Here is a 230,686-nt window from a genome sequence, read left to right on the forward strand (position 1 = left end):
GTCTCTTCAGTAGGCTTCAGCCTCCTGAACCCCTCTATACTGGATTGAGAAGTCTCGACCGAAATTACACAACCGGGAATCATCTTATTTAAGCTTTGTTCATACGGGACAACATACGCATATCCAGAAGTCAGTTCATGCCAAAAATATGTCCAGTAGCCGTATACTTTTTCCTTGCCAATATTACGAATGGTGATATGCTGATCTTTATTTATTTCCTTGATCTGTACGCGCATCTATAGAATCCTCAGTAGATATTTTTCTTATAATAATAGTGTTTAAAGCCTCTCGGAGCATCGTCAATGACACCAACGACTTCATACCCCTGCTTTTCATAGAATTCGGGCGCTTGGAAAGTAAAGGTATTAAGTTGTATAAAATCGCACCCTTTTTCTTTAGCAATTTGTTCAATTTCACCGAGTAGTTGTGAACCGTAGCCCTTTCCTCTGTAGCTCTGATCTACCCACAAAATATCAACCTCCACCCAGTTCCAACATAGTACACTTAGGAGACCGCCTATCACCTGACCGTCTTCATTTTTAAGCGTAAGATTAATCTCTTCGTATTGGGTTCGAATATCTGCTGGAACGTGTTTCGCATTAAACTCAATCAACTTGTTTCTGACTAAACGCGCTTCATCTCTACTACTTCGATTCATCTGAGGTTCCAGCGTCATGGCATAAATCCTCCAATTTGAAATGATTACTAGCACTTACTGATTTAAATATAGAAAATAATAGGGTTAAAATACTTTCATCTTCCTACTGTTATATATTGTATATACTTTTCTATGTTTAGTCACATGATTCAATTTAGATGGACAGAATTATTCTAATCTAAATATCGCTGATTAAAGTCGTTCCCTGGATTCATGCAAAATATTTAGTAACGAAAAAAGCAGGCCCCTCTGAAACGGAGAACCTGCTATCCTTTATATCCATCGTCTGCCATACAGGAGAAGAGAGGGGATGATTAAATTGAAATATCCAGTGATTTCCCAACTCCCGTAATATCGCTGCTGTTAGCGCTGTTGATACGAGTTGTTTCTGTGTTACTTGGAGCGGGCTTTTCCATTTTTGGAGTTGACGTACTGCTGGATTGCGAACTTTGCTGTGCAATTTGAGCTTCAATCTGTTTAATTTGTTGCTGAAGCTGCTTCATTTTTGTTTCTTTTGTATCTTTATTATCCTTACTTTGCTGTACCTTGTTGTACTCCGCTTCAAGTTGAGCTTTTTGCTTTTCCAGACTAGCTGTATCGTTGGTACTGGATGAAGATGAAGTGCTTGAAATAGATATAGAACTGCTGGATGTGGATGAAATGTTCATACGAGATTTCCCCTTTATAAAAGTATGAGTTTACACGTGTGGGCTAACCGGTTCTAAGCTATGGTGTTGCACTCTAATGACTATGACTACGATGATACAGATTGTTCAAAAGTCTTAGCGATTTTATCGAATAAAGCCGATATTTCTTCATCTGTGGCATTCGTAGGAAGCGGAGCCTGCATTCCTCCCGTGTATTTCATGAATTCCTTGCTCAGTTCGAGTGAATCGTTAGATTTCTTGTGTGTGGTATGCCCCGTGGTATTTAGTCCATTCTCATGTGACTTCACCGTATTCGAATGATCATAGGAAGTCGTGATAAGATGTCTGTTAATGGATAGTGACAAAATAGATTCCCTCTCAGTGTACATAATGTTTTTGGCTGCCCACCTACCTTTCATCGGTAGCAAATCTGAATGCAACCTGAGGGTATGCTGAATGATAACTGAATCAATACAGACTCATTAATACCGTAACCCTTTTATTATTTCCTAGACCATAGTCAAGGAAAATCCCCTCCGCAAGACGGGGGGATCAACCCTACTTGAGACAGGAGTAAGTAAAGGGATAATTTGTTACTCTTAGCAAAGAATAAATGAACGTATTTTAAAAATTGAAAGTAGGGAAATGATGTATGATCCGTATTAGCCATTTGGTTCACGAGAGACTTATGTTCCTAGTCAAATTTTTGTACTCGCCTGCATATGTGGGTAGTGTAACACCAAGTTCCAGATTTTTAGCTAAAAATATGATAGAATCCATTCCATGGAGTGAAGTTCATGCTGTTGCCGAGCTTGGTGCTGGAACAGGGGCAATTACCCAATACATCCCGTCTGCTGCTGAATTTCAACCTAAGGTTTTACTCTTTGAGAAAGACCAAACCATGCAGCAGAGTTTAAAAAGAAGATTCCCGAATTATCTATGCTATTCCGACTCGCGTGAGCTTCAGCTTGCTATGAAAAATGCTCAAATAGAACAGCTTGACTGCATAATCAGCGGGCTGCCTTTTTTCAATTTTCCACAAGCGATGCGGAATCAAATTGTAGAACAAATTCATCTATCGCTCAGGGATGGAGGAATGTTTGTGGCCTTTCAATACTCTAAACAGATGAAGCAGCAGTTAGGTGAATGGTTTGATATTGAAGAAATCAAGTTTGTGCCAATGAATGTTCCACCCGCATTCGTGTATGTATGCCGAAAGAAAGCTTAAGAAAGGAGTACGGGTATGGACGTGGAATATTTAATTTCCATCATCGAACAATACGGCTATGCAGCATTATTCTTTTCTCTATGGCTGGGGATTGTGGGTCTGCCCATCCCGGATGAAGTCATCGTAATGACTGGCGGGGCTGTAACAGGCATGGGCATACTTCACCCGTTACCCGCTTTTTTAATTGTATATCTTGGGGTTATATCAGGCTTGTCCTTAGGTTATGTATTGGGGAGAACCGTGGGCACACCGATTCTAGAACGTTTACGCCGGAAGAAAAAAATGGACAGGTACATTACGTTTTCGGAAAAATTGATACATAAGTATGGAAACTTCACTATTTGCATCAGTTATTTGCTGCCGATCGTCCGTCACATTATTCCTTATATTGTCGGAATCAATAAAATGAGCTTCAAGCGCTACGCCCTCTTCTCTTATTCAACGGGTTTGATCTGGACGCTGATCTTCTTTCTACTCGGACGTATCTTTGGCGATCATGTACAGGCAGTAGGAGAACTAATCCATCGTTATGGCTTGCAGATGGCATTGCTTGTCATCATGCTGACCATTATATTTTTTATAATGAAATTGGTGTGGGGGAAGAAAACAACGGAGGAGTAAAGGTAGAACACGGTCGGCTAGTCTCCTGCAAAGGAGGTGATGCCTGTGGAGGTTAAAGATACATTGATGTTGATGATTCAATTTGCGACATTGGTGATCTTGATTCTTTCCTTCAACAAAAAGAAATAGACCGCCCTCTGGAAAAGGAATGCGGTCTATTTTACTAATCCAACCCTACAACTACCGCCCTTATAAGCGGCTGTTGCAAAAGAGTGAGGATGTTGGCAGCATCCTTGCTCTTTTTCAGTATATACTTATTAGCTTTAATTTATCACAGGAAAAACCATATTGCCAATATGGAAAGCCTTTAAAGTGGCGGCTTACACCCCGAGCTATTTCTTTAATTGAAGCAACTTAACCAGCTTATCATGAATGGCAGTATTCGGGTAATTCCCGCTAAACTGAGAAGAGCCTGGGCCCATCGCGGTTAACGCCACATCAACAGATGTATGTCCTCCCGTGGTCCAGTCAATATAAAACTTTTCATTAGAGCCTTTTACAGTAAAAGGACCATCCTCTTTGGAAACACCTTCACCGGATTCATCCTCCGCATCTTCGCCTTCAATCGCCAAACCGCCCGTTTCATGATCTGCCGTCACCAACACTAATGTATCTGGATGTGCTTTGGCATACTCTTTAGCTACTTTAACGGCCTTATCGAGCTGTTGCCCAGCCTTAATCGTTAGCTCACCTTCATTGTCATGCGCCATCTCATCCGTTCCTTCTTCTTCTACCATCAGGAAAAAACCTTTTTGGTTTTTGGAAAGAACATCAATTGCTTTGGTCGTCATATCCGGTAAAGAAACCGTTGGATTGTAAGAGTTACCCTGCTTGTTGTGAGCTTGGAACATCTCTTCATTGGCGAACAGCCCCAGCAACTTAGAACCTTTGGCTGCTTTCATTCCTGTCTGATCCGTCACATAGCTATAACCCAGCTTCTTCGCTTGTTCTACCAAATTCCCTTGAGTTCCCTTACTCGCTTCCTCAGGATCTTCTGCCGGAGCATCTGGATGTTTGCCTACTGTTCCGGCAGGGTACCAGAAATCCTCACCACCGCCCAGAATAACATCCAGCTTGCTTTTCTCCAAATACTGTTTGGCAATCTCGCTTTGAGCGGAGCGTTTTTCGACATGCGCACCAAAGGCAGCCCCCGTTGCGTCTGTCACTTGGCTTGTCGTCACGACACCTGTAGACATGCCTGCTTTTTTAGCCAGCTCCATAATCGTTGTCACTGGTTTTTTATTCAAATCCATTCCAATCGCGCCGTTATACGTTTTCACACCTGTTGCAATAGCAGTCGCAGCGGCGGCAGAATCCGTAACCAGGTTATCCCCTGAACTTGTGCTAACCAGGCCGGTTACAGGCATGTTGTCCATTTCAAGTAATCCCGATTTCCCTACCGTCGCCAAGCGAATCGCGTTGCGACTTGCTTCTCCCATACCATCGCCGATAAAGAGAATGACATTCTTAGGGGCATCGACTTTCGCTGACGAGGTTTTCTGTCCTTTGGATACCTGTGTCGTAGTAGACTTGGTATTAGATGAGGCTGCAAAAGCGTTAGGGATATTAGCAGATAACAATGGCGCACTCAAAACGGTAATGGCACCTAAAGCAAGGATACTCTTTTTCATCGAACGCTTTTTCACAAGGTCACACTCCAATAAATTTAATATTCATATATGATAAAGTAATCATATATCTGCTTTGTAAAGCATCGTAAAGCAATAGATTACACGAATGTAAAATTTGGAGTGCTCACCTGTTTTTTATAAGACAAAAGAAGGCACCGACTCTTGGTATATCAAAGTCGATGCCTCTTATATTAAATCGCAGCGATATTTTTGCCGATCGGCATGGTGTAGTAGAGCGGCTTTTGCTGTCCATTTTGCTGATAGACTACAAGCAGAAGCGTGCGGCCTTCGGCAGTCAATGGGCTACCCCCACTCAGGATATGATCCAGACTGAACGGCAGTACATCCAGCACAGCGTGCTTTTGCAGTTCTTTTTCACTCAGCTTCAAGGAAGCAAAGGCTGGGATAATCTCGCGGTATGGCTGCGGCTGTTGACTGCCTACATCCGTTCCGCCTGTACTCTCCTTGCTCGCATCTGCCACAAAATCTGCAACCACAGGTGACAACAGCGCATCCGGGTGCTGGAGAACCATTTTCATATAGCTGGACCAATCATTCTTCTCCAAGCTATGCTCCCACCAAATTTTACGCGGCTTATATTTATGGTTAAGGAAATAATCAAGCTTCATCAGTCCAAGCACCATATCCATTCGCTTTGTTCCACGCGATTCCAGAAAGGACTGGAGACGTGTGAACAAGTCTTCGAGCTGATGTCCGATTTTTTGCCAGCCCTGTCCTTCCCAGTAGTCTCCGAATTCCTGAAAGAAATCAAAGGCGGACGAGAATTCACGCTCAATCAGATAGTTGACTGTATGATCCATACGATGAGAGTTCCAGTATTTTTCCAATACATCTTCCAAGCGCTTGAGTCGGACGATATCGGCAAAGGAAAGGACGTCATTGCTCAGCATTTCATACGGCGCAACATCCATATACGTATAGTTATACTTGTCTGCGTCGATACGCAGTCCGGTGCCACGCAGCATTTTGAGGAAGCCAAGTTGAAGCTCTTCCGGGCCGAGCGCAAAAACGTCATTAAACGTTTTACGGAATGTGTTGTAGTCCTCCAAGGGCAATCCGGCGATCAAATCCAAATGCTGGTCGATTTTACCGCTTTGTTTGACCTTTGTAACAGTACGAGAAAGTTTGGTAAAGTTCTGGCGACGCTTAACCAGCTCATTGGTAGGATCATTCGTTGATTGGACGCCGATTTCAAAACGAAATACGCCCGGCGGCGCGTTTTCCGCCAAATAATCCAATACCTCGGGACGCATAATATCTGCCGTAATCTCAAACTGGAAGACACATCCACGGTGATTTTCAATCAAAAATTTGAACATTTCCAGTGCATAATCGCGTTTAATATTAAACGTCCGATCCACGAACTTGATTAGGTTGGCTCCATTGTCGATCAGATATAAAATATCTGACTTTGTGCGCTCAATATCGTAATAACGCACCCCAACTTCGATGCTTGACAGACAAAACTGGCAGCTGAACGGACAGCCCCGGCTCGTTTCGAAATAAACAACCCGTTTCCCGAGTTCCGGTATATCTTCAGCAAAACGATAGGGCGACGGCAACTCGTTCAAGTCCGCTTTCGGACGACCGGGCATCTGAATAACCTCTTCTCCCTTACGGTAAGCCAGTCCATACACAAAATGGAACTTGCGATCCCCTTCCAGCTCCTGCAGCAGTTGATGGAAGGTTTCCTCTCCTTCACCAACCACGATAAAGTCCACATTCGCCAAACGCTTCATCCAGTGATCCGTATCGTAGGATACCTCTGGACCACCCAGAACAATTTTGACTTCGGGCATAATCTTTTTCAATACATCGATGACTTTAATCGTCTCTTCAATGTTCCAAATATAACAGGAAAAGCCGATGACATCTGCCCCCCGTTGAAACAAATCGGATACGATGTTCATCACCGGGTCTTTAATCGTGTACTCCGCTAGCTCGATATCAAAGTCCTTTTCACTGTAGGCTTTGAGACATCGGATGGCCAGCGAGGTATGAATATATTTTGCATTTAACGTTGATAAAATGACTTTCATAGGTCACAACCTTCTATAGTTTGCATGGACTGTTATATCCTTACCTTAGTATGGCTATTCAAAATCCTCGTACACATCGTCTGCATAAATCTCGTCCTCACTTACCGTTCCCCCGATATTCCCCTGATTATGAAAAAAATCAAGAAACGGCTTGCCGTACTTGCGGAACTTCACTTCTCCGACACCCTTGATCCGCAACATCTCTGCCTCGGATTGTGGGCTCGCTACGCTCATCTCACGCAGCGTCGCATCATTGAAAATGATATAAGACGGTACATGCTCCTGAGCGGCCAGATCGCGGCGGATCAGGCGCAATTGCTCGAACACGGTTTCGTTGACTGCGGCCGGGTATGCATCGCGTCCCTGTCGTCCGCGTGAACCTGCTCCACCTGCAAAAGCCGTGGCATGTCGCACCACACGCTGCATGACTTCTCGCTGGCCTTTCAGCACTTCAGCCGCAAGCTGCTGCAAGCGTACGACCGGATATTGTCCCTCGGACAACATCAGATAGCCTTCCGAAACAAGAACATTGATGATTTCGGCGATCTCTTTTTCCGTCCGGTTGCCCATCACGCCATAGGTTGGTAGGCTGTCAAAACCATACTGCAGCACTTTTTTGTTACGCGAGCCTTTCAACACCGAGGCGACCATCGAGACCCCATAACGTTCCCGCATGCGGTGAATGCACGAAAAAATCTTTTGCGCATCTATGGTCATATCAACCAGTTCCCGTTCATCTGTACATGAACTGCATATGCCGCAAGCTTTATGCTCCTCCGCTTCTCCGAAATACTCAAGCTGTGCTGTACGTAGGCAACGAGTCGTGTAGCAATAATCAACCATCTGCTGGAGCTTGCGATAGTCATTACGCTTGCGGTCTTCATCCTGTGGATTTTGCTCAATCAGGAACTTCTGCGTCACGATATCTTGTGGTCCGAACAGCAGAATACACTGACTCGGGTCGCCATCACGTCCTGCGCGTCCCGCCTCTTGTACGTAAGCCTCCATATTTTTAGGCATGTTGTAGTGAATGACATAGCGTACGTTCGATTTATCTATCCCCATGCCGAAGGCATTAGTTGCTACAATGACACGGATATCGTCGTACAGAAACCCTTCCTGGCTATCTGCACGTTCCTGATCTGTCATCCCGGCATGATAGCGTCCAGCCGCCATGCCTGCATCACGCAGCCGTTGGTACAAATCGTCCACGTCCTTACGTGTCGCCGCATAAATAATGCCCGATTCACCCTCATGCTCACGGGCGTAATTCAGTAAAAAGCTGCGTTTGTCTTCCCCGCGCAGCACACTGAACGCCAAATTGGGCCGTCCAAGGCCTGTAACGAACGTCTCCGGTGAGCGCAGACGAAGCAAGCGCACGATGTCATCCATGACCTGCGGTGTCGCCGTTGCCGTAAACGCAGCCACGATTGGACGTTCATACAGCCCGTCCACGAATGGAGCCACAGCCAGATAGCTGGTACGGAAATCATGGCCCCACTGCGATACGCAGTGAGCCTCATCTACCGCTACGCAGGAAATCGGCAACTGAGCCATTTCATCGCGAAACCAGTCCAGTTCCAGTCGTTCCGGTGCGACATACAGTAACTTCAAGTCACCATTCCGTGCGGCTCGTATGCGATCATTCACTTCTCGACCACTCAACGTACTATTGATGTAGGCAGCAGCAATCCCCATCGTGGTCAGCGCATCCACCTGGTCCTTCATCAGCGAAATGAGCGGTGACACGACAATGGTCAGCCCCTCATGCAACAACGCGGGGATCTGGTAGCATATCGATTTTCCGCCCCCTGTCGGCATGATGCCCAACGTATCGTTGCCCTCCAGCATACTGGCCACAATTTTCTTTTGTCCCTCCCGGAAATCGGGATAGCCATAAAATTTTTGCAGCAAGTCCTGCGCCCGTTCCAAGGTTGGTGCTTGTACACTCATAGTTTCAAAACTCCTCATATTTCTAGCGTCCTTGACGCATATCGGCTTTTCTTTCGTTATCTTTAGTTTACCGGGGTTCAGGGTAATGTTCAACCGCTAGAAGACTGCCAATCTGGTTTAGTCCCTTATGGCGTTCGCTGTTTTCTCATGATATAGTGAACACGGTGCCGAAAATTTGTCCATAATTATGAAGAGACACGGTTCCAAGAAGGAGAAAGAACCCATGAACAATCGGAAACCCCAACGGAAAAATCATACAAAATCTACGTCAAACGCAAGCCATTCCAAACGCAGTCATAAACCTGCCGGAAGATCTGGCTCCCATAGACCGGAAGCTCCACGGAGAACGAATGCTTTTGATAAAGCCCCTGCCAAAACATACATCGTCCAGGAGCCTGCCGAGCTGTTAAGCTTTTTAGTAGAGCATGTGACTGGCATGGGTCGCAACTCCATTAAATCAGCACTGGCTCGTGGGCAGGTATCCGTCAACGGCATTCCGCGTACCGTGCATAATTTTCCACTGGAGCAAGGTCAGACTGTCGCTCTTTCCAAGGAAAAGGTAATTCCCGTCGTACCACTGACTGGGCTACGTATTTTGCATGAGGATGAAGCCATTATCGTTATCCATAAGGATGCCGGGTTGCTGTCCGTGGCTTCAGCGCAGGAGCAGGAAGTAACAGCCTATCGCCAGCTTACGGCCCATGTGAGACGCGAGCATCCGTACAATCGTATTTTTGTACTGCATCGTTTGGATCGTGATACATCAGGAGTGATGATGTTTGCGAAAAGCGAAGCCATACAGCAGGAAATGCAAAAAGCGTGGAAGGAAGTTGTGTATGAACGAACATACATTGCTCTTGTAGAAGGACAGGTTAAAAAAGCTGAGGGTACAATCACCTCATGGCTGAAAGAAAGCAAGACGCTAAAAATGTATTCCAGTCCTTATCCGAATGACGGACAACACGCAGTCACTCATTACAAGCTACTTCAAGCCAATCGGCATTTTTCTTTGCTGGAAGTACGTTTGGAGACCGGACGCAAAAATCAAATCCGCGTACATATGGAGGATATCGGTCATCCCATTGTTGGAGATAAAAAATACGGTTCCAAATCCAAGTCGATTGGGCGCCTTGGCCTACATGCGAGGGTATTGTCTTTTATTCATCCCGTCACCGGGGTATTGCTGCGTTTTGAATCCGACATCCCTAAAACCTTTTTGAATCCGTTCCGGGAGTAGAATTGAGCAAAGCATACGGAGATTAGATAGAAAAATAGAAGAGGAAATGAGGGGGCTGTAGAAGGACAGCACCCTTTTTTGAGTGATTAAGCGGTATACCTCCGAACACCATCAGCCATTTTCATCAACTCATCCCATATATATATGGGCGTATTACACACTGGACAATCTACCCAACCATTTAAATAGGGTAATTGGGCAATCAGCTTGTTCTCTTCAATTTTTTGGGCATATTCGTGCAACCACTGCATATTAGCACCTCTATGGTCCAATGAACGGGGGCGAATCGGTTGGGGAACCAGATTATCTGAATTTACAGGATCCTTATCATAGACAACCAAGGTGTCATTCTGTTCATCAGGCCAAATATAGAGCGGGGTACCGCAATGCGGACAATCCAGCGTATATTCGTCACCAGTATCGAAGCTTTGTAGCATATAAGCTACGCAGCGATAACCCTGAAAAGCGGCACCCGCAGCCAGAACATAGCGTTTACCGACATCTCCTTCGTGTTCTTTCGCATACAGCACCATTTCTTCAGTCAATTCTGCAAGTCGGACAATGGCACACCGATATTGCGCGTAAATATATTCAGCCAGACTAGAATCCACTTTCACCTGATCCCTTGTAAATTCCAAAGGAACTTTGGTATGTAAGGGATTGTTATTCTTCGCTTCGAATATTCCGCAAATGTTATATATATCTGCACGAATCCCTATATCAGAACTTTTTAACGCAATGTCTACAAGGTAAGGTACAGCCGCAAATGTACAAGTATACAACGTATTTTGGTGATACAGCTCCTCCCAATACAAGGTGTCAGCCATTTCGCCATCATATCCGGCTTGGAGCTGCTTCAACATTTCCGGGACGTATTGAGAAGAACCATAAGGGCCTTGGAGCAGAGTCCAGGCCGGATCGGACAAAGCCAGCATCTTGATACTCCTTCCACCGTTTTTCTTACAGTAAAGGATTTTGCAAAAATCCAATAAGCGACTTCCAATGAACAAAGGTATAGAACGAAGTAGTTTAGTTCGTCTATATCTTGCACTTCGGAGCGACTGGAATCGAATTGTGCAAAATCCTGACAGTAACATGGGATCGGTTTGTAAATTAAACTCGCTAACAAATTCATTTTAACTTCATAATTCTCAGCTTCTTACGTTTATTTTATTATACGCATATTATTAGCTGAAGTTGCTTTCTCGATTTATGCAATATACAAAATCACTATTTTTCCGGGTCTATAATCATATTCGGTTAAGCTTTCGGCATTGTGAAGGTGATACACATTAAATTACTGAATTACTAACCTGGTTCTTAAGTTCTACTACGAGTTCTCTGTCAGTTCAGTTCCTTCTTCGTATACATAGTTCATATTATAAGTCCTGTTACTTAAAAATTGCTGAGTAAGAAATAAAGTATATATACATTAAAATTTCCATACATGTAAAAACAAAGCCACTCCCCTGCCTGTTTTTAATTATGCCAAACGGGTAAGACATACTTGTTCAAGCCTTTAATCTAACAGCTACAGAACTGATTTTATGAATCGGTATATGAAAAGGCGTGTTGGGAATATTATGTATGAATACTGCGACTATAAGGGGAAATAGCCTATGACCATAACACCGGAACAGCGGATTACCCTGCACGGATTTAACAACCTGACCAAATCATTGAGCTTCAATATGTACGATATTTGTTACACCAAAACCAAAGAAGAACGCGAGGCGTATATTGAATATATTGATGAACAATATAACTCAGATCGGCTGACAGCTATTTTAAAAAATGTATCTGACATTATCGGCGCCCATGTGCTCAACGTAGCCCAGCAGGATTATGTTCCTCAAGGAGCCAGCGTGACAGTACTTATATCAGAGGGACCCATTGTGGAGGTTCCGACTGAATCTTATGCCGAGTCACCAGGCCCCCTACCTGAATCTGTCGTGATACAGCTGGATAAAAGCCACATTACGGTTCACACCTACCCGGAATATCATCCAGACGAGGGGATCAGTACGTTTCGAGCAGATATTGATGTCTCTACCTGTGGGGAAATCTCCCCGCTCAAGGCACTCCACTATTTGACTCATTCTTTCGACACCGACATTATGACGATTGATTACCGGGTACGCGGCTTCACACGTGATATGAATGGACATAAGCTTTTCATCGACCATGATATCGGCTCCATTCAAAACTATATTCCAGACGAAGTGCGCAGTCAGTATGACATGATCGACGTGAATGTGTATCAGGAAAATATTTTCCATACCAAATGTAAGCTAAAACAATTCGATTTAGACAATTACCTGTTCGGCTACACCAAGGAAAGTCTGACTGAAAAAGAGCAACAAAATATATCAACACGTCTCAAAATTGAAATGGACGAAATTTACTACGGTAAAAATATGACGTAACAGATCGAATGTGTGAAAATAAAGTGAATCATTTCATTGAAAAAAAGGATGATCGCTTGGACTGAAATACAGCCAGGCTTTCGTCCTTTTTTTGATACAAAATAAAAGATATTACTCAACTTAATCTGTACAAGCGAGTGATTGTTCACTATGATAGGGGAAGAAACCACTAATTTGAAATATCAGCATAGATTTTACATCCGCTTCATATTGTAAGCGCAATCAATCGATCCTACGTATGATTTTGTCATGGAAGACAAAGGAGGAATTTGCATGCAAGGCGGTATTGGCGGTAAAAATATCATTTTACGACTGGAAATTTCCACAGAGCACATCCAATTTGGTCAATTGATTACGTTGGTAAACGAACATGGCGGGGATGTAATTGCCATTGACGTCATCCGCACCTCTGAGAAGGTCACTGTGAGAGATATTACAGTCACCATTGCTGATCCAGCAGAAATCGATCAAATGATTGCCCGGATTAAAAAAGCACAAGGTGTTAAGGTATTATCCATCTCTGATCGTACCTTCCTATTACACCTCGGAGGTAAAATTGAAATGCAGCCCAAGGTCCCCATTCAAAACCGCGATGACTTATCCCGGGTATATACCCCCGATGTGGCACGCGTATGTATGGCGATTCACGAGGAACCGGACAAAGCTTTCCGTTTGACAATCAAGCGCAATACGGTCGCCGTCGTCTCTGACGGAAGCGCTGTCCTCGGGCTAGGCAACATCGGTCCCTATGCAGCCATGCCAGTTATGGAAGGCAAAGCTATGCTGTTCAAGCAGCTCGGGTCCGTCGATGCCTTTCCCATCTGTCTGGATACGCAGGACACCGAAGAAATCATTAAGGCCATTAAGCAATTGGCCCCAGCCTTTGGCGGTATTAATCTGGAGGATATTTCATCGCCACGATGCTTTGAGATTGAGCAGCGGTTACGTAACGAGCTGGACATACCTGTTTTTCATGACGATCAGCACGGTACAGCTGTCGTTTTGTACGCAGGGCTGATCAATGCGCTCAAGGTTGTCGGCAAGGCCCTGTCTGACGTCAAAATTGTCGTCTGTGGTATCGGGGCTGCGGGTGTGGCCTGTACGAAAATTTTGCTATCTGCAGGAGCAGTCAATATCATTGGCGTAGATCGTCACGGAGCGCTTACAGCGGATGAAACATACGAGCATCAGATGTGGAACTGGTATGCGCAGCATACCAACCCCGAACGGCTGTCTGGCACGCTGTCCGAGGTTCTGAAGGACGCTGACGTGTTTATCGGACTCTCGGCAGGCGGACTACTGCAACGAGAAGACGTGAAACGTATGAAAGAAGCCCCGGTACTGTTCACTATGGCTAACCCAGTTCCCGAAATTGCGCCAGAGGACGTCGAGGACATTGCGGGTGTCATCGCCACCGGACGTTCGGACTATCCTAACCAAATTAACAATGTGCTTTGTTTCCCAGGCATCTTTCGAGCAGCGCTCGACTGCCGTGCCCGTGAAATCAACGAAGAGATGAAGCTGGCGGCCGCCGAGGCCATCGCAGGCACGATCCGTCCTGAAGAACTAAACAAGCTGTATATAATCCCTGGTGTATTTAACGAGAGTGCGGTTCAACGGGTGCGTGAAAAGGTAATTCAAGCCGCAATTGCGAGTGGTACAGCGAGAAGAGTGCCTCGGGATTTCAGATAAAAGAAAAGGATTGCTCCCCTAAATGCGGGTGCAATCCTTTTTGCTATGGAAAGATCAGACTGCATATCCGTTATCTTCACAGCGGTTATGACCTCCATTTAGAGAACAATTGACTGGCACGCTGGGCAAATTCCTCCAGATTAAAGTTGGAGTTGTCCAGCTTGTAGTACCATTTTTTAATCGTATCCAAAATCCATGAGGGAACTTTAACCTCCGAGATACCAGAATAAAACGTATGATACGCCCACACCAAATGCTCCCAGCGCTTGTCATCGCCTTCCTTCACGTATTCAGATACGTCCAATACCTTGGCACGCCCGTCTTGCATGAGTACATTCTTGAGGTGGATGTCACGGGGGTTCAGCCCCTTGGATCGGACAAATTCTCTCGCCTTTTCCACATCCAGAATGACCTGCTCTGGCACAGGAATTCCTTGCAGCAAACAATCCAGCAGCGTAATACCGGATTCATAACTTATGACAATATACTTGTCGCCTTTTCCGTAATAATGAGGAAAAAAGTCAGACCCTCGCAAACGCTCATATACGTCGGCCTCCGCATCTTTCTTGTCGATCGCCATGTCTGAGTACACCTTGAATGCGTAGCCTGGCAACGTATCCAGCGTAAATACGGCCGCATCTGTCCCGATGCCAATACAGCGGACGTCTTGAGTGGCTGTTTTAATGGTAACCGGATCATTATCCTCTGTACTGTATACGGTCACTTGACTTATGATGTCTTCTGCCTGCCTCCATTGTTCTACCATGCGCGATCCCCTCCTTTTCTGTTCTAAACCATTACCAATGAAATTAGATCTATAACAGATAAATAGTATTACGGGTTAGCTTTGGGAATGGCTTCAAAATAGGTTGATTCTTTTAGAAAAAACGGTATGTGCCGTGTCTAACGAGCGTCCGGCAAAAGCAACCTTCTTAACTCTGCATAGCTTGCTGCTGTTTTATAGATCCCTAGCACGTCAGTTTCCGGGGGAGCGTTCCTGTGATTGAACCAGATCACCTGCCAATTCGCAGCTATAGCTCCCGCCACGTCATTGCGCCAGGAATCCCCAATGTAACAGCAGTGCTCTGCTAACGTTCCTGTCCGTTCGTTCACTACTTCAAAAATGCGCGGATCAGGCTTGGCATAGCCAACGGTTCCAGATACAAAGATATGCTCTGCTGCAACATGATTTTCCAACGCCATAGCCTTGATCTTGCTCATCTGGTGTTCTTCAAGACCGTTGGTAATTAATCCAACTAAAAAGCCAGCCGAGCTCAAATCATTTATTAACGAGGTAGCCCCCTCAAAAGGCTCAATTCGGTACTGACGATCCAAATATTCTTGTTGAACATGTACTGCCTGCTCACGGGTAATTTCTATCCCGAATTCTTGTAAAGCCAGAATGAAACGGCCTTCTCTCATCTCATCCAGTTCATGCGTCCCTGCCTTCCCCTCCAGTAGTCCTCCTTTAGCCGATAGTACATCGCTGTAATAGCGAATACGATGGTAGGCTTTCTCAAAAGGAAAACGCTCACTCAATCCTAATACTGTTCGCAATGCATCGCGTGTAGGGTGCAAATGATCGTACATCGTATCATCTACATCAAAAAAAACAGCCTTCTTTTGCAAGTTCATATACCCACTTCTTTCTGTTAAATCTTCGGATGTCGCTCCTTTTCACCTTGTCCTGATATTATACCCGTTGGCCTGTTACGTTGCACCCTGCCCTTCACATTGCGCATCCTGCAATCACACTTCACGGTTGCTAACATACACTGAAAAGACCGCATTTTCGCAAACTCACTTTACTTCTCTACCGAGCTAATATAGGTATCTTGTCCTGCTTTGCCCGAAAGCGTTTTATTTGACAACACACGGGTAAAAGGTCACATTTTTGAAAAGATTCGTCATACAGGTTTACATTTCGTGTAAAATCACGTACCTTTTAGGGATGAACGCTTTATGGATGTATTGGATAAGGGAGGCAGACACGATGGATTCCGGTTCTAACCTAGCCTATGGATCAGCTACACCTTTGATTGAGGCACTTATAGAATTTGAAAAGGAGCTCGAAGCGAACCGGCATTCTTTGAGTTTTGATTTGGGATTGATTATGGAGCAGGGCCGCGCGCCACGATATATGGCTACACCACCAGATGTTATTCCTTTTGCCCATGCAGGGGTGGACGGAATACATTATGGCTTTTTAACGGATTTTGGTCTTGAAAAGGACCTTTCACAGGCCCCTATCGTATGCGTATCTCCCGTCGATTGGACGGGTGTATGGGTGGTTGCCCGTCATTTGCAGGATTTTTTAAGTGTTGTTTATACAGAGAACAGTTCATTACAACGATACTACGCCAGTGGAGATGACTATTCTGGACATGCAGGTCAGCGACTGCCTCAGGTTGTAGATGAACGTACCGCGTTTGTACGCGAATGCTTCCGGGAACGCTTTGGTATCGAACCGATTCAGGATATGGCTGCCTATATCGATAGTTTGCGTACAGAACGGAAGCACAATGAAGCAGCTCCTACGCTGAACGGCTTGGGCATTCAGGTATCTTCTTCTGCGAAGCATAGCTCTTCTAAGGAGAGTGCCCTCTTGACCGTAACGGAGCCTTTCCTTTGGGAACAACAAGGCGAAGCTGTGCGTGAGTTATTCCACAACGGTTCGCGTGAAGCCAGACTGGCCTTTATTCGAGATGCCCAGACACGGCATCTGTTCACCCATTCTGCCCTTCGTGCTTTTGTAGCTGGACAGCTTAAGTTGATGGGCCTATCTGAGGCCGCAACATATCTGGAAGAGTCCTACTATACCGTTATTCCTGATATGATAGAATCATGACGAATTCCTTGGATTTCCCCTAACCTAACCGCCTCCGAAAAGGCGGCTTTTTGTGCTACAATAAATGAAAATAATAGGGTCGAACGGCCCGGTACGAATGAAAGAGAGCGAGCATGAATAATCATTCCTATCCTACTCCTGAAATCATTGAGGTTTGTCTGTTGGCGGGCAAACTGATGATGCAAAATGGAGCCGAAACCTATCGTGTTGAAGACACGATGTCCCGCATTGCTTCGGCCTATGGCATATCCCAGTCCCATAGCTATGTCACACCAACTGGGATTTTTTTTGCCATTAATGACTCGGAGCCTGCCACGCTCATTCGCATCGTAGAGCGGACCACCGATTTGCACAAGGTGACAGAGGTCAATTCCATTTCACGTAAAATCAGCACAGGTGATTTGTCTCCCCGCGCTGCCGTCAAGGAGCTTTCGGAGATTGAATGTGGTCCCCTCCGTTATTCTAACCGTATACAGCTGATGGCTGCTGCGTTGGCCAGCGGTTGCTTTATGATCATGTTTGGTGGAGTTTGGCGAGATTTCCCCGCAGCTGTGTTATGCGGAGGTATCGGATTTGCAGCCGTACAGTATTTTCACAGACTCGTTAAGGTTAAGTTTTTCTCAGAGTTTTCTGCATCTTTTCTAATCGGTTTGCTGGCGGCTCTATTAACGATAGTAGGCTGGGGACAGATGATGGATAAAATTATTATTGGCTCTGTCATGCCACTGGTTCCAGGCTTGTTAATTACAAATGCCATCCGTGATTTAATGTCCGGGCACCTTGTTTCGGGTCTTTCCAAGGGAGCCGATGCTTGCCTGACGTCTTTCGGCATTGGAGCTGGCGTTGCGGTGATCATTTCTTATATGTGATTCGGAGGAGATTCAAGTCTATGCTTGCACAATTATTCACAAGCTTTATTGCCACCGCTGCATTCGGCATACTTTTCCATGCCCCCCGGCGCTCGCTGCTGCAATGCGGTTTCGTCGGTATGCTAGGCTGGCTGGTCTATTATTCAACTACGGACAGCATGGGACCTGTGAGCGCCAGCCTTTTGGCAACGATCCTCATCGGCATCGTCAGTCAAGGCTTTGCGCGGCTGTACAAAATGCCTGTGATTATTTTCAGTGTCGCAGGCATGATTCCGCTCGTTCCAGGGGGAATGGCCTATAATGCCATGCGCCAGTTCGTACAACAACATTATCCGCAGGCACTGGAGCTGGCGATGAGCACGCTGATGATCGCAGGAGCGATTGCTGTCGGTTTGGTGCTGTCAGAGGTACTTAATCAGATTTTTCACAGTATACGTTTTAAACCACAGCGCTAAAAGCGATGAAAATAGAAAAGTTAAAGAGGCTGCTCCCACAATCACGTACATCTGCAGTGTATGAGACGATTTTGGAAACAGCCTTTTTCTGTACACGTTACAAAGAATATTTATATGTCATAAGCTTATTCATCCACTCGCTTACCCAATATCGCCAAATCTCGCTCTATGCTGTCCAGCACAGCTACACGCGGATAGTACCCCCATTGCTCAAAACCAAACTTCCGTAGCAGCCCAATACTTGGCTCATTATGACCAAAAACAAATCCCAACAACGTGGTAATCCCCAGTCTCGGACATTCATTTAGCAAGTGCTGCACCAGTCGACTTCCTGTTCCGGTTCCACGAGAATCCTCATGGACGTATATGCTAATTTCTGCTGTACCGTTATAAGCTGGACGCCCATAAAAGGACTGAAGACTGGCCCATCCGGCAATTGTACCCTTTTGTTTTAAAACCCACAAAGGCCGGTGGTTTTCCTGATGAGCCTCAAACCATGGAATTCGACTTTCCACTGTCACCGGTTCCAGATCTGCCGTGACCATTCGTCCTGCGATCGTAGAATTATAAATGTCCACAATATCGGGAAGATCCTCTTTGCATGCAAATTCAATGGAAAAAGATTGGTCGTTATTCATTATTCGTATCCGCCTCCTATTGTGTGATTTATTTATTGTACAAGACAAGCGCCCGATCAGCCATATCGAGTTGTTTTGCGGATTAGTCCCAAAGGGTTTTATAATAGAGCTTGAAGAAAAACAAAAACGGAGTAAGCGATTTAACATGACGAGACGGGAGGTATGTTTCGGAGTCAAGGATTCTGAAGCAGCTTAATATGAATATTGGAACTCAACTCTTGATTTTGGAAATACCTATGGAATCTTTTTTTGGAAAAACAACCATTTATCCTGTACTACTCAAGGACGAGGATGGACTTACACTGATTGACACGGGAATGCTCGGCCAATTGGAGCCATTACGCAAGGCTATTTCAGATGTGGGTGAGGATATCAGCCGCCTGAAAAGAATTATTTTAACACATCAAGATATTGACCATATCGGAAATGTTCATGCACTGCTGGACTTGCTGCCGAATACTGCCCTGTTAGCCCATAAGGATGACGTCCCTTATATGACAGGAGAGCGACCATTTGTGAAGCTAACGCCGGAACGGATTAATCAGTTGGATACTACGCTCAAGCAACAAGCAGAGGATCTGATTCGCCGCCTGCCAGATTTGCGCTTTGCTCATATTCTTGAGGATGGTGAGCATCTACCCTATGGTGGAGGAATACAGATTATACATACACCCGGCCACACGCCCGGGCATATCAGCTTGTATGTGCCCGCACAAAAGCTGCTGTTGGCAGCAGATGAACTGCTGGTAGTCGAAGGTGAACTGGTCGGTCCCGCTGAGTCGGCTACGCCGGATATGCCACTGGCCCTAAAGAGCCTCGATAAACTGACTGTATTGGATGTTGATAAGGTACTCTGCTACCATGGTGGTTACTATGATCAGAATGTACAGGCACGTCTGCAAACATTAAGTCAGGAAAGAGAATAAGTCATTCCATGCTATAAATAATGATGTATGAAGAGCTATAATGAATAAATAGGCAGAAAGGAATGAGACTTTATGAATGAGAAAATAACCCGACTGTATGATGAACTGAAGTCACAGTCTTGGGACGGCCTGCTTGTGACCGATCCTAAACATATTTACTACCTGACGGGCTTTGCCAGTGATCCGCATGAGCGTTTTCTTGGTCTGGTGTTGCTTCGGGACCAAGAACCAGAACTGATCGTACCCGCCCTGGATGCAGAAGCCGCCCAAGCTGCTTCTTCTGTGACTCGTATATCCACCCACACCGATACGGACAATCCATATGATCTGCTTCGTCAACGCACAGGCACCGGTGTGAAAGCATTCGCACTGGAAAAGGAGCACGTCTCCGTCCTCCGTTACGAACAGCTACATACTGCCATTGGCGCGGCTCAATATGTGGACCTGGGTCCAGTGCTTCAAGAAATGCGTGTGAGAAAAACTCCTGAGGAAGTACAACGTCTGAAACATGCAGCTCGTTTGGTGGAAGATGCCCTTCGTCACGGTCTCACCCATGTGCGTGAAGGGGTGACGGAAGTCGAGCTGGTGGCCGAAATCGAATACCAGATGAAAAAAATCGGTGCAGATGGCCCGTCTTTTGACACAACAGTGCTGTCTGGACCCAAAACAGCCTTGCCTCATGGTGTTCCGGGTACCCGCAAGCTGCAACACGGCGATCTGCTCATGTTTGATATGGGCGTATATTCCGATGGCTATGCTTCGGATATTACGCGTACTTTTGCTTTTGGAAAGCTATCGACTGAGCTCGAAACAATTTATAATACGGTTCTTCGCTCGAACGAAGCAGGAATTGCCGCCATTCGCCCGGGAGTTTCCTGCGCATCCGTAGATCAGGCAGCACGGGCTGTTGTTGAATCCGCTGGATATGGCCCTGCCTTTAACCATCGAGTTGGACACGGCCTTGGCATGAGTGTTCACGAATATCCATCTGTACACGGAGGCAATAGCGATCTGCTTCATGAAGGCTTCGTGTTCACAATCGAACCCGGCATCTATGTGCCAGGCCTCGGCGGTGTGCGGATTGAAGATGACGTTCTGGTCACCTCTGATGGTGTTGAAGTGCTTACCTCTTTTCCAAAAGAACTGACAGTGCTCGGATAAATCCATTTGCTATTCATTATATAAAAAGTATGAAAAAAGGAGGGGTAACCCCAAGCCATCATGGCTTTAGGGTTTGCCCCTCCTCTTCTATAAAGCTGAAATTGCGTGCAATGTACAAAATGGGTGTACCCGCCGCAGTCAATACAAATTTTAAGATGTAGGTGGTGAATAATATCTCGATCCATATCCCCCACGCATAACCGTAAAAGGCAATAGTACAGAAAATGAGCGTATCTATAAACGAGCTGATCATCGTGCTGCCATTGCCGCGAATCCAGAGCTGATGACGTTCCGGGAAAAACTTGCGAATCCAGGCGTACAGACGCACGTCCAGCAATTGACTGACTGCATAGGCTGTCAAGCTGGCAAGCGCAAGCCTTGGCAACAATCCAAACAGCTGTTGCATCGGGGTCTGGGCAAAATCCGTTGCAGTTGGCTCGAATTGCAGCACCATTTGCATCGTGACCGTCGTCATAATCAGAGTGAAAAAGCCGAACCACACAGCTTTACGCGCCTCTTTAGGCCCATATTTTTCATTCAGCAAGTCGCTGGCCATATACATAGAAACATACATCGTATTTCCCAATGTCGTGGTAATGCCGACCAGATCAATCGTTTTGGTTACCTGAATGTTAGCTAGTACAGTAGCAACACCAATCCAGGCGTACAGCCCTTTTTTACCGAACAACCGAAAACATAACAAAAAGAACATAAAATTGACGAGGACAAAAGCTGCCCCCCATAAAAGATTAAACATAAAATCCTCCTAGTTTTGATAGCGCGGGATGGTTGCGAACCGCGGTTCATCCGAAGCAAGCCGGAAAAACATTATTTTAATGTATCATAGATTAGGATTCGTGAACAGCTATAATTCACACTGTCCTAAGCCTAATATAAAGAGCCGACCTTAAGGTCGACTCTAAGTATTGAGGTGCACAGTGCATGTGTTACATATGCGATAGATGCGATATGAGACTGTAGTTTACACCATCTTGTCTATCTTTTACTTAAGAGTGCGCCGTTGCATCCAAATCCATACCTTGATTGTTGAACACGTCTTGATCGTTCTCTTTGAGCACCTTGCCTGAAATGAGACCTGCGGTAATAGAATCATTGACATTTAACGCTGTGCGACCCATATCAATCAACGGTTCGACTGAGATGAGCAATCCTGCCAATGCCACTGGAAGATTCATGGTGGAAAGCACGATCAGGGAAGCGAAAGTGGCACCACCGCCTACACCCGCCACGCCGAACGAGCTGACCGTAACGACTAGAATAAGCGTGAGGATAAAATCCCAGCTCGTTGGATCAATACCCACGGTTGGAGCAATCATAACCGCCAGCATCGCCGGATAAATACCAGCACAGCCGTTTTGTCCAATAGTCGCTCCCAAGGTCGCAGACAGATTCGCGATGCCATCGGACACACCAAGTTTTTTCGTTTGCGTTTCAACATTTAACGGAATGGTCGCCGCACTGGAACGAGAAGTAAAAGCAAAAACCAGTGTAGGCAATACCTTTTTCACATACGTCACCGGATTATAGCCGAACAAGGCCAGCAAAATAAGATGAATGATAAACATGACCAACAAAGCCACATAAGAAGCGAGCACAAACTTGATTAGCTTCAAAATTTCATCTGGATTGGTCGTAGCTACTACTTTAGTGATCAGTGCTAAAATACCGTAAGGTGTCAATCTCAGCACCTGCGTTACAATCCGCATCACTACAGCGTACACTGCATCGATCACTTTACGGAAGGTTTGCGCCTGTTCCGGTTTTTTACGATCCAATCCGAGCACAGCCACCCCGATAAAAGCCGAGAAAATAACCACCGCCAGCGTCGACGTACGACGTGCTCCCGTCATATCCTCAAAAGGATTTGAAGGAATAAATTCCAGCACCTGCTGTGGAATGGTCATGTCCTGAACTGTTCCAAGGCGCTCTTCCATCTTCAAGCCCTGTGCTTGTTCCTTTTCTCCACCTTGAATCTCAATGGCCTTTAAATCAAATGACAGACTGGTTACAATACTCACTGAAGCAGCAATTGCCGTTGTAATCAGTAGTACTGCAATAATGGACACGCTGATTTTGCCAAGGTTCTGTCTTCCCTTCAAATTCATAATAGCCGAAATAATCGACACCATGATAAGCGGAATAACGACCATTTGCAGCAAACGGACATAACCATTACCTGCGAGGTTGAACCAATCAACTGATTTTGTAATGACCTCTGAGCCTGCCCCATAGGCATATTGTAGAATAGCCCCGTAGATCAGTCCGAAGCCAAGTGCGGCAAATACCCTTTTTGTAAAGGAGATGTGCTTTTTCTGCATCCAGACCAACACGCCGAGCAGTGCAAGCAGCACGATGACATTCAAAATAATAAAGAAGGTATCCATATATCATTTCCTCCAAACTTAAACGTAAGATGTTTTCTAAAGTGACCCTTCAATCCGAAGATTACTATATCACAAAGCCAACTATTTTTGTAGGTTTTATTGAAATAAAAATAATAAATCTGCTCCAGCCTTAGATTTATCAAAATGACAAACAGCAAGCCTTCGTAAGATGAAGGCTTGCTGTTTTTTTGTCCTGAACAGAACGACATGTATTCAACTTAGCTGCCGGGGCTCTTTTCCACAACCGAGTTCGGAGAAGCATTCATGCCAGATGTAGATGCTACTTGCGAATGTTCATCTTTCTCATCCACAAAGCCCATAAAATACGTAATTACGCCAGCCGTAACAAACGAAATCAGTATACCCACAATACCGTACACAAGCGTGGGTTCAGAAAATAAAGGTAAGCTGAGCAGCCCAGCAGAGGTACCAATAGCAGTAAGCTCTGTTTCAAACAAACACATACAAGCCCCACCAACGGCTCCACCAATCATAACTGCTATTAACGGTTTTTTGAAACGGATATTGACACCATACATGGCCGGTTCAATGATTCCCAGCATGGCTAACAAACCTGTGGACGCAGCCAGCGTTTTGACTTTGGGATTTTTGGATTTAACACATACGCCAAATGTTGCGCCAGCCTGAGCGAAAGCCGCTGCAATGACCACGGGAAAAATATGGTCGTAACCCAATGTTGTAAGCGAGCTGATCATAATCGGTAGCATTATATATTGCATGCCTGCAATAATAAGCCAAGACATCGCGCCTCCGAGCAACAACCCTGTAAACACTTCTGCATTGTCAAACAACCAGCCTAGTCCATCCGATACATGTTGGCCGAGATAACTCCACAGTGGCCCGAAAGCGAACACCATCAAAGGTATAGTGATTATCAGTGTCAAAGTCGGGACAACCAATAATTTAAGTGAATAAGGGGTATACCTGTCTAACCATCTTTCGACACACGATGCTATCCAAACGACAACAAGTATGAGTACTATAGATGAAGCAGCTTGTGGGTCTATAACTGACAGACCAGCAAAACGTACCTCCTCACTTGACTGGAATAAACTTGTTAGTTGGGGATGGAATACGGATACTGCGATGGCTGCCGCAACAAATACATTGCTGCGCAGCCTTCTTGCCGCACTTGCCGCAACAAAAATAGGTAGAAAGTAATACACCCCATCGCTGATAGCCATTAAAATAGTATATACCTGCGGATCAGACAACAATAAACCGAAGGACATTAAAACTAATATAATTACCTTGATGATTCCTGCCCCAATCATTGCCGGCAAGATCGGAGTGAATACGCCTGATACATAATCTAATAGACGACTTATCGGATTTCCCCCTGTAGCAGCTCTGTTACTGCCGGAAGTCGGCTCTAGTTCATCTTCTCCTCTGACCTGCGAAATCATTTCTTTGGAAAGTAAATCCCCATTCATAACTACCTTTTCCCCTTTTATATGTATATTGAAGAACACTTTCGAACTTACCAAACCAAGCTTAGAAGAATATTGTTATAAAAGCGGTATTCCTTATGCTACTTATATTACTTCTTTTTTACAATAGTTTTAAAGAAGGAGTAATCTATTCGTTTTTATGCACCTGATAATTTACATCAAACTTACATCTAAACGCCTAAGACCATAGTTATATATTTTTTGTTTGTTTTTGGGCAAATATGACTATTCAACCGCCTGTTAATTATGTAAAATAGGTCTAACCTACTTTTTAGTAAATCATGGATTACTTCCCTTTCACATTCTTGTTCCTTGAATACAGCTGAAATATACATAGAATCCGAACATTTTCAGTCTTTTCTTCAAGCAAGGAGAGGAAAACAAGTAGATCATGGCGTGTCTAGCATCTTATTGGACAAGCGGCCTACATCAAGCAGGGGAATTCGTCTGACTTTATTACCATCATGTGAGAGGAGAATTTTCATGAAGAGTTTTAATCGTTCCATTGGCGCGAAATTACGAATTATGTTTTTGCTGATTCAGCTCTTTGCATCCCTTTTGTTCAGCATCAGTTTCTATGCAATATCCATGAGTATCATTAATAACAGTGTCATGCCTCAGGTAGACCAATTGCTAGAAATTGGAGCTAAAAATGTATATCAGGATCTCAATATTTCCTTAGCTGTTCAGGCCGGGCAAGGAAGCGGTTCTGATTCCGGCTCCGCTATACAGATGGAATCCTATCTGCAGGACAAAGTCGATACTCTCAGATTAGAATCGGCATATATCGCGGTAGTGAAGGATGGTAAAGCCGAAGTCGTCGCACGGAATGTAAAATCAGTATACAAGGTCAAGGATGCACTCATTCCTGTAGAGGATGTAAAAAAAGCAAAACAAGGCGAGATGAATATCAGTGAAATTTATAGCGATTCGTACGGAGTACACAAAACCGCCTTCTTTGCTATATCGGGTAGTAATTTAGTTCTGGGCGTGAACGAAGATGTTGGATTCGTACAAGAAAAATCCCAACAAATTCTATGGATTTGCATAGGTATTACAGTGGCAACACTCCTGCTGGGCGGAATTATTTCTACCCTCGTGATACGTAAAGTTGTAAAACCCATTGCTGAATTGGTTCGTCATAGCGAAAAAATTGCTCAAGGTGATCTTTCACAAGAAGCGAAGGTTCATGGCGTCAATGAAATTGCGCAACTTGCCCGCAGCTTCCAATCGATGTCTCATAACTTAAAAGAAATGATCGGCCATGTGCTTTCTACATCCGGTGCGGTTGTTGAAGGATCGGACGAGCTGCTTCGTCGGACTGAGGCTATGAGCGTAAAAGTCCAGGATTCTACAGTTGCCGCAGAGGAAATAGCAAAGGGCAGTACCAGCATAGCTACAGCTGCTGCTGAAAATGCGCAGGCTATGGAGGAAATCGCTCAAGGTGTCCAGCACATCGCCTCCTCTGCCAATGATGTATCCGATCAAATCAGTGAAGCGACAAAAGAAACGGTTAACGGTACTACGCTCGCTCAAAAAGCTGTAGCTCAAATGTCACAGGTAGGACATGCTGCCGATGAATCGCTTCGATACATCCATAGTATGAATGAGCGCTCAGAAGCCATTGGCAGTATCGTTTCGGCTATTTTCGATATCACGAAGCAAATTCAAATGTTGTCCCTGAATGCCTCCATTGAAGCTGCCCGTGCGGGCGAACATGGACGGGGCTTCGCCGTAGTAGCCGGAGAAGTGCGCAAGCTTGCGGAGCAATCTAAAGAAGCCACACAAGAAATTTCCGACTATTTGGTTACCATTCAAGAAGTATCGCAACAATCTGTGGACTCTGTGACCCAGGTGAGCCGTGAAATTCATTCGGGAACGGAAATGGTTCAACAAGCGAGCTCAGCCTTTAACCAGCTAAGTGAGCTTATGCAAAAGATCAATGCTACGATTCAAACGGTATCTGCAGCAACGGAACAAGTATCCGCCAGCTCGGAAGAAGTATCTGCTTCCGTGGAAGAGACAGCTCTCATCGCTGCCAATGCACAGCATATGATTCAGGAAATCGGTTTAAATGCCGATGAGCAACTGAATGAAATGGAAAGCCACAGCGAGGTTGTTCGCCAATTAAGCAAACAAGCAACCGAGCTGCAAAAGGCTGTCCAAAAGTTTAAAATTACGTAAGCCGATACCATAGAGGATTTTGCAAAATCCTGAATAAAGAGAGGTATCTCTCAGTCATGAAAATGGCTGTAGAGATACCTCTTTATTTTTAAGAGCGATTTAAATAATCATTTTATGAAGTTTATGAATTCATTCCCATCATACGATAAATTTGCTCCATATCTAAATGAGCCCGAACCACCTCTGCGACACGGTCAAACTCTCGTTCCTTGGCTTCACGTACAGTAAAAGTGCTTTCTAAAGGTGCCAAGCCCTTGGCTTGTCGCAATCCATCCAGCCAGCATCGGCGAAAACGGTCATTATCAAACACACCGTGCAAATAGGTTCCCCATACTTTACCGTCTGTCGTACCCCAGCCTTCCTCAAAAGCTGTTCCTTCGCCACGCCGGATATGGAATAACCTTTTCATTTCGCTTAGGTTTAAAGTTCTACCTGTAGGTGCGTATGGTTCCGTAACATACTCCGTAACGCCCATATGTATTTCATAACCTTCAATACTTGGCTTGGAGGCATAACCCGAATCAGGCGCAGTGCCAAGCAAAAGCGGACAATGATTAGACAGGGTTCCTTGTACGCGTACGGTTTGCTTTTCCTTCAAAAAGGTCGTGGACAGAGCCAGCCAACCTAACCCCTCTGCCTGCTGCGGCAACCCAGATTCGACGGCTTCGGAATCAACTAGCGCTGTACCCAGCATCTGGTAACCTCCACAAATGCCAACTAGCTGTGTGCATCCGGTATTCATAGCCTGCCGAATGTCTTTCTCCAGACCTCTCTCACGCAATTCCAACAGGTCTCCAATGGTGTCTTTGGTCCCCGGTAAGATAATGGCGTCCGGTACACCCAACTGTCCGGCTTCTGTGACATAACGAACACTCACATCCGGCTCTGCGGCCAGAGCATCCGTGTCCGTAAAATTGGAAATCCGTGGATATCGTATCACTGCAATATCCAGTTCTTTATCCTTTGCAGATTGCTTGGGCTTCTTATCCAGTACTACCGAATCCTCTGCTTCAATGCGAATGTCTGGTAGATAGGGCAATACACCGAGTACAGGAATGCCTGTCCGTTCCTCCAGCCAGTCTAATCCCGGTTGCAGCAGAGACAGATCACCTCTGAATTTGTTAATGATAAATCCGCGGATACGTTGTACTTCATGGGGTTCCAGCAACTCGATAGTTCCTACGAGAGAGGCAAAAACACCGCCCCGGTCGATATCTGAAATAAGCAATACTGGAGCATCCGCCCAACCTGCCAGATTCATATTTACGATATCGCGGTCCTTCAAATTAATCTCTGCCGGGCTGCCTGCCCCTTCCATAAGGACAATATCATAGGTATCGCGCAACCGATTCAGAGCATCCATAACGGTCTGTTTGGCTTTTGGCAAAAAATCCTTCCGGTAATCGGAGGCGCTCATATAGGCATAAGGTACACCGTGTACAACAATTTGTGAGTGCATATCTTTGACCGGCTTAATCAGAATCGGATTCATGTCGGTCGTGGCCTCAATACCGCAGGCCTCAGCCTGCACCCCCTGAGCGCGTCCAATTTCCTTGCCGTCTTCGGTAACATAAGAGTTTAACGCCATATTTTGCGACTTAAACGGTGCTGGACGATATCCGTCCTGCGTAAAAATACGGCAAAGCGCAGTCGTCACCACGCTTTTGCCCACATCCGACGCTGTTCCTTGAAGCATCAATACGGCTGCCGGGCTCGTGCAGGACGGTTCGAAAGTTGACAATTGCCTCTTCCCCTTTAACGAATTCATTTCAAATCTGGTCACAACCCGTACAAAATGACAATAAACAACAATAAAACAGTCTCCAGCAATTCGTTTAAAGTTCCGTATATATCTCCCGTAAGTCCACCCAAGCGGCGGTTAATACGGTTTGCCGTGAAGGTTCCAACACCGTAAGCCAAGACCGGAATCAACACAAAACCTATCGAGATTGGAAGGCTTTCAGAATATGAAAGCAAGGTTTGTAAGTATGATCCTGCCAACGACAGATTCCCAGTCCCCCTTGTTGCTGTAGCCAAATCTGCCAGAAGATATTGTCCTACGGCAGCACTTAGGGTCACTAATACTGCCCAAAATACGGCCAACCCTACGCGGCCACCACTCATATCAGCAAAACGCGCAGCCAGCCCATCATCATTACGGGCTTTAGGCCAGCGCTTCATCGCATGTACCATAAACCAGCGGCTCCAAACCATCGGAAGCAGCAGCAAGCTAGACACATTCCGTTCAACCAGCACCGTATATAGCAAAGAAGCCTTGAGCATGAGCAGCAACACACAAGCAATAACGCCCATTGCCCCTACACGGCTATCCTTCATAATCTCCAGCATCCGTTCACGGGATCGGTAGCTGAACAAGGCATCAGCCGCATCCATCCACCCGTCCAAATGCAATCCACCCGTCAACCAAACCCAGACAACAAGAGTAAGAATCGTACACGGCAACGGCGGCAGCACCATAGAAGCAAGCGCCGCAAAGCCCCAGACGATGATGCCAATGACCACTCCCACCAGCGGATAATAACTTGCACTGCGTTTAAGCAAATCCGGGGAAAAATCCAATTCCGCCTTCACCGGAAGACGCGTTAAAAATTGAAAAGCAGCAGCAACAGCCTGACGTTCGCGGCTCATAGCTTATATTCCAGCCGTTTGAGTTCTACGGGAATACCCGCCGTCACCAAAAATACTTCATCACAAAGACGGGCAATCCGCTGATTCATAACCCCACTCAAATCTCGATACAGCCGACCAAGCGGATATTCGGGCACTATACCGTCACCAACCTCGTTGGTGACGATGACAAGCTGCCCCGGATACTGCTCCACAGCTGCCGTCAGTTCATTAATGGCAACTTTGGACGCAGCTTCGCCGTCCTCGCCTGCGGCCAGCAGCACGTTCGACAGCCACAGGGTCAGGCAGTCGACTAACACCATAGGCGCGGGTGATGGCTGCGACGCTTGATCGCCGCCAAGCCGTCGCAGCAGCTCCGGCAGCGCCTGCGCTTCCTCCAGCGTCTGCCAGTCGTACCCGGCAGACTCGCGCTGGACCCGATGAAGGGCGATGCGCTCCTTCATCTCCATGTCGTAAGCTTGCGCCGTTGCAATGTAGCAGGCGCCAGGCGCGCGCGACATGCATAATCGCTCGGCAAAGCCGCTTTTCCCGCTGCGTGCCCCGCCGGTCACGAGCGCTTTCATCGCTGCGCGGCTCCCTGACCGTCCGATACGCCTGCATCGGCAAAGGTCGCCATTTCGCGCATAATGCGGCACGCCGCATCAATCAGGTGCAAGCTAAGCGCACCACCTGTGCCCTCCCCGAGCCGCATGTCCAAATGAAGCATGGGCTCCAGCTTGAGCTCGCGGAGCACCGCCGTGTGCCCGCGCTCGTCCGAGGCGTGCGAAGCGAGCATGTACGCAGCGCTTGCAGGCGCAAGTGCACGCGCTGCGAGGGCAGCTGCGCCGGAAATAAAGCCGTCCAACACGACTGGACAGCGATGTGCGGCTGCGCCGAGGATAACTCCTGCCAAGGCGGCAATCTCCAGACCGCCGACCTTAGTGAGCACGTCGAGCGCATCATTTGCATCTGGCTGGTTCACGTCCAATGCGCGGCAGACAACCGCTATTTTACGGGTAAGCCCAGCCATATCTACACCCGTCCCCCGGCCTACGATAACTTCCGGCTCCAGCCCGGTGAGAGCACATACGACCGCAGCGCTGGCTGTGGTATTCCCGATGCCCAGCTCTCCAGTAACGAATAGCCGTGTGCCACCTTTGACCGCTTCTGCTACAGCTTCAGCTCCGGCCAAAATCGCCTGTTCCGCTTCAGTACGCACCATCGCTGGCCCTTTAGCTATATTCGAAGTACCCATGCGTACCTTTCGGTCCACCAGATTCGCGTGAGCGACATCCGCATTCACGCCAACATCTACCACCTTGACATCTGCGCCCGCATGGCGTGCCAGCACATTAATTGCTGCGCCACCTGACAGCATGTTATACAGCATTTGCTGTGTAACCTCAGCCGGAAAGGCACTGACTCCCTCTTCACACACCCCGTGATCCGCAGCCATGACCATAACCGTTTTACGATCGAATTCAGGCTTATCCACTCCTGTAATTCCTGCTAGCTGAATGACCACACTTTCCAACTTTCCAAGACTTCCCGGTGGCTTTGTTAATTGGTCCAAATGGGCTGAAGCTGCCGAGGCCGCCACCCCATCCGGCTGGGCAATGCTATCGATCAGCTGACGCAGCTTGTCGTTCATACCTTCCACTCCCTGCTCTTTTTAAGTGTGTTTCATCGTTTATTTAATCTGCTGTATCCGAAGCGCTCCTGCGCAGCAAGAGCTGCGGCACACCGCTATCAGGATGCGGAAGCATCACAGGCTCAACACCGTATACTCGTCGAATCCGATCCTCAGTTAATAACTTCGATGAAGCTCCCAATCCTTCAACCATTCCATCCTTGAGTACAAGCAAATCTTCGCAAAATTGGGCTGTCAAGTTAAGATCATGCAAGACCGCAATGATCGTCACACCCGTTTCTTGGCGCCAATCTGCCAGCAGTTCCATAAATTCAAGCTGATAGCGCAAGTCCAGATAGGTCGTAGGCTCGTCCAGCAGCAATATTCGTGGCTCTTGCACCATTACTTTTGCCAAAGCTACACGCTGTCGCTGTCCCCCACTCAAACGGTCTAATGCTCTGTCCGCCAGCGTGGTAAGACCCAATCGCTCCAGCACGCGAGCCGCGATCGCCTCCACATCAACACCCTTTTCCCTGCCTAGCCAGTCCTGATGGGGAAAACGTCCCATTTCTACGACTTCCCTGACGGTGTATCCCACGGGAGGAAGCCCTTCCTGTTGGAGTACGGCTATGAGTCGGGAAAGCTCTTTTCTACTGTAGCTACCGACCTTTTTGCCATAGATATGAACGTTTCCCGAAGTTGGCTGATCTACACCGGAAAGCAAATGCAACAAGGTCGATTTTCCACTGCCGTTCGGACCAATAATCCCCCACCAAGTTCCTTCGTCGACGCTCCAGCTTATATTTTTTAAAGCATGGAACTCTCCATAGGCACGTGTCAGACCCACTACCTCTAATGCCCGATCACGCACCTTCTGTGATTCACTTTGTTCTGTCACAGCAGTCCCCCCCTGCGCAGCTTCTTGTTTCGGTACAGAAGATATGCGAAGAACGGTGCCCCAACAAAGGCCGTCATCACGCCCAGAGGAATTTCTGTGGGGGCTAACAATGTGCGAGCCGCCGTATCTGCCCAAGCCATAAAAACAGCTCCGCCGAGCGCAGATAATGGAACAATCATACGGTAATCAGGACCTGTCACCAGACGAATGATATGCGGTACAACGAGTCCAACAAAGCCAATCACGCCACACACCGAGACAGCGGCTGCTGTCAGCAGCGTGGAAATAATCAGAACAGATAGCTTCGTCGCATCTACATGAACTCCCATGTGCGCCGCCTGACGTTCACCCAAAGCCAAAATATTCAGCACACGTGCCCGGTTCCATAGAAATACCAGCCCTATGACCACATAAGGTAAAAGGATTCCTGTATATGACCAACCGCGCAGACTAAGACTTCCCATCGTCCAGTACAATATTTCATTGACCGTCTCCTTCGACATGGCTGTCAGAAAGGAAACAACCGCTCCCAGAAAGGATTGCATCACCACACCCGACAAAATGAGACTTTGTGTCGGAATTTTCCCACCTTCCCGTGCCAACGTCAGCACCATCCACAGCGTAAGCATTCCGGTCGTAAATGCCACTAGCGGCAGCGTCCATATGCCAACAAATGAAAATTGAAGGCCCCAATAAATCAGTACTGCCGCTCCTACCGAAGCCCCCGAGGATACCCCCAGTGTATACGGATCAGCCAAAGGATTACGCAGCACACCCTGAAATCCGGCTCCCGCCAGCGCCAGCGCTGCTCCTACCAACATTCCCAGTAACACTCGTGGCAATCTGACCTTCAAAATAATCTGCTCTGAGGATGTATTCCAATCCGGTGTAAACGTATCGCCTAACCACGGTAGGTGGTTAACCAGAATGCCCGTGATTTGGCTGACCGGAAGCTTGGCCGAGCCGATGCCAAGACAGAGCAGCAGCGTCAGCAACAGCAGGATAAGACCTGTCCCTCCAAAGCCGATCAGTTTACGGTTCATTTGAAAATTTCAGGATACACGCCCTTGGCCACTTCCTTGAGACCTTCCGTTACGCGTGGACCCGGACGACTGATCAAATTATCATCCACGGCAAACACCCGGTTGTGGCGAACAGCCGATATTTGATCCCATCCACTGCGAGCTTTAATGATATCACCGAGCGTCTGGCCCGTTTTGTCGTCCTTGACACTTTTGCTGTACAAAATCACGTCAGGGTTCGCAGCAATAATATTTTCTTCACTAATTTGGTACCACCCCTTCTGCGTGGCACCTACATTTTCACCGCCCGCTAACGTAATCAACTCGTCCATAAACTCGCCTTTACCAACTGTCCAGCCTGGTGAAAACTCGACGTATACCCGCAGCTTCTGCCCTTTACCGATATTTTTAATTCCTTCTTTTACTTCTGCTACATCTGCTCTCATCTTATCAGTCACCGCTCTTGCTTCTCTCTGATGATCGGTGATTTTCCCATACAATTCGATGTTAGCCATGACATCTCCCACTGTCTTCGGTTCCGTTTTAAAAATCATAATTCCCATGTCGCGCAGCTTGGTCGTAGCCTGTTCACTAAGTGATATCCCTGCAAAAACGACTTCCGGGTTCGCAGCAATGATCGCCTCTTCGTTTGGTTTCATAATACCGCCCACTTTAGGCTTTTTCGTAGCTGCTTCCGGGTAATCAGAGTAGTCGGAGACGCCGACAATTTCCTTATCCAGCCCGATGGCGAACAACGCCTCGGTTTCTGCCGGGGAGACGGAAACGATTTTATCCGGCGCTTTTTTGAATGTAAATTCCTGTCCTGTTGCATCTTTAACTGTGAGCGGGTAAACCGTTTTGCCCGGAGGCTCTTGTTCGTTTACTGCCTGTCCCGACTGCTGTGAAGAAGCCTGACCCTCTTTATTTTCAGCATTTTTTCCATTCGCTCCACATGCACTCAGCACAACTGCCAAAATCAGAGCCAATAAACCTGTTGTCCAAACCTTTATTTTTTTTCCTGCCATGATTTGCACCCCTTCATAAAAAAAATCGTTAAGAGCGTTACTTGAGCATCATCAGATATCTTCTAAATCCAGCCTTCTTTTCCTATCAAAAAAACCCCGCATCCTCATATCAGGACACAGGGGTCACGTTAGCGCAGATCGTGCGCAGGCGGCAGCTTCTTTCCGCACGGACAGTCACTGCGAACACGTCATCCTTTCCTCGAAGGATTATGGTGACAGGCGGACGGGCAGGTATCCTGACTTATGGTAAAATACATGTCCTGAAATTCTTTCATATGCTTAGTAACATATAAAGAGGACTAACGGGCATGTTTCCATTTACAGTGGCGGGACCGCGCCGGATTCACACCGACTTCCCTTTTAACAGCGCAGGGAGGGAAACCATAGTTTCATCACGCTGCGCCGACCTCGTCTGCTGGATATTTGATGTAGTGGTAGTCAAGCCGTTCTTTTACTTGATGATTATAGGTTAAAATGAGGCGGCTTACAACCCAAACAGCCTCTTTATCCACTGGTGTCTAACCTAATGAGGAAGCATTTCCGCTATGTAATTGTGCGGTCCTGCCAGCCTCAATTGAATCCTTAATGCTTCTCCCGGCTTCGGATTCAGACTCCAAAAATCATGGCCCGGTATCAGCATGCAAGCTAGCTGACGAATTACGCCACCATGCGTAACGACCAAAACAGAGGGCGACGTAGCAGTCAAATCCATGGGTTGAACTTCCATAGCAACACGCCATTCATACAGAGAGTCAAGAAATTTGCGCAGACGATTTACAAAATCTGTCCAAGACTCTCCACCAGGTGGGGTGATCCGTTGCGGCTCATCAATCCAAGCCCGATACAACGACACATCCTTGAGCATGTCATACGTTTTTCCATCCCACTCGCCAAAATGAAGCTCTCGCAGACATGGTTCCATCATAGGAGGCATAGTAGATAGGGAACGCCCAGACGTCAACTCTGATTCCGGCACAATGATCTGCAAGGTCTGGCGACATCGCATTAAGTCGCTGCAATAGATTCGAGCAAAGGACTGACCTTGCAATTTTTCCTGCAAAGGCTTTAATTCCTGCTCTGCCCCCGGTAGCAAACCTAAGTCGGAGTGTCCCAGATATCGACGTTCCTTGTTCCATAAGGTTGTGCCGTGACGAACTAACACGAGCTCCATATCCCAATGCAGATCTTCTTTAGCATCATACGGCACCTTATCCTCCTGTGAGTTCGGTCTTTGTGCGTATTCTACTGTCCTTTTTGCTGCTATATCTTGTTTCAAGAAATGTCACTTCCTGCTCGATCATTATTCAGTGTGTCACTCCTCACCCTCACCGCACCCATCCCAAGGCAAAACAACCTGCGGCTCCTAACAAACACAATCCTACAAACATACTGGACACGGCGAACATCAGCTGGATCGTATGCCGTATATCTTTCGACTCTAGCGGTCGTATCCAATCCCCCATGTATGCACGAAAGGAGCGCACGCCATGATACACATTATATCCTCCAAGACGAATCCCCAATGCACCAGCAACAGCCGATTCCGGGAAGCCACTGTTCGGACTTGGGTGCAGACGAGCGTCTCGCTTGACTGTGCGCCAGCTTCTTGCAGCATCTCGTTTGTACATCCACGCCGCTATCACAAGCATTGCCGCTGTCAGGCGTGCTGGAATGTAGTTAGCCACATCATCTAGACGTGCTGAAGCCCAGCCTAAATGCAGATACTTTTCATTTTTGTAGCCAACCATGGAATCGAGCGTATTCACAGCACGATAAGCCAGCGCCAAGGGTGCTCCCCCGATCAAGGCATAAAAAAGCGGGGAAATAATCGCGTCCACGATATTTTCAGCGACCGTTTCAACCGTACCGCGTACAATCTCAGGCTCATCAAGTTGCTGCGTATCCCGCCCGACTATCATGCCCAGCTCCCGCCGTGCCGCAGCCAGGTCATCCGCCTGCAACGCTCGGTAGACTGCCATTCCTGCATCCTTTAGTCCTTTGGAAGCAATCGTGGTCGCAATCAGCACTATTTCTGCGCCGACAGATAACCACGGATGAATCCAGGCAAGCAAGTGCAACAGCGCCCAGGCGAGCGCAAAGGAGCCTCCCGCCACAATGAGTGGAAGCAGTATACCCGCACGTTTCAGCCCCCGGTCACTTCGGACCTGGCGGCGAATCAATTTTTCCAATGCCGAAATGGCATGTCCCATACCGATGACTGGATGCGGCAACCACCTCGGATCACCGATCATCCTGTCCAAAAGGTAGGCTGCCAGGATAATCAAGCTAACTGTCACGCCGCTGTTCCTCCTCCAGCACTTCACCCAATACAGATAGCAGCCTGTCGTTGGCTTCTGCATCCTTGACCGCAATCCGAAAATGGCTCGTCGTCAGTCCCGGATACATAGCACAGCTACGTATAAGAACTCCGCGTTGTCCAAGCGCCTGCTGAATAGCCGATGCACTCCACGTACCCGGCGCCCTTGCCAGCACGTAATTGGCTTCACCGGGAACGACACCGCAGCCCCATTCCGCCAAGCCGGTTAACAGACGGTTGCGCTCCGCAGCAATCAGCTCCTGTGTTTGGTGCTCATATGCTTGCCCACTTCTCAAACACGCCTCGCCAGCCAGCAACGCCAATCCATTCACACTCCAGGTCACCTGTTTGGCCGTCATTCGCCGGATATAGTCCGGATGAGCAATCGCATAACCCAATCGTAGGCCAGGAATGGCATAAAATTTGGTCATTGACCGGATCAAAATCACATGAGGATAGCGATCCAGCACAGGCAGCAGTGAGATTCGCCGTTCCAGCGGAATAAAATCAATGAATGCTTCATCCACCACCAGCACAGTACCCGTTGTGCCAGCCGCCTCTGCCAGCTCGCACAGCTCCTGCTCACTATATTGGACGCCATTTGGATTATTCGGCTGCCCGAGGAACAAAACATCTACCTGCTCCATGAGCTGAAGGATGTCCTCCACGTCCGCCTTCCATTGAAGCGAGGCCTTCCCATACACCCGGTTGACCTCAGCTCCGAATTTGCCAGCCAGCTCGGCATATTCCGAAAAACACGGCTCCACTGTACCCACACGCTTAGGAGCTAGTCCCAATAACAAGAGCGCCATGCTCTCAGCCGCTCCGTTTCCGATACTTAACGACTCCGGTGGAACATGCAGTCGCCGTGCGAGCATATTTTTAAAATTCCGATGCCCAGGGTCTGGATAGCGAATCACAGTGTCAAATGAGTGTTGCAGCGCCTCAAGCACCTCAGGCGGTGGACCAAGCGGATTAATATTTGCACTAAAATCTACAAAATCAGCAGCAGTCCCGCCAAATGTCGCCGCAGCTGTTTCCCTGTCCCCGCCATGACCGTAAACCTCTATCATTGCCTCTCATCCTTTCCGCCCGTTTCCAATCATTTAGCTCCATTATGAGGCTGCTTTTTGCGTCCCGTCAATGCAAATGAGCTTTTGTACATGGCTCACTTGGGTTACAATAGAAGGAGGCACACATAAAATTACACAGTTTATATACGGAGGAATGGACATGCTGTTCATCGACAACCAAGGGATACACGATCCAGCCATTAATCTTGCTATTGAGGAATACGCGCTCAAGCATCTACCGCTGGACGACAGCTATTTGCTGTTTTACATTAATCAGCCTTCTATTATTATAGGCAAGCATCAAAATACCATTGAAGAAATCAACGCCGAGTTTGTCAGAGATAACAATATTCAAGTCGTTCGTCGCCTGTCCGGCGGCGGTGCTGTATATCATGACCTCGGTAATTTAAATTTCAGTTTTATTACCAAGGATAACGGGGAGTCCTTTCATAATTTCCTCAAATTTACGCAACCTGTGATTGATGCTCTGCGCCAAATGGGAGTAGAAGCTGAAATGACAGGCCGCAACGATCTGCAGGTCGGAGAACGTAAAATTTCAGGAAACGCCCAATTTGCCACACGCGGACGTATGTTCAGCCACGGTACATTGATGTTTAACCTGAATCTGGACAATGTGGCTGCATCACTGCATGCCAATCCCGAAAAATTCAAATCCAAAAGCACTAAATCTGTCCGCAGTCGCGTAGCTAACATCAGCGAACTGATGGACCGTGAGATGACCATAGAGCAATTTCGCGAGGAACTGTTGCGTTTCATATTCGGATCAGAATTGGATCAAGTACCTCAATATAAGCTCACCGATACCGATTGGGCCAAAATCCATGAAATATCCAAAGAACGTTACCAATCGTGGGATTGGAACTACGGTCTATCCCCCGAGAGCAATATAAAGCACACACGTAAATTTCCAGTCGGTATTATTGATATCCGCATGGATCTTAAGGAAGGCTACATTCGTGATATTAAAATCTATGGGGATTTCTTCGGTGTGGGTGACGTTGCTGATATTGAAAATATCCTGCGCGGCAAGCGTTATGATGAAGGTGAGGTACGTCAAGCCTTATCCTCTCTCGATTTGAAGCACTATTTTGGTAATATTGAGTTGGACGATTTTGTTGGACTTGTATTTTTGGAAGACTAACCGTTACTTTTTCCCATCGTTTCAAACCAATACTTCAGTGGTTATAAGGGGACAGGCTCTTATAGGAGCCGTCCCCTTTTCCTTGCGATATTGTCATTTTGAATATTATAAGATACAATTTTAGCATTGCCCCATGATAGAGATAAAGGAGAGAATACCGATATGTATAAATTAATTGCCATTGATATTGATGATACACTCATTAACGACCAAAAAGAAGTTACACCAGCGACACAACAGGCATTAGAAGCTGCTGTAGCGAAAGGTGTGGTGGTTACCCTCGCTACTGGACGAGCTTATGCCTCTGCACACAAAATTGCTCGCCAGACTGGTTTGAACGTGCCGATCATTACGTATCAAGGAGCTTTGGTTAAAAACCTGCTGGACGAAAACGTGCTGTATGAGCGTTATGTTCCACTCGTGGCTGCACGTCGTCTGTATGAATTCTGCGTGGAACGCAATCTGCATCTACAAACGTATATTGATGACAAATTGTACACACGTGAAGATAATCAGAAAATCAAAGATTACACGGAGCTGAACAACACGGAATATTTTGTAGAGCCTGTATTCAGTAAAGTTATAGAGCAGCCGGCTCCTAAATTGCTGATTATCGACGAGCCGGAAGTGTTGGATGAATTAATTCCTGAACTTCGCGTACTGCTTGGCAATGAAGTTCACATTACAAAATCCAAGCCTCACTTTCTGGAAATTATGCACCATGAAGGCACCAAGGGTCACGCGCTTACCTTCCTTGCAAACCATTTTGGCTGTGAACTGTCGGAAACGATTGCCATCGGCGACTCTTGGAACGACCATGAAATGCTTGAATGCGCTGGTCTCGGCATAGCGATGGAGAATGCCATTCCTGATTTGAAGAAGCTGGCTGATTACATCACTCGCAGCAATAACGAAGATGGTGTTAAGCACGCCATCGACAAATTCGTACTCAATGTTGAATAAGCAAAAAGTGCCTGCTCCCATAATTCTTAAATAAAGTAATACAACAACAAAGCCTCCAAACTGTCGCATGATCAGTAACATACGACAGTTTGGAGGCCTTTTCTGTCAGATCATATAATAACCTGACCGCTATAAAATATCAGGCAGCAGAACGTAACTTACGCCTGTTCACCAAACGGATAATTCCATTGTTCATAAGGATTAGTCCGGTCACAATGAGCAGCACCCCAACCAGCATCCACCAGCTTACATGCTCTCCATACAACAACGCTCCCAAGCCCACCGCAATCGGCGGTGATATATACAGCCACGTCGTCGGAAACAGGGGATTTGTACGCTCCATGAGCCAGTAGAACAGTGTATGTGCAATCATCGAACCAAACAGGATCAGATAGAGTAAAGACCCCATGGCAGGAAGGTACTGCCACCCCTCAGAACTCCACGGTTCCGTGATCGCAGACAGTAACAGCAGCATCCATCCCCCATGGATCATTTGCGCCGCATTTAGGGCAATCGGGTTCGTTTCACGAAATACATCCATCACTCGCTTGGAATAAAGAGCTCCCCCTGAATAACACAGCTCCCCCAGCAAAATAACAAGGCATCCCGCCAGCCACAGACCACTGATCTGAACCGCCAATCCGGGCAGCACAACCAGCACCACACCAAGAAAGCTGATCATGCAGCCAACGACCGTAATCCGTGACGTTTTTTGCCGTAGCAGTACAGATTGCAAAATGACGATCATCATCGGCCCGGTAGCTGACAGAATAGCTCCGATCCCGGAGCTGACATATTGCTCTGCCCAATACAAGGCCGAAAAGGTACCGAAGGTCGTTCCTGCTCCAATCAGCAACATTTCCTTACGCCATAATAACGACCATTTCACCTTTCCGGTCAGCTTCATAGCAATAAATAATATCGCACCTGCGGCGAAAAAACGTACCCCTGCCGATAAAAACGGCGGAAGCCCGGCTTCCACTCCCACTTTTATGGCCAAAAACGTTGTGCCAAAAATAAGACACATTACTGTAAACGCGATCCCAATCATGATACGTCCCTCTCCCTTCAGTTGCTTTTAAGCATACAGGGAGACGAACAGAACAGTTGTATAACTACAGAACAGTTGTATACGTTTTTGAAGTGCTATATAGTACAATACACACAAAGGAGCGTGGATAGCATGGGTAAGAACAACAGCGAACTACTTTTTCCAGCCGATCATGCCTTAAAGCTGTATGAGCAGGTTATCCATTATGTAGCTGTGCGGATCGATCGCGGGGATTGGCAAACAGACATGAAGCTGCCGTCCGTACGAAGCTTGGCTCAGGAGCTGGGTGTACATCGGCTAACTGTTTTCCGGGCATATCAGGAGTTGAAGCAACGAGGACTGGTCTATGTAAGGGACAAATCAGGATATTACGTTCATGCTTCCCAAGCGACTGGACATGCAAAATATGCTGGCTACTCGAGACATACGTCCATAGACCTCACGATTCACTCCAAATCTGCCCATGCGGCAGATGATCCGTCAGTTTCAGCCTGGAGAGGAATGGATGGACTTACCCGCGTTCAATCAGTGAATGCGAATTTCCAGTTTTCCAAAGCGCTGATTGACCCCTCTCTCCTGCCCAACCGATTTTGGGGAGAGCTGATGATGCAGGTTTTTGAAAAGCATCCGAAAGTAGCAGCCACCTATTCCGCTGTACAGGGTGATACCGAGCTTCGGGAGGCCATGGCGCAGCATTTTAGCGTGGATAAGCATTTTGCTTTATCACCGGATGAAGTGATGATTACCTCGGGAGCACAGCAAGCCATTGATTTAATTGCCCGATCTCTGCTCCATACAGGAGACCGTGTATTGATCGAACGCCCTGCTTATGGTCCTGCCATGGAAATATTCCGCAGACAAGGCGCACGTCTGACCATGACCGATATTCGACCAGAAGGATATGATATGGACCAGATTGAGTGGTGCATGAAAACGGAAAAACCACGTCTCTTTTATATGAATCCGACATTCCACAACCCGACGGGCTTTACGGTCCCCGATGAGCAACGCAAACGACTGCCTGAACTAGCCGAGCGCTACGGCTGCCTCATTGTTGAGGATGACAGCACCTATGACATCAGCTTTGGGCAAAAGCCTCCTTCTCCGATTTTCGCCTATGATGTTTCGGGAAGCGTCGTCTACATTCGAAGTTACAGTAAATATGTCGCACCCGGTCTACGAATCGCAGCCGTGACCTGCCGACCACAGCTCATGAACAGCCTGCTCAACGTCAAAGCGTTGGTGGACAATGGATCGCCACTGCTGAATCAAAAGCTATTTTTAGAATACTTTCAATCTCCACGTATGCAGCAGCATATTAAAAAACTATGTATCGCGCTCCAGATTCGTAAGGAAACGATGGAAGACAGTCTCCGCGATTCCGGTTGGACATGGACCAGCCCAGCGGGAGGACTCAACCTGTGGCTCCAGCTGCCTTCTACGTTGAAACCTAATGAATTACTTGCCAAAAGTGTACAAGAATCTGTATCCTTTGTCCCCGGCAATGTATTTGATCCCATCGGCGCAGAGGGTAAAACGCATGTACGACTGTCCTATTCATACGCCGACGAGCTACAAATCAAAGAAGGAATCTCCGCCCTTCTACGTATCAGTCGAACGATGTAAAGGTAAAATGCACCTTTATTCTAACGGCAAACTCATGCCGGTGTGTGCCAAACTAATCCCTTCCAGAAGCCCATAATTGCGTGTGACATCCACATCATGGGACATATGTGTAAACACTGTGCTTTGGGGCTTAAGCCTTCCTATAAGCTCCTGTGCCTCCAGCATGTCATATACAGAGCGGGTGGCATACTCGGCCTCCTCATGATAAAAACTCGTTCCCAGGACGAGCAAATTCAGATTGTGCAAAGGCAGAATTTCCGCCTCATTTAATCCAATCGAATCCGAACAGTAGGCCCACGAGAAGCCGTCCTTTTCCAGGCGATAAGCGTAGGCATATCCGTTCTTCCCGTGATTCACACGCCATCCCCGGATATTCCACCCGCCAAGTTGGGCTCCCTGATCTACTGGAATAAGATCCAAATTTCCAGAGAGCCAGGAAAATTGCCGCAAGATCGTGTCGATCACTTCCTGTGGCGCGTACAATCGACCTCTGTTCCCAGTCCAGCGACAGGCATCTGCCCATTCTGGTAATCCTCCAATATGGTCAAAATGTGCATGTGTCACAAGGATCGTAGGGATAAAACGCAGATCGCGTAATTCTAGCTGTCTGCGCCAGTCCGGGCCACAATCAATCATAAAGTCCTCCGTCTCGCTTTCGATCAGCACAGACGATCTCAATCTTATGTTCGCCCCTGTCGTGCGAGCTTCTGTGCATACGAGACAATCACAATATACACGCGGAACCCCCATTGCATCCCCCGTGCCAAGAAAAATAAGCCGATTCATGGTTTAACTCCTATCTATTTGGGTCTTTTTACTACTATTATAACGAACAGACCGATTCTACGTAAATCATCTGCGTAAATCCTTCCAGCGTCCAACGCCAAAAGGAGCATGCCCAAAGCCGTGAAATCAGGCTAGACATCCCCCCAAGCGTGATCATATATATTTGAGAATTTTGCAAAAGCCTGATTTTTAAATGATGATAGGCATGGGATCTTCCTTCAGGCGGTTTTCCACCATCCAGCTGGACTGGTCATTATATAGATAGGCTCGATGCACCAACACTCGCACCTGCTGACCAGGTTCCAGCGTAGACTTCTCCAGCGAACGGTACGTCATGAGACGATGGTCCCCAACTTGTACTTCAACCATCCACTCACTTCCACGAAAATGCAAATGCTTCACTACGCCTTCCTCGGTCGCCGACAGAAGCGTAAATTCCTCGCTTGGCCCGACATCAATATACTCCGGACGGATCAAGGCACGTGTTCCCACTCCAGCAGCTTCTTCGAAGCCTTTGAGACTGCCTGCCTGTTCAATCACCGTAGATTCCCCAATGAAGGAAGCCACGAACGGGGTACCCGGTTTTTTATAAATATCCCAAGGCGTTCCCTTCTGCTCCAGTCGTCCCTGATTAATCACCATAATTTCATCCGCTACTTCAATCGCCTCATCCTGATCATGGGTGACAAAAATTGAAGTAATGCCCACCCGCTCAATCAACTCTCGCAGCCAGGTGCGCAGCTCCTGACGAATCTTGGCATCAATAGCTGCAAAAGGCTCATCCAACAGCAGCAATTGAGGCTCTGGTGCCAAAGCACGCGCAAAAGCAACTCGCTGTCGCTGTCCACCTGACAACTGATGCGGATAACGATGCTCAAATCCTTTGAGCCCCGTTAGTTCGACCAACTCCGTGACCCGTTCCTTGATACGGGTTTTGGAGCTTTTTTTCACTTTCAGACCAAAGGCAATATTGTCGTAGACGCTCATGTGCTTGAACAAAGCATAGTTTTGAAATACAAATCCGATTCCACGTTCCTGCGGGGACAGCTCGTTTACCCTTTTTCCATGAAAATGAATTTCTCCCGCATCCGGTTGCTCCAGACCCGCCAAAATGCGAAGAATGGAGGTTTTCCCCCCACCACTTGGACCGAGTAAGCCAATAAGATGGCCCGCCTGAATATCAAAAGATACGTCCTTTACTGCATGAAAATTACCGAAATGCTTGTTTAATCCTCTTACTTCCACATGCATATCCGTACACTTCCTTTCCGCTTCTGGACCTGTTCAGGAACAGCAGCAGCCTTGCTTACCGCAAAGCACGTACCTCATTTAAAATCATTTAATTATTCCAATGCATATACTATGTTTTTTCTTATGTGATACTTTATCAAAGGAAAGTAATTTTCGTCAACTCTATATATTATATTAGGAATTAAAAGGGTAAAGTATTAGGAAGAAAGGAGATGGAGTTATTGTTGCATACTTTAGAATTATCCACTACACGGCGAGATGAAATTCGTGATATTACACGAGAGGTTGCTTCATTGATCGAAAAAAGCGGGGTGCAACAAGGAACCGCACTTGTTTATTGTCCACACACGACAGCCGGCATCGCCATTAATGAAAATGCAGACCCAGATGTCAAACATGATGTGATGTTAAGACTAGATGAAGTCTATCCGTGGGAGCATCCCCAATATCGCCATATGGAGGGAAATACAGCGTCCCACCTAAAATCCATCACGACAGGCCCCTCACAAACGATCATCATCCATGATGGAAAGCTGTTGCTCGGACGATGGCAAGGACTTTATTTTTGTGAATTCGACGGACCACGCAGACGTCAATACCATGTGAAAATCATGAAGGGCTGACGGAAACGGGTAAAAAAACAGACCATGATGTTTTCCTACTGGATGCATCATCGTCTGTTAAATTCTTAGTCGCTTTCGCAAAGTACCGTAATGATAAGTCACCGTCATGAAGTGCATACACCTAGAAAAGCGCCCTACATGTTCATGGGTGAAGCGTGTGAATGCAGGTACGCTCATAGGTGTCTGCACAGCAGCTTTACATGTGCTAAAGCAGCGGGCCTAATTTCTTCAAATGTTAAACCGTCCTGAATATAAAAGGATACAAAGCCATGCATGGATAAAAACAGACTTTTCGGTACCCTTGAGCAATCTTCCTCCGAATGCCCCTGACCACTCAATTCTTGACGGATCATGGATGCAAATAGTTCGACACAACGGTTTTGCTCTGTGCGACAGTATGCAAATAGTTCTTCATCGTGCATCATGAACATAATTTCGTATTGATATGGATTTTCCAAACCAAAACGGATAAATTCCAGCATCAAGTACTCTAGTCTGCTCAAGCCATCATCAGGTGTGCCTGTTGCTGCTTGCAGTAGAATCCCACGCAATGTATTAAAATCTTCAATCACAATGGCATAGAACAGTTCAGCCTTCTCTTTAAAATGATAGTATAACGAACCATGACTGTAACCCAGATGCTGGCCAATGCTGCGCATTGAAATCGCACGGTAGCCCTTGGTAATAAACAAGTGCCTGGCCGCTTCCAGAATCCGCCCTCTTGACAACTCCTGTTCTACTGCTCTTCTAGCCATATTATTTATTCCCCTTCAATAAAGTAAAGCTGCTCTCCCTCCGACACAAGCGATTGCCCCTGCGTCAAGTCTGTTATCCAGTTGCTAAAGGATTCCGCATCACCAGCCAGCGGCAGACAGGTTAAGGTAACTTTATCCGTAAACATTGTTTCTCCAGTGCGGATGCTGCGATTGCGTAATTCATTTTCCACTTTGCCCAACCAGGTATAATCCAATTCTACAAAAACTTCACGATGCAGCACACGCGTAATTGCATCCCCTGCCTCGATTGCTGCAACAGCACCATCTGAATACGCGCGAATCAGACCGCCTGCTCCCAGCAAAATCCCACCAAAGTAACGGGTAACAACAATAGCGACATTTTTCAGCTTCTGGTTGCGGATCACCTCCAAAATAGGCTTTCCAGCCGTACCGCTCGGTTCTCCGTCATCCGATTGCTTTTGGATTTCGTCTCTTTCCCCAATCATGTAAGCAGAACAATTATGGGTAGCGTTCCAATGCTCTTTTTTGATGCGCTCTATGAAAGCAACTGCTTCTTCCTCAGTTTGAACAGGCTGAATATGGCCGATAAAACGGGATTTTCGGATCACAATTTCCTTGTTGCCGGCACCGCGTACGGTTCGGTATTGTTCCAACATACACGTATAACCTTCCTTACTTCATTTTACAAGAAAGCAGTCCCCCGCTACTGGCAGCTGGTGAACTGCTTTCCTGTACTTTAATTGCTGCTATACACTATAACACTTCTGACCGAAATCCTGTTTCGCATCAGAGATTACAGCACTCTTATTCAGACAATCTCGCTTCAAGCTCAGCTTTTTCTTTTTCGAAGCCTGGTTTACCGAGCAGCGCAAACATGTTCTTCTTGTAAGCTTCTACGCCCGGTTGATCGAACGGATTTACACCCAACAGGTAGCCGCTGATGCCGCAAGCTTTTTCGAAGAAATAAGCAAGATAGCCGAAAGAGTAAGGGCTTAAGTCAGGAATATTTACAATCAAGTTCGGTACTTGTCCGTCTGTGTGAGCCAGCAATGTACCTTGGAATGCTTTTTTATTTACAAAATCCACAGTTTTGCCTGCCAGGAAATTCAGTCCGTCCAGATCATCCTCATCTGCTTCGATGGTGATGTGACTAGGTACATTTTCTACTTGGATTACCGTTTCGAAAATATTGCGGCTGCCTTCCTGAATGAATTGTCCCATGGAGTGCAGGTCTGTCGAGAAATCAACAGAAGCAGGATAAATGCCTTTGTAATCCTTGCCTTCGCTTTCTCCGTACAACTGTTTCCACCACTCGGATACAAAATGAAGAGACGGCTCATAGTTTACGAGAATTTCAATTGCTTTACCTTTGCGGTACAAAGCGTTACGAACGGCTGCATATTGATAAGCCTCGTTCTCAGCTACATTCGGGTTGCTGTATTCTTTGGAAGCGTCTGCCGCCCCCTGCATCATTTCTTCGATGTTAATGCCTGCAGTAGCAATCGGCAACAAGCCTACTGCTGTCAGCACAGAGTAACGACCACCCACATCATCAGGAATAATGAAAGATTCGTAGCCTTCTTCGTTAGCCAGTTTTTTCAAAGCGCCACGTTCTTTATCGGTCGTTGCATAAATACGTTTGCGCGCTTCTTCTTTACCGTATTTTTTCTCCAGAGCTGCACGGAATACGCGGAATGCGATAGCTGGCTCTGTTGTCGTACCTGATTTGGAAATGACGTTCACAGAGAAGTCTTTACCTTCAATCAGTTCCAACAGATGATTCACATATGTAGAGCTGATGTTGTTGCCTGCAAAATAGATAGCTGGGCCCTTGCGTTGATCTTTAGGCAGTGCATTGTAGAAAGAATGCGACAGCATTTCGATCGCAGCACGTGCTCCAAGGTAAGAACCGCCGATACCGATTACGATCAGTACTTCGGAATCGCTTTGAATTTTAGCAGCAGCCTTTTGGATGCGCGCAAACTCTTCTTTATCATAATTGGTAGGCAGGTCGATCCAACCTAAGAAATCGGAACCTACACCGGTTTGGTTGTGCAGTTGCTCATGAGCCAGCTTGATAGGCTCTGCAAAATAATCAATTTCGTGCTGACCTACAAAGGAGAGAGCTTTAGTGTAATCAAAAATAACTTTTTTAGACATGTTTGGAACCTCCTGTTTGGTATTACTAAGACCATGAATACGAACATAAGGACTTAGGAATAGGATACTTTAATTTGCTGGGCCTGACAAGCTTGCGTTACCTATGTATCCTGTGCTTGACAGCCCCTCCTGTAGATAGGGTAGCATGCCCATGCTACAATTAACTGAGATCAACCTGTTTCAATATTCAATTCAGGGCCGACTCGCATCTGCATCGGACGGCAACTTCCAACAAGAAAGGTGATTAGCAATGAAAAACATCGGATTTATCGGACTGGGCACCATGGGCGCCCCGATGGCATCCAATCTGCTAAAGCAGGGATTCGGAGTCACAGTTTATAATCGCACCGCTTCGCGCTGCGAGCCACTGGAAGAGCAAGGCGCACGTACAGCTTCAACCCCTCGTGAAGCAGCTGAAGGTCAGCACTTGGTCATTACCATGGTCAGTGATGATCATTCCATTCGTGACATCTATTACGGCGAAGACGGTGTGTTTGCCGGCCTTACGGCTGGCATGACCGTGATGGACAACAGCACGATTTCACCTGAGCTGGTCAAACAACTAGCCGCCGAAGCGGACAAGCTGGGCTGTTCCTTCATTGATGCTCCCGTAACAGGCAGTAAGCCTGCCGCTGTAGACGGCACACTCGTGTTCATGGTTGGTGGTAATGCAGAAGCCATTGCGGCACAATCAGATGTTTTTGATACCCTGGGCAAAAAGGTACTTCATATGGGACCTAATGGAAGCGGGGCCGTAGCCAAGCTCGCTCATAATACGATGGTCGGTATTCATAACCTCGCTCTGGCTGAAGGCTTTGCTATCGCGGCTAAATCCGGCATCCCGGCAGACAGCTTCCTTGAATTGGTACAACTCGGATCGGCAGGCAGCAAGGCCGCTGACCTGAAAGGGCGCAAAATCATTGAGCATGATTTTAGCAACCAGTTCTCACTTGCCTTGATGCTTAAGGACTTGAAGCTTGCTTCCTCACTAACAGACAGCCTGTCCATCCCCGCACCTATGTTATCCATTGCCAAAAGCCTATTTCAAGCCGGGCAAACGCAAGGCTACGGCGACGAGGACCTATCCGCTGTCGTGAAGACATACGAAGCATGGATTGGCTGCACCATTGGTGGTCAACCTCTCGAATAAGCTGTACCTTTCTGTGTAACTATACTGCTGTGCTTGTGTACATATGGCATAGCTTTAGGGTAAGCACACTTAGCTTGAAGGCTGAGTGTGCTTACCCGTTTTAGCTTACTATTCGGGATAAGAACAGCAATAATCAGTTACACTTCGTACTTCCAGCTTGAAGGAAGACTTTGCAGGTACGTGAAAGGTTGCTGTCCCTTGTATTTCCAGCCATTCCTCAGTACCTGGAAGTAACACTCTCAGATCCCCTGCCAAAATCTCCATAATCTCACGGGAATCCGTGCCGAACTCGTACGTTCCTGGCAGCATAATCCCCAGTGTAACCTTACTACCGTCACCCAGGATGACTGTACGGCTTGTAACCTGACCATCGTAATAAACGTTTGCTTTTTTAACTACGCTTACTCCATCAAACTGTGTCATTCGTTATCCCCTCATCTGCTCTCAATGGTTGAATGAATATTGGTGCATCATAACATAGATTTGATTCCAGCTTCAGTATGAAAATACACACTGTATCACGTATACAATACACTGGAATTCCAAAGTGATCTTTTCGCAAAACATCAACTGTATGAAACAAACAGCCGTAAGCCTTACTCAGGTTACGACTGTCTGTTTTAGATGCTCCAATGTTTTATTTCAACAAAGCTTTCACACGGCTAACAACATTCTCTACTGTAAAGCCGTATTCCTTAATCACGCGATCGCCAGGTGCGGATGCGCCGAATGTACTGATACCGAGAATGTCGCCTTGGTCGCCAACATATTTTTCCCAGCCCAGTGGATATGCCATTTCTACAGCCAAACGAGCTTTCACTTCTGGCAGCAGAACGGAATCTTTGTATGCTTTGTCTTGTTTTTCGAACAGATCCCAGCTTGGGAAGCTGATAACACGTACTTGAATACCTTGTTCTGCCAGTGCTTCCTGAGCTTTAACAGCCAATTGCACTTCGGAGCCTGTAGCTAGAATTTGAGCAACTGGTTTGCCATCTGTTGCATCTGCAACCACATAAGCACCGCGTTTGATACCTTCGCGTGCATGCTCAGCACTAGCAGCCAGGATTGGCAGGTTTTGACGAGTTAATACCAGAGCAACCGGGTTTTTCTTGTTTTCCAGCGTGTAAGCCCAAGCAGCAGAAGTTTCATTACCGTCCGCTGGACGAATTACTGTCAAGTTCGGGATAATACGCAGGGAAGCCAATTGCTCGATCGGCTCATGAGTCGGACCATCTTCACCTACAGCAATACTGTCGTGAGTCAGAACGTAGGTTACAGGCAATCCCATCAGAGCTGCCAGACGAACGGCTGGACGCAGATAGTCTGTAAATACGAAGAATGTACCGCCGAATACTTTTACACCTTGGTGCAACGCCATACCGTTCATCGCAGCAGCCATACCAAATTCGCGGATACCGAAATAGATGTTACGACCGGCGTAGTCTTCTGGCGTAAAGTTCGTCAAGTTGTTCAAATGTGTCATCGTGGAGCTCTCCAGATCGGCAGATCCGCCTGTTAGGAAAGGTACGTTTGGAGCTAATCCATTCAGAGCATTACCAGAAGCTACACGAGTCGAAACGGCTTTGTCTTCAGTCGTGTACTTCGGAAGATCACGATCCCATCCTTCTGGGAGATCGCCGTTTACAGCTGTTTCGAACTGAGCTGCCAAATCAGGGTGAGCTGCTTTGTATTTGGCGAACTGTTCATCCCATGCTTTGTTCGCTGCGATACCGCGCTCTTTTACTTTAGCAAAATGCTCGCGAACCTCTTGTGGTACATGGAAGTCCTCTTCGTATACCCATTTGTAGAATTCTTTAGTCAGCTTGGCTTCTTCTGATCCCAGCGGGGAACCATGAGTACCGCCGTGTCCGCCTTTACCTTGTTTGTTCGGGCTTCCGTAGCCGATGACAGTTTTCACTTCAATCAGCGTAGGACGTGTCGAGTCGCCTTGCGCTTCTTCAATGGCTTTTTGGATGGCTGGAAGGTCGTTACCATCTTCTACGCGCAGTACTTGCCAGTTGTAAGCTTCAAAGCGTTTGGCAACACTCTCGGAAGAGGACAGATTAAGCTTGCCGTCCAGTGTAATATCATTGGAATCAAACAATACAATCAGCTTGCCCAGTTGTAAGCGACCAGCCAGCGAGGCAGCCTCGTGGGAAATACCCTCCATCAGATCGCCATCGCCGCAGATTGCATACGTGAAGTGATCTACAACTTTAAATTCGTCCTTATTATATGTTGCGCCCAGTTGAGCTTCAGCCATTGCCATACCTACGGACATTGCGAGACCTTGTCCCAGAGGACCGGTTGTAGCATCTACACCAGCAGTGTGGCCAAACTCAGGGTGGCCCGGTGTAAGGCTACCCCATTGACGGAATTGTTTCAGTTCTTCCATAGGAAGATCATAGCCGCTCAGGTGCAGAAGGCTGTATAGCAACATGGAACCGTGTCCTGCAGACAATACAAAACGGTCACGGTTAACCCATGTAGGTTGATCGGGATTATGATTCATCGTTTTAGCAAAAAGTTGGTATCCCATTGGCGCGGAGCCCATCGGCATACCAGGATGTCCCGAGTTTGCTTTCTCGATGGCGTCAATTGCCAACGTACGAATAGTTGTGATGGACAAATTGTCGATCGTGGAGTTTTCATCCTTTTGAATCGCTTGGTTCTGGTCAGTCATGGTTAGCCTCCTCATATTGTAAAAAGTATGTCAATTGCATTCGGTCATACTCCCCAACATCACCGCCTGATACAAAAACGATATCTGTTGAAGTGAGTGAATCTGCTTGAATGTTTCAATATGACTTATACATTCTTAAGTATTGTACCATTTGCCGTGAAAGTTTGCCAGATCGTTTATAAAGATGATTGTGGGAAATGTAGTACCGTGTCCTCATATAAATATACCCGTAATGTATTAACCTCATTTAAAAAAATATAAAATCACAAAAATATTATGTACTGACCGGCTATAAGGCTAATAATTCACATGAGGATTTTGCAAAATCCTTATATAAAAAAACAAAGCCCGTTATGCGATGGGCTTTGTTTAACAAAAAATATAGATTCACAAATTTTTCCTAAAATTTTAAGATTAGTTAAAAACGACTGTTTTGTTCTCATGAACCAGAATACGATCCTCTGCATGCCACTTCACGGCTCTTGCCAAAACGACCCGCTCTATGGTGCGACCGATCCGTTTTAGCTCATTTACATCATCTCCGTGGCTTACACGCTGCACGTCCTGCTCAATGATCGGGCCGCCGTCCAATTCTTCAGTTACATAATGCGCAGTAGCACCAATAATTTTCACACCGCGATTATAGGCTTGGGCATATGGCTTCCCACCCACGAATGCAGGCAGAAAGGAATGATGGATATTGATAATTCGGTTGCGATAATGCTCAATAAACTTGGGAGATATAATCTGCATGTAACGGGCCAAAATGATAACGTCAATGTCTTCGCCAATAACCTCTAGTTGGCGACGCTCCGCCTCCGGCTTGGTATCGGCGGTTACCGGAATATGGTGATATGGGATACCAAACGATTCCACATACTCCTTCATATCCGGATGATTACTAACCACCAATGAAATATCCGCGTCCAGATCTCCTGCCTGCCATTGCCACAGCAGTTCTACCAAACAGTGATCTTCTTTGGAAACGAAAATAGCCAGTTTTTTCTTGCGGCTAACCGCAGAAATCGTCCACTCCATACGGAATTGCTCAGCAACAGCGGCAAAATCCTGCTCCAACTGTGGCTGGGTTGCACTCAAATTCGGCAGATCAAATTCAATCCGCATAAAAAACATACCGCCCGACGGGTCCATTGTATATTGGTCAGATTGAACGATATTGGCCCCATGCTCGTACAAAAAACGGGACACGGCCGCTACAATACCTGGTCCATCTGGACAAGATACAAGCATACGCGCGCGGTTTTCATGGGCAGATAGAGTGCTATTTGGCTGATGTTTTACGTGAATTTCCATGTGGCTATTAATCCCCCTTAGCTTATACCGTCACTGGCAAATGACTGCCGGCAAACCAGGCAATCAACCGTTGATTAATGTGTTCTTCGCTCAAATCTGGAAATAGTGCTGCTTCCGTTATCATGTCATACAGACGCTCCAACGGCTCACGTGGATCGGCTTTTCTTGCTTTGGCATCATTTTTCAGCAGAGCCCAGGTGTCCAGAACAAATTTACGGACATCCACATCCTGTTTTTTGAAAAACGAATGCAATTGCTCTACCTGACCCAAAAACTCATCCCCAAAGCGCTCCTTTACATTTCCGCGAAGCAGGGCAATTTCAACCTCATACATCGGACGCTGAGTTTTGGCTTCCTTCCCAATCCATGGCGTCTCCAAAATAAACGGACGTCCTTGAAGTGCTTCATGATGCACCACATTATGAATAGTCTGATAGCCAATCCAGCCTGATCCGATCGGAGTATGGCGGTCTTTATGAGCGCCAACTGGATTTTTACTGTCATTAATGTGAACAACTGCAATGCGATTCAAGCCGACAATACGGTCGAACTGCTCCAATACACCGTCCAGATCATTTACGATATCATAACCCGCATCGTGAATGTGACAGGTGTCCATACAAACCGTAAGACGCTCGTTACGCTCTACTTTATCTATAATGGAGGCAATCTCCTCAAAGCTACGCCCCATTTCCGTTCCTTTGCCTGCCATCGTTTCAAGCGCGATGTTAACATCTGTCTCCTTCACGCCGTTCAGTACCTCGTTCAAACCATCGGCAATACGCCCGATTCCATATTCCGCATCCTTATCGGTAAAAGCGCCCGGATGCAGCACAATATTTTTCACACCTATCGCGTGTGTGCGCCGAATTTCCTCCTGAAGAAAGCTGACCGCAAGCTCATAGGTATTTTCTTTGTAAGAGCCAAGGTTGATGATATACGGGGCATGCACCACGATATCTTTCATTCCCTTCTCAGCCATTAACTGCTTGCCTTCCTCCAAATACATGGACTCCATCGGCTTACGACGCGTGTTTTGCGGTGCTCCCGTGTATATCATAAAGGAGCTGGACCCGTAAGTAGACGCTTCTTTTGTAGCGCTGAGCAGACCCTTGTCCGAGAAGGACACATGAGAACCAATTTTCAGCATGACCCTGATTCATCCCCTTATCCTGTTATGCTTGTCTTATTTTAATTTAATCATTTTAACGTGATTATTGAAATCAAACAACATAGCTTTTATGGCAACTTTCTTAAATCAGGATTTTGCAAAATTCGATTCCAGTCGCTCCAAAGTGCAATATACAGACGAACCAGACCATTTCGATCAATATATTCTTCATTGAAAGTCGCTTATTGGGCTTTTGCAAAATCCTCAAATAACTCTATTAAGGGAATACGTAGATAAAGTACACATCAGAATATATGTTAGTCAAACAGGGGTAAATAAAATCATGGATTGACACTTAACCGTATAAAGGACATTCATATGAAGTTTTTTTCTCTCGAAAAGGGTTATATTCTATAACGGATGTATTTTTTGTGAATTGGAAGGAGAGCTGGCTCCATGAACATCATCGTATGTGGAGGAACTGGATTGGTGGGGAGTGCACTGGTCAAAAGCCTGCTAGACGACGGATACACCGTGAAAGTCGTTACCCGCAAGCCACTGGTAGGACACGAAGCGAGCCCCCGCTTGCAATATATGAGCTGGAACGAATTAAAACAAAAGCCTGAAGTACTGGAAGGCACAGATGCGGTCGTTAATTTAGCAGGCGAAACGCTGAATCAGCGCTGGACGGATAAGTCCAAACAAAGAATTCTTCAATCTCGACTGCTATCTGTTGCCCGGTTGGCTCAAGCATTGAATGCTCTACAAAAAAAACCGAAAGTAATCATTCAGGCTTCTGCTGTTGCCGCCTATGGTACATCCCTGACCGAAACATTCGATGAAACGAGCCCGCGCTGTTCGGGAGATTTTCTGTCTCAGGTAGTTGAGCAATGGGAAGAAGCAGCCAATGCCTACCCTTCTGAAGCCCGTTTAATTAAGTTACGCATTAGCCTTGTGCTGGACAGAAAAAAAGGGGCATTCCCACTCATGAAGATGCCTTATAGCTTCGGATTCGGCGGCAAAATAGGTAGCGGCCATCAATGGATGAGCTGGATTCATATTGAAGATATCGTTCGTCTGATCACGTACTGCATCCATACGACGGAAATCGTCGGAGCAGTGAATGCTTCATCACCACAACCCTTGACGAACGACCAGTTTGGGAGGACAGTAGCTACGGTATATCACCGTCCGCACTGGTTTCCCGTCCCCAGCATTCTCGTTTCAAAGCTAGTTGGTGAGATGAGCACGCTAGTATTGGATGGTCAGAAGGTAATACCGCGCAAAGCGCTGGAGCACGGATTTAAGTTTCACTATCCTTCACTTAAGGACGCTCTTAAAGAACTCCATTCTTCCCAAAAACAGCATTGAATTGAAAAAGAGGAAAAGAAAGAGGCTCTGAATATAACAGGCCTCTTCTTGACATATATCCATATAACCTTCATTTATGATGCATTGGAGGATTTAAAAGAGTCCAACCGGTAAGTATAAGAAACTCCAGCGATTTTAAAAGTATCTCCATCCTTCATTGTGTACTCCTTATAAGGCACCATAGGCTCTCCATTCAGAACAGTTCCATTCGTCGAGGATAAATCCTTAACAATGTGGCTATGTTCTCCTGTAACTATGCAAAGCTCAATATGAGAACGGGAAGCTCCATCCGTATGCTCTACAAACTGAACCAGTTGCGGATCTCTCCCGATGATAAAACTGCCTGCAACGAATTGGTCTGGCTGCAACCGGATGCGCTCTGTCCCTCCACTACCTGGTGGCTTGCGATCCAGGCAAGCCATCGGTGATTGCTGCACTGGTGAAATCTGCATCTCTTGATCTGCACGAAGCAGCATCGTTTCCTGCTTAGATGCAGCATTTAGAAGCTCCGTTACCCCGGAGAGAGACTTATAATAAGCCTCACTGGTATCACTGGCTTCCAATTCATTTCCCCGTTCCGCACCTTTCCACGATGGCTCGTGTAAGTCACAATTTGCTGAAGTTTTCTTACTATCTTCCGTAACTCGATTTCCCACGCTCTTAGATTCTGAGTTTGGAAAAGTCCATCTCCAGTTCTCCTGCCCTTGATCACTCGAATCGGAAGATTGCTTGTCTTGATGATGACGTCCCGCTACAAATCCGGTCAGCTTATCTACCTGATAACGATCATTTTTGCGCCGTACTGGGGAAGAAGTAGTTCCTAACCATTCCGAATCCAATACAGGTACTGAATCGCTGTACATATGAGATGAAGTTCGATTGCGCTCCCATTTCCCCGTCCAGCTTATATAAGCAACAGCGGCAAGTACCAAGGTCAGCACCACGGAAATAATCAACGGTACCGTCTCTGGATGGTCCAGATAAATATAACGCCACACGATGGCCGAAGCGAGCAGACATCCGAGAGCAATGTAGGTTTTATATTTTTGCAATCCAGACTCCACATCTTCTACTTCGTTTTCTGTTACATGCTCGGAATTCTCCTCTGGTTTCACGGACGGTTTGAGCCGATTGATCCGTTTAAGCTCCTGAATCTCCTGTAGAGTTTCCCGATGCTCTCGCGCGTATGTTCCGCCACGATCCGTATAGTTCCCCTGTGAGGTATGGGCAGATAGGATAGGATCAGCTGATGAAAAAGCTCGCTCTTCCATACTTTCTGCCTGCACGCTAACACTCTCTGTACCAGCCTTCATTCCTTGCAACAGCAGTTCCTTTAGCAAACCCAATTCAAATTCATTTCTATCACACAGATCGAGTATGCGTTGTATATTTTCTCCCTGAAAGTGGGCCACACGAGTCATTAAACGAATAACCATCTGCTTAAATTGACTGCCTGTTTGCCCTGCATACTGTACACTGCGTAAAGGAACATAGGTTAAACTGGCGGTTTCCCTTGTACCTGAACCACTTAGAAAAATATAATCCTCGTGCAAAATAAACTGGCGAATATCTAACATATATTGCGGGCTGCGATGGAGGGCATCTGCCACTTCAAAAAGAATCCGGTAGAAATCAGAAGTCGACACGCCCCCACCTTTCCATAATTGGGAAAGCATGCGTTGCCCCGAAATGTCGTAATGTAACTCAATCTGAAAATCGACTTCCTTTATTCTAAGTTCCAGCAGACCGGGAATCCGATTACCAGTCATCATTCCAGTTTGTACGGAATTTAAATCATCGGTTTTGAGCCCGTCTTCCTTGTTTAGAATCATAAATGTCCCGCCGTTCCGGGCAAAATCCCTGCTTAAACCAAACAATTCATGACCTCCTTAACAATTTCCTATCTCCGTGAGGTAGCATGATCTCCCCCAGCGGACATGTCATGGCAAGAAGTAAAGATAAGCACTGATCGCCCCCGGAATGACTGCCGTCATAAAAGGAAACCTGAGGTGTGCTTCATTTCCACTGGTCAGTGCTTTTCCACTGCGAAATAGAAAAAATCCTCCTAAATTAAAAGCTACGCGCCGCAGTCTCATGATGGTTTCCCTCTTCCATAGCAAAATCCCTATGCCAATAATACCTGCAAAAAAAATCGAATATAAAGCTGACTGCCATGCAAAAGCGGCACCTGTCCATGCTCCAATCAAGCCGAACAGCTTCACATCTCCTGCACCAACAGCTCCCATCCAGTACAAAATCAGCATGAACCCAAATCCGGTACCCAGTCCAGCAACAGCAAATAAAAAACCGTGCCACCCCCCAAATAGAGTATTGAATACCAAGCCTACCACTATGCCGGGCAATGTAAGCTTATTAGGGATTTTCATGCTACGTAAATCCGTAACTAACGCAATCGCGAGCAGAACTCCGCATACAATATACATCCACGTCAATGCGATCTTCCCCCTTTATAAAAATAGAACTAGCAGACTGCCAAATCATTTTCCATCGTAGCTATCCCTACAAGTCTATATCCATCCTATCCATCAGCTGGCTTTTCCACGGTAAACGGAACTTCTATACGTTGACCAACCTCTGTTTCAATTACAAAGCTCCATTGACCAGGTGTTGTGTTCGTTCCCACAAACCAGTTCCATTCTATAATCCCGTCCGCGTTGGCAGAGGTCCAGCCCAAGTGCTGAGCTGTGCTTTCACCCGACTTATAAAGCACAGAAAGGTTAGCAGTCGTCCCAGGCTCAACCTTGGCCTTGATTAAATTGTACACACCCTTCACAGCAGGTTCAGGCTTAACGAGCAACTGTATGGAATGCTCCGCATCCTTGTCCCCCGTCGCATTTCCTGTACCTGCTCCTTCCCCTGTGTCACCAATCCAAAGACGTTCCTCAGCTGCCGCCTGAAGCACAATGCTGCGATACAGAAAAGGAACCTTCATCGGCAGTTCATACGACAGTTCTACTCTAAAATAAGGGTCCTTAGTTCCTGTAAGAGCAGGTACATGTACGCTCGTTATATGAATACGGTCATATTCCAGAATGCTTTCCTCCATAAAAGGCTTTAGCATCGGCTTCAAAACAGGATCGAGTGCAGCTTCCGTAAATCGCCCCCGCAGTTCCTCCATCGGCTTTTGACCGCCCTGAACAGCGCTTTCTACCCAATCACCAATTGGAGGTGGCAACTGGGCAGCGAATTGGCTTGCATATTCACTCACAGATAACTTGGGCAGTTCATCCAGCGGTTCACGCACTGCATCTATTTTTGCGGACGCCGCCTCCACGGCTAGAGAAACTGGGTAGATTTTAGCCGAAACCTGTTTAACCGCTTCTGAAGCGGTGGTCTGCAACGCTGTAGATACCAGTGTCATCTGAACCATATAAATGAGAAAAATAATAAAAAACAGAAACATTGGCAACACCAATGACGCTTCTAAAACAATACTTCCTTGTTCACATTGCTTTTGTCCACAAACTTTCCGTAAACACCGATTAATAGGAAAAATGCGCTGTTTTCGTGACATAGTACACACTTCCCTTAATACTCTCGCCTTCTTTTGAGGCGGTCCCGAGCATCTTCATTACCCCAGGTAGAAACCACAGCCTCATCCCATTCTTGACCTCACCCGTTGCATACGTTTGCCGCTCAGCAGGATTGACATCTGTATTCAGACGGATCAGAGCCAGCATACGGGACATTTTTCGTTCATTATTGCTATGGAGCATCAGGAACAATCGCAAATGATCCTTGTATGTCATTCGAAATTTCAGAAAATCAGACAATGGCACGTCCCCCTTTTGTGCCAGCATAATCATGTCTTCTATCGCTTTTTCTACTCCATATAACAAAGCTGCCGCCAAAACGACCAACGGATTACCTTTTGAGCTGTTCTTAACCAATCCCTCCATTGTTCGAATGGCAAGTCTCATAGCAAAAATTTCCCCATAGGCGGATGCCAGATTACCCGTCGGATTATGGAACCCATACAGGATATACTCAACTTCCTGATTATTTACCTCTAGCTGATCTCCCAAAATCTGTGCAGCATTTCCCGCATTTCCACCCGATCCGGCCAAACTGCCAAAACGGCTGAAATCCACATGATGGAAGTAAGAAAGTGCGTATTCATTCTGGTAAAACTCGTCTCCCAGTTGAGTCAGTAAATTGGATGCCGATCCGTATAGACCATCCATACTATCCATAGAAGCTCCCGCTGCATCATAGGTGTCATAGGGCAAATCGGAGGAAACAGATGGACTGGATGTAGACTGGTTAAACGAAATACTTTCATTGTAATACCGCTCCAGATTTTGGAATTTTTCTGCATTTTGTTTACCCTTGGATAGAACCTCAATAATCCGATAGGCTTGTTTGAGCTTGTTTTTCGCCTCTTTTTCCATTTTCTTGCGTTCTTTGTCCGGGCCGCGTCGCGTATCCATCGTCCTGGCTTCACCGTCGAGTACATTGGCGGGTCCCGCCCAAGCATACGCATTTAAGTATTTATCTATCTCCTTGAGCGTAGAAGCGACTTCTTGCTTGAGCATGTCTGCATTCAAAAACGGATCTGTATAAAAGGATAACGTACGCATCATACTCGTTATTCTATTGTTAGCAGTATTTATAGAAGTCCGTTGCTTTTCAATTTCTGCTTCCCATTGCTCAAATTCCTTGTCTGGAATCAACAAATCCTCTGCTTTTTGCCGTGCGCTTCCTACCGACGGGTCTGCGTTGGAGCCTGCTCCGCTTGGAGTAGGGGCTGCTGAAACCTCATCGTAGCCTGCATTGGCCGCCCTCTGCTTATATTGGGCAATGACTTTGCGCATCTCTTCATTAATCTGTTGGGCCTCATTTAACGGTTCCTTGGCTTCCAGAAGCAACTTATCATGTTCTTCCCCAGCCTGAACCATGATCTGACGCAGGCGATCAAGCGCTGCCCTCGCTCTACGTGCATACTTTTCCATCTGCATGATTTTAACGTCGTCCACACTCTTCTTATTGTCTTCATATACATGTACGTAATGCTTATATTGAGCGGCAATATCGGCTACAACCTCAAGCGGGTCCCATATATACTGATTGGGCATATAGGTGCCCCTCTGTTTAATAATCCGCTTGCGAACCTCTTCCATATAAGCTCCTGCTTTACGCTGCTTCTCCAGCATGTCATCAAGTTTGGCCTCTCGTCTGTCGTATAGCTTTTGCAGCCGTTTCAGCAAATCTACCGTATGAGAAGCCTCTTTCATATTTTGAGAGAGCGGCTTCAGCTTTTCGAGCACTTCAAACGTAAAATCGACAGGTGCTTTATACTTCATCTCTTCACGGATCTGCTCGTTAAATATGGCATATTTACCAAGCTCCCTTTCCATTTGCAGGGAACTAGAATCCAGCTTCATATTCATAAGCGGTAGCGTTTCTGCGCGTGCCGTACGCCGCGCGCTATCATTCAGCACTTTGACCATAATTTGTTCTCCGCCGCCTTCGCCATAAGCAAACAAACCGTACTCCTGTTGTAATGTCGGATCATAAGCAGACATCACTGAACGAACCGCCGCATGGGTCAGCCGTTCGGTCTGCACATGCAGTGCAGCAATTCTCGCGTAATCAATAAATACAGCAATAAAACCGAACATGACCGCCAAAATCAGAATTAAAAAGACCGTGACAGCACCTGATTCCCCGTCCTTTGTATTGTGACCCTTACCAAACACCCGCTTCCTCCTTCCCAGTTACATTCCTATTCCTTACTTCTCACTGACCATTTTGACCATATTGCATCAATACTTTGCCTACAACTGCCGAATCTACCTTTTCACCTGATCCTCTGCCCATAAACTTCGCACCATAATAACGGACCAACTCCACCGTACGAATCCATTCCACAGGTTCGACCACGCCAGAGCTCATTTTCCCTTGCAAATCTGTCTGATCTAAAAACTGATTCAGCAAAGGTACCTTCACGATCTTATTTAACTTTGTGGTCACCTTACGGTGAATCATACTGTTCTCATATGTCATCTGCCCCTGCATGCCCGCAGGCATTTTATTTTCTGCATTGGACAGCTTTTGAGCAGGTAACGAACCTCCCCCATTGCCGCCCGGCACCTGTACATTTTCCTGATTGTTGGCTCCGGTCCAGCCAAACAGGGCTCCCAGCATAACATCATCCTTCAAGCGCCAATAGAGAGAATCCCGTTGCCCTTGCGCAAATGCTCCTGTACGTGGGTCCTTGAAGCTGTTATCCCAGCTGTAAGCGGCTCTTTCTGAAGCAGTAGAAGCGACTTGCACCAATATAGATTTTTGATATATATATAGGCAAAAAAATAACATCACAAAAATGACCAGCAGTAGAATGGGAAAGACGAGGGAAGCTTCCAAGGAGAAGCTCCCGTCCTCTTTTTGTGCCAATTTGCACAGCATTATGAATCCATAAAATCGTTACTTTTTTTATCCGCCTTTTTCAAAAGCCCTTCTACAATTTTCTTGATCTGATCCTTGAAAATAATTGCCACCGCAATCAGAATGGCAATGATCAGGATCATTTCTAACGTACCCAGACCATCCTCATCCTTGTACAATTTACGAATACTGCCCGTTACTAATGTCATCATCGTTGTATTCCTCCTACATATTCATCATCATTAAAGCCGGAGCGCCCACGAGCACAATTACCGTTAGCAAAATCAGCGCCATCGGGAATACCAGCTTAGATGAAGCCTGCTCCCCTCTTGTGCGGCTAATTGAAGTCCGCTTGCCCCATAACGTCTGGGACAACTCACGTAAAGCCATCACGAAATCGCTCCCGCCGCGCCTCATATTCAACAAAACTGTCGTCGTAAATACTGTCATTTCCTGAATACCACAACGTTTGCTCAGGTGCTCAAATGCCTGTTGAAAGGAAAAGCCGCTTTCCCATTCTGCCACCGTCTGCCTCAGTTCTCGATACAACGGATGTTCCGTATCCGCCCCTTTACGTTCCACGCAATGTAGCAATGCCCGTTGTACCGTCTCACCTGCACCTACTAAAAGCATCATTTTACTCAACAGTTCAGGCAGTTCCATTAAAATTTGCTGATCCCGCTTCTGTACTTTCCCGTGCAAATCCTTGATCAGCGCGATGGGTACCAGAAGACCAAGTCCCAATCCGAGCACCAGCCCGGTCGCATCCCCACCCAGCAAAAGCGATACTATAGCTCCACCAGCAGCCATCATATATCCGTAACCCAACATTTCTGCCAGAAAAAGCATCGTTTTTTCTCCGCTGTTGCGCATACCATACAGCTTTTGCACCGAACGCTGGAGCTTGAACATTAGCAAAGGCAGCCTATGAGTAGCACGTGAAGCATGAATCATGTGTACAAATGGGACTGAAAGTCTTTGCAGCCGCAGTCCCTCCAACTTCATATGGCGAAAATGCGCATACTTAGCACCGTGCATCTGGTTCAGCACCACCCAACCTCCCACTTGCAGAACCAGCATGACCAGACAAATCAACATCACCACACCCATCTCTCCTTACACTTCAATCTTCATAATGTGGTTGATCCACACGAGACACCCACCAAGCACCAATAAACAAAAGGTTGATAAAATCATACCTGTACCGCTGTATAAGGGCATCATGTAATCACCCGCTGTCATGGTCATAAACAATACAAACAAAAAAGGCGCCGCAAACATAACCCTCGATTCAAAACGTTTCTGCGCAATCATTACACCGATCTCCTGCTGAATTTCCAGCTTCTCACCAATGACACTTGAAGCTCGTCTTACGACTTCCACCAGATCACCTCCGGTTCGTTTGCAAGCCGCAAATACGTCCGCAAAATTCGTAATATCTTCCATCTGCGCCCGACGGGCCAAATCCTGCAAAGCGGTTTCTACAGGCTGTCCGATTTCGAGACAGGCGGTAATAATGTTAAATTCAAAAATCAGGTCGTGATCTCCATCTGGACTAAGCAATCTCAAATCCTCTATTGCCTCACGAAAACCATTCTCCACCGACCTTCCCGCTGAAAGAGAAGACGAGAGCGAATATAAAGCCTGTTTGAATTGGATGCTTAGGGCAGACCTGCGTCTTTGCAGCAAAAATTGCCTAAAATAACGAGGCATCACCCCAGCCCCGGCAGCGCACAGCAACGATAATATCCATTGGTGATAAAATAGATAACCGATCATCGCGAACAACACGCCACTAAAGAATATGCACAGACTTTTTTGTACTGTCGATAATGTATACACCGTATAATCTGGCAGAGAAGGGGCCTCACGTGATACTTGCTTGGCCGCCGTTTTTCCTGACTTCACGCTGATACGCCTCCCCTGTGCCAGTTTTCCGAATTGATCCCGGCCATTTGCAGCTTCAAAGTATGTTGCAGACCCTCGCCACAACGTTCCAGACCTCCTACGATTCGCCCCTTGCTTTCTCCTCGCTCCTGAAACCGATAAAGGGGGTTAAGCGTCACCTCACCCTTTTCAAAACCAATCACTTCGCTAATTTCCAGCACTCGTCTGGATTTGTCGCGCATCCGTGACAGATGAACAAATATATCAATAGCCGAGCTGATCTGCTGTCGTACTACTCCAAGCGGAAGCTCTGCCCCTCCCAGCACCATCGTTTCCAGCCGGCTGACCATATCGCGGATATTATTCGCATGCCCAGTTGACAAGCTCCCATCATGGCCAGTATTCATCGCTTGCAGCATATCCAATGCCTCACTTCCCCGGACCTCACCCACCACAATGCGGTTGGGCCGCATACGCAGGGAGGAACGAATCAGATCACGAATTGTGATTTCTCCCTTCCCCTCGGTGTTCGCGTTCCGTGTTTCCATGGAGACCAGATTAGGGACCGTCACAATTTGCAGCTCTGCTGAATCTTCAATGGTAATAATCCGTTCAGATGGCGGGATAAATTGGGATAATGCATTCAGAAAAGTTGTTTTACCAGAACCCGTTCCTCCGCTTATAAAAATGTTGTACTTGCTACGTACCAAGTCCTTGAGCATAGCAGCGGCTTCTGCATCCAGCGCACCCATTCGTATCAAGTCATCCATCGTCATAGGACGCTCGGGAAACTTCCGTATGGTCATCGTCGGACCCTTGAGAGCAACCGGAGGTAGCACAATATTTACGCGTGATCCATCCTTTAATCGGGCATCCACAATGGGGGAAGCCTCATTCACAATTCGATTCACCCCGGCTACAATCGTCTGGATTAAATCCTCCAGTCGCTCGCGGGATTCAAATTGATCGGATACCTGCATCACCTCACCAGCCCGCTCCACAAAGATTTCCCGGTGACTGTTGATCATAATTTCCGTAACGGTCGGGTCGTCAATCAATGGCTGGAGTACGTCCAGCCCACGGAAAGAGTTAAAAATCTTGCGGACAAGTGCGTGCTTCTCACGGGAAGTTAAGCCCACCAGCTCTACATCGTGTAAAATTCGATTTTCAATATGCCGTACCAGATCTGCATCCTTTACCGAAGACGTTACGTCCAGCCCGTTTCGGATATCTGCTCGCAATGCCTTAAATCGTCCCTCATTCATGTTCATCAGCCCCTTTTAAGACCAAACGGTGGCCGGATGTGTTACACCGTCCACATTCAGCAGCTCGCGGCATAGATGACGAATTTCCCGCTGATAAATCGGTGAACTTAGCAACAGCTCACGGTGCTGCATCTGTTTCCATGAAGGTATATAGGGTAAGGCTCCGTTTAGCTCCATGAAGTCACGAGGTAACGAGTTGATCATAGTTCCCATATAGCGGTTCACCACAAAGCTGGTTTTGCATATCATGTCTTCAAGCCCTTCAGGCCGCGTGGTTTCTAAAACATCCAGCCATAATCCGCACTTGTGCATGCTCATTAAATCGTCTGCCAGCAGCCAAATCAGCTTATGACTAGCTTCAAGCACGGCTTGAGCCCGATCACCTTTTTCAGAATCGCCATCTACGATCACTACATCATACTGTCCACTTTCGGCAACTGTTCGAATCAGCTCTTTCGCTTCATCACAAGTCATGTCCGTCAGCTCCTTGCGATTATAGACAGGCTGAAAAGTATCCGCCTGAATTTCAGGGCGACGAACACAATAGGAAGCAATGGATAACGGAGTCTCCTCACTCCCTTCTGCCTTGAGATCATAGAGCAGCCTGGACAGCCCTTCTCCTTCTGCTCCGCTAGCACTGCCTGAACCAGTGAATAATGAGCTTGAATCCACCGTCTCCAGATTCAGATAGAATACCGAATATCCCTCATTCCCCAGCTGTTTGGACATATTGAGTGCGGCCGTTGTCTTGCCCAGTCCTCCGGAAGCTGCTACCATGCCGATAATCATCCCACCTTCCCGGCTGTTTACACTTTTCCGACCATTTGACTTCTGTCTCGCCGTTTCCAAAATAAAACCGACCAGTTCAGATAAAGGCTGATATTTTAATAAAGGCTGTCCATATTCGCTCACTTGTTCTCCCTCATGCAATACCAAACAAGGAATATCAGCAGCTTCCCCGTCTGTCCATAGATTCAAAAAGGCAGTTTCACCAACCACCACATCCGGTCTTTTCATTCCGCTGGTTTCCATCATATATTGATGAAATGCCTCCGGTTGCGAAAAAGCCGTTATTCTCAGCCTTCTAGCGTACTCGCTTCCGTGAACATAATTCAGCAGCGGCTCAATATAATCCCGACCTTCTACGGCTAATACCACTTTCACTGGAATCATAATGCTCATCCCTTCCCTAACACAACAACGCAAAAAAGCACCGTTCATCCATCCGTAAGTACATACGGTTGGTGAACGGTGCTTCCGTCACGTGCAATCTATTTACTGGTAGAATAGCATAGCGCTTATATTAGAGCAAGTATTTTTTGTGCAAGTATCTTCCAAAATCCTCGTACTAAGAGAAGGCGGGCAGTCTAGCCCCGCCTCCTACCATCTTCATCTTAGTAGAATTTGTGGTGACGACGATGACAGTCATGATGGCGATGATGGCGATGATGACGTTTCCGGCAATGACATTTCTTATCAAAATCTTCATGTTTCCGATGATCACGTTCAAATTTAGGTTTAAACTTAATGACAGTCACCTTAATGATCTTCTTAAAGACACGTTTTTTTGGCTTTGGAAAATGACAATGATGCTTACGATGTTTAAACATTTAAATTCGCCTCCATTTCTTTGAGATAGAATATACTATGGAAGCAGCGAACCATCGGTAACCAGCATATGACTATTTATGAATTTGCTGGGCTAATTAATGATCTACCTCCAGCTTAATATCCGGATCATAATCCGCCACAATTAGAACATCCATATGACGTGCTTGACGGAGAATCCTCGGCACAACCGCAGACTTACCCCAACAGCTACTTCGGGAAGACTGCCCCACGATAAGCTGCGTTCCTGAATATCCTTCCACCGGAGCAATCAAAATGTCGGCAATCTCGCGTCGGCTGGAAACAAGCCGCATCTCAAAGGTTCCCCCCAGTCGGTGGGTCAGCAACTTTAGTTGTTCCAGACGAGGGTTCAGTCTCTCGGGTATACACTCACCGACATGAGCATACGTCACAATCCACACAGCCTTTAGCCGAAAGGCGATACGAAAACCACGGCGGATCAACCTTTCAGCATTTTCGCTTAGCGTCACGCCTACGAAGATCACTTCCTCCCTGCGCCACGGTCCCCGAAGTGATTCGTGTCGATCCCAGGATTCTAGCCGCTCATCTACGTCATCTGCCAATTCCCGCAGAGCAAGTTCACGCAACGCAATCAGATTGCCCAGTTTAAAAAAGTGGCTAAGTGCCTGCTCCACCTTCGCAGGATCGTATATTTTGCCCTCACGCATACGCTGCTGCAACGATTTGGGAGCCACATCAACAAGCTGCACTTCATCGGCCAGACGCATCATATGGTCGGGAACAGTCTCTCTCACTCGTATGCCAGTAATCTGTTCTACCGCATCATTTAAGCTCTCCAGATGCTGTACATTCATTGTGGATATCACAGAGATCCCTTGTTCCAAAATGGCGAGCACATCCTCATAGCGCTTGGATCTCAGACTTCCTGGGACGTTGGTATGAGCCAGCTCATCAATTAGCACCACCTCGGGATTGCGCCTGAGAATAGCTTCGGTGTCCATTTCTTCCAAGTGTGCGCCATGACGCTCAATGGACTGACGAGGGATCATCTCCAGAGAGCCTACCTGGGCCAATGTTTCTGCTCTTCCGTGCGTTTCCAGCAATCCGATAACCACATCAATCCCGCTCTCCAGCAGATCGTTTCCCTCTCTCAGCATCGTGTATGTTTTGCCGACCCCCGGAGCAGCGCCAATGTATACCTTGAGCTTGCCTCGCAGGATTTTGGCTGCCTCAGCCTGTGCTTCCTCAACGCTCAAACGATGATACGGGTCATTCTCTTCTACCTCCTGTCTCATCGTTGGTAAAATTCGCTCACCCTCCTGCTCGGCTCGGTCCGCAATCAGCAGTAGATCCATATTTTTCATTCGTTTTAAAATCCCGTTCACCAGCGATCCTTTCATCAGCTCCTGCCACGGAGTCTGCCGAGAATGTCCCATAACAATACGGGTAACATTGTGCGTCACCGCATAATGAATCAGTTGGCGAGGCAACCTTCTGCGGGAAAAAAGCGGGATTTCTTCAAATGTTGATCCTATCTTGTCAGCCAATTGCTCAATTGAGCGCTTAAAGGCTGCTGATTCCTTGGACAGCTTGCGCTTCGAGCTGACAAAGGAGACTACTAGCATATCTCCACCCAACCGCTTGGCGACCTGTTCCCCCCTGCGTACATAAATGGACCCATTCCAATGATATTGGACAGGTACTAAAATACGCTCTGCGGCTCCTGACGCCCCGTGCAAGCCCAACTCCTCCCGGTGCCGTTCCAGCGAATCATTCACATCCTCTGCTACCAATCGCAAGGCAAGCTCACGCAATTTACCCAGATTTCCCCGGTGAAACATCTCAGGATTGGGCGTATGCATGTAGCCTTTCGCCAGCCGTTCCAAAATCATCTCCGGGGTGGCATCAATCAGACGAATTTCATCCGCCAGCTCCAGTGTATCAACCGGAACCGTATATTCCGCTTCAAAGCCTGTCAGCTGATATACCCACTCCGTAATTCCTTCGAGTTCATAAACATTGACCGTCGTAATGACACTAATCCCCTGCTCCAGCAAATACCGAATATCCTCCAGCCGTGTTGGAAATGGGGCGTCTTTGCGGTTATGATGTGCCAAATGATCCACCAGTACCACCTCGGGATTTCGTGCCACCAAAGCTTCCACATCCAGATCCTTTTGCTCCTCACCATCTTTTATCCAATGAATACTAGGCACGCGCTCCAACGTGCCGACCTGTTCCACGGTCACAGGCCGCTGCATGGTCGATACCGCACAAATCACAACATCGATACCTTCATGCTGCAGCGACCGTCCCTCATGCAGCATGTGATACGTTTTACCCGAGCCACTGACCGCACCCATGTATATTTTGAGTCTGCCTCGATGCAATTTGTTAATCGAATCCAGTATTTCCTCTGGTGATTTACGTTTGAAGCTCTCCACTTTCGTTCCTCCCCACAGCGTAGCCGCTCGTTCCGTCCATCTTATATGGTTGTAATGAATGTACTCCCGTGTCCCAATCAATTCAAGATGATCAATCAAGCTTGCCCCAAAAAAAGCCGCACAGGGTAGCATAAGCGCAAAAAAACGTGCATTCAGGTCTCCTATGCCTGAATGCACGCTATTTTGGGTAACTCATATGGGATCACTTCCTACAATCACTTGCTATATTCGCCAACGATCCCCCGTTGTTGAATTAACTTTTGCCATACCACACCATGAGACGGGGAAAAGAGAAAAGCCAAAAGCAGCAACACACCTGATACACACAGCATACATGCCGCAATAGAAGCATCCAATACACTTGCTGTGTAAAAGCCTGCGACCGAGCTGATGGCCCCAAGTCCGACACTGTATACAATCATACGGGACAACTTCTCCGTCAGCAAATAAGCGGTAAGAGGCGGTACAACGAGCATGCCAACCACCAGAATTGCGCCCACGCTCTCAAATGACGCCACCGTCGTTAATGAGACGAGACTCATCAGCAGATAATGAAAAAAAACAACTGGAATGCCTAATGAAGCTGCCAAAGCGGGATCGAAGGAAGTAATTTTAAATTGCTTGAAAAAGCCCCCTATCACGAGCAAATTGATCAAAAACATCGCACCCGTAATCCACACAGCCCTCGGACCTACATCAAAGCCGGCTATCTCTAACGTATTCCACGGCACATAAGCAATTTCCCCATATAAAACGTGATCCATATCCAGATGGGCATTGGAAGCAAACACGCTGATCAGCAAAACACCGATAGCAAACAATGACGTAAACACCACGCCAATGGCAGCATCACTTTGCAGACCGCTTTGTTGGAACAGCTGAATCAAATACACCGTTAGAAGACCCAGCACTGCCGCACCAAACATCATCCACACCGAATCTCTCGATCCGCTAATGAGAAAGGCAATGACAATCCCCGGTAGTACCGCATGACTGATTGCATCACCGATCATAGCCATTTTTCGGAGCACAAGAAAGCACCCAACGATACTACATCCCCCTGCCACTAACATTCCCGTCAAAATTACATAAAATGAACTCATAGGGCACGCTCCTCCCTTGGCTGTGTTCCGACTGTCAGCTCCAGATTTTTCCTGGCGTTCAACCGAACGATAGCCTTGGAGATCATCCCGCGCTGCGGCGCAAAAATCAAGCTCATTCCAAACACCACAGTCGCACACAACACACATAACGGTCCTGTAGGCAGATTTTGCCCCAGAGAGCTAATGAGCGTCCCACCAAGCCCCGCTATAGCACCAAACAAGCCTGATAAACACACCATGACACCCAGCTTCTCTGTCCAGTATCTTGCCGACACTGCCGGGGTAATCAGCAAGGCAGCCATCATTATGACTCCCACGGCCTGAATGCCAGCAACCACCGCAATGACAATCAATAGCATCAACAACTTATCCAGCCAACCTGCCGGAAAACCAAGTCCGCGCGCAAAGCCAGGGTCAAAGCTGAGCAGCTTAAATTCCTTGAAAAATAATATACATATTCCGATGAGTACCACTGAAATTACCGCCATCGTATAGACATCAGACAATACCATTGCCGCAGCTTGACCAAATAGAAATTTGTCCAATCCGCTTTGGTTTCCTGCGCCACTATGCTGAATTTCGGTCAACAACATAATGCCAAAGCCAAAAAATACCGACAGCACCGCTGCAATCGCCGAATCGCTTTTAATTCGCGAATACCGGGTTAACGCACTGATAGCAAAGGTCGCAACAATCCCTGCAATGGCGGCCCCAATCATAAATCCAAACACAGATTTTGTACCTGTGATCATAAATGCCACACATACCCCCGGCAAAGCCGCATGTGCCAAAGCATCTCCCATGAGCGACTGCTTGCGCAAATACATAAAACTGCCAATCACCCCGCTGCTTAAACCGAGCAAAATGCAGCCCAGCAAAATCCACTGCATGTTTGGATCGGTCAAAAGCGTTGCCAAGCTTGTCATACTGCTCACCTCACTCCAAGTATCGTGCCGGAATCCGGGCCTGTTTTGAGTATACTCAGACGCCCGCCATACGTACGCTGCAGATTTTCCTCGGTAAAAATATCTGTCGTCTCTCCAAACGCCATAAGATGCCCGTTCAACAGCATAACCTGATCAAAATAATCCGTGACTGTAGATAAATCATGATGAACGACAAGCACGGTTTTACCCTGCTGTTTCAGATCGTTGAGCAATGAAATAATGGCTTTTTCCGTTGCAGCGTCCACACCGACGAACGGTTCATCCATAAAATAAAGCTGAGCGTCCTGCGCGAGTGCTCTGGCTAAAAAAACACGTTGTTGCTGGCCGCCAGACAATTGACTAATCTGTCTGTCTGCATATTGGCTCATTCCAACTTTGTCCAAACTCTCCATTGCAGCCTGACGATCTGCTGCTCCCGGACGCTTAAACCAGCCCAATCTGCCATACCGTCCCATCAAAACCACATCCAATGCGTTCGTCGGAAAATCCCAATCCACCGACTCCCGCTGTGGTACATAGCCAACCTTAAGCAGCTGTTGCTTATAGGGCTTGCCGTAAACTAGCACCTCGCCCCTAAGCTTTGGAATCAATCCAAGCGTTGCCTTGATCAGTGTAGATTTCCCAGCCCCGTTCGGGCCGATAATACCAATCAGCTTGCCTTCCGGCACCTCAAAGGAAACATCGAACAAAACGGGCTTTTTTTGATAAGCTACCGATAAATCACGAACGACAAGTGGTGAATGCCCCATGTATCTCTGCCTCCTTATTTAAGAGCTTTAACAATCGTATTGACGTTATGCTTGACCATTCCGATATATGTTCCATTTTCTGTGCCCTCTTCACCCATGGCATCCGAATACAGCTCGCCACCAACCTCAATTGTATGACCTTGCTGAGCGGCCCCCTGAATAACCGCATCTATGGCCTTTCTCGGAACACTAGATTCTACGAATATGGCCTTGATTTTATGCTCCACCAAATAATCTCGCAGCTTGGTCACATCTTGAGAACCCGCTTCTGATTCTGTGCTCATACCTTGAAGTCCTCTCACTTGAATGTGGTAGGCATCTCCGAAATAGCCGAAAGCATCATGTGCCGTGACAAGCACGCGCTGGGCTTCCGGTATACTGGCAATCTGCTCTCTCGTGTAATCATCCAGCTCTCGCAGCTCAGTAAGATAGGCTTCTGCGTTGGCCTTATATTCCTCCGCATGAACAGCGTCTAGCGCCGACAATTCATCTCTGACGGTTTCTACCGCAGACATCCAATTCTGTACGTTAAACCAGATATGTGGATCATGCTCAGATCCCATTTCCGGGCTACCTGCACGCAACTGATCCTGTGCGATGTTTTTGGACACGGGTATGACGGGTTTTTGCTTGCTGATTTTCTCCAGAATGTCCTGCATTTTTCCTTCCAGATGCAATCCGTTATAAAAAATAACGTCGGCCTGATCCAGCTTGCGCATATCTCCCTGTGAAGCCTTGTACAAATGCGGGTCAACGCCTGACTTCATAATTCCCGTGACCTCCACATAATTACCGCCGACCTTGCCGACAATGTCAGAGATCATACCGATGGTAGCCGTAGCCTTTATTTTTTGTCCCGTCTCTCTCGCACTTCCCTGCTCCTTCTTCTTAGCATCGGTACATGCAGTCGCTAGAACCAGAGCTAGAGACAATACTCCAACTGTCGTTACCCAGCGCGGCAAAGCCTTCTTAAACTGCTTTTTCATGTTTTAAAATCCTCCTTTGAATTTCGTTTTGGGACAAACTATTTCCTTGATTCAATTATTTTTTTATCAATACTATATTTTAGAGTATACACTAAAGTTTTTACCTAGGGAAACATTTTGTGAAATATAATTCTTCTTATGTATTTCGTTATACCGTTCGATTTTCGTTCTCCCAATGTGTAATATATAGAAGATATCCAATCGTTAAACCAAAGAATACATATAAAGAGGTGTAGGTCATGAAGCCAATAGGGTACAGCCCATATCGGAACAAACGTCGGCAAGTTCGGATACGAAAAATACTGCTCATTTTTATGCTGGTATGCTGTCTGCTTGCCCTAACTTCCTGTGCTCGAGGTGACATCCATGTAGATGTTCATCTCGATCAAAGTGTAGATATGGATGCGACGTTCAGCGTAAACAACCAGACACTGATGATGTTGGACAATCCCGGGGTGCTAGATCAATTAGTCAAGCGTATTCAAAGCAACAATGTAGATGTACAGCCGCTAGCTGAACAGGGAAGAAAGGGATATCAAATCAAGGGGCATTATCAAGGAGATTGGAGCACAAACAAAAAAAATCCCAGTCAGGGATTACATCTACCTGAGGGATTAGAAATAAAGCGCGCTGTGAGCCAACATTTTTTCACAACGAATATTGATCTTACCATGAAGCTCGATCTACCACGGATGCTTCCTGAAGAAGCTCAAGGACTGAGTGACAAATTTAAGCAAATGAATGTGTTTGCGCGCAAATTACTGGAGCGGCAGCTGGATCTTAACTTCAGCCTATCCTTACCCATCCAACCTGCTACCCATAATGCGGACCGTGTGTCGGAAGACGGAAAAACACTGTACTGGAACATTGCTCCATTGGAATCTAACGAGCTAAAATTGTCTGTTAACGTGCCCAATGTACGACATATCATGTATGTAGCTGTTACGAGCCTGATATTGATCGTGATCGCTGTGATCTTACTAATTCGTAGACATCGCTCCAAAAAAGAAACTTAAAAAAGAAACTAAAAAAATCGTTGTCTAATTTCTGGTGGGGGGATCAGACATTGATCCTCTTCATCCTTGCCAAACCAACGATATCGGTTACGCGCCACCCAGTTATAGACTGCGTTGCGCACAAAGCGGGGTACCAGGATGAAACCATAGGCCAGCGGGTATGGAAAACGAAGACGTTTGGCAATTCGCAAAGCCGCGGTGGACCTTGTATAATACGTACCGTCTTCAATCAGCACGAACGTATCCAGCTGATCCGCAGATAGTCCTCCTGCACGTAATAGTTCTTGTCCTGCCTCGGATTGCAGGGAACCAAAATGAAATGTTCCCTTAGGGTCACGCTTGATAATAAAGCGGACTGCTCCCTGACAAAAGTGGCATACCCCATCCACCAACACAATGGAGTGATCTGAATGAGCATGATCAGACTGGTTCATATAGCATTTCACCTCCAGGGAAATCAACGGCATGAATACCATCAACGCAACCATATGAATATAAACAAAAAAACGCCGAAATTATCCGACGCTTGTTTAGAAATGTATAGTCTTTACCTGTTCGAAAAACTAGCTCAATGCTTTCTCAAACAGCTGTTTCGTATTAATTTGCTCTAAAAACTCCTCATGGAACTTATCCATACACTTGCAGATAAAATCCTTATGGCATACCGGGCAAGGCGTCGTTAGCAGTCGACTAATATTCGTCAAGGTCCACTCCGGATGACGTTGAGAAAAAACGCGGCACTCCGTTCCATCGGCCAAACTCATTTTAAACTCATAAAGCCCTTCTTTTTCGTTGCTGCCAGCCAGCGTGAAATTAACAATATTCGGTCTGTAAGACATCATATCACCCGTATTTTTCAAATTTGTTTCGTACCTGATGACCAGAATCACCTAAGCCATCTTAATGAATTTTGGCGATGATGTCAAATGGCCGTGAATCTCAGCGAATCAAGATCTATGTGCAAAAGCCCCCGATAAATCGGCGGCCAGAGTGTAGAAGTTATAGAAATGCAGTCAAATGACATTAAGCTCGACATCAATGTTACCGCGTGTTGCTTTGGAGTACGGACAAAAATCATGCGCTTGGCGTGCCAAATCTTCGGCCAGGGCGCGTTCAATACCGGGTATTTTCACATCCAGACGTACCGCCAGCTGGAAGCCGCCATCGCTTGGATCCTTGCCGATAGATACGTGGCTAGTGACCTCAACATTGTCCACCTTCACCTTAGCCTTCCGGGCCACATTAGCCAATGCGCTCTCATAGCAGGCACCATAGCCTGCCGCAAACAATTGCTCTGGATTCGTAGCTTCTCCACCTGCGCCACCCAGTTCCTTCGGCGTGCTGAGCTTATGCTTCAAAACTCCATCGGATGAAGCGACTGAACCGTCTCTTCCACCATGTACCGTTGCTGATGCTGTGTATAATGCTTCCATGTTTTCATCTCTCCTTCACTATATCTTTTGCATTCCGCAGGAACCTATCGTCATGTTAATACATGATTTCCTTCTCGTATGTACTTTAAACGAACTACATAAAATGAATCATTTGAAATATGGATGTAAACTAGTACATTTACCGTTTAGTTCCACCCCACCATGTTTACACTATATGTTATAGGCTCCTACTTGGGCCGTCTACATTGAACAACCATCTCCACCAGTCGTTTAATTTTCGGGGACGGAATAAGGTAAGACCATTTTATGGTCCTACCCATTCGATGGGGTAACCCTGTCGCACGCGAGAAAAAAATTAATAAAATATGGAACGGGCGTTCACCCGGAAGATGGACAACAATTTAAAAAATCCAAAACGACCAAGCCGCTCCCCTCAGAGCGATATAGCTTGGTTTTTCTATGGTTCAGCTTATACGATGGCCATATTGCTTCAAAAATACGATTAACTTGCTTGACCACACAAAAGTTGTACTAGACAAAAACTATTGGGAGTGTACAATAGGGATAACACAATCGTTATGTCACTAATAATATATTTCAACATCCATAAAGAAGGTGAAGCGTATGAAAAATACAAAGGGTAACTTCGCGGAAATCGCTTCACTGTCGGAAGTGAATCGTTCCTTGAGCGTCCCAAAAGACGGGACATGGTTTCGGAAGTTTCTTGCCTTTGCTGGACCCGGCTATATGGTCGCAGTCGGCTATATGGACCCCGGCAACTGGGCTACAGACATCGCCGGCGGATCAAAATTCGGCTACACGCTGCTTAGTGTCATTCTAATCTCCAACCTAATGGCCATCCTGCTGCAAGCCTTATCTGGCAAGCTTGGCATTGCCACAGGTAAAGATTTGGCTCAAATGTGCCGTGATGCCTACAGTCGTCCTGTCGCGATCGGCTTATGGCTCTTGTGCGAAATTGCCATAGCAGCCATGGATTTAGCCGAGGTCATCGGTTCAGCCATTGCGCTGAAGTTGCTGTTTGGTCTACCGTTACTATACGGAGTTATCATTACCGCATTTGATGTTATGCTCATTTTACTGCTGCAAAACAAAGGCTTTCGGGCATTGGAAACCCTCGTCATTGTACTGATGGCGACGATTGCCGGCTGTTTTGGCATTAATCTCATTTTGGCACAACCGGAATGGGGCGGCGTATTGGGTGGCTTTGTACCAGACTCGCAAATTTTGACGAATCCAAGCATGCTGTATATTGCTATCGGTATTATGGGTGCTACCGTAATGCCGCATAACCTGTATCTGCATTCTTCTATTGTACAAACTCGCAAATTTGAGCAGACTTCAGCAGGTAAACGGGAAGCTATTACATTTGCAACTTGGGATTCCAGTATAGCGCTGATGTTCGCATTATTTATTAATGCCGCCATCTTGATCGTGGCAGCTGCTGTATTCCATACGGCAGGAAGAACAGATGTAGCCGAAATTAGCGATGCCTACTATCTGCTTTCGCCCCTACTGGGAACCACACTGGCGAGCATACTATTTGGGGTAGCGTTACTCGCCTCAGGGCAAAATTCAACCGTAACAGGCACTTTAGCCGGGCAAATCGTGATGGAGGGCTTTTTGAATCTTCGTCTTTCACCTTGGTTGCGTCGTCTGGTGACCCGCCTCATCGCGATCATTCCAGCGGTCATCGTCACTGCCATCGCAGGGGAAAAAGGTGCGGAGGAACTGCTTGTGCTGAGCCAGGTCATCCTATCCATCCAGCTTCCCTTTGCCATCATTCCATTACTGCTCTTTACCAGCGACAAAAAGATTATGGGTGAATTCGCAAATAAAATGTGGCAAAAAGTACTAACCTGGATCGTGACCGCTATCATCATTATCTTGAATGTAGTGCTCATCATCCAAACGATTTCAGGTTAATCGGTAGCCAAATATGAATATATTAAAAAGGTATCTCACTTGCCCCAATGGCAGCGAAATACCTTTTTTGTTTCCTATTTTATTTGTCCTGTATACATAGAGAATGCTCAACGCTTGGCAGGCTCTACCTTCATTTGCGCCTCAAGCGCAAGATTTAGCTTGAGCACGTTGACACGCGGCTCGCCGAACACGCCGGCGTTGCGGCCTTCTGTCTGCTCCTGCACCAGTGCTCTCAGTTGATCCTGCGGGATACCCGTCAAGCCGCTAATGCGCGGAATTTGCACCCATGCCGCCTGTGGCGAGATGTGTGGGTCCAGACCGGAGCCGGAGTTCGTAATCAGGTCCACCGGAACCTGACTAACAGGCACATCCGGGTTATGCTTCTGCCAATCCGCAATAGAGTCCTTGACTCGCTGTATCAAGGCCGGATTCGACGGTGCGTAGTTACTAGAGCCTGAACCAACCCCATTATAATCAACGCTCGATACCCGACCTTGAAAAAACGCCGAATCAGTGAAAGACTGCCCAATCAGTTCGGAGCCGACCACCCGCTCCTCCGCGTCACGAAGCATACTGCCGTTTGCTTGCTGCGGAAACAGAACCTGCGCTATTCCTGTACTGGCTAGCGGATATGCCAAACCGCACAAGAGAATCATCAGCACCGAAGTTCGCAAAGCCACTCCAATAACTGTACTTCCTCGCATCTCTTGTCTCTCCGGTTTTCCTTCCGACACAGTCCCGGTCCCTGTATGTTTGTTATGACCTTGTCCGCCAGATTCAGCTTTTTCGTGTGCAGCAAATCTGCGTCCAGACATCATCCGATAAAAACCACTCATGTCGTTCACCCTTTCTGCGCTAAATCCACAAATGCACCAGCAAATCAATGGCCTTTATACCGACAAACGGTACGACCATACCGCCCAGACCGTAAATCAGCAAATTCCGTCCCAGCAGGCGATCCGAGCTCATCGGCTTATACTTCACGCCCTTCATGGCCAGCGGAATCAAAAGCGGAATAATAACCGCGTTAAAGATCAACGCCGACAAAATAGCCGACAGCGGGGAGCCAAGCCCCATGACGTTCAAAGCGCCCATTTGTGGAATGGCTAGCATGAACATCGCCGGGATGATGGCAAAATATTTGGCAACATCGTTCGCAATGCTGAACGTTGTCAATGCTCCGCGCGTCATAAGCAGCTGCTTGCCGATCGCGACCACCTCAATAATTTTGGACGGATCGGAATCCAAGTCCACCATATTAGCCGCTTCTTTGGCCGCGACTGTGCCGCTATTCATGGCAAGACCTACATCGGCTTGCGCCAACGCAGGTGCATCATTGGTGCCGTCTCCAGTCATGGCAACCAGCTTACCCTGTTCCTGCTCACGTCGGATAACCGCGATTTTGTCCTCCGGCTTGCTCTCAGCTACAAAGTCGTCCACACCCGCTTCTCGAGCAATTGTAGCTGCTGTCAGCGGATTATCTCCGGTACACATGATCGTACGGATACCCATTTCCCGGAGCTGATCAAACCGTTCCTTCATGCCTGGCTTCACTGTATCCTTTAAATAAATAATACCGTATATCTGATCATCTAGCGCGACTGCCAACGGTGTACCTCCTTCAGAGGCTACCTGATTCGCTTTTTCCTCCAGATCGGCTGGAACACTGCCATTTTGCGATACGATCCATTGCCGAACGGAATCCACTGCGCCCTTGCGTACCTTTCGTCCATCGGCCAGATCCAGACCACTCATCCGGGTCTCCGCCTTGAATTCGATAAAGGTTCCACCTGCCGCCAAGGATTCATCCAACGTATGCTCCTGTTTGCGCATCAACTCGAGAACCGAGCGACCCTCTGGCGTCTCATCCTTCATAGAGCTAGTCGCTGCCCACTTCACTAGCTCTGCCTTCTCCACGCCCTCTACAGGCACGAATTCACTCGCCATCCGGTTCCCGAAGGTGATTGTACCTGTTTTATCCAGAATCATCGTGTTGATATCCCCAGAAGCTTCTACCGCCTTGCCTGACATGGCTAGCACATTAAACTGGGTGACCCGGTCCATACCGGCAATCCCGATGGCTGACAACAGTCCTCCAATCGTGGTTGGAATCAGACAGACTAGCAACGAAATCAGCACAGGAACAGGCAAATCAATGTTAAAATGACGGGCAATCGGCGCTAGCGTAACCACCACAATTAGAAAAATAATCGTCAAGCTAATCAGCAAAGTGTTCAGCGCAATCTCATTCGGCGTTTTTTGCCGCTGAGCGCCTTCCACGAGCGAAATCATTTTATCAATAAATGTCTCGCCCGGCTCTGTCGTAATCCGCACCTTAATCCGGTCACTAACCACTCGCGTTCCGCCGGTTACCGAGCAAAAATCACCACCCGATTCCTTGATGACCGGAGCCGATTCTCCCGTAATTGCAGATTCATCCACCGAAGCCAAACCTTCAATGACCTCACCATCGCTTGGAATCATTTCACCCTGGGAGACAATAACTACGTCCCCCTTACGCAACTCGGTTGAGCTAACCACCTGAATGTCATTTCCGACGAGCTTGTTAGCTTGCGTGTCCTGCTTGGATTTTTTTAAAGAGGCAGCTTGTGCCTTACCCCGCCCCTCCGCGAGCGCTTCGGCAAAGTTGGCAAAAAGCAACGTAAACAACAGAATAACAAACACGGCCAGGTTAAAGCCTATTTCCTTGTCAGTTCCAAAATAACCGGGAAACAGTAACATTAGCAGCACGACCAATGTACCGATCTCCACGACGAACATGACAGGATTTTTCATCATCATCATCGGATTTAATTTTATAAAGCTATCCTTGATCGCATGCTTCAAGATGCTTCTGTCCAGCATGTGTTTGCGTTGTTCCTTCATGGTCAAACACCCCGTTCATCCATTCTCATTTTCTTCTTCACATGGTCAAAAATTCAGCAACAGGTCCCAATACGATGACAGGTAAAAAGGTCAACGCACCAATCAGCAGCACGACCCCGATCAGAATGGCTCCAAATAACTTGTTGTCCGTGCGCAGTGTCCCCGTCGTCACCGGAGTCGGCGCTTTGGCATTCAACGAAGCCGCCACAGCCAACAATGCAATCATAGATACATATCGCCCGAAGAACATAACCATCCCCGTTGTTACATTCCAGAATACGTTGTTATCTGAAAGACCTTCAAACCCCGAACCATTATTTGCGGCAGATGACGCATATTCATAGAGCACCTGAGTCAACCCGTGATAGCCAGGGTTAGTGACCGCATCATATCCCCAATGACTCATAAACGCAAGCGCAGTTGGGGCGAGAATGAGAAACGGATGTACCAAAATGGCAATGGCGATCAGCTTCATTTCCTTGCCTTCAATTTTCCTTCCCATAAATTCCGGAGTTCTCCCGACCATCAGTCCGCATATAAACACACCCAGAATCGCATACATCAGCATATTCATCAGCCCGACACCCTTGCCGCCAAAAATGACGTTTAGCATCATTTCTCCCAAAGCAGCCATGCCACCTAGCGGGGTTAGTGTATCATGCATATTATTGACCGAACCTGTCGTTGCCGCTGTTGTGACCGCAGTGAATAAAGCCGATTGTCCAATACCGAAACGAACCTCTTTCCCTTCCATGCTTCCCTGAGAAGCATCCACACCCAGTGTCTGGATTAACGGATTACCTGTCTTCTCAGACACATACGTAATGGATAGAAAAATTAGAAACAATACCATCATGGAGCTAAAAATAATCCAGCCCTGCTTACGATTACGGGCAAACAATCCAAAGGTATACGGCAACGAAGCCGGCATTACCCACATTGCCAAAATTTCCAGCACGTTCGTCCAAGGACTTGGATTTTCAAAAGGATGCGCAGAGTTAGCTCCCGCATAACCGCCCCCGTTCGTCCCCAAATGCTTGATGGACTCCAGAGAAGCAATGGGTCCCATAGAAATTTGCTGTTGTGTTCCGCTCAGCGTCGTAAGATCCGCCGTAGGCTGTAGCGTCTGTGGTATCTTCAATCCCACCAGCACCAGCGTAAGCACAAAGGCCAGCGGCAGGAAAATCCTTATAATAGCTTTAATAAAATCTTGAAAGAAATTGCCCATCCCTTCACCGCGCCGCGTCAATCCTCTCATAAAAGCCGCAGCAACCGAAAAACCGGAAGCAGCCGAAGTGAACATCATCATCGTGACGAACGCCATCTGTGTCAGATACGTAAGCCCGCTTTCTCCGCTATAATGTTGGAGATTCGTATTCGTCATAAAGCTGATTACCGTATTAAAAGCTAGTGATGCTTCCATATTACTGTTTCCAGCCGGATTACCGGGAAGCATTCCCTGTAAACGCAACAGCAAGTAGCTGATTGCCACAAGCACGACGTTCGTAGCAATGAAACTCATAACATACGTAGTCCAACGCATGCTCTCCACTTTCTTCAAGCCTACTACCTTATAAATCAGCTTTTCTGTTCTGCCAAAAATCCGATCCGTCCGATTCGGTTCATTCGAGAATACATGATACATATATGTACCCATTGGCTTTACCAAGAGCAGCAATATAACGATCACAATTCCAATTTGAAGCAGCTCCATCCTCTATTCCTCCTTCAAAATGCTCCTGCGTTTGGAACAACAGACCCGATTAGACCATCTATGAAGTGCACACGTTTGCGAAAACCTGCTACCAATGATGCTTTAATGCTCAGATCTGTTGTTCCCGCCCGCTCTATCCCTACAAGTGACTAGAACTTTTCAGGGTTCAGGAGTGCGTAGATTAAATACATAAACACAATAGCCGTAAGCCCGAGTATAACGATCATCCTCTTCGTCCTCCTTTAGAGGTCTGCGCATCACACCAGCGTACAAACAGCAGTATCACTCCATAACTCACAGCCATGACGAGCAGCATGTATATATCCATCATGTTTATACCCTCCGTATCGATCCTCAGATCGCCATTCTTATTCCATCATAAAATCATAAAACAACTATGTCATAAGTGCTTATCCGTTCAGCAGAAAACCCACCTCTCCGTTCAATGTGTAGATCACATGGTCCGCTCCCAATCCCCGATAAATTCCTTGTGGATTACAGCCGTGTGTAATAACATAGATCGATTCCGATGTTAGTGGTCGACATATTTGCAGGAAACGGCAAGTCAGATTCAAGCTGTTCTCGAACAAATACACACTACCAATTTCTTTTTTTGGAAAATTCCATTTTCCCGCTTGCATGGTATTGATGCGGACAATGTGCTCCACACCCATTTTTTTGAGCTGTCGTTCCTCCTGGGCGCTATTCGTGAGAACTGCAAACGCCAATTTTTTGAAAATAAGCAATTTCACAAAACTTCTGCCCGCTTCATTCGGTGCAGTGACAATAATTAACCGACCTTCCATCAGTAGCTCCTCTCCCGGTATAAAAAGACAACAAAAAGAAGCCGAAGGAAAAAGGCTTTCCTCCGGCTTCTGACATATCCATGATAAAATAAACCATGGCTGCACACGGCGGTTTGTTGCCTCTCCCTGTACGCTTACGAGGTTAGCTGTCGGATTCGGACGTGAGAGTCGCCCTATTTCTGGCACTTGACCGGAAAATTCACCCCATGAGACACACGGCTTCCGAAGCCGTACAGTCTCGATTGGTTCCCCCGCTTTTGCAACTGCAAAATTCAGCGCTATAGACATTTCGTTGTTGCTTCATTCAAGTTAATTTGAAATTACGTCTTGAATCATACACCCGCGCATGGAAGACTGTAAAGCTCAACTGCAGGGTTATAAATCGGGCTTTAGAGCATAGAAGATTAATAATAACGCTTACAATGCAACTATGCTTCTCACATCTCCTTTAATCTCTGTTTTTCATCCCTTTTTGAAAATGACAAGCATGTCAATATTGGCGTAGGGTAAAGCGTTATTGGCCTTTTTTTGTAAAAAGAGAAGAAAATACGCTATATGTACCAGCTAAACACCGATTTAACCCGCTTTTATAAGAAGAAACAACTTAATTCGCTCCATTTGCGGTGCGATTTACTGTTTTGAGCAAAATACGATTTTACAGCGCCTGAAGGCTTTATACAGCTTTTCCAGGCTTGCAACCCTTCTTTAAATTGTCTAAAATTTAATTGCTGAATATTGAATGAGGAGAGATGCTATGACCGTTTATGAATATGATGCGCAAACCCTGCAAGGGAAACAAATTCCGTTATCCACATTTGAAGGGAACGTTCTTCTTATCGTGAACACTGCCAGCAAATGTGGGTTAACCCCCCAATACAAAGCGCTACAAGAGCTATATGACCAGTATCATAAACAGGGGCTCGAAATTTTGGGATTTCCCAGCAACCAGTTTGCCAAACAAGAGCCAGGTTCCAGTGAGGAGATCTCCGAGTTTTGCCAGATCAATTATGGTGTCACCTTTCCGATGTTCGCCAAGACAGATGTCAATGGCGATCAAGCACACCCCTTATTTCGCTACCTGACCCAAACAGCTCCGGGGGTATTAGGGTCCAAAGCGATCAAATGGAATTTTACTAAATTCTTAATTACAAGAGAAGGTAACGTGTTTAAGCGCTATGCACCGCAAACCACTCCAGATAAACTGGCGGGAGATATAGAGAAGCTTTTGCAGCAAAACTGACATTCTTCATTATCACAGTTAATAAACGACCTGTTGCAACCGTGGCTTCCGTGGCTAAAGAATATAACGAAAATGCTTAACAAAAAAAGCACCCTTTCACGTAAACCGTGTCAGGATGCTTTTTTAACTAGGTCTTGCATATAATGCGGTCGAGAGGACTCGAACCTCCACGGGCGTACGCCCACTACCCCCTCAAGATAGCGTGTCTGCCATTCCACCACGACCGCAAATCATAATGTATTGAGGCAACAGATTTATTATACTCTCTCATCAACTATTTGTAAACAAAAATATTATAATTATTTTAACTTACATATATGAGCGATAATAATACCGTCCTGCATAAAGATAACCGCTTGCTGAACTATGCATTAATGTTGCCCCCTTACGGATTATCAGAACCACCTAGCACTTAACTAAGTAATTAATTTGACGAAATAACGTATTTACGATTGTAAAAACACGTATAAAAGTGTATCATAGTTTCAGATGGTTAATTCTAACATGTTTACTGATGATTATTATAACACACCAATTATTCCGTAAGAATCCGTAAGGGGCGATTTCTTTTGAACAACAAAATGCCTGTCACCTCCTTCGGGTGGGCCATCAAACAACGGCTTGTCGAACTTCGACTGGATCAGAAAACATTTTGTGAGACACACAATATTCCGCCTTCACGCTTGTCCAATCTGATTCACGGCACCCGCAAAGCACAAAGGTACAGAAAACAAGTTGCTGCAATTCTGAACATCGACGATAACGATTATAAGGAGGCATCGCCACTCTAAATCCAACAAGCATTCCAGTTACATACAGGTCATTCCATATCACCAAGAAACCAAATAAACCCGTAAAGCGAACCCCTCCAGTTCGTTTACGGGTTTTCAACCCAGACAATCTTTAGCCAAAAAAATCATTCCGGCTTTGTTTTATCCTTCTCACTTTTTTGCTTACGATATTTCGCAAATTCAACATATTCTAAAATAAAATTCTGTTCTTCCGTCTCAAGATCTTCTGCCTGGCAATTCAGTGGCCCCATCACTCCAAAAAAATAAGCAGCCTTCTGCTCCTGAAGTACGCCTTCTCCCGGCTTAATCCCTTTCATTAACCAATCGAGCGATACATTAAAAAAGTCCGAAATCTGAATTAAATGAGTGGTACCCGGCGTTGTTTTCCCCCTTCTCCAATCACCGAGATTCCCTGAACTGATTTTAAGCTTTTCACAAAATGCCTTCTTGGTCATTCCCCGATCTTTAATCAAAGCTTCAATCCGTTGATAAATAGTTTGATCTCCCAAAATGTTTCCCCTCCGAAACAGTAACTTTTTCTGAAATAATTTTCATTTTTCAGCCTTACTCATTAGTAATCCCCATTAAATCCTAAGCAACCATTACCCCATAGTAGAATTGCGCTGGTTTTTCTCTTTACGAAAGCGGGTAAATTCAATATACTCAAGTATAAAATTTCTTTCCGCCTCACTAAGCGGTTCCCCCTGGCAATTCAGTTGCCCTGAAGCGTCAAAAAAATAAGGGTCTTGCGACTCCTTTAGCACCTCACCCTGTATATCTCGACCCAGCATAATCCAGTCCAGACTCGCATCAAAAAAAGAAGCGATTTCAATGAGTTTATTCGTGCCCGGCGTCGTTTTTCCTCTTTTCCAATCCCCGAAGTTCCCTGTACTAATGCCTAACTGCTGGCAGAACGCCTTTTTCGTCATTCCCCGTTCCTTGATGAGTTCCTCGATGCGATGGTAAATAGATTGCATAGAAGTTCCTTCCTCCCTAGCAGGCTCTCAAATAACGATATCATGTTCTCTGTTCCCATTTCAAAGATCACGTATGCTAAAATTACCGAATTATGTATGTTGGTTTCCATTATACCACAACACGCAACAAAAACCGCCTGTTTTCCGAAGAAAGGGCGGTCTTTAAGCCAGTCCACTTACGCCAATCACGTAGCAGAGTTGTCGATTTTAAGTAAAATATGCTTCAATTCATTCAAAGTTTCACTCAGATGCAATAAATCTTCTTCTGGCAGATACACCAGTCTTTCTTGAATTTTATTGGAGAAGGTATGAAATACCTGTTCACAAAAAGCATCGCCTTCCTGTGTAATCGCCACATTCACGACTCTGCGATCCGAATCACACGACTGGCGGTCAGCCAACCCATGCTCCACCAGTTTGTCCAGAAGAGGAGTCATGTTCGGACGTGAGACATTGAGCTGTTTGGACAAATCTGATACCGTAGACGAACGTACTTCACGCAGGAGCATTAGCACCTGAAAGTTATTAGGCGACAAGTGTAATGGGAAATCGAGCGGACCGTAGGTGAAAAATTTCTTCTTCACAATCGGAAACAAGCCCAAAATATTTTCTGATATATTTCCTAACAGTTGAGTGTCCATATTTTTCACCGTCACTTCATAAGTTTATACTTATCATTCTATAACATTATGGCGTTATATTATACTATGGAATCATTATTTCATCATAATCATTACTTTATTACATCATTACACAAATAAAAAAAGCCTCTACCGTGAGAGACTTTTCCGTTCATTCCATTGATGCGGTCGAGAGGACTCGAACCTCCACGAGCGTACGCTCACTACCCCCTCAAGATAGCGTGTCTGCCATTCCACCACGACCGCATAACAAAATATAAATGGTGAGCCATGAAGGACTCGAACCTTCGACACCCTGATTAAAAGTCAGGTGCTCTACCAACTGAGCTAATGGCTCATGCTGTTCATCCAAGCTGTCCGCCATTAGACCAGACCTCAGGAATTTCCCTTAAGCATGCAACATGTAGTCTATAAAGACAACAATGACCCGTAGGGGATTCGAACCCCTGTTACCTCCGTGAAAGGGAGGTGTCTTAACCCCTTGACCAACGGGCCTTATTATTATGCGCCAACTTGGCGACAAGAAAGAGTATATCAAATAGAATAACAAATGGCAATACTTATTTTTGAAATTTTAAAAAAAGCAGTTTTTATCATTACAAAATGCATGTCCACTTACATTAACTTATCTAGAATCATTTAATCCCTGAAAAATCATGATAAATGATTGCAATATCACTTACATTTACTTATAATCACTTACGAGATACCGAAATCATTATATATCAGAGGAGCTTTCTATGTATCAGGAAGAACGAATGTTAAAAATCGTTGATTACTTACAGCTTCACAAGCGTATTTCGGTGGATGATATTTGTGAAATTTTTAATGTTTCACGGGATACGGCCCGTCGAGACCTGGTAAAACTTGAGGAGCATCAAAAAATTATTCGCACCCGCGGCGGCGCCCTTCTCCCTAAACTGCATCACGATCCAATTGGAAATTATAACGAAAGACTGCTTACTGTATCTGAGGAGAAACAAGTGATCGGACAATTGGCTGCCAACATGGTACGAGATAGGGATCGTATTATATTGGATTCCTCTACCACCGTACAGGCGTGTGCAGAAAGACTGAATGTGCAGGAATGTTCGGTTATCACCAATTCAATTAATCAGGCCGACGTACTATCTGGAAAAGACGGTGTCTCCATTCATCTGTTGGGAGGCCGCCTGCAAAAAGAGCACCGGTATGTATATGGCTCGTCCGTAATCGCCACTTTGTCTCACTATTTTGTAGACAAAGCTTTTATCGGGATTGGAGGCATATCATCCCACGGACTAAGCCTGATTCATGAAGAAGACGGTATGCTGAAGCATCAGATGATGAAACAGGCGGATCAGGTGATCATCCTTGCGGACCATTCGAAATTCGGAATTAATTTCCCGTATCGTTTTGCTGATTTATCTGAAGTTAATATCGTGATCACCGATCGCTTGCCAGAACCAGCAATGCTGGAAATTTTGCAACATCATGATATTGAAGTTGTTGTCCCCTCATAAAATATGAGACTGCTTAGCTAGAACTCAAGATTTATCACAGAGATATCGAAAGACAGGAGTTGGAGAGAAATGAAACTGTTTGCGATTGATATGGATGGAACACTGCTGAACGAGGAAGGAAAAATAAGCAAAGTGAACGCGGAGGCTATACGCCAAGCACAAAAGCAAGGCGTTCAGGTGACAATTGCCACCGGTAGAGCCGCTTATGACGCCTGGACAAAGCTAGAGGAAGCAGAACTTATAACTCCCGTCATTGGAGCAAACGGCGCAACCGTACACGATGTGCATCGTCGTCAGTTAACCTCTACTCCTATGGGCCGCAGTGAAACGTTTGAAGTGCTGAGCTGGCTGCACGATAACGACTTTTACTATGAGGTCATGACAGACCGCGCTATTTATTCTCCACAAAACGGACATCAGCTACTTGCTGTTGAAATGGATCGATTGCTGAGCGCCAACCCGGATATTTCGCTAGATACATTATTACACGCAGCCGAAAAACAATATGAACAGACCGGGCATACCCGCATCGCTTCATATGAGGACATTCCACTGGATGTGGAGATTTATAACGTGCTTTGTTTCTCCTTTGATCAAGCCAAATTGGATCGGGGCCGTGAGCGTTACCAAAGTTTTCAGGGCCTAAACATGGTCATCTCTTCAGACCGTAACTTTGAAGTCGAGCATAAGGACGCGTCTAAAGGTAATGCATTGCGTTATCTGGCGAATCATCTGAGCATTCCCATGCAGGAAGCTGTAGCGATTGGGGACAGTTACAACGATATCTCCATGCTGACAATGGCAGGAAGAGGCATTGCCATGGGCAATGCAAAAGACGACATTAAGGCCGTCTGCTCCGAAGTGACTCTGACTAATACGGAAGATGGCGTCGCTCATGCTCTGTTGAACATACTTAAGACAGTTGAGGCTGACACTGTGAAATAGAAGTCATTGGCTGCTTACAAGACAGGTTGACGTCGCTTCATGGCGTACGCAGCACGTTCGTCTCTCCATTTAAACGAATTTCAGTCCACCGTTATTTTCAAAGCAGATCTAGACAAAAAGGACGCTTGCAAGCATCATTACAATGCATACGAGCGTCCTTTTTCTACTTAAAATACCAACGGAGAGAGAGGGATTCGAACCCTCGCACCGCTTTCGCAGCCTAACCCCTTAGCAGAGGGTCCCCTTATAGCCACTTGGGTACCTCTCCATGGCTCCCCGAACAGGACTCGAACCTGTGACAACTCGATTAACAGTCGAGTGCTCTACCAACTGAGCTATCAGGGAACATTACTGTAAATTATCTTACAGTATGGTTAATTTACCATGATTCAGGGGGTGCCGTCAAGTGCCAACAGGCGAAGCTTACCTCCACATTTCCCACAGCGATATCGCTGTGTATTCATCTTACGCTTGCGCATATACTCCTGTTTACAGGAAACGCATACTAGCTTGTAACGATAAGGCTGAGGCTTACGTTCCGTTCTTCCCGGCAGAGTCTGACAATGCCTGCTTCCTCCTACACGGGCCAACCATGCTTTGAAGTCAGCATCTCGATGCTGATAGCCCATCCCGCGCAAATGTAAATGATAATGGCACAGCTCATGCTTAATAATTTTCTCCACCTCAGAACGTCCGTAAGCTGCGAGTTGATGTGGATTAATTTCAATATGATGACTTTTCATAAAATACCTACCGCCTGTGGAAGACAGACGTACATTAAAGGTGGCTTGATGTCGAAACGGCACACCGAAGCTCTCCAGCGAAATGCGCTCTACCCATTCTTGAAGCTCTTCATTACTCATAGAATGGCTCATTGAATGGTTCATTGAATTGTTCAGGGACTTGGACTCCATCCTTACGGTCTCTCCTCCTTTGCTCCTTACTGACAAGCATATTATAAAATAACGACCGAAGTCTAACCCCCAATTCATAAGCACACTTTAGGTACCCACCCCATATGCTAAGCATACAGATGTAACGCAGAGGAGGAGATCGGCTTGCCTCAATGGCTCAGCAATCAGCTCATGCGGGCCTTTTACAAAAAGGACCGGCGCCAAATTAAACTGTTGAACGATTGTTGGTTTTTTTATCATAAAGCACCTGGCGTGGAGTTCGATGCCAACAACGGGTAAAAGCTAAAGGCATCCAAAATGAAAGCCGGAATCTCCGATGCAGTTCGGAGATTCCGGCTTTTGTTAACCCTTCACAAGAAGGTTGCACAGTTTTATTTAAAGTATTATGCCTGCGATTGCGCCTCTGCAGGAGGTTTCATCGTCAGACCAACCCTGCCTTTTTTCAAATCAACATTTAACACCCACACCGTTACGTTATCACCGACAGATACGACATCCATCGGATGCTTTACGAAGCCACTGCGCAGCTGTGAAATATGAACCAACCCGTCACTTTTAATACCGATATCGACAAACGCGCCAAAATCAATGACATTGCGGACGGTTCCCTGAAGCTCCATACCCGGTGCCAGATCCTCGATCTTCAGCACATCCTTGCGGAATACAGGTAACGGCAGCTCGTCACGCGGGTCACGGCCCGGACGCTGGAGACTGTCCAGAATATCCTTCAGTGTCGGCACGCCGACTTCCAGCTTCGCAGCTAGTTCGTCAATGTTGGACACGTTCAGTGCTTCCGTTGCAGCCTTGGTGCCCAGATCGTGGGCATCGATGGCCAGTTCCGCCAACAGGCGGTCTACGACAGCATAGGATTCAGGGTGAATCGGTGTGCGATCCAGCGGATTTTCTCCACCCGGTATACGGATAAAGCCAACAGATTGCTCGTAGGTTTTTGCACCAAGACGCGGCACCTTCTGCAACTGACGACGGTTGCTGAATTTACCGTTTTCCTCACGGTACTTAACGATGTTTTTGGCAATCGTCGCATTGATCCCTGCTACATAGGATAACAGCGCAGAAGAAGCCGTGTTCACATCTACACCGACATGGTTAACGGCTGATTCGACAACGTCCTTTAAGCTTTCATCCAGATGTTTCTGCGACACATCATGCTGGTATTGGCCTACACCAATAGCCTTCGGCTCAATCTTGACCAGCTCAGCCAGCGGGTCCTGCACACGACGTGCGATGGAAGCCGCACTGCGCTCGGCCACGTCCAAATCGGGAAATTCCTCCTGTGCCAGCTTGGAGGCAGAGTATACGCTTGCGCCCGCCTCATTGACGATCAGATACGCTAGACTGCTGTCACCAATGTCCGCGATGACTTCCGCTACGAATTGCTCTGTCTCGCGCGAAGCGGTTCCGTTACCAATGACAATCAATTCGATCCCGTATTGGGCAATCAGCTGCTTGAACTTTTCAGCAGCCTCGCGCTTCTTGTTGTTCGGTGGTGTCGGATACGTCACAGCCACTTCGAGCAGCTTGCCGGTGTCATCGACAACCGCCAGCTTGCAGCCTGTCCGATAGGCCGGATCGACACCGAGCACACGTCGGCCCTTGATCGGAGCCTGTAGCAACAGGCTGCGCAAGTTGCCTGCAAAAATGGAGATCGCCTGCTGCTCGCCCTTCTCCGTCATTTCAGCGCGCACTTCACGCTCGATAGACGGCGCGATAAGTCTTTTATACGCATCCTCAATGACACTGCGCAGCAGATCTTGCACGACAGACGATCCTTTAATCACTTGGCCTGCCACGTAATTGTAAATAGAATCTGGCACTACCTCCAGACCAACCTTAAGAATGCCTTCCCGCTCCCCGCGATTAATCGCCAGAATACGGTGAGGTGGCATTTTCTTAGCGAGTTCACGATAGCTGTAGTAGTTCTCATACACGGATTCTTGCTCTGCGTCCTTCGCTTCGGAGGTCAGCATACCATGGTCCAGCGTATATCGGCGTACCCATTGGCGAATAGCCGCATCATCCGCTATATTTTCAGCTAAAATGTCCAAGGCTCCTTGGATGGCCGCCTCAGCGCTGTCCACTCCCAGTTCCGCATTTACATAAGACTCGGCTTCTTTCAGAGCATCGCCCTGCTTCGGCTGGCTCCAGATCCAGATGGACAGCGGCTCCAGTCCCCGTTCCTTTGCTACACTGGCGCGGGTTTTGCGCTTTTGCCGATACGGACGGTACAGATCCTCCACTTCCTGAAGTTTAACCGCAGAGGTGATAGCCGCCTGCAGGTCTTCCGTCAGCTTGCCCTGCTCATCAATAATGCGGATGACCTCTACCTTACGATCCTCCAGATTACGCAAATACACTACACGATCTTCAATTTCACGTAGCTGATTTTCATCCAGCTCTCCTGTCATTTCCTTACGATAACGCGCGATAAAAGGAATTGTATTCCCTTCATCCAACAAACTGATCGTTGTCCGGATTTGCTTGAGTGCCAGCGACAGCTCTCTCGCCACTTGTTTGACAATCCGCTCTTGGCGTTCTGCTTCGTTCGGCTCCTGCCGGATTTCCGTCTTCGTTTCCTCGTTAGACAAACCTATCCCTTCTTCCTCACAACTCTTGTCATACAGCATGTCTTTCATTATCACAAAAAATGATTCAAAGCGCCAGCAGGTGCCGTTAGAGCAAGCCCTACCTGCATTTTTCATCAGACACGCAAAAGGACAGCGCCCAAGCGCTGCCCTTTTCCCGTTTCACTCGTCGTTCCATCACGCTAAAAATCAATCAAACCGAGACTGATTTGTAGCGAATCGCTCACTTTGCGCATAGTTTCTTCATCTAAGTGGGTGATTTTGTCGGTAAGCCTTTGCTTGTCGATCGTCCGAATTTGCTCCAGAAGAACAACAGAATCACGATCAAAGCCATGCGTCGCCGCGTCGATTTCCACGTGTGTAGGCAGCTTTGCCTTCTGAATCTGAGCGGTGATAGCTGCCACGATCACGGTAGGACTAAACCGGTTGCCGATATCATTTTGAATGATCAGCACAGGTCTGACGCCACCTTGCTCGGAACCGACTACGGGTGAAAGGTCTGCAAAAAAAACGTCGCCGCGCTTTACGATCAATATGGATTACACCCCGCTAACTGTACGGCCCAAGGTGCTGTTTGCATCTTCCTCCGCGTGAAAGGCTTCGGATGCCATGGTCAAGTTAATTTTAGCCATTTCCATGTATCCACGCTGCATAGCTTCACGAATGTAACGTTTTTTACGTTCGCCTACATACAGCTTCATGGCCTGCCTGATAAATTCACTGCGGTTGGAATTTTCCATAGCTACGATCCCGTCCACTTCCTGCAAGAGATGATCTGGCAAACTGATCATTATTCTTTTGGTGTTCTGCAAATTGGCCAACTTCTCTTCCACCCCCAAAACCTTGTCGCCATTGTACCATTATAACGTTATTCCCGGTAATTTATTCAAACGGAATACAAGAATGTATATGATATTCGTATATCATCTATGCTGCATTCCATTATAAACTACGCAGTTCGTTTTCGTACAGGCGTTTGATCCCCGAAATACAAGTGTCAGCGGAGCCTGATGCGTCTTTTGACAGTTATAGCGCTCTTTTCTTTCCTTTGTACATATTTCGGGACGTTCTGCGAAAACTCCTGCTTTTATTCGGTAATTTGCGTTATGAAATTAATTCCAGCGGGTTGGAAGAAGCGAGTTCACTCGAACAACAGGAACATGACCTCGCGTGTATACACGCGGTACCCTGTCTGCGATCATGCAGATCACCTCATAGTGGATCGTACCAAGCTTGGATGCCAGTTCATCCGCCGCGATAGTTTCGCCGGACTGCTGGCCGATGAGAACAACCTCTTCGCCGGTTTGGATTTCTTCCGCATCTTCTGCGAAAGATTGTAAAGATACCATACACTGGTCCATGCAAATCGTACCGAGTACCGGGACGCGGCGACCGCGTATCAACACTTCGATCTTCCCACTCAGCATGCGGGAGTATCCATCCGCATAGCCGATTGGCAGTGTACCGATCCGTTCTTCACTGGAGGTCACATACCGGGTGCCATAACTAACTCCCCAGCCGGGAGGAAGCGTCTTGGTATAAACCACCGCCGTCTTCAATGACAATACAGGCAGCAGCTCAATGGCTTGCCGATTCACCTCATCAGACGGATACAGACCGTATATACTGATACCAATCCGCACCATATTGGGGGAAAGGGAAGGGGTATCAATGGTGGCGGCGCTATTGCCCGTATGTATAATGGGAATGGTGATACCTTGTTCCCTTAGCGCTTCCGCCACGCCCCGAAACCGATCATATTGTAGCAGTGTATAGCTTTTGTCTTCTTCATCCGCGCGGGCAAAATGGGTGTACATGCCTTCCAGCAGCACCTGCTCTAGTTCGTGAGCCTGCCGGACAAAAGCTACAGCCTCTTCTTCAGGCAGCAAACCCAGTCTTCCCATGCCACTGTCTATTTTGATGTGCACCTTCAGCTTGCGTTCGTTTCCTTGGCGGTCCAGTCTGCGGATACCCTCCAGCACTTCCTCACTGAACACTGTCAATGAGATATCATGCTCCCAAGCCATTTGTACAGCTTCCGGTGAGGTATAACCGAGTACTAGAATCGGTAGCTGAATCCCCGCATGACGAAGCTCCAACGCTTCATCCAGAAAAGCGACGCTCAAATAATCCGCACCAAGGCGTTCCAATTCCTTTGAAATTTCCACGGCACCGTGTCCGTAGGCATTAGCCTTGACACAGACCAGCATCAGCTTATCCGCTGGCAATGCCTTGCGAAAAGCTTCATAGTTGGCGCCAAGGTGATCCAGGTTGATTTCGGCCCGGGTCGATCTGTATTGTGCTTGCAAATCCAGTCACCTTCTTCAATTGTTAGCCTGTAACATAACCTTTTACCATTCGGAGTGTGGCAAAAGTGCTTGCTTCCAAAGGTTAATGGTAATGTTCAAAAACGTGGCTGTCAATGGCAGGGGGGCTTTACCAGCCTCCTCTACCATCTCTACAATAGAACAGGATATACAAGCGATGCACATCTTAGACTGCGAATGAACAAAAGACGGATACGGGCGGCAGCAGAGCATTTTTACACTCTAGACCGTCTGCATCCGTCTATAAAATTTTATTTACCCGATTGATCCTGTATAGAAGCGGCAATTTGTATCATTTCGCTCACAGGCAGGTCAGCACTGGTGATTCTGAACTCGATTCCGTCATTCATCCAGGTCATCGTCTGCTGTTCGCTTCCGGTCAGCACGGCAAAGCTCCCTCCAATATCAACCAGTTCGCCTGCGGCTAGTGCGACCGCCCGATCTTTTGGACGTGCCTCCACAATGGTATAATTATATGTTCCACTATACCGCAGCATCACGGCATGTGTACCATTATCCTCCAGCTCCGGCGTATCCTTGATCTGTACTCCGGCTGGCGTGTAGGACGGTTCGATCAAGCCGAACTCACCCATCACAGCTTCTGCCGCATCCGTTCCCGCTGACGTTCCGTTTGCGGCATCCGATGTGCCCGGGGTTTGTTGCTGCGCCTCTGCGTTGGCTGCTTTGTCCAGTTTGGACGTATCGTTTGTGGCAGTACCGTCCACCTTGGCTTCTCCTGACGGTTGCTGGACTGCATCCCCTGCTGTCCCCTGCTCTTGTCCGGGTTCGCCAGTCGTCACGCCAGTCGTCCCATCCATCGCACCGGAAGGATCAAGCTGACTGCTGGGATCTACTGCTCCGGAAGATGGCGCCCCTGCGCTACCTGTACTCGTCTTACCTGAAGCCATATTCCGCTCCATATCAAAAGAGTCCTTGTCAAACTTCGTATCAAAAGCAAATTGATCGAATTTCAGATCAACAACTACCTTGGCATTCGCATCAGACACCTGTACCTGAGTGGGTGCATAGTCATTTTTGGACAGCCATATCTTTTGTCTCACCAGCGCATGGCTGTTGTAATTCGCTGCCACATCAAACACATAGGATTTATCGTCGGTAGCCAACTGACGGGAGGCATCGCCGATAATGCTGCGAACCAACGTTTCATATAAATATACTTGACCCTGATTGTTTGGCCAGTCGCTTTTGAAACGGAAGCTTTTGTTCAGGCTGGGTGTTAGCACAAATACACCCTCATCATTACGAAGCACAATTTGCGTAACATCCTTTTTCTCGTTCGTCATGGCAATTCGGTAATAGGACGGCTTGCGGTAGGAAATATCCACCTTGTATTCCTGCGGCGTGTCGCCGGTATGCAGCGTCATCAAAGCTGTACCGTGGTAGCTGTTCAGGTCGCTCACCACGTCACTCAAATCTTTAACCACATCGTCCGCGCTCTTCTTGCCGCACCCGGCCAGCAGCAGCGTTACACACATGACCATGGCGAGCATCCATGAAATCCGGCGCATGTCATCAACCCCTTCAGCACATGTTTTAAATGAATTAGTACATGTCTATGAAGGACTTGTTCGATTTATGCAGACTGGCATGACAAGCTTGAACGTATCCTTGCGTAATGCTATAAAATCTTTTGGAGGGTGATCATAAATTCATACAGAAAATAAATCGAAAAACCGATCAAAACCACGCCTGCACCGATCGTAACCCACTTGATGGCGGTTCGATTCATGGCTTTTCGTGTTGTGGCTACGAGGGTCATCAAGCCTAAATCATGGATAAGAATACCAAACAAAATACCTAAGCCAACAATCAAGAATTGACTTGTATTTGACCGATCAAATGAACTTGCCAGCACAGTTCCAAAAACACTCACCCAGAACACTAAATTTCCTGGTGAAACAGCTACAAGCAGCCCATTTTTATAGGAAGAAAATAATGATTTCGTCTTTTTCTCTCCTTCTAGCGCAATATCATGATCTGCATTTTTAATGCTGTCGTACCCCACGTAGCACAAAAAAAGGGCTCCAACGAACCACATAATCACTTGTACAACAGGTAATGACAAGACTGAGGCCAGACCAAAATACAAGCCAGTGATCAATAACAAATCGATGGTCATCCCCCCAAGGCCCACAATCCAACCATGCATGAATCCATTCTTTAGCCCTTGCTTCGTCATTTCAACCGTAATTGTACCTACAGGTAGTGCTATAGAGAAACCTAGTAAAACATATGTAATAAACAATGCCATTTCAAAACCCCTTTCAAATGTATAAAAATGATATTCTATACCATAAAAAATGACAAATCAATAAAATTTGAAGAATGAAATGAGCTAAGAACACCTGAGACTTATTTTGTACAAAATCGGATTCATTGACCAAGTTTGTCCATTGAGTATTGAGGGTTCAGCGCTTATCATAGCTTTTGTGATAATAATTCTCATTTGTAAAATTCAGAATCATTCTATTATACGGAGGTTGCTATGACCAACAAGAACTCGACAATCAACAAAAAATCCACTCGACAATACACTGCTCTCATCTGCCTATTCTTTCTTATGGGGGCATTGCTGCTGGGATGCGGCGCGTCTGACAATCAGAGTGCAAGCAGCAACACAACAGCATCTACAAAAACATCGGAAGCTGCCACAACTCGTGACTACACAGACTATAAGGGACATACAGTGAATATTCCCACGACTCCTGGGCGCATTGCTTACTTTGGAGAAAACTATGGGGATTTATTGGTTTTAGGCGTACAAGCTGTAGGTACATCAACTTCTATGATTGAAGGTAAGGTTTACGAAAAGCAGGTTCAGAACGTGGCTGATCTGGGGTTCCCGATTAATTTGGAAAAAGCCTTGGAACTACAGCCTGACCTGATCATTACCGCCGATACAGATGAAAAGCAATACGCAGCGTTAACAAAAATTGCACCTACAATTATGTTCGATACCTTTGCCCCGTTAGACGAACGTTTGCTGCATCTCGGAGACATTGTGAACAAGAAAAAGGACGCTGAAGATTGGCTTGCCCAATATAAAATAAAGGAAGCGGAGATGTGGACCAAACTTCACGCAGAAGGTGTTAAGGCGGGGGAAACTGCTTCAGTCTTTACCTACTATCCAGGTGACCGTTTATTCGCAATGGGACGGACAGGACTGTCACAAATACTGTATGAAAAGAATGGTTTCAAACCTACCCCTCCTATCCAGAAAGCACTGGATGAAGACAAAGGATTTGTACAAATATCTCAGGAAGTGATCGGACAATACGCTGGAGATCGGATTTTCATACTAAGAACACCAAGTTCAGAAGCCGAACAATCCACCGAACAGTTAATGAAAAGCAAGCTGTGGCTCCAGCTCCCTGCTGTCAAACAGGGTCGTGTGTACACTCAGGATATTGGCAAAACTGAAAGTGATGCTTCCACTCGAGAATGGCTGCTGAAGGAATTGCCCAAGCTCATCAGATAAAATTGGAGAAGCTTATCGACACTTGTTGATAGGCTTCTTTTTTGTTGAACCTAAAGGAGGTATACTCATATATACATGATAACCATTCTCAATAAAAGGAGCAATACTGTGAACCAGTCTTCGTCGTCCGTATATCCTCCTCCGTTCAGCTCACTGCTTTTTCATTTTAACGAAATTGCGTTGATTGGTGAGCCTACCGATGAATTATTATCACGTCCCAGTTCATATCACTGTCTTCTTATGTTCATCAGTGGGACAGGGATGGTGGACATTGGCCCAGAGCAGTATCTATTCCATACAGGTCATGGGTATTGGCTAGCTCCAGGTGAATCCTATCAAATCGCTCCCCTGAATGGAACTGTACCTGAATACTACAAAATCACGTTTGAGGTCATCGCTTTGACGTCGGAACCACAAGCGGACATGGCCTTGGCTGAACACGCAGCGCGCATGCCGTCCATATATCATGGAGCTGTCCTGCCGGAACCGCGCGAATACATCGTCTCCTCTTCTTCCTCCAAACTTATTCAGTTGATTGAAGAGTTATTTTATAGTACCCAACAAACGGTACAGCCGCATAACCAAACATCCGTATTACGGCAGCAAATCATGTTTCAAGAGTTGCTCTTGCTGTGGCAGGAAGACCACACCGATATTGATCAAAACAATACCTCTAATCCGGCATTGCCAGCATCGGTAGAAGGCACTCTCTCATATATGGAAAACAACTATGAAAAGCCCATTACCGTCAAGCAGCTTGCCGAGCAGGCGAACGTTTCCATATGGCAATACTCGCAAATGTTTCGTAAAATTACAGGCAAAAAGCCGCTGCATTACCTCACTGAGCTGCGCTTGAATCATGCCAAGCGGCTGCTGCTGGATTGCAAACGGCCTTTACGTGAAATAGCCCGTCAGGTTGGTTTCTCTGACGAATATTATTTTAATCGACGGTTTAGGCAAATGACCGGGATTCCCCCTGGCAAGTACGCACTTTCTGTCTCCGGTTCTGTGCGCGTCAAGGATTGGACGGGCCACCATATTCATATTCCGCGCCGAGCAAGCCGCATCATCTATCATGGAGAAACGATGGGCGATCTATTGGCATTAGGGGCCAAAGCCATCGGCGGAAGTCTGCAACTCAGTGAATACAGCGTCTATAAACATCGTCTTGTGAATGTCGCCGATGTAGGCCTTCCACTGGACACCCGCTTGACCAGTGCTCTTGATCCTGATCTAATTATCATCGCCAATTCGGACGAACAGGAATATAAGCGCATTGCCAGCATCGCCCCCACCGTCACCTTCAACTCCTTCGCCACGCTGGAGGAACGGATGCGTACACTTGGCGCCTGGCTCGGTAAGGAGCGGGAGGCCGAACGCTGGTTGTCTACCTTCAAAGCCCGTAATCTGGCAATGTGGCAGCAGCTCGGTACGCAAATCACAGCCGGAGAAACGGCCTCCGTCTTCATCTTCGATCATGGTGATCGGCTCTTTGTCATGGGTATGTCCGGATTCTCATCGGCCCTCTACCACCCCCAGGGCTTTCAGCCCGTTGAGCCGATCCAAAAGGTGCTCGACGAGGGACACGGCTTCGCGGAAATAGATCCGAACGAATTGCCTGATTACGCCGGGGACCGCATTTTTATGCTTGTCCCGACAGCCCCAGAATCCAAACGTACGCTGGAACGCATGATCAGCAGCCCTCTCTGGCGTAGCCTCCCTGCTGTACGTCAAGGTCGGGTATATTTCGTAGAAGCTGAACGCTGGAACTGGAGCGATGCCATAACCCGACAAAAGCTGCTTACTGCACTGCCCAAACTGCTTGGCACTTCATCCTGAGAAGCTGCCATTTTCTAAAGATACTACATTAGACCTTGAATGCTTCCATCTGCCTCCAGCGACATATGCTCAGCTGCTGGGGATTTGGGCAATCCTGGCATCGTCATAGTATTGCCTGTTTCCACGACCACAAAGCCTGCCCCTGCAGACAAAGCAACGCTGGACACGTGAATGGTAAAGCCTTCCGGTGCACCTAGCAGAGAAGGTTGATCTGAGAAAGAATACGGCGTTTTGGCCATGCATACAGGCAGTTGTCCAAAACCAAGCTGCTCCATACCGGCCAACGCCCGTTTGGCCGCAGGAGTGTAAGCTACCTCTGCCGCACCGTAAATCTCCTTCGCAATAACACTAATTTTCGCTTGCAAATCAAGGGTATGCTCATACAATGGTGCAAAATGGGCTTTGTCCTCCTGGAGCAGGTTGAGCAGGCTTTGGGCCAGCTTTTCTCCCCCTTGGCTTCCCTGTGCCCACACCTGTGACAACTCTACGGGTACTCCCAGCTTGCGGCATTCCGAGAAAATCAGTTCCAGCTCGGCTTCGCTATCTGTTACAAAATGGTTGACCGCTACCAGTACTGGCACGCCAAACTTTTGCAAATTCCGTACATGCCGATTCATGTTGGCTAATCCAAGTTGCAATTGCTCCAGATTTTCTGCGTCCAGCTCATTTTTAGCTACACCGCCGTTATATTTCAGCGCTTTGGCGGTTACGACCAACAGAGCCGCATCTGGCTGCAAACCGGATTGACGGCACTTGATGTCAAAAAACTTTTCTGCCCCCAGCTCAGCCCCGAACCCAGCCTCCGTGACAACCACCTCTCCCAGCTTCAGGGCTAGCTTCGTACCGATCAAACTACTGCATCCATGCGCAATATTCGCAAAAGGTCCGCCGTGCACAATAACTGGAGTTCCCTCCAACGTCTGCACCAGATTGGGTTTCAATGCTTCCCGAAGCAGCACAGCCATACCTTCCACCGCATGTAGTTCCTCAGCTGTTACCGTTTCGCCATCTTCGTTATAACCAATCACCATCCGACCCAATCGCACTTTAAGATCGTCCATATCTTCACTTAAACATAATACGGCCATCACTTCTGAAGCCGAGGTAATCAGAAAACCACTTTCTCTCACTGCTCCATTACCTGACCCCAATCCGGTTACAATGTTTCGTAAACTCCGGTCGTTCATATCGACAGCGCGTTTCCACACAATCCGCTCGGGTTTCAACCGCAAAGCATTTCCATGAAATAAGTGGTTATCGATCATCGCTGCCAGCAAATTATGCGCTGCCGAAATCGCGTGAATATCACCTGTAAAATGGAGGTTAATGTCTTCCGCTGGAACAATCTGGGCTTGTCCTCCCCCAGTTGCTCCTCCTTTCATGCCGAAGCAAGGGCCAAGGGACGGCTCACGCAACGCAGCAACGGTTTTATGCCCCAGCGCATTCAGCGCCTGTGACAGTCCAATGGTGGTCAGCGTTTTTCCTTCTCCCGCCGGCGTGGGGTTCATCGCCGTAACCAGCACCAGCTTTCCATTCGGACGGTCCTTTAACTGCTCCCACAGGGACGGGTTCAGCTTTGCTTTATATTTTCCATACGTCTCTAGATGTTCTTCTTCAATTCCTGCTTCTTTGGCTATATCAATAATCCTCTTCATCTTTCGTTATGTACCCCCCGTTTTATAAGTCTGACCGATGGTGTCAAACCCTGTATCGTTTTATTTTACCAAAGTGTGCCGCTTATTGCGCTATGATTCATTTCATCGCAAGCGTTGCTATCATGTGAGTTATAAAAAAAGAGCCTCCCCCGCCCGTATGGACTTTGGTGGATGCCCTTTTGATACGTCTCGTTTAACAAACAGCTCTCAAATTAACCTGCAAAGTTAGCAGCGTAATTTTCAGCAATAAATCCCTTAGAAATCAGGATAGATTGGGATTTCTTAGTAGCAGGGCCATAGCCTTGGGACAGCAGATCATTAATATGTAAGCGATTATAAATGAAGCAAAATACAAAATTGGACGCCCCACTCGTAAGGATCGATACCAGAAAAATAATAACAGCCCACTTCCAATCCCCTCTAAACAACGCAGGGAAAAAACCGAAAAAGAGCGTAGTCCATGAAAAACCTACTTTGCGTTCCTTGATCATTCCAGTTTTATTTCTTAATTTAATCTTCATTTACCCCTTACCTCTCTTTATATAGTCTTTTAGAACTATATTAGATTATATAGGACAGAGGGAATAAATGGAACTCATTTCGTAAAATCATAAATTTCTCAAATACGCTCTAGTTTATAATGCTTTTCCAGCACTTCTTTAAAAACATCAACAGGGTACTTGTATTCAACAGTTTTGAAAACAATCCGGTTATTCCACTGGTTTTTTTCCAGCTCGCACCCATGCTCCATATCCAGTTCCTTCATAATAAATATAATCTCATCTAAGGTTACCAACACACTATGTCTATTCGTCGTAGTTGCCAGCATCTGCTCGCCTTCCTGTGTGTATGCCTTCACGATCTGCTCATCAAACCCTTCGCTGATCATTAATTCCTTCAAGGCTTGTATAAAAAGAGTCGGCAGGTTTTTGTACTGCGATTTTTTAATCCCAAACAGCGTGATGCTTAAGCGGGATATATCATGCATAAACACTATATTTTTTCTTCGATTCAGTAAAAATAAGCTGGCATGCCAACTATTTAAAGGCGGATAAATATCAACTTGAAGTGGTTCAGTCTCCCATTCCTTCAGCAGTTTTTGTGTTCCTCGTATGACAAACATCGTTGCTCTCCTTTATTGACGCTCCTGTACCGCAGCGTGATTCGACATACCTGATTTCTTGTATAAAGCATGTCACGTATATCATAACATCGTATTCCAAACACCGGATTATAAACTCTTTCAGTATAATAGAGGAAAGATATATTGCCAGACACAGCTGATTACGTAACTCCCTGGGACGATCCAGGGAGTTTCCATTTTTTCTTTGGATATTTTTTATGGAAATCCCCTCCACTGCTCTATATAATTCAGGTACAGTTCGTCACACGAGCTTAATCTAAAAATTAGGGGTGTTCCACACCTATGCCACAGCATATTTTACTTATTGAAGACGATCTATCCATTGCCGAAATGCTACTTAAAGCACTCACTAAGGAAGGATACAGCCTAACCACTGCCTATGACGGGGAAGAGGGGCTTCTTGCCTTTGAACGTCATACCTATGATCTGGTACTGGTGGATTTGATGATGCCGAAGGTGGACGGGATGGAGGTGATTCGACGAATTCGTACCCATAGCGCCGTCCCGATTCTGATTATGTCAGCCAAGGACAGCGACGTGGATAAAGCGCTTGGACTGGGCTTTGGGGCAGACGATTATATTGCCAAACCTTTTTCAATGCTGGAAATGACCGCTCGTATTCAGTCCGCGATCCGAAGATCTACTACATATGCCCGTCAGCAACAGCAGGAGGAACAGCCGCAAGCACAAGTTTTGACCTACGGCAGTCTGTGCATTGATTTTGATCATTTTACAGTCATACGCAATGAAAACGAAATTCAGCTAACAGCCAAAGAATCCGATATTTTGAAGCTGTTTGTAGCCAATCCAAACCGGGTATTTACAAAAGCACAATTATACGGATTTATTTGGAAGGACGATTATATGGGCGACGAGAACGTGATTAACGTCCATATTCGCCGCCTGCGTGAGAAAATTGAAGAAGATCCCTCTCATCCTGTCCACATTAAAACGCTATGGGGCATTGGCTACAAATGGGAGAATGGCTGATATGAACATCGAAAACATTTCTGAATGGATTGTCGGTCTCATCATGTCAGTCGTTATAGTATGGCTTTGGCGGGAGCGTATGGCCAATAAGCGCAAAATAAGGGATATCCGAGCCCTACTAGAGCGAATAGTGACGGTGAATCATGCGGAAAAGCTGCTATATGTCACAGGTGACGTTGAACTGCAACGACTCATGACGGAAATTAATCGACTGCTGGACTTGAATCTCAGAGTGTCTGCAGATTACAACCGTAGCCAAATTGCTATGCGCAAAATGATTTCGAACATTTCACACGATCTCAAGACCCCGCTTACGGTTGTGCTTGGATATGCCGAGATGCTGGATGGCGATCCGACTATTTTGCCGGAAGAACGTATAAAGCTGCTATCCAAAATTCATCAAAAGACAAGCGAAGCGATTGAGTTGATCGGAAGCTTTTTTAATTTGGCGAAACTGGAAGCTAATGATACGGATATTCCGTTGACACGACTGGAAGTGGGAGAACTGTGCAGACGCAGCATTTTAGAGTTTTATGACCTGCTGACTGCACAGGGGTTTACTGTGCATATTGAGATCCCGGAGCATACCATTCATGCCTTGGGGAACGAAGGAGCGATTGGGCGGGTGCTGAACAATCTGATCTCGAATGCCATTCGCTACGGGGCAGATGGTCGAACGCTAGGCCTGACGCTGTCAGAACAGCAGGATACAGTGCGTATAGAGGTATGGGATCGTGGGAAAGGCATACAGGAATCTGAGCAAGATAAAGTTTTTGAACGCATGTATACACTGGAGGACTCCCGCAATAAGGCGGTACAAGGCAGCGGACTGGGCCTTACGATTGCCAAACGTCTGGTTGAAACGATGAACGGAGAAGTTCAATTGACTAGTAAACCTTATGAGCGGACGGTCTTCTCTTTTACATTGAAGAAAATCAACTATTAATCGGACTCAACATGCTCAACTTAATAAATTTGTAAGAATCACGAAAGAAAAATGAACATTTCGCCCTTTATCCTTGAATTATCAGCAGTATACGAAGGGAGAACACCCATGACTTACGTAATACGTACACATCAGTTGACCAAAGCCCTGAAGGGTAACGAAATTGTAGCGGGAGTCAGCATGAATGTGCGCAAGGGAGAAACCTATGGCTTTCTCGGCCCTAACGGGGCAGGCAAGACGACGATGATGAAAATGATTACGAATTTACTCAAGCCGACATCGGGTGAAATTGAATTATTCGGTGAGAAATTAACGCCAAAGTCGTATCATCTGCTCGGACGGATGGGTTCGATTATTGAATACCCGATTTTTTATGATAGGCTGACGGCGCAGCAAAATCTCGAACTTCATTGTGAATACATGGGCTACTATAATAAGCAGGCTGTTCGGGATGCCCTGGAATTAGTAAACTTGCAGAATGCGGGTGACAAGTCGGTAAAAGACTTTTCACTGGGAATGAAACAGCGTCTCGGGATTGCCCGCGCTATTGCGACTAAGCCAGAGCTACTCATTTTGGATGAACCGATTAATGGTCTGGACCCCGTGGGAATCAAGGAAATCCGCCAACTATTCCACATGCTATGCAAGGAATATGGGATGACTCTGCTCGTGTCCAGTCATATTTTAGCGGAAATAGAGCAGATTGCGGATACGGTAGGCGTGATTAATCACGGAAGGCTGATTGAGGAAGTATCGATGGAGCAGGTGCGGGAAACCAATACGGAATACATCGAATTTACGACCAACGATTGTAAAAAGGCGGCCTACGTCCTCTCCCATCATCTGAATCTGAATAATATAAGGGTGCTCAATGAACAGAGTATACGTATTTACGATTCAAATGTACCGCAGAAACAAATTACGAAGACGCTCATTTTAAATGATATAGAAGTGGATTCCATTCATCAGAAAAGCAGTACGCTGGAAGACTACTTTTTGCGGCTGTTAAACGGAGGTGATCTTCATGCTTAAGTTGATGCAACTGGAGCTCAAAAAATTTCATCTGGCGGGTTATATCCGTTCAGCACTGATCGCCAATGCATGCATTCTTGGGCTGCTCTGTATCATCGCGCTGGACAGCCAAAGTACAGGAATACCCGAATTTACACAGTACACTCAGCTTCTCGATCTCATGGACATGCTGGTCAGAGCCACATTTATTGTGTTTGCCTCCGTTCTCCTGTGCCGCTTTATCGTAGGGGAATTTAAGTCCAAATCGATTACGATCCTGTTCATGTATCCGATTCACCGTCAGAAGCTGATGATCGCCAAGCTCTTGGTTGTGCTGCTGTTTACCTTCTTGTCTATTATTATTTCGGAAATAATCATTACGGCTGCTATTCATCTGCTCAACCAGTTTGTCTTGATTGTACCCGATAACCTTACTCTTTCGATACTGGGTCAACAATCAGCACGGACGCTGATCAATGCCGTTGCTGCCAGCTTTATGGGACTGGTTCCGCTGTATATGGGGATGCGAAGATACTCTGTACCTACTACCATTGTGACCTCAATCCTGATTGTAGCATTGCTTTTCTCTAATAATAACGGCGCTACACTTAGCTCCATAGCCCCCGTGCAAATAGGCTTCTCTATACTGGGAATGCTGGTGGCTTATGCGGCGATTCGACGCATTGAGTATAAGGATATTACTTCATAGTATGTAACTTAGTAAAACGCTTTCGAAAAATAGATGAAAATCATTGTTAGATATACACACATTTTTCACTGGACTTCATTCTAAAACAGGTATATCCTATAGGAGAAATTAAAAAACGGAATAAGGATCTTCGGGGTAGGGTGTGATTCCCAACCGGCGGTATGGCTCATGGAGCTAAGCCCGCGACTCTGTATCTGGCAACAGGATACGGACTGATTTGGTGAGATGCCAAAGCCGACGGTAAAGTCCGGATGGAAGAAGATCGAAATATCAACATGCCGCGAAGTGGATGAATGCTGCGTTATGGGTTTTGCAGTTGCAGTAACTTCATTTAACTTGCATAAAGCGGCAAGTTTATTTGATCAACCCCCGTCTTGCATGGCCTTTCGCCATGGACGGGGGTTTTTGTGCCACCGGTCCTGTATTCGCAAGGAGCTAATTGAGTATGAGTCAATCTTCTACTGTACTAACATCCAAAGGTTTTGATCATAGCTCCCACATGAAAAGCGGTTTTTGGCTGGTCGCAATTGGGGCAGCCTTGTGGGGCGCTGATCCGCTGTTTCGTATTATTTTGCTAAAATCATTTACTTCAACACAAATTGTACTAATGGAGCATGTGCTGCTCTTCCTCGCTCTGACACCGATGCTGTGGAAGCATCGTGAGGAACTCAAAGCGGTACGGCTTCGTCAAGTTTTCGCTATTTTGTTCGTCTCGTGGGGCGGCTCGGCTCTGGCCAGCGTGATTTTTACCATGGCGCTCAGCAACGGTGATCTGAATGCTGTACTCTTACTCCAGAAGCTTCAACCATTGGTCGCTATTATTCTGGCCCGCGTTATATTGAAGGAAATGCTGCCGCGTCATTTTGGATTATTAATTGTCGTCGCTCTGTTCGGGACGTATCTTCTGACCTTCGGTTGGTCGCTCCCCTTCGGGCATGTTCGTGATTTTGTCCAGGTCGGTAGTCTACTTGCACTGGGTGCAGCGGTTCTGTGGGGCGGTTCGACAGTCATGGGAAGCTACTTGCTTCGTTCAATGAAATATGAAACGGTAACCTCCCTCCGCTTCATGGTGGCGCTCCCTCTGCTAATTGTCCTCACCTCTGTAGAGCATGCGCCATGGAATATGCCTGCCGGTACATGGGCAGGCGCAGCTGTGATTATCAACTTGCTATTGCAGGCATTGCTTCCGGGTCTTCTTAGCTTATTGCTGTATTACAAAGGCTTAAGTACGACCAAAGCGTCTTATGCTACGATGGCAGAATTGAGCTTTCCCATGGTGGGTGTCGTGATTAATTGGATCGCATTTCAGCAAATCGTTACTGTAGCGCAATTGACTGGTTTTATGCTCATCTGGATTACGCTCTTTATGATTTCACGTCAGCAAAAAAATTAACAGTTCAATGTCCCCTTCATGACTCACCCAAGCCAAATTGTGAAGATGCTTTTGCATCTCCGATTTGGCTTTTTATGTGTTCGCATTAATATTAATCATAGTTCTTTAGACCTGTTTTTCAAAAAAAGTGTCTAAAATATGCTACTATTTCTCGTTTCCCAATGATTACATCTATAAAATTCGTCGGTTTATGTCGAATAAAACAATGTAGTGATCATCAGACACAGAGGAGCAAGAACTATGACTAAAACAAAACAAACAGTTCCGTGGTGGAACAGGTTTCTCAAGCAGTTTTATTTAATGAGGACAAGATTAATAATATCTTTTTTAGCTGTGTTATTGATTCCGAGCGTACTTATCGGGTACTTTTCTTATCAGGGGGCTACGACACAACTCAGTCAGCAAATGGGCGGTTCCGTATACACGAATCTGTATCTGATCCGGAGCAATGTCAATCAGTATGTAGCGCCTATTATGAAAGACCTGGACGTGCTTACCACTGAAATCAATTCTGATTCCATTGGTACCAACCAAGAGACCCTTCAGAAAAAGTTAGATGTTATCGTCAAGGCTCACCCCGAGCTAGATGCAGCGCTTCTCGGCAATGAGAAGGGGCAATACATACGTTCGCCGAAAAAACAGGAGTCCGATTATGATCCCAGGGAGAGAAAATGGTACAAAAACGCGATGCTGGAAAAGGGTAAAGTATTCGTCGGTGTTCCAGTTGCCAGCGTCACGACAGGGAATTTAGTCGTTAATATATCGGGAACGCTGGAGGACGGTGAAGGAGCTGTTGCCCTGGCTTTGAACCTGGACAAAATGAGTGAAAGTCTGCAGTCTGTTAAGATTGGTGAGCGCGGAGGACTCATTATTGTTGATTCTGAACATAAAGTTGTATCTGGGACTGGAACAGCTTTCAACAAGACAGGCAAAAAAGCGGCTGACGCCATAGAAGGACTTCCCGAAGTGGCGACAACCGTCGAAAATGATACTCCTTCCATGTCGCAAATTCAATTTATGAATCGAGATATGCTGGCCTTTACACTTAAGGACCCTCTCACCGGTTGGAGCATTGTCGCACTGTCGGATCTGGAGGATTATAGTGATGCAGCCCAACCAATTCTGAAACAAAGCCTGATTGTGATTGTTATTTCCATACTTGCCGCGGCGATCATCATTGTGCTTATGGTCCGCTCATTTTTAATTCCGCTGCGCAAGCTGCAAGCAGGAACACGCATCGTCCGTGACGGAAATCTGACCGAACGTGTTAATCTATCCAGCAAGGATGAGTTCGGCGAACTGGCACAGAATTTTGACCAGATGACGCATTCCTTGCATACGATGGTCTCAGAGGTCAACCAAACCTCCTCCCGACTTGCTTCCTCTTCCCTGATAATCAAGGAAAGCACAGAGCAAACGACGGAGTCCGTACAACATGTAGCGGAAACGGTTATGGAATCCGCGGAAAATGCAGCCACCAGCGCCGAGGCATCCGAGCAGACCGCTAATGCCGTTGAAGAAATGGCGAAGGGTGTCAGCACCATTGCCGAATCGGCAAGCTCCATCGTGGATTCAGCAGGACAAACCGAGCATGATGTGGCTCAAGGCAGTCAAATGATCAGTAGTGTACGGACCCAAATGGACCGTATTCTGGAGGCTGTCAGCCAAACGGCTAGCCTAATGGATGAGCTATCCCAGCTCTCGGACGATGCGAAGCAGATGAATACGGCTATTGCCGCCATTGCCAAGCAAACCAATTTGTTGTCTCTGAACGCGTCTATTGAAGCTTCCAGAGCTGGCGAAGCCGGGCGTGGATTTGCCGTAGTCGCTATAGAGGTACGCAAGCTGTCTGAGCAATCCAAGGAAAGCGCGGATTCCATCAGTCAGATTATTACTCAGATGCTCGATTTGATTCAACGCTCTACCGCTACCATGAACGGTAATGTTCGTAACCAGGTAGGTGAAGGTATGCGTATTAGCCAAGATGCAGAAGGTGCATTTACGAATATTGAGCGCTCTACTTCTCATATCGTGGAACAAATTCAAAGTGTGTCCGCTGCTGCTGAACAAATCTCAGCCAGTACAGAGGAAGTCTCCGCCACTGTTACCCATTTGGCAAGCCTGTCTCGCAATTCGGCGGACAGCTCGCAGACAACATCTGCTGCTGCTCAGGAACAAATGGCAGCTATGGAGGAAATTGCCTCTTCGTCACAGGAGTTGTCCAACATGGCGCAGGATTTGCAACAGCTGGTTAAGCGATTTAAGATTTAACTTACTACTAACAAAAGCCTTCGTCCGTATACAAATTACGGGCGAAGGCTTTTTACATTTGAGTTCTTGATATGCTCTCTCTCTTGTTACTTATAGGGTCATCTGACCGGTTAACTGTCGACGTCTATCTCCTTCGGGGTCGTGCTCCATCTTAATATCCTGATGGAAAATAGCTGTAGTTCGCTCTTCTCTGTCGTACATCGGCCAAGCCCCCTCGGACAGCACTGGCTTCCCATCACGTGCAAAAGCAACCCATGCCTGCTGCATATCTTGAGCCAGCTTCTGCATCGAAGGTTGAATCTCTAATCCAAGCTTATCTAGCAGCTCCAGATTATCGAAAACAAACGCAATCTCTGCACCGTGAACCGCTTGTTCAAAGGTAGGATGCCCGGGCAATGTCCAATCAAAACGATACATCCATACAGGCGCATGCGCCGACTGTGCAACAGCAAGAGCCAACGCAGGACGCCAAAAAAATAGATCGGTCAACATTTGCGCCTGTCCCTCAATCGTAACCGGAAATGGTTCTATCAGGTCGCCGATGTCTGACATGCCCGTCATCATTTCCAATGCCTGTCTCGCTGTTGACTTGTTCATTAGATGGGATTCTTTTCGGATGAAATAGGCCCCCTCATGCAAGTTCGTTCCAATCAAAACGGAAACCTGCTTTGCTGAACCTTGCGCGATTGCAGACAGGGGTACATCTGGCAAGGTCACACCGTCCACAACGGGTTGATAGATCATCGCCATCCCTGGTCCGATGACTTCATGCGTCTTCGCCATCGCTAGCATCAGCGCATCTGTCGGCAGGCTAAACAACCTCTCTGGATGCTGAGTGTCCACACCCAGCTGCTGTAGATACACAGCCGTCACTTGCTCGGCCTGTGAAGTTGGCAATACCTGCGACGCACCGCTCTGCAAAATCGCACGCTGGAACAGTCCTTTAGCTGCTGGCATCGCCAATAAAGCGGCAATACTCATCGCGCCTGCTGATTCACCGAACACCGTCACTTCGTCCGGATTGCCACCAAAGGCAGAGATGTGATCCCTAACCCATTCCAGCGCAGCGATCTGATCCAGTAGTCCCGCATTAGAGGTCAGGCCATCTCCCTTTGGAGTCAGATGCAAAAATCCTAACGGTCCCAATCGATAATTGATCGTAACAACCACAACATCGCCATTCTTCGCCATGCGTTCCCCGTCATATAAAGGTATAATCCCGGACCCCGTGACAAAGGCACCGCCATGAATCCACACCATCACTGGACGTCCCTTCTCAGGAGTCTTCGAAGCAGGTGTCCAAACGTTCAGGTATAAGCAATCCTCTGACTGCTCAGGCGGCTCCACCAGATTTCCAGTCATACTTTCAGCGGATGGCATAGGTTGCGGACAGATTGGCCCAAAACTCGTCGCAGTCCGCACACCCTCCCAAGACTCCAAAGGCTGGGGCGCGTGAAAACGTAGTTTTCCAACAGGAGGCTGTGCATATGGGATACCTTTCCACACATGATATCCATTTCCCGTTTCCCCACGTAATTGACCTAAACGAGTATGTACCGTAATACTTTCCATTATGAAGCCCCCTTTATTTCGTATGTTCAACACAACGGTATAATATCAATCTTTACATATCTCTATTATACCCTTTGCACACGGCCAAACCAAAAAATACCGGAAGCACTTTTGCGCTCCGGCATTTTTATAAACAAGATAGGGAAATAGCGATTAATCCCGAACTTCTTCTTTTGGAATCAGCTTGTAAATTTCTTCGCTTTCCATAGAGTCAATTAGTCGGTCTAGCCACTTGTAATAAGCGACGGCCTGCTTCATCTTCAAACGATCTTGCTGAAGAATCGCCTTAAATTCCTCGTACTCTTCACCCTGATTCATCAATTTGTCCAGCTCATCAATGGCTTTGCGCAGTACCAGTAAATTTGTTTCTACCGCTTTTCTCCATTTAATAGCGAAGAAGTCAGTAAATGTTTGATGCCAGTCATATTCAACTTCATACAAATCCTTGCGTGAGCCTTTGCTCCATACCTTATTTACCATTTTCAGATCCAATAATGTGCGAACTCCTGTACTCATGCTCGTTTTGCTCATTTCCATTTCACGGCCCATCTCGTCCAGCGTCATTGGTTTATCCGCAAAAAAAAGCAAACCGTATAAATGCCCCGCAGACAAAGTAATCCCATACAGGTCCATGTTTTTACCTATAGCTTCTATGACACGTTTGCGAATTTTTTGCAGCGAAGCCTGCTGCTCATCACCTAACTGGTACAAGCTCATGCTTGCAACCTCCTAATTTTAGAGCATTTTGCACAACCTAGTATGAACGATTTACCCGTAAAAGATTAGCTTTGACGCAATATATGAAATCTTTCAACAATAAATGAAATGTTTCAAAAGCAAAGCTTCTGTCTATATTACAACAGCATGGGTCGTTCAAAATCATAATTCGCAAAATTGCTAATGATAGTAAACTTTTTAAATTATGGATATACATAAATCTTTTTCTTATGGTTATATTTCATTGTCTATTTTAAAAAAAGCACTATCGGTTGTAAAGTTCCGAATGTTTGAGCATTCTATAGAACGAAGGAGCATATCGAAGGAAACTTTGTACAGTTTTTTCTGTACGTACTTTATGAACAGTTTTTTTGTTTGAAATGTAAGCAATGCTTCTGTTACAATTAATTTTGTCATTAACCGTTCAGGATGTTCAGAATTATGATTTTTATACTCAATCCTTAATGCAACATGGGGTTAATACCAAGCAAAGTATAGAAAGAAGAGGTGTATGTATGACGATTTTGGAAGTCAAAAATGTCAGCAAACTCTTTGGTCCTCACGCAGAGCAAGGTGTTCCGCTCCTGGAGCAAGGCTGGGGCAAGGAAAAGTTGGCCAAAGAAAAACAGATTACTGTTGGTGTCAATAAGGCCAACATGGAAATTAAGCAAGGTGAAATTTTCGTAATTATGGGGCTATCGGGCAGTGGCAAGTCTACTTTAGTGCGAATGCTAAATCGCTTGATTGAGCCTACCTCTGGTGAAATTCTGGTCCACGGCAAAGATCTCCGTAAGATGAACAAAGAACAACTTCGCGAAGTTCGTCGTAAAACCATCAGCATGGTTTTTCAAAAATTCGCCCTGTTCCCACATCGGACTGTACTAGAAAATGTAGAATATGGTCTTGAAATTCAAAAGGTAGAAAAAGCACAGCGTCAGGAAAAGGCGCAACAAGCGCTGGAACTGGTTGGTCTTAAAAACTGGGGCGATAAAATGCCCGATGAATTAAGTGGCGGTATGCAACAGCGTGTCGGTCTGGCACGGGCGCTGGCTAATGACCCTGAAGTGCTCCTGATGGATGAAGCATTCAGTGCATTGGACCCTCTCATTCGCCGTGACATGCAGGATGAGCTGTTGGAGCTTCAAGATAAAATGAAGAAAACCATTGTGTTTATCACCCATGATCTGGATGAAGCGCTGCGGATTGGTGACCGGATTGCATTGATGCGAGACGGTGCGGTCGTACAAATCGGTACACCGGAAGAAATTATGATCCAACCGGCTAACTCTTATGTAGCCCGCTTCGTCGAGGATGTGGATCTGTCCAAGGTATTGACGGCTGCTCATGTCATGCTTCGTCCAGAAACCATCACCATGGATCGTGGTCCGCGTGTGGCTCTGGAATTGATGCGGGAGCGTGGGATTTCCAATTTGTTCGTCATTGACCGCACCAAAAAGCTACTGGGTGTTATTAACGCCGAGGATGCTGTTCATGCACTGCGCAATAATTTGAAAATTGAAGATATTTTGATCACGGACGGACCGCAGGTTGCTGCCGAGACAGTCATTAATGATTTATTTGAAATTACAAGCTCGTCCAAGGTGCCGCTGGCTGTGGTCGATGACAAGCAAAAGCTGCTGGGCGTTATCGTCCGTGGAGCATTGCTCGGCGCACTTGGTGGAGATGTTACCACTACGAAGGAGGTGAATGCCCATGATACCGAAACTGCCAATCGCTGAGTGGATTCAATCCATTGTAGACTGGATGGGTATTCATCTGGCTGGATTGTTTAATGTTATTTCTTCCATTATAGAAGCTGTAGTAGGCTTTTTCTCAGGCCTGTTCATGCTTCCACACCCTCTGGTGTTCATCGTGATCATCGGGATTATCGCCTTTATGATCGGGCGGGTTCAGCTTACGCTATTTACTGTCATCGGCTTCCTGCTGATTGATAATCTTGGTTATTGGAGTGAAACAATGAATACGCTCGGACTGGTCATCACGTCTGCGCTCGTATCCATTGTTATCGGGATTCCCATCGGGATCTGGTGTGCATACAGTAAATCGGCATCACGCATTATCACGCCTTTACTTGATTTTATGCAGACGATGCCTGCGTTCGTGTACTTACTCCCAGCGGTTACCTTTTTCAGCCTGGGTGTTGTGCCGGGTGTTATCGCATCTGTTATCTTTGCTATCCCCCCAACCATTCGCATGACCAACTTGGGAATTATGCAAGTATCAGGTGAGCTGATCGAAGCATCAGACGCTTTTGGTTCAACATCTGCGCAAAAGCTGTTCAAAGTTCAGCTTCCACTTGCATTGCCTACCTTAATGGCTGGTATTAACCAGACGATTATGCTGTCACTGTCTATGGTTGTCATTGCTTCCATGATCGGTGCGGAAGGCATCGGTGCTGTTGTGTACCGTGCTGTGACACAGCTGCAAATCGGTAAAGGTTTTGAAGCCGGCTTAGCTGTTGTCGTTCTGGCTATTGTGCTTGACCGTTTTACGCAAAACCTGTTTAAACCTACGCAAAAAGGCAAAAGCCGCGTATCCAGCAAGCAAAAAGTATGGATTACTTCTGCAGTTACAGCTGTCATTTTGATCGCTGGTGCATCCCAATATTTTGTGGGTACAGATCATTCCGCATCTGGCAAAGGCAACGCTGCTGCCAACCCGGTTGGCGAAGAAGTCGGTTACAAAATTATCGGTATTGATGCCGGGGCAGGCATTATGAAATCGACTGCCAAAGCAATTCAAGACTACAATTTGTCTGATTGGAAGCTGGTTGAAGGTTCCGGTGCAGCTATGACGGCCACACTGGACAAAGCCATTAAAGCGAAAAAACCGATCATTATTACAGGTTGGACTCCTCACTGGATGTTCAACAAGTATGATCTCAAATATTTGGAAGACCCTAAGAAGTCTTATGGTGAAGCCGAGGGGATTCATACGATTGCCCGTAAAGGCTTGCAGCAGGATGCTCCTATCGCTTATGAGTTTCTAAAACGTTTCAAATGGACACCAGAAGATATGGGTGAAATGATGGTCGCCATTCAAGCCGGAACCAGTCCTGAGCAAGCTGCCAAGGATTGGGCGGAGAAACATGCCGACAAGGTTCAGGAATGGACTCAAGGACTGCAACCTGTCAATGGTGACACCTTCAAGCTAAGTTATGTGGCTTGGGATTCTGAAATTGCCAGCACGAATTTGCTAAGTTATATTTTGGAGAACAAACTGGGTTACAAAGTAACCGCACTGCAAGTGGAAGCAGGTCCTATGTGGACGGGTGTCGCTAGTGGTGATGTAGATGCTTCACCGGCTGCATGGCTGCCGCTAACACATGCGGATTACTGGGCTAAATACAAGGATAAGCTCGACGATCTTGGGGCTAATATGAGCGGTGTTAAAACCGGATTGGTCGTTCCAGCTTACATGGATGTTAAATCGATTACTGATTTGCAGGATAACGGAGCCGAAGCGGCTCCGGCTTCCGCCACAACTGGGGACTTTGGCAAAGAGGTCGGCTACCGCATTGTCGGTACCGACCCTGGCGCCGGACTAATGAAGCTGACCGCTAAAGCTATGAATGACTATGGCTTATCCGACTGGAAGCTGCTTGAAAGCTCTGGAGCTGCTATGACTGCTACACTGGATAAAGCTATCAAAGCCAAGCAGTCTATCGTCGTAACAGGTTGGACTCCTCACTGGATGTTTAATAAATATGATTTGAAATACTTGAAAGATCCTAAAAAGGCGTACGGTGATAAGGAAGAAATTCATACAATCGCCCGCAAAGGCTTGAAGCAGGATGCTCCTGTGGCTTATGAATTTCTAAGCCGATTTAAGTGGACTGCTGAAGATATGGGTGAAGTGATGATCGCGATTCAGGACGGTACTGCCCCACAGCAGGCTGCCAAGAATTGGGCTGATAAACATCCTGACAAGGTTCAGGAATGGATCAAGGGTCTGCAGCCCGTCAACGGCGATCCTTTGAAGCTAAGCTACGCTGCTTGGGATTCTGAAATTGCCAGTACGAACGTATTGAAATATGTATTGGAACAAAAATTAGGCTATAAAGTAACAGCTCTGCAGGTGGAAATCGGCCCGATGTGGACTGGCGTAGCTGGCGGAAGTGTAGATGCTACCGCAGCCGCTTGGCTTCCATTGACGCATGCTGATTATTGGGCTCAATACAAGGATAAGGTGGATGACATCGGAACCAGCATGACTGGCGTTATGTCCGGGCTTGTCGTTCCATCCTATGTGCCGATTGATTCTATCGAGGATCTTCAGCCGCCGCAATAATATTTTTTCTGCTTTTAAACCATACGAACAAGCAAAAGGCAGATCAGGGTTTACTCCTGATCTGCCTTTTTGTGATATCCAATATTTAGAGTTGCTCTCAGCCTTTTAGCGTGAATCCTTCTTGAGCGGACACTTCGGCATGCTGCTCTGTCGTCTGGTGCTGTCTAAAGAATAACGGATAGATCGCGAAAGACACCAGCAGACTTACACAACCAATGACGCCTAGAGCAATCATATCTTTGAAAATGTATGTGATATCCAGTCCTTTGAGCGTGATGTTCCGTACAGCATCCAGGTAATACGTCAGTGGCAATATCTCAGCAAGCCCCCGCAAGAAGCCGGGCATTGCCTCTAATGGCCACGTATAGCCTGACAGCATAAAGGAAGGAACAGCAATCAGCATCAGAGTTTGGGTCGCATCTACTCTGGTTTTGGAAAAGAGACTGAACAGGAAGCCTAATCCGCACAAGGCAAAGTTAAAAACCAGCGACACTAAAATCAACGGCAATACCTGTCCCCTAAACGGAATATCGAAGCATAAAGCGCTGATACTGAATACAGTCAGCACATTGAAAGCTCCCGCTGCATAATACGGTGCCAGTTTGGCAATAGCCAAACGCCAAGGGGTATTTCTCCATGCGCCAAATCTCCCCCAAGTCCCTGCTTCCTTATCACGCGTGCAGGACAACGCGATACCAAGCAGCAAACACTGCTGGAGAGCCGCAGAGATAACCCCTAGGGGCATGAAAAGCTTATAATCATATACCGGGTTAAATAGCACTCTGGATCGGAACGGGATGGTAGTCAGCGTCGATGCGGCCTGATCGGCGTTCATTCCCTTTTGTTTCATGGAATTGACTGATACTCCGGCACTCACGCTACTAATAACCTGATTCGCAATCCGACTGGCACTATTGGAATACATCATATTACTGCCGTCAATCAGCGTGAGCACGGGTGGATTCTCCCCATGCTTAAGCCGAGTAGTAAAGTTGTCGGGAATGACGATTCCGACCTTAGCTTCTCCAGTCTCTACTTGATGGACTACATCATCCTGATTGTTTGCTTGCCGTGTAACGGCAAATGAATCGGTCGAATCAAACGCCTGAATGATCTGGCGACTGAGTTGCGAATTATCTCCGTCGTACACGGTGACAGGCATCTCGGTAATCCGCTGATGTGAATACAGGAAGCCGAATAGTATCGTATACACAATCGGCGTAATCAGCAGAATAGCCATAAAGCGGCGGTCCCGGAAGATGCTCAGCCATTCCTCGCGAAACACATCGCGGATACGAAGTCTTTCCTGTGAATCCTGCATATTACTGCGCCCCTTTGCCTGTAAACAGAACCGTGGAGCCTGTTGGAACCGATGCAGCAAGGTCTGGCAATGCTACTTTAACACCGAAGGAACGGACATCCTTGTCACCGGAGCTTTGGCTCGGTTTTTGAATGGCAAAGTCAGCAGCCGATTCTAACAGAATGACTTTACCCTTCAGCTCCTTACCGCCAGACAGCAATTTAATTTGGACTGTATCCCCTGCTTGAAGACCGTTCAGAGACGTTTCAGGTACATAGAATTTAGCCCAACGTTGTGTCGAAGTTTCAATGGTATAAACCGGGAACCCTGCACTAGCCATTTCACCTAAGCTAAGCGACTTGGATTTTACGATTCCATCCTCGGACGCACGCAGCGTAGTGTAGCTCAAATAGGTCTGAGCCTCTTGAAGTGCGGCTTCCGCTTGAGCTACCTGTGCATTGGCACCTGCAACCGCAGATTGAGCCTGCTCAACTGTGGATTGCGCCGCCTTCACCGCAGATTGCGCTTGTTCTACCGAAGCCTGAGCGGCTTTGACATCTTCCTGTTGCAGAGCAACTTTGCCCGCTCCTGCCTGTGCTTCCTTCACCGCAGCCAAGGCTTGACGGTATTGAGCTTCAGCCGCCGTAATTTCCTCCTTGCGGCTTCCCTCCCGTGCCATATCCAATTTTTGCGACTCCGCATTATACTTGGCCACTGCCTGTTGATGTTCCAATGTCGCTTGATCCAAAGATGCCTGGGTTGCTGCACCGGCTTCTTGAAGCTTTTTGGCACGCTCCAGATTTTTAACGGTCAGGTCCAGCGTTTCCTTGGCTACCTTTACAGATACTTGCAATTGCTCAAGCTCCTGTGGTCTTGCCCCGCTCTTGAGGGCATCCAGTTTTGCCAAGGCGGCGTTCGCAGCCGCTTTGGCCTGTTCAATCTGGCTGGAGGAAGCCTCTGCGGTCACACTGACCGATGTCGTGCCTTGGCTTTTCTTGGCCTGAGCAGCACTCACAGTAGCCTGTGCCTGGCCTACGCCTGCTTGAGCCTGCAACACTCCAGCTTTTGCTTTGGATACATTACTCTTGGCTGCCAGCAATGCCGCCTGTGCCTGCTTCACCTTATCTTCCAACTCGCGACTTTCCAGATGGGCTAACACCTGCCCTTTTTTAACCTGATCGCCTTCTTTGACGAGCATCTGGTCAATCCGTCCTGCCATTTTAAAGCTGGCATTGAGGGTATCCGACTCCACATAAGCCGTAGGAATGGAAGAAGACTGATCCGCAGACAAGCTGCTTCCACCCCGTGGAAGAGCAGTTAAGGCATATATCCCAACCGCGATTAAAATAATAAGTACGACATAAATCGTATATTTTTTAGCTTTCATGTTTTCATCACTCCATCTGTATATTAATGTTGCATGCCCAATGCATTACACACAAAAACTTCAATACTTTCACGAACCTCTTGCAGATTCATCGTTTCGCCCCAAACCATTGACCTCATCGGTGCAAAAATGTAAATCCCAAATAAGCAATTGGCTGTTGTTTTGGCATCCAGCTTACTTGAAATTTTCCCATGAAACTTGCCGGAATCGATCTCTGCCTCCATAAAATCAAAATAGTCAGCCAGCACCTGCCTAATATTAAAATGCTGCTCTTGCGAAACCCAGCCCTTACTGACCAATAGACGGCAAAAGTCCGGTTCTCTCACAATAAACTCAATATGTACTTGGATTAGCTTGCGAATCCTAAGCTCCACCTGATCTTTAGGAGTATGAGCCATTGCTTCATGGATATCCCGGACAAAACGCTCCATCCCCATCTTCAAAATGTAAATGTACAATTCTTGCTTGTTTTTAAAATTGTAATACAGGGTTCCTTTGGCTATGCCACAAACTTTGGCAATTTCCTCCATATTTGTTTCATTAAATCCTCGTTCAGAAAAAGCTTTGAGTGCGCCGTTAAAAATAATTTCCTTTGTCTGCTGTTTCATGCTTCCTCCTTTTTTGAACTGACCGTCCAGTACAAAAATTATGTATTTATTATAAGCCCATTTTTAGTTATCCAGCAATAGGAAAAATAAAAATATTTCATTTTAGACAATTCGTCTAAACGCTTATTCTAAAAGTGAAAATGCAAAAACGGATCGAATAAGTGAGGGGGTCACTCATTCGATCCGCTATGTCATAAAATCGGATGATAAGGGGGCCATTCTACGGATTATCAACCGATTTTAAGGGAAGGCCGACTATTTTTTCACGGTTTGATTATATTGCGCAATTTTGCCTGTGATTTCTTGGGTAGCTTGATCCAATGCCTGTTTGGGCTGTTGCTGGCCACTCAGCACAGCCTCGATTGCACCTTCGACGATTTGACGCGCTTCTGGGAATACGCCCATCACTGCGCCCTGTGTAGCGGTGGATTGTGCCGATGCATGCAATTGGTCAACCGCCGTCTGGAATTGCGGATATTTTACCATATTGTCTTTAAGTACCTTTTCGTCATAGGCCGCTTTCGTGATCGGGAAGTACCCGGTATTCACACTCCATTGTGCCTGTACAGCTGGGGAAGCGACGAATTTAATGAACTCCCATGCTGCCTTCTGCTGGGCTTCGGGCTTGTTGTTCATGATGTACAAGCTTGCGCCGCCTACAACCACGCCGCCTTCTTTAGCTTCATTGGCTCTTGGCAGGAATCCTGTGCCTACTTCAAATTTATCGCCAACCTGCTCCACAATATTACGCAGCGAAGCGGTGGAATCCAGCGTCATTGCAATTTGCCCTGCGGAAAAAGCCTTTGCCGTATCGTCCGAGTTACGTCCCAGATTGGATACAACCTTTTCATCGATCATTTTCTTCCACCACGTTAGGGTTTTTACACCTGCATCCGAATTCAGCATGGATTCCGTTGCCGCTTGATCACGACCATTGCCATTATTCACATAATCTGCGTTCTGATTGGCAAACAGTTGTTCCATAAACCAGCCGTAGATGGCAATGGAAGCACCGGATTTACCATCCTTGCTCAAGGCTTTAGCAGCCTTTTCGAACTCATCATACGTTTTCGGAGGATTAGCTGGATCAAGTCCTGCGGCTTTGAATGCATCCTTGTTGTAATATAAAATCGAGTTTGACGTATTGAACGGCATCGCGTTCAGTTTACCATCAATCGTATAGTATCGTGTAATATTCGGCTCTAGCTGTGACAGATCGAACTTGTCTGCATCAATAAATTGTTGTACGGGTGTGATCATTTTGGAGTCGATCATGAATTTACTACCGATTTCATATACCTGAATGATGTCCGGTCCGCTGTCGGAACCAAGCGACGCTTTCAGCTTGTTCAAGCTGTCATCATATTTGCCTTGATATACCGGCTCTACCTGAATGTCCTTATGACTGGCGTTAAAATCAGCAGCGATCTGCTTGATTGCTTTTTCACCGTTACCGGACATCGAATGCCACCAAGTCAGCTTCACTGGGGAAGCCGCTGCTGCTCCATCACTACCATTACTCGGCTTCTCTGCAGCAGTATTATTGCTACAACCTGCTGCAACCACCATGGCAGTCAGAATAAGCAGGGTCAATGCACTTTTCAGACGAAAAAATCTCATAATCTCTCTTCTCTCCCTTTGATTAAATGATTCTTGAATTGGCATTCTCTTGCGATATTCTTGTGTGTTGAAGCTCTGTATATGGGCTGCTTGCGCAGGTGTTGCTTTCTTTTGACATATGTGGTCAGCCTTTAAGTGCACCCGCTGCCATTCCACGAACCAACTGTTTTAGTCCAAAGATCAGCAGGAGCAGAGACGGTAAAATGACAAGAGCCGTACCCGCAAATACCAGATTCCATGAAGTCGATTCCTGAAATTCGAGCATGGATATTCCAATCTGTACTGTACGCATATTCTCGCTATTGGTGATCAGTAAAGGCCAGAGATACGAATTGTACATATTCAGGAACGAATACACAGCCAGTGTTCCGAGCGCAGGGCGCGATAACGGAAGCACATGGAACAGAAAGTAACGGATATGTCCGCACCCATCCATACGAGCCGCCTCGAACAGTTCCTTGGGAAGCTGGAGAAAAAATTGCCTTAACAGGAATGTCCCGAATGCCGTCGCCAGAAAAGGAACCGTCAACCCTTGATATGTATCAAGCCAATTCCAGCTCCGTACCGTCAGGTAGTTTGGAATAATGGTCACTTCCCAAGGGATCATCATTGTCGCAACAAACATGCTGAAAATGAAGTTTTTTCCCTTGAATTCCATTTTGGCAAAGGCATAGGCCGCCAAGCTCGCTGTAATCAGTTGCCCAATCATTGTAAGACCCGAAATGAGAAATGTATTTCCAATAAAGGCTGCAATCGGAACGATTTCAAACACTTCAGTAAAATTGGCCATATGAAAAGAATGCGGGAAAAAGCTTGGTGGGTAAGCGCTCGCTTCCTCGGGAGACATGACTGCCATAAAAAACGTATATATAACCGGATACAAAATGAGAGCAGCTGCAATCGTAAGCAGCACATACAGCAATGTAGAATTCAGGTGTCGTTTCATTGGTAATGCACCTTTCTTTCCACCCATTTGAACTGAATCATCGTGAGCAGCAGAATGACAGCAAACAAGACAATGGCCTGCGCGCTCCCCGTTCCGAACCGGAAATTAACGAAAGCTTCCTGATAGATGGAATATACGAATACATTTGTACTGTTCACCGGACCGCCTTTGGTCAAAATGTTAATTTGAGCAAAAGACTGGAAGGCTCTAATGATAGAAACTACGGTTACAAAAAAGATCGTCGGTGATAACAGTGGCATGGAGATACGCCAGAACGTGACGAGCGGGCCAGCTCCGTCCATTTTGGCACTTTCATACATATCATCTGGAATCCCTTGAAGTCCGCTCGATAAGATAATGTAATTGAAGCCTAGATTCATCCAGATGGTCATTATGGCTACTGAAAACAGCGCCCAATCGGGGCTGGTCAGCCACGGAACCGGATGGATATGTAGCAGGGAAAGCACATAGTTGAACATCCCCAGTGTTGGATGAAAAAGAAATTTCCAAATGACCGCAGATGAACCGACCGACAACACCATCGGCAGCGAAAAGGCAAACTGGAAGATACGCATTCCCCGCAATTTACTGTGTGTAAGTGCAGCCAGTACCAGCGCCAATAAAATACCTACTGGTACGGTTAACAGTGCAAACAGGAGTGTCACCTTAATCCCTTGCAGAAACAGTCCCGAGCTGAAAAGTGTAGTGAAATTATCTAATCCTACATATGCTGCAACGTTTCCTGCGGGATCTGTAGAATGCAAGCTGAGATAAACGGACTTGATCATCGGATAAAACATAAATACAGCAAACAAAATAAGCGATGGAGCCAAAAAGGTATACGCCAGCGCGTTTTCGCGCAGTCTTTGAATTTTTAGCGAACCCGTGCGTATGCGGGCTTTAGACGAAGTCTGTTGCTGACTCCTCGTCCCCAGTCCCATAGATTTGTTAAGCTCACCCAAAACGGAGCGCCCCTTTCTTTTCAAACCAACCTCAGTAAGTGTATCGTTTCGATGTAAAGGGAACGTCAAGTGGGCTGGAGTAAAATGTTAATGTTTTTTCTTATTGTAAAAGCAACTCTCTATAGGTATGAGCACAAGGACGGTTATAACCCTGTTGAGCTAGCGTTCGATCCAAATACAATCTGTCTAGTTAAAAAAACAAAAAAACCTCCAATTCCGTAAGGAGCCTGCCATTGGCCCATTACGAAGTTGGAGGTTTTAGTTATCTCTATACAATCTCCACTCGGCAGGTGGGTGAACACCTCGTTCACACCCTGATTAATCAGCGTGATGTTCCCTCAAGAATCCGACAAATAGATCTAATCTTGAGTGATTTGAAATGATGAATCTTAGAAACGGGGAATGGTATGCGCTCTTTCTTGGCAAGCTAATGTGAGAATACGTTAGAACGGAGAAGAAGCCTGATGAAATATGACCGATTACTATCTGCAAGTATCGCTGTTTCCTTGTTTTGTGCCAGCTTGTGCCCCACAACCTATACAAATACTGCACAAGCCGCATCTTACACCTCCCCTACTCCTACAAAGGGAAGAGCCTATTATGAAGAACGCGGCGACATTGTATGGGAAGTTCCTACCCATCGCAAGTTGATTGCCCTCACATTCGACGACGGACCGGATGGAAGCAATACGCCTGCCATTTTGGATTTGCTTAAAGAATACGATGCTAAAGCGACCTTTTTTGTCGTCGGCAGTCGTGTAGAAAAGCTGCCTCACCTTGTCAAGCGGGAACGAGAAGAAGGGCATGAAGTTGGCAACCATACCTTCCTTCACTCATCCTTTCAGTATATTTCTCGCAACAAAGCTCTGTCCGAATTGGATCAAGCTCAGGCGAGCATCGTACAGGCAACTGGTGCGGGGACCCATCTTTTTAGGCCACCCGGCGGCTCCTATACCGATTCGCTGGTCAAGCTCTCCAAGGAGAAAGGTCTCAAAATTATTTTATGGTCCTGGCATCAGGATACCTTAGATTGGCGAAAACCCGGTGTACATCGTATCGCTAATAAGGTCCTTCGCAATGTCCGTAACGGCGACATCGTCCTTATGCACGATTATGTATATAAAAGTACACAAACCGTCGAAGCCCTGAAAATCATTTTGCCCGAACTAAAAAAAAGGGGGTTTACCTTCGTCACTGTGTCTGAGCTGCTTGCCAATCGTAAGACGCCCGAAGGACTGATTGAAGTGAATAAATAGTAGATAGAAACAAAAAGACTCCGCCAGTTACTCGCCGACGGAGTCTAATTACTATATGTGACACCCAAAGGACTAATTAAGTTCAATAGTTGAAGAGATAGGTATTTGTAATATAGTCCTTTTATATGAAATTCTTGGTTACACAATACGTTCTTTTTACGGCAACTATACTTACGAATTACAATTACAACTATTTAAAGGAGGCAATTACAATGAAAAAAGCAATATTGACTGTAGCGTCCCTTGCTGTATTTCTGTCAGCAGGATCGATGGTTTCTGCGGCTGCACCCGCAACAGAAAAACACGAGCAAAAAATGCATCAACATAAGGTTCATGCAAAACATGAACACAAGATGCATGCCAAGAGCAAGCATGAGAAAATACACAAGCTACATGCGCGTAAAGCTGCTCCTGCCAAAATCATAGGAGAAAAAAGTATTCATGCGAAAAGTTTGAAAGCAAAGGCAACAAAATTACCAAAAACTTGGATTCGGTGGCGCGAGCGAGCAAATGAATTAGGGAGGGTTAAAAGGAGAGGGTTAGCTTTATTAAACCCTCTCTCTTTCTTCATATGAACAATACATGGATCATTCGTATAGGAGTATTCTTAATTTTGCTGGGAAGTACGAGCTGTTCATCCTCTGTTGAACATCATCATAACTCTACCTACGCCCCGGCCAAATCTGAAATTCAACAAGTTAAAATAGCGAAGCCCTTACAGGTTAAAAATAAACCTTTTCAAGGAATCGTTCCATATATGCTCGATATTCCTGAGGTTCGTATTCATTCAATTATAGAACCGGTTACATTCTTAGAAAATGGTCAGATGGGCGTTCCAAGCAACACAAATCGAGTAGGTTATTTATCTACCGGTATATTGCCAGGGGCAGCAGGTAAGGCAATTATGGATGGACATGTAGATACATACACGGGCCCAGCTGTTTTTTATCCTCTTAAAAAACTAAAAAAGGGGGATTTCGTGTATGTGACTGGCGGTGGCGGCTGTAAGATTCAGTTTGCTGTCGAGTCTGTAAAATTTTACTTAACTTCCGAAGCACCGATTCAGAAAATTTTTGGTCCTACAGAAGAGCATCGTTTGAACTTGATTACATGTGCAGGTCGCTATAGCCGAAGCAGAAAAGAACACGAGGGAAGGCTAGTAGTTTACACCAAATTAGCACACATGAATTCAGCCTGTGAGAAACTTACTCAGGATAAGGGCAATTCCAAAACCAATTAAAACATTTTCAAGGAGAATGAATAATGTGCTTAAGATCGCTAAATTGCAATTGCTGTGCATGATCTTAATAATGATCCCCGCTTACAGCTTCTCTTCATTTCGTGTACAAGCAGAGCCAGCAAAACAAGATGACGTTATTCCTTTTCTTCAAAAGCTGTTTAATGATCGCACCCGGTTGTTGATGGATCAGGATAAAAAGCATATCGAGGACTATTATTTAGTAAAGCACAATCGAAGCAACTACGCATACCTTCATGAAATGAACAGAGCGGAATATATTCAGGAATGGGCCAAGCATCGAAAAATGAAATTCGTGAATGCAGAAAGCTCCATTCGGATATCCCGTATAGAAGTGTTAGGCGATACGGCAAAGGTGTCACTTGTTCAGTCCTTAAAATTGAGTTATGAGTATATCGACAGCTACCCCGGTCAGCATGATTTTGGAATTGGAACACGTCATGGCATTACACTTAGAAAAAAAGATAGCCGTTGGTACGTGGAACGTGAATGGTATTCAGATCCACTGGAAGAAAATCCAAAAAAAATTGAACCGCTTGATTCAAGTTTTATTCCTCATAAAGACTCGGTGCCATCAGAGAAGGTTATCCATAATTACAATAGAGCCCGAGCCATTGACTATGCTAACAAGTATGCTGGAATAACATGGGGAGCAGGAAATCGTCAGCGATATAACCCAAAATACCTGGATTATAACTCCAAAGGGGGCGACTGTACCAACTTCTCCTCCCAAGTTATCGGAGACAAGGAGGAAGGTGGAGGACTGCCTATGAAATCTGGGTGGCATTACTTGTATGGTAACGGCGGAAGCCAAGCCTGGGTTCAAACGGACGCTTTTAAAAATTTTCTGATACGCTCCGGCTATGGGAGGATTATAGGACAAGGGAGCTTCTCAGATGTTGTCCGCGCGGTCAATGGTCAGCAGCATCAATACAGACCACAGTTGCTGCCAGGTGATTTGATTGCTTACGTATTAAAAGGAGATGTAGACCACTTCTCCGTTGTTGTCGGATTCGATGAGGGTGGCTATCCTTTAGTTAACTCCCATACGGCAGACCGTTTCAGGGTTCCCTTCGACTTGGGATGGGATAGAAACACCCAGTATTTATTGATTCATATACAAGATTAAGCATCTTGAATCGCAACACTTGCTCATATCCCAAAGAGTACTGTCATAGAAATAGAATGGACAGCTTCTAATGGGGTGAAAAACGATTTGAAATTACCTCTTTTATTAAAACAAACTATGGTGAGAGCTAATGCGATGATCGTCGTGAAAGCCATAGGTCTAATCGGAAAAGTATTTATGATACGGCTAGTTGGAGCTGAAGGAATGGGCCTTTACCAGTTAGTCTATTCCTTCTACAGCTTAGTATTGATGATTATTTCCGGGGGATTGCCAACAGCGTTGGCTATGTTTACAGCTAAACATACGGCAAAAGGCTGGCGGTTGTTCAAAATTTTTTCAATACCCATAATTCTAACGGGATTGGCATGCAGTTTATTGACCTATTGGTTTTCAACGCCCCTTGCTAAATTACTCGGCTATCCGCAGATCAATTTTGTGATTCGATGCCTAGCCCCAGCTATACTGACCGTTCCCTTGTTAAGTCTGCTGCGTGGATATTTGCAAGGTCTTGAAAAGTACACTGCGATCGCCATTTCGGAAATCATAGAGCAAACTGCCCGGATCGGTACTTTGATGTTGCTAGTGCCATTATTTATCCAATCCGGCATCGAGTTTGCTGTTGGTGGAGCGGTACTTGGAACTTTTACAGGCGCGTTGTTATCCTTTGCTGTGCTTATTGCTTTTTTTATGTATAACCGCCCTTCTGTAGCTTTATCCCCTCCATCAATTCGAACAGATTTACCTTTAGTAGTACAAGCTTCCTTTGCTATTGCGCTTACACGTTTGCTCATACCTACGTCTGATTTTATGGATGCGATCATTATTCCCCAACGGTTACAAGTTGCCGGGGTTTCTTCTAAAGAGGCAGCGGAGATGTTCGGTATTGTTACTGGCATCGCCCTTGTTGTCGCTTATATGCCTACTGTGATTACAGGCGCGTTAACCCATACGCTCACTATGAAAATAACAGCAGACTGGCAAAATAAGAAGTACAACTCATTCTATAAAAAAGGCTATGCCGCTATTGAGGTAGCGTGGGTCTGGGGATTAGCCTCAGGTTTTTTCATTTTTAAATATGCCCCAGATATCTCCCTACTTGTTTTTGATATACAAAATGCCGAAATTCCTATTAAATCGTTGGCTATGCTACCATTACTCGTTGGATGGCGGGAAATCACAACTAGCGTCTTATGGGCACAAAATCGGAAGAAAACTCCCTTTATCGGCCTTTGCACAGGTGTACTTGCCAATTTCATCATTCTTTACTCCTTGGTTGCCATTCCCGATTTCGGGTATACCGGCATGTCCCTGGGGATCATAACGCTGGAGTTGATCGCAACAGGTTGGAATTTCAAAGTCCTTCAACTCTTTCAACGTGCCAAATCCTGTTTAGCCATTATGCTGTTAGTAGATATTTTAGTTTTTGAAGCCATTCTTATAGTGGGCATGTTGTGTTCCAAGACGTTATCCTCATTGGAATGGCCAGAGACGGCTCATATAATTGTGGAGGTAATCCATTACTGCTTCTGGTGTGCTTTGTATTTAAAGGTTCGATTAAAAAGCGTTTTCAAAGAGTAGGAAAGGCTTCTCATAAGTTTATCAAACTTATGGGAAGCCCTTTTCTATTTGAATGTTAGCATTTAGCTATGTGTATCATTCTTTTGCCGAGCTGCTCAAGTACAGTCTGTCATACTGATTCCTTGAGTTTTCGTCTGGAAAATGTATGTGCGTTAAGCGAAGTTGTATTTACTATTACTGCTACGTCCAAGCTCAACGCTTTGGTTCATGCTTTGGTTCATGCTATCTTTCAGTCCAATGTTTTGGAGGCAAGCCATTGCATCATCGTTGTTTTCTTTCCGTTAATCACCTTCGATACTTCGTTGTTATATACGTAAATCCAAGACCAATGGCCGTTGTATTCATACGGTGTTTGGTCGCTCTTCTTGTACAAACCAGAGGTATCCACTACGTTATCAAATAACGACATATGAACATCCTTTGCTCCAGCATTCACTAAACGGTTGTAAGTCGGAACCGTATAATCGTTGGGCGGAACCACGGTGTCGGTTTTGGCAGCCACAAACCAGATCGGCAGGTCCTTCATTTCGTTAATCTGTTCATCGGTTATAAGACTATCCTTCAAGGCTTCACATGCAACCACAGCTGCTGCAAAATAATCTTTATAGTCACGGATCATCAGCATAGTCATGTAACCACCGTTGGAGTCTCCACCAATGTAGATTCGATCTGTATCAATGTCTTTGTTTTGGGCCACGTAATCCTTAATTAAGGACATCAATGCTTGCTCATACTTGGAGGTTCCGTCCCCAAAGCTTGTAAAGCCATCCATCCAGTAGGTTGGGGTCTGAGGTGCCAACACATAAGCCCCGCCAAAATAGGATTGGATATCCTTAGAGGCAAAATTTGCTGCTTTATTTCCGGCAATCGGAATCGTTGGATCGGTACCTCCCTCACCCATACCATGCAGCCAGATCACCAAAGGGTTTTTCACTTTGTCTTTTGCCGGTGCATAGTCTGCGTAGGTTAAAGTAACTTCATCAAAAGTAGATTTACCGGTCGCAAATTGATCAACCAACTTCCGTATCTGTCCTGCGGAAGTATCAATCTTCAAATCGGAAATCGTTCCGGATTTGGTTTTAATAGCTTTTTGCTGCGTGATCGTGTATTTGTTATCATTCCATGCATTAAACCCGGAGCCTGCCGCATCATAATGAATAGCGGAGCTTAGTGTTAATGTCGGACCGATTTCCATTTCCAATACAACATAGCTTCCGGTTTTATTTACAGGATTGCCACTTTTGTCCGATACATAGGCCTTGGTGACTTTCCGGTTGCCATTTTCAATAAAGGGATTTAACAACCGATTGTCGCTTCTTCCCACATGCACCTTAAATGTATCCTTAGTTATCGCATCTTTAGGGACTGGCTTACCCAGGTTAACAATGATCTTCGTAATGGCTGCTCCCCAATCCTTAACTTCCGCAACCGTCCGGTATGAGGTGGGCTGTATCTTTACATCCTTGGCCCATGCACCGGAGCTGAAAACAAGAGTCGTACCGATAGCTAAAGTGAGTAACATAGTTGTCTTAGCAGCCTTTTGAAACCGTTTAAACATGATGTCTTACCTCCCAGATCCATTAATAGAACGCTTACATTGTTTATTTTAATAATCTTTTTAATTTGCATCCTGTCTTTTATTAGCCTAATTCAGGTCAATTACTGACTCCTTGCTCCAGAATACCTCTTGTTCTCTTTTCGATATTGATGCGGTGTTGCCTGGAAAACCTTCTTAAATACCCTGGCAAAAGACTTCTCGTTCGGAAAACCGTGCTCCAACGCAATTTGTATGATGGAATGATCCGTATTCATAAGAACACGATAAGATCTCTCCAGACGGATGGCATTGATATATTGAAATAGAGTCATCCCTACATGCTTCACAAAAAAACGGGACAAATATTCGGGAGATAGTCCAAAAACCTGGGCTATGGAATCCAGGGATAAGCTTTGATCGTAATTCTCTTTGATATAATTGGTTATCAGCGTCAGCCGCTCCAAATATTTATCAGAGTTAAAGCCGGGGATAGATTCATTGTCCATTTTAAAATGCATTAATAACAGATACACCAGTTTATAAGATAGCGATGTTAAATGGATATGTGCTAAAGAATCATTATGCTGATTGAGATAAGCCACAAATAAGGTGTTTAGCAAATCACGCAGCTCCGCAAAATGCTGTAATCTCTGCTCGTTAGTTTCGAAAATGGATATACAGTCAAATGAAATGGGGTTACTGCCGTTGACATTTGCTCTAATAAATTCAGAAGGAATCAGAACGGTTATGGCCTCTCTTCCTTTTCCCTTAGCCACAGAAAAGGAATGAATAGCATTCGAATTAATGAGCACAATATCTCCTTCTTTGGAGCTATAGCTCGCACCATCAATATAGATATGGTCAATTCTTCCTGAAAGTACATAGGATATTTCGATGCTATCGTGCCAATGCCCAGGTATGTATGCTGGTTCATTGGAGGAATGAACTATAATTTTTAACGGAAAATGATTATCTGCCTGGACCAGCTCATATTTGTATTCCAAGTTTATCGCTCCTCTCAGATGTGACCTCATAAATAGAAGAAAATGGCTTCAGCAGAGTGCCGAAACCACTTGTATTTAACCTCCCTCTCTCTATAAACAAAAAAACCTAAGTATAACAAAATACATAAGATCCTTGGATCTTAACATTTTGTTCCTTAGGTTTTGCCTGCGTAACAGTAACAATCCTAGTGCTATTCATTTAATTAAGCTAAGTATATAGTGGGTTGAAATACATGTCAACGCTTTCATTTTAGAGCGTAATGAAGTGAAAAAACTGGATTGATTCTCGCCGATAAACGTTTCTGAACTTAACTCTTATTTTATAACATGGTTTGTTCCCTGTTCAGAAAATTTCATTTGCCTATATTCATTCATGTTATTCTTTCTAGCGTCCAATATTCTAATACCCTCTGAGATTCTGTGCTAGAATAGGATTTTATCTGAAATTGTTTTTCTGAATTGTTCATTAAATCACCTCTAAGGATTATTTTTGTGCAAGCATATTATGTTCTAAATTGATTTTGTTATGTAACAAAAATGGATGTTTTCCATAAACACATACTTCATAGGTTCTTCTTCAGCTCATAGTATCGACCAGATCCATTCTCTGATCTTATTGTAAAAAATGATACCGGGTACCCTAAACATGAAAAAATGCAAAGTCCAAATTTAAAGGAGGCAGCTTTTGTAAGGAAGGACAACCAAAAAGAGCCCCAGAAAATCCCAGGGCAGGTTCTACTACTTTGAAGTTTTTGGAAGTGTGATAAATTAACCTTAATACATATGGTTCCATTTTGACTATTCTGCTTTATCTCCAGTCAACCAGCTAAGACCATCGATTAGGCCTTGTTTCTTGAATTTTTGATAATTCGCTTTTGCTTCCTCCTTTCCGCCTCTTACGATCTTCAGTTTGTTACTGGATCTTGTTTGTTGGATGTGTCATTAAAAACGTTTCTGGATTTTTGAGAAGTTATTTGTTGTACCAACATCTTGGGTCGCAGTAGCGGATATATTGGCAGAATCAGTTACACTTGCAAAGATCGCACTCGGCACGACAACAGCACAACAGCTCCCAACAACTAATAGATAAGGCTGATACAAAGAATAATTTCTTTTTCATATATTATTCCTCTTTGTATTACTAGGTGGTAATGACAGCCATCATTGAAATTGTTAAATCCAAGTGTCTTGTTTGTTTTTTGAGGATCTTAGATGAACAAGAACCAAGTTGGCTGTATTTTTAATTCCATGGAAAATAGTATCCTCGTTGATTATCTCAGATCTAACCTTACTATAGTGATCAGCAATTTCTTTTAGAGTCCATCCTTTAATTTGATAATCTACGAGCCATTTAAAATGTTCTAAATTTCTCTTCTCTTTATCTTTTACATATCCTCGTTCTTGAAGGAATTGCTCTGTTCGTTCACGATATAGATTTTTATATTGTTCATAATATGTGTCTATGAGTCTCTCGAACTCTTTCCAGGTTTCTTTCCGCGGATCCCAACCCTTCCCGCCCTCCCATGGTTGTGTAAGTGAGTTAGTTTTAGACGAATCCATGATTTTAGCTTCAATAATATTGCTCTTACTTTCGTCAAACATTCTAAGCATTTCAAAAGCATGGATATTTGGTTTATCGTTTCCAGACAAACAGAATATATCTTCTGGGGAAAACACGAAAGGGAAATATCTCGAAAAAAATGAATGATATATTTTTTCTTGTTTACCGACACTTCTACTTAATTCAATATCGTCGTGTTCGTCCTCAAAGTAGAGATACTCTGATAATGATAACTGTTCCTCATACGGCCAAGAGCATTTGTAAATTGACATTGCGCGAAGAGCCTCCGGACCGACTTCAAGATCTTCAGCGTGCTTTTTTATATTCAGCTGTCTTTCTTTTCTTGATTCCTCTTTCCGGTCATCATAATAGTTAGCAATCCCCCATAGAGCCAAATTTAGGTACAAGTCTCCATCTCCTGTTAAGTGGTACTTAGTAGCCCAGCCGTATAGACTCTCTTTTAATTTCATATATTCAGGAAAGTAATCTGTGCGGGCTGCTTTTATTAGTTTCCAATTTGACGGCTCTTCATTGGGAGTCAGTTCCTTTTGACTTGCATACCATTGAAAAGCTTGTGTATAGCTTTCATAAACGCCATGTTCTAATTGTTCCAGTACATCTGGTGCCATTTGTTCTATTAACTTTACAAACAATGATATGGCATCGTGTTTTCCTGAGTCTATTAACACTGGTGAACCATTATATTTGATCCGATTAGGATGATAGTACAAACCCCTCATATGTTTCGGTCTCCCTTCAAAGTAAAAGATTTATTTCTATTCTAGAGTATATAAGTCAATGGGAACATGAATTGCAGCAAATCGATTCTAATTCAACTAAGAAAACAATCAACAAACCTTATGTACTACTACCCACGGTTATTTGTGAGGATCACCTATAAGGATCTTTTACAACAAAGAGTTTCTCCCTACAGCAAACGAAACAAAAAGATCAGTGCTGATCTTTCTCGTTACAACCTACATTTTCTATTAGACTCTTATTAGTAAAATTTCTTCAGTATGTTACTAAGGCAATAATTCAGATTCTGTTATAAATAATAGCACTCGAGCCAATTCGCTAAGGATCATTCCCCCTTTCATTCAACAGTTGAATCATTCCTCAATTTCGCGTGGGATCACTTCAATAATATTCAAAATCATTTTCTTTATAAGGTAATAATTCTACAATAGGCAGCATCGTTATTGAATTAAGCACTTGTCTTCTTAGAGGACAACATTTTTCTTTCGTTTGTACTAGCATCTCTACCAAATTCATTCCGGCTGATTAGCCTGACACTATTGGATTTAGCCAACTCATAGGCCTGTGATGTAAAGTTGCTATTGGTGACAACCCATGCACCATTTGCTCTATAATGTGCGCGGGCGCTCCGCACTTCCTGAACAATATGGAATTTAGTACTCAACCTATAGACGATCATACCGTTCAATTTATAGAAAAATACGCCATGTCCTTGGCGTATAGTTTCGTTAAAATATTAGTGGTACCCCTTGACAAACATTAGCTGGTTTTCTTGTCTTGCACTTGTTTCCAGGCGTTAAGTGTACTCAACTTCTCGCTTTCCTTCTTCTGTAAAAATGATCTGAGTTTTTTTTCCATCAGGATCATCTTATACATCAATTTTAACATAGTTATGCACGGTTTATGGATTCAGGATAATGACTCGGGCAGTATTTGCCTGAGCTTGATATTTTCTTTCATTATTTTTTCTCTTTCAAAGAAAGCATGGCTCCTTCCTGTCTACTCATATGGTCTTTCGGTCTAAATGTTCCGTCCGAATACCCTTGGACCATATAATCTTCGTAAGACCCATAATCTCCCCTTTGGCCCACTGAGCAATCTTGTCCTGGTCCAAGTATACCACTGATTCCCTCTCTCATTTTCGGTAGCCTGAATCACTCTTGCATATGTATATCCAGAGATAACTCTTACTAGACCGACCGTTGCTAAGTGCTCAGCTTGTGTACCCAACAGAACTTTTTTTAGCATTCTTTTTAAGCTCGACTGAATGGAAAGGGTTAGAATAGCCTGTATCTGAATAATCATGATCAACCTCGCATGCTTTCCCGTTTTGGAGACGATAAGAATTATCATAAAGAGTCTGGCAAAATGCTGGCGACCCTATTGCATACGCTTCAAGGCACATCCTACATTTACCAAGGCGAAGAAATCGGAATGACAAATGTGCGCTTTGAAACAATCCAAGAATACAAGGGTATTGAAATCCTCAATATGTATAAAGAATACATGGCTGCAGGCCAAGATGAAGCCTCCATTATGAATTCTATCTACATCAAAGGACGCGACAATAGCCGCACTCCTATGCAATGGAATGACTCACCGCAGGCCGGATTTACAACTGGTAAGCCCTGGATCGGTGTTAATCCTAACTACAAACAAATTAATGTAGAATCTTCGCTGTCTGATCCAGATTCTATTTTTCATTATTATCGTCGGCTAATTGAACTGCGCAAGCAGCATGACATTATTGTTTATGGTGACTACTCAATTGTTGCAGAAAATCATGAGAAAGTTTTTGCTTATCAGCGAGCATTGGGTAACGAACGACTGGTGGTAATTCTCAACTTTTTTGGTGAACCTACGAGTATTTCTTTTCCAAAAGAAAGCTCTATTCCTCAATCTGGAAAACTACTGATTTCCAACTACAAGTCGGAAACTGCACTTGTTGATACTCAAAATATTACATTGAGACCATATGAAGCTAAGGTTTATTTATACACAGTGTAATCAAATTTTTCAAAGGTCTTCCACACCATACTGTTCAGTGAGCCGAAGGCCAGTCTGGGGACAAAGCTTGCCGTTCGATTTCAGAGGGCCTGCGTCAAGATGCCAGCAACAAGCTTCGAGTAACGATCGTTTCACCTGGATCCACACAATTGGATTCCCTGGACGCCATAAAGGACTCAGAGATGAAAGCCAAACTCGAAGCTTATCAGAACATTGGGTTATCCCCCTACTCTATCGCTAAAGCTATTGCGTTCGCAATTGAGCAACCAAATGGCGTGGGTAAGTGAAATAGTGGTCCGCCCCACAGCGCAAATGTCCAGGGACATCCTCATTAATGATCAATAAGGATCAGGTGCCACCTCATTACGAAGTTTCTTGATCTCCGCAAAAACTCAAAAATGCACCTCCAATTGTTAGTAGTGGTTAACAATTGGAGGTGCATTTCATATCCTTTAGCTTCTTTTATATTACATGAATGATTAATATCAATCCTTAGGCAATTCATTAAAGAAAGCGACATCTTCTATCGATAATCTTACCGTCCGGTGTCCGGGCTTCACCGCCTTACCGATGGCGATAAGCATAACTGGAGCGTATCTCGCCGGAATATCAAACTCTTCTACAAATTTTACTTGGTCAAAGCCGCCCATCGGGACCGTATCATAGCCTTTTGCACGGGCGACAAGCATTAGCTGCATGGATACCAGTCCACTATCAATAAATACTTTTCGGAGTACATTTTCTGGAGGCATACTCGCGAACAGTCTTTGGTATCGCTCCACGAATGATTTAGCTGTCTCTTCAGGCATGTACCCCGCATCGACCGCCATCCCGTAAACTTTCTCGGCCAATTTATAGCCTTCCAAATCTCCGAGTATCGCAATGACAGCTGAAGCCTCAATCACTTGCTGCTGGCTGTTGGCGATCGGAAGCAGTTTTTGTTTTAGCTCCTGCGAGTCGATGACGAGAAACCTCCACGGCTGGAGATTGGCGCCAGAAGGAGCCAGTGTAGCTAGCTGCAATATATCCTTCATTTCGTCCCGTGAGATCTTTACTTCGGAATCATAGTACCTTACAGATCTCCGATCTTGAATAACATCGAAAAACTGCGCCTCCACCTTCTGTGACGATTGTTCAACGGACATGCTTCTCTCCTCCCCATAATTACCTTGCCCCAAGTTGGCACAAGATGTTCTAAATAATTAGTAGTAGACCTTCAAAACAAATTCAACCATTGCAGTTAAATAAGCTTTAGTGTTACTATAAATTATTAAGTGTCTACTTTAAAGTAGACACATTATTTTTATATAGCTCAATAAATTAGACTAACTATACTATAGTAAGGAATGATTTTGTGGATATAAGCAAAGAGGACGAACAATGTCTGATCTCCATTCGCGAGGCGTTGGAGGTTGTTCGCGGAAAATGGGCTATTTTGGTACTCACCTTACTTAGTCTGGGTCCGCAGCGATTTAATCAGATGCGAAGATATTTAGACAATGTCAGCATCAAGTCTTTAACGGATGTCCTGCGTCATTTTGAGCGGCATGAAGTCATCAACCGCCAGGTGTTCCCTACCTCACCTGTTACTGTTGAGTATTCGCTAACAGATAAAGGAAGGGCGTACATACCTGTACTTCGGGAAATGCGCATATGGGGTGAAACCTGGGGAGGAACATCGGAAGCGCGTTGATGATGGCGAAACCCCGCTTGGGTAAAGTAATAGTTTAGACTGGATCTTAAAAATGAAACGGCAACAGCTAGGGACCAGAAAATAAAGTCCTAGACTGTCACCGTTTCATTCAACTAATGTTCACTGTTTAGCACAATCGTTATTTCTACTATACGTTTTCGCGAGACAGGCTACAATCGAATGGGATTCAATAATATACAGGCCGCAAAGAAGGTACTGTTCCCAGGAAATCTGGAGTGCAGTACCCTCTTTGTTAACGGACTTATTCAATTAGCTTCATCAATCGTCTAATTTTATTGTGTCCGTCTTGACTGAAGCGATGTTCTGTGGTGTCAGTCCAGGACCGGTGCGACGGGTGCCAAACCATATAATGATGGTGACTAACACAAGCACCGCACAAGGCATCAGCATGATCTTTGCCCCCATTCCTGCCGAACGGTCGACGGCGGTCAAATCAGCTAGAACAATTAATACAAAAACTACCTAATTCAACTCAAATTGAATATGCAAAATTACTTGGCGTAGCACAAAGCTGCATTTCACAACTCATGAAAACCCTAACCGAAGAAAAAGCCATACAAAAGTGATTTTTTTCGTAATATATTGAAAGAGACTGTTTAATCTAAGCTTCCTATCCCCTCCCCTTTCCATGTAGACATATAGGTGAAGTCTTTGGTCTAATCTTAATAGACCCACTATGTAGTATCTACCTAGTGGGTATTTTTACTATCAAGGTACTCCGTTTTCATTTACACTAGTTCACTTAATATAAGTACACTATGGATCTTCCACGAGCTGATTTTTAAGAGGATACACAAATGGTATATACCCACGTAGTAGTTGTGTAGTTAGAAAAAAGGTTGTAAGGCTTTTCTAACTAACCCAATTGAATTACTTTTTGAATATCCCTATACAACCTTATTCAATTTAATTTTCAGGATTTTTTATGTGATTTTTTGTGATTCAAATAACGAAATATTCACCACATATCGGCCTCATCAACAATTTCCTTCTTATATTCTCTAAAATACCTCTTCCTAAACAGCTGGCATTTTAACGATCACATATCATAATTGTGGCTTGGCAACTTGGAAAAATGTACTGAAATTAATTTATTGACATGAAACCAGTTACATATTTTAATCTTGTTTTGTAGCGAGAGATCATAGATAAGCATGTGACCAACTCGTTTTGAATTTTTTTAAATACATTTTAAATGTCCATTATAAAGTATTTAAAAAAAGAGTTTTATGAATTTCACAGGAGGCGAATTTGATGGGAATATTAGGTGGATATATTGACCACGTGCGTTTTGATGGGTTCGTATTTTATCATTAGCGCAATTGTATATTCGCAAAAGTTCAAATTCTGGTGGAAAACATGCAAGTGAAATACGTCGATCATTGCAATCAGAAGGATAAACAAGACCAACAAAAAACAGGAGGGTAATAAGTATGATTAAACTTGTAGTCACTGATCTAGACGGAACATTTCTGAACAATAAAAGTTTGTACGATGTCGAACTTTTCGAAAAAGTTTATGCAGAGATGCAGCAAAAAGAAGTCACATTTGTCGCATGTACAGGTAAACAATGTGAACGTGTTGAAAAATTGTTTGACGAACATGGCAAGGGAGTTTGGATATTGGGTGACAGTGCTGCTCGAATTAAAAAAGATGGCCAAGTAGTTAAAGAGTTTAGTATTGATCGAGATCTAGCTCTACAGGCGATTGATCAAATTCAAGACTTCGACAACAATATGACACTTATTGTATGTGCAAGTGATGCTGCGTACGTTCATTCTTCCATTTCAGAAGATATGTATAACGTTGTTAAAGGCTCCTATGAACGTGTATTAAAAACAGACTCCTTTGCAAACATAGATAGCTGTTTTATCAAAATTACGGTCTTCGACACGGAGGGACGAAGTACAGCATTAAGAGCGCATGTTGAGAATACGTTGGGTGGACAAATTTATATTGTTGATTCAGAAGCTAGATGGCTGGATATCACGGCATTGCATACGCATAAAGGTGAGACAGTAAAGAAACTGCAAGAAATGTTGGGCGTCACATACGAGGAAACAATGTCATTTGGTGACGGCGAGAATGATGTGGAACTCATGGCAATCGCGAAATACAGTTTTGCAGTGAGTAATGCTTGTGAAAATACTAAAAAGGCAGCAAACTTTATTACTAAGTCAAACGAAGAAAATGGTGTTCTTCTCACGATTCAAAAAATACTGGATTTGCAGTGATCCTTGTCTGTCAACTGGTATTGCATTATGTAAAGGAGCGGGGCAATGGTGTGATTGCCCCCCTCTTTTATCATTTGAGTTGCAGAAACAGGCACTTCCAATGGTTATTATGTACCGAAAAAGAAATGATTTATGAGCAGACTCATCACATGTATCAATAAAGAATGAAATTTTTGCGGGATATGTTGCCCCAAAATATCTAAAAAGACGCAGGCATGTTAGCGCTCTCCGTGAAAAAAACAGGTTGTTCCTCTACGTAAAGTCCGTACTCCTTATTGTTTGAATTTCTATATTACGCTTTTGAAAAAATAATATTTGATTGGAAGACTGTTGTAATCCAGATTATTTCAAATCGGTTTGTATTACTTCCATTCAAGTTGAATCGTTATTCGAAACTTGTTTTCGATAATTTTGCGGAACTACACCCATCTGTTTACGAAAAATGGATGAAAAATAACTAGCACTTTGAAAACCGCAGGCAAGTGCAATTTCACTTATGGATCTTCGTGTTTCTTTTAACATTTCGCAACTTTTTTGAAGACGATATTGAGTGACATAATTGTTGGGTGTCTGGCCCACATACTTGTTAAATAATGTACAGCAACGGCTTCTGCAAACGGCTCCTGCGTAAGCGATCTCCTCAAGAGTTATTTTTTGATCATAGTTTTGATGAATGAAACGCGTCATTTCTTGAACATGCGTCAATACTCCAGGTTGCCCAGAAATGGGTTGCAAATGATCCCCTATTGTTGCACACAAAGATAAAGCTTGTGATGCCAGACGAAGCTGATTTGGAGGAGTATGGTTCTTATGCATTTCCTGATAGATTTCTTGAATGGACAGTAATATTCTTTGCTGCCAATCAACCTGATCTGTAAGTACAACAAAATCAGCCATCATTAAACTAAACTTTTCCCCCCAGTATGTTTGAATAAATGAAGGCTTCTCACCAAGGATAGAGGGATGAATGACGACGACAAGGAATAAACAATCTTTATGGTCTGCAAGAGAATAGCCGAAATGCAAACGTTGGCTATTCACAAAAAGTCCATCCCCTTGATGCAATCGAGTGATACTTCCATTCACAGAGAAATCCATCGATCCTTGTAATATGTAGATAAACTCTATGTCCAAATGCCAATGCGCTACTGCTGCATAATTGTTAAATTGATGAAGGCTTCCCTTTCGGACATAAAGCGGTAAATCAGGAAGATTATAATTCAAACGTTCTGATAAATCAGAAAACACCTCTAAATTTGTCATCAAAGAGCCCCCCCTTTGTAAATATACGATTTTTATAAAATTATAGCCAATATTAATGGAAACAACAATGATATTATCCTATCCTTATATTGTGTAGATCAGTGGGGGAGGACAGGAGATAGGTGAGAAACCGCATACAACTCAAAGGATCTAATCGTGATTTTAATCGGGAGTTAATGACGCTCGTCATTCCCATTGCATTACAAAATTTAATATCAGCAACTGTGATATCCGTTGATGTAGTTATGCTGGGCATGATTAGTCAATCCGCAATGTCAGCTGTATCACTCGCAGGGCAAATTACTTTTGCATTAACATTGTTTTATATGGGAATGTCAGCGGGGGCAAGTATCCTCACTGCGCAATACTGGGGGAAAAAGGATACTTCAACCATACAGCGCATTCTTAGTATCGCTTGCATGTTCTCCTTTTGTGTCTCCATTTTGTTTTTTTTATCTTCCTTCTTTCTTCCGGGTACACTTATGCGTTTATTCACCAATGATGCAGAACTGATTCGATTCGGCTCAAGGTTTTTACAAATGAATTCCTTTTCTTATCTTGTGATGGGAATATCGCAGATGTATCTCAGTGTGATTAGAAGTATGGAAAATGCAAAACTTAGTGCGTGGATTAGTTCCTTATGTTTGATTTTGAACATTTTCTTCAATGCCATTTGCATTTTTATTTTATTCCCATCAAGGCCCGAACTGGCCATTTCAGCCGTAGCTCTTGCCACGGTTTTAGGACGGATTGTTGAACTAGCGTGTTGTGTGATTCATTCCATAACCAAGGGATCCATTCGTTTTCGTTTGCCTGTACGTGACGGCATTCAACGTAATTTATTAAAAGATTTCCTAAAATATACTCTGCCTGTACAGGGGAATTATATGGTTTGGGGAGGAGCTCTTACCGCTACTGCTGCAATTATTGGACATGTGAACTCCGATCTGGTAGCCGCAAATTCCATAGCGTCTGTAGTTAAAAATCTAGCAGTGGTTCTCTGTGGAGGCATCGCTACTGGGGGCTCTGTACTTGTTGGGAAGTATTTGGGACAGGGTGAAATCGAGAAAGCAAAGCATGCGGGCAACCAAATGTGCTTTTATGCTTTGATATTTGGAGTCATTGCAGGCTGCACGATTCTGTTCATTAAACCATTGGTATACTCTATCGTCAATTTGAATCCAACTGCTCAAAGTTACCTAGATGGGATGCTTTACATTAGTGCGTATTATTGTATAGCCAAATCGTTTAACTCCACAACTATAGCGGGTATATTCACGGCTGGTGGGGATTCTAAATTTGGATTTTGGTGCGATACTGTCGTCATGTGGCTTATTATTCTACCGCTTAGTTACCTATGTGCTTTTGTTTGGCAAGTCTCCCCCATTTTCTTATATATCGTCATCAGCCTAGACGAGATGATTAAACTTCCCATTGCTTTTATTCGATATCGACAGTTTAAATGGCTTAACAACATCACTAGAAACTTTGCATAAACCTGATCATAAATAAGGTTTTGCAATTTACTCTAATAAATATAAGCATGTATAAAGGAGAATGTGGCATGAATATCCAAGAAAGAATGGCTAGCAAACAATTATTTACAGATCACGATGCTAATTATCCGAAAGAGGCTGCAGAGTTGGCAAAAGCACGCCAGCGTGGTAAGGCAATATGCTATGAAATTAATAATTTGCATCCAGATGATGTTGAAATGCGCAAAACGTTAATGAAACAACTTTTTGGAAGCATTGGAGAAAATGTATGGATGGAGCCGCCCATTCGCATGTCTTATGGTTCAAATACGACCGTAGGAAATAATGTATATATCAATTTCAATCTAACCGTGGTTGACGACTATAAAGTTACGATTGGTAATGATGTCATGTTTGGCCCGAATGTAACGATTGCTGTAACGAATCATCCTGTACATCCAGAAAAGCGCAAAGAAGGCGGGATGTTTGCATTACCAGTGGCCGTTGAGGATGGGGCATGGATCGGGAGCGGAGCAATTATTGTTCCAGGAGTCACGATTGGCAAAGAGAGTGTAATTGGTGCTGGTAGTGTGGTAACCAAGGATATCCCGGCGAATGTAATAGCTGTTGGAAATCCATGCAGAGTTCTTCGGGAGATTACGGATCATGATAGAGAGTTCTACTATAAAGACATGCGTTTTGATCAAGTTGAATGGTAAGAAAAAGTGACCAGTAAGTTTTATAGAATAAAAATACGGCTCACATAAAGTCAAATGGAACCATACCATCTTCGATCATCTACCTTCCGGAGAGGAGTTTTTCGATGAATATAATTTATTTTTTTCTTACAATAGTTTCCCTTTATTTTGTCATTACAGCAATTGTGCATTCACGCCACACTCACTTGGTAGCCGATAAAATGCAAAAACAGTTTGAACATTACTTTAATGAAGATGCGCATCAAAATGATCAGCATATCGTATCAAATTAATAACAATGCATACAGTAATAATAAACAAAAAAGCTAGCCGCGATGGCTAAAAGCACCATTTTTTTGAAGGATGGTTACTTAGAAAAACATGAACTGGCTGAATTTTTAAATGTAGTTAATGAACATGGTTTAGCTAATGACATTGAAATCTTTCACTTGCTTGCCTTTTCAGGGATACGATCTGGGGAACTCTGTGCTTTAAAAGATACGGACTTTAACTTTGAATTAAATGAGTTACGAATAACCAAGACACTTTACAATCCTGATAATATGCGTAAATACATTCTAACTCCACCCAAATCTACAGGATCTATTGGTAAATTTAATATAATTGATAACGTTATGAATTTGCTCCAAAGACACATTGTTAAACAACAAGCTTTCAGACTTGAATGCAAGAAATTATTTGATGATTATCATGAAAACAACTTTGTTTTTGCCCACAAGAACGGCACTCATTCAAAAAAATATATTAATCCGTATGGAACGTATTCTCAAGAAAACCTCAATTAAAAAGAAAGCTACTCCTCACATTTTTCGGCACACTCACATATCGATGCTGACTGAAGCTGAAGTTGATATCAAAACAATCATGAAGCGAGTTGGTCATGATGACGCAAAAACGACATTGAAAGTCTATACACACGTTACGGAGAAAATGAAGAAAAATGCCAATGCGAAGATTAAAAATCACTTCTCAGACATCCTTCAAATCTGACTCGTTGCAGAGAATGTGATTTTTATGTGATTTTTATGTGATTTTTATGTGATTTTTATGTGATTTTTATGTGATTTTTATGTGATTTTATAGAAAAGGGCTCCCTCTCGGGAGCCCTTTAAATAGCGGTATTACAGGGTTTTGAGGCCCTAATTACATCATGCCGCCCATTCCACCCATGCCGCCCATGTCAGGCATTGCAGCCTTTTCTGGTTCTGGCTTGTCAGCGATAACCGCTTCAGTAGTCAGGAACATTGCCGCTACGGAAGCAGCGTTTTGCAATGCATAACGAGTTACTTTCGCAGGGTCCACGATACCAGCGTCGATCATGTTTACCCAGTCGCCAGTAGCTGCGTTAAAGCCTACGCCAACTTCTTCGCGTTTCAGACGCTCAACGATTACAGAGCCTTCTTCACCTGCGTTAGCAGCAATGGTACGGATTGGAGCTTCCAGAGCGCGCAACACGATGTTCACGCCTGTTTGCTCGTCGCCTTGCAGTTCAACAGCTGCAACTGCTTTGTATACGTTCAGGAGCGCTACACCACCACCGGATACGATACCTTCTTCAACCGCAGCACGGGTTGCGTTCAGGGCATCTTCGATGCGCAGTTTGCGTTCTTTCAATTCTGTTTCAGTAGCCGCACCGACTTTGATGACTGCTACACCGCCGGACAATTTAGCCAGACGCTCTTGCAGTTTCTCTTTGTCGAACTCGGAAGTGGTTTCTTCCAGTTGCGTACGGATTTGGCTAACACGAGCGTCGATGTCGGCTTTGTTTCCAGCACCGTCAACCACAATCGTATTTTCTTTTGTGATACGCACTTGACGTGCTGTACCCAGTTGGTCTACGGAAGCTGTTTTCAGGTCCAGACCCAGTTCTTCCGTGATCACTTGACCGCCTGTCAGGGCAGCGATATCTTGCAACATTGCTTTACGACGGTCACCAAAGCCTGGAGCTTTAACAGCTACAGCGTTGAATGTACCACGCAGTTTGTTAACAACCAGCATAGCCAGCGCTTCGCCTTCGATGTCTTCAGCGATCAGAACGAGTGGCTTGCCTTGTTGTACGATTTTTTCAAGCAATGGCAGGATTTCTTGTGTGTTTGTGATTTTTTTGTCTGTGATCAGGATATACGGATTGTCCAGTACAGCTTCCATTTTGTCCGTATCTGTAATCATGTACGGGGAAATGTAGCCACGGTCAAATTGCATACCTTCAACCACTTCCAGCTCTGTTGCAAACCCGCGGGATTCTTCAACCGTGATTACACCGTCTTTGCCCACTTTTTCCATAGCTTCAGCGATCAGTTCGCCTACTTCGTCATCAGCAGCGGAAATACCAGCTACTTGAGCAATGGATTGTTTGCTTTCGATTGGTTTGGAGATGGCTTGCAGTTCAGCAACAGCCGCTTTAACCGCTTTGTCGATCCCTTTACGGATACCGATTGGGCTTGCGCCAGCAGTTACGTTTTTCAGGCCTTCTGTGATGAGGGCTTGAGCCAAAACAGTAGCAGTAGTCGTACCATCACCAGCTACATCGTTCGTTTTGGTCGCTACTTCTTTAACCAGTTGAGCGCCCATGTTTTCGAACGCGTCTTCCAGCTCGATTTCTTTTGCAATCGTTACACCGTCATTAGTGATGAGCGGGCTACCGAATTTTTTCTCCAGTACAACGTTACGGCCTTTCGGTCCGAGTGTTACTTTAACAGCGTTAGCCAATGCGTCAACCCCGCGCAGCATAGAGCGACGAGCGTCTTCACTGAATTTAATATCTTTAGCCATTTGTGATAAACCTCCCTATGGATTATGAATGATTTGTTTCAATTCCTATATTCAGGTCTTGTCCGGGTTCCGGTTAACCGATGATCGCGTGAATATCGCTTTCTTTCATAATCAAATATTCTTTACCTTCATATTTGATTTCCGTTCCAGCGTATTTAGAGAAAATGACACGGTCGCCTTCTTTTACTTCCAGAGGAATACGGGCACCGTCTTTCAATGCGCCTGCGCCAACCGCGATAATTTTGCCTTCTTGCGGCTTTTCCTTGGCAGAGTCAGGAAGTACGATCCCGAAGGAAGTCGTTGTCTCTTGCTCAATTGCTTCCACCAATACGCGTTCACCCAAAGGTTTGATCATGAAAAAATAGCCTCCTTATTAAGTGTTTTATCCTGTAATTTGGTTGTTATGTTGTATGTATTAGCACTCGACAGTCGTCAGTGCTAACAACCAACTTTATGATACTCAACTTGGGATTGAATTTCAAGTCCCTAATGTATTTTTTATGGGAATTTTTATGGACAGCCCTTCCCGATTATATCCATCTATCTGAAAAATAACCGTTAACTCAAGGCTAATGGTTATTTTTCAGGGGACTAAGCCGCTACTGTTCATGCTCTGTACATAGTCATGATATACAAATGCTATTCATCATCTGCAAGTTGCCATGAAGCGCGACCCGAATAAATTATTTACTGAGCCATTCAAGTCCTGCCTTATTATTCTGAAGCTACACGCAATTGAGCCTCACGTTCCTCCTGTGCACGCAGTTGCTTGCGGTACACGACCGAAGACAAGTACACGCTCACTTCATATAACACCAGCAACGGAATCGCCACCAAAAAATCGGAAATAAAATCCGGCGGGGTAATGACAACCGCGACAAACACCAGCAGAAAATAAGAAATCTTCCGCCATTTGCGAAGCCGCATTGGTGTTAAAACATGAATCCCCGTCAGAAACATGATAAGCAGGGGGAGCTCAAACAGTAGCGCTACAGGCAGTACAATATTAAACATAAAGGTGAAATATTGTGCGATCCCGTACGTTTCCTGTAATCCCATACTTTTGGTGACAGACGATGTAAACTGAATCGCCATCGGGAAAATAATGAAATAAGCAAAAGCTGTCCCAATGATGAATAAAAGCAGCACATAAGGCACATACCGCAAAGTCGCACTTCGTTCTTGCGGCCTTAATCCCGGGCTGACAAATTTCCACAGTTGGTAGCATGCAAACGGTAGCGCCACCGCAATCCCGATGATCATGGCAATCTTCATGTAGATACCAATCCCGTCCCAAAAGGAAAACGCGTTTAACTGAAAAGCTTGCGCCGAACCGGAGCGAATAAGCCAGTCATAGACAGAACCCGCCGCAAACAGACCACCAGCCAGTGCCAATACAAATACAATTAGCACATAAATTATTCTGCGGCGAAGCTCACCCAGATGTTCCATTAACGGCATTTCATGCTCTGATGGGGTCAAATCCACTCCTCCTTTCTGAACGGAACGCAGCAGCGCCTCCTAAAAAATAAAGCCCTTCACTGAAGAAGAGGCTTTTGTATAGTACAAGATCAAGAATCGATCACTAAATCTATGACAAGCGTTTATCCTCAGGCTGAGGTTGAACTTCTGAAGACGTCGTTTGTGATGCTTTGACCACACTATCTTTGCTGTCTTTACGCTCAGTCCGTTCATCTTCTGATAAAATATCGCGTGCCCCGTTTTTAAACTCACGGAATGTACGCCCTACAGCTCGACCCAGCTCAGGCAGCTTGTTCGGACCAAATAGCAGCAGCGCCAGAATAATTAACAAAATATAACCCGGTGCTCCAATATTGGGCATGTGTAGTAATCCTCCTTATGTTGACGAACAAAATAAGAATCTTTGTCCGTATACGGCCTTATAAATTCTTATAGGTATCATACCACACACGATGTGCTGCCTTCTACCGGAACTGACCTGTCACCATAAGCAACGCTTCTGGAAGCTGGTCCATTATCGCTGCCAAATTTTCATGCACGCCTTTGGGCGTTCCTGGCAAATTGACGATCAGTGTACGTCCGCGTATTCCCACGATTCCACGGAATAGCATAGCCGCTGGATTTTTCTGCATCACGATCATTCTCATGGCCTCTGCCATACCCGGCACTTCCCGTTCCACAACCCGCCGAGTCGCCTCGGGTGTCACATCACGAATGGCCAGCTCAGTCCCGCCCGTAGTTAGTACCAGGTCTGCATGAAAATAATCGGTCATTTCGATTAAAGCAGCAATAATTTCATCCGGTTCATCGGGAACGATCCGGTATTCCACAATCTCTCCGCCCAGTTCTTCTTCGATGAGTTCCCGGATGACCTGTGCGCTTGTATCCTCACGCTCTCCCCTTGCCCCTTTATCACTGGCTGTTAGGATCGCCGTTTTCCACACCATAAGATCACCCTTCTCCTATCATGAAAGAATACTTTCTCTTCTGAAAATCAGAAACAGCCACGCTGCATCCTGCATCACATCACAGTACCCTCTCGGCGACAATGTTTATCTATGTCAAGGTTCCCGGTGGTCCTCCCGTTGAAAATCCCCATGCTTGCCACCTGTTTTGGATTGCAGCATGGTAGGGCCGATGATCATATCTTTTTGCAGCGCCTTGCACATATCATACACGGTTAACGCTGCGGCTGAAGCCGCTGTCAAAGCTTCCATTTCTACACCTGTCTTACCTTCGGTCTTCACTTCAACTTCAATATGAAGCACATCATGTCCATTATCGGAAAAAGTAATGTTCACGCCTGTCAGAGCCAGTGGATGACACATCGGTATCCAGTCTGACGTTTTTTTCGCGCCTTGAATCCCTGCGACCTGGGCCACAGCAAGAACATCACCCTTGCCGATTCTTCCTTCTTTTACAGCCGTCAATGTAGCCGGATTCATCGTAATCTGAGTCACGGCAACTGCTGTACGAACCGTAGACGTTTTACCCGAAATATCTACCATACGAGCACGTCCCTGTTCGTTAAAATGAGTAAAGGAATCCACGACTCCCTCACAGCTCCTTTCACATACCCAACTTTACTTCATTCATCATTTGTCAATTTTGCATAATCACAATCTAAGCGTCCATCCAGAGTAAACAGCACGTCCACTCGCAAATCCCTTGGCTCCATGGGCACCTGTGTCAGCAATTGTCCCGGCAGTAGCAGCGAGACATACAGCGGACCTACGTGGCTGTTGTTACGCTTCTCTGCCTCTACCTGTACGGTAAAGCGGTCATAATAGCCTCCGCCGTAGCCAATCCTGCCCCCACGACGATCAAAGGCCAGGCCAGGCACAACAACCCAGTCAATTCCCGTCCACATTTCAGGCGACCATTCCTTGCATGTCAAAGCAGGCTCAGGGATGTTCCAGATGCCGGGTACAATATCTCCGTTCTGATCCATCTCCCTCAGCTCCATCGTCCGAGTTACCGAATCCACTCTTGGAGCCAGGACACGATCTCCCTGTGACCAGCAATGCTCAATGAGGGGAGTCGTCGAAATCTCGCTGCCAAAAGAGAGATAACTAAATAAGGTTAGCTTATCTCCGTTTCTGTCTATTCTAAGCTGCTCCCATGCCTCGATTGCATGCCGACAGGCCACAGCCGATGCCTTCTGCCTTGTCAGCGGGTCCATGGAGTCACGCGCCTCCCGTTGCTGTAAACGCAGCGCGTTCTTCACATTACAGACATCCATCACATCCGCCCTCCCGCACAATCGTCGATAATCTTTAAAACGTTGCTATTGTCCCATTTGTCAGTAAGTGCTGTACGTTGCAAGTTTTTTTCATTCTTTTTCACTTCTCGCTTAAGTTTATCATTGTTTATACAAATTGACTACACGCGGCTCAAGGGTTTACAGGGTGAAAGCAGTGCAATAGTGGGTAATTTCATGTAAACTGGAAGGAAGGTACCTGCGAAAAAAGCAGGTAGAACTGTGCAAAATGTAATGGAGGAACGATACGCTATGCTATTGCAAGTAACCGGAATTACTAAATCTTATGGAATTGAGCCCGTTCTGGACGGGATTAACCTTCAAATATTGGAACGTGAACGTATTGGACTCGTAGGTGTGAACGGTGCAGGCAAATCGACCCTGCTCAAAATCATTGCTGGTGAAATATCCTATGACAGTGGACAAATTTTCAAGGCAAAGGAGACCAGCATCGGTTATCTGGCGCAAAACAGCGGCTTGAATTCTGACCGTTCTATCTGGGGGGAAATGATGCTGGTGTTCACTCCCCTGATTGAAGCGGAACGGGAACTGCGGCAAATGGAACAGGACATCGCTGACCTGGCCAATGCTCAAAACGAAAAACGCTACGCAGATCTGCTGGAACGCTATGCACGTCGTTCAGACTGGTTCAAGGATCACGGTGGTTATGAAATGGAGACGCGTATTCGCAGCGTGCTGCACGGCATGGGCTTTGGCTCATTTGCACCTGAAACGCCTGTAGCTACCTTGAGCGGAGGACAGAAAACTCGGCTTGCGCTAGCGCGCATCCTACTGCTCGCCCCAGATGTCCTCATGCTTGATGAGCCTACCAACTATCTGGATATTCAAACACTAACCTGGTTGGAGGACTATTTGCGCGGCTACTCCGGTTCTCTGCTGGTTGTATCACATGACCGTTATTTTCTGGACCGACTGGTAACGACGATTATTGAAATCGAACGCCATCGTTCTACCCGATATACAGGCAACTACAGCCGCTACATGGAGTTGAAAGCTGCCGAGTACGAAACGAATCTGAAGCATTACGAAAAGCAGCAAGGAGAAATTGCCCGTTTAGAAGCATTCGTACAACGTAATATTGTGCGGGCTTCTACGACCAAACGCGCTCAAAGTCGGCGCAAGCAGTTAGATAAAATGGAGCGTATGGATCGACCGATGGGAGACTTGAAAAAGGCTCATTTTTCCTTTGAAACAGCCCATATGTCAGGTAAGGAAGTACTGGAGGTCCGTGACCTCTCTGTGGGATATGAAGGGAAAAAGCCTTTATTCCAGCACGCATCGTTCGACTTAAAACGTGGAGATACCGTGGCACTGATTGGTCCGAACGGGATCGGAAAATCGACGTTGCTCAAATGTCTGACCGGATCACTTAAACCTGCTGCGGGCTCCATCCACTGGGGCACGAAAATCAAAATCGGTCTGTATGACCAGGAGCAGACGAACCTGAACCCTGCCAATACCGTACTGGAGGAGTTGTGGAGCGAGTATCCTCATATGGAAGAAGCACGTATTCGTACAGTGCTGGGTAATTTCCTGTTTAGCGGTGACGATGTACTAAAAAAAGTAGCTGCATTAAGCGGAGGGGAAAAAGCCCGCGTTTCTCTGGCCAAGCTCATGCTGCGCGAAGCCAACGTGTTAATTCTAGATGAGCCTACCAACCATCTGGATCTGTTTAGCAAGGAAGTGCTGGAAGCGGCTTTGATGGACTATGACGGTACACTGTTGTTCATTTCCCATGACCGTTATTTCCTGAACAAAATGGCGGAACGTGTCATCGAGCTTCATCCTGGAGGGATAGAACATTTCCTGGGGAATTATGATGACTATGTAGCCAAAAAGCAGGAATTGGAGGAAATTGCGCAGGAAGCTTTGGAGGCAAATCAGGCCGCACGCGGCAAAACATCGGCTGCCTCTGCATCCGTGACAGACGAGACCACATCCAAATCACGCGCAGCCACCTATGCTGCAGACAAACAAGCCAAAAGCGAGGAACGTAGCCGTCAACGCAAGCTGGAGGCATTGGAAAACCAGATCAAAACGCTGGAAGAACAAATTTTAGGGCTGGAGGAACAAATGACCCTACCTGAGATTTATCAGGATTACACAGCGCTTCAGAATATTCAGGCACAGCTCGACACCCGTAAACAGGAATTGACTGAAACCTATACCTCTTGGGAAGAGCTGTTAGAAGAATAAACACTACTGCATAAAATCTTAGCCTTAAAAATTTCACATTTTCCTCTTCTATATTTTTGTACACAAGATTATCCACAGCTTATGTGTATGAATGAGATTGAAAAATGGCCTTTTAGGCCATTTTTTTTATTGATAAAGAGCCATTTTCAAATGAAAACCAAATTTATCCACCCTTTTATCCACATTATCCACACATTTTACAAGAACTAAAGGTGTTACATATCCCCCAACTTGCTATCTCCAAAAAGTCTTAGCCTGCTTGCTTCGGGCTGGGTTATCCACATTCGAAACGGTATATGTGGATAACTTTGTTCACAACTTGACAAATCACATCATTATTCGGGCAATATCAAAATTCCAGATTTTTTTGATGGATTATGAAAAATCGTGAACCATTGTGACGAATAATGCGAGGGAATGAGATGCTGCCATTCTTTTGCTCAAACTCCTGTATTTTATCCTCTTGAATTTATATTTTTATGATCGTTATGGTGCGGAACAAAAAAGACACGGCTCAACTGTGCCATGTCTTGCTCATTCTTCTTCAATTAAGTTTGGACAGACCATTCTTCCAGAGACAGCCCTGGATCAGCCTTCATATCCAATGAGGTAAATTCCCCGCGCTTCCATTTGGCGTAGGCCGCAGCGCCGATCATCGCTGCATTATCTGTGCAATATTTCATTGATGGTACAAGCAGCTCGATTCCTTCGCGCTCACAGCGCTCCCGCAATGCTGTACGCAGTCCGCGATTAGCAGCCACACCGCCACAAAGCAGGAGCTGCTTCGCACCGTATTCACGCATGGCACGAATCGCCTTTTCCACCAGCACCTCGACGACCGACTCTTGAAAACCTCTTGCGATCGCTCCGACATGAACGGTTTCTCCGCGCATTTTCGTCTGGTTAATTACATTCAGCACCGCCGATTTCAAACCACTAAAGCTAAAGTCATAAGAATCTGGCTCCAGCCATGCACGCGGCAAAGTAACCACTTCCTCCGATTCATGAGCCACACGATCCACATGCGGACCGCCGGGATACGGAAATCCAATGGCTCTCGCTACTTTGTCGTAGGCTTCCCCAACCGCATCATCCCTTGTACGACCAATGAGTTGAAAATGACCTTCGGACTCCATCAGCACTAGCTCTGTATGTCCTCCTGACACAACGAGAGCAATGCACGGATATACGATATCATGCTCCAACTGATTGGCATAAATATGTCCCGCGATATGATGCGTCCCGATTAACGGCTTGCCGAATGCCAAAGCAGCACTCTTAGCGGCGACAATACCAACCAGCAATGCGCCAACCAGTCCTGGTCCTTGTGTCACGGCAACCGCCGAAATCTCACGAGGGGTAATTCCCGATGTTTGCATGGCCTCGTCCAGCATATAGGTGATGCTCTCTACATGTTTGCGTGAAGCCACCTCTGGTACAACACCACCAAAGGCTTTGTGTGTTTCAATCTGACTGGAAATCAGATTCGAGAGCACCTCTGTGCCATTTTTCACGACAGAAACAGCCGTTTCATCACAGCTCGTTTCCACTGCCAGTATATAGCAAGGCTCGCCGGAGGCGGAGCCTGTACCTGCTTTTTCCTCTTGCGTCATTGCTTCTGCACGCTTCCTTCCTGTTCACCGGATGCCCCATGCGCGGGAAGATCCGCCCACATGATCACGGCATCCTCGTTATTATCCGAATAATAGCCTTTGCGCACACCCGCGGGCTTAAAGCCTTTTTTCTCATACAAGCCCTGAGCGATCCGGTTCGTTACCCGCACCTCTAGCGTCATACGTTCCATCCCTAAATAAGAGGCGGTCTGCATCAGCTCATTCAACAGCTTGTCTCCAAGCTTGCGTCCGCGATAAGCCTCGCGAATCGCAATATTCGTAATATGGGCCTCATCCATAATCGTCCACATGCCTGCGTAACCAATGGCTTGTCCGTCTAGTTCCATAATCATATATTTAGCGAAATGATTCATCGTCAGCTCATTGCGGAATGCTTCCTCCGTCCACGGTAGCGTGAACGCTTCATGCTCAATCTCCAGCACATCGGGAATATCATCCAGTTGCATCAAGCGAAACTCAAGTTTCTCTTCCCGCTGTATGTTCTTTGCCATGTTGTTCACCGCTCTCTTCAGCGCTGACGAAGCAGATTGGCTTCCGCCTCCGCCAGCTGGGTATAATTAGGAACCAGCGTATGTAGCTCGTCATGTTCCTGACGAAGCAGCTTATCCGCCCCAAGGCGGCCAACCCATCTTCCTTCCAGCTCATAAGGTACAATATGAAGCTCGCTCCAAGCACGCAGACGCTCAGCTGTTTCGGCGTGAACCGTCGTTTCACCGACTAGCCAAATGACTGGAGGACGCTCTTCAGAGGGCAAAGCCTCCAGCCGTTGCAGCAGGTCATCGGTCCAAGCAGTCATTAAGCGAATTGCATCTGGCTCCAGCCGTTGCGGACTCTCGACGTCGTCAACTGTATTCACGGCGAACAGCCCCGTGTAAACCTGACCACGGCGCGCATCCAGCACAGGCACAATCCAGTCTGCTGCCTGCGCTCCGGACGAACCGTTATTCACAGACTCATTTTTATCTTCTTGTCCCTTCATCTCGATGCCGCGATTCCAACCACCCCACGCCAAAGCGTGCAAAGTCGATATGGACGTCACCGGGATACCCCAGGCCCAAGCGAGTGTTTTGGCTGCAGTCACCGCAATCCGGATACCGGTATAAGACCCCGGTCCAACACCAACTGCAATACCATCTACATCATCTCGTGTCAGCCCTTCTTCAGTCAGCAGTCGTTCCAGCTCGGTAATCACATGCACGGAGTGATTACGTTCGCCATAGACGTTGCTTTCTCCCAGCAATTCTCTTCCGTTCATCAGAGCGGCCGCCATCACGGTCGTCGCTGTATCTAACGTCAAAAACCGCTCACGCGGCTTTACATTCACATCTGTATGCTCTCTTTGCATGGTTCAAACTCCATTCTCCCGCAAACTGCGGCACCATTGTTCATAAGGCTCGCCGTACCCGGTCAGGTGAATCAAGCGCTCCCCCACATCCGTTGTTTCTATATACATATGAAGCCGCTGCTCCGGCAATATATCCGGTATAATACTACCCCATTCCACCAGACATACTCCTGTCCCGTAAAAATATTCGTCCAGCCCGAGATCCTCCGCCTCGTCCTGGGAAATCCGGTACACATCCATATGATACAAAGGCAATCGGCCCTCGTACTCCTTAATGAGAGTAAAGGTTGGACTATTTACGATACCCGGTACACCTAAATGGCTGGCAAAAGCCTTGGAAAAAGCAGTTTTGCCCGCTCCCAGATCTCCATCCAGCACAATCACCGTTCCGGGAACCGCTTTGGCTGCCAAAAAACCTGCCAATGACCCGGTCTGTGCCTCTGAGACAGAACGGAACGTAAACTGCTCCTGCGAAATTGTCATATATTTTAATCACCTTTCGTCCGAATCGGACCGTTCCAACTTGTTCTTTATTATATAGTTCACCTTATGTCGCCGCAAGGCATGAAGACATGCTATTGTAAGTTAGATGATACACACAGGGAGGGAACGAAACGATGGGACAAACCGTTTTACTCTTGATTGATGTTCAGCAGGCGATGTTCATGTATGATGAGAAGCTGTATCGCGAGCAGGAAGTTGTATCGCATTTGCAGCAGCTTTTGGACAAAGCCAGAGCTACAGGTACACCGGTGATTTTTGTACAGCATACCGATGAAGCGGATGAGGATTTCCGGGAAAACAGTGTAGGCTGGGCCATCGCCGATGTGGTGCGCCCTCTTCCTCATGAACGAATTGTCCGTAAATCATCCTGGGACAGCTTCTACCAAACCGAATTGGGCCATGTGCTGAAGGAACTGGGGGCCGATCAGCTCGTAATCGCGGGGATGCAGACCGAGTTTTGCCTCGACACGACTTGCCGAAGCGCCTATAGTCTGGGATACCAGAACAACGTGCTCGTATTGGATGCGCATAGTACATTTGATAGCAAGGTGCTGAGCAGTGAACAAATTGTAGCTCATCATAATGAGCTGCTTGGCAATCGTTTTGTGCGTTTACTCGCGACAGCAGATGTACATTTTTCGTGAGCTATTGATCCAATTCACAAGTTTTCACTATCTCGCAAAGACGTCATCATTTTTATTGGAATTCCAAATGTATTCAATTGGATTGGCAACCTGCCTAGCTTTTTCAAGACCAGATTGGTCAGAAACAAAGCCGCCTTCAGAAAATTCTGGAGGCTTTTTTTATTTTCCAGCTGAGTTAGATGATATTTGCGAGGAAAACTTTTTTACGTATGGATTGCAACTTTCATTTTTAACATAAAATTCAATTTATGATCATGATTTTCAGAAAAAACAAGAAAATAACAGAAAACGTTAGAATGGCCTAATTATTGTGGCCTATATGACCCTATAAACATCTGTACATAGATATATGTAAATATTTGGACATTGAGCAAAATCTGCATTAGAACTATGATAAAACTGGTTTTAATTTCCAATGGGAGAAGGCGATCGAACCGTCACATTTACTGTCTTAGGCACCATGATATGCCCGCATGCAAATATATCTTGCAATCGCTGCGTCTCGTAGGTTAAGAGCGGAAATTACCAATTGAAGTGCAATCATGGATGTATTGTGTTTTAACACAGCGAAAGGAATGTGAGTTTTTAATGAAAAAAGTAGCTTTAGTAAGCCCGTTAAGAACAGCGGTCGGCTCTTTTAACAAAACCCTTGCGCCTCTAAGCGCTTCCGAACTGGGAGCAACCGTGATGACAGCATGCCTTCAGCAAAGTAAATTAGAGCCTTCTTTGATTGATCAGATTTATTTGGGAAATGTTCTTCAGGCGGGCAATGGACAAAATCCTGCCAGACAGGCGGCATTAAAAGCCGGTATCCCTATTGATGTACCCGAAACAACGATAAACACGGTTTGCGGTTCTGGACTTCATGCCGTTGCTTTAGCTTACAATTCAATATTGGCTGAACAAGGCAACATCGTCTTGGCCGGAGGCATGGAGAGCATGTCGAATGCCCCTTACCTGCTAAGAAATGCAAGAAACGGCTACAAACTTGGTAACGGTGAGTTGGTAGACTCCCTGGTGGCCGACGGCCTTACATGCCCGATCAACCATTACCATATGGGAATTACCGCAGAAAATGTTGCCGATAAATATGGAATTTCAAGAATGGAGCAGGACGAATTTGCCTATCAAAGCCAGATAAAGGCCGTAGAAGCAAAAAACAAGAAGCTTTTTGAAGAGCAGATTGTTCCAGTCATGATCAAAAACAAAAAAGAAACTATTTCTTTCACAGAGGATGAACACATAAGAGGAAATACAACGAAAGAAAAACTTTCTCAATTAAAACCTGCGTTTAAGGAGAACGGAACGGTTACCGCCGGGAATGCTTCGGGAATCAATGATGGCGCGGCGGCCGTACTTGTGGTGTCGGAAGACAAATGCAAAGAACATGCATTAAAGCCATTGGCATATATCAAGGGTTATTCCCTTGTTGGCGTTGACCCTGCATATATGGGAATGGGGCCAGTGAAAGCCATTTCGACACTTCTGAAGCAGCAAGGTGTATCCATCGATGCCATTGATCTTTTTGAAATTAATGAAGCGTTTGCCTCACAAGCATTAGCGGTAGTGAAAGAGCTAGGGGTCAGTCTGGACAAAGTGAATGTCAATGGCGGCGCGATCGCGATCGGGCATCCTGTCGGGGCCAGCGGTGCTAGGATATTGGCTACGTTGGTTCATGAAATGGTGCGAAGATCTTCACGTTACGGCATCGCCTCGTTATGCATCGGAACAGGAATGGGCATAGCGATGCTGGTTGAAAATGCGCTCATTTAAAGTGCGTATTCAAGATGAATTTTAGAATATCTCTTAAAAGGAAGGGAGACCGTTATGAATCAAAAAGATGTACTTTCACTCCAATCCATGCCTGCGGCTAGCGGCAGCTACGGGCGCCCGCCATACCGATTCATCAACCGGGAATTTTTTATCATTACCTATGAGACCGATCCCGCTGCGATTAGACAGGCGGTCCCGGAACCTCTTCAGCCGGATGGAAGCAATACGGTTTCCTATGAATGGATCAAGATGCCCGATTCATCCGGGTTAGGAAGTTATGAGGAAAGCGGTATTGTCATTCCGTGTACTTTTCAAGGAGAACCCTGCAATTTTGTCGCCCAAATGTATTTGGATAACGCACCTGCTATTCTGGGGGGACGCGAAGTCTGGGGATTTCCGAAAAAATGGGCAAAGCCTCGCTTGATCGTTGAGGAGACGGAGACGCTGACGGGTACATTGCATTATAACAACGTCCTGGTGGCCACGGGAACTATGCCTTTCAAATATAACATTCTTGATGAAAAGGAAACGGCAAAAGCCATCGCAAAAACACAAGTTAATTTAAAGTTAATTCCTGATGTTGACGGTACCCCCAAAATCGCTCAGTTAGTAGCGTATAATCTTGAGAACATTACTGTAAAAGGAGCCTGGTCAGGGCCTGCCAGATTAAGCCTGATCCCCCATGTCAACGCTCCTGTGGCAGATTTGCCGGTTAAATCTTATATTGGCGGGAAACATTTTATTGCTGATTTAACGCTTCCATATGGAAGAGTCCTCTACGATTATCTTCAATAAAGTTTGCTTTCCTAAAAATATATATATAAGGAGAAGGAACCATGAATAACAAAGTAATCTCCGCTGAAGAAGCAGTTAAGAAGGTCAAAGACGGAGACACGGTGATGGTCGGAGGTTTTCTGGCAGGAGGCTTTCCGGAGGAGCTGGTTCGTGCGCTTGTCGACACCAATCCCGCCAGCAATCTTGCGATTGTTTCCAACGACACAGGCACACCAGAATTATCTATCTATAAGCTTGTAAAAAGCGGCAGAGTAAAGCGAATTTTTGCATCCTATATCGGCTCCAATCCGGAAACGGGAAGGCTCCTGATGACGAAAGAAGCTGAGGTCCAACTCTTCCCGCAAGGCACGCTCGCTGAAAAAATACGCGCGGGAGGAGCCGGTTTGGGCGGGGTTTTAACACCTGTAGGTGTAGGCACCGTTGTAGAGGAAGGAAAAAAGAAAATCAAAATTGATGAAAGGGAATATTTGCTCGAACTCCCGCTCAAAGCGGATGTAGCGTTAATCAGAGCCCATAAGGCTGATGAAGCGGGGAATCTTGTCATCAACGGCTCTTCACGTAACTTCAATATGGTTATGGCTACAGCGGCAGAGTATGTAGTTGCTCAGGTAGACGAATACGTAAAGACGGGTGAAATTGACCCCAATCATGTCAACGTTCCCGGAATATTTGTCGACGCAATTGTAAAGGTGGGTGAAAACGCATGAATAACAGAGAATTCATTGCTCGAAGAATAGCCCAGGAATTCAAAAGTGGTGAAGTTGTCAACCTTGGTGTCGGATTGCCTACAATGGTAGTGGACTATATCCCCGAGGACATTCATATTATGCTGCAGGCTGAGAACGGAATCCTCGGTGTAGGCCCCAAAGCGGCTCAGGGAAAAGAAAGGCTCGATTGTATCGATTCAGGCGGAAACTACGTTACAACCATGGAAGGAGCATGCTTTTTTGACAGTGCACTTTCATTTTCCATCATCCGCGGAGGGCATGTGGATATCACCGTGCTGGGCGCCCTGGAGGTCGACGAGAAAGGCAACCTTGCAAGCTGGATGATCCCTGGGAAAAAGGTGCCGGGTATGGGGGGAGCCATGGATTTGGTAGTTGGAGCCAAGAGAGTGATTGTAGCCATGGAGCATGTGAACAAAAATGGCGCGCCGAAAATACTGGAACAATGCAAGCTGCCCTTGACTGCTGTAAATGTTGTAAAGACCATAGTAACCGAAAAGGCTGTCATTGATGTTATTCCGGGTAAAGGGCTGATGCTAAAAGAAATTGCTCCGGGTTTGACGGTGGAAGACGTTCAATTAGCAACAGAGGCTAAACTGATAGTTTCACCACATTTGAGGGCCATTGCAGTGTGAAGGTCATAGAAAGGAACCAGCTGCATCTTCAAATTAACTTGTCTGGCATTTAATTCGTCCCTACGACTGCACTTGTTATTACAAAAAAAGGTTCGCTAATTGCTCATCGAGCAATTGCGAGCCTTTTTGAGCGTAAAATCCAATCCGCTACATGCTCAGCCACCTTCGTATGGTTAAGATAAGCAAAGAAGTTGTGGGGATTGGCACGCCCAGTGTGACTATCTTTCCAGAATGTCTGAATAAGCGGCTGATCATCAATACTTTCTATTAAATTTCGATTCAGCATCAGATGGAAATCATTTTCAACCGTTAAATGTCAGTAAAATCTGCTCTTGCTCCAGTTTTTGTGCCGCTTCCTCGTTCACTCAACGCAATCCTGCGATCAGTGCTTTTTTAATAAGACGAAGCATTTCGTCGCATCTGGGCTTTTTGTCACGGCCATGGATAATGACCAGATGTTTGGTTCCCATCTCCTACTGCTCTTCCAGACGATCCACACGGACAGTTTGAGTATTGCCGGGGTTGCTGCCCACCTGTACGGTAGCCATACCGTTTGCTTCGTCTACATGCTCAATCCAAATCGGTTTGCCATCCAATTGTACGGCAATATTTTCGGATGAATCATAAATGGCTTTTGCTCGTTCCACGTTCATGCTGTTCTCCTCCTGCTGATTGTTTGTGCATTAATTTACAAATGTAGGTCACCTAGTCTTCATCTATAAGTCGTTCAACGTCCAATGAAGGAAAGCTATGGGAAGGCGAGGTTGAAACTACAGCCTCCAAATCCACATGAGCCACAGCAACGGGAAAAGGCGGCTGAGTTCCATGTGAAAGGGCAAACTCGGGCGGCAATGCATCTTGTTCGCCTGCGGCGGGACCCCGAAAGGCGATATGGCTTTGACCCACACGATGACTGATCTGCCGAGGATAGGATTTTCCGGACATAAATTGTGTACCCCCTTTGAATCGGATATGCCTTACTATGTACCAAAATTGCTGTAACCATGCGCAAGCGGCAGCAATTCGCAGTCTTCATCTACACCTCATACAATCACTTATACGAAGCATACTAAGTGAAAATCATATGCTCATATCCCGGGGTGCCCGGAATCGAAGGATGCAAAATGCGGATTAAAGAAAAGGAGGACTGGCGGTATGCATACGGTCTGGAAAGGCGCGATCAGCTTCGGGCTGGTTCATGTGCCCGTTAAAATGTTTTCAGCTACGGAGGATAAGGACATTTCCATGCGTTACATTCACAAGGAGTGTGGAAGCCCACTTAGCTATGTACGAAAGTGTCCCGTTTGTGACAAGGAGGTTGAGTGGGAGGAAATTGGAAAAGGCTACGAGTATGAAAAAGGAAAATTTGTCATGTTCGACAAGGAGGAACTGGAGCAAGTTAGCGGACAAGCGGATAAAAATATCGTGATTTTGGATTTTGTTGATTTGCAGGAAATTGATCCGATTTACTTTCAGAAAACGTATTATTTGTCCCCGGATCAGGCCGGCTCCAATGCGTATAAGCTGCTCATGAATGCAATGAAGGATACCGGGAAAATCGGGATTGCCCAAATCTCCATCCGCTCTAAAAGCAGCTTGGCGGCGATTCGGGTGTTGGATGAATGTTTGGCGGTGGAGACGATGTTTTACCCCGACGAAATCCGCCCCATTGCTCAAGTTCCCAACTTACCCGGACAGGAAGAGGTTAAAGAGAAGGAGCTGACCATGGCCAAAATGCTGATTGAGCAGCTATCTACACCTTTTGATGCAGCCAAGTATACGGATCAGTACCGCGAGCGTCTGCTGGATCTCATTCAGCATAAAGTTGCTGGTGAAGAGGTGCGAATCGCCCCAACACAGCCTCAGACCAATGTAGTAGATTTAATGGCCGCCCTTCAGGCCAGCATCGAGGCAGTGCAACCTGTCGTTACCGATCCCGGCCCTGCTGCGAAAAAACGCCCTGCGCGTAAACCAGCAGCCCCAACAGCACAGCAGGCGGTGGCAGGCGACAACCTCACTCCGACTCCAGTCAAAAAGAAAAGAAGCACTGCCAAACGTAAAGAAACTTAAGCTGAGTTACAGAAAGGTCTGGTTAAGGGGTGGCGGTGACACTGCTTTGATACGATAGTAGCTGACTGAACGCCCCCCGCTCCTCTTGTTCCAGTTGGCGGTAGTTCCCCTGCTGTATGACCTCGCCTTGATCCAGTACGACAATTTGATCCGCATGTCTGATGGTTGACAGACGGTGAGCGATGACGATCAGCGTCATTTGACCTTTCATCCGTTCCAGTGCTGCCTGAATTGCGGCTTCATGTTCACCATCCAGCGCACTTGTCGCTTCATCTAGTATAAGTATCGGAGGATGATGCAAGATAGCCCGTGCTAATACTAGCCGTTGACGTTCTCCTCCAGACAGACGAATCCCGCGATCTCCAATGATCGTGTCCAGCCCTTCGGGCAGTCTGGATACAAAGTTGTCTGCTGCTGCAAAATGTAACGCCTCCCATAGCTGCTGCTCACTAGCATCCTTATCCGCTAGCATCAAATTTTCGCGGACAGTCGCATGAAATAAAAATGGATCTTGTGACACGTAGCCAAACGACTGCCGCCACTGGGGCAATAATTCGTCGCCCAGAACAAGCCCGTCTATTATAATCTGCCCCCCAGTTGGACGTAAAAAACCCATCAGGACATCGACCATTGTACTTTTACCTGCTCCTGATTTCCCTACAATGGCTGTCATTTCCCGGGCGGGTATGAACAAATTAATATGACGCAGTGCAGGCTCTGCTGCACCCTCGTAGCGATAATCCAGATGGCTGCATTCAATCCCATGACGAAGGGACAGGGGTTGCCGTTCAGATGCAGATGATAGATTGACTACCGATGGATCAGATGGAACGCGAGTCTCAGAGGATGCAAGTGTAATCAATGACGGATCTGTGAAAGCTTCGCACTCCTGTTGCACCTTGGTGACACTTTCAAAAGCGGAGATCATAGACATGATGTATTCCAGACTCGCTTGAATAAGAGCAAATCGAGGCCATAAGCGGGAAAATATAAGAATCAGCACAATCAGTTTTTCAGGTGTAACATGCAGCCACTGCAGCGATATAAATATGACACAAGCGACAAAAACAGCTGCCATTGCACGATGAAAAAACTGTGTGGTCGCATTTTGCCGGACAAATTGAGTCGTATTATCCTCCATGCGTTGCGTCAGGGAGCGAAACCAATGGATATTCGCCGCTTCCAACAGATTGCTTTTTATATCTTTCATACCGTTCATGTGATCCGTAATTCCAGCAAAATAAACCTGTGACAGTTCAGTCGTACGATCACCTAATTGTTTGGCATTTCGAATGGAGCGGCGAAACACAACAAACAGCCCCAATCCACTCAGAAATACCAGTCCGGTTAAAGAGGGGGATAACCAAAAAGCCAGCGCAATCTGGATCAGCGTAAACATGACGGCTGTAGTCAGTTGAAGAAGCAAATTTGTTCCCTGACTGACACGCGCCAGCTCGGTCGTCATCACATGGCTAAAATCAGATTTACGCTGACGCAAATAAAAGGCCCACTGCGCCTTCATAAAGGAAGTGTACACGTCTATTCGAAGAGAACGCATAAAACGCTGCTGAATCCGCGAATTCAGGATGGATTGGTAACGCTGAAGCAAAGCCTGCCCTGTAAGCAGCACTACAAAAACCATCAACATCCCCGGCAATAGCCAGCTTTTAGGAACGAACGGCAAAAAATGATCCAATCCATCAGACAGAAATGGCATCCCTGAATGACCGACAAATACGCCGATGGCCGCCAGCATAGGAACAAGCATATAAATGCCAAAACCCTCCAGTAGACTGACAATGATCATACACCCAATATTGAGAAATAACGCACCGCCGTTCACGCTATACAGCTTTGTCATATATAATCGCAGGTGAACCATAATGCACACTCCTTATTCAGGACTTTGCAAAATTCGATCCCAATCGCTCCAAAGTGCAATATATAGACGAACTAGACCATTTCGATCTATATATTGTTCATTAAAAGCCGCTTATTGGATTTTCACAAAATCCTCTATCGAGTCAGTGCTTTGAAAATCGCCGCTTCAGCCAGAGAAATGGACGTAAAGGGATATACAAAAAATGCAGCTGACGAGGCAATGGAAAAACGCTCGAATCGCCCGTAGAAGGAAACAAACGGCTGATGAGATACCATAGTCTGTGTCTTGGCTCTTTTAAGGAAAGCAAGTAAGTGCGGCTGACCGGCTGATAGACAGCCCTGTTTTTGGTCATGACTTGGCTGGAGGCAGCAGCTGGAGTCATCGGGGCACAACTGGTAGCGGTGCTCATCGGGCTATGATCGTCGTTACTGGCATCTTCCGTGATGCTAGTAACGCCACGGGTGGCAAGCATGGCTGCTTCGCCAGAGGTACTGCATACTGAAGGACCGCCACCTGGAGGGGCGGCCTCCGCTTGCTCCGCCAAGGCTCTGCTGTGCAGCAGCTCTGATGGAGCAAGCCTACCTGTACCCGACCCGTGGGTGATCGGGTACAGTGCGGGTACGCTGGCCTGCATGAAGGCCAGCGCGCTCAGCGCGAGCCTATGCGCCTGCCGGGTAGCCGATACCGGACGCATCGGCTCCGGTATCGGCGTACCCAACAGCGCAGCGGCGAGTGCCCAAGCCTGCCCGCCAGCAGGCAGGCCCCCGTAGCGGCGCATCATCGGCAGTAGCGCCTCCCAATCGACAGCACATATCGCAAGCCTGTCGATGTCAACCAGCCAGCGCAGCCTGAACCAACCGTGACGCGCACCATGCGCACTCAGGTACAGAAATTGATGCTCGCTGCCAAGCGTATACATACAGGACGTCATCACAGTCCTGTTGTCGGCAGATCCCAACGGTACCTGCCGAATGGCTCCTGCAGCTTTGCCCTTTTTCCGGCAGTTCCACAGCTCGTTAAAAGAGGGTTCCCCACCCCCATCCGGGTGAAGCCGCCAATGCAACTCTATCTCTACCCGTTTTTGCGGATGTAAATAGGATGCATGATGGTCCTTCCATTTCCAACTGCCAAGGACACGCACTTCTCCGCTCTTGGACGAATATCCAGCTTCCTGCATCCAATGCTCAGCCTCATCCATATCGTCAGGGGCAATGAGTAAGTCTATGTCCTTGGAAGTACGCAGAGAAACATCCCCGTATAATTGCTGCGCCAGAGCAGGCCCCTTCAACATAAGCACACGAATTCCATGAGCTATGAGCAGCCTGGTCAGACGCTCGGCTTCTGCTTGAAGATGGAGCATGCGAAGCGTGTTTCGATGATATTGCGCCTGAAGGTTTCGCAACAATTCTGCGGGAATGAATGGATGATTCAATGTTTTTAGCTGGAGATACACCGTAGGTACCACTCGATGGTGCTCGGTCAGACGTAAAAAGCGGACCCAATCCATCTCACGCAGCTGGGTAGCAGCAGTCGTATCCTGCCAATGAATAACGTCCTTCCCCAATAGAGAGAGTAACAACGTTAATTCTTGATCCTCATTCCAATTCGCAAGTTCCAAAACAGACTTGGTGGGCATGCATTCTTCTCCTTCGTGTCTCATCGCATTAAAGTAAAGAACTACTTTTATCTTCCATATTCTTATTTGTATCCATCACAGCACGTCTTCCGAATATCCCCACCACCGTAAATGCTTCCATCTCCCGTTTCCCCGTAACATAAATCGGTCCGCTACGTACCCATGCATGTGCAGCCAAGCGTCCAGCGGCATTTTTGGCTGTACCCAGATACAGCGTGCAGTCCAGTTTCCTGCGCCCCAGCAACGTCATCGCCGCAGCGGCTTGTACAAGACAACTACTACGCCAAGGAGTATAACTGCTTGCCAGCTCTACAGCGTGTGAAATCTGCTGAATGGACTTCTCTTGCCCAACGTCACACTGCCATGGGGTTTCTTCCATACGTATGCCCCAAGCCCTTGAGTAATCCCAAAAAGAACGACGCTGGCGCAGCCTCGCCCATCCCAGCTCCAGCCAGGCTTCCGGCAACAATCTTCTGACTTCTGGAGACAGGAGAAGAAGCCGTTGTATCCGCATGTTATACTTGCTCCCGTAGAAGCTTTAACAGTCCTTCCCGCTCCAACTCAGCCACAAAGGTATGTACCTGCTGTCTGCACTGTTCCTCGTCCACCTCATATTCGTTCGTCAGGACAGTTACGATATCGCCAAGTGAAGGACCGGATTCTGCCAGTTCCCAGATTCGTCCTCCTGTGTAGCCTAAATTGTAATATTTACCAGTGTTAATGCTCATCATCACTTTTTCTCCGTCCATATCACTGACGTAGACCTCTTCATTGTAAATGACGCGATAATGATCCTTAGCTGGATTAGTGGCTGCCATAACTCTTTTCCTCCTTACGAATGAGTTCAAGTACCCGTTGTACAACCTCGGACGCAGTAAAGACGGAACTATCCCTCAGCAAGCGCCAGCCCTCCACTTTCCGAGCCATCCTAGCCGCTGTATCAAACGACCATTCACTCAAACCCATTCGCGGAATAATCACCCTGCGATATGTATGTTGTAGTAATGTATGCAAGCACTCCAGAACGTTCAAGGGCTGTTCCGTAACCGACACTAGCTCCCCTTCGCGCATCAACGCACGGGTTGGAGAATCTGCCACCAGCTCGAATACGCCCCCTAAGGGCAGCGGATCGTTATAAAAATCATCTACAGCGGGTACGGCATATTTATTCAGCTCACCTGCAAGCGTACGCAGATCTGTGTATTGTGGCATTACAGAATTGTCGTCAGTTAGGGACTGTATGTGCTTTCTTTTGCGTACATGCTTGTTCTCCCGTAAAGCCTCCAGTTGGAGCAAGCTTTCAAGCCCCAGCTTTTGCTGCGGATAAGCTGGATACACAATGGCAGAGGAACCCGTAGCTTTTACAGCAATCACGTCATCACTAACCATCTGATAACCTGCCTGCCTAAAAACAGCAGCCAATGTCGATTTCCCCGTACCCGATTCACCCACAAATGCGTAGGCCCTCCCCCCGATGACGACCGCACTTCCGTGAATAGGTAATATTCGTCTTTGCATCAGCAGAACACCCATGCATGTACCCAGCACAAACAGCCGCACGGTGTCAGGATCAGCCCCAGAGAATATACTTACCTCGATCTCCTTGCCTTCCCTGACGGCATAAATGGCCGTGCCCGGTATTCGGAACATAAATCGCTCATCCAGCATCACAAAATTGGCCTGCTCCAGCTGACCACTCCATGCAGTCAAATCAGCCTGTCGAATGACTACATCCTCTACCACTCCTGGTGCTGCCAGCATCAGCTCAGGCAGATTCAGCTCACTCGCAATCCTGAGTCCAAAGGCTGTATATTTCGTCCAACTGACATTTGCACTCCTGTCATGCACGTAGGACTCACTCCTCTGTCCTTAAAAATCCCGTCTTTATTTCTTGGGCAACACCTCTAACCCGAAAGAAATAAAGACGGCTGTGTATCGAATACGAGTCCAATGGGTCATGCTATTCTCGTTCATTCAATCGTTATCGGCCCAGCTGTCTGGCTTCCAGTCCAACATTGGCTGCATGTATAACATGTATAACCATCTATTAGCTTGGATTATAGATATCGGCATCGTGGTCGGACACCCAATCAATCTGTCTCCAGCCTTTACCCGCCATGGTCTGGCTAATATCCAGCACCTCTATCGTCGGTTCCTGCCATTCTTTTTTACTCATTTCATCACCTCCCCTCCAACGAATGGAGAACTGTCTGACCGGACAGATTCGATCAGTTCAATCTACAGAGAAAACGGTACACAATCAGGCTATGCATGAGTAGTCTTATATTCGGATCAGACGCCTGCTCAGGGCCGGGGTGGTGAAGTTTTGCCATAGCCGTCTTAATAAACTCAATATTGAGATATTCGGCGGCTCGTAAATCATGACACATCAGTTGAAGCTCCCCCATAAACGTATCCCAGCAAGGAAGCATACGATGTAGCCAATCTGCAGGCTGCACGCCGCGTACCCGCTGGTTCAACCGAACATCATCAGGTAGATGATCACGCATGGCCGTACGAATGAGGGCACGGTCCCGACCGTTTTGTACATACTGCTCAAAAGGCACCGATAAGCAAAAGCGAATTACCCGGCTGTCCCCGGTCGGATCACGTTCCCATAGGCCGTAACGTAGTGAAAGTTTGGTCGCGACCACACCATTTTTGTTGGCAATCGCCAAATTTGAGAACTTCTCTTTTCTCGTCTGATCGGCATTTTTCATCCAACCTGTTCCGCTCAATACAGGAATATCTTCTACATTCATCCGTTGGGCAAACTCTGGGTGAATCAGTGAAGGAACGGGACTGCGATGGCCACGCCGCAGCCATAAACGAGGTTCAAGTGAAGTCGCTTTCTTCAACATCACGGGGAGTAGATGAGACATACGCCTGCCCGTAAGCTTGCTGTACCGCCTCAATCCCTGAAAGGATTGCAACCAGTGCAAATGACGAAACTGACGGGCATAATAGTCCAGTGCAGGGCCCCACGATACGGAAAAATTGCCTCGTGCCCCGGTCAACAGTACACCGACATTGTGTTCCTGCGCTTTTTCATAAAAACCTCTGATCCAGAAGGAGTTTTCAAAATATTTGTAGGGAGCCTCCATCAAATCCAGCCAAATATCAATTTCTGAAAACGGACTTTTTCCCTCAAAATCCATATAGTTCTCGTGAATGTTGCCCACATAGCGAGCCGTAGAATGAATGTAGCTTCGTTCGTTCGCCAGCAATGTAGGCGGTGTCCAGTCTGTAAAATCTTGAACAGGCACATAGCTGTAGGCATGTAGCGGCTTTTGTTGCAAGTGCAGCGCTGGCGCGGCAAAGCTGGCAACCGCTCCGGAATCCAGCCCTCCGCTCAAGGCAGCCCCTACAGCGCGATGCGTCCGTAATCGGGCAGTGACCGCCTGTGTGAACACCTCGTGGAAAGCTTCTATGTACTCACCTCCTGTTTTGAGCCGCAGTGGCTCTACCTCATCCAGGCATGCATATTTATGAAGGGTTCGCTTCCCCTCCTCCATAGTGAACCAATGTGCAGGAGGAAGCTGGTTGATATGCTTGTAGGCGGTCGTCCCGATATCGACGGATTCCTGCATGGTGCGGATGGACAAAAATTCGGCCAGCCACGGTTCATGCAGTTCTTTTCGCAGAGAGGACAGGGCCAAAAGCGGAGCGACTACCGTGCTAAACGCGAATCCTCGGTCATGTTGGTAGATGTACAGCGTACGATGGCCTGTCATATCTCGAGCACCATATAATCGATGTTCCTTGGCATCCCAAATGACAAAGGCAAAATCACCTATCAGATAACTGGCTGCCTCCACTCCCCATTTGTCATATGCCAGCAAAATCAGCTCGCTGTCCGTGATATCTTGCCGCCGTTCCTGCTCAACTCCCAGCCGTTCAAACAGCTCGGAACGATTGTCAATAATCGCATCCGCCGTGATTGCCAAATCTCTTAGCTCATCATAAAAGGGAAGACGCTCATGAACAGATTCCGGGGTCACATACTGGGCATGACAACCCAAAAAAATAGAGCCTTCACACCAAGCGCATACGCGGTCAGCGGGATATTTCCGCAGGGCCTGCATCATTTTCCCGCCTTCTTCGGTGCATACAGACTCATGCCCAAAGCTATAGATTCCGGCAATCGCACTCACGTTCTTCCCCCTTTTTCTTTTCCTATACTTGATAATGCTACAGACGCCAAGTACCTGAGTTTACGGGCCAAGAGGCTGCGAGATCGGAGACCTTGATGTGGGCGTTGATAGCTTTGAAGCTGAGCGATAAGACGGTTCCGCTCCTCATAGCTATGTGCCAATCTGTTTTCCAGTGATTGGATCCGTCGATCGTTCACGCTCTGGTCCACATGCATCCATGTCGGATCTTGGGGTGGAGTATGATGGATTGCATTTGTCATGAGTTCTCTGTTATCTGTATCCTGTTCTTCCAGCATCCGATAAGCTGCCTTCCATTCAAAGCCGCTTTGCTGGAGGAATTGTTGTGTACGTCGACTCAGCAGCTCCATATCTGGCTCATCTTCAAAGCGAACTCCAGTCATCTGTTCAGCCTGCTCCAGCGCTTCCGCGTAACCAAGTTGCTTAAACATGCGGGACCCAATGCTTCTGCAATACAGCTCAATTTCCCTTTTACTCAACACATGTTGCCAGCTATGTACCGAATCCTGATGCGCCTGTTCATGCTCTCCTACGAATGGATCGCCCGCTCCCATACTATAAAAAAGACTGGATTTGGGCGTATCCGCGAAATCTCCGTACTTTTCCATCCCCGCTTCATAATGGATTCCCAAAAAACTGCACAGTTTCTCGATCTCCATCGTTGGATTGGATACGAGCTGTTCATATCTAAGCGGGTATGCAAGTGGATGAGGTGTAGCAAAATAATGAGTATAACGGAACAAACCAACCGTAATATCCGTCATTTTCATATTAAAATGCGGACTCCCCAGTTCCTCTAGTAGTTGAAAACGTCCGTTCCGTAGCTGATTGACCTTTTTGAATGAGGCCACAATGGCCAAAGGGTTTCGGATAAGCCACAACCTGCGGGCAGCAGGGAATAAACGGTCTATAAATTCCAGCACCGTATAGTAACGCGGGGATTTGTCGATAAGCATATCTGCTGTTGTACCTTGAAGCAAACCATTATATATTTCAAGTGCATACGAACGGGAGGCCTGCTCCAATACGTCGGAGGGGACCATACCTTTAAAAAATTGCCGGAGTATCCCTGTTCCTCCATATGGGCGTGTATGTGACTGCGGAAGATCATATAAACTGAGCAGAAACCACATTTCCTGCGTGGCAAACAGGCGGGAATGGTTTTGCAAAATGGCGGTAAGCAACGAGCTTCCACTCCGAGGGACACTTAACAGGAATACCAGCCCTCCGCCTTGCTTTTCAATCAAGCAAACTCCTCCTCTACCTCTGCTCAAGACACTTTAATAGATACATATCGTATTTTTATTATAAATTTATGATACATAATGTATCTTGTCAATCCTTTTGATGGATAAATTCAGCACTTCACGTTCATGTTAAACCCTATGTAGATCTAAAAGCTTAACAATCAGCCTGTAAATAAAGATTTTGCTGCATATTAGCCAAAGGAGGATAGCACAATGGGACAAGCTGTTAAAGGTACTATTACCATTGAAGGTCAGGAAATTCCTATCACCAACCCGGATAAACCGCTGTGGCCTGAAGCAGGCGTGACTAAGGCGCTGTATCTTCGCAAGCTCGCGGTACTGGCTCCCTTCCTGCTCAAATATTGTCATCATCGTCTGCTGACCGTCATCCGCTGGCCACATGGGATTCACGGTGATTTTTTTTATCAGAAAAATGCCCCACGTCCTCGGCCGGACTATATTGAAACCGCCCTGCATGATGGCATTGAATATATCGTGCTCGGCAAATTGCCACAACTCCTCTGGCTTGGTAATCAAGCTGCGTTGGAATTCCACCCCTCTCTGCACGAAGCGGGAAACAAGCTGCCCTGTGAATGGATGATTGACCTTGATCCATCCAGAGAGGTGGAGCCACGTATTATGGAGGCAGCCTCTATTGTCGGTGAAGTACTGGCTTCGCTTGGTTTGGACTCCGTCCCCAAAACATCCGGGGCCACAGGTGTACAAATTATCGTTCCGATCCGTACAGGCATAACCTTCGACGAACTTCGCAGCATCGGGCTATTAGTCGGACAGTTTGTGACAGAAAAGCACCCGCATCTGTTCACACTCGAAAGGTTAAAGAAGGATCGTGGAACAGCCATCTATTTTGATTATTTGCAGCATTATCAGGGGAAAACTCTGGCCGCTCCTTATACCCCGCGGGCACGCCCCGGCGCTACGGTCTCCACTCCGCTAACATGGGAAGAGGTACGGCAAGATGTATCACCACTTGACTACCATTTGCTGAATATTGAGGAACGACTAAATCAGGTAGGCGACTTGATCGACAAGGTTCCTCCCCAACCTGTAGAAGACGTCCTCAAGCATATGCGCACCAAGGCACACCGAACCTGATCCATGCTTGGAAGAACAAAAAAGGGGACGAACCCCGCAGCCATTAGGCTGAGGAATTGTCCCCTTGCGCTAGTGTATTCCTTTTTTCTTAAAGCGTCCGCCCTTCACATCGTGAATGTTACCGATCGCAACGAAAGCGTGCGGATCCCAATCTTCAACGATGCTCTTCAGCTTCGCTTCCTCCAGTCGGGTGATGACGACGAAAATCACTTTCTTGCTTTCGCCTGTAAAGCCACCTTCACCTTCCAGATAAGTTACGCCCCGTCCAAGACGATCCGTCAGGGCATCCCCGATATCACGGTATTTTTCACTAATAATCCAGACCGATTTGGACTGATCTAGACCTTCAATCGTAATATCAATCATTTTCATGGCGATATAATAAGCAATCATGGAATACAGGGCATTTGGCCAACCGAACACAAAACCTGCACTTCCCAGAATGAATATGTTAACGAACAGTACGATCTCACCGACCGAAAAAGGAGTCTTTTCACTGACGAGAATAGCTACGATCTCTGTTCCATCCAGCGAACCGCCGGACCGAATCACAAGACCCACCCCAACACCGAGAATGACGCCCCCAAAAATAGCGCCGAGCAGCGGTTCACCAGGAGTCAACGCACTTACATTGTGAAGTAACGCGGTTCCAATGGACATAACGACGATACCGAATAATGTGGATAAAGCGAAGGTTTTACCAATTTGTTTGTAGCCGATAAGTAAAAATGGAAGGTTCAACAGGGTCAGGAAAATACCGAGCGGATAGCCAGTAATCTTGGAGGCCATAATGGAAATACCTGTAACGCCTCCGTCAATAACGCCGTTAGGAACTAGAAATATTTCCAATCCCACTGCCATCAGAGCTGCACCAACTACAATCATGGCTGCACGCTGAAACAGGCGTTTTACTTTGTTCTTCGGATTAGCTGGAATTTTGCTGATCTTGGTCAACTCTCCGGTCACATCTGTAATCTCAGATAAACTTTGGACTTCCTTGCTCACTACACTCATATATAAATCCCCCCGTTACAGTATGATATATTGGACAAAAAAGGGGCTGCTATCCGCAGTCCCCTATTCTTTACCGCGCTATTTATATAAATAGTATATCACAAAACTGTGATTTCGCGCAAAAAAGTTAGCAAAGAGCACATAAATCACAATAAAGCGGGATTATAGCGATAAAAACGGCGAAAATCGCCTTTATAGGAGTGGAGAGAGCATGCGAGTTAGAATTTCAGCTGTTTTCTGAGATCTAGGCCGTCTGCGGAACACGTTTAAATCTATGCGTGAGGAGTTGGAAATGTCCTCTACAAAATCTGCCGAAAGCCGTTCCAGCGCTGAATTAGCAAAAACTACAGCGGTCAACTCAAAATTATAGAAAAAGCTGCGCATGTCCATATTGGCGGTCCCGACCGAGCCGAGTAAATCATCGACAATCACCACTTTGGCATGAATAAATCCTTTTCGATATTGGTAGAACTCCACCCCTGCCTCCAGCAGTTCCTGTACATAGGACAGAGACGCCAAATGAACTAACTTCGAATCGGACTGATAGGGAATAATAATTTTCACATCTACGCCACTGACTGCCGCCAGCTTGAGCGCCTCATAAATGCCCGGATCGGGAATAAAATACGGCGTCGTAATCCAAATCCGCTTTTTGGCAACTGTGAGCGCCCCAAAGCACATTTCCTGAATCGTATCCCATACCTGATCGGGACCGCTGCTCAAAATCTGTACTTCCTCATCCCCGGTACAGGTATGTGGAGGAAATAAATTCACATCCATCAGTCTCTCCCCTGAGGCCAGCTTCCAGTCACTAAGAAACGCATTTTGTAGAAAATAGACGCTATCTCCTTCAATCTGCAAATGCGTATCCCTCCAAAATCCTACTTTGGGGTATTTTCCGAGATAATCGTCGCCTACATTAATCCCTCCTACAAATCCAACCATGCCATCTACCACCACGATTTTCCTGTGATTGCGATAGTTAATCCGGCGGTCCAGTGTGGCGAAAAACGGAGGTAGAAAATAATGAAATTCCACTCCCGCCTCACTACAGGTGCGAATAAAGGAATAGGGTAAATTGTAGCTCCCCACACCGTCTACAACGAATCGTACTTTTACTCCCTCACGTGCCTTGCGGATCATGACCTCTTGAAACTTTCTTCCGATTTCGTCGGCCCGAAATATGTAAAACTCCACATGGATATGATGTTGCGCATGTTCCATCGCTGCCAGCATGGCCTCGAAGGCTTCTTCACCGTTCGTCAGCACACGTGTGCGGTTACATCCAGTCAACGGGTTTTCCGACATACGAATTAACTGGTTAAACAGGCGCTCCTGATGTTTGAAATGAGGATTATGCATTTGCTCCACATGTTCAATGACCTTGGATTGCGCCCATAGACGCTCGCGGAATTCACGAAACAGCTGCGATCCCCCTTTTCGAACCACTTTACGCTTCTGATAATCCTGTGCAACAAAGTAGTACACGACAAAGCCAATGAGCGGGAAGCAAAACAAAATAAAAAGCCAGGCTACCGCTTTGGACGGCTTGCGAAATTCAAAGAGCAGGATCGTCCCGGTCTGAAAAATAAAAACAATTAAAACCAACAGCAACCACAGCATGTCTAAGCCTCCTTATATATCTCAGGATTTTGCAAAATCCTCATCTACGTTTTATACTAAGCTCCAATTTTTTTGACATGTTTGCCTCTTAAGCTGAATAGATAGTAACCAAGCACTATAGGAGCGATGTCCGGAAAGGAGCGATTATGAAAAAAGGAAGCCTAAATCGCCGGATGACCCTGCTTGTTATTCGGGATGCACAGCAACCGCCCAAGCAGCTACAATGCTCTACAGCCGCTGTCATTCTCGTCCCGACTCTTGTGATCGCGTCTATCTCTACGCTCGTGATCGGGCTGCAAATCCGTTCTTCCCATATTATTTCCCAAATGGAAACGAATCTTGCTGTCCAGAGTTTGCAGATGGAGGTCACGGTAGCGGACAAGGATGCAGCCATTGGGCGACTACGGCAGGAAGTCATGGAGCTGACAAATCAAGCCACCCATATTCGTGAACGCCTTCAGCGCGTAACGGAGCTAGAACAGCAAATGCAGCAATTCATTCGTAAACACGGAAACTCATCTGCCACAAGTAACCATAAAAAAAACATGACTCCGCTCTCCTGGGATGCTTCTGGCCATATTGGGGGTGAGCTGATCGCAGTACATGAAAATACTGCCCTCCTAACCCGCCAGGCAATGGATGATTTTCAGGAGATCGAATCTCTGTTGGACACGGTGGAACGTACGGTTCCCCGCTCTATTCAGCAAGCAAATGCCGTACAGCAGAACCTAGAGCGCAAACAAGCCGCACAGCTACTCCAGACCCGTAGGCTGGCTCTTGCCGAACAAGGGAATCCCTCCGTTTGGCCTGTAGGTTCACGGCGAATGACCTCCAGCTTCGGTTATCGCAGCGACCCTTTTACGGGTAGATCTGCCTTTCATTCAGGCGTGGACATTGCCGGACAAACCGGTGATCCTGTCTATGCAGCAGGAGCAGGCACCGTCTTAGAGGCTGCTTCTAGCGGAGCCCGCGGCAAGTGCATCATCATCCAGCATCCTGACGGACTCCAGAGCTGGTATATGCACCTGAGCGGCATGCAGGTGGCTCCGGGAGATCGTGTCCACAAAGGACAGACCATCGGTCTGTTAGGAAGTACCGGGAGAAGCACAGGACCTCATCTTCATTTTCAGATCGTCAAGCATAACCAACCTGTCGATCCATTACTGTATGTACAATGAGGACTTTTCAAAATCCTTACAATAAAAGATTGGGGGAAAACCATCATGTTCAAGGAATCCAAAAAAAAGCTCTCCGCCCCAGCTATGGATACACTGCTCGCTAATGGCACCAGCTTTGAAGGTACAGTTGAGGCAGAGGCCAATATTCGGATTGACGGTCATTTTCAGGGCGATATCCGCAGCACTCGTACTGTCGTCATTGGAGAATCTGCTGTGGTACGTTCGGACATCATCGCACAAGACGTCATTCTTGCCGGTAAGGTGTTCGGCAGCATTACTACAGAAGGACGACTGACCATTACGCCGACAGGTAAACTGTACGGAAATACCGCGACCGCTGCATTGATCATTTCTGAAGGCGGTGTACTGGACGGCACAAGTCAAATGAATCGGACAAAGGATGTAGAGTTGTCAACTTCTACAGATGAGTCAAACGACGAAACCCAATCTAGTTTCAGCAAAGACAGGGAGGACAGCCCAGCCGATCTGCAATCCGAAGCAGGATAAAATCAGTATACACTCACTCCTTTAAATCCAGTGCATTCTCCATTCATTCCATAATATCCTCCACTCTGCGTTCCAAAAATAATTGGTACACCTTGCGTATGACGATTTTTCCGCACATATACAATGGAATCACCAAAACAATACCCAGAATCCCGAGCAGGTCGCCACCAACTAACAGTAAAATAACGACAGTCAACGGATGAATATCCAGCTGCTTGCCAAAAACAATAGGTGACAGCCAATTATCCTGAATTTGCTGTGCAGCAATCACCACGACCAGCGACCAGAGCGCCATCGAAGGTGATTCGAGAAATCCAATGATAACCACAGGTATAGAAGCAGCCACTGCCCCCACATAGGGAATAAAATTAAGAAAAATCGAAATAACGGCGAGCAGCAAGGCATAAGGCAAACCAATAATTAAAAATCCAAGGAACATCATCACACCCAACGCGACATTGATCAGCACCCGACTGACGATAAAGCTGCTGAGTGCACTATCGATATCTTCCATAACCTCCAATGCGTCCTTGTGATATTTTTTAGGAAAGAAGTTTAGCATTTTAGGACCAAACTTGCTCCCTTCCTTCAGCATGTAATAGAGCAATATGGGAAAGGTAGCCAATACGATAAAAAAGTAGGACACGAACGATACCAGCTTTACCGAATAATCAGACAGTGCCGAAAAAGCTTCGTTCAACGTATCTGACAGTTGTGACAGCGGGTCTTCACCCGGAGGCAGCACTTGTCTCAAGGATTGATTATGCCGCCATTGGCTCAATTGATCAACCAGACTTTTAATGAGCTTCGGCGCATTTTCAAATAAATTGGTTACTTGATCACGCAGCGTAGGCCACACACCCCATGAGAAAACAAACAATAATACTCCAATGACCAAATAAATCAGCAAGATGGAGATAGATCGTTTGATTTTTCTCCGTTCCATTACATCTACAATCGGCCTCAATAAATAATAGAGGAAAAAAGATAGCATTAACGGTACAACCAGCAAGCTGACCAAGGATACGAGAGGACTAAATATAAAACTTACTTTGGTACCCAAGTAAATGATGAGTAATAGCATGACGATACCTGTAGTTACACGAAAAAAACGATTATTTTGCAGCATACCATGCGGCCCCCTCTGTTCTGTTTCTCTCTACCTCTTTAAACGCAAAATGACCCTATTGATTGATTCTTGCTGAAAATAGATTACAATATACCCCTGTACGCAGAATGTGTAGCAAAAATGACCTAGTTACAGGATAAAATAGTGTTATATGAGGATTTTGCAAAATCCTGAAATAACAAAAGGACGTCCAAATGCTAGGCATTTGAACGTCCTTTGTATTACTCTGAGGCACTTCGATTTAGGTTGAAACATCCCGTTTTACGAAAACCACCCAGGCGATGGCGATAAAAATCACATAATAAGCGGCCAGCACGGTGAGCGAAAAGGTTAGACTGGAACTTACCGTACCCGGCGGCATATCTAAATACTTTTTCAGATCCATATGCGTAAATAGTACGTATTTGGTCCATTCAAAACGATCTGTGCTGAACAAGCCAATAGAGTTATAGACTGTTTTGGTGAACATCATGAACAGCGACAGCCCAATCGCCAAGGCACTGGAACGGAAAACTGCGGACAACATAAAAGCAAAGGCCATAGTCACGAACAAGGCGATATAGCTATACAAAAAGTTCAGCGTTACGTAAGATTTCGGATCACTGAGCAGCGGAACAGAACCCGCTGGTGCATCCTTGGATAACATCAGCCATGAGGACAGCGTAACCATCAAGATCAAAATGATCGTTCCGAGCAAACTGAACAAAATCACGGATATATACTTGGACAACAATATTTTGCTGCGAGTCCAAGGTCGGATGAGCAGCAGCTTAATCGTTCCCCAAGTAAATTCACCAGCCACCGAATCAGCAGCTACAATGACTGTAAACGTCGTATTGAGGAAAAATGTAAACAACGTCGTCAACGCAATTCCATCCCACACACTGACCTGATCGGAAACCAGAGAAATCAGCATCGGAATCACAGCAGTGATAACCGCCAGCAACCCCAGCATAATCCATGTGCGCACACGCAGGTAAATTTTCAGATTTTCGTTATGTACCAGCTTGAAGAAATCAGCCAATGAACCCGCCTCCCGTCACTTCCAAAAATTGATCTTCCAGCGTACGGGCAACCGGGCGAATCGCATATACTTTAACTCCGTTCGCAGCCAGCAGGCTGTTCATCTCTGCGATCTGTTCCCGCTCCAAGTGAAGCAGCAATTGATTGCCTTCGACGCGTCCTGCTCCAGCAAGCGCATAAGCTTGTTCGGCATCATTTACCTCAAAAGCAATTTCCGCCGTCTGCACTTCCTCCCCTGTATTCTTCAGTTGCTTGATATCAACCAGCCGTCCGCTCTGAATAATGGCTACTCGGTCGCACATCAGTTCCATCTCGGACAACAAATGGCTTGATACGAATACAGTAATTCCTTCCGTACGGGTCAATTGACGCAAATAATCCCGCAGTTCACGAATACCCTGCGGGTCCAAACCGTTGGTCGGCTCGTCCAGCACAAGCAGCTTCGGTCGATGCAAAATCGCCTGAGCTACCCCAAGTCGCTGCCGCATCCCGAGCGAGTAGGTTTTTACTTTATCGTGAATCCGGTTTCCGAGTCCCACCAACCGAATCGCTTCATCCACGCGCTCTTGGGTCACTCCAGGAGACATCCGCGCAAAATGCTGCAAATTTTGATAGCCTGTCAAAAACTTGTACATCTCCGGGTTCTCAACAATCGCGCCGACATGGGAAACCGCCTTTTCAAAATCGGTGTTAATGCTGTCTCCACAAATATGAATATCTCCCTTGCTGATCGAAATCAGGCCAACCATCATACGGATGGTGGTCGTTTTTCCCGCACCATTGGGCCCAAGGAAACCAAATACCTGCCCCGCCGGTACCTCCAGCGTCAGATCATCCACGATCGCTTTTGAGGAAATGATTTTACTCACACCCTCCATACGTATGACGGGAACCTGTCCTGTCGCTTGCTGCATGCTATGAAACTCCTTCCATCCGGAGTGAAGCTGTGATCCATTTTACTGTACATTTCCGGTTTTGGAAGTATTATACCATATTTAACCTTTTAGAAACACCACGCAACCTCTATTCCTTGTCCTTGTATATCCAAAGCACCCGCCATTTCTCATCTTCCTGCGTCACATAACAAGGCTGTACGATATCAAAATTACCGAATCGGGTCTTGTAATGCTGAGTGACCGTAATACGGTAAACCTCCCCTAACTCTTCTCCATTTTGATCGGTACGAATGTCATATTCAGCCTGCGGCTCCCCCAGTTCAAACGTGAACGTATCCGTCCCCATATCCTGCATAAAAACATGCGCACGCTGCTGTACATACGTAGATTTCTCGAATTTCTTTTTCATTTGCGAATGAAAAAGCTCCCATGAACCTCCGAAATTTCCCGATTGCTCCATCGTGTAGAACTCGTTCAGTGCTTCTACCGCTTGATCGCCATCGCCTGTAGACATGACCCCACGCAGACCCAGCCACAGCAGCCATAACAATCCACATATAATGGCAAAATATAATAGCTTACGGACGAACGCCGAAGCCGCTCTCCTTCTAAACAGCACACATTGCCCCTCCCTCTGTTGGACTATACCGAATTCTCTACAGATGTATGTGGGACAAGCCTTTTTTAGAAGACTTTAGAAGAAAATAACGGGTGATCTCCCCATAGGGCACCCGCCTGCGTAAGTCTGCCTAAGGTAATATGGCAGTGGTAAGCAAATGTTTCTCCATCACTCCATGGATACGCTGGCGTTCCTGCTCATCCACAATGTAATAATACACACCGTTGATTTTACGCCCATGTCCCTTCAGTTCAACGGTATCCGTCTGCTTGAGGGACGGACCGATCCGGGTCAGGAAAGTGGTCATATCGTCAAAGGTAATATCTGTGCGAATCTGCTCCCCCGCTGCTTCCAGTATCGGTTTTACCCTCAACAGCCCTTCCTTGCTGATGGACTGGGCAAGAATTTGCTTGAGTAGCTCCCGCTGGCGGGCATTTCTTCCGAGATCCCCACGTGGATCATCGAATCGCATACGGGCGTAGGCCAACGCCTCAGCCCCGTTCAAGTTCAAATTACCCTGTGCAAAATGATAGCCCTCATATTGAAAATCTAGTGGATTATGAACCTCGACTCCCCCCATAAGGTCCACCATTTTCGCAAACCCTTCCATGTTCATCTGTACATAGTAATCTATCGGATGGTTCAAAAAATGCTCTACCGTACGAATCGACATATCCACCCCCCCAAAAGCAAAAGCGTGATTGATTTTGTCCTCACGCCCTCTGCCGATCAACTCTGTTCGCGTATCGCGCGGAATGTTGAACATCAACATAGAGCCTTCGGCAGGGTTAACAGACAAGACGATCATCGTATCCGATCGTCCTGGATCGTGAGACCGCCGATCTACGCCCAGCACCAGCACGGTGAACGGCTTGAACTGGGAGATGGCTGCCGGATTGGGTGTAATTGATCCAGAGTCTGTATCTACGGATCGCCCTGCTCCGCCCGTTGCAAGGGTAGAAACCGCCCCAGGCTGCACGATGCTGCGCGGATGATACATCGCATTCGCCGCTGTTTTAAAAGAATGATACACATAAGCGGTGTAGGCAGTAGCCCCTATGACCAATAACGCCGCAGCCCCCAATGTTATCTTCAGCCACCGTTTCATATGCAGCCTCCCCTTTACGGATTTACTACAGACTGATGACGATCTACATCCAGATTGTTCATCTGTGGCCTACCGACAGAATAGTATGCAAAGACGGATTGTCTGATTTGCTCCTCGCTATACACATTGCGTCCATCGATCATAATAGGATACTTCATAAGCTCATTCAGCTCACCCAGCCCGATTTCACCAAACTCCTCCCATTCCGTCAATAGACACAGTGCGTCGCATCCCTCTGCTGCTTCCCGTGCGCTATCTGCCCACGTTACTTCCGAGCTGTCCAGCAGTCTGCGGAAGTTAGCGGTAGCGATCGGGTCATATGCACGGATTTGCGCCCCTGCCTCCAGCAGCGACTGCATAATATCCAGCGCCGGGGCATCTCTTACGTCATCTGTATTCGGTTTAAAGGCCAGTCCCCATATACCAATCGTTGCTCCTTCCAGATCACCCAGCGCCTCTTTCAGCTTACGAATCACGTTAAAGCGTTGACCCTGATTCACTTCCACCACAGATTTCAGCAGCTTGAATTCATAGTCCACGTTGCCTGCAATTTGGATTAGAGCTTGTGTATCCTTTGGGAAACAGGAACCCCCATAGCCGATACCTGCAGACAAAAAGGAGGAGCCGATCCGCTGATCCAGCCCCATACCGTGTGCCACACGTGTAACGTCTGCGCCCACCTTTTCGCAAATATTTGCAATCTCATTAATAAACGAAATTTTGGTCGCCAAAAAAGCATTCGACGCATACTTGATCATCTCCGCCGAACGGATATCTGTGGTTACGATATTTGTCGTCAACGGCTCGTGCAGTGTAGTCAGCACAGCGGACACATGCGGATCGGAAGCTCCGATGATGATTCGATCTGGCTGTAGGGTGTCTATGACTGCTGAACCTTCGCGCAAAAATTCAGGAACCGAAGCCACACCAAAAGAATAGTTTGTGCGGCTCGCAATCCAATTTTGAATGCGTTCGTTCGTTCCGACAGGCACCGTGCTTTTGGTGACAATGACTTTGTAGCCATTCATGGCGTCTGCCACCTCGCAGGCTGCTTCTTCAATATAGGACAGGTTCGCTTCCCCGCCCGGCAGTGAAGGCGTGCCGACCGCCAAAATAACAATTTCAGCCGCCTCTACCGAAGCTGCCGTATCTGTTGTAAAGCTTAGTCGGCCTTGTTCTACATTATCTTTAATTAGAGCCTTTAATCCCGGTTCATAAATCGGCACCCCACCTGCACGCAGCTGAAGAATTTTGTCCTCATTCTGATCTACACAGACGACGGTATTCCCGAGTGCGGCAAAACAGACCCCCGACACCAGCCCCACATACCCCGCACCTATTACACATAGCTTCAAAGCAACTCCCCCTTTTACATGCTGTCTCATTGCATCCTGCTATTACCGACTTCACTTCTCTATATCTCTTCCTGCAAGCCGATTTTGATAAAGCGTAAGCCGTTTGTTTTGCCGATAAGATTTTAGAAAACGGTATACATATATCGGATTGTTGTAGGCATACCTCTTCCATAATCGCTTCGGTTCGCAGATCAGACGATACAGCCACTCCAGCCCCAGCTTTTGTACCGCTAGCGGCGGTCTGCGAACCTTTCCAGTGATATAGTCAAAGGCCGCCCCTACTCCAATCATCACGCCACGGATGCGGTCTTTGTTTCGATGCATCCATATTTCCTGCTTCGGGCAGCCTAAGCTGACGAATATGATATGCGCGCCGGACGCATTAATTTCATCAATGATCCGCTCCTCCTCATCTGAATGAAGCTCACGAAATGGTGGTGAAAAGCTGCCCGCGATGCGGATTCCAGGGTAATCCTGTCTTACTCTTTCTTTTAAGCTATCCAGCGTATCTGGCGTACTGCCGTAAAAATATATACTCACCTTCGTCTGCGGCGCACGTTCGCACAACTTGAGCATCAGGCTGGGACCATCTACCCGATCCTGACGCTCAAATCCGTACAGCTTGAGTGCCCATACCAACGGCATACCATCTGGAGTACACAAATCAGCTTGAGTGAGCGCTTCGTGGAACTCGGGATGATTCCCCGCTGTGACAATGGAATGCGTGTTGCAAATACATACATAGCCGTCCTTTCGTTCGACTGCCCATTGTTCCAGCGTGTGTACCGTTTCCTGAAACGTAAGTGCTGCAATATCTGCATCCGCAATCCTTCCGACTCTATATTGGGGCAGCTGTTTCATAATCATGCTCCTCCATCGCCTCGCTATATATCGCCATCAGCTGCTTCACATTCACTTCTTCCGTATAGCGTGCAGCGTAGTTTTCCGACACCTTCTGTCTCATAGCTGCATAGTTTTCATAGGCTACTGCACAGCGAATCACAGTCTTTATATTTTCCAAATCATCATGTTGAAAATGGAAACCCGTCACCCCGTCCTCCACGACTTCCTCCAGTGCGCCGAGCCGGCTGCATAATACCGGAGTTCCAACAGAAAAAGACTCTACAATGGTCATGGGAAATCCTTCATACCAAATGGAAGGCACCATGACATACATGGCCCGGCTCATGCAATCCAGTACCGTGTCTCCATCCTGCTTACCGAGAAACCGAACATCTTCCTGCGGATAAGCAGCGGCCAATTCAGCCTTTTCCGGACCATCTCCAATGATGACCAGTCTCAATCCCCCCCGATCTTCCAACTGTGACCAGGCTTGTAGCAGATTGCGAACCCCTTTTTCAGCTGAAATCCGCCCCACGAACAATAAATAACGATCATTGGGGTCATATTGGGTTTTCACTGTTTTATGATGGACAAAATTCGGCTTTACCGCGATACGATCCAGTGGAATACCGCTTTCGGCAAATTTGTCCCGTGCAAATTCCGTCAGCGCAATATAGCGACTTACCTTGTGCTGCCATGTGCCGATCAAATCGTTCAACTTAATCATCGCCGCTACCGGAATCGTCTGAAGCTGTGAACCTCGATAGCATCCATGACGGATGGAATGCAGCAGCGTGCCGTGCAGACATTTTTCACAAACCTTATTCCCTCGCATAAAGGTTGCCGCCGGACAAATCAGCCTGTAATTATGCAGGGTCTGGACAACCGGAATCCCCAGCTTTTCACAAGCATGATAGACCGAAGGGGATATAACCGGAAAAAAATTATGCACATGCACCACATCCGGCTTCACCTGTAAAAGCAGCTTCTTGATTCTTTTGAATTCCGGCAGGGACCATACCGCCTCTACCGCCAGCTTTGCCATGTTCGCTAGCCCTCTGCTTTGAATGCTGTCGTTGTGCACATAGTAATGCTCTGTCTCTATTCCTCTTGAACGCAGCATAGCCGATTCTTGCTCGACAACCTTGTCTTCTCCCCCGCTTTGCTGATAAAAGTTATGGATGATCAGCACCTTGCTTACAGGAGGGTTCATCTGTCTGCTGACCTGTTGGCTCACGTGGCTGCCCCTCTTTCCTGCGTTGATTGCATAGCGTGGTTAGAATTCTTGGGCTTGACCCCTTGATGGCTTACGATTTCATCTGCGATGCGATCCCACGACATACGCTCGACCGTAAGAAAAGCCTCCTCCGCCATACTTCGTCTCAGCTCAGCATTATCCAGCAAAGCGCCTATTCGACCAGACCATTCCTCTTCTGAAAAGCTTCTCAGCATCACCCCGCTCACTCCGTCCTCAATCAAGGTAACCGAGCCCCCGTTTACCGAAGAGATAATCGGGACGCGAAACAGCATACTTTCCAGCAGTACCATACCAAAAATATCGTATTGGGTCGGAAACAGCATCACATCCGCCGCTCCGTAAACCTGCCACAGATGACGTTGTTCCACTCTTGTAAAATGTATAATACTGTCCGTTATTCCCAATTCATGAGCATATGTCCAGTAGCGATCTGTGTCTGTCTTCCGTCCATCTCCGACCATTAACAAAAGGCAGCTAGGATGCTTTTGGAGCACCCTTTTGAACGTAGTCAGCATAAAACGTATATTTCTCCGTTCCTCCAGCACACCGACATACAGCAGCACCGGACGATTTCCGATTCGACGCAGCTCATTCGCGACCTCACGGTTTTCCTCACTTTCTCCGCTTATGTCTTCACTGTTGTTACTGGTTTTACTGTTGAATGCTCTCTCTACTTTACTGCGATCCAGTCCGACTCCAATCGTAACCACGTTGTCAAAACCTTTATTCTCCAGATAGCGCTTGGCAAGATCGGATTTGACATAGGTACGGCGTAGAGATTTTGTTACCTTCGGCAGCAGCATAATATCGTACAGTTTGCGGATCAGCGCGTGCGTGTTATCTCGGTATGGGCCGTGATACAACGCCAGCTTATCAGGACATTTGCGGGAAAGCAGATAGGTCATGATCTGGTTGTATTCTGTAGTAATGACCAGACCATAAGCATCCAGAAAAGAATCTTTGAGAACATCTCTGTAGATGCTGTTGCTTAGGAACTTAAACCCGTGGAGCCAGATAATACGCAAGGTGCATCCTTCGTGACGGTAGACCTGTTCCAGATGGGTTTCCTTACGATCGTTGTAGTAAACAATGTCGCAATCATAGCCTTTTCGAACGAGTGCTTTGCCCAAACCGACTTCCTGTAAATTGTATGAGTCCCCGTTCACCTTGCTGGCAAAATTGCGGAGATACAATATTTTTCGAATCATCATCAGGGCTCCTGCCATTTCATATTGAGTGAGTTATGGAGCACGGAGGGTTCAGAGAACGCTGCGCGTTCCATTTGATCTTCCGATCGCTGTTGCAGTGGGATTCCTGGATATATAAAACATTCCGAGGTAGGAATCCCACTGCAAAGGCGAACGCTAGCGCTTCTTCAGATTCAAATGGACCGCTCCGCTGCTGACCACCGTGTCCATAAAGTCACCCCATTTAAAAAAAGGGAATGCTGGGTATGAAGTGCCCTCGCTGCGTGGATACGCGAGCAAATGCATGCAGGGCGCTGACCTCGTCGAACAGCTTGTGAGCTTGGTACGGTTATGGCAAGCTCACAAAACAACATGGAACTACTACCGCTAGCTGACCAAGATGCCTTAACTATGGCTAGACTGTCGCCTGTCCAGATTGTTATCCACCGGACCCTGTCACCCTGACAGAGAACTGTACAGAGCATTAATTACGCCGGGATGCATGCCCGGCATAGAAGTTCTAGGCGATAGGGCGAAGCTATCACCAGGCGGCTTTTACCTTCCCCACCCAATAGGCTGGGGGAAATTCTTTTTGGCGGCGGTGGGTAGCGGAGGGTAAGGATTTGAATCTGGAGAAGCGGCAGCGTTCGCCTTTGACGAGGGATTCCGCCCTTTTACAGGGCCTATTCAATCTAGGGAATCCCTAGTCAACAGCGATCGGAAGATCAAATCCGTCCCGCAGCGGACTTCCATCCACAAAAGTCGCTCCAGGATCAAATCCGTCCCGAAGCGGCCTCCCCCCTCCAACTTGAATGTTCCCGTTGCCTCTCCTCCGTCATCTGCATATTAAAATGATCTGCCCCTTTGAGCTGGGCAGCTGCCATATCTGCCACTAGAGTTACACTCGATTCCATCGGCACAAAGCGGTATTTGTAAGCTGTAAGCCGATGATCGGTTTCGTGAAATAAAATATCCTGAGCGTAATTCCCCCATCGGTCCTTGGGCATCAAATCAATGGTCATACCGGCATGCGCAGAGGGCAGCAGCATATTAGAGCCGTGGATGCCGATCACTAATCGGCTGGCTGCATATACCTTGCAGACCCGCAGCTCACTTTCCCGGTCGAAGCGTGTGACACGCTCATCAGAAATCCATGCCGGGAAGCTCCCGGTACGCCCAAGTCCAGCGACTGTAAAGCGATGATCCGGGAAGCTTTCTCTCAGCCTGCGGAACAACCGTATGATTTTACTGCGCTGATGATAAATTAGCGGTTTTAGCCCACGTTTGAGCTGCGGAAATTTCTGTACCGCTCTTGCGATATGATGGCTGCCGCTCCACAAGCGGTCTTCCCTCCATACGAAGGTAATGCGCGGCTCCGGTTCACGATCCTCGTTATAACGGGAGACACCTGTAAACTGCTCAATATCAAACTGATTGGGATGTGAATACGCCGGGCTGACATACACCTCATCAAAACGCATCAGTTCCTCAATCATCCGATGATGTAGTACAGGATAAAAGTTTCGTGCCCTGCTGAACGGCACATCAACCGTCCAAATTTCAGACACATATGCTGGTACCATCCACTCCAGCGACTTTTGCACAATGACGATGATGCCCAGGTCCGACGATTGCTCGTATTCGCGTTGCACATTGAGCAGCTTGAGCAAAGCATGACCATACAAATAATCCATTGTGTTGACGATGATTACACGTGTAGAAGCTTTCATTTTATGCACGGTCATGCCGACTGCTAAGTCATAGGAAGGATTCATCAACGATTGTCGCAAAGGTTCTCCGAGCCATTTTCTCGACTTCGCATCACCGGTCAGAATATAGTCAGGCATTTCTACACGATAAGGTGAATACGTAGCATGGCCGACCCTCATGTCCTCAAGATATTCGCGTCCGCACCCCTCACACATAGTGCTGACACATACATGGATTCCCTGCCACAGCACCTCTCCACCACGTACCTTACCTCCACAATGCGGGCACTGTTCCTCATGCCGAACAAACGGTTTAATGGGTATCATGATTGTTCTCTCCAACTTTCGGTACTGTAATATGAACACGCCAGAAGGTCAGGATGGACTTCATCATCCAACCCAAATTAGATTTAACTTCCTTAAACAACAAATCTAATAGAAATACAGATATCGTAAAGGACAAAATCGTCGCCACTAACGACCCTCGGACACCAAGCAACGGGATTAGCGCGTAATTGAAAGCGATATTCGTGACCGCCCCCACCACCGAGGTCAGCAGCGTGTATCTGAACAAATTTTCATTGGTAATAAACAAGCTTTTAGCAACACTGAAGTTGGTGAAAAACAGACGAATCGCGAATAGAGACAACAGCGAACCTGCTTCGGTAAATTCTCTCCCATACAGCACAACCACTACCCATTGGGATAGAAAAAATAAAGGTACCGAGGTCACAAGAAAGCATATAAACATCAGCCGATACACCTTGGACAATGTCTGTCTGTATTCGTCGCTTCCTTTCTGCTTGGAACGTGTCACCACCGGAGCATAAGCCGTTGTCAGAACGACCGGAATGAAGCCCAACACTTCGATGAGTCGGAGTGCAACGGAGTATTGCCCAACCGCAGCGTTTCCCAGCAGTTCACCGATAATGACTTGATCAATCCGTGCCTGTACATATACAGCGGAGGATGACAATATGAGCGGCCAGCTGTGATTCATGATTCGCCGAGCTGTGGCTAAACGGAACGTCCATTGGTTCACGCGTCGTCCTTCCTTACGGAAGAAATACAGCAGCAGTAGGCTTCCCAACAGAAACTCTCCATGAGCACACAACGCCACCATCCATATCGGAACACCCGATAACAACAAAATGATTTTGACAGTGGAGCCGAGAACAAAAGCGGTATTCTTGGCAACGACCGTGTATTTGGACAGCATCTGCGCACGAAACCAGTAGTCGATGATATCAAACAATTGAAATACCGAGGCCGTAGCCAAGATCAGATTGATCAACCGCACCGAACTGTCTTCCGGTCTGAGTAGTGAAATGAAGGAATAGGACAGTACAATGGCTATCAGAGTACCTAACAATTTCAACAGAACCGCCGTACCCAATAGCTCATGCTCATCCTTGGGGTCTTTGACAAGATCGCGTACTAATATAGAATCAAAGCCAAGGGTCGTAAAAATCAGAAACATCCCGAAAAAGGATTCCGCATAATTCCACTTTCCCAGTTCCTCTGGTCCCAACACTCTCGCCATGATGATGCTGACTGCCAGGCCGAACACCATGCGAATCATTTTGTCACCGAACAGCCAGGATGTATTCACCAGCAAACTTCTGCGCGGTTTGGCGCGTTTTTCGACTAATGTCATAGGTTTTACTCCATCTTGAAAAAATGACCTTGCGTACAGCGAAGAGACCCCCCGCCCAGGCGGATGGCCTCTCCATCTCTTACACGACGACAGAAGCTTCAACTGCAGCCTGCCTTTTTACCCGCTCCAAGTCTGTATCCACCATCATACGAATGAGCTGCTCGAAGCCTACTTCCAATCGCCAGCCCAGCTTTTCTTTCGCCTTGGCACAATCGCCGAGTAATAGATCTACCTCTGCCGGACGGACAAATTGAGGATCGATCACGACGTAATCCTCATAATTTAAACCTACATGGGAAAAGGCAATTTGCAGCAGTTCACGCACAGAATGCATTTCTCCCGTGGAAATGACGTAATCATCCGGTTGATCCTGCTGAAGCATCAGCCACATCGCCTTTACATAATCCCCTGCAAAACCCCAGTCTCGCAGTGAATCCAAATTTCCCATGCGCAGCTCTTGCTGCAACCCCAGCTTGATACGAGCTACCGCATCCGACACTTTACGCGTTACAAATTCCAATCCTCGACGTGGGGATTCGTGATTGAACAGAATGCCAGAGCAAGCAAACATATCAAAGCTTTCACGATAGTTCACTGTAATCCAATGGCCGTACACTTTGGCAACACCGTAGGGACTACGTGGGTAGAACGGGGTCGTTTCTGTCTGCGGTGTCTCCAGCACCTTACCAAACATCTCGCTGCTTGACGCCTGGTAAAAGCGCGCTTCCGGTTTGGCAATTCGAACCGCCTCCAGCATATTGGTGACAGATAATGCTGTAATCTGCCCTGTAGCCAACGGCTGCGGCCATGAGGCCGCTACGAAGGATTGAGCAGCCAAGTTGTAGACCTCATCCGGGTCGGACTGCCGGACGGCTTCAATCAATGAAGCCAGATCGGTCATATCACCGGAAAGCCAGTGGATGTCATTCTGGATATGCGCTACATTTTCAAAGTTCGGTGTGCTGGTTCGTCTGCGCATCCCGTACACCTCATAATCTTTGGATAGCAGCAATTCAGCCAGATAGGACCCGTCTTGCCCGGTAATTCCTGTGATCAGCGCTTTTTTCATTCCAATTCCCCCACCGTTTTTTTATTGTTCAACCAGATCCAGACCTTGAAATGCCTGATACACAGACTTTAATCCCTCTTCTAGTGAAATACGCGCCGACCAGCCCAGCCCGGAAATTCGGGATACATCTACCAACTTACGCGGCGTTCCATCAGGAGCGGAGGTGTTAAAGGTAATTTCTCCCTCATAGCCGACTACATTCTTCACTCGCTCAGCCAGCTCACGAATGGAGATATCCTCACCTACGCCGATATTTACAATTTCATTTCCCTCATAATTGTTCATTAGGAATAGACAGGCCTCAGCCAAATCATCAGAATGAAGAAATTCTCGCCGCGGCGTACCAGAACCCCATACTTCTACAGTCGGAGATTGATTCAGCTTGGCTTCATGAAACTTGCGGATGAGCGCAGGCAACACATGAGAAGTCTGGAGATCAAAATTGTCGCCCGGACCGTATAAATTCGTCGGCATCACAGAAATAAACCGGGTTCCATACTGACGGTTGTAAGACTGACACATTTTAATCCCGGCAATTTTAGCAATCGCATAGGCCTCATTAGTAGGCTCCAGTTCACCCGTGAGCAGATATTCTTCCCGTAACGGCTGCGGAGCAAATTTAGGATAGATACAGGTAGAACCTAGGAATAATAGCTTACTTACATTTGCCCGGTATGCCGCATCAATCACATTTGTTTGTATAAGCAGATTGTCACGGATAAAATCAGCCGGATATTCGTTATTCGCCAAAATCCCACCAACCTTGGCCGCTGCCAAAAATACATAATCCACAGGCTCTGTTTCAAAAAAATGATCTACTGCCTCTTTATTACGTAGATCCAGCTCACGGCTTGTGCGAGTAATAATATGACGGTAACCCGCTTCCTGAAGCGCTCGGACAATAGCGGAACCCACCAGTCCGTGATGCCCTGCTACATATATGTTGGAATGAAGATCCATACTTATCCCCTACCTTCTTCGTGAAAATGAAAGACTTTAATACGCATCCTTGGAGCCTAGCAGCACACGAAATGTTTTCAGCATAATAATCATATCTGTGCGGAAACTGCGTCTGGATATGTACTCCAAATCCAGTTCTACCATCTGGTTAAAGCTTAGATGATTACGGCCGCTGATCTGCCATAAACCAGTGCAGCCCGGTGTAACCGTCAGACGCAGCTTATCCCTCACTGTGTAATCATGGACCTCTCTTGGCAATGGGGGTCTGGGTCCTACCAGACTCATCTGCCCACGCAGTACATTGAACAGTTGTGGCAACTCGTCGATGCTCGTTCTGCGAAGAAAGCGACCCACACGGGTAATTCGGGGATCGTCCCGCATTTTGAACATCGCACCCTCAATTTCATTTTCCACCAGCAGTGCAGATAATCTGGCTTCGGCATCAGACACCATGGAACGAAATTTGATCATGCGAAACGGCCGCTCATTTTTTCCAATACGTACTTGATAAAATATTGCACTTCCTTTGGGGTCCTCCAGCTTAATCAGCAAAATGACAAGCAGAAATACCGGGCATAGCACGATGATTCCAATGAAAGACAATATAATGTCCATGCTTCGCTTCACGAACGGGTATACGTTCCATCCTTGCCGCCGTTCAAGCCCATGAGCGACCGAATAAACATCCACTGACGCACCCCGCACTTCGACCTCATTCGAGCGGGAAGAAGACACGTCTCATCACCTCGCTCCTTATTAATAAGTATTATTTATACACTGTTAAAAGAATTTTATATACTCTCATTTTCCTCCTTTTTATTCATGTCAGATTGCGTTCCTCCATCCCCCGCTCGACACGGGTATTCGAACGCTTCACATTATTAAGTACTACGCCCAGAATGCGCGCCTTTACTCTTTCCAAATTCGCTTTTGCTTTCTTGACGACATCCTTTTTGACCTTCCCTGCCTGCACCACCAGAATGACTCCGTCACACATGGCGCTTATAATGAAGCCATCCGGAAAGGACAGCAACGGCGGTGTATCCATTAGGATCACGTCATAATGTTCTTTCAGCTCAACCAGCAGAGCATTCATTCTGCGGGAACTGAGCATCTCGGACGGATTGGGCGGGTTCGGTCCGGCTGTAATTGCATGCAGATGGTCAATCCCGGTTTCTTGAACCACATCCTGCCATGCCTGTTGATTGGCAAGCACCCGTGTCAGCCCTGTATGATTACGCAAACCAAACATATGGTGCAAGGAGGAACGGCGCAGATCCATATCCATAATCAGCACCTTTTTCCCCTCTTGCGCATAGGTTACAGCCAAATTGCTAATTGTGACCGTTCTGCCTTCACCCGCCTGAGCGGACGCCACCATCATAACCTCAATCGGCTCGTCTATAGAAGAAAACTGGATGTTAGTGCGAAGCATGCGGTACTCCTCCGAAACGGAAGACTGAGCATGTAGGGATGTAACGAGCTGATTATTGATTAATCGCGGCATATTGCCCTTCACCTACCTGTTTAGGAGTTGTAGTGGAGCTGTCAGAGCGTTTATCTTCTTTTTTCATTTTCGTAATCAGGGCTAGGGTAGGCAGACCGAGTTCTATTTCAATATCCTCTTCATTCTTAAATGTATCATCCAGTACCTCCAGCAGAAACGCCAAGCCTATTCCCAACAATAAAGAGGTGGCAAAAGCAATAAATATCTGTATAGTGGCATTACTGTTCACGGGAACTGCTGGATCATTCAGACTGGCTTCGCTTAGGATGGTGACATTGTCCATTTTCATGATAGAGGGGATTTGCCGTTTGAATACTTTGGCTACCGCATTGACGGTTTTCACAGCCTTCGTATACGATAAATCGCGGATTGTTACATCCATGACCTGTGAATCACCTGCGGTGTTCACTCTTAATTTTTGCGCCAATGCTGACGGAGTGACCTTAAGGTCGGGGAAGCTGGCGACCACCTGATCCATAATCGCCGAGGAGATCATAATTTGCTTATAGGAGTTCGTTAAGGCTATATTCGTTTGAACTACACTGTAATCGACGACACCTGCACGATCCGGTCGTGGCGTCTGGTTGATAATGAGCTTTGCGGTAGCTTCATAAATCTGCGGGGTAAAATACATATTTTTTATGCCCACTACAGTACATACTAGCAGTACGATGCTACCAATCAACCACATTCTTTTACGGATCAAACGGATGTACTCTTTCAACTGCACAAGACCAGTCCTCCCTGATTGACTTGTTTTCGATGCAATAACGCTTGTACTGATCCTCTGCATAACGGGGAAAAGAACGGTGCATGACCCTCTAATCTATAGTAAAATGTTGTATAATAGCGCATAGAAGGTCTAGCCAGCGAATAAGCACAAAATGCTCATCATCGGTGGCCTCTTAGGGTATATAAACGAAGACATCAGTGAAAACTATTAAATAAAGATACGTTATGTAACTTACATAACTAATTTATGATACAAAACGTATCTTGTCAAGCGTAAACTTGCTTTTTTACCTTTCTTAACCTTGCCTTCAGGAGGAAAAACGGATGAATTATGGCACCCGCATCGCTGAATTACGAGAACATAAGGGATTAAAACAAGAGGAACTAGCACAATCCCTCGGAATTACGCGGGCAGCTCTTTCTCACTATGAAAAAAATAGGCGCAAGCCAGATTTCGAGATCCTGACCAAGCTCGCTGATATTTTCGGGGTAACGATTGACTACTTGGTGGGACGTACGAGCCATCCGGCGGCAATATTGGACTCAGATGTGAGGGAATTTGTGGACCAGCTTGAACTGTCCGATGAGGATATTCTGCAACGTTTCAACCTGACCATTGATGGACGCACCTTGTCTGAGGAAGAAGCCAAACGTTTTATTGCATTTGTCCGAATGGAACGAATGATGGAATAAAGAAAGCGGCCGACTGCTTCACGTCTCGCTCAAGTAAGACCAGCCGTTGGAATTTACACGCGCTTGTCCTTCCGGTATGTGGTTCCATCCGCGTCGCTTTCTAGCCATTCTGGCATCGTGAACCCACATTGGAGCAAAATGTCCCGGATGTCCAAGTGGATGGCAGCTTTGCCTGCTTTCTGTACGTTGTTTTGAAAAAGAGGGTTGTTCCCCCCTAATTCTGTCTCCTTGTTCATTCAGCACTAACCTCACTTTATTATTCTTGGTCACCGGAAAGAAATTTCCCACAAACCTTGTATGTATAGTCGTGAACAAAACTATTATATATGAATACACACCTGCAATGTTGTCGTCTTATGACGAGAATAAAAAAGGATTTTCTTATTTTTTTCTTCATTATACGTAAAGTATTGGCAAATCAGAACGATTTTCCAACAAAAAAGAACCTGTCAGGTCCTATTTTCTCCTGATAGGTTCTTTTTTGTTTTATTTCGAAATGATGTTAGGTATTCGAACTCTAAGGTCCTATATGCATTCCGATCTGATTAAGCGACCTCGGCTGCTTGGGAAACCTGAGTACCTCCGGTCGCTCGGACTTTGTAGACATAGTGGCTTCCGGCTTTTACCGTGCGGTCTGTATACGTGCTTCCCGCTACTTGCGAGGCAATCACCTGATAGGCCCCGTCGGTTCCGTCAGCACGCAGCACATCATAGGAAGATACGCCTTCTGCCTGAAGCCAATTAATCTCTACCGCCCCATCCTGAACAGAGGCAGCCTTCACCCCTGTTGGAGCTGAAGCTGCGGTCTGATCTGTACTTTTTAATTCCAAAATATATTGTACCGCTTCGCCAGGGCCCAGCTTTTCTTCAAAATCAAGGGCAGGAGAAGCCTTGAGCCCTGATATGGAACGCTGTGCCTGACTGTAAGTGGAACCCGCTCCAAAACGTTCACCCGTGTACAAACCGGCATTCGGCATTGTCACCCGTACACGAACGGTCTGCGTGGTGGATTCGAAATTCACTAGATTTACCAGCAATTTGTTTGAAGTAGCGCCGCTACCTGCCAGCGGTTTAAGCTTGGACGTATCCACCGCACGCACATACACCATTTTATCCTTGGTATCCTCTGGATTCAGCACTGTATAAGTCAGAGGTTTCCCATGCGTGGCATAGGCTAGACTCAAGCGTCTCATGATCTTAACACGAGTGTCCTGTCCCTGCCCGAACGGATAAATTTCTGTGTTGGCCGGGTTATGACTTTGCAGATCGAAGCCTGTTTTAAACAGCGTATAATCTTTATAAAAAGCAGCGTGCTGGATAAACATATCGGCAAACCCAATTTGTGAACGCATAATCCGGTCGAATGCGGCTGCTTGTGGCTGACTAGCCCCGTAATCTGGATTATCTCGATGCGTATCATTGGTACCGAACTCCGTGTTCAGCATCTTCTTCGCCAGTCCGTCGCTCGAACCGCCGAAGGTTTTCAAATTTTGAATGAAGCTGCCCCCGCCCTCTTCATTATACGATTCACCGTAGGCGTGTCCGTTGGTCAGGTCGGTGACTTCCTCCAGCTGTTTACGCTGCGCCGGGTCTCGCTCCCATCCATCCGGATCACCGCATTTTTTCGTACCTCCGGTTTGATTTTTGCACGCCTTGGTAGAGTACGTCGGCCAGTAGGCCCAACCCGGCGCTACCGTTTTGAGATGCGGTGCCAATTGCTTCCCTTCCGTATTCAACCACTTAGCTACAGCCAGATTTACCGCCTTGGAGCGATTAAATAATCCAGGTTCGTTATCTACTTCATAATATTGAAGATAAGAACCGTATTTTTTTACATAATCGCGCAACTTTTGCTTGGCCGTCTCTGGCAGAGAACCATCTTTTTGCAGCTTGATATCACCTGTATATAAATACAAAGCAGACGATTGCATATTATACTGCTTTAACGTTTGATAGTAATCATCCACGTCTGTACATGCCTTGCCCACATTGCTGGCACAGGTGACCCTCATGACATTGCCACTATAAGCAATTCCCAGCCATTTGAGAACGTATGGTAAATGCTTAACTGCACCCTGATCATAATAAAATTCTTTATTGTTCACATTTGTTCCGGTCAGTATATATTTACCGTGTACCGGTTCGGTCGCAGGTGAAGCTAACGTCTCCAAGCTCAAGTCATCCCAAGTCCACCACACATTTTTATCTTCTGCAGAGGAGCAGTATAGGCAGCGCGCTGTCTTTAGCTTGAGTACGTTAACACCGCTTTGCAATTGCTCTTTGGGTATATACAGCTCGTAGTTGTTTTTGAAATTATAAGCACTCCCAGTACCGGATACTCCGGCAATCTGAATAATACCGGACAGCTGTTGATTTGAAAATACAGCCATTTGTGGGACTGCTTTGCCCGCATCTAAAATCCGAACACGGAATATCATACCATTGGGAGGAATCTGATTCAGCTTATACTGGAGTGTCAGTTCAGGGTTCGTGGACGCATTCAAACCGGGAGGAATATCTCCACTGCTGAGCAATACCGGAACTGTTGTACTCTCTTCTGCTACCGACAACGCTGACATTGCTCCTTTAGCAGATGATTCGGTAGAGGCAGCTGCTGTAGAAATGTCGATATTATCCCTGCCGACCACACCTTTGAATTCCGCTGAAGAGTCATCCCTCTGCCCCAGCTTCCATACTGGACTGGCAGCTGCTACTTTATCCGTCTGCAATTCTGCGCTTCTTGAAGGCGTGTATATAAACCAAGCGATCATCGCTATAGCTACGATCGCTAGTAGTCCAGATAAAACTCCTGTATACCTATGGGATAACCATTTTTTTATCATATGATCGACCCTCTCTCCTCAAATTTTTGGACCGGGAAAGAGTATTAATCAAGGAAGAAACAAAGCGTTTCCGGGAATCACCGCTTTCGCTTCATGCTGACTTTCCCACATTAGACGTGCCATCGCGTCGCCTTTTTCATCATAGTATTCTACTTTTAAATCTACCATTTTGCCTGCTTCCAAAGTCATACTGCCTTTACGCTCTGTCCAGCTTTGTTTGAACCAGCTGTCAATCACCAACTTGCCGTCTACCCATACACGGATACCATCATCGGATATCGTGGTGAACGTATAGGTCTCGCTATATTGCGGTTTGATTTTACCCGTCCAGCGAACCGAGAACTGATCGGCATTCACCTTAGGGTCAGCTGCATTGGCACGCCAGTTGTAGTCCAGCTTGCTATCTGTACGGATCAAAACAGGACTTCCATTCAAATTCATATTGTTAAAATATTCGCCACGCAACCCGTTCACATATACCACATCAGGAACAGAAGGAGGAGTCGGAGCTGGGGGAACGATCACTACTGGCGGAGCCGGGATAGGCTCACTTTGTCCCTCGTCCGGTAAGGTCGGTATATCTGTCCCAGGTGGTTGAATCGTTTCCAATCCATTCTTCACATCATCCCGCGTCAAACTCCTCGAATCATTCATATAATCCTGAATTTGATTTGTTGTGTTATTCTCAGTCAGCATCTTGCCCCAAGTCATGGAATATACCCATTTAGGTTGAGCCTGCAACACCTCAGAACTAGGCATCTCACCGTGCTCCCCAATGGCAATCGGCTTATTCCGTGCCAGCCCAAGCAGACCTTCGTAATGACTTTGCTTAAAATCATTGTTGTAAATATCTACTGCCAAGATGTCCACTCTGTCATCCCCCGGGTATTTCGGGGTGTACGGGACAGTATACGAATTGGGCGCATTCGGACTCCATACCCACAGCAGATTGTTCAATTGATGTGTGTTGGTAAAACGGTCGTACATGATATTCCATAGCTGATTGAAATTATTTTTGTTTCCCCACCAGAACCAGTCGCCATTCATCTCGTGGTAAGGTCTCCACAAAACCGGAACCCCTGCATCACGAAGCTGCTTTAACGATACAGCGACCTTATCCAGATCGGCAATGAGGAGGTTATACTGCGTAGTACCTGGGGTCACGTATTTGTTGAACTCTGTCTGACTTACTTTCGCCTGTACATTGGCCCAAGTCAGTGGCCTACCTGGTAGCGCTTCATGAAAAGTCATCGTCACAATACCACCGGATCTGTCCCAACGGATAGCACTATCGACGACATTTTTACGTTGCGCTGCTTCTGTAGCGTCAGATTGACCAGAGATAGCTCCCATCTCATAGCCGTGTACACCTACATATGCCTGACTGATTTTTTGGACCTTGTTACTTAATTCATCCGGACTTTCCAAATAATCATGCTGACCGGTGACTATTTTTTTCCCTGAGATGTTGAGTAAATAATTGTATAGTTCACGGGCCTGAATAGAAGCGTCCGAATTAACAGGTTGTAATGAAGCGGCATTCGCCACAGACAGAGAATCACCAAAACCGACGGGCAACAATGAAAAAAGTATAACAACGGGGAGTACATGACGTATCAGTCGATACAGAGGAATAAAATTGAATCTCACTTTCGCTCTTCCTTTCGGTAGCCAGGCTGCCATCCTTGTGGAAGGCCCTTTAGCTTTGCGTACCTGCCTTTCGACAGGGCTGCGTTTATCGTTGGAAGGAGTTTGGATTCCTTCTTACCCTAAGTATCGACTTTATTTTACCAAAATTTAATAGGTCATGTTCATGAATTTACAGGTTTTCGCCCAAATTCGACAGTTTGGGCCATGAATTTTCATGAATTTGTCTTTTTTTCGTTTTCACGAAAATAATTATGAGATAAATTGGTGACGGGAAATTTCATTCCAATCCATACAAAAGCGGACAATATCCTCTTCAACCAATTCAGAGCCAGTCTGCACCTCAATAAAATCCACATCGGTCACAGCCAAAATGCTATGCTTCGTCCCTTCAGGAATGCGGACTACATCACCAGCCTTTACTTTGTGTAGCTTCTCATTCAAAATAATTTCCGCTTCACCGCTAATAATGGTCCAGATTTCACTCCGTTTGAAATGAAGCTGGTAGCTGATATTTTTGCCTTTTCGTACGCGGATTCGTTTGGTCAATACCTCGTTACCCTCGTCATATTTGACATAATCCACAACCCGATACTGCCCCCAACGACGTTCTTCATACATTGGACGCTGATCATGAGCCTTGAGCACTTCTTTAATACGAGGACTTTCTGCCTTATTGGTCACAAGAATGCCATCCGGGCTAGCGGCTACAATCAGATCATTCGTTCCAATGATCGCCACAGGAATGTCCAACTCGTTAATAAGACTCGTATTGACGCAATCCTCCGTTACTACACCTCTGCCCACTTGTTGATTAGACATTTCTTCTGTGAGCGTATTCCAAGTACCTAAATCCTTCCAAAAACCATCATACGGAAGAACTACAATGTCCTTTTCCTTCTCGACTACTTCATAGTCAAAACTGATTTTTTCCAGAGATGCGTATTGCTTTTGCATTTCTTCATAATTCAGCGGCAATCCCTTGGATGCCAAGATATCCAGCAAATAACTTAATTTGAACGCAAAAACCCCGCAGTTCCATAGAGCATTGCGTTCAATCAGACGCTCCGCCTGCTCCCGGTCGGGTTTCTCTTGAAAATGGCTCACTTCGCGGTAGCCAGTGCTACCTTGGGTGGCATCGTTTTTCGGAATAATGTAACCATATTTCTCTGAAGGATAGGAAGGGACAACCCCGATTAATGCAAGCTTGCCTTCACTCTCCTGAAGCGTATGTTCCAGTTGGGCTACGGAGGCGAAGAAAGCATCCTCAACATAAGGATCTACAGGCAATATAGCTACAATTTCATCAGGTGAAACACCTGCAATGGAATATAAATAAGTCGCTGTCAGCGCAATCGCAGGAAAGGTGTCTCTGCGTTCTGGCTCAACAATGATACGCGTATTCGGCCCAACCTGACTCTGGATCATTTCGACCTGTGCTCTCCCTGTCGCAATAAACGAGGATTCTGATAATCCGTTGTCTCCCAATTGTCTCCATACCCGCTGTACCATGGATTCCGAAGTCCCCTCCGGGCTCTCCAGTACCTTCAAAAATTGTTTGGAACGGGAATCGTTGGACAAAGGCCATAATCTTTTACCGGAACCACCAGACAAAAGTACGAGCTTCATAACTCTCCACTTCCTCTCTATAATGTATGGGTGATCGGATGGGGCAGGGTTGAGTAGTCCGCTACGGGCTGGATTTGATCTTACGATCGCTGTTGGACCGGGATTCATTCGATTATATAAAATCGTATATAGGTTTGAATCCCGGTACAAAGGCGAACGCTATCGCTTCTCCAGATTCAAATCCACCCCTGCGCTACTCAAAAATGCATCATGCCGATCATATCGTTTATTGCAAAAGGCGCGACCGGACATTATTAAGTCCGGTCAGCCTGTAAAAATCTCACGCCTTCGGCAACAGCAATGGCGTCTTTGCGTCGCAGGAGCAGCATAGCGTATCCGCATGGTAGTGCTTGCTCCACAGGGGCGGCGCAGCGGCGCTTGACCGGAAGGAGCGGCCTCAACGGTGCCGCTCCTTCCGATACGCCCTTCCTACTCCCATCCCATAAGGTGGGAGTTTAAAAACTGTGACTCCACGGCGGAAAGCAGCGGAGCGGGCAGAATTGTTCTGAAGAAGCGCAGCGTTTGCCTTTACCCCCGGATTTTAACCTTTGAATGTTTTATACAATCAAGAAAATCCGGGGGGAACAGCAATCGGAAGAACAATCTGCACGTGTAGCGTTTCCACCCCCGCCACAGTCACTTTTTAATCTGTCACTTTTAAACTTCCACTTTATCTCTGTTCCACCCACTCATCCGCGGACGACCCACGGAATAGTATTCCAGCCCGGAGCCTTGAATCTGTTCCTCGGCGAATACGTTACGACCGTCAATTAGAACCGGTTTGCGCAGAAGGGAGGCCAGTTGTACGAGATCGACCTTTTTGAACTCTTCCCAATCGGTCAACAGGCACACAGCGTCGCTACCTTCGGCGGCTTGCTGTGGGGATGAGCACCACACAATATTCGGGTGATCCACGTGCTCCTTGAATTTATCCATCGCAATGGGATCATACAGTTTGACAATTGCGCCTGCCTGAATGAGTGTTTCTACGATTTCCAGTGCTGGAGCTTCGCGGATGTCGTCTGTATTTGGCTTGAAGGCGAGGCCCCAAATGCCAATCGACACACCGTTCAGTTGACCCAGCGATTCACGCAGCTTGGATACAATCATAAAGCGCTGGTCGGTATTCACCTCGACCACCGATTTCAACAACTTAAATTCATAGTCTACATTACCCGCAATTTGGATAAGCGCATTTGTGTCTTTTGGAAAGCAAGAGCCACCATACCCGATCCCTGCTTGTAGGAAAGAGGAGCCGATCCGTTTGTCCATCCCCATGCCATCAGCCACACAGGTTACATCGGCGCCAACCTTTTCGCAAATATTAGCGATTTCGTTAATAAACGAAATTTTAGTTGCCAGGAACGCATTTGACGCGTATTTGATCATTTCAGCACTACGGATATCCGTCACATAGATTTTATCCGTGAACACCTGATGCAGAGTGACCATTGTTTCACGCAATCCAGTATTGTCCAAACCAATAATGATGCGATCCGGATGAAGCGTATCATTGATGGCTGAGCCTTCTCTCAGAAACTCCGGCGCAGATACGATATCGAAAGACAAACTCGTGTGACGAGCCAATACGTCCTTAATCTTTTCGTTCGTTCCGACAGGTACAGTACTCTTGGTCATAATAATCTTATACCCGTTCATGGCTTTCCCAACATCAGCAGCCGCCTGTTCAATGTAGGACAAGTTCGCCTCGCCGTTAGCCAGAGAAGGCGTACCTACCGCCAAAATGACGATATCCGAGCGGCGTACCGCATCAGCCAAATCCGAAGTAAACTCCAATCGACCTGCTTCCAGATTCAGCGCGATCAATTCCTCAATACCCGGTTCATAAATCGGAGATTCTGCCCGGTTCAACATGTCGATTTTGTACTGCTCCAGATCGACACAAATCACCTCATTACCTTTTTGCGCAAAACATACACCCGAGACGAGCCCAACGTATCCAGTACCAATTACAGCCAGCTTCATTCCGTTCATCCTCCTTTTAGAAAGTTCACATAGGCTTGTTCTACATACTTTTTCAGTTGATCCTTGAAGTTATCTTCATCAAATTTGCGGGCATGGGTAATGATATCGTCCACATTCCATGCATGCTGCTCGACCTTTGCGACGGCCTCTAGCACATCCTCTACTTGATGCTTGCGGAAAAATACGCCGTTCACATGAGGAACAATCGTATCCAGCGCTCCCCCACCCTGAAAAGCGATGACAGGCCGTCCGGCCGCATTCGCCTCCAAAGGCGTAATACCGAAGTCCTCTTCGCCCGGAAAAACGAGCGCTCGGCATTCTGCCATCAGCTTGTTAACCTCTTCGTCCTCAAGCCTGCCGAGGAACTCAATGTTCGGGGCAGCCATACCTTCGAGTCGTTTACGATCTGGTCCTTCACCCACAATGCGCAGCTTGAGACCGTTACGTTTGAATGCTTCGATCGCGAGATCGATGCGCTTGTAGGACACCAATCGGGATACGATCAGGTAATAGTCACCGATGTTTGTAGCGCGTTTAAAACGGGATGTATTAATAGGTGGGAAAATGACATCCGAATCCCTTTGGTAATAGTGCAAAATTCTTCTTTTAACAACCGAAGAGTTGGCGACAAACTGGTCTACGTTGCGCGAAGTTTTGGCATCCCATGTTTTCAACCGGTTCATGTACAGCTTTAGCATGTTTTTGAGCAGGTTGGATTTGGACTGCCGGGCCATATATGTATCGTAATCCCAGGCAAACCGCATCGGTGTGTGACAATAACAAATGTGAAACGTATGTTTGGGTACCTGGATGCTTTTCATAAATGCACTGCTGGAGCTTAAAACAATATCGAAATCCCTAAAATCAAAATCACGGATAGCGATGGGATATAGCGGCAGCACTCCTTTGAAGTTGGCCTTCACTCCTGGGACTTTTTGTAGCCAAGTGGCTCTAATATCCGCATCTTTCAAGTTACGCGACAGGCGGTCGTCGCTGAACACCGTTGTGAAGATAGGAGCCTCCGGATACATATCGTGGAATACCTCTACTACCCTTTCCGCTCCGCCCATTTGGATTAAGTAATCGTGTGCTATCGCTATTTTCATCTAAATCATCCTTTAACGCGAATGTCGGTCAGACTCCTGCCAACAAACCCTTATAGTAATGAACTATATCCTTAACTGTGTTCTCGATGACAAAATGCTTCTTGACCCGCTCCATCCCTCTCTCACCCATCTGCTGACGTTCCTGTGGATGCTCCAACATCCAGCGGATGGCTTCTTCCAGCTTAGCCGGGTCACCCGGTTCAATAAGTAGCCCGGTTTCATGGGGTACCACCGTTTCCTTGGGTCCACCCTCATTGGAAGCAATCACTGGGAGACCAGCAGCCATGCCTTCAATAATGACCTGGCCGAATGGTTCTGGTGTGATAGAGGTATGAATCAGCAAATCACAACGCTGCATCAGGCCTTGAATGTCATCGACGTGCCCCAGCAGATTGACATTAGCCAACCCGTATTCGCGCATCGTAGACTCTAATCGTTGCTTGTATTCCTCTTCTCCGAACAATGCATCTCCAGCCAGCCAGAATTTCACACGCTGATCCGGTAAAAAGGAACGTGCCGCTTCCAGTAAAATATGTTGTCCCTTCCATTCCGCCAATCTGCCGACCAATACGACGTTAAACGAGTCATCACCACGTGAATGCGCAGCCGTGTCACGTGCTGTAATTGCTTTGGCAAAAGCGGAATAAACGACGAGCGTCTTTTTGTCCGGGGGTAACTCCAATGCACTCAGCGTGGACTTGGAATTGGCAATCACTCCGTTGGGCAAAAAGCGGGACATCAGCCGAATTCCTTTGGCTACAATCGGCTTCAGATACGGCGGACCGATGTGGTCACGGATATGCCAGATCAAGGGCAGCTTCGCCGATTTGGCAGCTACTGTACCATACAGTGCAGACTTGAGCGAGTTCGTGTGAACGCACACGACCTTTTCCTCACGCAGCAAGGGCGCAAGTTTTCTACCGTATGCCAGCAAACGAAAGGCTGCTGCAGGCGCACCTAGATTCACGGCGTTCCGTCCCCGATTGCGAATCGAATCGTCCAATGGAACGATGCGCACATCAATATCACGCTGCCGAAGCCGATCTGCCAAATCGCCCTCCTCTGCCAAAATAACGAGCGGGTCGATATGTTCCCCGATATTCGTCAGTATGTTATACAAAGCGACTTCGCCGCCGCTCCATCTTGCCGTATGGTCAATATAAGCTACTCTCATCATTTCGCCGCCGCCTTTCTGTCAAGGACCTGTCGGAACACCTCTTCCACCTGCTCCGCTACATGTCCCCATGTATATCTGCTCAGGACATGGTCCCGGCATTCCCTTGCATTCGGTAGAAGTTCACGATGATCCAGCACACGCAGCAACCCTTCAGCAATGGCTTCACTGTCCGTTCCCTGGAACAATAGCTCGGGACGGAATCCCCTTAAAATTTCCTTGCTACCGCCCACAGGAGTGGCCAGCACTGGCAGTCCCGAAGCCATTGCCTCCACCGTGATCAGACCGAAACCTTCCAGCGCCTGTGTAGGTACGACGAACAAATTCGATGCTTGGTGGTACAGTGGAAGCTCCTCATCCGACACATAACCGAGCAGCCTTACATGGTTATGAAGATTGTATTCCGCTACCTTGGAAGCCAATTCCTCCATCAAGGGGCCCTTCCCTCCAATCAGCAGCAGATGATCAGGATGACGCTCGGTTACTCGTCGCCATGCTTCGAGTAGCTGTAGCAGTCCCATTCGATTAACAAGACGACGAACGGTTAGCACAATCGTCGCGTTTTGCGGCAAATTCAGACGCTCTCGTACTGCTCCCCGATCCTCTGCTGGGTGGAACCTTTCTACATTCGCCGCTCCGGGAATAATGTGAATTTTGCTGAGTGGAACCTTATAGTGCTCATGCAAAATATCCCGAAAAGTCTCGCTTAGCACTATAAATTTATCCGACAGACCGTAGGCCTTCATTTCAATGGATTTAGCCAACGTCGTTTTTAGAAAATGCTTGATACCCTGTCCTTCAATCTTCATTTCCTCCGTCCACGGTCCGTGAAAGGTGGTAACTACCGGGATTCCTCTTTTTTTCGCCTCCAGCGCTGGCCCGACACTATAGGGAGCAAAATGGGAATACAATATATCCATCGGTTGCTTGTCGAACAACTCTGCTGCATATTTTTGCATTAGCTCCCGGCGCTTCCAGATGGATTGCTGCTTGCTGCCAATCGTATGAATCCGAATACGGTCGGGTGCTTGCGGCTGCTCGTCACTACAGATTAGAGCATCCAACGTATTGCGCTCTAACGTAAGCTGCTCACAGATCGATTGGAAATATGTGTTGAGGCCTCCTGGCTGCAAAGACGGCCAGCTCAACCCCGTTGCCGCAATACGAAATCCGTTATTGTACGACATAGCTGGTTTCTCCTTTCTGCTCGGTATGTCCGTCATCCACGATTTCTATCTTTTTTCGCCGCTTGGTTAGCTCATAATGCTTGAAGCAGACGAGAAACTCATACATCACCCAGAAAACGGCTACGGCAAAACCCGCCAATCCCTTGCGGTATAAGCCTTGGACAAAATACTTCTGCACAAAGCGGGCAGGAGGCCGCCACAACAGTCTGGTCATCCGAAAGGATCTTCCTTTGTTAAACGCCGTCTCTGCTTCCAGATCTGTATATTTATTAAAACGGGTCATATGATCACTGATGCTGCGGAAGCCGTAGTGCCATAACACACCCTCCAGATTGACAATCTGGGAAGAGGCTACATCCGGCATTTCATGAACAAGACTATTCGTAATGCCATAAATACGACGATTGTACAAACGAACCAGATATTCGCCTTTATTCATCCATTTGCCGAGAAAATCACCAATCCGAAATACGGAATATGCTTTGGCCGGATCGTGGAGCGTTTCTTTTACTTTCAACAAATCTCCAAGCAACTCTGCATCCACTACTTCGTCCGTATCAATCAGGAATATCCAATCAAATTCCGCTTTTTCAACACCAAACATGCGCTGCTTGGCATAACCGGGCCACGGGTTAGAAAACACCCGACAGCCCAAGGATTCAGCTACCTGAATCGTATTGTCCTTGCTCCCTCCGTCAATGACGACGATATCGTCCGCAAAGGGCTTGCAGGATTTAATGGCGGCTGTGATTCGAGTGCCATCATCCTGAGCGATAATAACTACGGATATCCGGTTGTCCGCGGGAACGCTAGACATGTGGTTCATTAGCGGGTGCCTCCTTCTTTATCTAACCGTTAACTGGCTTTTTCCGGATGTAGTGTGACATCGTTGATCGGAGCCATTGAAAATCTTGTTTGGAAATAAGCAGTCTTGGAATCTTCATTTTTAGAACGAATTTAACATTACATAAAATGAAAATGAACCGTAGAATCCCCGAAGACAGCATTGCTATCCCTGCACCCGTCAATCCATATCTCGGCACGAGTATGGACAGCAATGGAATGACGAGCGCCAATCCGACACCCTGTAGAATGGTAACCAGTTTGGGCTTACCCAACGCCATAAATTGTTGTGCCAGCACCATGGTCCCTCCACTGATAGCAACCTCAAGCACAAGGAACCGGAATACCGTAAGCGCTTGTTTAAACTCTTGACCATATAACAATGTAAATACGAACGGAGCAATCAGCATCAGCATCATCGCAGCCAGAAAGGTTGCTGTTGATGTCACTCGAAATGCCCGAAATGTTATGTCCACCGCCTCTTCCTTATTCAGACCAGAGGCTTTGGGAAACAGCACGACAATGATCGAGGTAGAAAATACATTCACCATCCTGGCCAAGCTGACCGCTACTGCATATAAACCGAGATCAGCGGGTCTGAGCAGACCCGCAATCAAAATCTGATCAATATAAGTGGAAACCTGCCCCATGAGATCATTTCCGTATGAACCCATACCGTAGGTAAAGAGATTTTTAAATTGCGTCCAGCTGTTCTTTACCTTGGGTTTGTACAGCCGAATCATTCGTATCGTGACACCGATATAAATCGGCAAGCCTGGTAGTAAATAAGCCAATGCCGAGGTGTACGGATTCATATTTCCGGTTAGGATCAGAATCGCCAGACCCAGCAACGTACTTAGCGGTACCAGATACCGGAATAAATTGTACTGCTTATATTCCGAGCGAACTTGAAGCAATGCATTATTGATCTGTGAAATCGCTATGAGCGGACACATCATCATGGAACACTGCGCGAAAAGGATGACCGATGAAGAAAAAGAGCGCAGCCAATAAGGAATTAGAAATACTCCGACGAGTGTCGCCAAGCCCCCGAACATGGTAGCCAGCAACAAGGCCAAACCATATAGCTTGCCCGTTTCCTCCGGTTTCCTTTTCGCATTGTAAATCAATGCAGAAGGGACACCGAAGCTCATGCAGAAGGCGAGAAATTGAGACCAGTTCACCATCGCTGTCTGTTCCCCGCGTCCAGTAGGACCCAGGAATCGTGCCGTTAGCACACCAGTCAGCATGTTCACGACGAGAATCAGCATACTGAATATCATCGTTTTTACTGCTGCAGAGCTGTTATCCTTGCTTTTGGCAAACCGAATCACTGTGGACCATAGTGTCCGGACAGGTGCGGATAATGCTTGTAAGTTTTGCACAGCCTTTACCTTCTTTCCGCGATGACATCTTTTGCCCATAGTCCTATTCCGATCATCATCCAGATCAGATAGCCGCGCATACCCGGGAAACCATTATCCGATATGAGACTGGCTACAGCTCCAGCCCACGTAGCCAACGCCAGTCTGATATAAGGCTGACTGGAATCTCGTTCGGCAATACGGACGAGAAGGCGCTTGATGATAACGAACAGACCACCGAAGAAAAAGAATGCTCCGAAAATACCGAAGGTGAGGAAAATGGCAATATACCCATTATCCATAATCCCAAGTTCACCGAGATCGCCGCCGTTATCAAGCTTGGTTCCGATTCCTACACTCCCGATCCCCTGCCCGACTGGATTGCTAGTAATCGCCGGAAGCATCGTATGCAGTAAATCCAAACGCTCGTTGTACGAATGATCCTGTTGAATATCCGTCAACGTCTGCATACGAGCCACCAAACCCTCTGCCCCTGGAAGTTTTGGAACAATAATGTAGAGAAGAAGACCGACGACAGCTAGTTGAACCAAGGTCTTCCACTTCCCCTTGGAAGATGAACTGAGAATATAAGCCAGCAACATGACGAATGCAATTAGCCAGGCTGAACGTACCAGCGTGATTAAGAGACAAACGACCGTCAGCAGGATTCCGATCCATCCCAAAGTGCCACGCCAACGTTTTTCCATTAGCATGGGTACAAGTGCCATTGCCAGGAAAATAGCGCACGGACCGGGCGAGTTCATGGAAGAAAATACTCTGATTTGAAGTGGTTCTGGAACACCAATGGAATTCATTTCTACATGATTCATCCAAAATGCATCCCACGGAGGCACCGTCAAGTACTGGATAATGCCGTAAATTGCCACAAGAACAGCAATGTTGGCATATGAATACAGCAGTCGGTCCAGCTCCTTCGCCTTCATGGGCTTAATCGCAAGATAAGGCAACAGGATCAAAGGAACCACATAATTGGCTAAATCATAAGCAAAAACAATACCATTTTTGAATAACCCGACGACACTTCCGTAGGCCAATTCCATGCCGAAAAATACAGCAATTCGGGTTAATGGCTTTTCCGCCAGATGAATACCCCGCAGCACAGGAATAATCAACATGCTGCTTACCAGCAGCGGTGCCACACTCAACAAGGAAACCGAGTGGTAGGTTCCCTCCAACCAATCCGCAATACGGCGGATTTCCGGGCCTACTGCCCACACTACCAGCGTGTAAGGAATCAGTAGCCGGGATTGCAAGATCGCCAGCAGGAAGGCCGGAAAAACGAGCGCCAGCAATATGGCTCCCTGCTGGCTCATGGTGGGATTCATCTTGGCGCTGGCAAATCCGATGGCGAGTGGCAGCATACAAGCCAGCAACCCCATGCCGATCATGCCGATTCCACGCCGATTTCCTAGCCAAACGGAAATCTGCTGATCTGCCAACCGACTCATGTTTCTCACCCCTGACCTCCCTTCATCCGCTTCCGCTTGAACATCTCCTTAAACAGCAGAACGAGAAATTGGGAATCCTCAATCAAATATCTTTTCCACAATCGTTTAGGCTCCTGAGACAATCTCCAGAACCATTCAAATCCCGTCTTCTGCATCAGCTCCGGTGCTCTTTTCACATTTCCCGACAGGAAATCAAAGGTCGCTCCCACCCCAATCGAAATCGGAGCGCGGTAAGTCTCATAATATCTGTAAATCCATTTTTCCTGTTTAGGTGCGCCTACACCAACAAAAACGATGTCCGGGCGAGCCTCTTGCAGCAATTGGACAATGTGTCTGTTCTCCTCTTCGTTTTTCTCAAATCCATAAGAAGGAGAGTAACAGCCCACCACGTTCATGTTCGGATAAGATTCCTGGAGATTGAGCATAGCCTTCTCAGGAATACCGTCAGCTGCACCCAGAAAAAATAAACGATAGCCTCGATCCTCAAAAGCCTCCCCCAACCGAGTGAACAAATCTGACCCGGACACTTTTTGTTTGAGGGGCTTTTTCAGTAACTTGGACGCCCATATGATAGGCATCCCATCGGCCACTACAGCTCCGGCATCTGAATACACCTTGCGGAATTCATCATCCTTGCGAAGCTTGATCACATGATCGACATTACAGGTCAAAATGTAGGAATGACGCTGATGTTCAATAGAAGTATCTATAAATTCGAGTAGATCATTAAAATCGTAATTATCAAAGTTGACATCGAACATGTTCACTCTGCTCATCGTATCACTTCTCTTTGCGAAAATCGGTTTGAGTAGATGTCTGGTATAACGCGTTTAAATACCAGCAAAATGGAATAATCATCTGAACCGTCGACAACGTATTATCTGAAAACGAGTAGATCAGAAAGCCTGCAATTAAGCTTGCAAAATAAGGTTTGATAGACTTGGCAAGCGACCGGTAAATGAGAGCGAACACGATCAGCAATGAAAGCATTAATAGCCCGCAACCGATATATCCCGTGTCAAAATAAAAGCGAATATACTCATTATGCGGTACAACGAAACCATTGAATAACGTCCCGTCGTTCGCAACCGTTACCGCGCCAAGACCTCTACCTGACCAAGGGTAATCATGTACTCTGTTCAAAAAATATTCCCATGCCTCCGAGCGTCCCGATAGGTCAATGCCTGTATCGGTCTCCCGTTCGAAGGAGCGTTTTTTTAAATTGTTCCATTGCAGGGCCACCGCCCCCAGAGCAACCAAAAACGATCCGGCCAGCGGTAGCAAATAATTGACTTTCCCCTTGAGGTACTGACGGGCAATATCAAACAGATACACAGCAAACATTAATAACAATGCCAGAATCGGTCCACGTGTACCGGTGGCGATCAGAATCAAAAAGTTCAGTGCCAACACTGTGTAATAAAAAGCGGCTTGCTTGGGTTTGCGCTTGACCTCAATTAGAGAGACGGCAATTCCGAGAAAGGAGAGCATTGCCAGATGCGGCGGTATATTCGCTCCTTGTACTCTGACTGCGCCCGTAAATTCCACATCCGTAAACGAATGCAGCCCTAGAACCTGCAAACCCAGCCCAATGACCACACTAATAATTGGCAACAGACTGATCAGTCGGATATGCTTTTCTGCCACATCCTTTTTCCACTGGATCAGTAAAAAAAAGAAAGGGAGTGATAAACCGACGAACGCCTTGACGGCAATCGAGGTCGTTAACAAAGGCATCCATGCTGAAAATCCAAATGTGATCCCCAGCATGATCACCAATGCCCAGACCGGATAGCTGAACTTGAGACGTATGCCATACACGAGCATGCACGGCACCAGCAGAGCCAAAATGCCCAATTTGTACAATGACAAAATCTCAATACCGAACACGCCGCCCTGATACAGAGAATCGACTGAGACTGCTGTACTTAGCAAAACAGCATAGCTGATGCGCTCCGGATGATGGATAGAAACAGCCAGCAAGAGCAGTAAACATACCGCCGCAATACTGACCACCGGCTGATAGGTAGCCGCAATTCCTACAGCAAGAGCGCCCAGTAGAAAAATAAAAACATGCTGTATGGTGTTTATTCTAGTAGTCCAAGGATAGTTACTCATGTTCCATCTTTCACCCCGCAGCTGACTCGCTTTTCCGGTTGCGCAGTGTATCCAGCGTCCCACGGATACTTTCAAGCCTGCACCGGTTCAACAGCTTCCTGCCCTCACTACGCGCCAGCAGGGAATCCAAAGTGATGTATAACACTTTGGCTGCCGTCTTCGCCATCAGCATCGCGTTGCCGCGCAGACCTACGGCCTGAGCAGCGTTAGACATGCCCTGACAATAGTAGCGGTTCATGATCCATTCTTTTGTTAACCGTGAAGCCGGCACAAAATGTTCCACAGACATGTGTGGATGATACATAATCGTTCCACCATTTTTACGGATTTGCTCGAATACCCACGATTCTTCACCAGATAGAAGGATATCTCCCTTTCTGCCTAGATGAAGCGGGAACATAACAGCGGCAAAAGCCGTTTTACGCATCGCCATATTCGCTCCAAATGGATTCAGTCCCGACGGATATTCACGAATGGCTTTGCCCAGATCAATAATCGTGTAAGGCAGTTCAAGCGGGCCTGTCAGCCAACCCGGTCGTTCCGTCTCAAACATAGGGTCAATTTTTCCACCCATAGCCGTCAGCTCAGGATTGTTCCCGAATGCTGACATAATCGTTTGCAACCATGTAACACACGGAATTGCATCATCATCGAGAAAAGCAATGACTTCCGCTCTTGATAACGTAATGCCTGCATTACGAGCAGCAGACAGTCCTTGCTCTCGCTCATAATGATATCGGAGATGGATATTCTGACCATGTGCGACAGTAAACCTTTTGATCGTCGCCGCTGTATGATCGGTGGACCGATTATCGACCACAATGATCTCAGCCAGTGCAAGGTCTTCCAGCTCCAGCAGGGACATTAACGTTTTTTCCAGCAGATCCGCCCGGTTATAGGTGCAAATAACGACGGATACTGCGGGACATCGCTTGAATGCATCCATCAATAAGCATCCTTGGAGAACAGCATTTTAACGCCTGTTTTCATGATGATTTTCAAATCGAGCCACGTATTGCGTACATGAATATACTTCAAATCCATTTGCACCATTTCTTCGAAGCCTACACTGTTACGTGCGCTCACCTGCCAGTAACCCGTACATCCCGGTGTTACAATCAGGCGTTGCTTATCATAATCGGAATATTGCTCGACCTCGCTGGGCAACGGCGGACGCGGACCGACTAAAGTCATGTCGCCGACCAACACGTTCCACAGCTGCGGAATCTCATCAATACTCGTCTTGCGCAGAAAACTACCAATTTTCGTGATCCGAGGATCGTTTTTAATTTTGAACATGGCGCCGCTCACTTCATTCAGCTCCATCAAGTCCTTTTTCAATTCCTCAGCATTGGACACCATTGAACGGAATTTATACATATCGAATAACTTCTCATTCTTGCCCACCCGAGTTTGCTTGAAAAACACGCTTCCCTTTGGGTCTTCGAGCTTAATCAATACGCCTACCACTACAAAAAGCGGAAGCAAGACGATCAAGCCTACGAACGACAGCAGCATATCAAGGAGGCGTTTTGTGACCAGGTAGGACGTTTTATCCTGAACTTGTGTATTTCCGTATGGCATGTAAAACGCTTTACCTGACATGACAGCCTCGCCGTCCTCCGGTAAATTTTCCATGCTCATGCTGACGTACCCCCTCTCAACCTGCCGTGGTTGCTTTCTCGGTCTTTTTCAACCATTCATTCATAGCCTCCATAACCGGATACTTCAAATCATCGCTGGCAAGTGCAAATTCAAGTGTGGTTAAAATATATCCAAGACGCTCACCTACGTCATAGCGTGTGCCTTCAAAATCATAGGCGTACACACGCTCACTCTGATTCAGCTTTTGGATCGCATCCGTCAACTGAATTTCGCCGCCAGCTCCTTTTTCCTGAAGATCAAGATATTTGAAAATTTTCGGTGAGAACACGTAGCGACCCATAATAGCCAAATCGGATGGCGCTGTGCCTGGAGCTGGTTTTTCTATAAAATTATTCACTCGGTACAAGCGTCCGTCCTGCTGATCCGGTTCAATGATGCCGTACCGGTTCGTAAATTCCTGCGGTACCCGCTGCACACCGATAACCGAATTTTGTGTTTCCTCATACTGATCCATCAGCTGGCGTAGGCAAGGCTTCTGACCTGTTACGATATCATCGCCCAGCAGCACACCAAACGGCTCGTCCCCGATAAAGCGTCTTGCGCACCATACCGCATGTCCAAGACCTTTGGGTTCTTTTTGGCGAATGTAGTGAATTTCCACTCCCGAAGAACGCTGTACTTCCTCCAGAAGCTTCAGCTTACCGTCCTCGAGCAGTTTTGACTCCAGCTCAAATGCGTTGTCAAAGTGATCCTCAATGGCACGTTTGCCTTTACCCGTAACGATAATAATGTCCTCAATACCAGAAGCAATCGCTTCTTCCACGATATATTGAATCGTAGGCTTGTTGATAATTGGAAGCATTTCCTTAGGCATCGCTTTGGTGGCAGGGAGGAAGCGCGTACCTAACCCTGCTGCTGGAATAATGGCCTTTTTCACTCTTTTCGTCATCGCACTCATTCTCCTTGCTTCATCGAATTTTGGTGTTGCTTACTTCACCTGATTCATCACAATTCCAACCAGCGTCGCACTGGCCTGCTCCATGAGTTGCTTTGTTTTGCGCAGATCTTCCCGTTTGGTACGACCATGTTTAGCAACGAGAATCACACCATCTGTCAAGCCTGCAATCAGGCGGGCATCCGTATAATTCAGCGCCGGAGCTGAATCGAGTAAGATGATGTCATATTCACGTTTGAGCTCTTCCAGCAGCTCAGCCATACGTTCGCTACCGAGCAGATCCGCTGCGTTGTACAGGGTGTCTCCACCGGGAACAACCGATAGCTCCAGGCCACCATGCCTAACGATAGACTTGGAAGAAGCCCCACCGCGCAAATAAGCCGATAGACCTCCGGTATTCTCCATTCCGAATATCTCGTGCAGCGCTGGCTTATGCAGATTGCAATCCACCAGAGCCACCTTCTTGCCTTCTTGTGCAAAAGAAACTCCGATGTTGGCGAGCAGTGTTGTTTTACCCGCTCCGCTTTCCGGCGAGGTCAACAATAGAACCGTCCCACGGTCCTTTTGTCCAATCACCTGCTGCCGAATGTATGTACGGAGGGATCGAAATGATTCCGAGATATACGATGATGGATTACTTTCTGTAATCAACATGTCATTCAATCGCAGCATATTTACGCTCCCCTACCCGTTCTTTGGAATTTCCAGCTGCTCCATCGATGTCCTTCTTGCGAATGACTGGAATCGATGCAATTACCGGAATACCGATGTCTGCGTCTGCCTCTTTTTCCGAGCGCAGCGTGCCGTTAATGCTTTCCAGGAACACAATCGTGCCCAATGCAATCATCAGCGATACGAGAAAACTAATCGCAATATTCATGAGCGGGTTCCCATTAATCGGGTCAGGATTGGCCTGAGGATCCGCTTCATTTAAAATTTTTACATTATTCAATTCCATCAATCCCGGAACCGTCTGTACGAATTTCTGGGTAACCGCGTTTACAACCGCTGCGGCCTGTGGATAGCTCCCTGCCTCAAACGTCAAACCGATAACCTGACTTTTATCCGAGGATTTAATCTGCAGCTTTTCTGCCAACTTCTGCTGTGTCAAACCGAATTCGGGATGAGTCGCTACAACAGCGTCCATAATTTTAGGTGAAGTGAGAATTTGCTTGTAGCTTTCCACCAAATTAAGACTTGTGTTGACGTCGTTCAGATTGTTGCTCCCCTGCTTGGCGGAAATATGATTAACCAGCAGTTGGCTTGAAGCGGAGTAGACTGGCTTCACGACATTGTCGCTCACAAAGTATGTTGTTACACATGAGAGAATGACAAAAATCGCAATCAGCCACAATCTTCTTTTAATCAGGACTAGATAATCCAAAATGGTTTTCTCCACAAAAATCCTCCCTCCTATACAATTTCTCTTCATATTTAAGTATGACTTTATTGTAACAATTGGCTCTGTGAACGACATGGAACCGAATGGCACTTTCTCCCTCACTACAGGGGGAGGGAAATGTATACTTTCGGATACGGCATGGTATACTTTTGTACCATACATTGTTGATTATGGAAAAAGAAATCGAAAAAAGCCTCAAAATCACAAAAATTGGTGATTTTGAGGCTTTTCATTCCACTCGCATATGAAAGTGCAATGCAACTTATAGAGTCAGCGCATCATACCATGTTTGTTGGCTCGTACTTCGCCAGACCAATGGCATTGGCATACAACGCTGCCTGCGTGCGATCCGCCAGCCGCAGCTTGGCCAGGATCTGACTGACATGCTTTTTGACTGTAAACTCACTGATAAATAATCGGGATGCAATTTCACGATTGCAAGCTCCTTGTCCCAACTCGACCAGCACTTCCTTTTCCTTTGGCGTCAGGTCGTCCGTCAGATTGCCCGCATCTTCACGCAGCTTGTTTTCGAGAATAGCCGGATCATAATATTTGCGTCCTTTGTTGACAAGATGAATCGCGTAAATTAGTTCCTCAGGCAACGCTTCCTTAAGCACATAACCGTCCACGGAAGCTTCCTCTGCTTTCAGAAAATCTTCACGTGTTGCGGAAGAGGTCAGCAAAATAAATTTACTTCTGAAACCACGTCCGCGCGCTATCTTGATAATATCCAGCCCTGATTCATCAGCTAGTTTCAAATCCAGCAGCACCAGATCCGGATCCGTTTCCTCAATCACCACAAGTGCTTCCTGTTGATTCTGGGCCTCTCCCGCAAACTGAACATTGGGCTGCATGGATATAACCGCAGCGAGTCCTTTCCGTACTAAAGGATGATCATCGACAATGACAATTTTCATGATTCGGCCTCCTGTCTACAGTTCAGGATTTGCATAATCCCTATGTATCCGATTGTTACCGCAGATTTTGTATTGCAGAATGTTCACACATTTTATTCGAGAATTTTGCAAAATCCTCATTCATAAGCATTTACCGGAATGGACAATCGGATCTGTGTTCCTTCTCCGATTCGACTTGAAATATCAAATTCGCCTCCCATCGATTGAGCTAAATATTCCATATTCATCATGCCCAGGCCCCCGCCTGCACTGACCGCCTCACCTCCTGCTACCATTCTCGCCGTCTCAAACCCTACTCCGTCGTCATGAATAGACAGTCTAATCACTTGGGGCGTCAATTTTAACTTCACATCAATTCGCTTGGCCAATCCATGACGGATTGCGTTCCCCGCCGCTTCGGAAATGATGCGGAACAAAGCCTTTTGGTACAAATACGGAAGTGAATAATGATCACCATGAATGTCAAAATCAATTTGTACATGATTCAGCTTGGATAGTGTATGCAGATGACTTTTCACTGTCCCTAACCAAGTTGAGCCTCCGCTTTTTTTCGAGCTTAGACTATGAATCGCTCCTTTCAGCTCTCTAACCGCTTGGTTGGCAGATTGCTGAATTAGATCAATTTGCTCCTCCACCTGCTCCTTTGGCTGATGACACCAGGTTTGCCGGAGAGAATGCGTTGCGTACACAATACCAAAAAGACTTTGAGAAACATTGTCATGCATTTCATTTGCAATCCGGTTCTGCTCATTCGTCACAATCAATTGATTCTCAATACGCTCCAGCTCATAGCGCTCCAAAAACACAGCACTCAGCTCAGCCAAGAATATCAGTTGTTGCACGAGCCAGCGTCTTCCTGTCAGACTTTGATCCGGTCCCAGCTTGAGGCCAATCGTCGATACAAAGCGGGTCGTCATCGGTACGGTGATCATGAGAAAGTCGCCCCATTCTGGCAGATGTCTGAAAAATGGTTCGCGTTCTTCCCTGAACTCCTCCCGGTAATTCTCCAGTTCCTCGAATAGCTGCTCCTCCTCCTCCACCGTCCAGCCTGTCTGGCTGCTTGCCGGTGCATCCTCCTCCTGACTATCCAGCCAGAAAAATGCACGGCTCTGCTTGGTAAGCTTGACAGTGTAATCCGAGATGACCTGACCCAGATTTAATGCCTCATTATGGCTGGTCGTCTCCATGATGTGGTAAATTGACTTGATATGATCCATCGTCTCATTGGCTTGTTCTTTAGCCACCTTCAGTTCGTCCTTCATGACGCCGATAACCTGCATTGCCATCGTGGTTACGATCAATACCAGAAACAAATTAATGTTCTGCAATATAAGATCCCACAAAAAATATTGACCTGGTGTAAAAAAGATATAACAAAATGTAAGCACCAAACCGATATAAGAAAGTAGGAGCGTCCAGCTGTACCTCATAGATAGATGGGCACAAGCTACCAGCATGGGAGTAATCACATACCATTTGAACGGGCTATTTATCCCTCCGGTCGGGAATAACAACAAAATGATCCCTGCTGTTTCTAGTGCAATGCTACATTTCAATACCATATCATGAAGTCTGTATTTACGGTAAATCCAAGTAAATGCTGTAACGGATAAAAATAGAAAACCAATCAGTAACAGCTTCTGCCACACGATTAATCTAGATGATTCGAACAGAAAAACAAGTGACGTTAAAGATAGTGATACATAACGGTATAGAAAAATCATTTTGTCTTCTGCTGACTTCCTCAACTTCATCCTGTCACCCTATTCTGTGTTTTGAAGGGACGATGGGCATATTAGGTTTGTGTACTCTAAAAAATCATAACCAATCCAAAAATAAATAACAAGACATAAACTCTTACGTAAACGGTTACATTCCAAAAAATTTGGTACTTTTTATAACATATTTACCGTTTCAGGAAAACATTTTGGGGGTAATGTCAGAATTTATGACGTTTGTCAAGGAAATAAATCACATTTTTGCGACCTAAAAAAGACTTGCTGGTACCACTGTGATTACAACAGCGGTATTCAGCGAGTCCTTTTTTAGTGAACCTGGTAGTCTACATTTTAGCCCCCGGCACGTGCTAATTCACGCATATTGGCTTCAAATGCTGCCAATAGAGCTTCATCTCCGCTCAAACCAGTTGCCTCTTCTTTTTGGATCTGTTCAACCATACGCTTGTAATCCTTTGGAATCACTCGTACAAACTGCTGAATCGCAGTCTGCCAATCATCCAAAATACGTTGTCCCGCTTCACTACCCGTGTAAGTGACATGGCGTTGAATCAAGCCACGCAACTCCGCTGCTTCTGTAGGTTCTTCCACACCTTCCAGCAACACCATTTCCAGATTACAACGGCTCAGGAACGTCCCCTCAGGGTCATAGACATATGCAATACCTCCGGACATTCCAGCTCCAAAATTCCGTCCGGTTCCACCCAATACAGCTACACGTCCGCCTGTCATATATTCGCAACCATGATCTCCAACGCCCTCAACAACAATACGTGCGCCAGAGTTCCGAACGGCAAAGCGCTCGCCTGCGATTCCGCTAATGTAAGCTTCACCGCTGGTCGCTCCATACAAGGCTGTATTTCCGATAATAATGTTCTCTTCTGCCTTAAAGGTCGCTTTGTGAGACTTTTTCACAATAACCTTACCGCCAGATAGCCCTTTACCGACATAGTCATTGCTATCGCCTTCCACGCTCAACGTGATGCCTTTCGGAATAAATGCTCCGAAGCTCTGACCTGCCGATCCAATAAAGTTAAAGCGAATCGTATCCTCAGGCAGACCCGCCGCTCCATACTTACGGGTGACCTCGCTGCCCAGAATCGTCCCTACCGCCCGATTCACGTTTGTAATAGGTAAGGTACCCTCAACAGGCGTTCCGTTCTCCAACGCTTTCGCAGCCATCGGTACGAGCTGCTGCATGTCGAGTGTTTCTTCCAGACCGTGGTTTTGGCGTTGTACACGGTAACGTACACTACCTTCTTCCAACTCAGGAACATGCAACAGCAAGCTCAGGTCTACGCCCTTCTTCTTCCAGTGCGAATCGGCGTTCACGGTATCCAGGCAATCCGTACGTCCAATCATTTCCTGAATCGTACGGAAGCCCAATTCCGCCATAATTTCACGGACATCTTCTGCAATAAAACGCATAAAATTCACCACATGGGCAGGATCGCCCATATAATTTTTGCGCAGCTCCGGATTCTGCGTAGCCACACCAACCGGACATGTATCCATTTGGCATACCCGCATCATAATACAGCCCAACGCCACGAGCGGCGCTGTAGAGAAGCCGTATTCTTCCGCGCCCAACAGGGCAGCTACTACCAAATCGCGGCCAGACAGCATCTTGCCGTCTGTCTCCAATACTACGCGGTCGCGCAGGTTGTTTAGCATCAGCGTCTGATGCGTCTCCGCCAGACCCAGCTCCCAAGGCATACCCGCATGACGAATGGAGCCTTGCGGAGAAGCGCCTGTACCACCGTCGTAACCGCTGACTAGAATAATGTCAGCACGGCCTTTAGCTACCCCTGTAGCAATCGTACCTACGCCTACCTCTGACACCAGTTTCACGTTAATGTCAGCACGCGGATTGGCGTTTTTGAGATCATAGATGAGCTCTGCCAAATCCTCGATAGAATAAATATCGTGATGCGGCGGTGGTGAAATCAAACCTACTCCTGGCGTAGAGCCACGGACCTCAGCGACCCAAGGGTACACCTTACGTCCTGGCAGTTGTCCACCTTCGCCCGGCTTCGCGCCTTGCGCCATTTTGATCTGAATTTCGTCGGCATTCACCAAGTAATTCGATGTTACACCGAATCGGCCCGATGCTACCTGCTTAATCGAACTGCGACGAGAATCACCATTGGCATCCGGTATGAAACGTGCAGGGTTCTCCCCACCTTCACCCGTATTGCTCTTGCCACCGATCCGATTCATCGCAATCGCCATATCTTCATGCGCTTCCTGACTGATCGAGCCAAAGGACATGGCTCCTGTCTTGAAGCGACGCATAATGGATGCAGCGGATTCCACTTCATCCAGCGGCACAGGCTCACCAGCAGGCTTCAATTGAAGCATGGAGCGAATCGTCAAATACTGTTCAGATTCACCCTGTACCAGCTTGGCGTATTTCTTGTAAAGCTTGTAGTCTCCCGAGCGAACCGACTGCTGGAGCAAATGCACCGTTTGCGGGTTAAACAAATGCTCTTCCCCATCGTTACGCCATTGATATTCGCCGCCCGAATCCAGCACTTTGTCGTTGCCGTCCTTGTCGGTGAAAGCACGATTATGATGAACCAGCGCTTCGATAGTCACTTCCTCCAGACCAATACCGCCAATGCGGGAAGGTGTCCAGGTGAAATAACGGTCAACAAAATCCTGTTTTAAACCTACGGCCTCAAAAATTTGCGCCCCACGGTACGACTGAATCGTGGAAATACCCATTTTGGACAATATTTTAACGACACCCTTCGTTGCCGCTTTAATATAATTTTTAACTGCCTTTTCGTGCGAGATGCCGCGCAGCAAACCCTGCTGAATCATGACATCCAGCGTTTCAAAAGCCAGATACGGATTAACCGCACTCACACCGTAGCCAAGCAGCACCGCATAATGGTGAACATCCCTTGGCTCGCCGGACTCCAGCAAAATACTTACACGTGTGCGGGTACCCTGTTTAATCAAATTGTGATGCAGGCTGGAAACAGCTAGCAACGCCGGAATGGCTGCATTCTCCGCATCCACTCCACGGTCGGACAAAATCAGGATGTTATGACCTTTGTCAATGACACGGTCAGCCGCCTCAAACAATCCTTCCAGCGCCTTGCGTAAGCCCTCAGCACCTTCCTTCGCTTCAAAGAAGATCGGGATCGTCATCGATTTGAAGCCTGGACGGTGCACGTGGCGAATTTTGGCAAACTCCTCATTCGATAGCACCGGCGAATCCAAACGAATCTGGCGACAGCTTTCCGGTTCTGGATGCAGTAAATTGCGCTCTGGTCCAATCGTAGTTGCGGTTGACGTTACAATCTCTTCACGAATGGCGTCAATCGGCGGGTTTGTGACTTGGGCGAACATTTGTTTAAAGTAATTGTACAAACGTTGCGGACGATCAGACAGCACCGCCAATGGTGCGTCGTATCCCATTGAGCCAATCGGTTCTGCACCTGTAAGTGCCATCGGCTCCAGAATTTTGCGCAGTTCTTCAAACGTATATCCAAAAGCGAGCTGAAGCTGATTTACATTTTCATGTTTAGGCTCCGGCTGTTCTAGCGCTTCCGGCAGCTCATCCAAATCAACCAAGTGCTCATCCAGCCATTGCTGATAAGGTTCCTCGGAAGCAATACGTTCCTTTAACTCTTCGTCAGAAACGATACGGCCTTCTTGGGTATCAACCAACAGCATACGACCCGGACGGAGACGATCCTTATAGAGCACATTTTCAGGAGCAATATCCAATACACCCGCCTCTGAAGACAGTGCGATCAGATCGTCCTTGGTCACATAGTAACGTGCAGGACGCAGACCGTTGCGGTCGAGAATCGCCCCGATTTGGATACCGTCTGTAAACGCCATTGCAGCAGGTCCGTCCCACGGCTCCATCATAGTGCTGTGATATTCATAAAATGCCCGCTTCTTCGGGTCCATGGTTTCATGCTTGTTCCAAGGCTCCGGCACCATCATCATGGCTACATGAGGAAGGGATCGTCCGCTCAGATACAGAAACTCCAGCGTATTATCAAACATGGCTGTATCCGAGCCATCTGGGTTAATGACGGGTTTTACCTTCTTAATGTCTCCGCCAAATGCTTCGCTTTCAAACTGCGCCTGGCGCGCATGCATCCAGTTCACGTTGCCGCGCATCGTATTAATTTCACCGTTGTGAATCATAAAACGATAAGGATGCGCACGATCCCAGCTCGGGAACGTATTCGTACTAAAACGGGAATGGACCAGCGCGATCGCTGATGTCACCCGCTCATCCTGCAAATCCAGATAAAATTTACCTACCTGCTCGGTTGTCAGCATTCCTTTGTATACAACCTTGCGACAGGACAAACTTGGAATATAGAACGACTCACCGTTCTCATCCTCTTGGTTATAGCGAATAGCAAGCTCTGCACGTTTGCGAATGACATACAGTTTCCGTTCGAAGTCCAACTCTTCCTTCAAATCGCTACTGCGACCGATGAATACCTGACGCACACCCGGTTTAGCTGCTTTTGCCGATTTACCCAGCATTTCGTCATAAGTTGGAACATCGCGAAAACCCAAACAATTTTGACCTTCGTCCACGATGATATCTCTTAGCTTCTGCTCATGCACCTCACGAACTTTTGGATCATTGGATACAAAAAGCATACCCACGCCATAATGTCCGGCCTTTGGCAATTTGAAGCCCAATCGCTCCGCTTCCTCTTGAAAAAACAGATGAGGGACCTGAATCATAATCCCTGCTCCGTCACCGGAGTTAGGTTCACTTCCCTGACCGCCCCGATGCTCCATATTCACGAGCATGGTCAAAGCCTGACTTACAATATCGTGCGATGGTTTTCCCTTGATGTGGGCAACAAAGCCCATGCCGCAGGCGTCTTTTTCGAATTGGGGATCATATAGTCCCTGTTTGGGTGGTAAACCTGTCTGTCTCATGGAACGCAACCTTTCTGTTATAAAGTCATGCTGGCCTGAAATACAGGCGGCCGAATAGAAGACAGTGGCAACAAGAGGTAACTCAAAGAACAACTACGAGGAATGGGGGACAAAACATGTGACGTATTCAAGGCGGTACGGTCCACCGAATGCGTATGTTTTTCAATAATTATGCAATGGCTTGACTTGAAAAATACGTCGATTCCACTGATGAATCTAATTAGTTCTATCATTTTATCATTGACCTATCATGTTAGCAATTCAAAGTTTTTATGATTGTGATAATAAATCTTTTACATTACAGCTTCAACGTATCAATGCAATTTTATCTCATTTTTATGTATAAATATTCACTTTTAAAAAACAACCCTTCCTATTCCTCTAAGGAACAGAAAAGGCTGACAAAGGAGATACGATAAGTTAATAGACCATCTAGTGTATTCACGCAAATCAGATATCCGTATTAAAATTCGAGACTTTCGCCGGGCTTCAACGCTTTCCCTTCAATGCCTTCTTTGTGCAAACGATCACAGAAGCCATCTCCGTCCTGCTCAATACCCGGGAACGTATTGTAATGCACTGGTATTACGCGACTTGCACGCAGCCATTTTGCTGCCAGCAGTGCATCCTCCGGTCCCATCGTATAACCATCTCCGATCGGCAATACCGCAGCATCGATGGAGTTAGTCTCCCCAATGAGACGCATGTCGCCAAACAGACCAGTATCCCCTGCATGGAAAAAGGTTTGGCCTCCCATGGTCAATAAAATTCCCGCTGGCTCTCCCATGTAAATGGGTTTTCCGTCCACCGTCAAAGATGAGCTGTGGAACGCAAGTGTGAATTTCACATGGAAACCGTCAAAGTGGTGACCCCCACCCAGATTCATACCGTGAGCTTTGGCCCCCAAGGATGAACAATATTCGGCCAGTTCCGCGACCGCGATTACTGGACAATCATTGCGCTTGGCAATTTCAACAGCATCACCAAAATGATCGGCATGACCGTGTGTCAACAACACGGCATCCACCTGAATATCCTCGGCCTGTACGGTTGCTTTAGGATTTCCCGTCAAAAAAGGATCAATAATAATCCGTTTCCCCTCTGCCTCTACCAGTACAACTGAATGTCCATAATATGTGATTTTCATTTCATCTACGCCTCCTTTGTCACTTTCATTATTTGGGTTACTTTCCTTTACCTATTATACCTCTTTTGCATTCTGGCTTCACCTGTACCACAAAATCCGTTCACAAAGCTGAACCCTATTGTTTAGAAAGGGCTGTTATTTGTAGAAGGGTGCCTTTATTTATAAAAGGTATGATGACCGATCGTTTTCACCTTGGTACGGGAATGATGAACCGTAAGGTCCTGGGCCAACGTAAGCGACAGGAAAAAACAGGTGTTATCAGGCACGGCTTTATGGCCGTTCAAAGCAGCAGTAACCGCACGAATGCTGTCCTGGTTGGGCTGAACACGACGAAGACGCCCGTTCGCGACCGGACTAAATTGCGCTTTTTGATAAATCACTGCCTGAATCGTATCGGGAAATGGGGCTGACCGCAGCCGGTTTAAGACAACGTTGGCAACTGCCACTTTGCCTTCGTACGGTTCGCCTTCTGCTTCTGCCATCACTATTTTTTGCAACAGGAGCAGTTCTTTAGCGGAGACAGTATAGCTCCAGGTAGACAACGCCTTGTCATCCTGCGTGAGCATTTTTGTCTTCGTAAAGTAGATGGTTGTAGGAGGGGTTAGGATTGCGGACTTGCTATGCTGGACCTCAGGCTTTTTCTTGCCTGTAGCAACGTTATTCCGAGCTTGTTCCGCCTGCTTCATCTGGGAAGCGGGTAACGGAGTCGGCATGATTTCTTTCCAGCTTGGCTGCCCATGAGCAGCAACAAAGATGGGGCTTGTCCTGTTAGACCCTTTATGGGTCCCCATCCTGTCGCCATATGTAGGAGCTGCAGAGTTCCCTGACCAGCTCAGAGAATGCATGGATGCATTTTTATGATTATTCTGTGTTTGCTGAACCTCAGCGTAGAGGCCTATCCCCAATATACAAACAAGCAGCACACTCAAAAGAGGTGCAAACCAACGATGTTCTTTAATAATTTCCATAATGTTCCTCCCGTTAACTTAAGCACATTCCTCAGATATGTAACCCAAAATGCGCTTTTTGAATAACGCTGAAACACTATATCACTAAATTCGCTGATAGATCAAGGGTTTCGCCTCATTAATGGGAATGTTTGAATTATTTGGTACATTGGTTTTTGACCCAATCGTGTTGCATATAAAACAAATTCTCCCACTTCCCAAGGCCCACCGCTTCGGTCATTGGGCTGCCACACAGAAGCTGGAATGGGCTGTCCCCCTGTGTACGAACGTGCTACGGTGATATGAGGTCGATAGGGTCTGTCCTCAGGTTTAAAACCAAGCGGTTTGGTAGCACGAAGTATAGACTGATATAGATGCTCTAGCGACTCTCGCTGTTCAGTCACTCCTTTCCAAAGTACACGTGGAAATTCTTCACGGCCAAAAAAACCTGCTTCTCCAATACCAAGTGTGAACGGGTGATGCTCAGCTGCCGCTTGAACTAAAACCTGCTCAAGTTTCGGGATAACTGAGGTCTCCACATCACCCAAAAACTGAAGTGTCACGTGGTAATCTCTGAAATCAATCCATTTGCGAAAAGAAAGATCACTCAAATCCTGCTCCACCCAATGATGTAAGTTCTTCTTGTGCTCATTTGGGAGAGCAATAGCTGTAAAAAGTCTTTGCGATTCATCTTTCATCAACCTTTACCTCCTTTGCTATAGATATTTGTGGATATTTCAAAAGCAGCTGTTTGGATTGTCCCTAATCAGGGTAAAGCCATTTGTTGTTATATATAGTGACACCGCGAGCTCGTTTTTATCCTTCTTATGCAATTTTTTCAGCAATCTGTTATTCTTGAAAAGATGGTTCGCCAGAATATATTGGAAACTCCAAGGAATCAAAAATCGAGGAGGCTGTGAACTATGGGAAACATTTTAAGCTTACATCAACTGACGGAAGAGCAAAAAAAACAAGTTCGTGCAGCGGCTTCGGGCTACGAGTTGATTATTGGCAAAGCTCAGGAATTAGAATCTAAGCAAATCCGGGAGGCCGAGATTATTCTGGGCTGGTCCAAGCATATTGCCGAAGATGCATTACATCCAGACAGCAAGCTGAAGTGGATACAAACCTGGTCGGCTGGGATTGATAAGCTACCGCTTACCGAATTGGAGAAGCGTAACATTTTACTCACGAATACGAGTGGCGTGCATGCCATTCCAATTACAGAGCAGATCTTTGGAATGCTGCTATCGCATACACGTTATTTACAGCAAGCAGCTCTCTTGCAGCGTCAGAAAACATGGCAACTACCGAAAGGCCAACTGACGGAATTACGTGGCAAAACGGTGTTGATTACAGGCGTTGGCGAAATTGGCCGTGAAACAGCGCGGATTGCAGAATCCTTTGGCATGCGGGTAATCGGAGTCCGGCGTTCTGGCAAGGAAGCTCCGCATGTAGAGCATATGTATACTAACGAACAACTACACGATGCATTGGGAGCAGCGGATATCGTGGTAAATATATTGCCATTCACCGAGGAGACTCATCACTTCTTTGACGAAAAAGCATTTGCAGCTATGCGTAAGGGAGCCTTCTTCATTAATGTAGGTCGCGGTGGAACCGTTCATACGGATGCGCTTGTACGCTCTTTGGAGCAAAAGCATATTGCCTTTGCCGGACTGGATGTATTCGAGGAAGAACCACTACCTGCGTCACATCCACTATGGAGTCTGGACCATGTTTTGATCACACCGCATATTGCAGGCGATACGGACCGATACGCCGAACGAGCGGTAGATATTTTTCTTACTAATTTGAATGCCTATGCCGCTGATCAGGAACTGCCGTTGAATTTGGTTAACTATAAAACTCAGTATTAACACACTACTTACAGATCCAGATTTCCCGACTCATACCTGTCTTATGTATGCGACATTGCTCCGTAAGGGTCCAACCTGACTCGGATAACAATGTTTCCATCGGCTCCGTGCTCACGACCACCGCCCGCGCGGCCAAGCGTCTCAGACTGCGCAGCATCTTCTTTTGCTCATCAGCCGGGAGCACGGAGCACAGGTTATAGGGCATATCCAATATGGCCGCATCGTATGTGCCTTCGAGCTTATTCATATCCCCGAGTTTCACTAGATCTTCTTCATATCCAAAATGACGCAAATTCACTCGTGCCCCACGCACCGCCAACGGATTGATATCACAACCGCGAATATCCTTTCCCATACTCAATGCCTCAATCATTACATTGCCCATACCACAACACGGGTCTAGCAGTTTCAATGAGCCTGGTTCTCCCTTTGTTGCTATTAGATCAGTTGCTGCCAAATTCACAAGTGCCCTAGCTACCAGAACGGGTAGTCCAGTAGAATAATTTTGCGGCTTCTGACGACGCTCCTGCCACGATCTGTCGCTATACTGACACCTGCCCAGTAGCCACCGTTGTCCTATCCGAATAACACCAAGGATGATATCCGGTGTCTTCATTTGCGCCTGGCCATGAATGCGTGCACCAATTCGGCGTTCGATCCCGCGCCGCTCGTCATAGCCGGCCTCATGGTCACCTTCTTTAAGGCACAACACCTTGAAAGTCTTTCCTTCCTCAAGCTGTAACATAGAGGCTGCTTCGCATAGCTCTTCCAGTGTTCCCGCATCTGTCACTACATCCAGCCGAAGATGAATAAACGGGCTGGTCCCCGGTTCCAGGCGTCGATGGGACAACAGGATGGAATCCTGCACGGGCGGCTGACCGAACAAACATTTTAATTCCAAAAGACATAACTCACGCTCTGTTTCATGACACGCATAGGTATACACGTAGCTTGGTTTCATTTCATCGATATTCGTTTTCTGTTTATTCATGTCAGATCTCTTTTCATCTTTTCATTAGGAATCAAGGCTAGAATTTACGGCCTCCGCTATTAGACGGTAGGAGTGAAGCCGCTGCTCATAATCGGGAATCGGTGTGACCAACAGAAACTCATCGTTATCATATTTAATCTGCAAACCACGTAACCGTTCGGCAATAACCGACGGCGTTCCCACCAGCCAGCTGGCCCGAATTGCCGGGTCGCCCAATGTAATCTGAGCAGCCCATTGCTGCGCCAGCTCATCCGTCAAGGCACATACTGCGCCTACAGCAACCATGGTACGTGGCTTGTCTATCCGATTGGATGGCTGAAAGCTGGAGCGGTAAATGCTGAGCATCTCTTCTGTTTGATGTTCACTCATAAACTGACCGAATACATAGCCTGTTGAATACTGGGCGGCATATTCGGCACTTTTTCGGTTTGTGCCCAGCATCCACACTGCTGGCGGCTGTTCAGGCATTGGCCGGGCAAACACAGGCACCTGTTCATATTCGTAAGTACCTTCCAGCAAAGCCAATAGAGCTTCCATCGTCTGTGGCAGCTCCGTCACATGTTGAAGAAAATTGCCGCTCAGTGCCATCGAAGCATGAGGTCCCCCACCAGGTGCTCTCCCCAGACCCAATTCGACTCTGCCAGGATATAGAGCGGCCAGCAGATGAAACCATTCCGCGACCTTGACTGGACTATAATGCGGAAGCAAGATAGCACCCGCACCCAGTTTGATTGTCTTCGTCACCGCCCCGATATGAGACAGCAGCACTTCCGGGCTGGAGGAAGCCAGCCCCTCCATATCATGGTGCTCCGAGGTCCAGTAACGTGTATATCCCCACGCTTCTGCCTGTCTCGCTAGTTCGCCAGCTCGTTGAACCGCCTGCTCCGGACGGTTACCGGGCAGCAACGGCACCATATCGAGCACACCGAGATTCAACCTTTTTATAGATAAAGACCGAGATGGCATAGACACAATCCTCCCTCCTACTATCAGCTATAAACCAGTTTCTTCTACTATATAGGGGGAATTTAAAGGTTAATCCAGATCATAAATGGAACCCACCTTCAGGCCGTATAACTCATTATAGATTTTTTCAGCAAAAGCATCGGTCATGCCTGCAATATAGTCTATGACCATATGCTCCCATGTCCAGATCGGCTTCGTCTTGGCTTGGTCGCGCTCATAGCGCTGGAGCCAGTCGCTTGGAATAATAGATTTGGATGTTTCCGGGTCCAGAAAAGCCAACCAAAGTCGTTTGAGCATCCACTCACTCCGTTTTTGCAGTCGCTGTACGCGCAGATCGCGGATCATCGTAACCCAAGCAAAGCTTTTCAATACACTCACCGTGCGCAGCATATCCAAATCTTCGTTTCCATCCCGTACAAAGGTCACTTTTTTCCAATTTCCATCATCAATGACACCCAAGCTGCTGACAAACAGACTGACCCAGTATGCCTTCACTTCACGGCGGGTCCGGGAATAATCGTGTTCACACATCGGCATCTTGCCATTCCACACCTTCAAAAATTCACTCAGCACAGCCGCTACCTTCTGCTCAATCTGAGCCAGTTGCCAGCCTTGCCAGAAGCTATCCTCCAACGTGGTGATTTTCTCCGTAATCAGACGAATTAAATACGGATCATACAAGAAGTGCTCGTGTACCTCGATTTTTCCAGCCTTAATCCCATCCTCCAAATCATGCGCAGAATAAGCGATATCGTCGCACAGGTCCATAAGCTGGGCTTCCAGCGTTTTTTTACCATCAGGGATACCCCAATCCTCGCGGATGGAACGTATATATTCCCACTCATGCAGATACAACCCTTTTTTGTTCAGAATCCCTGGGTATGGGTATTTGTTGATCCCCAGTAACACAGCGTCCGACAAATTCAAACCATCCACGTTCTCACGCTTCTCCAAAAACATAATCAGCCGGAAATTGTGCGCGTTCCCTTCAAAATGCTCATAAATTCGTCGCTCACGCGCATAGGCCTCCTGTCCACGCTTGGACTCCGGTGTGAAGCCTCCGGCAGAGGATATCTTTTCTACCTTTGTTTCAATCAGTTGATCCAAAATGCCGTCCAGTACTTCTTCTCCCTTGTGTCCGAACGGGGGATGCCCAAAGTCATGTGCGATGGAAGCACATTCTACCACCTCAGGGTCAATGATCAGTCCTGCGTTATCTGCCTGTTCCAGCTCTACTTCGGGATGGCGGCGCAGCAAGCTTCGTGACGCTTCACGCGCAATTTGCGCTACCTCCAAAGAATGCGTCAGTCGTGTGCGATAATAATCGCCCGTGCCTGCACCAAATACCTGTGATTTACCCTGCAACCGACGGAAAGTCGGTGAATGAATCAAACGGGAGTAATCCCGTTCATATGCGGCCCGTGAAGCGTCGCTTCGTGTCTGTTCCGCAAATTGCCGATGCTCTCTCTTGTCCTGCCATGTCATAAATCCCACTCCCTACGTACTCAATTGGAGTGATTATACATTTTTTTCGCGCTTCATGAAAGCTCACATGACTTTCAGTTATATATGTAAGCATCAAACTATCTCACCTATTCGTAAGAGTAGAAAGGATTGTATACCAATCTGCAAGATTTATGGACTGAGCGCATTATCGCCTATCAAGTCAAGCCAGTGGTCAGACGATGAGAAATAAAAAAACAAGTCCCAACTATGTCCCG

General features: G+C 46.4%; 210 protein-coding genes, 6 tRNA genes, 1 pseudogene and 4 riboswitches (1 of these 221 running past the window's edge). Of the genes and pseudogenes, 59 read left to right on the forward strand and 158 right to left on the reverse strand.

Annotated features, from left to right (window positions below):
• From ACEN8J_RS15285 to ACEN8J_RS15300, 4 genes are all read right to left on the reverse strand, one after another.
• Window positions 1-236, reverse strand: partial view of a hypothetical protein gene (locus ACEN8J_RS15285; RefSeq protein WP_069012027.1) — the 5' portion only. It extends 226 nt beyond the left edge of the window; 236 of the gene's 462 nt are visible here — the first part of the coding sequence; the start codon lies at window positions 234-236; its stop codon lies beyond the left edge, outside the window.
• Window positions 237-247: 11 nt separating this feature from the next.
• Window positions 248-676, reverse strand: coding sequence for a GNAT family N-acetyltransferase (locus ACEN8J_RS15290; RefSeq protein WP_165144965.1), 429 nt, complete (start codon window positions 674-676; stop codon window positions 248-250).
• Window positions 677-972: 296 nt separating this feature from the next.
• Complete coding sequence (locus ACEN8J_RS15295) at window positions 973-1,326, reverse strand: FlxA-like family protein (RefSeq protein WP_165144962.1); 354 nt, start codon at window positions 1,324-1,326, stop codon at window positions 973-975.
• A gap of 86 nt (window positions 1,327-1,412) precedes the next feature.
• On the reverse strand, window positions 1,413-1,670 hold the full coding sequence (locus tag ACEN8J_RS15300; protein WP_341071810.1) for a hypothetical protein: 258 nt from the start codon (window positions 1,668-1,670) through the stop codon (window positions 1,413-1,415).
• Between the two features lie 287 nt (window positions 1,671-1,957).
• On the opposite strand from ACEN8J_RS15300, the gene ACEN8J_RS15305 reads away from it, so the two are divergent.
• From ACEN8J_RS15305 to ACEN8J_RS15315, 3 genes are read left to right on the forward strand one after another with little or no spacing between them, the layout of a single operon-like run.
• Window positions 1,958-2,533: a class I SAM-dependent methyltransferase gene (locus ACEN8J_RS15305; protein WP_029516416.1), complete on the forward strand. Its 576-nt coding sequence runs from the start codon at window positions 1,958-1,960 to the stop codon at window positions 2,531-2,533.
• Between the two features lie 15 nt (window positions 2,534-2,548).
• Complete coding sequence (locus ACEN8J_RS15310) at window positions 2,549-3,154, forward strand: DedA family protein (RefSeq protein WP_165144956.1); 606 nt, start codon at window positions 2,549-2,551, stop codon at window positions 3,152-3,154.
• A gap of 39 nt (window positions 3,155-3,193) precedes the next feature.
• The gene (locus ACEN8J_RS15315) at window positions 3,194-3,283 is read left to right on the forward strand and encodes a putative holin-like toxin (protein WP_367988533.1); all 90 of its coding nucleotides are present in this window, start codon (window positions 3,194-3,196) and stop codon (window positions 3,281-3,283) included.
• Window positions 3,284-3,486: 203 nt separating this feature from the next.
• Here ACEN8J_RS15315 and ACEN8J_RS15320 read toward each other — a convergent pair whose 3' ends face one another.
• The 3 genes from ACEN8J_RS15320 to recQ all read right to left on the reverse strand — a co-directional run bounded on the left by ACEN8J_RS15320 (window position 3,487) and on the right by recQ (window position 8,798).
• On the reverse strand, window positions 3,487-4,800 hold the full coding sequence (locus tag ACEN8J_RS15320; protein ID WP_185156331.1) for an alkaline phosphatase: 1,314 nt from the start codon (window positions 4,798-4,800) through the stop codon (window positions 3,487-3,489).
• 176 nt (window positions 4,801-4,976) lie between these two features.
• Window positions 4,977-6,845 carry a B12-binding domain-containing radical SAM protein gene (locus ACEN8J_RS15325; RefSeq protein WP_069012020.1) on the reverse strand — a complete coding sequence of 623 codons (1,869 nt, stop codon included), beginning with the start codon at window positions 6,843-6,845 and terminating at the stop codon, window positions 4,977-4,979.
• Window positions 6,846-6,899: 54 nt separating this feature from the next.
• The gene (gene recQ / locus ACEN8J_RS15330; protein WP_029516412.1) at window positions 6,900-8,798 is read right to left on the reverse strand and encodes a DNA helicase RecQ; all 1,899 of its coding nucleotides are present in this window, start codon (window positions 8,796-8,798) and stop codon (window positions 6,900-6,902) included.
• 223 nt (window positions 8,799-9,021) lie between these two features.
• Here recQ and ACEN8J_RS15335 point away from each other — a divergent pair, with 223 nt between their 5' ends.
• On the forward strand, window positions 9,022-10,035 hold the full coding sequence (locus tag ACEN8J_RS15335) for an RluA family pseudouridine synthase (protein WP_069012016.1): 1,014 nt from the start codon (window positions 9,022-9,024) through the stop codon (window positions 10,033-10,035).
• Window positions 10,036-10,121: 86 nt separating this feature from the next.
• Here the strand turns inward: ACEN8J_RS15335 and ACEN8J_RS15340 are convergent, their stop codons facing one another.
• Complete coding sequence (locus ACEN8J_RS15340) at window positions 10,122-10,970, reverse strand: hypothetical protein (protein ID WP_029516410.1); 849 nt, start codon at window positions 10,968-10,970, stop codon at window positions 10,122-10,124.
• A 684-nt stretch (window positions 10,971-11,654) separates the two neighbouring features.
• Here ACEN8J_RS15340 and speD point away from each other — a divergent pair.
• Window positions 11,655-12,461, forward strand: a complete 807-nt coding sequence (gene speD, locus ACEN8J_RS15345) for an adenosylmethionine decarboxylase (protein WP_029516409.1) — start codon at window positions 11,655-11,657, stop codon at window positions 12,459-12,461.
• Window positions 12,462-12,734: 273 nt separating this feature from the next.
• Window positions 12,735-14,153 carry an NAD-dependent malic enzyme gene (locus ACEN8J_RS15350; RefSeq protein ID WP_029516408.1) on the forward strand — a complete coding sequence of 473 codons (1,419 nt, stop codon included), beginning with the start codon at window positions 12,735-12,737 and terminating at the stop codon, window positions 14,151-14,153.
• An 85-nt stretch (window positions 14,154-14,238) separates the two neighbouring features.
• Here the strand turns inward: ACEN8J_RS15350 and ACEN8J_RS15355 are convergent, their stop codons facing one another.
• Both ACEN8J_RS15355 and ACEN8J_RS15360 read right to left on the reverse strand, forming a co-directional pair.
• Entirely contained in the window at window positions 14,239-14,919 is a 681-nt protein-coding gene (locus ACEN8J_RS15355; RefSeq protein WP_029516407.1) for a serine/threonine-protein kinase, read from the reverse strand.
• Between the two features lie 137 nt (window positions 14,920-15,056).
• Complete coding sequence (locus tag ACEN8J_RS15360) at window positions 15,057-15,788, reverse strand: HAD family hydrolase (RefSeq protein ID WP_029516406.1); 732 nt, start codon at window positions 15,786-15,788, stop codon at window positions 15,057-15,059.
• Window positions 15,789-16,146: 358 nt separating this feature from the next.
• Between ACEN8J_RS15360 and ACEN8J_RS15365 the strand changes: the two genes are divergently transcribed.
• From ACEN8J_RS15365 to ACEN8J_RS15375, 3 genes are all read left to right on the forward strand, one after another.
• Window positions 16,147-17,001 carry a hypothetical protein gene (locus ACEN8J_RS15365; RefSeq protein WP_029516405.1) on the forward strand — a complete coding sequence of 285 codons (855 nt, stop codon included), beginning with the start codon at window positions 16,147-16,149 and terminating at the stop codon, window positions 16,999-17,001.
• A 113-nt stretch (window positions 17,002-17,114) separates the two neighbouring features.
• Complete coding sequence (locus ACEN8J_RS15370; RefSeq protein WP_029516404.1) at window positions 17,115-17,870, forward strand: threonine/serine exporter family protein; 756 nt, start codon at window positions 17,115-17,117, stop codon at window positions 17,868-17,870.
• 20 nt (window positions 17,871-17,890) lie between these two features.
• Entirely contained in the window at window positions 17,891-18,325 is a 435-nt protein-coding gene (locus tag ACEN8J_RS15375) for a threonine/serine exporter family protein (protein WP_013309318.1), read from the forward strand.
• A gap of 125 nt (window positions 18,326-18,450) precedes the next feature.
• Here ACEN8J_RS15375 and ACEN8J_RS15380 read toward each other — a convergent pair whose 3' ends face one another.
• Window positions 18,451-18,963 carry a GNAT family N-acetyltransferase gene (locus ACEN8J_RS15380; RefSeq protein WP_069012554.1) on the reverse strand — a complete coding sequence of 171 codons (513 nt, stop codon included), beginning with the start codon at window positions 18,961-18,963 and terminating at the stop codon, window positions 18,451-18,453.
• Window positions 18,964-19,160: 197 nt separating this feature from the next.
• Between ACEN8J_RS15380 and ACEN8J_RS15385 the strand changes: the two genes are divergently transcribed.
• Together ACEN8J_RS15385 and ACEN8J_RS15390 are read left to right on the forward strand one after the other, a co-directional pair.
• On the forward strand, window positions 19,161-19,889 hold the full coding sequence (locus ACEN8J_RS15385; protein ID WP_069012553.1) for an MBL fold metallo-hydrolase: 729 nt from the start codon (window positions 19,161-19,163) through the stop codon (window positions 19,887-19,889).
• Between the two features lie 72 nt (window positions 19,890-19,961).
• The gene (locus ACEN8J_RS15390; RefSeq protein WP_069012552.1) at window positions 19,962-21,050 is read left to right on the forward strand and encodes a M24 family metallopeptidase; all 1,089 of its coding nucleotides are present in this window, start codon (window positions 19,962-19,964) and stop codon (window positions 21,048-21,050) included.
• Between the two features lie 58 nt (window positions 21,051-21,108).
• Here ACEN8J_RS15390 and ACEN8J_RS15395 read toward each other — a convergent pair whose 3' ends face one another.
• The 3 genes from ACEN8J_RS15395 to ACEN8J_RS15405 all read right to left on the reverse strand — a co-directional run bounded on the left by ACEN8J_RS15395 (window position 21,109) and on the right by ACEN8J_RS15405 (window position 24,909).
• A complete protein-coding gene (locus ACEN8J_RS15395; RefSeq protein ID WP_165144939.1) occupies window positions 21,109-21,807 on the reverse strand; it encodes a queuosine precursor transporter in 699 nt (232 codons plus the stop codon).
• A 250-nt stretch (window positions 21,808-22,057) separates the two neighbouring features.
• Window positions 22,058-23,455, reverse strand: coding sequence for an L-cystine transporter (locus tag ACEN8J_RS15400; protein ID WP_495593655.1), 1,398 nt, complete (start codon window positions 23,453-23,455; stop codon window positions 22,058-22,060).
• 218 nt (window positions 23,456-23,673) lie between these two features.
• On the reverse strand, window positions 23,674-24,909 hold the full coding sequence (locus ACEN8J_RS15405; protein WP_495593657.1) for a PTS transporter subunit EIIC: 1,236 nt from the start codon (window positions 24,907-24,909) through the stop codon (window positions 23,674-23,676).
• Window positions 24,910-25,410: 501 nt separating this feature from the next.
• Here ACEN8J_RS15405 and ACEN8J_RS15410 point away from each other — a divergent pair.
• Window positions 25,411-27,111, forward strand: a complete 1,701-nt coding sequence (locus ACEN8J_RS15410; protein ID WP_495593659.1) for a methyl-accepting chemotaxis protein — start codon at window positions 25,411-25,413, stop codon at window positions 27,109-27,111.
• A 121-nt stretch (window positions 27,112-27,232) separates the two neighbouring features.
• Here the strand turns inward: ACEN8J_RS15410 and ACEN8J_RS15415 are convergent, their stop codons facing one another.
• From ACEN8J_RS15415 to cobD, 10 genes are all read right to left on the reverse strand, one after another.
• Window positions 27,233-28,852 carry a cobyric acid synthase gene (locus ACEN8J_RS15415; RefSeq protein ID WP_029516395.1) on the reverse strand — a complete coding sequence of 540 codons (1,620 nt, stop codon included), beginning with the start codon at window positions 28,850-28,852 and terminating at the stop codon, window positions 27,233-27,235.
• Window positions 28,853-28,890: 38 nt separating this feature from the next.
• Entirely contained in the window at window positions 28,891-29,760 is an 870-nt protein-coding gene (gene cobS, locus ACEN8J_RS15420; protein WP_165144931.1) for an adenosylcobinamide-GDP ribazoletransferase, read from the reverse strand.
• Entirely contained in the window at window positions 29,757-30,323 is a 567-nt protein-coding gene (cobU, locus tag ACEN8J_RS15425) for a bifunctional adenosylcobinamide kinase/adenosylcobinamide-phosphate guanylyltransferase (RefSeq protein WP_069012672.1), read from the reverse strand. The genes cobS and cobU overlap by 4 nt, the downstream gene beginning before the upstream one ends.
• Window positions 30,320-31,390, reverse strand: coding sequence for a nicotinate-nucleotide--dimethylbenzimidazole phosphoribosyltransferase (gene cobT, locus ACEN8J_RS15430; RefSeq protein WP_318626858.1), 1,071 nt, complete (start codon window positions 31,388-31,390; stop codon window positions 30,320-30,322). The genes cobU and cobT overlap by 4 nt, the downstream gene beginning before the upstream one ends.
• 43 nt (window positions 31,391-31,433) lie before the next feature.
• Entirely contained in the window at window positions 31,434-32,267 is an 834-nt protein-coding gene (locus ACEN8J_RS15435) for an ABC transporter ATP-binding protein (protein WP_341071803.1), read from the reverse strand.
• Window positions 32,264-33,310: a FecCD family ABC transporter permease gene (locus ACEN8J_RS15440; protein ID WP_318626861.1), complete on the reverse strand. Its 1,047-nt coding sequence runs from the start codon at window positions 33,308-33,310 to the stop codon at window positions 32,264-32,266. Before ACEN8J_RS15440 ends, ACEN8J_RS15435 begins: the two co-directional genes overlap by 4 nt.
• Complete coding sequence (locus ACEN8J_RS15445) at window positions 33,307-34,314, reverse strand: ABC transporter substrate-binding protein (protein ID WP_318626862.1); 1,008 nt, start codon at window positions 34,312-34,314, stop codon at window positions 33,307-33,309. The genes ACEN8J_RS15440 and ACEN8J_RS15445 overlap by 4 nt, the downstream gene beginning before the upstream one ends.
• Window positions 34,315-34,523: 209 nt before the next feature.
• Window positions 34,524-34,715, reverse strand: a riboswitch (cobalamin riboswitch).
• Window positions 34,716-34,837: 122 nt separating this feature from the next.
• Entirely contained in the window at window positions 34,838-35,590 is a 753-nt protein-coding gene (locus tag ACEN8J_RS15450) for a histidine phosphatase family protein (protein ID WP_029516388.1), read from the reverse strand.
• A 49-nt stretch (window positions 35,591-35,639) separates the two neighbouring features.
• Complete coding sequence (gene cbiB / locus ACEN8J_RS15455) at window positions 35,640-36,611, reverse strand: adenosylcobinamide-phosphate synthase CbiB (protein WP_495593664.1); 972 nt, start codon at window positions 36,609-36,611, stop codon at window positions 35,640-35,642.
• Window positions 36,601-37,704, reverse strand: coding sequence for a threonine-phosphate decarboxylase CobD (cobD, locus tag ACEN8J_RS15460; protein WP_165181812.1), 1,104 nt, complete (start codon window positions 37,702-37,704; stop codon window positions 36,601-36,603). Before cobD ends, cbiB begins: the two co-directional genes overlap by 11 nt.
• Window positions 37,705-37,864: 160 nt before the next feature.
• Between cobD and lplA the strand changes: the two genes are divergently transcribed.
• Both lplA and ACEN8J_RS15470 read left to right on the forward strand, forming a co-directional pair.
• Entirely contained in the window at window positions 37,865-38,866 is a 1,002-nt protein-coding gene (gene lplA, locus ACEN8J_RS15465; RefSeq protein ID WP_029516385.1) for a lipoate--protein ligase, read from the forward strand.
• A 162-nt stretch (window positions 38,867-39,028) separates the two neighbouring features.
• A complete protein-coding gene (locus ACEN8J_RS15470; RefSeq protein ID WP_029516384.1) occupies window positions 39,029-39,829 on the forward strand; it encodes a Cof-type HAD-IIB family hydrolase in 801 nt (266 codons plus the stop codon).
• Between the two features lie 139 nt (window positions 39,830-39,968).
• On the opposite strand, the gene ACEN8J_RS15475 is transcribed toward ACEN8J_RS15470, so the two are convergent.
• Window positions 39,969-40,880, reverse strand: coding sequence for a DMT family transporter (locus tag ACEN8J_RS15475; protein ID WP_029516383.1), 912 nt, complete (start codon window positions 40,878-40,880; stop codon window positions 39,969-39,971).
• 132 nt (window positions 40,881-41,012) lie between these two features.
• Here ACEN8J_RS15475 and ACEN8J_RS15480 point away from each other — a divergent pair, with 132 nt between their 5' ends.
• Window positions 41,013-42,506: an aminotransferase-like domain-containing protein gene (locus ACEN8J_RS15480; protein ID WP_495593668.1), complete on the forward strand. Its 1,494-nt coding sequence runs from the start codon at window positions 41,013-41,015 to the stop codon at window positions 42,504-42,506.
• A gap of 15 nt (window positions 42,507-42,521) precedes the next feature.
• On the opposite strand, the gene ACEN8J_RS15485 is transcribed toward ACEN8J_RS15480, so the two are convergent.
• The gene (locus ACEN8J_RS15485; RefSeq protein ID WP_029516381.1) at window positions 42,522-43,292 is read right to left on the reverse strand and encodes an MBL fold metallo-hydrolase; all 771 of its coding nucleotides are present in this window, start codon (window positions 43,290-43,292) and stop codon (window positions 42,522-42,524) included.
• Between the two features lie 189 nt (window positions 43,293-43,481).
• Window positions 43,482-44,543, reverse strand: coding sequence for a sulfate/molybdate ABC transporter ATP-binding protein (locus tag ACEN8J_RS15490; protein WP_029516380.1), 1,062 nt, complete (start codon window positions 44,541-44,543; stop codon window positions 43,482-43,484).
• Window positions 44,544-44,764: 221 nt separating this feature from the next.
• Here ACEN8J_RS15490 and ACEN8J_RS15495 point away from each other — a divergent pair, with 221 nt between their 5' ends.
• Entirely contained in the window at window positions 44,765-45,166 is a 402-nt protein-coding gene (locus ACEN8J_RS15495) for a secondary thiamine-phosphate synthase enzyme YjbQ (protein WP_029516379.1), read from the forward strand.
• 173 nt (window positions 45,167-45,339) lie between these two features.
• Here the strand turns inward: ACEN8J_RS15495 and ACEN8J_RS15500 are convergent, their stop codons facing one another.
• The 3 genes from ACEN8J_RS15500 to ACEN8J_RS15510 form a co-directional block, all read right to left on the reverse strand.
• A complete protein-coding gene (locus ACEN8J_RS15500; protein WP_029516378.1) occupies window positions 45,340-45,921 on the reverse strand; it encodes a TetR/AcrR family transcriptional regulator in 582 nt (193 codons plus the stop codon).
• 5 nt (window positions 45,922-45,926) lie between these two features.
• A complete protein-coding gene (locus ACEN8J_RS15505) occupies window positions 45,927-46,559 on the reverse strand; it encodes a YigZ family protein (RefSeq protein WP_029516377.1) in 633 nt (210 codons plus the stop codon).
• Window positions 46,560-46,707: 148 nt separating this feature from the next.
• Window positions 46,708-48,063, reverse strand: coding sequence for a glucose-6-phosphate isomerase (locus ACEN8J_RS15510; protein ID WP_013369975.1), 1,356 nt, complete (start codon window positions 48,061-48,063; stop codon window positions 46,708-46,710).
• Window positions 48,064-48,313: 250 nt separating this feature from the next.
• Between ACEN8J_RS15510 and ACEN8J_RS15515 the strand changes: the two genes are divergently transcribed.
• A complete protein-coding gene (locus ACEN8J_RS15515) occupies window positions 48,314-49,213 on the forward strand; it encodes an NAD(P)-dependent oxidoreductase (RefSeq protein ID WP_495593673.1) in 900 nt (299 codons plus the stop codon).
• A gap of 108 nt (window positions 49,214-49,321) precedes the next feature.
• Here the strand turns inward: ACEN8J_RS15515 and ppnP are convergent, their stop codons facing one another.
• From ppnP to ACEN8J_RS15535, 4 genes are all read right to left on the reverse strand, one after another.
• Window positions 49,322-49,636 (reverse strand): pyrimidine/purine nucleoside phosphorylase, encoded by a 315-nt coding sequence (ppnP, locus tag ACEN8J_RS15520; protein ID WP_013309288.1) that lies wholly within the window; start codon window positions 49,634-49,636, stop codon window positions 49,322-49,324.
• Window positions 49,637-49,850: 214 nt separating this feature from the next.
• Window positions 49,851-51,896, reverse strand: a complete 2,046-nt coding sequence (tkt, locus tag ACEN8J_RS15525) for a transketolase (protein WP_029516375.1) — start codon at window positions 51,894-51,896, stop codon at window positions 49,851-49,853.
• Window positions 51,897-52,310: 414 nt separating this feature from the next.
• Window positions 52,311-53,210 (reverse strand): formyltetrahydrofolate deformylase, encoded by a 900-nt coding sequence (purU, locus tag ACEN8J_RS15530; protein ID WP_023987631.1) that lies wholly within the window; start codon window positions 53,208-53,210, stop codon window positions 52,311-52,313.
• A 22-nt stretch (window positions 53,211-53,232) separates the two neighbouring features.
• The gene (locus ACEN8J_RS15535; RefSeq protein ID WP_495593675.1) at window positions 53,233-54,360 is read right to left on the reverse strand and encodes a deoxyribonuclease IV; all 1,128 of its coding nucleotides are present in this window, start codon (window positions 54,358-54,360) and stop codon (window positions 53,233-53,235) included.
• Between the two features lie 417 nt (window positions 54,361-54,777).
• Here ACEN8J_RS15535 and ACEN8J_RS15540 point away from each other — a divergent pair, with 417 nt between their 5' ends.
• Window positions 54,778-55,692: a TIGR01777 family oxidoreductase gene (locus ACEN8J_RS15540; RefSeq protein WP_069012189.1), complete on the forward strand. Its 915-nt coding sequence runs from the start codon at window positions 54,778-54,780 to the stop codon at window positions 55,690-55,692.
• A 74-nt stretch (window positions 55,693-55,766) separates the two neighbouring features.
• Here the strand turns inward: ACEN8J_RS15540 and ACEN8J_RS15545 are convergent, their stop codons facing one another.
• The 15 genes from ACEN8J_RS15545 to ACEN8J_RS15615 all read right to left on the reverse strand — a co-directional run bounded on the left by ACEN8J_RS15545 (window position 55,767) and on the right by ACEN8J_RS15615 (window position 73,071).
• Complete coding sequence (locus tag ACEN8J_RS15545) at window positions 55,767-57,569, reverse strand: DUF6382 domain-containing protein (RefSeq protein ID WP_495593677.1); 1,803 nt, start codon at window positions 57,567-57,569, stop codon at window positions 55,767-55,769.
• A gap of 63 nt (window positions 57,570-57,632) precedes the next feature.
• A complete protein-coding gene (locus ACEN8J_RS15550; protein ID WP_025722689.1) occupies window positions 57,633-58,145 on the reverse strand; it encodes an A24 family peptidase in 513 nt (170 codons plus the stop codon).
• An 86-nt stretch (window positions 58,146-58,231) separates the two neighbouring features.
• A complete protein-coding gene (locus ACEN8J_RS15555; RefSeq protein WP_029516369.1) occupies window positions 58,232-59,227 on the reverse strand; it encodes a TadE/TadG family type IV pilus assembly protein in 996 nt (331 codons plus the stop codon).
• Entirely contained in the window at window positions 59,196-61,412 is a 2,217-nt protein-coding gene (locus ACEN8J_RS15560) for a hypothetical protein (protein ID WP_495593679.1), read from the reverse strand. Before ACEN8J_RS15560 ends, ACEN8J_RS15555 begins: the two co-directional genes overlap by 32 nt.
• Before the next feature lie 40 nt (window positions 61,413-61,452).
• Window positions 61,453-62,121, reverse strand: coding sequence for a TadE family protein (locus ACEN8J_RS15565; RefSeq protein ID WP_069012192.1), 669 nt, complete (start codon window positions 62,119-62,121; stop codon window positions 61,453-61,455).
• Window positions 62,121-62,312 (reverse strand): Flp1 family type IVb pilin, encoded by a 192-nt coding sequence (locus tag ACEN8J_RS15570; RefSeq protein WP_013309278.1) that lies wholly within the window; start codon window positions 62,310-62,312, stop codon window positions 62,121-62,123. Before ACEN8J_RS15570 ends, ACEN8J_RS15565 begins: the two co-directional genes overlap by 1 nt.
• A 13-nt stretch (window positions 62,313-62,325) precedes the next feature.
• A complete protein-coding gene (locus tag ACEN8J_RS15575) occupies window positions 62,326-63,210 on the reverse strand; it encodes a type II secretion system F family protein (protein WP_340884746.1) in 885 nt (294 codons plus the stop codon).
• A gap of 6 nt (window positions 63,211-63,216) precedes the next feature.
• Window positions 63,217-64,008 carry a type II secretion system F family protein gene (locus tag ACEN8J_RS15580; protein WP_069012193.1) on the reverse strand — a complete coding sequence of 264 codons (792 nt, stop codon included), beginning with the start codon at window positions 64,006-64,008 and terminating at the stop codon, window positions 63,217-63,219.
• Window positions 64,005-65,252, reverse strand: coding sequence for a TadA family conjugal transfer-associated ATPase (locus tag ACEN8J_RS15585; RefSeq protein WP_495593681.1), 1,248 nt, complete (start codon window positions 65,250-65,252; stop codon window positions 64,005-64,007). Before ACEN8J_RS15585 ends, ACEN8J_RS15580 begins: the two co-directional genes overlap by 4 nt.
• 15 nt (window positions 65,253-65,267) lie before the next feature.
• Window positions 65,268-66,425, reverse strand: coding sequence for a P-loop NTPase family protein (locus ACEN8J_RS15590; RefSeq protein WP_495593682.1), 1,158 nt, complete (start codon window positions 66,423-66,425; stop codon window positions 65,268-65,270).
• A 533-nt stretch (window positions 66,426-66,958) separates the two neighbouring features.
• Window positions 66,959-69,286 (reverse strand): histidine kinase, encoded by a 2,328-nt coding sequence (locus ACEN8J_RS15595; protein ID WP_165145395.1) that lies wholly within the window; start codon window positions 69,284-69,286, stop codon window positions 66,959-66,961.
• Window positions 69,287-69,501: 215 nt separating this feature from the next.
• Window positions 69,502-70,389 (reverse strand): metal ABC transporter permease, encoded by an 888-nt coding sequence (locus tag ACEN8J_RS15600; RefSeq protein ID WP_495593683.1) that lies wholly within the window; start codon window positions 70,387-70,389, stop codon window positions 69,502-69,504.
• Window positions 70,386-71,315 carry a metal ABC transporter permease gene (locus tag ACEN8J_RS15605; protein WP_029516359.1) on the reverse strand — a complete coding sequence of 310 codons (930 nt, stop codon included), beginning with the start codon at window positions 71,313-71,315 and terminating at the stop codon, window positions 70,386-70,388. The genes ACEN8J_RS15600 and ACEN8J_RS15605 overlap by 4 nt, the downstream gene beginning before the upstream one ends.
• Window positions 71,316-71,320: 5 nt before the next feature.
• Window positions 71,321-72,085, reverse strand: coding sequence for a metal ABC transporter ATP-binding protein (locus ACEN8J_RS15610; protein WP_029516358.1), 765 nt, complete (start codon window positions 72,083-72,085; stop codon window positions 71,321-71,323).
• Window positions 72,086-72,099: 14 nt separating this feature from the next.
• Window positions 72,100-73,071, reverse strand: a complete 972-nt coding sequence (locus ACEN8J_RS15615; RefSeq protein ID WP_069012200.1) for a metal ABC transporter solute-binding protein, Zn/Mn family — start codon at window positions 73,069-73,071, stop codon at window positions 72,100-72,102.
• A gap of 239 nt (window positions 73,072-73,310) precedes the next feature.
• Here ACEN8J_RS15615 and ACEN8J_RS15620 point away from each other — a divergent pair, with 239 nt between their 5' ends.
• Window positions 73,311-74,087, forward strand: coding sequence for a DUF3153 domain-containing protein (locus tag ACEN8J_RS15620; RefSeq protein ID WP_049816931.1), 777 nt, complete (start codon window positions 73,311-73,313; stop codon window positions 74,085-74,087).
• Window positions 74,088-74,095: 8 nt separating this feature from the next.
• Here ACEN8J_RS15620 and ACEN8J_RS15625 read toward each other — a convergent pair whose 3' ends face one another.
• The 3 genes from ACEN8J_RS15625 to ACEN8J_RS15635 all read right to left on the reverse strand — a co-directional run bounded on the left by ACEN8J_RS15625 (window position 74,096) and on the right by ACEN8J_RS15635 (window position 75,520).
• Window positions 74,096-74,521 (reverse strand): thiol-disulfide oxidoreductase DCC family protein, encoded by a 426-nt coding sequence (locus ACEN8J_RS15625; RefSeq protein WP_029516356.1) that lies wholly within the window; start codon window positions 74,519-74,521, stop codon window positions 74,096-74,098.
• Window positions 74,522-74,650: 129 nt separating this feature from the next.
• A complete protein-coding gene (locus tag ACEN8J_RS15630) occupies window positions 74,651-74,977 on the reverse strand; it encodes a hypothetical protein (RefSeq protein WP_013309265.1) in 327 nt (108 codons plus the stop codon).
• A gap of 123 nt (window positions 74,978-75,100) precedes the next feature.
• Window positions 75,101-75,520, reverse strand: coding sequence for an organic hydroperoxide resistance protein (locus ACEN8J_RS15635; protein ID WP_029516355.1), 420 nt, complete (start codon window positions 75,518-75,520; stop codon window positions 75,101-75,103).
• A gap of 585 nt (window positions 75,521-76,105) precedes the next feature.
• Between ACEN8J_RS15635 and ACEN8J_RS15640 the strand changes: the two genes are divergently transcribed.
• Window positions 76,106-77,425: an Nramp family divalent metal transporter gene (locus tag ACEN8J_RS15640; RefSeq protein ID WP_029516354.1), complete on the forward strand. Its 1,320-nt coding sequence runs from the start codon at window positions 76,106-76,108 to the stop codon at window positions 77,423-77,425.
• Window positions 77,426-77,532: 107 nt separating this feature from the next.
• On the opposite strand, the gene kdpC is transcribed toward ACEN8J_RS15640, so the two are convergent.
• From kdpC to ACEN8J_RS15665, 5 genes are all read right to left on the reverse strand, one after another.
• Entirely contained in the window at window positions 77,533-78,261 is a 729-nt protein-coding gene (kdpC, locus tag ACEN8J_RS15645) for a potassium-transporting ATPase subunit KdpC (RefSeq protein WP_029516353.1), read from the reverse strand.
• Between the two features lie 19 nt (window positions 78,262-78,280).
• Window positions 78,281-80,311 carry a potassium-transporting ATPase subunit KdpB gene (kdpB, locus tag ACEN8J_RS15650; RefSeq protein WP_029516352.1) on the reverse strand — a complete coding sequence of 677 codons (2,031 nt, stop codon included), beginning with the start codon at window positions 80,309-80,311 and terminating at the stop codon, window positions 78,281-78,283.
• Window positions 80,312-80,348: 37 nt separating this feature from the next.
• Entirely contained in the window at window positions 80,349-82,025 is a 1,677-nt protein-coding gene (gene kdpA, locus ACEN8J_RS15655) for a potassium-transporting ATPase subunit KdpA (RefSeq protein ID WP_029516351.1), read from the reverse strand.
• A 149-nt stretch (window positions 82,026-82,174) separates the two neighbouring features.
• A complete protein-coding gene (locus ACEN8J_RS15660; protein ID WP_071559652.1) occupies window positions 82,175-82,252 on the reverse strand; it encodes a potassium-transporting ATPase subunit F in 78 nt (25 codons plus the stop codon).
• Window positions 82,253-82,435: 183 nt separating this feature from the next.
• Complete coding sequence (locus ACEN8J_RS15665; protein WP_023987603.1) at window positions 82,436-82,831, reverse strand: hypothetical protein; 396 nt, start codon at window positions 82,829-82,831, stop codon at window positions 82,436-82,438.
• A gap of 115 nt (window positions 82,832-82,946) precedes the next feature.
• A riboswitch (cyclic di-AMP (ydaO/yuaA leader) is annotated at window positions 82,947-83,119 on the reverse strand.
• A gap of 466 nt (window positions 83,120-83,585) precedes the next feature.
• Between ACEN8J_RS15665 and ACEN8J_RS15670 the strand changes: the two genes are divergently transcribed.
• The gene (locus ACEN8J_RS15670; RefSeq protein ID WP_340931654.1) at window positions 83,586-84,071 is read left to right on the forward strand and encodes a glutathione peroxidase; all 486 of its coding nucleotides are present in this window, start codon (window positions 83,586-83,588) and stop codon (window positions 84,069-84,071) included.
• A gap of 144 nt (window positions 84,072-84,215) precedes the next feature.
• Here the strand turns inward: ACEN8J_RS15670 and ACEN8J_RS15675 are convergent.
• A tRNA-Leu gene (locus tag ACEN8J_RS15675) sits at window positions 84,216-84,298 on the reverse strand.
• Window positions 84,299-84,640: 342 nt separating this feature from the next.
• Between ACEN8J_RS15675 and ACEN8J_RS15680 the strand changes: the two genes are divergently transcribed.
• Window positions 84,641-84,862 (forward strand): hypothetical protein, encoded by a 222-nt coding sequence (locus ACEN8J_RS15680; RefSeq protein WP_029516349.1) that lies wholly within the window; start codon window positions 84,641-84,643, stop codon window positions 84,860-84,862.
• 125 nt (window positions 84,863-84,987) lie between these two features.
• On the opposite strand, the gene ACEN8J_RS15685 is transcribed toward ACEN8J_RS15680, so the two are convergent.
• The 6 genes from ACEN8J_RS15685 to ACEN8J_RS15710 form a co-directional block, all read right to left on the reverse strand.
• On the reverse strand, window positions 84,988-85,371 hold the full coding sequence (locus ACEN8J_RS15685; RefSeq protein WP_013309253.1) for a helix-turn-helix domain-containing protein: 384 nt from the start codon (window positions 85,369-85,371) through the stop codon (window positions 84,988-84,990).
• Window positions 85,372-85,464: 93 nt separating this feature from the next.
• Complete coding sequence (locus ACEN8J_RS15690; protein ID WP_318626934.1) at window positions 85,465-85,839, reverse strand: helix-turn-helix domain-containing protein; 375 nt, start codon at window positions 85,837-85,839, stop codon at window positions 85,465-85,467.
• A 185-nt stretch (window positions 85,840-86,024) separates the two neighbouring features.
• Complete coding sequence (locus ACEN8J_RS15695) at window positions 86,025-86,480, reverse strand: MarR family winged helix-turn-helix transcriptional regulator (RefSeq protein WP_023987598.1); 456 nt, start codon at window positions 86,478-86,480, stop codon at window positions 86,025-86,027.
• A gap of 163 nt (window positions 86,481-86,643) precedes the next feature.
• Window positions 86,644-86,726, reverse strand: a tRNA-Leu gene (locus ACEN8J_RS15700).
• Window positions 86,727-86,741: 15 nt separating this feature from the next.
• Window positions 86,742-86,817 (reverse strand) — tRNA-Lys (locus ACEN8J_RS15705).
• A gap of 86 nt (window positions 86,818-86,903) precedes the next feature.
• Window positions 86,904-86,975, reverse strand: a tRNA-Glu gene (locus ACEN8J_RS15710).
• Window positions 86,976-87,220: 245 nt separating this feature from the next.
• On the opposite strand from ACEN8J_RS15710, the gene ACEN8J_RS15715 reads away from it, so the two are divergent.
• Together ACEN8J_RS15715 and ACEN8J_RS15720 are read left to right on the forward strand one after the other, a co-directional pair.
• Entirely contained in the window at window positions 87,221-87,982 is a 762-nt protein-coding gene (locus tag ACEN8J_RS15715) for a DeoR/GlpR family DNA-binding transcription regulator (RefSeq protein WP_029516347.1), read from the forward strand.
• Window positions 87,983-88,051: 69 nt separating this feature from the next.
• On the forward strand, window positions 88,052-88,927 hold the full coding sequence (locus ACEN8J_RS15720; protein ID WP_029516346.1) for a Cof-type HAD-IIB family hydrolase: 876 nt from the start codon (window positions 88,052-88,054) through the stop codon (window positions 88,925-88,927).
• A gap of 179 nt (window positions 88,928-89,106) precedes the next feature.
• Here the strand turns inward: ACEN8J_RS15720 and ACEN8J_RS15725 are convergent.
• The 3 genes from ACEN8J_RS15725 to ACEN8J_RS15735 all read right to left on the reverse strand — a co-directional run bounded on the left by ACEN8J_RS15725 (window position 89,107) and on the right by ACEN8J_RS15735 (window position 89,841).
• Window positions 89,107-89,195: transfer RNA gene (locus tag ACEN8J_RS15725), tRNA-Ser, on the reverse strand.
• Window position 89,196: 1 nt separating this feature from the next.
• Window positions 89,197-89,272 (reverse strand) — tRNA-Asn (locus tag ACEN8J_RS15730).
• A 44-nt stretch (window positions 89,273-89,316) separates the two neighbouring features.
• Window positions 89,317-89,841 (reverse strand): SprT family protein, encoded by a 525-nt coding sequence (locus tag ACEN8J_RS15735; protein ID WP_495593687.1) that lies wholly within the window; start codon window positions 89,839-89,841, stop codon window positions 89,317-89,319.
• A 144-nt stretch (window positions 89,842-89,985) separates the two neighbouring features.
• Between ACEN8J_RS15735 and cmpA the strand changes: the two genes are divergently transcribed.
• Window positions 89,986-90,120, forward strand: coding sequence for a cortex morphogenetic protein CmpA (gene cmpA, locus ACEN8J_RS15740; protein WP_007429337.1), 135 nt, complete (start codon window positions 89,986-89,988; stop codon window positions 90,118-90,120).
• A gap of 104 nt (window positions 90,121-90,224) precedes the next feature.
• On the opposite strand, the gene ACEN8J_RS15745 is transcribed toward cmpA, so the two are convergent.
• From ACEN8J_RS15745 to ACEN8J_RS15770, 6 genes are all read right to left on the reverse strand, one after another.
• Window positions 90,225-92,447: a Tex family protein gene (locus ACEN8J_RS15745; RefSeq protein ID WP_449291720.1), complete on the reverse strand. Its 2,223-nt coding sequence runs from the start codon at window positions 92,445-92,447 to the stop codon at window positions 90,225-90,227.
• A gap of 179 nt (window positions 92,448-92,626) precedes the next feature.
• The gene (locus tag ACEN8J_RS15750) at window positions 92,627-92,977 is read right to left on the reverse strand and encodes a type II toxin-antitoxin system PemK/MazF family toxin (RefSeq protein ID WP_007429335.1); all 351 of its coding nucleotides are present in this window, start codon (window positions 92,975-92,977) and stop codon (window positions 92,627-92,629) included.
• A 6-nt stretch (window positions 92,978-92,983) separates the two neighbouring features.
• On the reverse strand, window positions 92,984-93,265 hold the full coding sequence (locus tag ACEN8J_RS15755) for a CopG family ribbon-helix-helix protein (RefSeq protein WP_007429334.1): 282 nt from the start codon (window positions 93,263-93,265) through the stop codon (window positions 92,984-92,986).
• Window positions 93,266-93,556: 291 nt separating this feature from the next.
• A complete protein-coding gene (gene alr / locus ACEN8J_RS15760; protein WP_495593688.1) occupies window positions 93,557-94,753 on the reverse strand; it encodes an alanine racemase in 1,197 nt (398 codons plus the stop codon).
• A 269-nt stretch (window positions 94,754-95,022) separates the two neighbouring features.
• Window positions 95,023-96,300, reverse strand: a complete 1,278-nt coding sequence (locus tag ACEN8J_RS15765) for an outer membrane lipoprotein-sorting protein (protein ID WP_459760090.1) — start codon at window positions 96,298-96,300, stop codon at window positions 95,023-95,025.
• Window positions 96,301-96,410: 110 nt separating this feature from the next.
• Window positions 96,411-97,043, reverse strand: a complete 633-nt coding sequence (locus tag ACEN8J_RS15770; protein ID WP_039269618.1) for a LysE family translocator — start codon at window positions 97,041-97,043, stop codon at window positions 96,411-96,413.
• A 234-nt stretch (window positions 97,044-97,277) separates the two neighbouring features.
• Between ACEN8J_RS15770 and ACEN8J_RS15775 the strand changes: the two genes are divergently transcribed.
• Window positions 97,278-98,270, forward strand: coding sequence for an ABC transporter substrate-binding protein (locus tag ACEN8J_RS15775; protein ID WP_495593689.1), 993 nt, complete (start codon window positions 97,278-97,280; stop codon window positions 98,268-98,270).
• A gap of 108 nt (window positions 98,271-98,378) precedes the next feature.
• Window positions 98,379-100,109 (forward strand): ABC transporter substrate-binding protein, encoded by a 1,731-nt coding sequence (locus ACEN8J_RS15780; RefSeq protein ID WP_495593690.1) that lies wholly within the window; start codon window positions 98,379-98,381, stop codon window positions 100,107-100,109.
• A gap of 23 nt (window positions 100,110-100,132) precedes the next feature.
• On the opposite strand, the gene ACEN8J_RS15785 is transcribed toward ACEN8J_RS15780, so the two are convergent.
• The 3 genes from ACEN8J_RS15785 to ACEN8J_RS15795 form a co-directional block, all read right to left on the reverse strand.
• Window positions 100,133-101,764, reverse strand: coding sequence for a formate--tetrahydrofolate ligase (locus ACEN8J_RS15785; protein WP_495593691.1), 1,632 nt, complete (start codon window positions 101,762-101,764; stop codon window positions 100,133-100,135).
• Window positions 101,765-101,976: 212 nt separating this feature from the next.
• Window positions 101,977-102,285 carry a hypothetical protein gene (locus ACEN8J_RS15790; protein WP_029516338.1) on the reverse strand — a complete coding sequence of 103 codons (309 nt, stop codon included), beginning with the start codon at window positions 102,283-102,285 and terminating at the stop codon, window positions 101,977-101,979.
• Between the two features lie 98 nt (window positions 102,286-102,383).
• Window positions 102,384-102,887, reverse strand: coding sequence for a DUF6933 domain-containing protein (locus ACEN8J_RS15795; protein ID WP_029516337.1), 504 nt, complete (start codon window positions 102,885-102,887; stop codon window positions 102,384-102,386).
• Between the two features lie 303 nt (window positions 102,888-103,190).
• Between ACEN8J_RS15795 and ACEN8J_RS15800 the strand changes: the two genes are divergently transcribed.
• The 6 genes from ACEN8J_RS15800 (at window position 103,191) to ACEN8J_RS15825 (ending at window position 110,228) form a co-directional block, all read left to right on the forward strand.
• Window positions 103,191-103,898 (forward strand): response regulator transcription factor, encoded by a 708-nt coding sequence (locus ACEN8J_RS15800; RefSeq protein WP_029516330.1) that lies wholly within the window; start codon window positions 103,191-103,193, stop codon window positions 103,896-103,898.
• Window position 103,899: 1 nt separating this feature from the next.
• Window positions 103,900-104,844, forward strand: coding sequence for a sensor histidine kinase (locus tag ACEN8J_RS15805; RefSeq protein WP_495593692.1), 945 nt, complete (start codon window positions 103,900-103,902; stop codon window positions 104,842-104,844).
• A 108-nt stretch (window positions 104,845-104,952) separates the two neighbouring features.
• Window positions 104,953-105,876 (forward strand): ABC transporter ATP-binding protein, encoded by a 924-nt coding sequence (locus tag ACEN8J_RS15810; protein ID WP_069011123.1) that lies wholly within the window; start codon window positions 104,953-104,955, stop codon window positions 105,874-105,876.
• Entirely contained in the window at window positions 105,869-106,564 is a 696-nt protein-coding gene (locus ACEN8J_RS15815; RefSeq protein WP_069011122.1) for an ABC transporter permease, read from the forward strand. Before ACEN8J_RS15810 ends, ACEN8J_RS15815 begins: the two co-directional genes overlap by 8 nt.
• 122 nt (window positions 106,565-106,686) lie before the next feature.
• Window positions 106,687-106,831, forward strand: a riboswitch (FMN riboswitch).
• A 178-nt stretch (window positions 106,832-107,009) separates the two neighbouring features.
• Window positions 107,010-107,957, forward strand: coding sequence for a DMT family transporter (locus ACEN8J_RS15820; RefSeq protein ID WP_340954696.1), 948 nt, complete (start codon window positions 107,010-107,012; stop codon window positions 107,955-107,957).
• A gap of 240 nt (window positions 107,958-108,197) precedes the next feature.
• Window positions 108,198-110,228 (forward strand): methyl-accepting chemotaxis protein, encoded by a 2,031-nt coding sequence (locus ACEN8J_RS15825; RefSeq protein WP_165144886.1) that lies wholly within the window; start codon window positions 108,198-108,200, stop codon window positions 110,226-110,228.
• Window positions 110,229-110,318: 90 nt separating this feature from the next.
• On the opposite strand, the gene ACEN8J_RS15830 is transcribed toward ACEN8J_RS15825, so the two are convergent.
• Window positions 110,319-111,800 (reverse strand): carboxylesterase/lipase family protein, encoded by a 1,482-nt coding sequence (locus ACEN8J_RS15830; protein ID WP_495593693.1) that lies wholly within the window; start codon window positions 111,798-111,800, stop codon window positions 110,319-110,321.
• A 153-nt stretch (window positions 111,801-111,953) separates the two neighbouring features.
• Window positions 111,954-112,517, reverse strand: a complete 564-nt coding sequence (locus tag ACEN8J_RS15835) for a GbsR/MarR family transcriptional regulator (RefSeq protein WP_029516323.1) — start codon at window positions 112,515-112,517, stop codon at window positions 111,954-111,956.
• Between the two features lie 515 nt (window positions 112,518-113,032).
• On the opposite strand from ACEN8J_RS15835, the gene ACEN8J_RS15840 reads away from it, so the two are divergent.
• Complete coding sequence (locus tag ACEN8J_RS15840) at window positions 113,033-114,256, forward strand: quaternary amine ABC transporter ATP-binding protein (protein ID WP_029516322.1); 1,224 nt, start codon at window positions 113,033-113,035, stop codon at window positions 114,254-114,256.
• A complete protein-coding gene (locus ACEN8J_RS15845; RefSeq protein WP_495593694.1) occupies window positions 114,231-116,828 on the forward strand; it encodes a glycine betaine ABC transporter substrate-binding protein in 2,598 nt (865 codons plus the stop codon). Before ACEN8J_RS15840 ends, ACEN8J_RS15845 begins: the two co-directional genes overlap by 26 nt.
• A gap of 97 nt (window positions 116,829-116,925) precedes the next feature.
• On the opposite strand, the gene ACEN8J_RS15850 is transcribed toward ACEN8J_RS15845, so the two are convergent.
• From ACEN8J_RS15850 to ACEN8J_RS15875, 6 genes are all read right to left on the reverse strand, one after another.
• A complete protein-coding gene (locus tag ACEN8J_RS15850) occupies window positions 116,926-118,149 on the reverse strand; it encodes an ABC transporter permease (protein ID WP_495593695.1) in 1,224 nt (407 codons plus the stop codon).
• 1 nt (window position 118,150) lies between these two features.
• The gene (locus ACEN8J_RS15855; RefSeq protein ID WP_341039052.1) at window positions 118,151-119,515 is read right to left on the reverse strand and encodes an HlyD family secretion protein; all 1,365 of its coding nucleotides are present in this window, start codon (window positions 119,513-119,515) and stop codon (window positions 118,151-118,153) included.
• Between the two features lie 23 nt (window positions 119,516-119,538).
• Entirely contained in the window at window positions 119,539-120,123 is a 585-nt protein-coding gene (locus ACEN8J_RS15860; protein WP_069011115.1) for a TetR/AcrR family transcriptional regulator, read from the reverse strand.
• Between the two features lie 255 nt (window positions 120,124-120,378).
• A complete protein-coding gene (locus tag ACEN8J_RS15865; RefSeq protein WP_495593696.1) occupies window positions 120,379-121,743 on the reverse strand; it encodes an ABC transporter substrate-binding protein in 1,365 nt (454 codons plus the stop codon).
• Window positions 121,744-121,867: 124 nt separating this feature from the next.
• Window positions 121,868-122,689: a carbohydrate ABC transporter permease gene (locus ACEN8J_RS15870; protein ID WP_029516315.1), complete on the reverse strand. Its 822-nt coding sequence runs from the start codon at window positions 122,687-122,689 to the stop codon at window positions 121,868-121,870.
• Entirely contained in the window at window positions 122,686-123,651 is a 966-nt protein-coding gene (locus tag ACEN8J_RS15875; RefSeq protein ID WP_495593697.1) for a carbohydrate ABC transporter permease, read from the reverse strand. Before ACEN8J_RS15875 ends, ACEN8J_RS15870 begins: the two co-directional genes overlap by 4 nt.
• Before the next feature lie 464 nt (window positions 123,652-124,115).
• Here ACEN8J_RS15875 and ACEN8J_RS15880 point away from each other — a divergent pair, with 464 nt between their 5' ends.
• The 5 genes from ACEN8J_RS15880 to ACEN8J_RS15900 all read left to right on the forward strand — a co-directional run bounded on the left by ACEN8J_RS15880 (window position 124,116) and on the right by ACEN8J_RS15900 (window position 128,872).
• Window positions 124,116-124,907: a polysaccharide deacetylase family protein gene (locus ACEN8J_RS15880; protein ID WP_318626946.1), complete on the forward strand. Its 792-nt coding sequence runs from the start codon at window positions 124,116-124,118 to the stop codon at window positions 124,905-124,907.
• Window positions 124,908-125,119: 212 nt separating this feature from the next.
• The gene (locus tag ACEN8J_RS15885) at window positions 125,120-125,482 is read left to right on the forward strand and encodes a hypothetical protein (protein ID WP_230584953.1); all 363 of its coding nucleotides are present in this window, start codon (window positions 125,120-125,122) and stop codon (window positions 125,480-125,482) included.
• A gap of 38 nt (window positions 125,483-125,520) precedes the next feature.
• Entirely contained in the window at window positions 125,521-126,147 is a 627-nt protein-coding gene (locus ACEN8J_RS15890; RefSeq protein WP_241113492.1) for a class F sortase, read from the forward strand.
• A gap of 25 nt (window positions 126,148-126,172) precedes the next feature.
• Entirely contained in the window at window positions 126,173-127,294 is a 1,122-nt protein-coding gene (locus ACEN8J_RS15895; protein WP_029516312.1) for an amidase domain-containing protein, read from the forward strand.
• An 87-nt stretch (window positions 127,295-127,381) separates the two neighbouring features.
• Complete coding sequence (locus ACEN8J_RS15900) at window positions 127,382-128,872, forward strand: oligosaccharide flippase family protein (protein WP_029516311.1); 1,491 nt, start codon at window positions 127,382-127,384, stop codon at window positions 128,870-128,872.
• Window positions 128,873-129,101: 229 nt separating this feature from the next.
• On the opposite strand, the gene ACEN8J_RS15905 is transcribed toward ACEN8J_RS15900, so the two are convergent.
• The 5 genes from ACEN8J_RS15905 to ACEN8J_RS15925 form a co-directional block, all read right to left on the reverse strand.
• Window positions 129,102-130,430, reverse strand: coding sequence for a prolyl oligopeptidase family serine peptidase (locus tag ACEN8J_RS15905; RefSeq protein ID WP_430025162.1), 1,329 nt, complete (start codon window positions 130,428-130,430; stop codon window positions 129,102-129,104).
• A 101-nt stretch (window positions 130,431-130,531) separates the two neighbouring features.
• Entirely contained in the window at window positions 130,532-131,413 is an 882-nt protein-coding gene (locus ACEN8J_RS15910) for an AraC family transcriptional regulator (RefSeq protein WP_029516309.1), read from the reverse strand.
• Between the two features lie 1,173 nt (window positions 131,414-132,586).
• Entirely contained in the window at window positions 132,587-133,714 is a 1,128-nt protein-coding gene (locus ACEN8J_RS15915) for a hypothetical protein (protein WP_029516308.1), read from the reverse strand.
• Between the two features lie 467 nt (window positions 133,715-134,181).
• Window positions 134,182-134,412 carry a restriction endonuclease gene (locus ACEN8J_RS15920; RefSeq protein WP_080658594.1) on the reverse strand — a complete coding sequence of 77 codons (231 nt, stop codon included), beginning with the start codon at window positions 134,410-134,412 and terminating at the stop codon, window positions 134,182-134,184.
• Between the two features lie 280 nt (window positions 134,413-134,692).
• Window positions 134,693-134,872, reverse strand: a complete 180-nt coding sequence (locus ACEN8J_RS15925) for an S-layer homology domain-containing protein (RefSeq protein WP_412178752.1) — start codon at window positions 134,870-134,872, stop codon at window positions 134,693-134,695.
• A 142-nt stretch (window positions 134,873-135,014) separates the two neighbouring features.
• Between ACEN8J_RS15925 and ACEN8J_RS15930 the strand changes: the two are divergent.
• A pseudogene (locus ACEN8J_RS15930) lies at window positions 135,015-135,740 on the forward strand (alpha-amylase family glycosyl hydrolase); the annotation flags it as partial.
• Between the two features lie 485 nt (window positions 135,741-136,225).
• On the opposite strand, the gene ACEN8J_RS15935 reads toward ACEN8J_RS15930, so the two are convergent.
• Window positions 136,226-136,885, reverse strand: a complete 660-nt coding sequence (locus ACEN8J_RS15935) for a nitroreductase family protein (protein WP_495593699.1) — start codon at window positions 136,883-136,885, stop codon at window positions 136,226-136,228.
• Window positions 136,886-137,094: 209 nt separating this feature from the next.
• On the opposite strand from ACEN8J_RS15935, the gene ACEN8J_RS15940 reads away from it, so the two are divergent.
• Complete coding sequence (locus ACEN8J_RS15940; protein WP_307348518.1) at window positions 137,095-137,433, forward strand: winged helix-turn-helix transcriptional regulator; 339 nt, start codon at window positions 137,095-137,097, stop codon at window positions 137,431-137,433.
• 1,454 nt (window positions 137,434-138,887) lie between these two features.
• Complete coding sequence (locus ACEN8J_RS15945) at window positions 138,888-139,688, forward strand: Cof-type HAD-IIB family hydrolase (protein WP_342425805.1); 801 nt, start codon at window positions 138,888-138,890, stop codon at window positions 139,686-139,688.
• A 372-nt stretch (window positions 139,689-140,060) separates the two neighbouring features.
• Here the strand turns inward: ACEN8J_RS15945 and ACEN8J_RS15950 are convergent, their stop codons facing one another.
• The gene (locus ACEN8J_RS15950) at window positions 140,061-140,951 is read right to left on the reverse strand and encodes a helix-turn-helix domain-containing protein (RefSeq protein ID WP_495593702.1); all 891 of its coding nucleotides are present in this window, start codon (window positions 140,949-140,951) and stop codon (window positions 140,061-140,063) included.
• Between the two features lie 176 nt (window positions 140,952-141,127).
• On the opposite strand from ACEN8J_RS15950, the gene ACEN8J_RS15955 reads away from it, so the two are divergent.
• From ACEN8J_RS15955 to ACEN8J_RS15970, 4 genes are all read left to right on the forward strand, one after another.
• Window positions 141,128-142,447, forward strand: a complete 1,320-nt coding sequence (locus ACEN8J_RS15955) for an MATE family efflux transporter (RefSeq protein ID WP_495593703.1) — start codon at window positions 141,128-141,130, stop codon at window positions 142,445-142,447.
• Between the two features lie 68 nt (window positions 142,448-142,515).
• Window positions 142,516-143,145 (forward strand): DapH/DapD/GlmU-related protein, encoded by a 630-nt coding sequence (locus ACEN8J_RS15960; RefSeq protein ID WP_495593704.1) that lies wholly within the window; start codon window positions 142,516-142,518, stop codon window positions 143,143-143,145.
• 314 nt (window positions 143,146-143,459) lie between these two features.
• Window positions 143,460-143,930, forward strand: a complete 471-nt coding sequence (locus ACEN8J_RS15965) for a site-specific integrase (RefSeq protein WP_495593705.1) — start codon at window positions 143,460-143,462, stop codon at window positions 143,928-143,930.
• The gene (locus ACEN8J_RS15970; protein WP_495593706.1) at window positions 143,899-144,135 is read left to right on the forward strand and encodes a tyrosine-type recombinase/integrase; all 237 of its coding nucleotides are present in this window, start codon (window positions 143,899-143,901) and stop codon (window positions 144,133-144,135) included. Before ACEN8J_RS15965 ends, ACEN8J_RS15970 begins: the two co-directional genes overlap by 32 nt.
• A 153-nt stretch (window positions 144,136-144,288) precedes the next feature.
• Here ACEN8J_RS15970 and groL read toward each other — a convergent pair whose 3' ends face one another.
• From groL to ACEN8J_RS16005, 7 genes are all read right to left on the reverse strand, one after another.
• The gene (gene groL, locus ACEN8J_RS15975; RefSeq protein WP_013309215.1) at window positions 144,289-145,917 is read right to left on the reverse strand and encodes a chaperonin GroEL; all 1,629 of its coding nucleotides are present in this window, start codon (window positions 145,915-145,917) and stop codon (window positions 144,289-144,291) included.
• Between the two features lie 73 nt (window positions 145,918-145,990).
• The gene (gene groES, locus ACEN8J_RS15980; protein ID WP_007429271.1) at window positions 145,991-146,272 is read right to left on the reverse strand and encodes a co-chaperone GroES; all 282 of its coding nucleotides are present in this window, start codon (window positions 146,270-146,272) and stop codon (window positions 145,991-145,993) included.
• A 359-nt stretch (window positions 146,273-146,631) separates the two neighbouring features.
• Window positions 146,632-147,399: a twin-arginine translocase subunit TatC gene (tatC, locus tag ACEN8J_RS15985; RefSeq protein WP_069011109.1), complete on the reverse strand. Its 768-nt coding sequence runs from the start codon at window positions 147,397-147,399 to the stop codon at window positions 146,632-146,634.
• Between the two features lie 109 nt (window positions 147,400-147,508).
• The gene (locus tag ACEN8J_RS15990; protein ID WP_013309213.1) at window positions 147,509-147,760 is read right to left on the reverse strand and encodes a twin-arginine translocase TatA/TatE family subunit; all 252 of its coding nucleotides are present in this window, start codon (window positions 147,758-147,760) and stop codon (window positions 147,509-147,511) included.
• Window positions 147,761-147,863: 103 nt separating this feature from the next.
• On the reverse strand, window positions 147,864-148,346 hold the full coding sequence (locus tag ACEN8J_RS15995; RefSeq protein WP_013309212.1) for a MogA/MoaB family molybdenum cofactor biosynthesis protein: 483 nt from the start codon (window positions 148,344-148,346) through the stop codon (window positions 147,864-147,866).
• A gap of 114 nt (window positions 148,347-148,460) precedes the next feature.
• Window positions 148,461-148,949 carry a cyclic pyranopterin monophosphate synthase MoaC gene (gene moaC / locus ACEN8J_RS16000; protein ID WP_029516247.1) on the reverse strand — a complete coding sequence of 163 codons (489 nt, stop codon included), beginning with the start codon at window positions 148,947-148,949 and terminating at the stop codon, window positions 148,461-148,463.
• Between the two features lie 38 nt (window positions 148,950-148,987).
• Complete coding sequence (locus ACEN8J_RS16005) at window positions 148,988-149,641, reverse strand: 5-formyltetrahydrofolate cyclo-ligase (RefSeq protein ID WP_069011108.1); 654 nt, start codon at window positions 149,639-149,641, stop codon at window positions 148,988-148,990.
• A 270-nt stretch (window positions 149,642-149,911) separates the two neighbouring features.
• On the opposite strand from ACEN8J_RS16005, the gene ACEN8J_RS16010 reads away from it, so the two are divergent.
• Window positions 149,912-151,876 carry an ABC-F family ATP-binding cassette domain-containing protein gene (locus tag ACEN8J_RS16010; RefSeq protein WP_495594552.1) on the forward strand — a complete coding sequence of 655 codons (1,965 nt, stop codon included), beginning with the start codon at window positions 149,912-149,914 and terminating at the stop codon, window positions 151,874-151,876.
• 548 nt (window positions 151,877-152,424) lie between these two features.
• Here ACEN8J_RS16010 and tsaD read toward each other — a convergent pair.
• From tsaD to tsaE, 4 genes are read right to left on the reverse strand one after another with little or no spacing between them, the layout of a single operon-like run.
• Window positions 152,425-153,489 (reverse strand): tRNA (adenosine(37)-N6)-threonylcarbamoyltransferase complex transferase subunit TsaD, encoded by a 1,065-nt coding sequence (gene tsaD, locus ACEN8J_RS16015; RefSeq protein WP_023987471.1) that lies wholly within the window; start codon window positions 153,487-153,489, stop codon window positions 152,425-152,427.
• On the reverse strand, window positions 153,486-154,001 hold the full coding sequence (gene rimI / locus ACEN8J_RS16020; protein ID WP_029516243.1) for a ribosomal protein S18-alanine N-acetyltransferase: 516 nt from the start codon (window positions 153,999-154,001) through the stop codon (window positions 153,486-153,488). Before rimI ends, tsaD begins: the two co-directional genes overlap by 4 nt.
• Window positions 154,002-154,018: 17 nt before the next feature.
• Window positions 154,019-154,855, reverse strand: a complete 837-nt coding sequence (gene tsaB, locus ACEN8J_RS16025; protein ID WP_495593707.1) for a tRNA (adenosine(37)-N6)-threonylcarbamoyltransferase complex dimerization subunit type 1 TsaB — start codon at window positions 154,853-154,855, stop codon at window positions 154,019-154,021.
• 3 nt (window positions 154,856-154,858) lie between these two features.
• Window positions 154,859-155,338, reverse strand: a complete 480-nt coding sequence (gene tsaE, locus ACEN8J_RS16030; RefSeq protein WP_029516241.1) for a tRNA (adenosine(37)-N6)-threonylcarbamoyltransferase complex ATPase subunit type 1 TsaE — start codon at window positions 155,336-155,338, stop codon at window positions 154,859-154,861.
• 134 nt (window positions 155,339-155,472) lie between these two features.
• On the opposite strand from tsaE, the gene ACEN8J_RS16035 reads away from it, so the two are divergent.
• The 5 genes from ACEN8J_RS16035 (at window position 155,473) to ACEN8J_RS16055 (ending at window position 159,931) form a co-directional block, all read left to right on the forward strand.
• Entirely contained in the window at window positions 155,473-156,003 is a 531-nt protein-coding gene (locus ACEN8J_RS16035; protein WP_029516240.1) for a cysteine hydrolase family protein, read from the forward strand.
• Window positions 156,004-156,591: 588 nt separating this feature from the next.
• Window positions 156,592-157,776, forward strand: coding sequence for an acetyl-CoA C-acetyltransferase (locus ACEN8J_RS16040; protein WP_029516239.1), 1,185 nt, complete (start codon window positions 156,592-156,594; stop codon window positions 157,774-157,776).
• A 54-nt stretch (window positions 157,777-157,830) separates the two neighbouring features.
• The gene (locus ACEN8J_RS16045) at window positions 157,831-158,571 is read left to right on the forward strand and encodes an acetoacetate decarboxylase (protein ID WP_039269579.1); all 741 of its coding nucleotides are present in this window, start codon (window positions 157,831-157,833) and stop codon (window positions 158,569-158,571) included.
• A gap of 41 nt (window positions 158,572-158,612) precedes the next feature.
• Window positions 158,613-159,278, forward strand: a complete 666-nt coding sequence (locus ACEN8J_RS16050) for a CoA transferase subunit A (protein ID WP_029516237.1) — start codon at window positions 158,613-158,615, stop codon at window positions 159,276-159,278.
• Window positions 159,275-159,931 carry a 3-oxoacid CoA-transferase subunit B gene (locus ACEN8J_RS16055; protein WP_029516236.1) on the forward strand — a complete coding sequence of 219 codons (657 nt, stop codon included), beginning with the start codon at window positions 159,275-159,277 and terminating at the stop codon, window positions 159,929-159,931. Before ACEN8J_RS16050 ends, ACEN8J_RS16055 begins: the two co-directional genes overlap by 4 nt.
• A gap of 473 nt (window positions 159,932-160,404) precedes the next feature.
• Here the strand turns inward: ACEN8J_RS16055 and ACEN8J_RS16060 are convergent, their stop codons facing one another.
• Entirely contained in the window at window positions 160,405-160,584 is a 180-nt protein-coding gene (locus tag ACEN8J_RS16060) for an H-type small acid-soluble spore protein (RefSeq protein ID WP_069011105.1), read from the reverse strand.
• 52 nt (window positions 160,585-160,636) lie between these two features.
• Window positions 160,637-160,876: a hypothetical protein gene (locus ACEN8J_RS16065; protein WP_029516234.1), complete on the reverse strand. Its 240-nt coding sequence runs from the start codon at window positions 160,874-160,876 to the stop codon at window positions 160,637-160,639.
• A gap of 210 nt (window positions 160,877-161,086) precedes the next feature.
• Here ACEN8J_RS16065 and ku point away from each other — a divergent pair, with 210 nt between their 5' ends.
• Window positions 161,087-162,001, forward strand: a complete 915-nt coding sequence (gene ku / locus ACEN8J_RS16070) for a non-homologous end joining protein Ku (protein WP_069011104.1) — start codon at window positions 161,087-161,089, stop codon at window positions 161,999-162,001.
• Window positions 162,002-162,023: 22 nt separating this feature from the next.
• Here the strand turns inward: ku and ACEN8J_RS16075 are convergent, their stop codons facing one another.
• The 8 genes from ACEN8J_RS16075 to ACEN8J_RS16110 form a co-directional block, all read right to left on the reverse strand.
• Window positions 162,024-163,883, reverse strand: a complete 1,860-nt coding sequence (locus tag ACEN8J_RS16075; protein ID WP_495593708.1) for an ABC transporter ATP-binding protein — start codon at window positions 163,881-163,883, stop codon at window positions 162,024-162,026.
• 142 nt (window positions 163,884-164,025) lie between these two features.
• Entirely contained in the window at window positions 164,026-165,519 is a 1,494-nt protein-coding gene (locus ACEN8J_RS16080) for a nucleotidyltransferase domain-containing protein (protein ID WP_165144699.1), read from the reverse strand.
• A gap of 28 nt (window positions 165,520-165,547) precedes the next feature.
• Entirely contained in the window at window positions 165,548-166,033 is a 486-nt protein-coding gene (locus ACEN8J_RS16085) for a lasso peptide biosynthesis B2 protein (protein WP_029516230.1), read from the reverse strand.
• Between the two features lies 1 nt (window position 166,034).
• Window positions 166,035-166,337 (reverse strand): lasso peptide biosynthesis PqqD family chaperone, encoded by a 303-nt coding sequence (locus ACEN8J_RS16090; RefSeq protein ID WP_495593709.1) that lies wholly within the window; start codon window positions 166,335-166,337, stop codon window positions 166,035-166,037.
• A complete protein-coding gene (locus ACEN8J_RS16095) occupies window positions 166,324-167,367 on the reverse strand; it encodes a phosphoenolpyruvate carboxykinase (ATP) (RefSeq protein WP_069011101.1) in 1,044 nt (347 codons plus the stop codon). The genes ACEN8J_RS16090 and ACEN8J_RS16095 overlap by 14 nt, the downstream gene beginning before the upstream one ends.
• A gap of 199 nt (window positions 167,368-167,566) precedes the next feature.
• Window positions 167,567-167,695 carry a paeninodin family lasso peptide gene (locus ACEN8J_RS16100; protein WP_134902123.1) on the reverse strand — a complete coding sequence of 43 codons (129 nt, stop codon included), beginning with the start codon at window positions 167,693-167,695 and terminating at the stop codon, window positions 167,567-167,569.
• A gap of 52 nt (window positions 167,696-167,747) precedes the next feature.
• Window positions 167,748-169,673, reverse strand: coding sequence for an asparagine synthase-related protein (locus tag ACEN8J_RS16105; protein ID WP_495593710.1), 1,926 nt, complete (start codon window positions 169,671-169,673; stop codon window positions 167,748-167,750).
• Complete coding sequence (locus ACEN8J_RS16110; RefSeq protein WP_029516226.1) at window positions 169,670-170,938, reverse strand: sulfotransferase family protein; 1,269 nt, start codon at window positions 170,936-170,938, stop codon at window positions 169,670-169,672. The genes ACEN8J_RS16105 and ACEN8J_RS16110 overlap by 4 nt, the downstream gene beginning before the upstream one ends.
• 213 nt (window positions 170,939-171,151) lie before the next feature.
• Between ACEN8J_RS16110 and ligD the strand changes: the two genes are divergently transcribed.
• Window positions 171,152-172,054, forward strand: coding sequence for a non-homologous end-joining DNA ligase (ligD, locus tag ACEN8J_RS16115; protein WP_029516225.1), 903 nt, complete (start codon window positions 171,152-171,154; stop codon window positions 172,052-172,054).
• 69 nt (window positions 172,055-172,123) lie between these two features.
• On the opposite strand, the gene ACEN8J_RS16120 is transcribed toward ligD, so the two are convergent.
• Together ACEN8J_RS16120 and cls are read right to left on the reverse strand one after the other, a co-directional pair.
• Entirely contained in the window at window positions 172,124-173,068 is a 945-nt protein-coding gene (locus ACEN8J_RS16120; protein WP_307348401.1) for a YitT family protein, read from the reverse strand.
• 192 nt (window positions 173,069-173,260) lie between these two features.
• Window positions 173,261-174,691: a cardiolipin synthase gene (gene cls, locus ACEN8J_RS16125; RefSeq protein ID WP_069011100.1), complete on the reverse strand. Its 1,431-nt coding sequence runs from the start codon at window positions 174,689-174,691 to the stop codon at window positions 173,261-173,263.
• 146 nt (window positions 174,692-174,837) lie between these two features.
• Between cls and ACEN8J_RS16130 the strand changes: the two genes are divergently transcribed.
• Window positions 174,838-175,869 (forward strand): M23 family metallopeptidase, encoded by a 1,032-nt coding sequence (locus ACEN8J_RS16130; RefSeq protein WP_495593711.1) that lies wholly within the window; start codon window positions 174,838-174,840, stop codon window positions 175,867-175,869.
• Window positions 175,870-175,914: 45 nt separating this feature from the next.
• The gene (locus tag ACEN8J_RS16135; RefSeq protein WP_495593712.1) at window positions 175,915-176,376 is read left to right on the forward strand and encodes a bactofilin family protein; all 462 of its coding nucleotides are present in this window, start codon (window positions 175,915-175,917) and stop codon (window positions 176,374-176,376) included.
• Between the two features lie 43 nt (window positions 176,377-176,419).
• On the opposite strand, the gene ACEN8J_RS16140 is transcribed toward ACEN8J_RS16135, so the two are convergent.
• The 16 genes from ACEN8J_RS16140 to ACEN8J_RS16215 form a co-directional block, all read right to left on the reverse strand.
• Window positions 176,420-177,505: an AI-2E family transporter gene (locus ACEN8J_RS16140; protein WP_495593713.1), complete on the reverse strand. Its 1,086-nt coding sequence runs from the start codon at window positions 177,503-177,505 to the stop codon at window positions 176,420-176,422.
• A 241-nt stretch (window positions 177,506-177,746) separates the two neighbouring features.
• Window positions 177,747-178,529 (reverse strand): ABC transporter permease, encoded by a 783-nt coding sequence (locus ACEN8J_RS16145; RefSeq protein ID WP_495593714.1) that lies wholly within the window; start codon window positions 178,527-178,529, stop codon window positions 177,747-177,749.
• Window positions 178,522-179,442, reverse strand: coding sequence for an ABC transporter ATP-binding protein (locus ACEN8J_RS16150; protein ID WP_250259088.1), 921 nt, complete (start codon window positions 179,440-179,442; stop codon window positions 178,522-178,524). The genes ACEN8J_RS16145 and ACEN8J_RS16150 overlap by 8 nt, the downstream gene beginning before the upstream one ends.
• Window positions 179,443-179,551: 109 nt before the next feature.
• Window positions 179,552-180,043 carry a hypothetical protein gene (locus ACEN8J_RS16155; protein ID WP_495593715.1) on the reverse strand — a complete coding sequence of 164 codons (492 nt, stop codon included), beginning with the start codon at window positions 180,041-180,043 and terminating at the stop codon, window positions 179,552-179,554.
• 130 nt (window positions 180,044-180,173) lie between these two features.
• Window positions 180,174-181,151 (reverse strand): LCP family glycopolymer transferase, encoded by a 978-nt coding sequence (locus ACEN8J_RS16160; protein WP_495593716.1) that lies wholly within the window; start codon window positions 181,149-181,151, stop codon window positions 180,174-180,176.
• Between the two features lie 14 nt (window positions 181,152-181,165).
• The gene (locus tag ACEN8J_RS16165; RefSeq protein WP_165144669.1) at window positions 181,166-182,506 is read right to left on the reverse strand and encodes a UDP-glucose dehydrogenase family protein; all 1,341 of its coding nucleotides are present in this window, start codon (window positions 182,504-182,506) and stop codon (window positions 181,166-181,168) included.
• 51 nt (window positions 182,507-182,557) lie between these two features.
• On the reverse strand, window positions 182,558-183,367 hold the full coding sequence (locus tag ACEN8J_RS16170) for a WecB/TagA/CpsF family glycosyltransferase (protein ID WP_209949657.1): 810 nt from the start codon (window positions 183,365-183,367) through the stop codon (window positions 182,558-182,560).
• On the reverse strand, window positions 183,345-184,586 hold the full coding sequence (locus tag ACEN8J_RS16175) for a glycosyltransferase family 4 protein (protein WP_209949658.1): 1,242 nt from the start codon (window positions 184,584-184,586) through the stop codon (window positions 183,345-183,347). Before ACEN8J_RS16175 ends, ACEN8J_RS16170 begins: the two co-directional genes overlap by 23 nt.
• A complete protein-coding gene (locus ACEN8J_RS16180; RefSeq protein ID WP_495593718.1) occupies window positions 184,583-185,815 on the reverse strand; it encodes a glycosyltransferase family 4 protein in 1,233 nt (410 codons plus the stop codon). Before ACEN8J_RS16180 ends, ACEN8J_RS16175 begins: the two co-directional genes overlap by 4 nt.
• 752 nt (window positions 185,816-186,567) lie before the next feature.
• Window positions 186,568-187,830, reverse strand: a complete 1,263-nt coding sequence (locus tag ACEN8J_RS16185) for a hypothetical protein (RefSeq protein WP_495593719.1) — start codon at window positions 187,828-187,830, stop codon at window positions 186,568-186,570.
• Complete coding sequence (locus ACEN8J_RS16190; protein WP_039269547.1) at window positions 187,817-189,160, reverse strand: flippase; 1,344 nt, start codon at window positions 189,158-189,160, stop codon at window positions 187,817-187,819. Before ACEN8J_RS16190 ends, ACEN8J_RS16185 begins: the two co-directional genes overlap by 14 nt.
• Before the next feature lie 79 nt (window positions 189,161-189,239).
• The gene (gene gmd / locus ACEN8J_RS16195; protein ID WP_029516209.1) at window positions 189,240-190,229 is read right to left on the reverse strand and encodes a GDP-mannose 4,6-dehydratase; all 990 of its coding nucleotides are present in this window, start codon (window positions 190,227-190,229) and stop codon (window positions 189,240-189,242) included.
• Window positions 190,230-190,250: 21 nt separating this feature from the next.
• Window positions 190,251-191,189 carry a GDP-L-fucose synthase gene (fcl, locus tag ACEN8J_RS16200; RefSeq protein WP_069012566.1) on the reverse strand — a complete coding sequence of 313 codons (939 nt, stop codon included), beginning with the start codon at window positions 191,187-191,189 and terminating at the stop codon, window positions 190,251-190,253.
• Window positions 191,190-191,225: 36 nt separating this feature from the next.
• On the reverse strand, window positions 191,226-191,924 hold the full coding sequence (locus ACEN8J_RS16205; protein WP_029516207.1) for a sugar transferase: 699 nt from the start codon (window positions 191,922-191,924) through the stop codon (window positions 191,226-191,228).
• 85 nt (window positions 191,925-192,009) lie between these two features.
• Window positions 192,010-192,696, reverse strand: a complete 687-nt coding sequence (locus ACEN8J_RS16210) for a CpsD/CapB family tyrosine-protein kinase (protein ID WP_029516206.1) — start codon at window positions 192,694-192,696, stop codon at window positions 192,010-192,012.
• On the reverse strand, window positions 192,677-193,426 hold the full coding sequence (locus tag ACEN8J_RS16215; protein ID WP_029516205.1) for a YveK family protein: 750 nt from the start codon (window positions 193,424-193,426) through the stop codon (window positions 192,677-192,679). Before ACEN8J_RS16215 ends, ACEN8J_RS16210 begins: the two co-directional genes overlap by 20 nt.
• A gap of 326 nt (window positions 193,427-193,752) precedes the next feature.
• Here ACEN8J_RS16215 and ACEN8J_RS16220 point away from each other — a divergent pair, with 326 nt between their 5' ends.
• Window positions 193,753-194,121, forward strand: a complete 369-nt coding sequence (locus ACEN8J_RS16220; RefSeq protein WP_025720479.1) for a helix-turn-helix domain-containing protein — start codon at window positions 193,753-193,755, stop codon at window positions 194,119-194,121.
• A gap of 53 nt (window positions 194,122-194,174) precedes the next feature.
• Here ACEN8J_RS16220 and ACEN8J_RS16225 read toward each other — a convergent pair whose 3' ends face one another.
• From ACEN8J_RS16225 to thpR, 25 genes are all read right to left on the reverse strand, one after another.
• Window positions 194,175-194,357: a hypothetical protein gene (locus tag ACEN8J_RS16225; protein WP_069012564.1), complete on the reverse strand. Its 183-nt coding sequence runs from the start codon at window positions 194,355-194,357 to the stop codon at window positions 194,175-194,177.
• 309 nt (window positions 194,358-194,666) lie between these two features.
• Window positions 194,667-196,964 carry a PD-(D/E)XK nuclease family protein gene (locus ACEN8J_RS16230; protein WP_340954626.1) on the reverse strand — a complete coding sequence of 766 codons (2,298 nt, stop codon included), beginning with the start codon at window positions 196,962-196,964 and terminating at the stop codon, window positions 194,667-194,669.
• A gap of 48 nt (window positions 196,965-197,012) precedes the next feature.
• Window positions 197,013-198,614 carry a glycosyl hydrolase gene (locus ACEN8J_RS16235; protein WP_029516202.1) on the reverse strand — a complete coding sequence of 534 codons (1,602 nt, stop codon included), beginning with the start codon at window positions 198,612-198,614 and terminating at the stop codon, window positions 197,013-197,015.
• A gap of 13 nt (window positions 198,615-198,627) precedes the next feature.
• Window positions 198,628-198,708, reverse strand: a riboswitch (cyclic di-GMP riboswitch).
• Between the two features lie 155 nt (window positions 198,709-198,863).
• A complete protein-coding gene (locus ACEN8J_RS16240) occupies window positions 198,864-200,240 on the reverse strand; it encodes a sugar phosphate nucleotidyltransferase (protein ID WP_029516201.1) in 1,377 nt (458 codons plus the stop codon).
• Window positions 200,241-200,494: 254 nt separating this feature from the next.
• Window positions 200,495-200,641: a hypothetical protein gene (locus ACEN8J_RS16245; protein WP_176715759.1), complete on the reverse strand. Its 147-nt coding sequence runs from the start codon at window positions 200,639-200,641 to the stop codon at window positions 200,495-200,497.
• Window positions 200,642-200,897: 256 nt separating this feature from the next.
• Window positions 200,898-202,226, reverse strand: coding sequence for a UDP-glucose dehydrogenase family protein (locus ACEN8J_RS16250; protein WP_029516200.1), 1,329 nt, complete (start codon window positions 202,224-202,226; stop codon window positions 200,898-200,900).
• A gap of 5 nt (window positions 202,227-202,231) precedes the next feature.
• A complete protein-coding gene (locus tag ACEN8J_RS16255) occupies window positions 202,232-203,332 on the reverse strand; it encodes a glycosyltransferase (protein WP_029516199.1) in 1,101 nt (366 codons plus the stop codon).
• Window positions 203,333-203,360: 28 nt separating this feature from the next.
• Window positions 203,361-204,509, reverse strand: a complete 1,149-nt coding sequence (locus ACEN8J_RS16260) for a glycosyltransferase family 4 protein (protein WP_029516198.1) — start codon at window positions 204,507-204,509, stop codon at window positions 203,361-203,363.
• Window positions 204,506-205,693: a glycosyltransferase family 4 protein gene (locus ACEN8J_RS16265; protein ID WP_029516197.1), complete on the reverse strand. Its 1,188-nt coding sequence runs from the start codon at window positions 205,691-205,693 to the stop codon at window positions 204,506-204,508. The genes ACEN8J_RS16260 and ACEN8J_RS16265 overlap by 4 nt, the downstream gene beginning before the upstream one ends.
• A complete protein-coding gene (locus ACEN8J_RS16270) occupies window positions 205,680-206,519 on the reverse strand; it encodes a glycosyltransferase family 2 protein (RefSeq protein WP_039269533.1) in 840 nt (279 codons plus the stop codon). The genes ACEN8J_RS16265 and ACEN8J_RS16270 overlap by 14 nt, the downstream gene beginning before the upstream one ends.
• Window positions 206,520-206,541: 22 nt before the next feature.
• The gene (locus ACEN8J_RS16275) at window positions 206,542-207,921 is read right to left on the reverse strand and encodes a lipopolysaccharide biosynthesis protein (protein ID WP_029516196.1); all 1,380 of its coding nucleotides are present in this window, start codon (window positions 207,919-207,921) and stop codon (window positions 206,542-206,544) included.
• A 5-nt stretch (window positions 207,922-207,926) separates the two neighbouring features.
• On the reverse strand, window positions 207,927-209,369 hold the full coding sequence (locus ACEN8J_RS16280) for an O-antigen ligase family protein (RefSeq protein WP_209949664.1): 1,443 nt from the start codon (window positions 209,367-209,369) through the stop codon (window positions 207,927-207,929).
• A 5-nt stretch (window positions 209,370-209,374) separates the two neighbouring features.
• Window positions 209,375-210,145, reverse strand: coding sequence for a WecB/TagA/CpsF family glycosyltransferase (locus ACEN8J_RS16285; protein WP_013309155.1), 771 nt, complete (start codon window positions 210,143-210,145; stop codon window positions 209,375-209,377).
• Window positions 210,146-210,149: 4 nt separating this feature from the next.
• Entirely contained in the window at window positions 210,150-211,487 is a 1,338-nt protein-coding gene (locus ACEN8J_RS16290; protein WP_039269528.1) for an O-antigen ligase family protein, read from the reverse strand.
• 10 nt (window positions 211,488-211,497) lie between these two features.
• A complete protein-coding gene (locus tag ACEN8J_RS16295; RefSeq protein WP_029516193.1) occupies window positions 211,498-212,433 on the reverse strand; it encodes a glycosyltransferase in 936 nt (311 codons plus the stop codon).
• Window positions 212,433-213,131: a sugar transferase gene (locus ACEN8J_RS16300; RefSeq protein ID WP_029516192.1), complete on the reverse strand. Its 699-nt coding sequence runs from the start codon at window positions 213,129-213,131 to the stop codon at window positions 212,433-212,435. The genes ACEN8J_RS16295 and ACEN8J_RS16300 overlap by 1 nt, the downstream gene beginning before the upstream one ends.
• A gap of 16 nt (window positions 213,132-213,147) precedes the next feature.
• Window positions 213,148-214,041, reverse strand: a complete 894-nt coding sequence (gene galU / locus ACEN8J_RS16305; RefSeq protein ID WP_013309151.1) for a UTP--glucose-1-phosphate uridylyltransferase GalU — start codon at window positions 214,039-214,041, stop codon at window positions 213,148-213,150.
• A gap of 39 nt (window positions 214,042-214,080) precedes the next feature.
• Entirely contained in the window at window positions 214,081-214,719 is a 639-nt protein-coding gene (locus ACEN8J_RS16310) for a CpsD/CapB family tyrosine-protein kinase (protein WP_029516191.1), read from the reverse strand.
• A complete protein-coding gene (locus tag ACEN8J_RS16315) occupies window positions 214,703-215,446 on the reverse strand; it encodes a YveK family protein (protein ID WP_029516190.1) in 744 nt (247 codons plus the stop codon). Before ACEN8J_RS16315 ends, ACEN8J_RS16310 begins: the two co-directional genes overlap by 17 nt.
• A gap of 281 nt (window positions 215,447-215,727) precedes the next feature.
• Window positions 215,728-216,366: a response regulator gene (locus ACEN8J_RS16320; RefSeq protein WP_029516189.1), complete on the reverse strand. Its 639-nt coding sequence runs from the start codon at window positions 216,364-216,366 to the stop codon at window positions 215,728-215,730.
• 116 nt (window positions 216,367-216,482) lie between these two features.
• Window positions 216,483-218,120, reverse strand: a complete 1,638-nt coding sequence (locus tag ACEN8J_RS16325; RefSeq protein WP_495593721.1) for a sensor histidine kinase — start codon at window positions 218,118-218,120, stop codon at window positions 216,483-216,485.
• A 315-nt stretch (window positions 218,121-218,435) separates the two neighbouring features.
• Complete coding sequence (gene gltB, locus ACEN8J_RS16330) at window positions 218,436-223,034, reverse strand: glutamate synthase large subunit (protein ID WP_495593722.1); 4,599 nt, start codon at window positions 223,032-223,034, stop codon at window positions 218,436-218,438.
• A 463-nt stretch (window positions 223,035-223,497) separates the two neighbouring features.
• The gene (locus tag ACEN8J_RS16335; RefSeq protein ID WP_104496511.1) at window positions 223,498-224,181 is read right to left on the reverse strand and encodes a metal-dependent hydrolase; all 684 of its coding nucleotides are present in this window, start codon (window positions 224,179-224,181) and stop codon (window positions 223,498-223,500) included.
• 155 nt (window positions 224,182-224,336) lie between these two features.
• A complete protein-coding gene (locus tag ACEN8J_RS16340; RefSeq protein ID WP_029516185.1) occupies window positions 224,337-225,149 on the reverse strand; it encodes a cell wall hydrolase in 813 nt (270 codons plus the stop codon).
• Between the two features lie 101 nt (window positions 225,150-225,250).
• Window positions 225,251-225,826 (reverse strand): RNA 2',3'-cyclic phosphodiesterase, encoded by a 576-nt coding sequence (gene thpR / locus ACEN8J_RS16345; RefSeq protein WP_495593724.1) that lies wholly within the window; start codon window positions 225,824-225,826, stop codon window positions 225,251-225,253.
• A 225-nt stretch (window positions 225,827-226,051) separates the two neighbouring features.
• Here thpR and ACEN8J_RS16350 point away from each other — a divergent pair, with 225 nt between their 5' ends.
• Window positions 226,052-227,008 carry a D-2-hydroxyacid dehydrogenase gene (locus tag ACEN8J_RS16350; RefSeq protein WP_495593725.1) on the forward strand — a complete coding sequence of 319 codons (957 nt, stop codon included), beginning with the start codon at window positions 226,052-226,054 and terminating at the stop codon, window positions 227,006-227,008.
• Between the two features lie 4 nt (window positions 227,009-227,012).
• Here the strand turns inward: ACEN8J_RS16350 and ACEN8J_RS16355 are convergent, their stop codons facing one another.
• The 3 genes from ACEN8J_RS16355 to ACEN8J_RS16365 all read right to left on the reverse strand — a co-directional run bounded on the left by ACEN8J_RS16355 (window position 227,013) and on the right by ACEN8J_RS16365 (window position 230,450).
• Entirely contained in the window at window positions 227,013-227,999 is a 987-nt protein-coding gene (locus ACEN8J_RS16355) for a methyltransferase domain-containing protein (protein WP_341038987.1), read from the reverse strand.
• Between the two features lie 24 nt (window positions 228,000-228,023).
• Window positions 228,024-228,965, reverse strand: a complete 942-nt coding sequence (locus ACEN8J_RS16360; RefSeq protein WP_165145386.1) for an MsnO8 family LLM class oxidoreductase — start codon at window positions 228,963-228,965, stop codon at window positions 228,024-228,026.
• A 69-nt stretch (window positions 228,966-229,034) separates the two neighbouring features.
• Entirely contained in the window at window positions 229,035-230,450 is a 1,416-nt protein-coding gene (locus tag ACEN8J_RS16365; RefSeq protein ID WP_039269516.1) for a deoxyguanosinetriphosphate triphosphohydrolase family protein, read from the reverse strand.
• Between the last annotated feature and the right edge of the window lie 236 nt (window positions 230,451-230,686).

This window comes from Paenibacillus sp. Paensp38, from assembly GCF_059491915.1.

What these genes read in the sequence shown, in the direction of transcription:
- ACEN8J_RS15290 (WP_165144965.1), bottom strand. Translation starts at nt 676, where the DNA reads ATGACGCTGGAACCTCAGATGAATCGAAGTAGTAGAGATGAAGCGCGT.
- ACEN8J_RS15295 (WP_165144962.1), bottom strand. Translation starts at nt 1,326, where the DNA reads ATGAACATTTCATCCACATCCAGCAGTTCTATATCTATTTCAAGCACT.
- ACEN8J_RS15305 (WP_029516416.1), top strand. Translation starts at nt 1,958, where the DNA reads ATGATCCGTATTAGCCATTTGGTTCACGAGAGACTTATGTTCCTAGTC.
- ACEN8J_RS15310 (WP_165144956.1), top strand. Translation starts at nt 2,549, where the DNA reads ATGGACGTGGAATATTTAATTTCCATCATCGAACAATACGGCTATGCA.
- ACEN8J_RS15315 (WP_367988533.1), top strand. Translation starts at nt 3,194, where the DNA reads ATGCCTGTGGAGGTTAAAGATACATTGATGTTGATGATTCAATTTGCG.
- ACEN8J_RS15325 (WP_069012020.1), bottom strand. Translation starts at nt 6,845, where the DNA reads ATGAAAGTCATTTTATCAACGTTAAATGCAAAATATATTCATACCTCG.
- recQ (WP_029516412.1), bottom strand. Translation starts at nt 8,798, where the DNA reads ATGAGTGTACAAGCACCAACCTTGGAACGGGCGCAGGACTTGCTGCAA.
- ACEN8J_RS15335 (WP_069012016.1), top strand. Translation starts at nt 9,022, where the DNA reads ATGAACAATCGGAAACCCCAACGGAAAAATCATACAAAATCTACGTCA.
- ACEN8J_RS15340 (WP_029516410.1), bottom strand. Translation starts at nt 10,970, where the DNA reads ATGCTGGCTTTGTCCGATCCGGCCTGGACTCTGCTCCAAGGCCCTTAT.
- speD (WP_029516409.1), top strand. Translation starts at nt 11,655, where the DNA reads ATGACCATAACACCGGAACAGCGGATTACCCTGCACGGATTTAACAAC.
- ACEN8J_RS15350 (WP_029516408.1), top strand. Translation starts at nt 12,735, where the DNA reads ATGCAAGGCGGTATTGGCGGTAAAAATATCATTTTACGACTGGAAATT.
- ACEN8J_RS15355 (WP_029516407.1), bottom strand. Translation starts at nt 14,919, where the DNA reads ATGGTAGAACAATGGAGGCAGGCAGAAGACATCATAAGTCAAGTGACC.
- ACEN8J_RS15360 (WP_029516406.1), bottom strand. Translation starts at nt 15,788, where the DNA reads ATGAACTTGCAAAAGAAGGCTGTTTTTTTTGATGTAGATGATACGATG.
- ACEN8J_RS15365 (WP_029516405.1), top strand. Translation starts at nt 16,147, where the DNA reads ATGGATTCCGGTTCTAACCTAGCCTATGGATCAGCTACACCTTTGATT.
- ACEN8J_RS15370 (WP_029516404.1), top strand. Translation starts at nt 17,115, where the DNA reads ATGAATAATCATTCCTATCCTACTCCTGAAATCATTGAGGTTTGTCTG.
- ACEN8J_RS15375 (WP_013309318.1), top strand. Translation starts at nt 17,891, where the DNA reads ATGCTTGCACAATTATTCACAAGCTTTATTGCCACCGCTGCATTCGGC.
- ACEN8J_RS15380 (WP_069012554.1), bottom strand. Translation starts at nt 18,963, where the DNA reads ATGAATAACGACCAATCTTTTTCCATTGAATTTGCATGCAAAGAGGAT.
- ACEN8J_RS15385 (WP_069012553.1), top strand. Translation starts at nt 19,161, where the DNA reads ATGAATATTGGAACTCAACTCTTGATTTTGGAAATACCTATGGAATCT.
- ACEN8J_RS15390 (WP_069012552.1), top strand. Translation starts at nt 19,962, where the DNA reads ATGAATGAGAAAATAACCCGACTGTATGATGAACTGAAGTCACAGTCT.
- ACEN8J_RS15395 (WP_165144939.1), bottom strand. Translation starts at nt 21,807, where the DNA reads ATGTTTAATCTTTTATGGGGGGCAGCTTTTGTCCTCGTCAATTTTATG.
- ACEN8J_RS15400 (WP_495593655.1), bottom strand. Translation starts at nt 23,455, where the DNA reads ATGGATACCTTCTTTATTATTTTGAATGTCATCGTGCTGCTTGCACTG.
- ACEN8J_RS15405 (WP_495593657.1), bottom strand. Translation starts at nt 24,909, where the DNA reads ATGAATGGGGATTTACTTTCCAAAGAAATGATTTCGCAGGTCAGAGGA.
- ACEN8J_RS15410 (WP_495593659.1), top strand. Translation starts at nt 25,411, where the DNA reads ATGAAGAGTTTTAATCGTTCCATTGGCGCGAAATTACGAATTATGTTT.
- cobS (WP_165144931.1), bottom strand. Translation starts at nt 29,760, where the DNA reads ATGAGCCGCGAACGTCAGGCTGTTGCTGCTGCTTTTCAATTTTTAACG.
- cobU (WP_069012672.1), bottom strand. Translation starts at nt 30,323, where the DNA reads ATGAAAGCGCTCGTGACCGGCGGGGCACGCAGCGGGAAAAGCGGCTTT.
- cobT (WP_318626858.1), bottom strand. Translation starts at nt 31,390, where the DNA reads ATGAACGACAAGCTGCGTCAGCTGATCGATAGCATTGCCCAGCCGGAT.
- ACEN8J_RS15440 (WP_318626861.1), bottom strand. Translation starts at nt 33,310, where the DNA reads ATGAACCGTAAACTGATCGGCTTTGGAGGGACAGGTCTTATCCTGCTG.
- ACEN8J_RS15445 (WP_318626862.1), bottom strand. Translation starts at nt 34,314, where the DNA reads ATGGCAGGAAAAAAAATAAAGGTTTGGACAACAGGTTTATTGGCTCTG.
- cobD (WP_165181812.1), bottom strand. Translation starts at nt 37,704, where the DNA reads ATGATAGAGGTTTACGGTCATGGCGGGGACAGGGAAACAGCTGCGGCG.
- lplA (WP_029516385.1), top strand. Translation starts at nt 37,865, where the DNA reads ATGCTGTTCATCGACAACCAAGGGATACACGATCCAGCCATTAATCTT.
- ACEN8J_RS15470 (WP_029516384.1), top strand. Translation starts at nt 39,029, where the DNA reads ATGTATAAATTAATTGCCATTGATATTGATGATACACTCATTAACGAC.
- ACEN8J_RS15475 (WP_029516383.1), bottom strand. Translation starts at nt 40,880, where the DNA reads ATGATTGGGATCGCGTTTACAGTAATGTGTCTTATTTTTGGCACAACG.
- ACEN8J_RS15480 (WP_495593668.1), top strand. Translation starts at nt 41,013, where the DNA reads ATGGGTAAGAACAACAGCGAACTACTTTTTCCAGCCGATCATGCCTTA.
- ACEN8J_RS15485 (WP_029516381.1), bottom strand. Translation starts at nt 43,292, where the DNA reads ATGAATCGGCTTATTTTTCTTGGCACGGGGGATGCAATGGGGGTTCCG.
- ACEN8J_RS15490 (WP_029516380.1), bottom strand. Translation starts at nt 44,543, where the DNA reads ATGCATGTGGAAGTAAGAGGATTAAACAAGCATTTCGGTAATTTTCAT.
- ACEN8J_RS15500 (WP_029516378.1), bottom strand. Translation starts at nt 45,921, where the DNA reads ATGGCTAGAAGAGCAGTAGAACAGGAGTTGTCAAGAGGGCGGATTCTG.
- ACEN8J_RS15505 (WP_029516377.1), bottom strand. Translation starts at nt 46,559, where the DNA reads ATGTTGGAACAATACCGAACCGTACGCGGTGCCGGCAACAAGGAAATT.
- ACEN8J_RS15510 (WP_013369975.1), bottom strand. Translation starts at nt 48,063, where the DNA reads ATGTCTAAAAAAGTTATTTTTGATTACACTAAAGCTCTCTCCTTTGTA.
- ACEN8J_RS15515 (WP_495593673.1), top strand. Translation starts at nt 48,314, where the DNA reads ATGAAAAACATCGGATTTATCGGACTGGGCACCATGGGCGCCCCGATG.
- ppnP (WP_013309288.1), bottom strand. Translation starts at nt 49,636, where the DNA reads ATGACACAGTTTGATGGAGTAAGCGTAGTTAAAAAAGCAAACGTTTAT.
- tkt (WP_029516375.1), bottom strand. Translation starts at nt 51,896, where the DNA reads ATGACTGACCAGAACCAAGCGATTCAAAAGGATGAAAACTCCACGATC.
- purU (WP_023987631.1), bottom strand. Translation starts at nt 53,210, where the DNA reads ATGGAAATTCACGTAAAACATCAGCCAAATAGCACTCTATCTGCCCAT.
- ACEN8J_RS15535 (WP_495593675.1), bottom strand. Translation starts at nt 54,360, where the DNA reads ATGCTGAAAATTGGTTCTCATGTGTCCTTCTCGGACAAGGGTCTGCTC.
- ACEN8J_RS15540 (WP_069012189.1), top strand. Translation starts at nt 54,778, where the DNA reads ATGAACATCATCGTATGTGGAGGAACTGGATTGGTGGGGAGTGCACTG.
- ACEN8J_RS15555 (WP_029516369.1), bottom strand. Translation starts at nt 59,227, where the DNA reads ATGTCACGAAAACAGCGCATTTTTCCTATTAATCGGTGTTTACGGAAA.
- ACEN8J_RS15565 (WP_069012192.1), bottom strand. Translation starts at nt 62,121, where the DNA reads ATGCTGTGCAAATTGGCACAAAAAGAGGACGGGAGCTTCTCCTTGGAA.
- ACEN8J_RS15570 (WP_013309278.1), bottom strand. Translation starts at nt 62,312, where the DNA reads ATGATGACATTAGTAACGGGCAGTATTCGTAAATTGTACAAGGATGAG.
- ACEN8J_RS15575 (WP_340884746.1), bottom strand. Translation starts at nt 63,210, where the DNA reads ATGGGTGTGGTGATGTTGATTTGTCTGGTCATGCTGGTTCTGCAAGTG.
- ACEN8J_RS15585 (WP_495593681.1), bottom strand. Translation starts at nt 65,252, where the DNA reads ATGAATGAGGGACGATTTAAGGCATTGCGAGCAGATATCCGAAACGGG.
- ACEN8J_RS15590 (WP_495593682.1), bottom strand. Translation starts at nt 66,425, where the DNA reads ATGATTCCAGTGAAAGTGGTATTAGCCGTAGAAGGTCGGGATTATATT.
- ACEN8J_RS15600 (WP_495593683.1), bottom strand. Translation starts at nt 70,389, where the DNA reads ATGAGTTCATTTTATGTAATTTTGACGGGAATGTTAGTGGCAGGGGGA.
- ACEN8J_RS15605 (WP_029516359.1), bottom strand. Translation starts at nt 71,315, where the DNA reads ATGACAAGCTTGGCAACGCTTTTGACCGATCCAAACATGCAGTGGATT.
- ACEN8J_RS15610 (WP_029516358.1), bottom strand. Translation starts at nt 72,085, where the DNA reads ATGGGGCATTCACCACTTGTCGTTCGTGATTTATCGGTAGCTTATCAA.
- ACEN8J_RS15615 (WP_069012200.1), bottom strand. Translation starts at nt 73,071, where the DNA reads ATGAAAAAGCAGTTTAAGAAGGCTTTGCCGCGCTGGGTAACGACAGTT.
- ACEN8J_RS15620 (WP_049816931.1), top strand. Translation starts at nt 73,311, where the DNA reads ATGAAGCCAATAGGGTACAGCCCATATCGGAACAAACGTCGGCAAGTT.
- ACEN8J_RS15625 (WP_029516356.1), bottom strand. Translation starts at nt 74,521, where the DNA reads ATGAACCAGTCTGATCATGCTCATTCAGATCACTCCATTGTGTTGGTG.
- ACEN8J_RS15635 (WP_029516355.1), bottom strand. Translation starts at nt 75,520, where the DNA reads ATGGAAGCATTATACACAGCATCAGCAACGGTACATGGTGGAAGAGAC.
- ACEN8J_RS15640 (WP_029516354.1), top strand. Translation starts at nt 76,106, where the DNA reads ATGAAAAATACAAAGGGTAACTTCGCGGAAATCGCTTCACTGTCGGAA.
- kdpC (WP_029516353.1), bottom strand. Translation starts at nt 78,261, where the DNA reads ATGAGTGGTTTTTATCGGATGATGTCTGGACGCAGATTTGCTGCACAC.
- kdpB (WP_029516352.1), bottom strand. Translation starts at nt 80,311, where the DNA reads ATGAAGGAACAACGCAAACACATGCTGGACAGAAGCATCTTGAAGCAT.
- kdpA (WP_029516351.1), bottom strand. Translation starts at nt 82,025, where the DNA reads ATGGAGCTGCTTCAAATTGGAATTGTGATCGTTATATTGCTGCTCTTG.
- ACEN8J_RS15660 (WP_071559652.1), bottom strand. Translation starts at nt 82,252, where the DNA reads ATGATCGTTATACTCGGGCTTACGGCTATTGTGTTTATGTATTTAATC.
- ACEN8J_RS15665 (WP_023987603.1), bottom strand. Translation starts at nt 82,831, where the DNA reads ATGGAAGGTCGGTTAATTATTGTCACTGCACCGAATGAAGCGGGCAGA.
- ACEN8J_RS15670 (WP_340931654.1), top strand. Translation starts at nt 83,586, where the DNA reads ATGACCGTTTATGAATATGATGCGCAAACCCTGCAAGGGAAACAAATT.
- ACEN8J_RS15690 (WP_318626934.1), bottom strand. Translation starts at nt 85,839, where the DNA reads ATGCAATCTATTTACCATCGCATCGAGGAACTCATCAAGGAACGGGGA.
- ACEN8J_RS15695 (WP_023987598.1), bottom strand. Translation starts at nt 86,480, where the DNA reads ATGGACACTCAACTGTTAGGAAATATATCAGAAAATATTTTGGGCTTG.
- ACEN8J_RS15715 (WP_029516347.1), top strand. Translation starts at nt 87,221, where the DNA reads ATGTATCAGGAAGAACGAATGTTAAAAATCGTTGATTACTTACAGCTT.
- ACEN8J_RS15720 (WP_029516346.1), top strand. Translation starts at nt 88,052, where the DNA reads ATGAAACTGTTTGCGATTGATATGGATGGAACACTGCTGAACGAGGAA.
- ACEN8J_RS15735 (WP_495593687.1), bottom strand. Translation starts at nt 89,841, where the DNA reads ATGGAGTCCAAGTCCCTGAACAATTCAATGAACCATTCAATGAGCCAT.
- ACEN8J_RS15765 (WP_459760090.1), bottom strand. Translation starts at nt 96,300, where the DNA reads ATGCGCCGGATTTCATGGATGCTCGCCATGGTCATGTGTGTAACGCTG.
- ACEN8J_RS15770 (WP_039269618.1), bottom strand. Translation starts at nt 97,043, where the DNA reads ATGGCATTGTTTATTACATATGTTTTACTAGGTTTCTCTATAGCACTA.
- ACEN8J_RS15775 (WP_495593689.1), top strand. Translation starts at nt 97,278, where the DNA reads ATGACCAACAAGAACTCGACAATCAACAAAAAATCCACTCGACAATAC.
- ACEN8J_RS15785 (WP_495593691.1), bottom strand. Translation starts at nt 101,764, where the DNA reads ATGAAGAGGATTATTGATATAGCCAAAGAAGCAGGAATTGAAGAAGAA.
- ACEN8J_RS15790 (WP_029516338.1), bottom strand. Translation starts at nt 102,285, where the DNA reads ATGAAGATTAAATTAAGAAATAAAACTGGAATGATCAAGGAACGCAAA.
- ACEN8J_RS15795 (WP_029516337.1), bottom strand. Translation starts at nt 102,887, where the DNA reads ATGTTTGTCATACGAGGAACACAAAAACTGCTGAAGGAATGGGAGACT.
- ACEN8J_RS15800 (WP_029516330.1), top strand. Translation starts at nt 103,191, where the DNA reads ATGCCACAGCATATTTTACTTATTGAAGACGATCTATCCATTGCCGAA.
- ACEN8J_RS15805 (WP_495593692.1), top strand. Translation starts at nt 103,900, where the DNA reads ATGAACATCGAAAACATTTCTGAATGGATTGTCGGTCTCATCATGTCA.
- ACEN8J_RS15810 (WP_069011123.1), top strand. Translation starts at nt 104,953, where the DNA reads ATGACTTACGTAATACGTACACATCAGTTGACCAAAGCCCTGAAGGGT.
- ACEN8J_RS15815 (WP_069011122.1), top strand. Translation starts at nt 105,869, where the DNA reads ATGCTTAAGTTGATGCAACTGGAGCTCAAAAAATTTCATCTGGCGGGT.
- ACEN8J_RS15820 (WP_340954696.1), top strand. Translation starts at nt 107,010, where the DNA reads ATGAGTCAATCTTCTACTGTACTAACATCCAAAGGTTTTGATCATAGC.
- ACEN8J_RS15825 (WP_165144886.1), top strand. Translation starts at nt 108,198, where the DNA reads ATGACTAAAACAAAACAAACAGTTCCGTGGTGGAACAGGTTTCTCAAG.
- ACEN8J_RS15830 (WP_495593693.1), bottom strand. Translation starts at nt 111,800, where the DNA reads ATGGAAAGTATTACGGTACATACTCGTTTAGGTCAATTACGTGGGGAA.
- ACEN8J_RS15835 (WP_029516323.1), bottom strand. Translation starts at nt 112,517, where the DNA reads ATGAGCTTGTACCAGTTAGGTGATGAGCAGCAGGCTTCGCTGCAAAAA.
- ACEN8J_RS15840 (WP_029516322.1), top strand. Translation starts at nt 113,033, where the DNA reads ATGACGATTTTGGAAGTCAAAAATGTCAGCAAACTCTTTGGTCCTCAC.
- ACEN8J_RS15845 (WP_495593694.1), top strand. Translation starts at nt 114,231, where the DNA reads ATGATACCGAAACTGCCAATCGCTGAGTGGATTCAATCCATTGTAGAC.
- ACEN8J_RS15850 (WP_495593695.1), bottom strand. Translation starts at nt 118,149, where the DNA reads ATGCAGGATTCACAGGAAAGACTTCGTATCCGCGATGTGTTTCGCGAG.
- ACEN8J_RS15855 (WP_341039052.1), bottom strand. Translation starts at nt 119,515, where the DNA reads ATGAAAGCTAAAAAATATACGATTTATGTCGTACTTATTATTTTAATC.
- ACEN8J_RS15860 (WP_069011115.1), bottom strand. Translation starts at nt 120,123, where the DNA reads ATGAAACAGCAGACAAAGGAAATTATTTTTAACGGCGCACTCAAAGCT.
- ACEN8J_RS15865 (WP_495593696.1), bottom strand. Translation starts at nt 121,743, where the DNA reads ATGAGATTTTTTCGTCTGAAAAGTGCATTGACCCTGCTTATTCTGACT.
- ACEN8J_RS15870 (WP_029516315.1), bottom strand. Translation starts at nt 122,689, where the DNA reads ATGAAACGACACCTGAATTCTACATTGCTGTATGTGCTGCTTACGATT.
- ACEN8J_RS15880 (WP_318626946.1), top strand. Translation starts at nt 124,116, where the DNA reads ATGAAATATGACCGATTACTATCTGCAAGTATCGCTGTTTCCTTGTTT.
- ACEN8J_RS15885 (WP_230584953.1), top strand. Translation starts at nt 125,120, where the DNA reads ATGAAAAAAGCAATATTGACTGTAGCGTCCCTTGCTGTATTTCTGTCA.
- ACEN8J_RS15905 (WP_430025162.1), bottom strand. Translation starts at nt 130,430, where the DNA reads ATGTTTAAACGGTTTCAAAAGGCTGCTAAGACAACTATGTTACTCACT.
- ACEN8J_RS15915 (WP_029516308.1), bottom strand. Translation starts at nt 133,714, where the DNA reads ATGAGGGGTTTGTACTATCATCCTAATCGGATCAAATATAATGGTTCA.
- ACEN8J_RS15920 (WP_080658594.1), bottom strand. Translation starts at nt 134,412, where the DNA reads ATGATCGTCTATAGGTTGAGTACTAAATTCCATATTGTTCAGGAAGTG.
- ACEN8J_RS15925 (WP_412178752.1), bottom strand. Translation starts at nt 134,872, where the DNA reads ATGAGAGAGGGAATCAGTGGTATACTTGGACCAGGACAAGATTGCTCA.
- ACEN8J_RS15935 (WP_495593699.1), bottom strand. Translation starts at nt 136,885, where the DNA reads ATGTCCGTTGAACAATCGTCACAGAAGGTGGAGGCGCAGTTTTTCGAT.
- ACEN8J_RS15945 (WP_342425805.1), top strand. Translation starts at nt 138,888, where the DNA reads ATGATTAAACTTGTAGTCACTGATCTAGACGGAACATTTCTGAACAAT.
- ACEN8J_RS15950 (WP_495593702.1), bottom strand. Translation starts at nt 140,951, where the DNA reads ATGACAAATTTAGAGGTGTTTTCTGATTTATCAGAACGTTTGAATTAT.
- ACEN8J_RS15955 (WP_495593703.1), top strand. Translation starts at nt 141,128, where the DNA reads ATGACGCTCGTCATTCCCATTGCATTACAAAATTTAATATCAGCAACT.
- ACEN8J_RS15960 (WP_495593704.1), top strand. Translation starts at nt 142,516, where the DNA reads ATGAATATCCAAGAAAGAATGGCTAGCAAACAATTATTTACAGATCAC.
- ACEN8J_RS15965 (WP_495593705.1), top strand. Translation starts at nt 143,460, where the DNA reads ATGGCTAAAAGCACCATTTTTTTGAAGGATGGTTACTTAGAAAAACAT.
- ACEN8J_RS15970 (WP_495593706.1), top strand. Translation starts at nt 143,899, where the DNA reads ATGGAACGTATTCTCAAGAAAACCTCAATTAAAAAGAAAGCTACTCCT.
- groL (WP_013309215.1), bottom strand. Translation starts at nt 145,917, where the DNA reads ATGGCTAAAGATATTAAATTCAGTGAAGACGCTCGTCGCTCTATGCTG.
- groES (WP_007429271.1), bottom strand. Translation starts at nt 146,272, where the DNA reads ATGATCAAACCTTTGGGTGAACGCGTATTGGTGGAAGCAATTGAGCAA.
- ACEN8J_RS15990 (WP_013309213.1), bottom strand. Translation starts at nt 147,760, where the DNA reads ATGCCCAATATTGGAGCACCGGGTTATATTTTGTTAATTATTCTGGCG.
- ACEN8J_RS15995 (WP_013309212.1), bottom strand. Translation starts at nt 148,346, where the DNA reads ATGGTGTGGAAAACGGCGATCCTAACAGCCAGTGATAAAGGGGCAAGG.
- ACEN8J_RS16005 (WP_069011108.1), bottom strand. Translation starts at nt 149,641, where the DNA reads ATGGATGTCTGTAATGTGAAGAACGCGCTGCGTTTACAGCAACGGGAG.
- ACEN8J_RS16010 (WP_495594552.1), top strand. Translation starts at nt 149,912, where the DNA reads ATGCTATTGCAAGTAACCGGAATTACTAAATCTTATGGAATTGAGCCC.
- tsaD (WP_023987471.1), bottom strand. Translation starts at nt 153,489, where the DNA reads ATGACGCAAGAGGAAAAAGCAGGTACAGGCTCCGCCTCCGGCGAGCCT.
- rimI (WP_029516243.1), bottom strand. Translation starts at nt 154,001, where the DNA reads ATGGCAAAGAACATACAGCGGGAAGAGAAACTTGAGTTTCGCTTGATG.
- tsaB (WP_495593707.1), bottom strand. Translation starts at nt 154,855, where the DNA reads ATGCAAAGAGAGCATACAGATGTGAATGTAAAGCCGCGTGAGCGGTTT.
- tsaE (WP_029516241.1), bottom strand. Translation starts at nt 155,338, where the DNA reads ATGACAATTTCGCAGGAGCAGTTTACGTTCCGTTCTGTCTCAGAGGCA.
- ACEN8J_RS16035 (WP_029516240.1), top strand. Translation starts at nt 155,473, where the DNA reads ATGGGACAAACCGTTTTACTCTTGATTGATGTTCAGCAGGCGATGTTC.
- ACEN8J_RS16040 (WP_029516239.1), top strand. Translation starts at nt 156,592, where the DNA reads ATGAAAAAAGTAGCTTTAGTAAGCCCGTTAAGAACAGCGGTCGGCTCT.
- ACEN8J_RS16045 (WP_039269579.1), top strand. Translation starts at nt 157,831, where the DNA reads ATGAATCAAAAAGATGTACTTTCACTCCAATCCATGCCTGCGGCTAGC.
- ACEN8J_RS16050 (WP_029516237.1), top strand. Translation starts at nt 158,613, where the DNA reads ATGAATAACAAAGTAATCTCCGCTGAAGAAGCAGTTAAGAAGGTCAAA.
- ACEN8J_RS16055 (WP_029516236.1), top strand. Translation starts at nt 159,275, where the DNA reads ATGAATAACAGAGAATTCATTGCTCGAAGAATAGCCCAGGAATTCAAA.
- ACEN8J_RS16060 (WP_069011105.1), bottom strand. Translation starts at nt 160,584, where the DNA reads ATGAACGTGGAACGAGCAAAAGCCATTTATGATTCATCCGAAAATATT.
- ACEN8J_RS16065 (WP_029516234.1), bottom strand. Translation starts at nt 160,876, where the DNA reads ATGTCCGGAAAATCCTATCCTCGGCAGATCAGTCATCGTGTGGGTCAA.
- ku (WP_069011104.1), top strand. Translation starts at nt 161,087, where the DNA reads ATGCATACGGTCTGGAAAGGCGCGATCAGCTTCGGGCTGGTTCATGTG.
- ACEN8J_RS16075 (WP_495593708.1), bottom strand. Translation starts at nt 163,883, where the DNA reads ATGGTTCACCTGCGATTATATATGACAAAGCTGTATAGCGTGAACGGC.
- ACEN8J_RS16080 (WP_165144699.1), bottom strand. Translation starts at nt 165,519, where the DNA reads ATGCCCACCAAGTCTGTTTTGGAACTTGCGAATTGGAATGAGGATCAA.
- ACEN8J_RS16085 (WP_029516230.1), bottom strand. Translation starts at nt 166,033, where the DNA reads ATGCGGATACAACGGCTTCTTCTCCTGTCTCCAGAAGTCAGAAGATTG.
- ACEN8J_RS16090 (WP_495593709.1), bottom strand. Translation starts at nt 166,337, where the DNA reads ATGGCAGCCACTAATCCAGCTAAGGATCATTATCGCGTCATTTACAAT.
- ACEN8J_RS16100 (WP_134902123.1), bottom strand. Translation starts at nt 167,695, where the DNA reads ATGAGTAAAAAAGAATGGCAGGAACCGACGATAGAGGTGCTGGATATT.
- ligD (WP_029516225.1), top strand. Translation starts at nt 171,152, where the DNA reads ATGGGACAAGCTGTTAAAGGTACTATTACCATTGAAGGTCAGGAAATT.
- ACEN8J_RS16120 (WP_307348401.1), bottom strand. Translation starts at nt 173,068, where the DNA reads ATGAGTGTAGTGAGCAAGGAAGTCCAAAGTTTATCTGAGATTACAGAT.
- cls (WP_069011100.1), bottom strand. Translation starts at nt 174,691, where the DNA reads ATGCTGTGGTTGCTGTTGGTTTTAATTGTTTTTATTTTTCAGACCGGG.
- ACEN8J_RS16130 (WP_495593711.1), top strand. Translation starts at nt 174,838, where the DNA reads ATGAAAAAAGGAAGCCTAAATCGCCGGATGACCCTGCTTGTTATTCGG.
- ACEN8J_RS16135 (WP_495593712.1), top strand. Translation starts at nt 175,915, where the DNA reads ATGTTCAAGGAATCCAAAAAAAAGCTCTCCGCCCCAGCTATGGATACA.
- ACEN8J_RS16140 (WP_495593713.1), bottom strand. Translation starts at nt 177,505, where the DNA reads ATGCTGCAAAATAATCGTTTTTTTCGTGTAACTACAGGTATCGTCATG.
- ACEN8J_RS16150 (WP_250259088.1), bottom strand. Translation starts at nt 179,442, where the DNA reads ATGCAGCAAGCGACAGGACAGGTTCCCGTCATACGTATGGAGGGTGTG.
- ACEN8J_RS16160 (WP_495593716.1), bottom strand. Translation starts at nt 181,151, where the DNA reads ATGAAACGGTGGCTGAAGATAACATTGGGGGCTGCGGCGTTATTGGTC.
- ACEN8J_RS16170 (WP_209949657.1), bottom strand. Translation starts at nt 183,367, where the DNA reads ATGAAACAGCTGCCCCAATATAGAGTCGGAAGGATTGCGGATGCAGAT.
- ACEN8J_RS16180 (WP_495593718.1), bottom strand. Translation starts at nt 185,815, where the DNA reads ATGATTCGAAAAATATTGTATCTCCGCAATTTTGCCAGCAAGGTGAAC.
- ACEN8J_RS16185 (WP_495593719.1), bottom strand. Translation starts at nt 187,830, where the DNA reads ATGATACCCATTAAACCGTTTGTTCGGCATGAGGAACAGTGCCCGCAT.
- ACEN8J_RS16190 (WP_039269547.1), bottom strand. Translation starts at nt 189,160, where the DNA reads ATGACATTAGTCGAAAAACGCGCCAAACCGCGCAGAAGTTTGCTGGTG.
- gmd (WP_029516209.1), bottom strand. Translation starts at nt 190,229, where the DNA reads ATGAAAAAAGCGCTGATCACAGGAATTACCGGGCAAGACGGGTCCTAT.
- fcl (WP_069012566.1), bottom strand. Translation starts at nt 191,189, where the DNA reads ATGGATCTTCATTCCAACATATATGTAGCAGGGCATCACGGACTGGTG.
- ACEN8J_RS16210 (WP_029516206.1), bottom strand. Translation starts at nt 192,696, where the DNA reads ATGCCGCGATTAATCAATAATCAGCTCGTTACATCCCTACATGCTCAG.
- ACEN8J_RS16220 (WP_025720479.1), top strand. Translation starts at nt 193,753, where the DNA reads ATGAATTATGGCACCCGCATCGCTGAATTACGAGAACATAAGGGATTA.
- ACEN8J_RS16225 (WP_069012564.1), bottom strand. Translation starts at nt 194,357, where the DNA reads ATGAACAAGGAGACAGAATTAGGGGGGAACAACCCTCTTTTTCAAAAC.
- ACEN8J_RS16230 (WP_340954626.1), bottom strand. Translation starts at nt 196,964, where the DNA reads ATGATAAAAAAATGGTTATCCCATAGGTATACAGGAGTTTTATCTGGA.
- ACEN8J_RS16240 (WP_029516201.1), bottom strand. Translation starts at nt 200,240, where the DNA reads ATGAAGCTCGTACTTTTGTCTGGTGGTTCCGGTAAAAGATTATGGCCT.
- ACEN8J_RS16250 (WP_029516200.1), bottom strand. Translation starts at nt 202,226, where the DNA reads ATGAAGCTGGCTGTAATTGGTACTGGATACGTTGGGCTCGTCTCGGGT.
- ACEN8J_RS16255 (WP_029516199.1), bottom strand. Translation starts at nt 203,332, where the DNA reads ATGAAAATAGCGATAGCACACGATTACTTAATCCAAATGGGCGGAGCG.
- ACEN8J_RS16260 (WP_029516198.1), bottom strand. Translation starts at nt 204,509, where the DNA reads ATGATGAGAGTAGCTTATATTGACCATACGGCAAGATGGAGCGGCGGC.
- ACEN8J_RS16265 (WP_029516197.1), bottom strand. Translation starts at nt 205,693, where the DNA reads ATGTCGTACAATAACGGATTTCGTATTGCGGCAACGGGGTTGAGCTGG.
- ACEN8J_RS16270 (WP_039269533.1), bottom strand. Translation starts at nt 206,519, where the DNA reads ATGAACCACATGTCTAGCGTTCCCGCGGACAACCGGATATCCGTAGTT.
- ACEN8J_RS16280 (WP_209949664.1), bottom strand. Translation starts at nt 209,369, where the DNA reads ATGAGTCGGTTGGCAGATCAGCAGATTTCCGTTTGGCTAGGAAATCGG.
- ACEN8J_RS16285 (WP_013309155.1), bottom strand. Translation starts at nt 210,145, where the DNA reads ATGAGCAGAGTGAACATGTTCGATGTCAACTTTGATAATTACGATTTT.
- ACEN8J_RS16290 (WP_039269528.1), bottom strand. Translation starts at nt 211,487, where the DNA reads ATGAGTAACTATCCTTGGACTACTAGAATAAACACCATACAGCATGTT.
- ACEN8J_RS16295 (WP_029516193.1), bottom strand. Translation starts at nt 212,433, where the DNA reads ATGGATGCATTCAAGCGATGTCCCGCAGTATCCGTCGTTATTTGCACC.
- ACEN8J_RS16300 (WP_029516192.1), bottom strand. Translation starts at nt 213,131, where the DNA reads ATGAGCATGGAAAATTTACCGGAGGACGGCGAGGCTGTCATGTCAGGT.
- galU (WP_013309151.1), bottom strand. Translation starts at nt 214,041, where the DNA reads ATGACGAAAAGAGTGAAAAAGGCCATTATTCCAGCAGCAGGGTTAGGT.
- ACEN8J_RS16310 (WP_029516191.1), bottom strand. Translation starts at nt 214,719, where the DNA reads ATGCTGCGATTGAATGACATGTTGATTACAGAAAGTAATCCATCATCG.
- ACEN8J_RS16320 (WP_029516189.1), bottom strand. Translation starts at nt 216,366, where the DNA reads ATGAAAATTGTCATTGTCGATGATCATCCTTTAGTACGGAAAGGACTC.
- ACEN8J_RS16325 (WP_495593721.1), bottom strand. Translation starts at nt 218,120, where the DNA reads ATGAAGTTGAGGAAGTCAGCAGAAGACAAAATGATTTTTCTATACCGT.
- gltB (WP_495593722.1), bottom strand. Translation starts at nt 223,034, where the DNA reads ATGAGACAGACAGGTTTACCACCCAAACAGGGACTATATGATCCCCAA.
- ACEN8J_RS16335 (WP_104496511.1), bottom strand. Translation starts at nt 224,181, where the DNA reads ATGAAAATCACATATTATGGACATTCAGTTGTACTGGTAGAGGCAGAG.
- ACEN8J_RS16340 (WP_029516185.1), bottom strand. Translation starts at nt 225,149, where the DNA reads ATGGAAATTATTAAAGAACATCGTTGGTTTGCACCTCTTTTGAGTGTG.
- thpR (WP_495593724.1), bottom strand. Translation starts at nt 225,826, where the DNA reads ATGAAAGATGAATCGCAAAGACTTTTTACAGCTATTGCTCTCCCAAAT.
- ACEN8J_RS16350 (WP_495593725.1), top strand. Translation starts at nt 226,052, where the DNA reads ATGGGAAACATTTTAAGCTTACATCAACTGACGGAAGAGCAAAAAAAA.
- ACEN8J_RS16355 (WP_341038987.1), bottom strand. Translation starts at nt 227,999, where the DNA reads ATGAATAAACAGAAAACGAATATCGATGAAATGAAACCAAGCTACGTG.
- ACEN8J_RS16360 (WP_165145386.1), bottom strand. Translation starts at nt 228,965, where the DNA reads ATGCCATCTCGGTCTTTATCTATAAAAAGGTTGAATCTCGGTGTGCTC.
- ACEN8J_RS16365 (WP_039269516.1), bottom strand. Translation starts at nt 230,450, where the DNA reads ATGACATGGCAGGACAAGAGAGAGCATCGGCAATTTGCGGAACAGACA.